The sequence below is a fragment of the Stenotrophomonas sp. MYb57 genome, from assembly GCF_002966815.1.
In the GTDB taxonomy this organism is placed as follows: domain Bacteria; phylum Pseudomonadota; class Gammaproteobacteria; order Xanthomonadales; family Xanthomonadaceae; genus Stenotrophomonas; species Stenotrophomonas indicatrix.
The window spans coordinates 3,092,049-3,322,734 of sequence record NZ_CP023271.1; the positions used below are offsets into that span (position 1 = coordinate 3,092,049).

General features: G+C 66.1%; 202 protein-coding genes and 9 tRNA genes (2 of these 211 only partly in view). 88 read left to right on the top strand and 123 right to left on the bottom strand.

Annotation, left to right across the window (positions count from 1 at the left end; all coding sequences use genetic code 11):
• The 9 genes from CLM74_RS14260 to CLM74_RS14300 all read right to left on the bottom strand — a co-directional run.
• Positions 1-2,938, bottom strand: partial view of a discoidin domain-containing protein gene (locus CLM74_RS14260; RefSeq protein ID WP_105164372.1) — the 5' portion only. It extends 230 nt beyond the left edge of the window; only the first 2,938 of its 3,168 coding nucleotides appear in the window; its start codon is at positions 2,936-2,938; the stop codon falls past the left edge of the window.
• Positions 2,935-3,771 carry a carbohydrate ABC transporter permease gene (locus CLM74_RS14265; protein ID WP_105164373.1) on the bottom strand — a complete coding sequence of 279 codons (837 nt, stop codon included), beginning with the start codon at positions 3,769-3,771 and terminating at the stop codon, positions 2,935-2,937. The genes CLM74_RS14260 and CLM74_RS14265 overlap by 4 nt, the downstream gene beginning before the upstream one ends.
• Positions 3,768-4,649, bottom strand: a complete 882-nt coding sequence (locus CLM74_RS14270) for a sugar ABC transporter permease (protein WP_025876513.1) — start codon at positions 4,647-4,649, stop codon at positions 3,768-3,770. Before CLM74_RS14270 ends, CLM74_RS14265 begins: the two co-directional genes overlap by 4 nt.
• A complete protein-coding gene (locus CLM74_RS14275) occupies positions 4,646-5,986 on the bottom strand; it encodes a sugar ABC transporter substrate-binding protein (RefSeq protein ID WP_093821257.1) in 1,341 nt (446 codons plus the stop codon). Before CLM74_RS14275 ends, CLM74_RS14270 begins: the two co-directional genes overlap by 4 nt.
• A gap of 4 nt (positions 5,987-5,990) precedes the next feature.
• On the bottom strand, positions 5,991-7,595 hold the full coding sequence (locus CLM74_RS14280; RefSeq protein ID WP_025876509.1) for a glucoamylase family protein: 1,605 nt from the start codon (positions 7,593-7,595) through the stop codon (positions 5,991-5,993).
• Between the two features lie 244 nt (positions 7,596-7,839).
• Positions 7,840-10,896, bottom strand: coding sequence for a TonB-dependent receptor (locus CLM74_RS14285; RefSeq protein ID WP_059064656.1), 3,057 nt, complete (start codon positions 10,894-10,896; stop codon positions 7,840-7,842).
• Between the two features lie 76 nt (positions 10,897-10,972).
• A complete protein-coding gene (locus CLM74_RS14290) occupies positions 10,973-11,995 on the bottom strand; it encodes a LacI family DNA-binding transcriptional regulator (protein ID WP_025876505.1) in 1,023 nt (340 codons plus the stop codon).
• A gap of 164 nt (positions 11,996-12,159) precedes the next feature.
• Entirely contained in the window at positions 12,160-12,435 is a 276-nt protein-coding gene (locus CLM74_RS14295) for a BolA family protein (RefSeq protein WP_025876502.1), read from the bottom strand.
• The gene (locus CLM74_RS14300; protein WP_025876500.1) at positions 12,432-12,731 is read right to left on the bottom strand and encodes a YciI family protein; all 300 of its coding nucleotides are present in this window, start codon (positions 12,729-12,731) and stop codon (positions 12,432-12,434) included. Before CLM74_RS14300 ends, CLM74_RS14295 begins: the two co-directional genes overlap by 4 nt.
• A gap of 373 nt (positions 12,732-13,104) precedes the next feature.
• On the opposite strand from CLM74_RS14300, the gene CLM74_RS14305 reads away from it, so the two are divergent.
• From CLM74_RS14305 to CLM74_RS14320, 4 genes are read left to right on the top strand one after another with little or no spacing between them, the layout of a single operon-like run.
• On the top strand, positions 13,105-14,010 hold the full coding sequence (locus CLM74_RS14305; protein ID WP_025876498.1) for a ScpA family protein: 906 nt from the start codon (positions 13,105-13,107) through the stop codon (positions 14,008-14,010).
• A gap of 13 nt (positions 14,011-14,023) precedes the next feature.
• Positions 14,024-14,896 carry an SMC-Scp complex subunit ScpB gene (scpB, locus tag CLM74_RS14310; protein WP_025876496.1) on the top strand — a complete coding sequence of 291 codons (873 nt, stop codon included), beginning with the start codon at positions 14,024-14,026 and terminating at the stop codon, positions 14,894-14,896.
• Positions 14,889-16,619 (top strand): pseudouridine synthase, encoded by a 1,731-nt coding sequence (locus tag CLM74_RS14315; RefSeq protein WP_025876494.1) that lies wholly within the window; start codon positions 14,889-14,891, stop codon positions 16,617-16,619. The genes scpB and CLM74_RS14315 overlap by 8 nt, the downstream gene beginning before the upstream one ends.
• 27 nt (positions 16,620-16,646) lie before the next feature.
• Positions 16,647-17,372, top strand: coding sequence for a hypothetical protein (locus CLM74_RS14320; RefSeq protein WP_133119351.1), 726 nt, complete (start codon positions 16,647-16,649; stop codon positions 17,370-17,372).
• A gap of 63 nt (positions 17,373-17,435) precedes the next feature.
• Here CLM74_RS14320 and CLM74_RS14325 read toward each other — a convergent pair whose 3' ends face one another.
• On the bottom strand, positions 17,436-18,224 hold the full coding sequence (locus CLM74_RS14325) for a helix-turn-helix transcriptional regulator (RefSeq protein ID WP_105164374.1): 789 nt from the start codon (positions 18,222-18,224) through the stop codon (positions 17,436-17,438).
• A 90-nt stretch (positions 18,225-18,314) separates the two neighbouring features.
• Here CLM74_RS14325 and CLM74_RS14330 point away from each other — a divergent pair, with 90 nt between their 5' ends.
• Positions 18,315-19,442: an MFS transporter gene (locus tag CLM74_RS14330; RefSeq protein ID WP_105164375.1), complete on the top strand. Its 1,128-nt coding sequence runs from the start codon at positions 18,315-18,317 to the stop codon at positions 19,440-19,442.
• Positions 19,443-19,537: 95 nt separating this feature from the next.
• On the top strand, positions 19,538-19,831 hold the full coding sequence (locus CLM74_RS14335) for a hypothetical protein (RefSeq protein ID WP_025876486.1): 294 nt from the start codon (positions 19,538-19,540) through the stop codon (positions 19,829-19,831).
• Here the strand turns inward: CLM74_RS14335 and CLM74_RS14340 are convergent.
• The 3 genes from CLM74_RS14340 to CLM74_RS14350 form a co-directional block, all read right to left on the bottom strand.
• Positions 19,818-20,255 carry a hypothetical protein gene (locus tag CLM74_RS14340; RefSeq protein WP_025876484.1) on the bottom strand — a complete coding sequence of 146 codons (438 nt, stop codon included), beginning with the start codon at positions 20,253-20,255 and terminating at the stop codon, positions 19,818-19,820. The two genes, CLM74_RS14335 and CLM74_RS14340, sit on opposite strands and share 14 nt — an antisense overlap.
• 105 nt (positions 20,256-20,360) lie before the next feature.
• Positions 20,361-21,167: an amidohydrolase gene (locus CLM74_RS14345; protein ID WP_105164376.1), complete on the bottom strand. Its 807-nt coding sequence runs from the start codon at positions 21,165-21,167 to the stop codon at positions 20,361-20,363.
• A gap of 14 nt (positions 21,168-21,181) precedes the next feature.
• A complete protein-coding gene (locus CLM74_RS14350; RefSeq protein ID WP_032978768.1) occupies positions 21,182-22,330 on the bottom strand; it encodes a pyridoxal phosphate-dependent aminotransferase in 1,149 nt (382 codons plus the stop codon).
• Between the two features lie 143 nt (positions 22,331-22,473).
• Here CLM74_RS14350 and ccmA point away from each other — a divergent pair, with 143 nt between their 5' ends.
• From ccmA to CLM74_RS14405, 11 genes are all read left to right on the top strand, one after another.
• Complete coding sequence (gene ccmA / locus CLM74_RS14355) at positions 22,474-23,175, top strand: heme ABC exporter ATP-binding protein CcmA (RefSeq protein WP_105164377.1); 702 nt, start codon at positions 22,474-22,476, stop codon at positions 23,173-23,175.
• Positions 23,172-23,867 carry a heme exporter protein CcmB gene (gene ccmB, locus CLM74_RS14360; protein ID WP_025876478.1) on the top strand — a complete coding sequence of 232 codons (696 nt, stop codon included), beginning with the start codon at positions 23,172-23,174 and terminating at the stop codon, positions 23,865-23,867. Before ccmA ends, ccmB begins: the two co-directional genes overlap by 4 nt.
• A 43-nt stretch (positions 23,868-23,910) precedes the next feature.
• Entirely contained in the window at positions 23,911-24,675 is a 765-nt protein-coding gene (ccmC, locus tag CLM74_RS14365) for a heme ABC transporter permease CcmC (protein ID WP_025876477.1), read from the top strand.
• Complete coding sequence (gene ccmD, locus CLM74_RS14370; RefSeq protein WP_105164378.1) at positions 24,672-24,857, top strand: heme exporter protein CcmD; 186 nt, start codon at positions 24,672-24,674, stop codon at positions 24,855-24,857. Before ccmC ends, ccmD begins: the two co-directional genes overlap by 4 nt.
• Positions 24,854-25,315: a cytochrome c maturation protein CcmE gene (gene ccmE, locus CLM74_RS14375; RefSeq protein ID WP_025876474.1), complete on the top strand. Its 462-nt coding sequence runs from the start codon at positions 24,854-24,856 to the stop codon at positions 25,313-25,315. The genes ccmD and ccmE overlap by 4 nt, the downstream gene beginning before the upstream one ends.
• Positions 25,316-27,235, top strand: a complete 1,920-nt coding sequence (locus tag CLM74_RS14380; protein ID WP_025876472.1) for a heme lyase CcmF/NrfE family subunit — start codon at positions 25,316-25,318, stop codon at positions 27,233-27,235.
• A gap of 9 nt (positions 27,236-27,244) precedes the next feature.
• Entirely contained in the window at positions 27,245-27,862 is a 618-nt protein-coding gene (locus tag CLM74_RS14385; protein WP_025876469.1) for a DsbE family thiol:disulfide interchange protein, read from the top strand.
• Between the two features lie 34 nt (positions 27,863-27,896).
• On the top strand, positions 27,897-28,325 hold the full coding sequence (locus CLM74_RS14390) for a cytochrome c-type biogenesis protein (RefSeq protein WP_223497280.1): 429 nt from the start codon (positions 27,897-27,899) through the stop codon (positions 28,323-28,325).
• Positions 28,319-29,308 (top strand): cytochrome C biogenesis protein, encoded by a 990-nt coding sequence (locus CLM74_RS14395; RefSeq protein ID WP_105164379.1) that lies wholly within the window; start codon positions 28,319-28,321, stop codon positions 29,306-29,308. Before CLM74_RS14390 ends, CLM74_RS14395 begins: the two co-directional genes overlap by 7 nt.
• 153 nt (positions 29,309-29,461) lie before the next feature.
• Positions 29,462-30,574 carry a homoserine O-acetyltransferase gene (locus CLM74_RS14400; protein WP_032978763.1) on the top strand — a complete coding sequence of 371 codons (1,113 nt, stop codon included), beginning with the start codon at positions 29,462-29,464 and terminating at the stop codon, positions 30,572-30,574.
• A complete protein-coding gene (locus CLM74_RS14405) occupies positions 30,574-30,918 on the top strand; it encodes a DUF1294 domain-containing protein (RefSeq protein WP_025876461.1) in 345 nt (114 codons plus the stop codon). The genes CLM74_RS14400 and CLM74_RS14405 overlap by 1 nt, the downstream gene beginning before the upstream one ends.
• Positions 30,919-30,968: 50 nt before the next feature.
• On the opposite strand, the gene cydC is transcribed toward CLM74_RS14405, so the two are convergent.
• The gene (gene cydC / locus CLM74_RS14410) at positions 30,969-32,648 is read right to left on the bottom strand and encodes a thiol reductant ABC exporter subunit CydC (protein ID WP_025876459.1); all 1,680 of its coding nucleotides are present in this window, start codon (positions 32,646-32,648) and stop codon (positions 30,969-30,971) included.
• On the bottom strand, positions 32,645-34,390 hold the full coding sequence (gene cydD, locus CLM74_RS14415; RefSeq protein ID WP_105164380.1) for a thiol reductant ABC exporter subunit CydD: 1,746 nt from the start codon (positions 34,388-34,390) through the stop codon (positions 32,645-32,647). The genes cydC and cydD overlap by 4 nt, the downstream gene beginning before the upstream one ends.
• Positions 34,391-34,618: 228 nt before the next feature.
• On the opposite strand from cydD, the gene CLM74_RS14420 reads away from it, so the two are divergent.
• The 10 genes from CLM74_RS14420 (at position 34,619) to pgaD (ending at position 45,388) form a co-directional block, all read left to right on the top strand.
• On the top strand, positions 34,619-36,202 hold the full coding sequence (locus tag CLM74_RS14420) for a cytochrome ubiquinol oxidase subunit I (protein WP_032978752.1): 1,584 nt from the start codon (positions 34,619-34,621) through the stop codon (positions 36,200-36,202).
• 15 nt (positions 36,203-36,217) lie between these two features.
• Positions 36,218-37,372 carry a cytochrome d ubiquinol oxidase subunit II gene (gene cydB / locus CLM74_RS14425; protein ID WP_025876453.1) on the top strand — a complete coding sequence of 385 codons (1,155 nt, stop codon included), beginning with the start codon at positions 36,218-36,220 and terminating at the stop codon, positions 37,370-37,372.
• A 54-nt stretch (positions 37,373-37,426) separates the two neighbouring features.
• Complete coding sequence (cydX, locus tag CLM74_RS14430; protein WP_025876452.1) at positions 37,427-37,540, top strand: cytochrome bd-I oxidase subunit CydX; 114 nt, start codon at positions 37,427-37,429, stop codon at positions 37,538-37,540.
• A gap of 56 nt (positions 37,541-37,596) precedes the next feature.
• Positions 37,597-37,673: transfer RNA gene (locus CLM74_RS14435), tRNA-Pro, on the top strand.
• 138 nt (positions 37,674-37,811) lie between these two features.
• Positions 37,812-37,888, top strand: a tRNA-Pro gene (locus CLM74_RS14440).
• 227 nt (positions 37,889-38,115) lie between these two features.
• The gene (locus tag CLM74_RS14445; RefSeq protein ID WP_025876450.1) at positions 38,116-39,321 is read left to right on the top strand and encodes an MFS transporter; all 1,206 of its coding nucleotides are present in this window, start codon (positions 38,116-38,118) and stop codon (positions 39,319-39,321) included.
• A 375-nt stretch (positions 39,322-39,696) separates the two neighbouring features.
• Positions 39,697-41,736, top strand: coding sequence for a poly-beta-1,6 N-acetyl-D-glucosamine export porin PgaA (gene pgaA / locus CLM74_RS14450; RefSeq protein WP_033831566.1), 2,040 nt, complete (start codon positions 39,697-39,699; stop codon positions 41,734-41,736).
• Position 41,737: 1 nt separating this feature from the next.
• Entirely contained in the window at positions 41,738-43,645 is a 1,908-nt protein-coding gene (pgaB, locus tag CLM74_RS14455; RefSeq protein ID WP_025876446.1) for a poly-beta-1,6-N-acetyl-D-glucosamine N-deacetylase PgaB, read from the top strand.
• A gap of 1 nt (position 43,646) precedes the next feature.
• The gene (pgaC, locus tag CLM74_RS14460; RefSeq protein ID WP_025876444.1) at positions 43,647-44,900 is read left to right on the top strand and encodes a poly-beta-1,6-N-acetyl-D-glucosamine synthase; all 1,254 of its coding nucleotides are present in this window, start codon (positions 43,647-43,649) and stop codon (positions 44,898-44,900) included.
• A complete protein-coding gene (pgaD, locus tag CLM74_RS14465; RefSeq protein WP_025876441.1) occupies positions 44,897-45,388 on the top strand; it encodes a poly-beta-1,6-N-acetyl-D-glucosamine biosynthesis protein PgaD in 492 nt (163 codons plus the stop codon). The genes pgaC and pgaD overlap by 4 nt, the downstream gene beginning before the upstream one ends.
• Positions 45,389-45,969: 581 nt before the next feature.
• Here the strand turns inward: pgaD and CLM74_RS14470 are convergent.
• The 11 genes from CLM74_RS14470 to CLM74_RS14520 form a co-directional block, all read right to left on the bottom strand.
• Complete coding sequence (locus tag CLM74_RS14470; RefSeq protein ID WP_105164381.1) at positions 45,970-47,241, bottom strand: glutamate-5-semialdehyde dehydrogenase; 1,272 nt, start codon at positions 47,239-47,241, stop codon at positions 45,970-45,972.
• Complete coding sequence (gene proB / locus CLM74_RS14475) at positions 47,238-48,395, bottom strand: glutamate 5-kinase (RefSeq protein ID WP_105164382.1); 1,158 nt, start codon at positions 48,393-48,395, stop codon at positions 47,238-47,240. Before proB ends, CLM74_RS14470 begins: the two co-directional genes overlap by 4 nt.
• A 10-nt stretch (positions 48,396-48,405) precedes the next feature.
• On the bottom strand, positions 48,406-48,669 hold the full coding sequence (locus tag CLM74_RS14480; RefSeq protein WP_025876435.1) for a YciI family protein: 264 nt from the start codon (positions 48,667-48,669) through the stop codon (positions 48,406-48,408).
• Positions 48,669-49,964, bottom strand: a complete 1,296-nt coding sequence (argH, locus tag CLM74_RS14485; RefSeq protein ID WP_033831569.1) for an argininosuccinate lyase — start codon at positions 49,962-49,964, stop codon at positions 48,669-48,671. The genes CLM74_RS14480 and argH overlap by 1 nt, the downstream gene beginning before the upstream one ends.
• Positions 49,965-49,983: 19 nt before the next feature.
• On the bottom strand, positions 49,984-50,940 hold the full coding sequence (argC, locus tag CLM74_RS14490; RefSeq protein ID WP_105164383.1) for an N-acetyl-gamma-glutamyl-phosphate reductase: 957 nt from the start codon (positions 50,938-50,940) through the stop codon (positions 49,984-49,986).
• 10 nt (positions 50,941-50,950) lie between these two features.
• On the bottom strand, positions 50,951-51,550 hold the full coding sequence (locus tag CLM74_RS14495) for a GNAT family protein (RefSeq protein WP_025876429.1): 600 nt from the start codon (positions 51,548-51,550) through the stop codon (positions 50,951-50,953).
• Positions 51,551-51,555: 5 nt separating this feature from the next.
• Entirely contained in the window at positions 51,556-52,884 is a 1,329-nt protein-coding gene (locus CLM74_RS14500; protein ID WP_025876427.1) for an acetylglutamate kinase, read from the bottom strand.
• Between the two features lie 74 nt (positions 52,885-52,958).
• Positions 52,959-54,047: an acetylornithine deacetylase gene (locus tag CLM74_RS14505; RefSeq protein WP_105164384.1), complete on the bottom strand. Its 1,089-nt coding sequence runs from the start codon at positions 54,045-54,047 to the stop codon at positions 52,959-52,961.
• Positions 54,048-54,180: 133 nt separating this feature from the next.
• Positions 54,181-55,374: an argininosuccinate synthase gene (locus CLM74_RS14510; protein WP_025876423.1), complete on the bottom strand. Its 1,194-nt coding sequence runs from the start codon at positions 55,372-55,374 to the stop codon at positions 54,181-54,183.
• Between the two features lie 71 nt (positions 55,375-55,445).
• Positions 55,446-56,456, bottom strand: coding sequence for an N-acetylornithine carbamoyltransferase (locus CLM74_RS14515; protein WP_025876421.1), 1,011 nt, complete (start codon positions 56,454-56,456; stop codon positions 55,446-55,448).
• 329 nt (positions 56,457-56,785) lie between these two features.
• On the bottom strand, positions 56,786-57,349 hold the full coding sequence (locus CLM74_RS14520; RefSeq protein WP_025876420.1) for a hypothetical protein: 564 nt from the start codon (positions 57,347-57,349) through the stop codon (positions 56,786-56,788).
• 187 nt (positions 57,350-57,536) lie between these two features.
• Between CLM74_RS14520 and cysS the strand changes: the two genes are divergently transcribed.
• From cysS to CLM74_RS14535, 3 genes are read left to right on the top strand one after another with little or no spacing between them, the layout of a single operon-like run.
• A complete protein-coding gene (cysS, locus tag CLM74_RS14525) occupies positions 57,537-58,913 on the top strand; it encodes a cysteine--tRNA ligase (protein WP_105164385.1) in 1,377 nt (458 codons plus the stop codon).
• Between the two features lie 55 nt (positions 58,914-58,968).
• The gene (locus CLM74_RS14530; protein ID WP_105164386.1) at positions 58,969-59,421 is read left to right on the top strand and encodes a SufE family protein; all 453 of its coding nucleotides are present in this window, start codon (positions 58,969-58,971) and stop codon (positions 59,419-59,421) included.
• Complete coding sequence (locus CLM74_RS14535) at positions 59,418-60,665, top strand: MFS transporter (protein ID WP_032978720.1); 1,248 nt, start codon at positions 59,418-59,420, stop codon at positions 60,663-60,665. Before CLM74_RS14530 ends, CLM74_RS14535 begins: the two co-directional genes overlap by 4 nt.
• Positions 60,666-61,183: 518 nt before the next feature.
• Here the strand turns inward: CLM74_RS14535 and dksA are convergent.
• The gene (dksA, locus tag CLM74_RS14540) at positions 61,184-62,404 is read right to left on the bottom strand and encodes an RNA polymerase-binding protein DksA (protein WP_025876412.1); all 1,221 of its coding nucleotides are present in this window, start codon (positions 62,402-62,404) and stop codon (positions 61,184-61,186) included.
• 273 nt (positions 62,405-62,677) lie between these two features.
• On the opposite strand from dksA, the gene yidD reads away from it, so the two are divergent.
• The 3 genes from yidD to CLM74_RS14555 are packed head-to-tail and all read left to right on the top strand — an operon-like array spanning position 62,678 to position 65,128.
• Complete coding sequence (gene yidD / locus CLM74_RS14545; RefSeq protein ID WP_099843098.1) at positions 62,678-62,932, top strand: membrane protein insertion efficiency factor YidD; 255 nt, start codon at positions 62,678-62,680, stop codon at positions 62,930-62,932.
• A gap of 1 nt (position 62,933) precedes the next feature.
• On the top strand, positions 62,934-64,280 hold the full coding sequence (locus CLM74_RS14550) for a dihydroorotase (protein WP_105164387.1): 1,347 nt from the start codon (positions 62,934-62,936) through the stop codon (positions 64,278-64,280).
• Positions 64,280-65,128: a M23 family metallopeptidase gene (locus tag CLM74_RS14555; protein WP_199776052.1), complete on the top strand. Its 849-nt coding sequence runs from the start codon at positions 64,280-64,282 to the stop codon at positions 65,126-65,128. The genes CLM74_RS14550 and CLM74_RS14555 overlap by 1 nt, the downstream gene beginning before the upstream one ends.
• Positions 65,129-65,217: 89 nt before the next feature.
• Here CLM74_RS14555 and CLM74_RS14560 read toward each other — a convergent pair whose 3' ends face one another.
• The 5 genes from CLM74_RS14560 to efp form a co-directional block, all read right to left on the bottom strand.
• A complete protein-coding gene (locus CLM74_RS14560; protein ID WP_033831576.1) occupies positions 65,218-65,922 on the bottom strand; it encodes a squalene/phytoene synthase family protein in 705 nt (234 codons plus the stop codon).
• A gap of 11 nt (positions 65,923-65,933) precedes the next feature.
• On the bottom strand, positions 65,934-66,629 hold the full coding sequence (locus tag CLM74_RS14565) for a phosphoglycolate phosphatase (protein WP_033831577.1): 696 nt from the start codon (positions 66,627-66,629) through the stop codon (positions 65,934-65,936).
• Positions 66,626-67,342 (bottom strand): bifunctional 2-polyprenyl-6-hydroxyphenol methylase/3-demethylubiquinol 3-O-methyltransferase UbiG, encoded by a 717-nt coding sequence (ubiG, locus tag CLM74_RS14570; protein WP_105164388.1) that lies wholly within the window; start codon positions 67,340-67,342, stop codon positions 66,626-66,628. The genes CLM74_RS14565 and ubiG overlap by 4 nt, the downstream gene beginning before the upstream one ends.
• A gap of 26 nt (positions 67,343-67,368) precedes the next feature.
• Positions 67,369-68,712 carry a TRZ/ATZ family hydrolase gene (locus CLM74_RS14575; protein ID WP_059064671.1) on the bottom strand — a complete coding sequence of 448 codons (1,344 nt, stop codon included), beginning with the start codon at positions 68,710-68,712 and terminating at the stop codon, positions 67,369-67,371.
• 200 nt (positions 68,713-68,912) lie between these two features.
• Entirely contained in the window at positions 68,913-69,479 is a 567-nt protein-coding gene (efp, locus tag CLM74_RS14580; RefSeq protein WP_006379771.1) for an elongation factor P, read from the bottom strand.
• 97 nt (positions 69,480-69,576) lie between these two features.
• Here efp and epmB point away from each other — a divergent pair, with 97 nt between their 5' ends.
• Positions 69,577-70,617 (top strand): EF-P beta-lysylation protein EpmB, encoded by a 1,041-nt coding sequence (gene epmB, locus CLM74_RS14585; protein ID WP_033831580.1) that lies wholly within the window; start codon positions 69,577-69,579, stop codon positions 70,615-70,617.
• Between the two features lie 4 nt (positions 70,618-70,621).
• Here epmB and CLM74_RS14590 read toward each other — a convergent pair whose 3' ends face one another.
• The 3 genes from CLM74_RS14590 to CLM74_RS14600 all read right to left on the bottom strand — a co-directional run bounded on the left by CLM74_RS14590 (position 70,622) and on the right by CLM74_RS14600 (position 73,933).
• Complete coding sequence (locus CLM74_RS14590) at positions 70,622-72,748, bottom strand: EAL domain-containing protein (RefSeq protein ID WP_025876393.1); 2,127 nt, start codon at positions 72,746-72,748, stop codon at positions 70,622-70,624.
• Positions 72,745-73,086, bottom strand: coding sequence for a hypothetical protein (locus tag CLM74_RS14595; protein ID WP_158684153.1), 342 nt, complete (start codon positions 73,084-73,086; stop codon positions 72,745-72,747). The genes CLM74_RS14590 and CLM74_RS14595 overlap by 4 nt, the downstream gene beginning before the upstream one ends.
• Before the next feature lie 76 nt (positions 73,087-73,162).
• Positions 73,163-73,933 carry an RNA methyltransferase gene (locus CLM74_RS14600; protein ID WP_105164390.1) on the bottom strand — a complete coding sequence of 257 codons (771 nt, stop codon included), beginning with the start codon at positions 73,931-73,933 and terminating at the stop codon, positions 73,163-73,165.
• A 120-nt stretch (positions 73,934-74,053) separates the two neighbouring features.
• Between CLM74_RS14600 and CLM74_RS14605 the strand changes: the two genes are divergently transcribed.
• Positions 74,054-74,881: an inositol monophosphatase family protein gene (locus CLM74_RS14605; RefSeq protein WP_025876387.1), complete on the top strand. Its 828-nt coding sequence runs from the start codon at positions 74,054-74,056 to the stop codon at positions 74,879-74,881.
• 721 nt (positions 74,882-75,602) lie between these two features.
• On the opposite strand, the gene htpX is transcribed toward CLM74_RS14605, so the two are convergent.
• On the bottom strand, positions 75,603-76,469 hold the full coding sequence (gene htpX / locus CLM74_RS14610) for a protease HtpX (protein WP_032978694.1): 867 nt from the start codon (positions 76,467-76,469) through the stop codon (positions 75,603-75,605).
• 92 nt (positions 76,470-76,561) lie between these two features.
• Here htpX and gluQRS point away from each other — a divergent pair, with 92 nt between their 5' ends.
• The 3 genes from gluQRS to phaR all read left to right on the top strand — a co-directional run bounded on the left by gluQRS (position 76,562) and on the right by phaR (position 78,964).
• The gene (gluQRS, locus tag CLM74_RS14615; RefSeq protein ID WP_105164391.1) at positions 76,562-77,482 is read left to right on the top strand and encodes a tRNA glutamyl-Q(34) synthetase GluQRS; all 921 of its coding nucleotides are present in this window, start codon (positions 76,562-76,564) and stop codon (positions 77,480-77,482) included.
• 17 nt (positions 77,483-77,499) lie between these two features.
• A complete protein-coding gene (phbB, locus tag CLM74_RS14620; RefSeq protein ID WP_025876381.1) occupies positions 77,500-78,240 on the top strand; it encodes an acetoacetyl-CoA reductase in 741 nt (246 codons plus the stop codon).
• 178 nt (positions 78,241-78,418) lie between these two features.
• Positions 78,419-78,964, top strand: a complete 546-nt coding sequence (gene phaR, locus CLM74_RS14625; RefSeq protein WP_105165033.1) for a polyhydroxyalkanoate synthesis repressor PhaR — start codon at positions 78,419-78,421, stop codon at positions 78,962-78,964.
• Between the two features lie 83 nt (positions 78,965-79,047).
• Here the strand turns inward: phaR and CLM74_RS14630 are convergent, their stop codons facing one another.
• The 6 genes from CLM74_RS14630 to CLM74_RS14655 all read right to left on the bottom strand — a co-directional run bounded on the left by CLM74_RS14630 (position 79,048) and on the right by CLM74_RS14655 (position 86,577).
• Positions 79,048-79,986 carry a TraB/GumN family protein gene (locus CLM74_RS14630; RefSeq protein WP_105164392.1) on the bottom strand — a complete coding sequence of 313 codons (939 nt, stop codon included), beginning with the start codon at positions 79,984-79,986 and terminating at the stop codon, positions 79,048-79,050.
• A 2-nt stretch (positions 79,987-79,988) separates the two neighbouring features.
• Positions 79,989-80,918, bottom strand: coding sequence for a DUF1684 domain-containing protein (locus CLM74_RS14635; protein WP_105164393.1), 930 nt, complete (start codon positions 80,916-80,918; stop codon positions 79,989-79,991).
• A gap of 11 nt (positions 80,919-80,929) precedes the next feature.
• Positions 80,930-82,837, bottom strand: coding sequence for a DNA mismatch repair endonuclease MutL (mutL, locus tag CLM74_RS14640; protein ID WP_105164394.1), 1,908 nt, complete (start codon positions 82,835-82,837; stop codon positions 80,930-80,932).
• 128 nt (positions 82,838-82,965) lie between these two features.
• A complete protein-coding gene (locus CLM74_RS14645; RefSeq protein ID WP_105164395.1) occupies positions 82,966-84,531 on the bottom strand; it encodes an N-acetylmuramoyl-L-alanine amidase in 1,566 nt (521 codons plus the stop codon).
• 82 nt (positions 84,532-84,613) lie between these two features.
• Positions 84,614-85,096, bottom strand: a complete 483-nt coding sequence (gene tsaE, locus CLM74_RS14650) for a tRNA (adenosine(37)-N6)-threonylcarbamoyltransferase complex ATPase subunit type 1 TsaE (RefSeq protein WP_105164396.1) — start codon at positions 85,094-85,096, stop codon at positions 84,614-84,616.
• Positions 85,093-86,577, bottom strand: a complete 1,485-nt coding sequence (locus CLM74_RS14655; protein WP_105164397.1) for an NAD(P)H-hydrate dehydratase — start codon at positions 86,575-86,577, stop codon at positions 85,093-85,095. Before CLM74_RS14655 ends, tsaE begins: the two co-directional genes overlap by 4 nt.
• A gap of 23 nt (positions 86,578-86,600) precedes the next feature.
• On the opposite strand from CLM74_RS14655, the gene queG reads away from it, so the two are divergent.
• Positions 86,601-87,671, top strand: a complete 1,071-nt coding sequence (gene queG / locus CLM74_RS14660) for a tRNA epoxyqueuosine(34) reductase QueG (protein WP_059064679.1) — start codon at positions 86,601-86,603, stop codon at positions 87,669-87,671.
• Positions 87,672-87,716: 45 nt separating this feature from the next.
• The gene (gene xseA, locus CLM74_RS14665; protein WP_032978676.1) at positions 87,717-89,057 is read left to right on the top strand and encodes an exodeoxyribonuclease VII large subunit; all 1,341 of its coding nucleotides are present in this window, start codon (positions 87,717-87,719) and stop codon (positions 89,055-89,057) included.
• A 570-nt stretch (positions 89,058-89,627) separates the two neighbouring features.
• Here the strand turns inward: xseA and CLM74_RS14670 are convergent.
• Together CLM74_RS14670 and CLM74_RS14675 are read right to left on the bottom strand one after the other, a co-directional pair.
• Positions 89,628-90,518, bottom strand: coding sequence for a M48 family metallopeptidase (locus CLM74_RS14670; protein ID WP_025876363.1), 891 nt, complete (start codon positions 90,516-90,518; stop codon positions 89,628-89,630).
• Positions 90,519-90,620: 102 nt separating this feature from the next.
• Positions 90,621-92,504: a formylglycine-generating enzyme family protein gene (locus CLM74_RS14675; RefSeq protein ID WP_105164398.1), complete on the bottom strand. Its 1,884-nt coding sequence runs from the start codon at positions 92,502-92,504 to the stop codon at positions 90,621-90,623.
• Between the two features lie 84 nt (positions 92,505-92,588).
• Between CLM74_RS14675 and rnd the strand changes: the two genes are divergently transcribed.
• The 3 genes from rnd to CLM74_RS14690 all read left to right on the top strand — a co-directional run bounded on the left by rnd (position 92,589) and on the right by CLM74_RS14690 (position 97,382).
• Positions 92,589-93,668, top strand: coding sequence for a ribonuclease D (rnd, locus tag CLM74_RS14680; protein ID WP_105164399.1), 1,080 nt, complete (start codon positions 92,589-92,591; stop codon positions 93,666-93,668).
• A 351-nt stretch (positions 93,669-94,019) separates the two neighbouring features.
• Positions 94,020-95,195 (top strand): serine hydrolase domain-containing protein, encoded by a 1,176-nt coding sequence (locus CLM74_RS14685; RefSeq protein ID WP_105164400.1) that lies wholly within the window; start codon positions 94,020-94,022, stop codon positions 95,193-95,195.
• Between the two features lie 120 nt (positions 95,196-95,315).
• A complete protein-coding gene (locus tag CLM74_RS14690) occupies positions 95,316-97,382 on the top strand; it encodes a DUF4034 domain-containing protein (protein ID WP_158684154.1) in 2,067 nt (688 codons plus the stop codon).
• A gap of 97 nt (positions 97,383-97,479) precedes the next feature.
• Here CLM74_RS14690 and CLM74_RS14695 read toward each other — a convergent pair whose 3' ends face one another.
• Entirely contained in the window at positions 97,480-99,810 is a 2,331-nt protein-coding gene (locus CLM74_RS14695; RefSeq protein WP_033831598.1) for a TonB-dependent receptor, read from the bottom strand.
• Positions 99,811-99,963: 153 nt separating this feature from the next.
• Positions 99,964-100,554: a TetR/AcrR family transcriptional regulator gene (locus tag CLM74_RS14700; protein ID WP_025876357.1), complete on the bottom strand. Its 591-nt coding sequence runs from the start codon at positions 100,552-100,554 to the stop codon at positions 99,964-99,966.
• A 101-nt stretch (positions 100,555-100,655) separates the two neighbouring features.
• On the opposite strand from CLM74_RS14700, the gene CLM74_RS14705 reads away from it, so the two are divergent.
• The 4 genes from CLM74_RS14705 (at position 100,656) to CLM74_RS14720 (ending at position 103,739) form a co-directional block, all read left to right on the top strand.
• Entirely contained in the window at positions 100,656-101,711 is a 1,056-nt protein-coding gene (locus tag CLM74_RS14705; RefSeq protein WP_105164402.1) for a sugar phosphate isomerase/epimerase family protein, read from the top strand.
• 20 nt (positions 101,712-101,731) lie between these two features.
• Positions 101,732-102,625 carry an alpha/beta hydrolase gene (locus tag CLM74_RS14710; protein ID WP_105164403.1) on the top strand — a complete coding sequence of 298 codons (894 nt, stop codon included), beginning with the start codon at positions 101,732-101,734 and terminating at the stop codon, positions 102,623-102,625.
• Positions 102,615-103,529: an alpha/beta hydrolase gene (locus tag CLM74_RS14715; protein ID WP_105164404.1), complete on the top strand. Its 915-nt coding sequence runs from the start codon at positions 102,615-102,617 to the stop codon at positions 103,527-103,529. The genes CLM74_RS14710 and CLM74_RS14715 overlap by 11 nt, the downstream gene beginning before the upstream one ends.
• 134 nt (positions 103,530-103,663) lie before the next feature.
• Positions 103,664-103,739 (top strand) — tRNA-Ala (locus CLM74_RS14720).
• A 54-nt stretch (positions 103,740-103,793) separates the two neighbouring features.
• Here CLM74_RS14720 and CLM74_RS21675 read toward each other — a convergent pair.
• The gene (locus CLM74_RS21675; RefSeq protein ID WP_170929538.1) at positions 103,794-103,967 is read right to left on the bottom strand and encodes a hypothetical protein; all 174 of its coding nucleotides are present in this window, start codon (positions 103,965-103,967) and stop codon (positions 103,794-103,796) included.
• Positions 103,968-104,224: 257 nt separating this feature from the next.
• Positions 104,225-105,244, bottom strand: a complete 1,020-nt coding sequence (locus tag CLM74_RS14725; RefSeq protein ID WP_033831605.1) for an NADP-dependent oxidoreductase — start codon at positions 105,242-105,244, stop codon at positions 104,225-104,227.
• A 337-nt stretch (positions 105,245-105,581) separates the two neighbouring features.
• Between CLM74_RS14725 and CLM74_RS14730 the strand changes: the two genes are divergently transcribed.
• The 7 genes from CLM74_RS14730 to dxs all read left to right on the top strand — a co-directional run bounded on the left by CLM74_RS14730 (position 105,582) and on the right by dxs (position 112,095).
• Positions 105,582-105,657 (top strand) — tRNA-Phe (locus CLM74_RS14730).
• Between the two features lie 42 nt (positions 105,658-105,699).
• Positions 105,700-105,775 (top strand) — tRNA-Phe (locus tag CLM74_RS14735).
• A gap of 173 nt (positions 105,776-105,948) precedes the next feature.
• The gene (locus tag CLM74_RS14740) at positions 105,949-106,515 is read left to right on the top strand and encodes a lipocalin family protein (RefSeq protein ID WP_158684155.1); all 567 of its coding nucleotides are present in this window, start codon (positions 105,949-105,951) and stop codon (positions 106,513-106,515) included.
• Between the two features lie 162 nt (positions 106,516-106,677).
• Positions 106,678-107,154, top strand: a complete 477-nt coding sequence (locus CLM74_RS14745; RefSeq protein WP_105164406.1) for an LEA type 2 family protein — start codon at positions 106,678-106,680, stop codon at positions 107,152-107,154.
• A 65-nt stretch (positions 107,155-107,219) separates the two neighbouring features.
• Positions 107,220-109,010, top strand: coding sequence for an acyl-CoA dehydrogenase C-terminal domain-containing protein (locus tag CLM74_RS14750; RefSeq protein ID WP_105164407.1), 1,791 nt, complete (start codon positions 107,220-107,222; stop codon positions 109,008-109,010).
• 406 nt (positions 109,011-109,416) lie between these two features.
• The gene (locus CLM74_RS14760; protein ID WP_025876340.1) at positions 109,417-110,082 is read left to right on the top strand and encodes an HNH endonuclease; all 666 of its coding nucleotides are present in this window, start codon (positions 109,417-109,419) and stop codon (positions 110,080-110,082) included.
• Positions 110,083-110,187: 105 nt separating this feature from the next.
• The gene (gene dxs, locus CLM74_RS14765) at positions 110,188-112,095 is read left to right on the top strand and encodes a 1-deoxy-D-xylulose-5-phosphate synthase (protein WP_032951912.1); all 1,908 of its coding nucleotides are present in this window, start codon (positions 110,188-110,190) and stop codon (positions 112,093-112,095) included.
• A 150-nt stretch (positions 112,096-112,245) separates the two neighbouring features.
• Here the strand turns inward: dxs and CLM74_RS14770 are convergent, their stop codons facing one another.
• The 3 genes from CLM74_RS14770 to CLM74_RS14780 all read right to left on the bottom strand — a co-directional run bounded on the left by CLM74_RS14770 (position 112,246) and on the right by CLM74_RS14780 (position 113,524).
• The gene (locus CLM74_RS14770) at positions 112,246-112,449 is read right to left on the bottom strand and encodes a hypothetical protein (RefSeq protein WP_032978640.1); all 204 of its coding nucleotides are present in this window, start codon (positions 112,447-112,449) and stop codon (positions 112,246-112,248) included.
• A gap of 174 nt (positions 112,450-112,623) precedes the next feature.
• Entirely contained in the window at positions 112,624-113,187 is a 564-nt protein-coding gene (locus CLM74_RS14775; protein ID WP_105164409.1) for a DUF3011 domain-containing protein, read from the bottom strand.
• Between the two features lie 130 nt (positions 113,188-113,317).
• The gene (locus tag CLM74_RS14780; RefSeq protein ID WP_025876332.1) at positions 113,318-113,524 is read right to left on the bottom strand and encodes a hypothetical protein; all 207 of its coding nucleotides are present in this window, start codon (positions 113,522-113,524) and stop codon (positions 113,318-113,320) included.
• A 416-nt stretch (positions 113,525-113,940) separates the two neighbouring features.
• Between CLM74_RS14780 and CLM74_RS14785 the strand changes: the two genes are divergently transcribed.
• The 5 genes from CLM74_RS14785 (at position 113,941) to CLM74_RS14805 (ending at position 116,269) form a co-directional block, all read left to right on the top strand.
• Positions 113,941-114,204, top strand: a complete 264-nt coding sequence (locus CLM74_RS14785) for a hypothetical protein (RefSeq protein WP_033831612.1) — start codon at positions 113,941-113,943, stop codon at positions 114,202-114,204.
• Between the two features lie 11 nt (positions 114,205-114,215).
• Positions 114,216-114,449 carry a DUF1653 domain-containing protein gene (locus CLM74_RS14790; RefSeq protein ID WP_025876328.1) on the top strand — a complete coding sequence of 78 codons (234 nt, stop codon included), beginning with the start codon at positions 114,216-114,218 and terminating at the stop codon, positions 114,447-114,449.
• A 70-nt stretch (positions 114,450-114,519) separates the two neighbouring features.
• Entirely contained in the window at positions 114,520-115,275 is a 756-nt protein-coding gene (locus CLM74_RS14795; RefSeq protein WP_158684156.1) for a transporter, read from the top strand.
• Between the two features lie 78 nt (positions 115,276-115,353).
• Positions 115,354-115,926: a TetR/AcrR family transcriptional regulator gene (locus tag CLM74_RS14800; RefSeq protein WP_105164411.1), complete on the top strand. Its 573-nt coding sequence runs from the start codon at positions 115,354-115,356 to the stop codon at positions 115,924-115,926.
• 10 nt (positions 115,927-115,936) lie between these two features.
• Positions 115,937-116,269: an SMR family transporter gene (locus CLM74_RS14805; RefSeq protein ID WP_025876322.1), complete on the top strand. Its 333-nt coding sequence runs from the start codon at positions 115,937-115,939 to the stop codon at positions 116,267-116,269.
• A gap of 25 nt (positions 116,270-116,294) precedes the next feature.
• On the opposite strand, the gene CLM74_RS14810 is transcribed toward CLM74_RS14805, so the two are convergent.
• The 3 genes from CLM74_RS14810 to CLM74_RS14820 form a co-directional block, all read right to left on the bottom strand.
• A complete protein-coding gene (locus tag CLM74_RS14810) occupies positions 116,295-116,468 on the bottom strand; it encodes a DUF1328 domain-containing protein (RefSeq protein ID WP_025876319.1) in 174 nt (57 codons plus the stop codon).
• Between the two features lie 104 nt (positions 116,469-116,572).
• Positions 116,573-117,214, bottom strand: coding sequence for a LysE family translocator (locus CLM74_RS14815; RefSeq protein ID WP_032978625.1), 642 nt, complete (start codon positions 117,212-117,214; stop codon positions 116,573-116,575).
• Between the two features lie 99 nt (positions 117,215-117,313).
• Complete coding sequence (locus CLM74_RS14820) at positions 117,314-117,946, bottom strand: cation transporter (RefSeq protein WP_105164412.1); 633 nt, start codon at positions 117,944-117,946, stop codon at positions 117,314-117,316.
• A gap of 137 nt (positions 117,947-118,083) precedes the next feature.
• Between CLM74_RS14820 and CLM74_RS14825 the strand changes: the two genes are divergently transcribed.
• Positions 118,084-118,776 (top strand): aspartate/glutamate racemase family protein, encoded by a 693-nt coding sequence (locus CLM74_RS14825; RefSeq protein WP_105164413.1) that lies wholly within the window; start codon positions 118,084-118,086, stop codon positions 118,774-118,776.
• A gap of 51 nt (positions 118,777-118,827) precedes the next feature.
• Here the strand turns inward: CLM74_RS14825 and CLM74_RS14830 are convergent, their stop codons facing one another.
• A complete protein-coding gene (locus tag CLM74_RS14830) occupies positions 118,828-119,229 on the bottom strand; it encodes a hypothetical protein (protein WP_105164414.1) in 402 nt (133 codons plus the stop codon).
• A gap of 240 nt (positions 119,230-119,469) precedes the next feature.
• On the opposite strand from CLM74_RS14830, the gene CLM74_RS14835 reads away from it, so the two are divergent.
• The 3 genes from CLM74_RS14835 (at position 119,470) to CLM74_RS14845 (ending at position 120,844) form a co-directional block, all read left to right on the top strand.
• Positions 119,470-119,985, top strand: coding sequence for a DUF3011 domain-containing protein (locus CLM74_RS14835; protein ID WP_105164415.1), 516 nt, complete (start codon positions 119,470-119,472; stop codon positions 119,983-119,985).
• 59 nt (positions 119,986-120,044) lie between these two features.
• Positions 120,045-120,398, top strand: a complete 354-nt coding sequence (locus CLM74_RS14840) for a DUF6713 family protein (protein WP_105164416.1) — start codon at positions 120,045-120,047, stop codon at positions 120,396-120,398.
• 101 nt (positions 120,399-120,499) lie between these two features.
• Positions 120,500-120,844 (top strand): GNAT family N-acetyltransferase, encoded by a 345-nt coding sequence (locus tag CLM74_RS14845; protein WP_317850717.1) that lies wholly within the window; start codon positions 120,500-120,502, stop codon positions 120,842-120,844.
• Here CLM74_RS14845 and CLM74_RS14850 read toward each other — a convergent pair.
• From CLM74_RS14850 to thrS, 11 genes are all read right to left on the bottom strand, one after another.
• Positions 120,814-121,155 (bottom strand): phosphotyrosine protein phosphatase, encoded by a 342-nt coding sequence (locus CLM74_RS14850; protein WP_093820570.1) that lies wholly within the window; start codon positions 121,153-121,155, stop codon positions 120,814-120,816. The two genes, CLM74_RS14845 and CLM74_RS14850, sit on opposite strands and share 31 nt — an antisense overlap.
• Positions 121,149-121,352: a hypothetical protein gene (locus CLM74_RS21540; RefSeq protein WP_158684157.1), complete on the bottom strand. Its 204-nt coding sequence runs from the start codon at positions 121,350-121,352 to the stop codon at positions 121,149-121,151. Before CLM74_RS21540 ends, CLM74_RS14850 begins: the two co-directional genes overlap by 7 nt.
• 118 nt (positions 121,353-121,470) lie before the next feature.
• Positions 121,471-121,547: transfer RNA gene (locus tag CLM74_RS14855), tRNA-Pro, on the bottom strand.
• 67 nt (positions 121,548-121,614) lie between these two features.
• Positions 121,615-121,971, bottom strand: a complete 357-nt coding sequence (locus CLM74_RS14860; protein ID WP_005410431.1) for a MerR family transcriptional regulator — start codon at positions 121,969-121,971, stop codon at positions 121,615-121,617.
• Entirely contained in the window at positions 121,952-122,251 is a 300-nt protein-coding gene (locus CLM74_RS14865; protein WP_005410432.1) for an integration host factor subunit alpha, read from the bottom strand. Before CLM74_RS14865 ends, CLM74_RS14860 begins: the two co-directional genes overlap by 20 nt.
• Before the next feature lie 27 nt (positions 122,252-122,278).
• Positions 122,279-124,660, bottom strand: a complete 2,382-nt coding sequence (gene pheT, locus CLM74_RS14870) for a phenylalanine--tRNA ligase subunit beta (protein WP_105164418.1) — start codon at positions 124,658-124,660, stop codon at positions 122,279-122,281.
• Positions 124,661-124,743: 83 nt separating this feature from the next.
• Entirely contained in the window at positions 124,744-125,739 is a 996-nt protein-coding gene (gene pheS / locus CLM74_RS14875) for a phenylalanine--tRNA ligase subunit alpha (RefSeq protein ID WP_032978609.1), read from the bottom strand.
• Positions 125,740-125,933: 194 nt separating this feature from the next.
• Positions 125,934-126,293 carry a 50S ribosomal protein L20 gene (gene rplT, locus CLM74_RS14880; RefSeq protein ID WP_005410435.1) on the bottom strand — a complete coding sequence of 120 codons (360 nt, stop codon included), beginning with the start codon at positions 126,291-126,293 and terminating at the stop codon, positions 125,934-125,936.
• Positions 126,294-126,303: 10 nt separating this feature from the next.
• Entirely contained in the window at positions 126,304-126,501 is a 198-nt protein-coding gene (rpmI, locus tag CLM74_RS14885; protein ID WP_002811096.1) for a 50S ribosomal protein L35, read from the bottom strand.
• Positions 126,502-126,774: 273 nt separating this feature from the next.
• Positions 126,775-127,317 (bottom strand): translation initiation factor IF-3, encoded by a 543-nt coding sequence (gene infC / locus CLM74_RS14890; protein ID WP_025876259.1) that lies wholly within the window; start codon positions 127,315-127,317, stop codon positions 126,775-126,777.
• 49 nt (positions 127,318-127,366) lie between these two features.
• Positions 127,367-129,268 carry a threonine--tRNA ligase gene (gene thrS / locus CLM74_RS14895; RefSeq protein ID WP_025876257.1) on the bottom strand — a complete coding sequence of 634 codons (1,902 nt, stop codon included), beginning with the start codon at positions 129,266-129,268 and terminating at the stop codon, positions 127,367-127,369.
• A gap of 419 nt (positions 129,269-129,687) precedes the next feature.
• On the opposite strand from thrS, the gene CLM74_RS14900 reads away from it, so the two are divergent.
• The 3 genes from CLM74_RS14900 to CLM74_RS14910 are packed head-to-tail and all read left to right on the top strand — an operon-like array spanning position 129,688 to position 131,817.
• Positions 129,688-129,984 (top strand): hypothetical protein, encoded by a 297-nt coding sequence (locus CLM74_RS14900; protein ID WP_025876254.1) that lies wholly within the window; start codon positions 129,688-129,690, stop codon positions 129,982-129,984.
• Positions 129,984-130,247, top strand: a complete 264-nt coding sequence (locus tag CLM74_RS14905) for a hypothetical protein (RefSeq protein ID WP_025876252.1) — start codon at positions 129,984-129,986, stop codon at positions 130,245-130,247. The genes CLM74_RS14900 and CLM74_RS14905 overlap by 1 nt, the downstream gene beginning before the upstream one ends.
• Positions 130,248-130,257: 10 nt before the next feature.
• Positions 130,258-131,817, top strand: coding sequence for a PepSY-associated TM helix domain-containing protein (locus CLM74_RS14910; protein WP_105164419.1), 1,560 nt, complete (start codon positions 130,258-130,260; stop codon positions 131,815-131,817).
• A 25-nt stretch (positions 131,818-131,842) separates the two neighbouring features.
• Here the strand turns inward: CLM74_RS14910 and CLM74_RS14915 are convergent, their stop codons facing one another.
• Complete coding sequence (locus CLM74_RS14915; RefSeq protein ID WP_343122494.1) at positions 131,843-132,232, bottom strand: VOC family protein; 390 nt, start codon at positions 132,230-132,232, stop codon at positions 131,843-131,845.
• A gap of 106 nt (positions 132,233-132,338) precedes the next feature.
• Positions 132,339-133,529 carry a glycoside hydrolase family 18 protein gene (locus tag CLM74_RS14920; RefSeq protein ID WP_105164420.1) on the bottom strand — a complete coding sequence of 397 codons (1,191 nt, stop codon included), beginning with the start codon at positions 133,527-133,529 and terminating at the stop codon, positions 132,339-132,341.
• A 205-nt stretch (positions 133,530-133,734) separates the two neighbouring features.
• Here CLM74_RS14920 and CLM74_RS14925 point away from each other — a divergent pair, with 205 nt between their 5' ends.
• Both CLM74_RS14925 and CLM74_RS14930 read left to right on the top strand, forming a co-directional pair.
• The gene (locus CLM74_RS14925) at positions 133,735-134,718 is read left to right on the top strand and encodes a hypothetical protein (protein ID WP_199776053.1); all 984 of its coding nucleotides are present in this window, start codon (positions 133,735-133,737) and stop codon (positions 134,716-134,718) included.
• A gap of 114 nt (positions 134,719-134,832) precedes the next feature.
• Positions 134,833-135,897, top strand: a complete 1,065-nt coding sequence (locus CLM74_RS14930; RefSeq protein ID WP_025876243.1) for a serine hydrolase — start codon at positions 134,833-134,835, stop codon at positions 135,895-135,897.
• Here the strand turns inward: CLM74_RS14930 and CLM74_RS14935 are convergent.
• The 28 genes from CLM74_RS14935 to CLM74_RS15075 form a co-directional block, all read right to left on the bottom strand.
• Positions 135,866-137,431: a winged helix-turn-helix transcriptional regulator gene (locus CLM74_RS14935; protein ID WP_105164421.1), complete on the bottom strand. Its 1,566-nt coding sequence runs from the start codon at positions 137,429-137,431 to the stop codon at positions 135,866-135,868. The genes CLM74_RS14930 and CLM74_RS14935 overlap by 32 nt on opposite strands.
• Positions 137,432-137,568: 137 nt before the next feature.
• Positions 137,569-139,677, bottom strand: a complete 2,109-nt coding sequence (gene pnp / locus CLM74_RS14940; protein WP_025876239.1) for a polyribonucleotide nucleotidyltransferase — start codon at positions 139,675-139,677, stop codon at positions 137,569-137,571.
• Positions 139,678-139,825: 148 nt separating this feature from the next.
• The gene (gene rpsO, locus CLM74_RS14945) at positions 139,826-140,086 is read right to left on the bottom strand and encodes a 30S ribosomal protein S15 (RefSeq protein WP_005410445.1); all 261 of its coding nucleotides are present in this window, start codon (positions 140,084-140,086) and stop codon (positions 139,826-139,828) included.
• A gap of 177 nt (positions 140,087-140,263) precedes the next feature.
• Positions 140,264-141,172, bottom strand: coding sequence for a tRNA pseudouridine(55) synthase TruB (truB, locus tag CLM74_RS14950; RefSeq protein WP_105164422.1), 909 nt, complete (start codon positions 141,170-141,172; stop codon positions 140,264-140,266).
• A gap of 109 nt (positions 141,173-141,281) precedes the next feature.
• On the bottom strand, positions 141,282-141,665 hold the full coding sequence (gene rbfA, locus CLM74_RS14955; protein ID WP_025876229.1) for a 30S ribosome-binding factor RbfA: 384 nt from the start codon (positions 141,663-141,665) through the stop codon (positions 141,282-141,284).
• 99 nt (positions 141,666-141,764) lie between these two features.
• The gene (infB, locus tag CLM74_RS14960) at positions 141,765-144,407 is read right to left on the bottom strand and encodes a translation initiation factor IF-2 (protein ID WP_025876227.1); all 2,643 of its coding nucleotides are present in this window, start codon (positions 144,405-144,407) and stop codon (positions 141,765-141,767) included.
• Between the two features lie 92 nt (positions 144,408-144,499).
• Complete coding sequence (gene nusA / locus CLM74_RS14965; RefSeq protein ID WP_025876225.1) at positions 144,500-146,011, bottom strand: transcription termination factor NusA; 1,512 nt, start codon at positions 146,009-146,011, stop codon at positions 144,500-144,502.
• A gap of 4 nt (positions 146,012-146,015) precedes the next feature.
• Entirely contained in the window at positions 146,016-146,606 is a 591-nt protein-coding gene (gene rimP / locus CLM74_RS14970) for a ribosome maturation factor RimP (protein WP_025876223.1), read from the bottom strand.
• 400 nt (positions 146,607-147,006) lie between these two features.
• Positions 147,007-147,083 (bottom strand) — tRNA-Met (locus CLM74_RS14975).
• Between the two features lie 84 nt (positions 147,084-147,167).
• A tRNA-Met gene (locus CLM74_RS14980) sits at positions 147,168-147,244 on the bottom strand.
• Positions 147,245-147,372: 128 nt separating this feature from the next.
• Positions 147,373-148,833, bottom strand: coding sequence for an NADH-quinone oxidoreductase subunit NuoN (gene nuoN, locus CLM74_RS14985; RefSeq protein WP_025876222.1), 1,461 nt, complete (start codon positions 148,831-148,833; stop codon positions 147,373-147,375).
• 15 nt (positions 148,834-148,848) lie between these two features.
• On the bottom strand, positions 148,849-150,357 hold the full coding sequence (locus tag CLM74_RS14990) for an NADH-quinone oxidoreductase subunit M (RefSeq protein WP_025876221.1): 1,509 nt from the start codon (positions 150,355-150,357) through the stop codon (positions 148,849-148,851).
• Between the two features lie 23 nt (positions 150,358-150,380).
• Positions 150,381-152,540 (bottom strand): NADH-quinone oxidoreductase subunit L, encoded by a 2,160-nt coding sequence (gene nuoL, locus CLM74_RS14995; protein ID WP_105164423.1) that lies wholly within the window; start codon positions 152,538-152,540, stop codon positions 150,381-150,383.
• A gap of 7 nt (positions 152,541-152,547) precedes the next feature.
• Positions 152,548-152,853 (bottom strand): NADH-quinone oxidoreductase subunit NuoK, encoded by a 306-nt coding sequence (nuoK, locus tag CLM74_RS15000; RefSeq protein WP_033831640.1) that lies wholly within the window; start codon positions 152,851-152,853, stop codon positions 152,548-152,550.
• On the bottom strand, positions 152,850-153,509 hold the full coding sequence (locus CLM74_RS15005; protein WP_088101318.1) for an NADH-quinone oxidoreductase subunit J: 660 nt from the start codon (positions 153,507-153,509) through the stop codon (positions 152,850-152,852). The genes nuoK and CLM74_RS15005 overlap by 4 nt, the downstream gene beginning before the upstream one ends.
• Positions 153,510-153,518: 9 nt before the next feature.
• A complete protein-coding gene (gene nuoI / locus CLM74_RS15010; RefSeq protein ID WP_005417924.1) occupies positions 153,519-154,007 on the bottom strand; it encodes an NADH-quinone oxidoreductase subunit NuoI in 489 nt (162 codons plus the stop codon).
• Positions 154,008-154,010: 3 nt separating this feature from the next.
• Positions 154,011-155,105 carry an NADH-quinone oxidoreductase subunit NuoH gene (gene nuoH / locus CLM74_RS15015; protein ID WP_025876209.1) on the bottom strand — a complete coding sequence of 365 codons (1,095 nt, stop codon included), beginning with the start codon at positions 155,103-155,105 and terminating at the stop codon, positions 154,011-154,013.
• Entirely contained in the window at positions 155,102-157,336 is a 2,235-nt protein-coding gene (nuoG, locus tag CLM74_RS15020) for an NADH-quinone oxidoreductase subunit NuoG (RefSeq protein WP_105164424.1), read from the bottom strand. The genes nuoH and nuoG overlap by 4 nt, the downstream gene beginning before the upstream one ends.
• Complete coding sequence (gene nuoF, locus CLM74_RS15025) at positions 157,333-158,673, bottom strand: NADH-quinone oxidoreductase subunit NuoF (protein ID WP_025876206.1); 1,341 nt, start codon at positions 158,671-158,673, stop codon at positions 157,333-157,335. The genes nuoG and nuoF overlap by 4 nt, the downstream gene beginning before the upstream one ends.
• Positions 158,674-158,677: 4 nt before the next feature.
• Positions 158,678-159,205, bottom strand: coding sequence for an NADH-quinone oxidoreductase subunit NuoE (nuoE, locus tag CLM74_RS15030; protein WP_025876204.1), 528 nt, complete (start codon positions 159,203-159,205; stop codon positions 158,678-158,680).
• Positions 159,206-159,302: 97 nt separating this feature from the next.
• On the bottom strand, positions 159,303-160,610 hold the full coding sequence (locus tag CLM74_RS15035) for an NADH-quinone oxidoreductase subunit D (RefSeq protein ID WP_025876202.1): 1,308 nt from the start codon (positions 160,608-160,610) through the stop codon (positions 159,303-159,305).
• A complete protein-coding gene (locus CLM74_RS15040; RefSeq protein ID WP_025876200.1) occupies positions 160,607-161,353 on the bottom strand; it encodes an NADH-quinone oxidoreductase subunit C in 747 nt (248 codons plus the stop codon). Before CLM74_RS15040 ends, CLM74_RS15035 begins: the two co-directional genes overlap by 4 nt.
• Before the next feature lie 33 nt (positions 161,354-161,386).
• The gene (locus tag CLM74_RS15045) at positions 161,387-161,941 is read right to left on the bottom strand and encodes an NADH-quinone oxidoreductase subunit B (protein WP_025876198.1); all 555 of its coding nucleotides are present in this window, start codon (positions 161,939-161,941) and stop codon (positions 161,387-161,389) included.
• Entirely contained in the window at positions 161,932-162,288 is a 357-nt protein-coding gene (locus CLM74_RS15050; RefSeq protein ID WP_005414075.1) for an NADH-quinone oxidoreductase subunit A, read from the bottom strand. Before CLM74_RS15050 ends, CLM74_RS15045 begins: the two co-directional genes overlap by 10 nt.
• 112 nt (positions 162,289-162,400) lie before the next feature.
• Positions 162,401-162,485 (bottom strand) — tRNA-Leu (locus CLM74_RS15055).
• 51 nt (positions 162,486-162,536) lie between these two features.
• Complete coding sequence (gene secG / locus CLM74_RS15060) at positions 162,537-162,974, bottom strand: preprotein translocase subunit SecG (protein ID WP_025876192.1); 438 nt, start codon at positions 162,972-162,974, stop codon at positions 162,537-162,539.
• A 50-nt stretch (positions 162,975-163,024) separates the two neighbouring features.
• Positions 163,025-163,780: a triose-phosphate isomerase gene (gene tpiA, locus CLM74_RS15065; RefSeq protein WP_025876190.1), complete on the bottom strand. Its 756-nt coding sequence runs from the start codon at positions 163,778-163,780 to the stop codon at positions 163,025-163,027.
• Between the two features lie 762 nt (positions 163,781-164,542).
• Complete coding sequence (locus tag CLM74_RS15075) at positions 164,543-165,520, bottom strand: 2-oxoglutarate and iron-dependent oxygenase domain-containing protein (protein ID WP_105164426.1); 978 nt, start codon at positions 165,518-165,520, stop codon at positions 164,543-164,545.
• A 163-nt stretch (positions 165,521-165,683) separates the two neighbouring features.
• Between CLM74_RS15075 and CLM74_RS15080 the strand changes: the two genes are divergently transcribed.
• From CLM74_RS15080 to galE, 4 genes are all read left to right on the top strand, one after another.
• Complete coding sequence (locus tag CLM74_RS15080; protein ID WP_105165034.1) at positions 165,684-167,558, top strand: sulfatase-like hydrolase/transferase; 1,875 nt, start codon at positions 165,684-165,686, stop codon at positions 167,556-167,558.
• Positions 167,559-167,577: 19 nt separating this feature from the next.
• Positions 167,578-168,717 carry a glycosyltransferase family 4 protein gene (locus tag CLM74_RS15085; RefSeq protein WP_032974999.1) on the top strand — a complete coding sequence of 380 codons (1,140 nt, stop codon included), beginning with the start codon at positions 167,578-167,580 and terminating at the stop codon, positions 168,715-168,717.
• Entirely contained in the window at positions 168,710-169,567 is an 858-nt protein-coding gene (locus CLM74_RS15090) for a polysaccharide deacetylase family protein (protein ID WP_105164427.1), read from the top strand. Before CLM74_RS15085 ends, CLM74_RS15090 begins: the two co-directional genes overlap by 8 nt.
• A gap of 70 nt (positions 169,568-169,637) precedes the next feature.
• Positions 169,638-170,645, top strand: a complete 1,008-nt coding sequence (gene galE, locus CLM74_RS15095) for a UDP-glucose 4-epimerase GalE (RefSeq protein ID WP_025876180.1) — start codon at positions 169,638-169,640, stop codon at positions 170,643-170,645.
• A gap of 72 nt (positions 170,646-170,717) precedes the next feature.
• Here galE and glmM read toward each other — a convergent pair whose 3' ends face one another.
• From glmM to trpB, 5 genes are all read right to left on the bottom strand, one after another.
• Positions 170,718-172,082: a phosphoglucosamine mutase gene (gene glmM, locus CLM74_RS15100; protein ID WP_025876178.1), complete on the bottom strand. Its 1,365-nt coding sequence runs from the start codon at positions 172,080-172,082 to the stop codon at positions 170,718-170,720.
• The gene (gene accD / locus CLM74_RS15105; RefSeq protein WP_025876176.1) at positions 172,082-172,957 is read right to left on the bottom strand and encodes an acetyl-CoA carboxylase, carboxyltransferase subunit beta; all 876 of its coding nucleotides are present in this window, start codon (positions 172,955-172,957) and stop codon (positions 172,082-172,084) included. The genes glmM and accD overlap by 1 nt, the downstream gene beginning before the upstream one ends.
• A gap of 208 nt (positions 172,958-173,165) precedes the next feature.
• Complete coding sequence (gene trpA, locus CLM74_RS15110; RefSeq protein ID WP_025876174.1) at positions 173,166-173,975, bottom strand: tryptophan synthase subunit alpha; 810 nt, start codon at positions 173,973-173,975, stop codon at positions 173,166-173,168.
• Between the two features lies 1 nt (position 173,976).
• Positions 173,977-174,654 carry a hypothetical protein gene (locus CLM74_RS15115; protein WP_105164428.1) on the bottom strand — a complete coding sequence of 226 codons (678 nt, stop codon included), beginning with the start codon at positions 174,652-174,654 and terminating at the stop codon, positions 173,977-173,979.
• The gene (gene trpB / locus CLM74_RS15120) at positions 174,651-175,868 is read right to left on the bottom strand and encodes a tryptophan synthase subunit beta (RefSeq protein WP_032975005.1); all 1,218 of its coding nucleotides are present in this window, start codon (positions 175,866-175,868) and stop codon (positions 174,651-174,653) included. The genes CLM74_RS15115 and trpB overlap by 4 nt, the downstream gene beginning before the upstream one ends.
• Positions 175,869-175,964: 96 nt before the next feature.
• Here trpB and CLM74_RS15125 point away from each other — a divergent pair, with 96 nt between their 5' ends.
• On the top strand, positions 175,965-176,852 hold the full coding sequence (locus tag CLM74_RS15125) for a LysR family transcriptional regulator (protein ID WP_099843186.1): 888 nt from the start codon (positions 175,965-175,967) through the stop codon (positions 176,850-176,852).
• A gap of 52 nt (positions 176,853-176,904) precedes the next feature.
• Here CLM74_RS15125 and CLM74_RS15130 read toward each other — a convergent pair whose 3' ends face one another.
• The 14 genes from CLM74_RS15130 to prmB form a co-directional block, all read right to left on the bottom strand.
• Complete coding sequence (locus tag CLM74_RS15130) at positions 176,905-177,555, bottom strand: hypothetical protein (protein ID WP_234003376.1); 651 nt, start codon at positions 177,553-177,555, stop codon at positions 176,905-176,907.
• Positions 177,556-177,712: 157 nt separating this feature from the next.
• Positions 177,713-178,822 carry a toxic anion resistance protein gene (locus CLM74_RS15135; RefSeq protein ID WP_032975007.1) on the bottom strand — a complete coding sequence of 370 codons (1,110 nt, stop codon included), beginning with the start codon at positions 178,820-178,822 and terminating at the stop codon, positions 177,713-177,715.
• Between the two features lie 43 nt (positions 178,823-178,865).
• Positions 178,866-179,564: a hypothetical protein gene (locus CLM74_RS15140; RefSeq protein WP_223486167.1), complete on the bottom strand. Its 699-nt coding sequence runs from the start codon at positions 179,562-179,564 to the stop codon at positions 178,866-178,868.
• A gap of 5 nt (positions 179,565-179,569) precedes the next feature.
• Positions 179,570-184,954, bottom strand: coding sequence for a DNA repair ATPase (locus CLM74_RS15145; RefSeq protein ID WP_105164430.1), 5,385 nt, complete (start codon positions 184,952-184,954; stop codon positions 179,570-179,572).
• A gap of 82 nt (positions 184,955-185,036) precedes the next feature.
• Positions 185,037-187,055 carry a hypothetical protein gene (locus tag CLM74_RS15150; protein ID WP_025876158.1) on the bottom strand — a complete coding sequence of 673 codons (2,019 nt, stop codon included), beginning with the start codon at positions 187,053-187,055 and terminating at the stop codon, positions 185,037-185,039.
• Positions 187,052-187,726: a DUF1449 family protein gene (locus CLM74_RS15155; RefSeq protein ID WP_032975011.1), complete on the bottom strand. Its 675-nt coding sequence runs from the start codon at positions 187,724-187,726 to the stop codon at positions 187,052-187,054. The genes CLM74_RS15150 and CLM74_RS15155 overlap by 4 nt, the downstream gene beginning before the upstream one ends.
• 169 nt (positions 187,727-187,895) lie before the next feature.
• Entirely contained in the window at positions 187,896-188,552 is a 657-nt protein-coding gene (locus CLM74_RS15160; RefSeq protein ID WP_025876155.1) for a phosphoribosylanthranilate isomerase, read from the bottom strand.
• Positions 188,549-189,319: a tRNA pseudouridine(38-40) synthase TruA gene (truA, locus tag CLM74_RS15165; RefSeq protein WP_025876154.1), complete on the bottom strand. Its 771-nt coding sequence runs from the start codon at positions 189,317-189,319 to the stop codon at positions 188,549-188,551. Before truA ends, CLM74_RS15160 begins: the two co-directional genes overlap by 4 nt.
• Positions 189,320-189,351: 32 nt before the next feature.
• Entirely contained in the window at positions 189,352-189,711 is a 360-nt protein-coding gene (locus CLM74_RS15170; protein ID WP_025876153.1) for a VOC family protein, read from the bottom strand.
• A 23-nt stretch (positions 189,712-189,734) separates the two neighbouring features.
• Positions 189,735-191,729, bottom strand: a complete 1,995-nt coding sequence (locus tag CLM74_RS15175; RefSeq protein ID WP_105164431.1) for a FimV/HubP family polar landmark protein — start codon at positions 191,727-191,729, stop codon at positions 189,735-189,737.
• Between the two features lie 150 nt (positions 191,730-191,879).
• Complete coding sequence (locus CLM74_RS15180; protein WP_105164432.1) at positions 191,880-192,908, bottom strand: aspartate-semialdehyde dehydrogenase; 1,029 nt, start codon at positions 192,906-192,908, stop codon at positions 191,880-191,882.
• Positions 192,909-192,998: 90 nt separating this feature from the next.
• Entirely contained in the window at positions 192,999-194,036 is a 1,038-nt protein-coding gene (locus CLM74_RS15185; protein ID WP_105164433.1) for a D-glycerate dehydrogenase, read from the bottom strand.
• Complete coding sequence (gene aroC, locus CLM74_RS15190; protein ID WP_025876145.1) at positions 194,029-195,132, bottom strand: chorismate synthase; 1,104 nt, start codon at positions 195,130-195,132, stop codon at positions 194,029-194,031. The genes CLM74_RS15185 and aroC overlap by 8 nt, the downstream gene beginning before the upstream one ends.
• The gene (gene prmB / locus CLM74_RS15195) at positions 195,129-196,058 is read right to left on the bottom strand and encodes a 50S ribosomal protein L3 N(5)-glutamine methyltransferase (RefSeq protein WP_025876143.1); all 930 of its coding nucleotides are present in this window, start codon (positions 196,056-196,058) and stop codon (positions 195,129-195,131) included. Before prmB ends, aroC begins: the two co-directional genes overlap by 4 nt.
• 123 nt (positions 196,059-196,181) lie before the next feature.
• Between prmB and CLM74_RS15200 the strand changes: the two genes are divergently transcribed.
• Together CLM74_RS15200 and asd are read left to right on the top strand one after the other, a co-directional pair.
• On the top strand, positions 196,182-196,832 hold the full coding sequence (locus CLM74_RS15200; protein ID WP_032975016.1) for an SCO family protein: 651 nt from the start codon (positions 196,182-196,184) through the stop codon (positions 196,830-196,832).
• Positions 196,829-197,671, top strand: a complete 843-nt coding sequence (gene asd / locus CLM74_RS15205; protein WP_025876139.1) for an archaetidylserine decarboxylase — start codon at positions 196,829-196,831, stop codon at positions 197,669-197,671. Before CLM74_RS15200 ends, asd begins: the two co-directional genes overlap by 4 nt.
• A gap of 92 nt (positions 197,672-197,763) precedes the next feature.
• Here asd and CLM74_RS15210 read toward each other — a convergent pair whose 3' ends face one another.
• Positions 197,764-198,111, bottom strand: a complete 348-nt coding sequence (locus CLM74_RS15210) for a ribonuclease E inhibitor RraB (protein WP_025876137.1) — start codon at positions 198,109-198,111, stop codon at positions 197,764-197,766.
• A 23-nt stretch (positions 198,112-198,134) separates the two neighbouring features.
• Positions 198,135-199,745, bottom strand: coding sequence for a transglycosylase SLT domain-containing protein (locus tag CLM74_RS15215; protein ID WP_105164434.1), 1,611 nt, complete (start codon positions 199,743-199,745; stop codon positions 198,135-198,137).
• 122 nt (positions 199,746-199,867) lie between these two features.
• Here CLM74_RS15215 and CLM74_RS15220 point away from each other — a divergent pair, with 122 nt between their 5' ends.
• Positions 199,868-201,373, top strand: coding sequence for a helicase HerA-like domain-containing protein (locus tag CLM74_RS15220; RefSeq protein WP_105164435.1), 1,506 nt, complete (start codon positions 199,868-199,870; stop codon positions 201,371-201,373).
• Between the two features lie 78 nt (positions 201,374-201,451).
• Positions 201,452-201,967: a transcription elongation factor GreB gene (greB, locus tag CLM74_RS15225; protein WP_025876131.1), complete on the top strand. Its 516-nt coding sequence runs from the start codon at positions 201,452-201,454 to the stop codon at positions 201,965-201,967.
• 43 nt (positions 201,968-202,010) lie between these two features.
• Here greB and CLM74_RS15230 read toward each other — a convergent pair whose 3' ends face one another.
• From CLM74_RS15230 to CLM74_RS15240, 4 genes are all read right to left on the bottom strand, one after another.
• Positions 202,011-202,829, bottom strand: coding sequence for a DUF3025 domain-containing protein (locus tag CLM74_RS15230; protein WP_105164436.1), 819 nt, complete (start codon positions 202,827-202,829; stop codon positions 202,011-202,013).
• Entirely contained in the window at positions 202,826-204,187 is a 1,362-nt protein-coding gene (gene rimO / locus CLM74_RS15235; protein ID WP_105164437.1) for a 30S ribosomal protein S12 methylthiotransferase RimO, read from the bottom strand. Before rimO ends, CLM74_RS15230 begins: the two co-directional genes overlap by 4 nt.
• Positions 204,188-204,368: 181 nt before the next feature.
• Positions 204,369-205,088, bottom strand: coding sequence for a hypothetical protein (locus CLM74_RS21545; protein WP_158684158.1), 720 nt, complete (start codon positions 205,086-205,088; stop codon positions 204,369-204,371).
• The gene (locus tag CLM74_RS15240) at positions 205,063-205,290 is read right to left on the bottom strand and encodes a hypothetical protein (protein ID WP_105164438.1); all 228 of its coding nucleotides are present in this window, start codon (positions 205,288-205,290) and stop codon (positions 205,063-205,065) included. The genes CLM74_RS21545 and CLM74_RS15240 overlap by 26 nt, the downstream gene beginning before the upstream one ends.
• A 109-nt stretch (positions 205,291-205,399) precedes the next feature.
• Between CLM74_RS15240 and CLM74_RS15245 the strand changes: the two genes are divergently transcribed.
• Genes CLM74_RS15245 through CLM74_RS21680 form a run of 3 tightly spaced genes read left to right on the top strand, consistent with a single transcriptional unit; the run spans position 205,400 to position 206,673 of the window.
• Positions 205,400-206,071, top strand: coding sequence for a dienelactone hydrolase family protein (locus tag CLM74_RS15245; RefSeq protein WP_105164439.1), 672 nt, complete (start codon positions 205,400-205,402; stop codon positions 206,069-206,071).
• On the top strand, positions 206,068-206,490 hold the full coding sequence (locus CLM74_RS15250; RefSeq protein WP_032975033.1) for an HIT family protein: 423 nt from the start codon (positions 206,068-206,070) through the stop codon (positions 206,488-206,490). The genes CLM74_RS15245 and CLM74_RS15250 overlap by 4 nt, the downstream gene beginning before the upstream one ends.
• A gap of 15 nt (positions 206,491-206,505) precedes the next feature.
• On the top strand, positions 206,506-206,673 hold the full coding sequence (locus CLM74_RS21680) for a DUF5668 domain-containing protein (protein ID WP_025876120.1): 168 nt from the start codon (positions 206,506-206,508) through the stop codon (positions 206,671-206,673).
• 99 nt (positions 206,674-206,772) lie between these two features.
• Here the strand turns inward: CLM74_RS21680 and dcd are convergent, their stop codons facing one another.
• Together dcd and apbC are read right to left on the bottom strand one after the other, a co-directional pair.
• The gene (gene dcd, locus CLM74_RS15255; protein ID WP_025876117.1) at positions 206,773-207,339 is read right to left on the bottom strand and encodes a dCTP deaminase; all 567 of its coding nucleotides are present in this window, start codon (positions 207,337-207,339) and stop codon (positions 206,773-206,775) included.
• Between the two features lie 77 nt (positions 207,340-207,416).
• Positions 207,417-208,271 (bottom strand): iron-sulfur cluster carrier protein ApbC, encoded by an 855-nt coding sequence (apbC, locus tag CLM74_RS15260; RefSeq protein ID WP_025876115.1) that lies wholly within the window; start codon positions 208,269-208,271, stop codon positions 207,417-207,419.
• A gap of 215 nt (positions 208,272-208,486) precedes the next feature.
• Here apbC and CLM74_RS15265 point away from each other — a divergent pair, with 215 nt between their 5' ends.
• The 8 genes from CLM74_RS15265 to CLM74_RS15300 form a co-directional block, all read left to right on the top strand.
• Positions 208,487-211,282, top strand: a complete 2,796-nt coding sequence (locus CLM74_RS15265) for a TonB-dependent receptor (RefSeq protein WP_105164440.1) — start codon at positions 208,487-208,489, stop codon at positions 211,280-211,282.
• Positions 211,283-211,642: 360 nt separating this feature from the next.
• Positions 211,643-214,450 carry a TonB-dependent receptor gene (locus CLM74_RS15270; RefSeq protein WP_105164441.1) on the top strand — a complete coding sequence of 936 codons (2,808 nt, stop codon included), beginning with the start codon at positions 211,643-211,645 and terminating at the stop codon, positions 214,448-214,450.
• 389 nt (positions 214,451-214,839) lie between these two features.
• Positions 214,840-217,644: a TonB-dependent receptor gene (locus CLM74_RS15275; protein WP_025876109.1), complete on the top strand. Its 2,805-nt coding sequence runs from the start codon at positions 214,840-214,842 to the stop codon at positions 217,642-217,644.
• A gap of 233 nt (positions 217,645-217,877) precedes the next feature.
• Positions 217,878-219,857 (top strand): prolyl oligopeptidase family serine peptidase, encoded by a 1,980-nt coding sequence (locus CLM74_RS15280; protein WP_080278322.1) that lies wholly within the window; start codon positions 217,878-217,880, stop codon positions 219,855-219,857.
• Between the two features lie 182 nt (positions 219,858-220,039).
• The gene (locus CLM74_RS15285; RefSeq protein ID WP_025876105.1) at positions 220,040-222,925 is read left to right on the top strand and encodes a TonB-dependent receptor; all 2,886 of its coding nucleotides are present in this window, start codon (positions 220,040-220,042) and stop codon (positions 222,923-222,925) included.
• Between the two features lie 463 nt (positions 222,926-223,388).
• Complete coding sequence (locus CLM74_RS15290) at positions 223,389-226,379, top strand: TonB-dependent receptor (protein ID WP_099843207.1); 2,991 nt, start codon at positions 223,389-223,391, stop codon at positions 226,377-226,379.
• A 189-nt stretch (positions 226,380-226,568) separates the two neighbouring features.
• The gene (locus CLM74_RS15295) at positions 226,569-228,674 is read left to right on the top strand and encodes a M13-type metalloendopeptidase (RefSeq protein ID WP_105164442.1); all 2,106 of its coding nucleotides are present in this window, start codon (positions 226,569-226,571) and stop codon (positions 228,672-228,674) included.
• Positions 228,675-228,955: 281 nt separating this feature from the next.
• On the top strand, positions 228,956-230,686 hold the 5' portion of the coding sequence (locus CLM74_RS15300; RefSeq protein ID WP_105164443.1) for a M13 family metallopeptidase. The gene runs 276 nt beyond the window's last position; 1,731 of the gene's 2,007 nt are visible here — the first part of the coding sequence; its start codon is at positions 228,956-228,958; its stop codon lies off the right edge, out of view.

The following is a 230,686-nucleotide window of genomic DNA, read 5'->3' on the forward strand; positions in this document are numbered from 1 at the left end:
GATAGTTGAGCTGCCCCTGCGGCGTGCGCAGGCCCTGCACGGCAATGCCCTCGCCCTGCAGCCACGCCACCGGAATACCGGCGGCCAGCACCAGCGCCTCATCCGCATCGCGGTTGTAGCCGAACATGTCCAGCGCCGAACGGACGAAGTCCGAGGCCACCCAGGCATGCGGCAGGTCACCCACGAAGAACGGCTTGCGGGGCGTGCGCGAGACGACCTCGGCCCACTGGTTCCAGGCCTGCGGCGCACGATCCTTGAAGAAGAACTCGGTGGCCTGCCAGGCACGATCACGCCATCCCAGGCGCACGAACGCGGCGACGTTGCGCCATTCGTACGGCGTGTAGTCCTTCCATTCGCGCTTGCCATCGCGGCGCGCGACGAATTCGTTCCAGTAACGCTGGAAGGTCGCGTCCAGCGCCTCCTGCGGCAACCGCCCCTGCTCGCCGCCGGGCGCCAACGCGATCGTGGTGGAGGTGGCGTCGAAGTCACCCAGCTCGGCCGAGCCCGGCAGGTAATCAATGCGGTGCTGCTGCATGGCCGCCAGCAGCGAGGCCTGCAGGTCATCACGGAACTGATCGCGCGATTCGCTGATCTGCATCGCCTCGACCTTGCCCAGCTGCGCCGCCAGTTGCGCGGCGTCCTTGTAACCACGCAGCGCCCAGAAGTTGTCCCAGTACGAATGCATCGGCTTGGCCGAATAGCCCTCGTGGCTGATCGAGGCCGGCATCATCCCGTAGAAGGCAGGATTGCGCGCGCGGTTCTCCTCGGTGCGCTCGCTGCCGCGCAGTTGCTCCATGTAGCTGTAGGCGCCCAGCACATGCGGCCACATCTGCTCGAGGAAGGCCGTGTCGCCGGTATAGCGGCCGTACTCGGCGATGTTGTAGATCAGTTCGCCGTGGCTGTCGTTCTCCGGCACCGGGTCGCTGCCACGCGCATCGACGCAGCACGGCACCTTGCCGTTTTCAAACTGATAGGGCGCATACCAGGTCACGTAGTCACGCACGGCATCGCTGCGCCCCATCCGCAGCAGGCCTTCGGAGATCATCGCGCCATCGCGGATCCAGCTGCGTGCATAGGAGCGCGTACCAGGCTGCAGGCGCGGGCCGACCCGCGAGATCAGCATGTGCGCCACCGCGGTGCGCAGGGTTTCCACCAGCGGTTGGCCGGCGGCGGGCACCTGCAGGGTCACCACGCCCAGCTTGTCGCGCCACATCGTCGCCACCTGCTGCTGTGCCTTGGCCACGTCCAGCGCCTGCGGCGCCCAGCTGCCGGTCTGCGGCAGCACGATCGCCACCTCGCGGCTCTGCCCGGGTTCGAGCTTGATCGTGTACAACAGTGCGCCGGACGCCATGCCGGTCGGGTCCTTCACCGCAGTAGTGCCGGGCAGCTTGCCGCTGGCCAGGTGCATCGCATCCAGTTTGCCGTCGAAGCTGCTGGCAAAGCGCGCATCCGGTACCTGCAGGGGATACAGCCGCGGTTCGCCATTGATGCGCACCAGCTGCTCGCCCACGTCCAGGCTGTCGATGGGGCTGAAGCCGCCCACGGTGTTGAGGAACTGGGTGGGGGGATTGACCTGCCACGGGCGGATCGCCAGGGCCAGGGTGTATTCGTGCGCGACCTTGTCCGGATTGCTCAAGCGGTAGCGCCCGATCAGCTGCGCGCGTTCGGGCGTGCCCTGCACGAAGCTTGTCACCGAAAGGCCGGCCTTCTCGTGCACCCAGTCGACCGTGGCGATCGGCAGGTAACGATCCTGCAGTGACTGGCTGATGGCAACGTTCGACCAGTCAAGCAGCTTGCCGTCGAGGCGGATGAACGGCTCGATGCTGAAGCTGCCCTTGGCCGGCTCCAGCGCACCGTCCTCGCTGATCAACGCCTGTTCCTGGCCACCGTCCAGGCCAAGCAGCGTCCAGTACGGCTGCTCGCCAACGTAGGCGCGCGGCAACGCGCCACGCGGCAGGTCGGCCGCCACCGAGGACAGGAAGGCATTGGGAGTCGCGGCGAACGCCAGCGGCTTCAGGGTGATGTCACGGATGCCGTAGCGCCAGTTCGGCCCGCCCTGCAGGTCGAAACGCACGTAGCGCGCATCGGTGTCGGGCAGTGCCAGCCAGTCCCGGCCTCCGGCACCTGCGGTCACTTCGCGCACGGTACGCCAGTCACGGCCATCCTCGGAGGTACGCACGGTGTAGCGGTTCGCTTCCAGGTCGGGCAGCCAGTCGATTACCGCACCGCCGATCTCGCGGCTCTTGTGCAGGTCCAGGCTGATGGTCTGCTGCTTGACCCCACCGCTGATCCAGAAGGTATCGGACTTGCCGTCGATCATCCGGTCCTGCAGCGCGGTTGCGGTATCGGCGATCACCGAGGGCCGCAGCGCCGAATCATCCTGCGCGGGCAGCCCCTGCAGGGTCAGCTTGTCGAAGCACACGGTACCGCGGCCGCCGACCTTGCTGTAGATCGTGAATTCCATCGACGCACTGCGCGCCATGTCCTTCTCTGGCGATGGCCCCCAGGCCTTGTCGATCTGCCGGCGGCGGTACTCCACCGGCGTCCACGCCTTGGGGAAGGCGTAGCCGGGACGGTTGACCCACCACACGTTGTCGCCGCTGGCGTCGATCAGCTTGAACTGCAGGTCATTGGACGGCGAATCACCGCGCAGCTGGAAGCCGAAACGATAGTTGGCCGGGTACTCGATGTTCAGTGGACGACGGATGCCGACGTAACCGGAGACCTCATGGAAGTCGTAATCCAGGCACAGCGCGCGGCCACCGCCAGCGCCACTGACCGGCCGCAGCGAGCCGCTGACCTGGTCGGACAACACCAGCTTCCAGGCGCTGATGTCGTCGAAATCATCCAGCACCTTCGGCGCGGGCAGCGCCGGTGGTGCGGCGATCGCCAGGGAAGACCACAACAGGCCCAGTCCAACGGCGATCGCACGCATCATCCCTTCACACTCCCCAGCAACAATCCTTGGATGTAGTACCGCTGCAGCACCAGGAACAGCGCCAGCACCGGAACCACGGTGACCACTGCGCCGGCCATCATCATTTCCACGTCCATGATGTGTTCGCGCGAGAGGGTGGCCAGGGCCACCGGCAAAGTGTAGTGCTCCTGGTCGGTCAACACGATCAAGGGCCACATGAAATCGTTCCAGGCGCCCATGAAGGTGAAGATCGCCAGCGTCACCAGCACCGGCTTGAGCATCGGCAGCACGATCTGGAAGAAGATCCGCAGTTCCCCTGCCCCGTCGATGCGTGCCGCTTCCAGCAGCTCATCGGGAATCGAGCGGGCGTACTGGCGCACCAGGAAGATGCCGAACACGCTGGCCAGCGCCGGCACGATCACGCCGCCGAAACTGTTGACCAGGCCCAGCTGCTTCATCAACAGGAACAGCGGCAGCATCGCCACCTGTGCCGGGATCACCAGCGCCGCCATCAGCACCTGGAACAGGCGCTCACGGCCGGCGAAGTGCAGCTTGGCGAAGGCATAGCCGGCCATCGTGTTGAGCAGCAGCGAACCGAGGGTGATCGCCAGCGACACCAGCAGGCTGTTGGCGAAGTTGCCGCCCATGCCGGTGCGCGCGAACAGCTCGGTGTAATTGTGCGTGGTGATGCTGGACGGCAGCAGCGGCGGCGGGAAATGGGTGGCCTCGCCCTGCGGCATGAACGACACCGACAGCATCCACAGCAACGGTGCCAGGCTGACCAGGGCCAGCACCAGCAGCGCGCCATTGATCATCCACGGGTGCCAGCGTGACTGGCCGATTTCACGACTCATACCAACTGCCTCTTGCGGCCAAAGCGCAGCATCACGGTGGTCACCGCCAGGATGATCAGGAACAGCAGGAACGCCACAGCCGAGGCGCGTCCCAGGTTCCACCACTTGAAGCCTTCCTCGAACATGAAATACAGCACGCTGACGGTGCTCTGCAGTGGGTCGCCGCGGGTCATCACATAGGGTTCGGCGAACAGCTGGAAGTAACCGGATACGGTGATCACCCCGACCACCAGCAGCACCGGGCCGAGCATCGGCAGGGTGATGTGCAGGAACTGCTTCCAGCGCGAGGCACCGTCGATGCGCGCGGCCTCGTAGAGGTCATGCGGGATCGCCTGCAGGCCGGCCAGAAAGATCACCATGTTGTAGCCGAAGTTCTTCCACACCGCGAACAGCATGATGGTCGGCATCGCCCAGTTGGGATCGCCCAGCCAGTCGATCGGGCTGATGCCAAGATGGCCCAGGCCGTAGTTCACCAGGCCATAGCTGGTGTGGAACAGGTAGCGCCAGATCACCGCCACCGCCACCAGCGTGGTCACCACCGGGGCGAACAGCGCGGTGCGGAACAGCGCCTTGAAGCGCGCGGCCGGGGCATTGAGCAGCATCGCCGCGCCCAGCGATACGCCGATCGACAACGGCACGCCGATCACCACGAAATAGGTGGTGTTCCACAGCGACTTCCAGAACATCGGGGTCTGCAGCAGGTCGATGTAGTTGCCAAGACCCACAAAGCGCAGGTTGCTGCTGTCGGCCAGCGCATACAGGTCGAAGTCGGTCACGCTCAGCGCCAGCGCCGAAGCCACCGGCAGGCCGAAGAACACACCAAGCACGATCAGCGAGGGGCCGGCGAAGATCCAGCCGGCAAGCGAAGTACGTTTCATTGCGGGCTCCCGGCCGCGACTGCACTGGTCGAACCCGAGGGGGGTGCGCTGCGCTGCAGGCGTTGTTGTTCATGCATCCAGCGACGCTTGGCCAGCACCTTGTCCACGCGCTGGTCCAGTTCGGCCACGGCCTTGTCCTGCGGCAGGCCACCACGCACCACCTGTTCGGTGACGATGCGCATTTCCTGCACGATGCGCTCCCATTCGAGCACCTTCGGGGTCGGCTTGACCCGCTCCAGCTGGTCTCGGAAGGCGGCGGCAAGTGGATCGTTGGCCAGCGACGGCGCATTCCAGGTGCTGCGACGCGGCGGCAGGTCGCCGATGATCGCGTGGAAGCGCGCCTGGATTGCCGGCCGCGACAGGAATTCGATCAGCTTCCAGGACGCTTCCTTCTGCTGCGACTTGCGGAAGATCACCAGGCTGGTACCACCGGCGATGCCCGCGCCCGGACCGTCCGGACCTGGCAGCGCGGCCGTGCCCCACTGTCCTTCCAGTTCCTTCGGCTGCAGCTTCTTGAACTCGCGGATGTTCCAGGGGCCGGAAATGTAGAACACGTTGAAGCCACGGAAGAATTCATCCCAGACGTTGGAGATCTGCGTCTCGGACATCTTCGGCGCCCAGCCCTGCTCGAACATGTTGGCGTAGAACCCCAGCGTGCGGCGGAAGCCGGGGCTGGAGAAATTGCCACGGGTGTCGTCGTCGCGCAGCAGCGGATCGGGCTGCTGCAGGGCCAGCGACAGCTGCTGCTCGAACTCGTTGATCGGCATCAGCACCGCATAGCGGTTCGGGCCCTGCATGCGCTTGATCGCGGCCATCTGCTCGTCCCATTCGGCCCAGGTACGCGGCGGATGGTCGAAGCCGGCCTTGGCCAGCAGGTCCTTGCGGTAATAGATCAGGCGGGTATCGACGTACCACGGCACCCCGACCAGCTCGTCGTGGATCACGTTGGTATCCCAGATGCCCTGGAAGTAGTCCTTCGGATCGACAACGGTGGAATGCTGCACGAACGGCTGCAGCGGGGTCAGCGCGTTGAGCTCGGCGAACTCGGGTACCCAGGTGTTGCCCAGCTGGCACACATCGGGCAGGCCATCGGCGGCAAATGCGGTCAGCAGCTTTTCGTGCGCGGCCGTCCACGGGATGTTCTGCACATCGACCTTGATGCCGGGGTTCTCCGCTTCGAATTCGTGGATCAGCTCGCTGACCACTTCGGCCTCGCGCCCCATCGCCCAGAAGCGCACGGTGGTGGTGCCCTGCTCCTGGCGGGCACAGCCGGCCATGACCAGCGCGGCCAGTGCAGGCAATGCCCAGCGTCGCAGGCGGTGTTTCCAGTCGTGCACCTTGTTACTTCCCCTGGCCGGTGTTGCGGTTGGCATTGTTTTTCTGTTCCTGCGCGGCGGCCGCACGTGATTCGGCGATACCGACCGCACGCGCTGCGGCGGCCTTCTCATCCTTCTGCAGCTCCAGCGGCTGGAAGGAGCCTTCCGGCGCCAGCCAGCCTCCACTGAAGCCCGCCCGTTCCAGGCCCTTGCGGATGTACGGGTTCTTCTTCATCACGTCCCAGACGAAGTCGTTGCGGTAGTTGGCGATCATGGTCAGGATCGGGCCCTGGTCGATGGCGATGTAGTCGCTGGCGACCCAGCCACGATCGGGTACCACCCGCCCGGTCTTGATCGGGATGTCGTAGCTGAAGCTGGGATTGAACGAATCCAGGAAGCCATAGCTGGAGTAGATGTAGTCGCCGTAGCGCTTGTGCATCTCCAGCGTGGCCGGAATCACTTCCTCGGGCGCGAACACGACCGACGAGATCGCGGCGGTCGGCGCGATCGTACCGTCATCGAAATTCTCGCGCAGGCCTGCGCCGCGCGACGAGTAATGGCGGAACTGGCGCTGCTCGCCCCGGTATTCCTGGGTGGTGTTCTGCGGACCATCGCTGGCGGTCAGGCCCCAGACGTTCTCGCCATATTCCTTCCAGTTCATCGGATTGGCGATGGCGTACTCACGCTGGGCCAGCGCCGCCGAACGGCTGTTGAGGAAGTAGGTGCTGCCACGCTCGCGCATGTACGCATCCTGGATATCGCGGAAGTCGATCCAGACATGGCTGTACTGGTGGCCGAACAGCGGACCGAAGGACAGGTATTCCTGGCCCTGGTAGACGCCCCAGTCGTTGTCGTAGGTGCGCGTCCATACCGTCCACGCATCCGGGCTGACCGGGTGGCTGGGCGAGCCCAGGGCGAGGATGTAGACCATCATCGCCTCGTTGTAGCCCATCCAGTCATGGTCGATGAAGCCGTTCTCGGGGAACCAGCCCATCGAGATCAGCGGCGCACGCTGCTGCAGCCACGGCCAGTCGACCTGCTTGTACAGGGTGTCGGCGATCTGCCGGATTTCCTTCTCGCGCGGATCGTCGCCGTCGTAGTACGACTGGGCGAACAGCACGCCCATCATCAGCAGCGCGGTATCCACCGAGGACAGTTCCACCCAGCTGTCGTAGCGGCGCCCTTCCTGCATGTCCAGGAAGTGGTAATAGAAGCCCTTGTAGCCGGCCTTGCCGGTGCGCTGCGGGCCCATCGGCACGTCGCGGAAGAACTTCAGGGTGGTCAGGGTGCGGTCGATCGCCTGGTTGCGGCTGACCCAGCCGTTCTCGATGCCGATCGGATAAGCGGTCAGGGCGAAGCCGACCGAGGCGATGCTGGCGAACGGCCGCGACGGATAGCGGTCCGGGGTCAGGCCGTTGATCTCGTTGGTGGTATCCCAGAAGAACTGGAAGGTGCGGCGCTCGATGTCATCGAAAAGCGGCGGCAGCTCCGGCTTCATCGGCCGCGGCGGTGCGTCGGCCTCGATCAGGATCACCGGCGGGCGCGGCTTGGCAGGCTCCTGCTGGGCCGGTTTGCAGGCGGCGATGGCCAGGGTCATCGCAGCGGCGGTCATCAGGTGGCGTGCCTGCATGGCGCGGTTCCTCCGGTGGGCTGATCGATGAAAGAGCATAACGTCCAATGACCTGAAATCGTTTACAAAGTGCGGTCTTAAAAAACCACGAAAACGTGGTTGATGACACCGCGGTCATTGCCCACGCCATTGCCCCCTGCCCGGCAATGGCGTGGGCAATGGACCGGCCCGGAGGCCGGCCATTGCCGTTGAAACCGGAGCCATCGGCGAACCGATGGCTCCGTACTGCATCAACTTCCCGCGATCAGAAGCGGAAGCCCACTTCGGCCTTGACCTGACGCGGAGTACCGATGATGTCGCCGGTCTCGTTGTAGCTGGCCTGCAGCTTGCCGTTGGTCTTGACGTAGTTGTAGGTGGAGAAGTTGTCGAAGTTGAACACGTTGATGATGTCGATACGCGCGTACAGCTCGGTATCGCCCGCCAGCTTGAACGTCTTCGTCGCCTGCAGGTCGACCGAACGGTAGCCGAAGATCTTGCCACCCACCAGGAACTTGCCATTGGCGTTGGGCACAGCCGCCTGCGGCGTCGGCAGGTTGTAGCCACTGGCCTGCGGCACCGGGTACCAGTCATTGACGGCGGTCGGGGTAGCCAGGGTGATCTTGCCACCGAAGGTGATGCCCCAGAAGCCCGCGTACGAACCGGTGACCACCAGGCGGTGGCGCGGCGCGCCGTTGGAACGGATGGTCGGGTAATCCTCGATCAGGCCGCGGTCGAAGGCGTACTTCTCGTTGATGTCGCGGTTGTGGCGCGCGGTCGTCCAGGTGTAGGCGATCGAGGTACCCCAGCCGCTTTCCTGGGTGAACGGCTTCTGCGCCGACAGCAGGATCTGGGTCGCACGGGTCTTGATGCCCTGCTGGCCGATGATCAGGCTGCCGAAGCCCGGCACGTTGCAGCTCCAGGCCTGGCTCAGGCCCGGCTCGGTGCCACCGCACAGGCGCGGGTCATCGAAGAACTGGCCGGTCGGGTAACGGTTGCCCAGGGTGAAGGCGAAGCCGTCGTAGCTCAGGGTACGGGCGATGGTGGCGTCGGTCAGCCAGTCACCGATCTGGTTGCTCATGCCCAGGCTGAACTGATCGGAGTACGGAGCCTTCAGCTTGTTGTTCAGCAGATCCACTTCCAGGCCGGCATTGCTGGTCGCACCGACCAGGCTCTGCAGGTTGCCGATGCCGTTGAGCAGGTTCGGGTTCCAGTCATAGCAGGCGGCCTGGCCGTTGATGCAGGTGCCGGTGGCCGGGTTGCGGAAGTAGATGGTCGGCTGCGGCAGGGCCAGCTTGGTGGTTTCCAGCTGCAGGTTGTCGAACAGGTCGCGGTCGTACGAACGGCCGGCACCACCGTGGATCACGTGCTGCTCGTCGGCGTTGATGTCATACGAGAAGCCCAGGCGCGGTTGCCAGGCATCCTTGAATGCCTTGCGGTTGTGGCCGTTGCTGATGTAGTCGCTGATGTCCAGGCCGCCCAGCGCCAGCGAATCGGCGTAGGTCTGGCCGGCGGCAGCACGCGGATCCTGCGAATAGATCGCGTCGACCACGGCCTGCGGGGTGACGAAGTCCAGGTAGGACGGGGTCTTTTCGTAGTCCCAGCGCAGGCCGAGGTTGATCTGCAGGTGGTCGTTGACCTGCCAGTCGTCCTGGATGAACACGCCATACTGCTTGGACTTCGAACGCACTTCACCGGACACGCCGTCCACGCCGGTCACCGGCTTGACGAACTGCGCCTTGTACGGAATGGAATCGGGGAAGTCCGGATCGCCCAGGCTATAGGTGAAGGTCGGGTTGATCTGCGCCGCATCGGAGGCGTACAGGTCGATCGCCTTGTACTTCACGCCCATCTTGATGGTGTGGTCGCCGGCCCACTGGATGCCGTCCAGGGTCAGGTTGTCTTCGATCGACCAGCCCTTCTGGCCCTTCACCTGCGAATCCAGTGCCGATGCGCCACCGATCTTCACCACGGTGCGGTCTTCGGTGCCGTCCGGTGCGGTGTAGGTGATGCCGTTGGCCAGGGTCAGCGGGGTCGGGTTGTTGAACGAATCTTCATGGGTGACCATCATTTCGTTGTAGTAACGCTCGCCGCTGTGGTTCCAGCGCAGGGCGTAACGACGGTCGGTGTTGACCACTTCACGACCGGCTTCCGGCGAGGTCTGGCCACTGAACTGCGACTGGGTTTCGTCGCGGTCCTGGAAGGTCAGCTCGATGCGATCGTTGTCGGTCGGCTCGAAGTCGATCTTGCCGAAGATCAGATCCTGCTGGAACGGCTGGCTGGCCGGGCCCAGGCCGGCGGCGCCTGCGGGCGGCAGCAGGCCGGCAGCACCGGTGACCGCGCCATCCGGCGCGATGGTGACCGGCAGGTCGAAGCGCTTGGCTTCGTAGGTCACGAAGAAGTGGGCCTTGTCCTGGATGATCGGGCCGCCCAGGGCGAAGCCGTATTCCTTCTCGGCCGAGACCATCTTGTCCTTGCCGCCCTGGCGCTCGGCCGGGGTCTTGGCGCGCATGTCCTCATCGGTGTAGCGGTAGAACGCCTCACCCTTGAATTCATTGGTACCGGACTTGGTGGCAGCGGTCACTGCGGCGCTCGACACCTGGCCGTACTCGGCCTTGTAGTTGCCGCTGATGACCTTGTATTCGCCGATGGCCAGCTGCGGGAACGGGTTGCCGGCGCTGCCGGACTGGCCGGCCACGCCGCCGCCCTTGACGTAGCTCTTCTGGCCCACGCCGTCGATGTAGACGTTGGTACCGTCGGAATTGGTGGCACCGCCGCGCAGCGAGGTGTTGCCCTTGGCATCACGGGTGAAGATCAGGCCCGGCACCGCGTCGGCGAACTCCAGGAAGTTGCGCGACACCTGCGGGGTGGTCTGGATCTGCTGCAGGCTGACGGTCTTGCCGACTTCGGAGGTACGCACTTCCTGCAGCAGGGTCGGCGCGACGACGTTGACGGTGTCCAGGTTGGTGGCGGCGGTCGAGCCGGTACCACCGGCAGCCGCCTCGCTGAAGTTCAGCGTCGCGGTCGAGGCGACGGTGACGGTAACCTTCTGGGTCTGGCCGTTGGCGACCACGTTGTAGGTGCCCGGATCCAGGCCCATCAGCGAGTAGCTGCCGTCGGCGCGCACGGTGCCGCGACGGACGGTGCCGGTGGCGACGTTGGTGGCGGTGACTTCGGCACCGGCCTGGGCGCCGGACACCTGGCCGCGCAGGCTGGCGTTGGCCGACTGCGCCATGACGTTCGGGGCGGCGGCCAGCATCAGGCAGCTGACCAGTGCGGTGCTCAGCAGCCGGCGCGCCGGCGTGCGGATAGTGGAATGCATCATCAACTCAATCTCCGGGTGGCGGTGACCGCTTGCGCGGCACCTGCGATCAATCAAAAAAGAAGGAACGCCTCTGGCTTCAATGGCCGGATGGCGGAGTGGTGGAATCGCGAACAATCAGGCGCGGGACCAGGGTCTGCTTGTCCCCTGCCCCTTCCGTGGAGGTGCCGTCCATCAACTGCAACAAACGCGACATCGCCCGATCGCCCAGTTCGGCAATGCTGACCTGCATGGTGGTCAGCGACGGGTGAACGAAACGCGCAAGCGGAATGTCATCGAAGCCGGCCAGGGCGACATCGGTCGGGACATGGACACCTGCCTGCGCGAAGGCATACAGGCAACCCAGGGCCATCATGTCGTTGGCGGCGAATACGGCATCGGGCAGCGTGCCGGCTGCCAGCAACTCCTGACCGGCGCGATGGCCGGAAGCTTCGTCGAAATCACCGGGCAGCTCGATGCCTTCAGCGCCGCTGCCAAACGCCGCCAGCGCGTCACGGAAGCCGCGCAGGCGCTCGCGCGCGTCGAAGTTGAGGTCCGGGCCAGAAATGAATGCAATGCGCCGATGGCCAGCATCGAGCAGGTGGCGGGTCATCGCCATCGCCCCTGCATGGTCATCGATGCTCAACACCGGATGGTCCTGCCCAGGCAGGTAGGTGTTGATGAGTACCGTCGGCAATGCCTGCGGCAGGTTGTCGGTCAGGAACCCGGGGCTCTCGGCATAGGGCGAGAGCACCAGCAGACCGTCGACCCGGCCGCGCATGGCACGCAGGGCCGCGCCCTGCTGCTCCTGGTCGCCGTGATAGCTCGACACCAGCAGGTGCTGGCGCCGGCTGCGGGCGACGTTGTCGATGCCACGCATCAGTTCGGAGAAGAATTCGCCGTACAGGTCCGGAAGCACCACGCCCACCGTATTGGTGCGGCGGCTGCTCAGGCTGCGGGCGGCGGCGTGCGGGGTGTAACGCAGCCGTGCGGCCACCTCCAGCACAAGCTGGCGGACCGGTTCGGCGACATTTTCATGCCCGTTGAGCGCGCGCGAAACGGTGGCCACAGAGACCTTGGCTTCACGGGCGACGTCTTTGATTGTTATGGCTGCCTTGTTCACGAAGCCGCCCTCCACGGCTTGGACCTACCAGCATTGGCGCGGAATGTAAGCGTTTCCATCTGCGCTTGTAAACAGTCCGTTAGACGAATGTCCCCAAACGGACACGGAAACCTGTCCCTGGCAGGCCCATCAACGGACCTGCCAGGACAGCGCGGGACAAGGCCTCAGCCCTGTTCTGACGGGGTATGCGCGCGGATGGACAACGCGTGGATGTCGGTTTCCATCAACGTGCCCAAGGCGGCGTAGACCGCGCGATGGCGCGCCAGCGGGGCCATTCCCGCGAAGCGCTCACTGACCACGTGCACGTTGAAATGGCCGCGACCATCGCGCGCTCCGGCATGGCCTGCATGGCGATGGCTGTCGTCTTCGATCTCAAGCACGCTGGGGGCCAGCGCGTGCTGCAGCGCGTCACGAATCTGCTCGATCCGTTCCGCGTTCACGGCAGCACCTTGCGGAACGGTCGCACCTGCACCCGCACATAGACGCCTGCGGCAACATAGGGATCGGCATCGGCCCAGGCCTGGGCCTGCTGCAACGAGTCGAAGCCGGCAATCACCACCGAGCCACTGAACCCTGCCGGGCCCGGGTCTTCGCTGTCGATCGCCGGACACGGTCCGGCCAGAAGCAGGCGGCCTTCATCGCGCAACGCGGTCAACCGTGCCAGGTGCTCAGGCCGCGCCTGCAGCCGCTGGGCCAGTACATCCTGGCCGTCATATCCTTCAATCACATACCACACCGGCATTTCCTCGCTTGCGTTGCTGGTGAAGCAATTCTAGCCAATCCAGCTCCGCGCCCGGCCTCGGCTGGACACTGGCGCGGCAAAGGCTTACCCTAGGAACCATTGCACGTGGCTGGATGCAGCAGCCCGTCGGTTTTTGCGGCCAACGCAGCCCCCGACGACCGACCCGCTGCTTCGAACCGGTCCACCCGACCGGGCCACGTAGACGACCTCCCCGTAGTCCTGTCGCTGCCGTGTCCTGCGGAGCGCCCTGTTGTTTGATGTGTGGAACCGCGCCGAGACAGGCGCGCCTGGTGTCCTGGCGGTCCGTGGCAGTTGCCCGGTGTGTCAGCTACCGCGACTGGTCCGTTGCAATCCTGATCTCCATTAGATGACTTCCGAACTCGCGCTCGACGCGAACACGCCAACCCGGCCGCCCGCCCCCCAGCAGCAGGAAATGCCGCTGGCCGTGGTGCATGGGCAACCGGTCCTGCAGATTCCGCAGGACCTGTACATCCCGCCGGATGCGCTGGAAGTCATCCTGGATGCCTTTGAAGGACCGCTGGACCTGCTGCTGTACCTGATCCGCCGGCAGAACCTGGACGTGCTGGACATTCCCGTGGCCGAGATCACCCGGCAGTACGTGGAATACATCACCGTGATGCGCGAGCTGCGCTTCGAGCTTGCCGCCGAGTACCTGGTGATGGCGGCGATCCTGGCGGAAGTGAAGTCGCGCATGCTGCTGCCCCGCCCCCCCAGCGTGGAGGGCGAGGAAGCCGATCCGCGTGCGGAGCTGGTGCGACGGCTGCAGGAGTACGAACGCTTCAAGCAGGCCGCCGAGGATATCGACGCCCTGCCCCGGCAGGACCGTGACACCACCGTGGCACATGCCTTCATGCCCGAGCGCGCCGCAGTGAAGCTGCCGCCGCCGGTGGACCTGAAGGAAATGCTGATGGCGCTGCACGACGTGCTCAAGCGCGCCGAGCTGTTCACCGGCCACGCCATCAAGCGCGAGGCGCTGAGTGTCCGGCAGCGCATGGGTGAAGTGCTGGGGCGGCTTGAAGATGGCAGGTTCTATCGTTTTGAAAACCTGTTCACCGCCGAAGAAGGCAAGCTGGGCGTGCTGGTCACGTTCCTGGCAGTGCTGGAACTGGCCAAGGAGCAGCTGCTGGACCTCGTGCAGGAAGAACCGCTGGCGCCGATCTACGTGAAGTCCCTGGCCGCCGGCAATACCAATGCCCCGCTGCAGTTCAGCAGCGAGTTCGACGACAACGACGCCGCCAATGAAAACGAGTGAGCGCTGACTGCCGATGGATCAAACGCTGATCAACCGCATTGTCGAAGGTGCGCTGCTGGCCTCCAGCCAGCCGCTCACCCTGGCCCAGCTGAAGGACCTGTTCCCGGAAGATGAGCCGGCACCGCCGGGCAGCATCGAACGCGCCCTGGAACGGCTGCGCGAGGGCTGCCAGGACCGTGGCGTGGAACTGGTGGAGGTGGCTTCGGGCTTCCGCTACCAGGTGACCGCCGAAGTACATGGCTGGATCAGCCGGCTGTGGACCGAACGCAAGACCCGCTATACCCGCGCCACCCTGGAAACACTGGCCCTGATCGCCTACCGGCAGCCGATCACCCGTGGCGAGATCGAGCAGGTGCGCGGCGTGGCGGTCAGCAGTAACATCATCCAGGCACTGGAAGAGCGCGAGTGGATCCGCGTGGTCGGCCACCGCGACGTACCCGGCAAGCCCGCGCTATTTGGCACCACCAAGGGCTTCCTGGACTACTTCGGGCTGAAGCGCCTGGACGAACTGCCGCCCCTTTCCGAGCTGAAGGACCTGGGCGACCTGGAACCGCAGCTGGCGCTGGATCGCGACGCACCCCTCGCCGCCAGTGCCGACGGCCCGGACGTGAGCGCCGACCCGGACGCCGCTGCAAATGACGACACCGGCACCACCGCTGGCGACACCCCCGATTCTGCCGACGCATTTCCTGCGGCGGCCGACGATGAGCAAGCACCTTCGCCCTCCGATGATGGGCACCCCGATTCCGCGCCGGGCGAGCGCGCGGTGACAGTGAACGAACGCGAAGACAACGCCGTCGCGAAGACGACCGTGGCTGTTGACCAAGCCGATTCCGAACCAGAGGCCGACCTCGAAACCGTCGGCCGGAGCAAAACTGATGAGTGACACCCCCCGCAAGCCCTCGTTGAACAAGCTTTCGCTCAAGCGCGAAGCCACGTCCGAACAGTTCAAGCTGGAAGAACGCCTGCACAAGGTCCTGGCCCAGGCCGGCCTCGGCTCGCGTCGTGCGCTGGAACAGCGCATTGCCGAAGGCCTGGTCAAGGTCAACGGTGAAGTCGCCCAGACCGGCATGTCGGTCAAGAGCGGCGACAGGATCGAACTCGACGGCCGCGGCTTCGTCGCCACTGCGCTGGCCGAGCCGTCGCGCGTGCTGGTCTACAACAAGCCGGAAGGCGAAGTGACCACGCGTGAAGACCCTGAAGGTCGCCCGACCGTGTTCGAATCCCTGCCGGCGCTGAAGGGTGCCCGCTGGATCGCCGTCGGCCGCCTGGACATCAACACCACCGGCCTGCTGCTGGCGACCACCGACGGTGAGCTGGCCAACGCCATGATGCACCCCTCCTTCGAGGTCGAGCGAGAGTACGTGGTGCGCGTGCGTGCCCCGGAAGGCGAGGACAAGGTGCCCGATGCCGTCGTCGACCGCCTCACCCGTGGTGTCGCGCTGGAAGATGGCCCGGCCAAGTTCGATGAGATCGAACGCATCGGCGGCACCGATTCGCACGACTGGTTCCGCGTCGTGGTGAAGGAAGGCCGCAACCGCGAAGTGCGCCGCCTGTGGGAATCGCAGGGCTGCCAGGTCAGCCGCCTCAAGCGCACCCGCTACGGCAAGGTCAGCCTGCCGCGCGAACTGGCCCGCGGCCAGTCCGTCGAACTGCCGGGCAGCCAGGTCGAAGCGTTGCGCGCCGAACTGAAGCTGGAAGAAGGCGCGCCGTCGGCCCTGACCCTGCAGCCGGTGATCGGCCAGCGTCGTGCTGCCAAGACCACCGTGCGCGTACGCGAAGGTGGCCGCGGCAACGCTTACGTCAATGGTCACAACACCGCCGATGAAGGTCGCGAACTGCGTCGCTTCGACAACGTGCGCGAAGACCGCGGCCGCGGTCGCGGCGGCAAGGGTGGCGGCGGTTTCAAGGGCGGCCTGACCGTCAGCGGTGAAGCTGCTGCCAAGCAGTCGCAGCGCCCGTTCAAGCAGCGCGCGCCGAAGAACGACCGCTCGCTGCCGGAAGGCAACCCGGCCGCATTCCGTACCTGGTACGTGCCGGATGGCGTGAGCACCGGCCCGAGCGGCCACCGCAATGCCGGTCCGGGCGCTCGTGGCCCGGGTGCCCGTGGTCCGGGCGCAGGTGCAGGCGGCCAGGGCCGTCCGTACGGCAAGCCGAAGGGTCCGGGCGCAGGCGCCGGTGGCAGCCAGGGTCGTGGCGGCTACGGCGGTGAAGGTCGTGGTGGCTACGGTGGTGAAGGACGCGGTGGCGCCGGTGGCGCAGGCGGCCAGGGTCGTCCGGCCGGTGCGGGCAACCGCTCGCAGGGCCAGGGCAACAAGCACCCGTACGGCCATCCGGGCAATGCCCCCAGCTTCCCGTCCGACCACGCCAATCCGGGCTTCAGTCCGTACGGCAGCTCGCGTCCGGCCGGCAACGGTCGTCCGGGCGGCAATGCGAATGCACGTCCGGGCGGCAACCGTGGTCCGGGTGCTCCGGGCGGCAATCGCGGCCCGGGTGGCCCCGGCGGCAACCGTGGTCCCGGCGGCCCGGGTGGCAACCGCGGCCCGGGTGGCCCCGGCGGCAACCGTGGCCCGGGTGGCCCGCGTCGCAGCGGCCCGCGCGGCGGCTGATCTCCACCTTCAATGAAGGACACAGCGATGACACGGATGTTGTCCCTCGGCGCCCGCATCGGCGCCGTGCTGGTGGCTCTGTTGCTGGTCGGCGGCTGCGAACGCGCTGCCGACCGGCTCAAGCAGGAAATCGCCGCCACGCAGAATCCCTGGCCGAAATCTTCGGCCCTGCACGATCCGGCCGACCGCATGCTGCGTCGGCTGATTGTCGATGAGCGCTATCTCACCCGCATCAAGCAGGCCGGTAGCAAGGACAAGGCTGCTGTCGCCGGTGCACAGCTTGCACTGGATGGCATCGGCCGCCTGCCCCGCCCCATGCTGGAGCGGCGTGCGCAGCTGCTGGCCGCAATGCTGCGCGGAATGCCGGTAGAGAAATGCGCACTGATCGCCCGCGCCACCACGGCGTCGGACATTGCGCAGGTAGGCAGGACCTTGTTCAACGAACTGGAGAAGCGTCCGTCGCAGGACATCGATTTCTGGTTCGAGATGAGCTACCAGGCCAGCCTCGCCGAGCTCGAACAGCGACCCGCAACCCCTGCCACTGAACAGCAGATTGCCGAGGCGACCGAGGCCCTGCTCGCCTCGATGGCTGACGAAAGCACGCGCGCGCGGGCCATGGCGGTACTGCCGCGGATGGACACCGCACCGGCTGCCGACGTCTGCTGGGCATCGCTGATGCTGCTCGATGCCGCGTCCAGCACCGTGCCCGAACCACATCGCGGCACATTGGCCTGGCTGATGGCCCAGCAGTAGACCGGCGACGGAAGCCGGGCCCGTGCGCCCGCTTCCCCGCGTTAGGCCGCGACCACACCACTCTCACCCTGCCGCTCGAGCGCTTTCGGCGCGCTGGAACGCCGCAGGCGTGGTCGCGACCATGCTGCGGAAGAAGGCGATGAACGGACTCTCTGCCGAGAATCCAAGTTCCAGCGCCACGTGCGCGACACGATGGCCGAGCAGCAGCAGTTCCATGGCCCGCATCAACCGCCATTGCTGGCGCCACGCCTGGTAGCCCATGCCGGTATCGCGTTGCATCAGGCGCCCGATCGTACGCACGCTCAGTCCGCTGCGCTGGGCCAGCTCGCCCAGTTCGGGCGGCAGCTGCTCGGCCACCGGCAGGCAGCGGGCGATGCGCGGGTCGCGTGGCAATGGCAGCTCCATCGGCTCCACCGGCGCAGCGGCAATCTCAAGCACGCACAGCGCCAGTTGATGCGCCGCTCGCGGCGCTTGCCAGTCATGTGCGAACGGCGCCTGCGCGATCGGCTCCAGCAGCGCCTGCAGCAGGGGACCAACACCAATGATTGCCGGCTGCTGCGGCAACTGCGCCGACAGCGTGGCATCGAAGTACAGCGACCGATAGTCCACCGCCTGTCGCATCTGCGCGCGGTGCAGCAGACCACCCGGAATCCACGCCGCGCGCGATGGCGGCAACAGGCTGATGCGATCGCCGAACGTCAGCCGCGTGCAACCGGCGCGCGTGTACAGCAGTTGCGAACGTGCGTGCTGGTGCCAACCGGAGTCATGCTCGGCCAGCGTGGCAGCGATACCGATCACCGGGGCGCTCCAGGCATCGGCATCGAAGCGAGCGTCGGGCTGCAGCCATGCCATGTCCGATTTCATCCATCTACTGTCGTAATCACTAGAGTGCGCCATCAGCACGGCCACGACAATGCGCGCCCCTGTTCCCGGAGCGCGCCGATGTCACCCCGCCTGCTGTCCCTCACCATTGCGCTGCTGATGTTTCCGCAGCTGGCGCAGACCCTGTACAGCCCGGCGCTGGCGGATCTGGCGCACCGCTTCACCCTGCCGGCCAGCGCTGCCAGCCAGGCGATGAGCCTGTACCTGCTGGGGTTCGCGCTGGGCGTCCTGCTGTGGGGAAGGCTGGCCGACCGCGTTGGCCGTCGCCCCGCCCTGCTGGGTGGCCTGTCCGTTTTCGTGCTGGCGGCACTGGGCGGATTGGCGGCCGGCACGTTCGGCCAGGTGCTGGCTGCGCAGATGCTGGCCGCCCTGGGCGCCGCCGCCGCCTCGGTGGTGACCCAGACTGTGCTGCGCGACCACCTTGAAGGGCCCGCGCTGGCGCAGGCGTTCTCCTGGATTGGCATGGCGCTGGCGCTGAGCCCGGCGATCGGGCTGGCACTGGGCTCGCTGCTGGTCGCTGTCGATGGCTATGCCGGCGTGCAGGCCGGCCTGCTGCTGATCGCTGCATTGCTGATGCTGGGCTGCGCGACCGGGCTGCGTGAAAGCCGGCCCGCGCAGATCGCACCCGTACCGCTGCGACCCCTGCTGCGGCAACTGCTGGGCGACCGCTGGATCTGGTCGCACGCGCTGCTGGTCATGGCCTTCAACGTGGCCATGTACAGCTGGTACGCGCTGGGGCCGTTCGTGTTCGCACGCCTGCACTGGCCGGCCAGCTGGTTCGGCGCCAGCGGTGCGGTGCTGGCGCTGGGTTCGGCGTTGGGCGCCTGGGCCAATGGCCGCCTGTTGCGTGCCGGCGTCCCTGCGTTGACGCGCATCCGCATCGCGGCATCGCTGGTACTGGCCGGTGGTGTCCTTGCAGCGCTGCTGCGCGGGCAACCGGTCATCGTGATGGCGATGCTGCCGGTCGTGGCGGGATTCGGCCTGGCCATCCCCAATGTGCTCGGGCAGGCACTACGCAGCTATGCACACTGCCTGGGCAGTGCCGGCGCCCTGTTCGGCCTGCTCTACTACCTGCTGATCGGCGCGGCGATGGCCGTTGTCGGCGCACTGCAGATGCTGGCGCCGTCCATCATCGCCTGTGCACTGCTGGCGCTGTGGTTGCTGCGTCCGCGGAGCGCGCTGGCCTAGGAATTGCTGCAAACGCCCTGCACTGTGCGCCACTGCCGGAAACCGCGCGGCAGCGCTGGCTATGGTGCGTGTACTCCGCAACCACGCAGATGCCGATGATCACCATCACCGCAGAACAGGCCCGCGCAAACGCTGACGCCGCCACTCGACCGATCGAGCAGTACTACAGGGATCTGGACAAATCGATTCAGGTCGGCTCGGAAAACGGCCGCCGTTACATCGTGTTCGGCTTCAACAAGGCGCTGGCCAGCGAGCGCCTCGTCGACGGCGTCGTCGAGCAACTGCTGGAGAACCGCTTCAGTGTCGAACGGCTGCCCAGCGACGCCGAGCAGCACTACATCCGCATCAGCTGGGAAGCCGGGGAGCCCTCCCGACTCAACGCCGGCTGATGGTGAACGCCGCGCCGTCCACACCCAGGTCCCAGCCCTTGCCGGTACCGGACAGGGCCAGCGAGATATCTCCCTTGGTCATCACCTGCGCGTTGCTGGACTTCACCGCACCGGCATGCGCGCCGACCGAGGCGTAGGTGCCCAGCAGCTCGCCGACGCTGCTGGCGCCGGTGAAGCTGCCACGGCCATCGGTGATCTTCGACTTGCCAACGGTCAGGCCGCCGCCCTTCAGCTGGATCCGCACCGGCATGCTGGAACCGTTGGTGCAGTGGATGGTGCCGTTGCCCGAGGCGGTCTTGTAGATCAGTGACCAGCCGGACAGGTTGTAGCGCAGCTGGCAGTCAAGGTTGCCACCGGCCTGCGCGGTCGGGGCCAGGGACGCTGCGGCCAGCGCCAGCAGCAGTGCAAACGGCTTGGTATTCATCGGCAGAACATCCACATCGGTCGGAATGTGGGCGAATCTAGCAGCGCGAGCGTGCACGTTGGATGCAGGCGCGCGCGGTGGGGCGGGAAGCGTTCAGCCGCCGTATCAGGCCTGCACATCCAGATGGAAGGCATCGGCATCGAGCATGGCCGGGAAGCGTGCACGATGCGAGGCCAGCGCTTCGGCGGAGATGGTGGTGGTCACCACCTGCTCGCGCTCGCGGATCTCCACCTGCGGCTGGCCGAGGAAGTCGATGACCGCGCTGTCGCCGGCGTACTGCAGCTGGTTGCCATCCACGCCTACGCGGTTGACCGCAGCGACGAAACACAGGTTCTCGATCGCCCGCGCGCGCAGCAGGGTCTTCCACGCATAGGCGCGCGCAGAAGGCCAGTTGGCGACGAAGATCTGCAGGTCGAAGTCCAGCTGGCCGGCACGCTCGACGTTGTAGCGGTTGCGGCAGAACACCGGGAAACGCAGGTCGTAGCAGACCTGCGGATTGATCCGCCAGCCCTTCCATTCCACGCACAACCGGTCGCGGCCGGCGGCGTAGCGCTCGTGCTCGCCGCCGTAACGGAACAGGTGACGCTTGTCGTAGTACTGCAGGCCACCATCGGGGGTGGCGAACAGCAGGCGGTTGTAGACGCCCTCGCCATCGCGCAGCTGCACGCTGCCGATCACTGCCGCATTCAAGGCTTTGGCCTGCGCGCGCACCCACGCCACGGTCGGGCCGTCCATGCCTTCGGCCTGGGCGATGGCTTCGTTTGAAAAGCCACTGGTGAAGGTTTCCGGCAGGATCACCAGATCGGTGGTGCCGGCCAGCGGCGCCAGCAGCGCGCCGTAGTATTCGCGGTTGCCGGCCGGGTCGTGCCAGCGGGTGTCGCCCTGGACGAGGGAAATGCGCAGGTCCTGCATGCTGTCTCCTCCGCTCACAGCAGGCGCAGGCGTTCGATCGCCGCGTCCAGGGTGGCCTCGTTCTTGGCGAAGCACAGGCGCACCAGGCGCTGGCCGACCGGCGCGGTTTCGTAGAACGGCGACAGCGGAATGGCGGTGACGCCCTTCTCGATGGTCAGCCACTTCACGAACTCGTGGTCCGGCAGGTCACTGATGGCCGAATAGTCGACCAGCTGGAAGTAGCCGCCGGGCACCGGCAGCGCCTTCAGGCGGGTACCGGCCAGCTGCTCGCGGAAGCGGTCGCGCTTGGCTTCATAGAACGCGCCCAGTTGCAGATGATGCTGCGGCTCGTCGCGGATCATCGCAGCGAAACCGTACTGCGCCGGGCCGAAGCTGGTGAAGGTGTTGTACTGGTGCACCTTGCGGAACTCGGCGGTCATCGCCGCTGGCGCCACCGCATAGCCGATCTTCCAGCCGGTGCAGTGATAGGTCTTGCCGAAGCTGGAGATGACGAAGGTGCGCTCGCGCAGTTCCGGGTAGCGCAGCGCCGATTCGTGGCGACGGCCGTCGTAGATGATGTGCTCATACACTTCATCGGATATCAGGTAGATCTGCGTGCCGCGCAGCACATCGGCCAGCGCCTGCATGTCGGCCTCGTCCAGCATCGCGCCGGACGGGTTGTGCGGGGTGTTGACCATCAGCAGGCGGGTGCGCGGGGTGATCGCCGCGCGCACGCGGTCCCAGTCCACCGCGAAGGTCTGCGGGTCCAACGGTACGTGCACGGCGGTGGCGCCGGCCAGTTCGATCGCCGGTTCATAGCAGTCGTAGGCCGGGTCGAGCACGATCACTTCCTCGCCGGCACGCACCACGGCGTGGATGGCGTTGAAGATCGCCTCGGTGGCGCCGCTGGTGACGGTGATCTCGGTGTCCGGATCGATCGTCGCGCCGTACAGGTCCAGCGACTTCTGCGCGATGGCCTGGCGCAGCGGTGCCACGCCGGTCATCGGCGGGTACTGGTTCAGGCCCGCGGCCATCGCCTTGCTGGTCTCGTCGATCAGGCGCTGCGGCGCGGAGAAATCCGGGAACCCCTGGCCGAGGTTGACCGCGCCGTGTTCGGCGGCGAGCTGGGACATCACGGTGAAGATCGTGGTACCGACCTTGGGCAGCTTGGTGTTCGGTTGCATCGGCCTGGGCTGTGGGGAAACAAGGGCTGGAAGTGTACGAAATCCCGACCCGGCCTGCGGCGCCGACGGTAGCGCCGGGTCATACCCGGCGGCTCTTTGCACATGCCGCACCGATGGCAAGCCGCGCTGCGCGCTCGCCGGGCATGGCCCGGCGCTACCTGGTCACATTCACCGCTACAATTGCTGCCGCACTCCCGCATGAAGACCCCTGCGCCTTGAACACCCCTGCATTGCTGGCCGCCAGCGGCCTGAGCTTCTCCCGCAATGACGAGCCGGTGTTCGGCCCGCTGGACTTCCACGTGGATGCCGGCGAGGCGCTGCTGGTACAGGGCGGCAACGGTGCCGGCAAGACCACCCTGCTGCGCGTGCTGTCGGGCCTGGCGCGCCCGGGCGCGGGCCAGGTGCTGATCGACGGCAGGCCGGCCAGCAACGCCGAGCGTGCGCGCTATGTCGCCTACCTCAGCCACCTGCCGGCGCTGAAGCCGGACCTGGACACGCTGGAGAACCTGCATTTCCTCTGCGGCCTGCACGGCCGCCGCGCACGGCAGATGCCGGGCAATGCGCTGGCCATCGTCGGCCTGGCCGGTTACGAGGACACCCTGGTGCGGCACCTGTCCGCCGGACAGAAGCGGCGGCTTGCGCTGGCCCGCATCTGGTTGTCGCCGGCACCGCTGTGGCTGCTCGACGAACCCTATGCCAACCTCGACCTGGAAGGCATCAACCTGGTCAATCGGATGATTTCCGCACACCTGCGCAGTGGCGGCGCCGCCCTGGTCACCACGCATGGCGCCTATGCCGCCCCGCCGGTACGCACCCGCCAGCTCGATCTGGGGGGTGAAGCATGATCGCGCCAGGCACCGAACCGGGCCTGTGGCAGACCGCCCGCGCGCTGATTGCGCGCGACCTGCGCCTGCTCTGGCGGCGTCGCGGCGATGCCCTGCAGCCGGTGCTGTTCGCCCTGCTGGTGGTGGTGCTGTTCGCACTGGCCCAGGGCCGGGACCCGCAGCCGCTGGCCGCCACCGCTGGAGCGGTGCTGTGGTTGGCGGTACTGCTGGCCGGGCAGCTGGCGCTGGATTCGCTGTTCCGCTCCGACGCCGAAGACGGTTCGCTCGAACAATGGCTGCTGGCGCCGGTGCCACTGGCGTGGCTGGTGCTGGTGCGGGTGCTGCTGCATTGGGCGACCACCGCTCTGCCACTGATCCTGCTGAGCCCGTTGCTGGCGGAAATGCTGCATCTGCCGCATGACCAGCTGCCGATGTTGCTGGCATCGTTGCTGCTGGGAACACCGTTGTTGAGCCTGATCGGTGGCGTGGTCGCTGCACTGACCGTCGGCATCCGGCGCTCTGGTATTCTCGTGGCGTTGCTGTCGTTGCCGTTGTACGTACCGGTGCTTGTCTTCGGTGCCGGCAGCCTGGCGGCAGCCAGCCGCGGGCAGGACCCGGTCGGTGCGCTGCTGATGCTGGGCGCTGGACTGGTGATCGCCCTGGTGCTGGCACCGCTGGCCACCGCTGCTGCGATCCGTATTTCTCTGAGTTGACCGAGCTGAGAGCCAATCCACCCCTGCTGGATAGCCGCCACGCATGAATCCGATCGTCCGCTGGTTCCATCAACTCGGTTCGCCCCCGACCTTCGATCGTTTCGCCGCACGCTGGTCCCGCGTGTTCTACGCTGCGGCGGTTCCGGTGCTGCTGATCGGCCTGTGGCAGGGCCTGTTCGTGGCACCGCCGGAACAGAACCAGCACGACGCCTTCCGCATCATCTACATCCATGTACCCAGCGCCTGGATGAGCCTGTTCGTGTTCGCGCTGATGGCCGCCTACGCCGCCATCGCGCTGATCTGGCGCATCAAGATTTGCGAGATCCTGGCGATGGCCTGTGCGCCGATGGGCGCCGGCTTCACCCTGATCACCCTGCTGACCGGCAGCATCTGGGGCAAGGGCACCTGGGGCACCTGGTGGGACTGGGACCCGCGCATGACCAGCGAGCTGATCCTGCTGTTCCTGTACCTGGGCGTGATCGGCCTGTACCACGCCATCGAAGACCGCCGCAGCGCCGCACGCGCGGCCGGCCTGCTGGCCATCGTCGGCGTGGGCCTGCTGCCGATCATCCGCTATTCGGTGGACTGGTGGGGGGCGCTGCACCAGCGCCAGTCGATCAACGTGTTCGGCGAGAACGCCGTGCGGCCGGAGCTGATCGCCCCGCTGTGGTGGATGGTGGTCGCCACCAAACTGTGGTTCGTCGGCTCGCTGCTGGCCAAGGCGCGTGCCGACAACATCGCGCGCGAGGCCGGCAAGGCCTGGATCGGCGAGCGCTTCGGCACCGCGGATGGGGAGGCACGGCGATGACCCACCTGCCCTACCTCATCGCCGCCTTCGCGGTGTTCCTGCTGGTGCTGGCCTGCGATGCGCTGGGCTCGTGGCTGCGCCTGCGCAGCGCCCGACAGCTGGCGCAACGCCGCCAGCAGCGGCTGCAGGCGCGTGGCAACGCGTCGGCATCGGCGCCGCTTGCCACCGAGCTCAGCCGATGACGCCGGTACAGCGACGCCGCATGATCTGGGTGCTCCTGCTGTTGCTGGCCTCCGGGCTGGCCACCACGCTGGTGGCCTTCGCCCTGCAGCGCAACATCGCCTACCTGTACACGCCTTCGGAAGTGCTGCGCGGGGACGTGGATGCGCAGTCCCGCTTCCGCCTGGGCGGCATGGTGGTGAAGGGGTCCTTCGATCGACCCAGCGGCTCGCTGCAGGCCCACTTCGTGGTCACCGACGGCGATGCGACGCTCCCGGTCAGTACCGACCGCATCCTGCCGGACATGTTCCGCGAGGGGACCGCCGTGGTCGCCAGCGGTCGCCTGCAGGACGGTACCTTCGTCGCCGACGAGGTGCTGGCCAAGCACGATGAGAACTACGTGCCCAAGGAAGTGGCCGACAAGATGGGCGATGCGCATCGCAAGCACGATGTGCCGGTCACGGCGCCTGAGGCGCGCTGAGTGCTTCCCGAATTCGGTCAGATCCTCCTGCTGTGCGCGCTGCTGGCCTCGCTGCTGCAGGCGGTGCTGCCGCTGGTGGGCGCGCAGCGCGGCAATGACGCATGGATGGCCGTTGCCCGCCCGGCGGCCTTTGCACAGCTGGTGCTGCTGGCCGGCGCCTTCGCCGTACTGACGGCGGCCTTCGTGCAACAGGATTTCTCGGTGCGCTACGTCGCCGAGAACTCCAATTCACTGTTGCCGTTGATCTACCGCTATTCGGCGGTGTGGGGGGCGCACGAAGGCTCGCTGCTGATGTGGGCGCTGGTGCTGGCGCTGTGGACCGGTGCAGTGGCGCTGTTTTCGCGCCACCTGCCGGCACCGGTACAGGCGCGCGTGCTGGCGGTGATGGGCGTGGTCAGCGTCGGCTTCCTCGCCTTCCTGATCTTCACCTCCAATCCGTTCCTGCGCTTGAACCCGGTGCCACTGGAAGGCCGTGACCTCAACCCGTTGCTGCAGGATCCGGGGCTGATCATCCATCCGCCGATGCTGTACCTGGGCTACGTCGGCTTCGCGGTGCCGTTCGCCTTCGCCGTGGCGGCACTGCTGGAAGGCCGTGTCGATGCACGCTGGCAACGCTGGACGCGGCCCTGGACCAATGTCGCTTGGGGCTTCCTCACGCTGGGCATCGCACTGGGCAGCTGGTGGGCGTACTACGAGCTGGGCTGGGGCGGCTGGTGGTTCTGGGACCCGGTCGAGAACGCCAGCTTCATGCCCTGGCTGGTCGGCGCGGCGCTGATCCATTCGCAGGCGGTGACCGAAAAGCGCGGCACCTTCGGCAGCTGGACGCTGCTGCTGGCCATCGCGGCGTTCGCGCTGTCGCTGCTGGGCACCTTCCTGGTCCGCTCCGGCGTGCTGACCAGCGTGCATTCGTTCGCGGCCGATCCCTCGCGTGGGCTGTTCATCCTGATCTTCCTGTCGGTGCTGGTGGGGGGCAGCCTGCTGCTGTATGCGCTGCGTGCGCCGCGGCTGGCCGTGGATGCCGGTGATCCGCGCCGTGGCTTCACCGCGACCTCGCGGGAAACCCTGCTGCTGGCCAACAACCTGCTGCTGGCCAGCGCCTGCGCGATGGTCCTGCTGGGCACCCTCTACCCACTGCTGGCCGATGCGCTGTCGCTGGGCAAGATCTCGGTGGGCCCACCGTACTTCGGCAGCCTGTTCCTGCTGCTGATGGCACCGATGGTGATGCTGCTGCCGTTCGGTCCGCTGGTGAAGTGGCAGCGCGACCAACCCTCGCGCGCACTGGCATTGCTGTTGCCATGGGCGGGGCTGGCTGTGCTGCTTGGCGCCTGGGCCTGGTGGCAGGCGCCGCAGAATGGCTGGAAGGCCGGCATCGGCGTTGCGGCTGCGGCCTGGGTTGGGCTGGGCACCGCCCGGTTCGTCTGGCAGCGCCTGCGTGGCAATGGCCGCTTCACTGCCGAAATGCTTGGCATGATCGTCGCCCATGCCGGTGTCGCGGTGTTCCTGGCCGGCGCGCTGCTGGTGGAAGCATTGAACGTGCAGCGCGAAGTGGCGCTGTCGCCGGGCCAGCAGGTAGTGGTCGCCGGCCACGAAGTGCGCTTCGAGGGCGTGGACCACCGCGAAGGCCCCAATTTCATCGCTGATCGCGGCCATCTGCGGGTGCTGCGCGACGGTCGCGAGCTGGCCCTGCTGCATCCAGAGAAGCGCCAGTACGCCAGCGGCGGCCAGGTGATGACCGAAGCAGGCATCGATGCACGACTCAGCGGTGATGTCTACGTGGCATTGGGCGAGCCGCTGGGCAACAATGCATGGGCGGTACGGGTGCACATCAAGCCCTTCGTGCGCTGGATCTGGCTGGGCGCGCTGTTGATGGCCCTGGGCGGATTCATCACCGCTGCCGATCGCCGCTTTCGTCGTCCGTAGGAGTCCCCCATGTCCGAGTCACCCGCCCCACGCCCTTCCCGCCCGCTGCCGCCGGTAGCCATCGTGATCGGCGTCCTGTTCTTCTTCGGCCTGCTTGGCCTGATGATCTACGGGGTGATGAAATCGGGCGATCCGCAGCGCGACGTGCTGCCTTCGGCACTGATCGACAAGCCGGCGCCGGCGTTCGCGCTGCCGGTGCTGCATGACCCGCAGATGATCGTGCGCAGCGAGGAGCTGCGTGGCGCGCCGTACCTGCTCAACGTCTGGGGCAGCTGGTGCGCGGCCTGCCGTGAAGAACATCCGGTACTGACCCGCTTCGCCGAGAGCAAGCGCGTACGCGTGATCGGCTACAACTGGAAGGATGAACCGACCGACGCGCTGCACTGGCTGGAACAGCTGGGCAACCCGTTCATGGTCGTGTTGAGCGACATCGAAGGCCGCACCGCCATCGACTGGGGTGTGACGGCAGCACCGGAGACCTTCCTGGTCGACGGCAGTGGCATCGTGCGCTGGAAGTACAGCGGCGCGATGACCCAGCAGGTGGTCGATGAGAAGTTGATTCCGGCGCTGGAAAAGCTTGAAAAGGCCCAGGGCGATGCTGGCAACACCCTGCACGCCTCGCCGTAAGCGCATGCGCTGGCTGCTGCCGCTGCTGCTGGCGATGACCCTGGCGCTGCCAAACTCCGGCCTCGCCCAACAACCGGTGCATGATGCGCGGCCCCTGATGTTCCGCGATGCAGCCGAGGAGACGCGCTTCCACGACCTGGCTGCGCAGTTGCGCTGCGTGCAGTGCCAGAACCAGTCACTGGCCGATTCCAACGCGCAGATCGCGCAGGACCTGCGGCGCGAAGTGCTGCAGTTGATGCAGCAGGGCCTCGACGATGCGGCCATCAAGCAGTTCCTGGTCGCCCGCTATGGCGAGTTCGTGCTCTATCAACCGCCACTGCAACCGGGCACCTGGCTGCTGTGGGGCGGCCCGCTGCTGGTACTGGGTGGCGGCGCGCTGGTGGTGATGGGCATCGTCCGTCGCCGTAGTCGTCAGATGGATGCATCCGCTGCAGCGGACCCAACCGAGGGAGAGGACTGGTGACGCACTGGTTGCCGATGGTCGCCGCAGTGGCCGCTGCGCTGTTGGCGGCCGTGGTGCTGTGGCCGCTGCGCCAGCATGGCCATCGCAGCTTCGTGCTGGGGGTGGTGGCACTGGGCGTGGCCGGTGCCTGCCTGTATCTGCTGGTCGGCAATCCCCGCGCCGCACAGGTGCAGCCTGCGCCTTCGGTCGCCACGTTGCGTGACGGTGTAGAGGCGCTGCAGCAGGCGCTGCAGCGTGACCCGCAACGCGCCGATGGCTGGGCGCTGCTGGGTCGTTCGCAGGCCGAGCTTGGCAATGCCGCCGCCGCGGCCGACGCCTTCAACCGCGCCGCAGCACTGGCACCGGACGAACCGGGCGTGCTGGTCGAGGCCGCGCAGGCACGCGCCCAGGCCGATCCTGGCAAGCAGTTCGATGACACCGCGCTGGCATGGCTGCAGCGCGCACGTACCTTGTCGCCCGACGCCGAACGCGCAAGCTGGCTGCTTGGCATCGCCCTGCGCCAGCGGGGCCGCAATGCCGAGGCCGCCGAACTCTGGAGCACGCTGCTGCCACGCTTGGAGCCGCGTGCCGCACAGGCGCTGCAGGCGCAGATCGCCATCGCCCGCGAGGCGGCCGGCCAACCGTCGCACGCACCGGCCGCTGCCCCTGCGCTGCTGCAGGTACGGGTGCAGCTGCCCGCATCGTTGAAAGCGGGTGACTGGCCTGCCAGCACCCAGGTCTTCGTGCTGGCGCGCGCGGTGGGCGGCCCGCCGATGCCGGTGGCTGCACGCAAGCTGCCCCTGGCCGGCTTTCCTGCAACGGTCGGCCTCGGCGACGGCGACAGCCCGATGCCGACGGCACCGTTGTCGGCACATCGCGAAGTGGAAGTACTGGCGCGTATTTCGCGCAGCGGCAGCGCCAACCGCAGCGAAGACGACCTGCAGACCACGCCGGTCAAGGTCAGCCTGCCGCATGACGGTGTGGTTGAGCTGCAGTTCCCGTAACGTACACGCGCCGCTGCGCTCGCCGGGCATGTCCCGGCGCTATCCACGCGCACCACCGGTAGCGCCGGGCCATGCCCGGCGGATTCACGCTCAGCCCGTTGATGGAAACCAGCGTGTCGCCAGCTGTACACGCCGCCCCGCTAGAATGGCCGCATGACCGAATTCATTCCTCCGGGCACCCGCTTCCATGCCCTGCCCTCGCCCTTTCCGTGCAAACGCGGCGGTGTCCTGCACGGCGCGCACGTGGCCTACGAGACCTGGGGCGCGCTGGACGAAGAGGCCAGCAACGCGATCCTGATCGTCACCGGCCTTTCGCCGGATGCGCATGCCGCGGCCAACGAAGCCAACCCTGCGCCAGGCTGGTGGGAGGCCATGCTCGGCCCCGGCAAACCGATCGATACCGACCGCTGGTTCGTGGTCTGCGTGAACTCGCTGGGCAGCTGCAAGGGCTCCACCGGCCCGGCCTCGATCAATCCGGCCAACGGCGAGCTGTATCGCCTGGATTTCCCGGAACTGTCCATCGAAGACGGCGCACGCGCGGCGATCGACGTGGTGCGCGCACTGGGCATCGGACAACTCGCCTGCGTGATCGGCAATTCGATGGGGGGGATGACGGCGCTGGCGGTGTTGCTGCTGCACCCGGGCATCGCCCGCAGCCATATCAACATTTCCGGCAGCGCGCAGGCCCTGCCGTTCTCGATCGCCATCCGTTCGCTGCAGCGCGAAGCGATCCGCCTGGACCCGCGCTGGAACGGTGGCCACTACGACGATGAGGCGTACCCGGAATCGGGCATGCGCATGGCACGCAAGCTGGGCGTGATCACCTACCGCTCGGCACTGGAATGGGATGGCCGCTTCGGTCGCGTGCGGCTGGATTCAGACCAGACCGACGATGATCCATTCGGCCTGGAATTCCAGGTCGAGAGCTATCTGGAAGGCCATGCACGCCGGTTCGTGCGCTTCTTCGACCCCAACTGCTATCTGTACCTGAGCCGCTCGATGGACTGGTTCGATCTGGCCGAGTATGGCGATGGCGATGTGCTGGCCGGACTGGCCAGCATCCGCGTCGGCAAGGCACTGGCGATCGGCGCCAACACCGACATCCTGTTCCCTGTACAGCAGCAGCAACAGGTCGCCGATGGCCTGCGCGCTGGTGGCGCGGACGCGCGTTTCATCGGCCTGGAATCGCCCCAGGGTCATGACGCGTTCCTGGTCGACTTCGAACGTTTCGGCCCGGCCGTGCGCGGCTTCCTCGACGAACTGTAGTGGCGTGGCGGCGCAATCTCGCACTGGCCGCGTTCGGTGCGTTGATCGGCTTGACCGCAACCGGCGTGTTTCCGCTCTGGCTGGGCGCATGGTGCGTGCTGGCCAGTGCGGTGTCGTTCGGCCTGTATGGGCACGACAAGCGCGCCGCGCAGCGAAAACAGCAGAGGACGCCCGAACGCACGCTGCAGCTGCTGGCCTTTGCCGGCGGCTGGCCCGGCGCGCTGCTCGGCCAGGCGCTGTTCCGCCATAAACATCGCAAGGCGCCGTTCCAGTGGGTGTTCTGGTTATGCGTGCTGGCCAACGTCGCCTCGATCGCGGTGATGCTGCGCGCGTTTTCGCGGTAGCTGCCCTGTAGATCCACGCGACGCGTGGATATGCCGACCAAGGTCGGCATCTACCGAAGCGGTTCGCGGACCAGCACCCCGTCCACCAACCGGTACTGCACATCCACCACACCCGCGGGCAGGTCATCGTGGGTGATCATCAGCAGGCTGCGCCCTTCCAGCAGTGCTGGCAGGTCCTGCAGCAGCGCGCGCGCAGTATCCACGTCCAGGCCTTCGGTGGGCTCATCCACCAGCAGGATCGGCGCATTGCGCAGCAGCGCGCGGGCCAGCGCCAGGCGACGCGCCTGCCCGGCCGACATCGTTGCGCCGTTCTCGCCCACCCACGCCTGCAGGCCGCCGTTGCGCTCGGCCCATTCACCCAGCCGTACCCGTTGCAGCACTGCCCACAACGCTTCGTCGCTGGCCTCTGGATCGCCCAGCCGCAGGTTCGCGGCCACGCTGCCGGCAAACACCGGCGCGTTCTGCGGCAGCCACGCAAGGTGCCGGTGCCAGTCGGCCTGGGCGACATCGCGCAGGTCCTGGCCACCGTAGGTCAGCCGCCCCTGCTGCGGATCCCACAGCCGCAGCAGCAGGCTCGACAAGGTGGTCTTGCCGCTGCCGCTGTCGCCACGGATGGCGATGCGCTCGCCCGGTGCCAGCGTCAGCTGCAGGCCACGCAGCACCGGCCGTGCGGCGCCCGGCCACTGGAAGTGCACATCGTCCCAATGCACGGTCGCCGCCGGCGCCAGCGGCTGCGGCGACACCGGCTCCTGCACCGAAGGTGCCTGCTCGACGATGCCCTGCAGGCGCGCGGCCGCAATGCGGCCCGATTGCAGCGACTGCCAGGCCAGGCCCATGCCCGCCCACAGTTCGATCATCGCAACGGTCAGGAACACCAGCCCGGCGGCCATTTCCGGCGCGATGCGCTGTTGTTCGGCCGCATGCAGCGCCAGTGCCAGCATCGCCACCAGGCCGAGCCCGGCCAGCACACCATGCAGCGTTGATGCAGCGATCAGCCGCAGGCGTCGACGACGATCGCGCGAGGCCACCTGCTTGGCCGCCACCCGCACCTTCAACTGCCAGGCATTGCCAGCGTTGAGCGCGGCCAGATCAGCCGCCCCTTCCAGCCCCTCGAATGCCGCCGTGCGCAACGCTGCGCGATGTGCGGCGCGGTCGGCCTCTTCGCTGTCATGGCCCCTCACGCCCAGCCACGGCACGCCAATGCCGATCAGCAACGCCAGTACTGCCAGCAGCACCGCTGCCGATGGCAGGATCAACGCTGCCGAGCCCACGCCCACCAACGTCAACGCGCCCAGCGCCAGCAACGGGCCGATGGCACGCACCAGCAGGCCATCGATTTCGCCGATGTCACCCAGCAGCCGCGCCAGCAGATCGCCGGTGCGGGTTGCACCCAGCCGTGCCGGGGCCAGTGGCAGCGCGCGGCGGAAGAACCATACGCGCAGGTCGCGGGCGATGCGCAGGGTGGCGTCATGCCCCACCAGCTTTTCGAAGTAGCGCGATGCGATGCGCGCCATGGTCAGGCCGCGGATGCCGGCCGACGGAGTGAAGAAATTGAAGCCCTGGCCAAGGCCCGCTGCACCGGCCAGCGCTGCAGCAGTGAGGAAGCCACCGGACAGGCCCAGCAGGGCGGTGCCGGCCAGCATCGTGGTCCACAGCAGCAGCACTGCCAGCAGAAGGCGCGGGCGATGCCGCAGGAACACCATGCGCAGTGAATCGGAAGACCGGCTCATGCGCGTACCGCCTGCGCCGGCTCAACCAGGCGCCCTTCGGGCAACAGCAGGCAGCGGTCGGCCCAGGCGATCACCGCCGGGCTGTGGGTGGCCACCACCACGCTGCGTCCGCGCGCATAGGCGGCCAGGCTGCGCAGCAGCGCTGCTTCGGTTTCGGCATCGAGAAACGCGGTCGGCTCGTCCAGCAGCAGCACCTGCGGATCGCGCAGCAGCAGGCGCGCCAGGCCGATGCGACGTGCTTCGCCACCGGACAGGCCAAAGCCGCGCTCGCCGATCAGCGTATCCAGCCCCTGCGGCAGGCGCTGTGCGAACTGCAGCACCTGGGCGGCTTCGGCAACGGCGCGCAGGCGCGCGTCGCTGGCACCGGGATCGGCCAGGCGCAGGTTCTCGGCGATGGTGCCGTGGAACAGATAGGGACGCTGGCTGGCATAGGCCACCTGCAGCCCCGGCCGCAACTGCACCCGGCCACCACGCGGCGGCAGCCAACCGGCCAGCGCTTCCAGCAACGTGCTCTTGCCGCTGCCACTGGGGCCGACCAGGGCCAGACGCTGGCCCGGTTCCAGCTGCAGGTCCAGGTTCTGCAGCACATCGTGCGCAGCGCCCAACGGACGCAATACCAGACCGTGCGCCTGCAGTGGCGGCAACGCGGCCTCGGCAGGCTCCGGCGTCAGCGGCACAGTGCCGTCGATTGTGCTGGCCTCCTCTTCCGGCAGCGCCTGCAGCAGGCGCTCCACCTCGGCAGCGGCGGCCAGTGCATTGGCGCGGTCGTGATAGTGCGCGGCCAGGCGCCGCAACGGTGCGTAGAACTCCGGTGCCAGCAGCAGGCAGAACAGGCCCGCCCCCAGCGTCGGCACGGTCGCATGCAGCGACATCAGGCCCAGATAGCTCAGGCCCAGATACAAGGCGACCATCGCCACGCTGACCGAGGCAAAGAATTCCAGCACGGTGGACGACAGGAAGGCGATGCGCAGCACCTTCATCGTGCGCACGCGCACACCTTCGGCCGCGGCCTCGATGCCGGCCAGTTCGGCTTCCCCACGGCCATACAGGCGCAGCAGGCCCAGGCCCTTGATGCGATCGGCGAAGTGCCCGCTCATCCGCGCCAGCTCGCCCAACTGCGCGCGCCCGGCGGCTTCGGCGCCCCAGCCCACCAGCATCATGAAAAAAGGCACCAGCGGTGCAGTGAACAGCAGGATCAGTGCAACCACCCAATCGACCCAGGCCACAGCAGCCAGGATCAACAACGGCACCACCACCACTTCGGTGCGCACCGGCAGGAAACCACTGTAGTAGTTCTCGATCGCATCGCCGTGATGCAGCATCAACTCACCCAATTCACCGGTACGGCGCTGCCGCAGCCACAATGGGCCGTGCCCGAGCAGACGCGCGAAGACACGCTCGCGCAGGGACAGGCGTGCGGCATCGGCAACGTCACCGGCCGCAGCCTGGGTGGCACTGCCCAGCAGGGTGCGCACGACAAGGATCACCGCCAACGCGGCCAGCACCGGCAGGCCCTGGGCCAGCGGCACGCGCTCGACCAGCACCTGCTGCACCAGCCAGGCGATGGCGGCAGCTTGAGCGATCAACAGCGCACCGGACACGCTGATGCACAGCGACGCCAGCCGCTGCCGCCCCTTCGCGGCACGGGCCAGATCGGCCAGCCAGGCGGTACGCACACGCCGCAGGCGGGTCGATTCTTCATCCCGATCAGGGGCGTCAGCGGTCGGTTCGGCAGCGCTCAAGGCTCTTCACAGGCAGCAAGGGGATGGACGGCATTGTAGGCGCAGGCAACAGCCTTCCCCTGCGGCCGGCGGTCGCAGTCTTCATCGGGTTGGCATACGATCCTCCTGAATACCTGTTCATACATTGATCTGGATCAAGGCTGTTTGAAGTAGTCGGTCACATCATTCACCCCGTAGACCACCCTTCCCGCCACCTGCAACGGCACTATCCAACGAGGTAGCCAGGCCATGATTGATCAGACAGTCGTAGAACTGTCGCGGCTGCAATTCGCTCTGACCGCGATGTACCACTTCCTATTCGTACCGCTCACGCTTGGCCTGTCCTTCATGGTGGCCATCATGGAAAGCGTGTACGTCATGACCCGCAAGCAGGTCTGGCGGCAGATGACCCTGTTCTGGGGCACCCTGTTCGGCATCAACTTCGCCATCGGTGTGGCCACCGGCCTGGTGATGGAGTTCCAGTTCGGCATGAACTGGTCGTACTACAGCCACTACGTGGGTGACATCTTCGGTGCGCCGCTGGCCATCGAAGGCCTGATGGCGTTCTTCCTGGAAGCGACCTTCATCGGCCTGTTCTTCTTCGGCTGGAAGCGCCTGAGCCCGGTCAAGCACCTCACCGTGACCTGGCTGATGGCGCTGGGCACCAACCTGTCGGCGGTGTGGATCCTGATCGCCAACGGCTGGATGCAGAACCCGACCGGTGCGGTGTTCAACCCGGAAACCATGCGCATGGAAGTGGTGGACTTCGCCGCGGTGCTGCTGAACCCGGTGGCGCAGGCCAAGTTCGTGCACACCGTCAGTGCCGGTTACGTGACCGGTGCGATCTTCGTGATGTCCATCAGCGCCCTATACCTGCTGCGCAACAAGCACAGGGACATGGCCCGCCGTTCGTTCGCGGTCGCCGCAGCCTTCGGCTTGCTGTCCTCGCTGTCGGTGGTGGTGCTGGGTGACGAGAGCGGCTATGCCGCCAGCGAGCACCAGAAGATGAAGCTGGCGGCGATCGAAGCGATGTGGGAGACCGAGCGTGCGCCGGCCGACTTCACCGCCTTCGGCATTCCCAACCAGGACACCCACACCAACGACTACGCGATCAAGATCCCATACCTGATGGGCCTGATCGCCACCCGTTCGCTGGACCAGCCGATTCCGGGCATCCTGGAGCTGGTGGAGCGTGCGGAGCACCGCATCCGCGGTGGCCAGATCGCCTATGGCGCACTGGAACGGGTGAAGAAGGACAAGACCGATCTTGCAGCGCGTGAAATGTTCGATCGCCATTGGCAGGACCTCGGCCATGGCCTGCTGCTGAAGCGTTACCGCGAGGACATCCTCAACGCGACGCCGGAGGAAATCTCCAAGGCCGCGATGGATACCGTACCGCGCGTGGCGCCGCTGTTCTGGACCTTCCGCATCATGGCCGGGCTGGGCTTCTACCTGATCGCCTTCTTCGCGCTGGCCTTCTACTTCTCGTGCCGCAACAACTTCCAGGACAAGCGCTGGTTCCTGAAGCTGGCGGTGTGGAGCCTGCCGGCGCCGTGGATCGCGATCGAATGCGGTTGGTTCGTGGCCGAGTACGGCCGCCAGCCGTGGGCGGTGGATGGCGTGCTGCCCACTTTCTACGCGGCATCGGGCCTGGCACTGCATGAAATCCTGACCACGCTGGCGGTGTTCACCAGCCTGTACACGGTGCTGCTGATCATCGAAATCAAGCTGATGCTGAAGGCGGTCCGCAAGGGCCCGGACGACATCCTGCCGACGCTGCAGGCCGACATCCGCCCTGTTTCCCCCAATGCCGTTGCCCCCGGCCAGGCCTGAGGCAGGAGAATCCAGATGGAATTCATTGCACTTGATTACACCACGCTCCGCGTGATCTGGTGGCTGCTGCTCGGCATCCTGCTGGTCGGCTGGGCCGTCATGGATGGTTTCGACCTCGGCGTCGGCACGCTGCTGCCGTTCGTGGCAAAGACCGATGAAGAACGCCGGCTGGTGATCAACACCGTCGGCCCGGTCTGGGAAGGCAACCAGGTCTGGTTGGTGCTGGGTGGCGGCGCGATCTTCGCCGCATGGCCGCCGCTGTATGCGGTCAGCTTCTCCGGCTTCTACCTGGCGGTGTTTGCGATGCTGTTCGGGCTGATCCTGCGCCCGGTCGGCTTCAAGTACCGCAGCAAGTTGCCGTCCAAGCGCTGGCGCGACAACTGGGACCGCGTGCTGTTCGTCGGTGGCCTGCTGCCGGGCCTGATTGCCGGCGTCGCCGTGGGCAACGTACTGCTGGGTGTGCCGTTCCACTTCGATGACACCCTGCGCGTGACCTACACCGGTTCGTTCTTCGGCCTGCTGACACCGTTCGCGCTCATCGCCGGCCTGATCAGCGTGGCCATGCTGGTGTCGCACGGTGCGGCCATGCTGGTGCTGAAGACCGACGGCCCGGTGGCCGAACGTGCGGCGCGCTATGGCAGCATCGCCGCCATCATCAGCTTCGTGCTGTTCGCCGCTGCCGGCGCCTGGGTGGCCTTCGGCCTGCCGGGCTACCAGATCACTTCGCAGGTGGTGACCGACGGGCCGACCAATCCGCTGCTGAAGACCGCCGAACTGGGGTCCGCCGCAGGTGGCTGGCTGCGCAACTACAGCAGCATGCCGGCAACGCTGGTGTTCCCGGTGCTGGGCCTGCTGGGTGCGCTTGCCAGCGCGGTGCTGCTGCGCGCGCGTCGTGGCGGCCTGGCCTTCATCGCCTCGGGCGCGTCCATTGCCGGCATCATCCTCACCGTCGGCTTTGCGATCTTCCCGTTCCTGCTGCCGTCCTCCAGCCAGCCCACCTCCAGCCTGACCGTCTGGGACAGTTCGTCCAGCCACCTCACGCTGTGGGTCATGCTGCTGGCCACGGCCATCTTCCTGCCGATCATCCTCGCCTACACCACCTGGGTGTACCGCGTGCTGAAGGGCAAGACGACGGTCGAGGACATGGACGACAACCCCAACGCGTACTGATTGCCCGTGTGCCGGCCCAGGGTCGGCACACCCCTCGCACACAGGAGATTGACCATGTGGTATTTCGCTTGGATTCTCGGCGCCGGCCTGGCTTCGGTCGTGGCCATCCTCAACGGGATGTGGTTCGAAGCGCGCGAAAGCGCCCGCGCCGACAAGGAAGTGCGTTGAAACTGTAAAAAAGGGTTGCCGATACGGCCTTCACACCGTATTCTTGGCGGCTCCTTCGGGGTGTAGCTCAGTCTGGTAGAGCGCTACGTTCGGGACGTAGAGGTCGCAGGTTCGAATCCTGTCTCCCCGACCACTTCGGTGGTCGCATTGAAGCCTGGTGAAGTCTTCCAGGCTTTTTTGTTCCCGCAGGAGTCGCTGCCACGGCAGCGAAGCAGAACGGTCTTCCCCCTTGCCGCCATCGGGGGAAATGGCTAGAATAGGCGGCTCCCTTCGGGGTGTAGCTCAGTCTGGTAGAGCGCTACGTTCGGGACGTAGAGGTCGCAGGTTCGAATCCTGTCTCCCCGACCACTCCGGTGGTCACCAAGAAGCCTGGAAGACATCAGTGTCCTCCGGGTTTTTTTGTACCTGGAATCCGGGACACCCGGCTACGCCGCCATCAGCACATGTCGCCGGGGACCTGACCCGGCCCGGCCACGTACAATGGCCGCCACTCCCCCACCTGCCACACCGGCCGCGCCCGGTGCGGGCGCTGCACGTCATTCTGCATGGCGTGCGCCACCTGCAAGGAACACCGCATGACCTCGCCCACCTCCCCTTCGCCACCACTGCTGCACGGGCGCGTGCTGGCGTTCGCCGCGATCCTGCTGGCGGCGGTCAACCTGCGTACCGCCGTCACCTCCATCACCCCGTTGCTGGACGTGCTGGGCCAGCAGTTCGGCTTCGGCACCACCATGACCGGCGTGCTGGGCATGCTGCCGACCGCGTCGTTCGCTCTGTTCGGCGTCGCCACCCCGGCGCTGGCACGACGCCTGGGCCTTGAGCGCACCACCCTGCTGGCGATGCTGATGGCTGCCGCCGGCCTGCTGCTGCGCTCCAGCGCCGGCAATGTCGGCACCCTGCTGCTGGGCTCGGTGATCGCACTGGCGGGCATGGGCATCGGCAACGTGGTGGTGCCGCCGTTGGTGAAGCGCTACTTCGCCAACAAGGTCGGCACCATGAGCACGCTGTACATCAGCGTGCTGCAGCTGGGCACGATGATGCCGGCACTGTTGGCGGTGCCGGTGGCCAACGCCGCAGGCTGGCGGGTGTCGCTGGGCATGTGGGCGCTGCTGGCACTGGCTGCGACCCTGCCATGGATGCTGCTGGCACGCAGTGCGCCCAGGCCGGTACTGGACAGCAACGACCCCACCGCGCAGCCGCACGGCAAGGTCTGGCGTACGTCGTTGGGCTGGAGCATGACGCTGATGTTCGGCATGACCTCGCTGATGACCTATTCGATGTTCACCTGGCTGCCGCGCATCGTGGTCGAAGCCGGCGCCACGCCCGCCTTTGGCGGGGTGATGGTTGCGGTGTTTTCGGCACTGGGCCTGCTGCCATCGCTGGTGATCCCATCGCTGGCGGTGCGCCTGCAGAATCCCTTCCCGCTGGTGCTGATCGGCTTCTCCGCCTTCGTCATCGCCTTCGCCGGCCTGCTGTTCGCCCCGATGAAGGCGCCGTTGCTGTGGGCCTGCCTGCTGGGCGTCGGGCCGTCCACGTTCCCGCTGGCGCTGACCCTGATCAATCTGCGCACGCGCACCCCCACCGGTTCTGCGGCCCTGTCCGGCTTCATGCAGGGCGTGGGCTACAGCTTCAGCTGCCTTGGCCCGTTCCTGGTCGGCTGGCTGCATACCGTCAGCGAGGGCTGGACCCTGCCCTTCGCCTTCCTGTTCGGCTGCGCGCTGCTGATGCTGTGCGCCTCGTGGGTGGCCTGCAAGCCGCGCAAGCTGGAAGACCTGTGGTGACCGGACCGGCGGGCTGACGCCCGCCGCCGTGAAGCTGGACCCACACACCCCACTACCGCGATCTACACACCGCCACCGCAGCGGGTGACGTAGCGTGTCCAAAGCTGACCCGTTTCGTGTCCAGAACCGGCCCTGCCAGCGTGGTACGCCCCCACAGGGCGGCCCCGGGCTGCCCCGTGCCGTTCCACAGTGGACAGCAGAAAAGTGTATGCGCGACAACGCGTTGCGACAGGGCTGGCCGGTCATCCAAGGACTCTCCGTCAACAAGGTACGGATAGGAAGTAGGCGCTTTGGCAGAGCGTCAGCTATAGTTGGCATGTGATGTGCGTCACACTTTTGAGCACATCGTTCAGCAATGGATGCTTAGGGGGTCTCATGGTTGTTCATCGTCCGCTGGCGCTGTGCGTCGGCCTGGCCTGCGCCACTCTGGCGTGCTGGGCCCACGCGGCCTCGCCGCCCACCGTCATAACGCGCGCCGACCGGCTCGCCGAGATCGGGCACTACCGTGACCAGGCACGCTGGGTCGATGCACTGGCAGCGATCGAGCGGGCGCAGCTGCGCGAGCCCAACGACGACCTGCTGTACAAGCTGCAGGTCCTGACCCTGGGCGACATCGGCAACGCCCATCGCGCCTGGCGGCTTTACCAGGCCCGGCCCAACCTGTTCGACCAGGACCAGAAAGCGCGGCTGGAGGCCAACTACGTGGCCAAGCTGGTCAACTGGAGCCTGGCCTACGGGGAAAGCGAAGACACCCGGCTGGTCGAGGCCGAGGCTTCGCTGGCGGAAATGGAGCAGTACGTCGAGCGCGATGGCACCGCGCAGGCGCAGGCGCCGCTGCGTATCCGCATGGACCGGCTGATCTTGCTCAACCGCCTGGCCCGCCACGCGCAGGTGCGCGACGAGGCGCGGGCGCTGCAGCGCGAAGGCCATGCCCTGCCCGATTACGTTCTGCCAGCCGTAGGCGACTCGCTGATGGCCACGCAGAACCCGGAGGAGGCCATTCCCTTGCTGGAGGCCGCCGCAAAGAACGATCCCTCACGCTTCGAGACACGCTCGGAGCTGGCCTATGCCTATCTGGAAACCGAGCAGGCGGAGAAGGCGGTGGGCTACCTGCAGGCCTGGCAGAAGGACGAACCGGCCTGGCGCTGGGGCGGCGGCAAGACCCCCTTCCAGAACTGGGCGCGTTACGAGGCCGACCTGAACCTGGGGATGGTGCGGGCCTACAGCGGCGACCTGCCCACGGCCCAGCGCGAACTGGAAGCCCTGGTCGAGGTCGGCCCGGGCAATGGCAGCCTGCAGACTTCACTGGGCAGCGTCTACCAGATGCGCGGCTGGCCACGGCGGGCGCTTGAGCGCCACCAGATGGCCTATACCCTGGACCCGCGTGACATCGCGCCGCGCCTGGGCATGTACGAATCCTACGTGCAGCTGCAACGCGACGACCTGGCGCGGCCGCTGCATGACGACCTGCTGGCACGCTATCCAAGCCAGCCGGCGGTGCAACGCATGGACCGTGACTGGCGCGCCCATCGCGGCTGGCAGCTGCTGGCCAAGGTCGAGGGTGGCCGCAGTTCCGGCGGTGGCGGCACCTCGCCGCTGGGCAACGACGACCTGCACTACGGCGTGGAAGTGGCCTCGCCGGTTCTCAACGACCGCTGGCGCCTGTTTGCCTTCGCCGACCGCCGTTCGGTCAGCTTTCAGGACCAGGACATCGATCCGCTGTGGATCGGTGCCGGCGTGCGCTACCGCTTCGACCGCCTCGATGCCGAGGCGGCGGTGATGCGCCCCAACGACAGCATCGGCGACACCGGCCTGCGCGGCGGCTTCGGCTGGCAGTTCAATGATCGCTGGCATGCCGGCGTGACCGCTGCCCGCAATGATCCGGAAGCCTCGATGCAGGCACGCGTGGCGGGCATCACCGCCGACAGCGTTGCGGTTGCAGTGGACTACACGCGCAACGAGCGCACCCACTGGAGCTTCGGTGGCAGCCAGTTCCGTTACGACGATGGCAACCGCCGCGATACGCTGAACAGTGCGATCGAACAACGGCTGTTGACCCGCCCGCGCCTGTTGATCGATGGCCTGGGCAGCGTCTACACCAGCCGTGGCAGCCGCGACGATGCGCCCTACTTCAACCCCTCGCGGGATCGCTCGGTGGAAGTGGGCCTGCGCATCGACCAACAGCTGTGGCGCCATTACGAGCGCCACTTCCGCCATCGCCTGACGGTCTCGGTGGGCAACTACTGGCAGGAAGGTTTTGGCAGTTCAATCATTCCAACCGTGGCCTATCGCCACGAATGGCAGTTCGATCAAGGGCGGATCCTCGAGTACGGCGTGAGTTGGTCGCGGCCGGTCTACGACGGCCAACGTGAACGACATATCGGCTTCGATGCCGCGCTGCGCTGGGGAGAATGAGATGGAACGGATGCTTCGCAACCTGACGACCGTACTGCTGCTGGCGCTGCTGGCCCTCGCCCTGCCTGCCGCAGCCCAGCGCGCCAGCTCGGCCGCGGAACTGGACGCGGCCGACAACGGCCTGCTGGTCCTCAGCTACCACGACGTGCGCGATGATGTGCTGGAAAAATCCGACGGCGACGCCTACGCGGTCAGCACGCAGAACTTCGCCGCACACCTGGACTGGCTGTCCGCGCATGGCTATCACCCGGTCTCGCTGTCACAGCTGATCAAGGCCTCGCGCGGCGAAGCAACGCTGCCGCCGCGACCGGTGCTGCTGACCTTCGACGACGGCCTGCGCAGCGTGTACAGCCGCGTCTATCCGCTGCTGCGCGCGTACAACTATCCGGCGCTGGTGGCGGTGATCACCGACTACGTGGACATGGCACCGGGCCGCACCATCGACTACGGCTACCGTCCCTTCGGCCATGACGACTTCCTGACCTGGGACCAGCTGCGCGAGATGCAGGCCAGCGGCCTGATCGAACTGGCCAGCCATACCGACAACCTGCACCACGGCGTGCAGTCCAACCCACAGGGCAACCAGACCCCGGCGGTGATCACCCGCATCTACGACCCCAAGGCGCAGCGCTACGAAAGCGCGCAGGAGTACGAGAAGCGCCTGCGCGACGATCTCGGCCGCAGCGTGCAGCGCATCGAGAAGGAACTGGGTGTACGCCCGAAAGCGATCGTCTGGCCGTATGCCGCCTACAACCAGTTGAGCAACGACATCGCCGAGCAGCTGGGCATGCCGGTGTCCTTCGACCTGGAAGGTCGCAGCACGCCGGTGACGGCCGACCTGCATGGCCTGGCACGCCTGCTGGTGACCAGCAATCCGAACATCACCTCGCTGGCCTTCGAGCTGCGCCGCAACGTCAATCTGGACGGCACCCGTGCACTGCAGATCGATATGGACTCGGTCTACGACAGCGACCCTGCACAGCAGGCGCGCAACCTGGATGCGCTGATCGAGCGGGTGAAGCGGATCGGCCCGACCCATGTCTACCTGCAGGCCTTCGCCGATCCGGACGGCAACAACACCGCCGATGCCCTGTACTTCCCGAACCGCCACCTGCCGATGCGCGCGGACCTGTTCAACCGCGTCGCCTGGCAGCTGAAAACCCGTGCCGGGGTGAAGGTGTATGCGTGGTTGCCGGTGCTGGGCTATGAACTGCCCGACGCCGCGCAGCGTGCGGCGCTGGGCATCCAGAGCCCGGAACGCGATGGCATGTACCGCCTGGATTTCACCAAGCCGCAGGCACGACAGATCATCAAGGACATCTACGAAGACCTGGCGATCAATTCGTATTTCGAAGGCCTGCTGTTCCACGATGACGGCTACGTGCGCGATACCGAACTGGCCCAGCTGCCGCAGGAAGGCAGCGACGGCGGCCGCACCCAGGCGCTGATTGATTTCACCCTGGAACTGCGTGACAGCGCACAACGCTGGCGCCCCAAGCTGGGCACCGTGCGCAACCTGTACGCGCAGCCGGTGCTGGAGCCGCAGAGCGCGGCGTGGTTCGCCCAGCGCCTGGACCTGTTCAACAAGGCCTACGACCGCACCGCGCTGATGGCGATGCCATGGATGGAAGGCAGCCGCCGCCCGCAGCGTTGGCTGGACAAGCTGGTGGTGGCCGTGCGTGCGCACGACCCCGAGCTGAAGCACACGATGTTCGAGCTGCAGACCGTGGACTGGCGCACGCAGCGGCCGATCAGCGGCGAACAGCTGCGCGCGCAGATCCGCCGCCTGCAGGCACAGGGCGTGCGCCATTTCGCGTGGTACCCGGACGATTTCATCGCCGACAAGCCGTCGACCCAGGATGCACGCGCGGCGATGTCCGCGCGCAACTTCCCGTACCCGGAGAAGTGACGTGGACATGAATCCGTGGCTCAACGCCATGTTCCAGTTCGCCTTCTTCTACCCCATGGTGATGGCGTTCTTCTGGATGTCCGGGGGCCTGTACTACTTCTTCCGCCGTGAGCGGAAGTCGCGGCCGCGCAACGACCCACCACCGATGGCGGAGTATCCGTTCGCCAGCCTGCTGATCCCGTGCCACAACGAATCGGCGAACCTGGACGACACCCTCGGCGCGGCATTGGCCCAGCGCTATCCGGACTTCGAGGTGATCGCCATCAACGATGGCAGCACCGACGACACCGGCACCCGCCTGGACGCGCTTGCAGCGCTTCATCCGCGCCTGCGCGTGGTCCACCTGGACCGCAACCTGGGCAAGGCCAACGCGTTGCGCATGGGCGCGCTGGCCGCGAGATCGGAGTACCTGGTGTGCATCGATGGTGATGCCATGCTGGAAGAGTTCGCCATGCACTGGATGGTCTGGCACCTGACCAGCGGCCCACGCGTGGGTGCGGTGACCGGCAACCCGCGCATCCGCAACCGCTCCACCCTGCTCGGCCGCCTGCAGGTGGCGGAGTTCTCCTCGATCATCGGCATGATCAAGCGCGCCCAACGCGTGTACGGCCGCATCTTCACCGTGTCCGGCGTCATTGCCGCGTTCCGTCGCACCGCCCTGCATCGCATCGGCTACTGGGCCGATGACATGGTCACCGAGGACATCGACATCAGCTGGCGGCTGCAGCTGGATCATTGGGATATCCGTTACGAGCCCAATGCGCTGTGCTTCATCCTGATGCCGGAAACGCTGAAGGGCCTGTGGCGGCAGCGACTACGCTGGGCACAGGGCGGCGTGGAAGTCCTGCTGCGCCACGGCTCCTCGTTGTTCAGCTGGCGCAAGCGGCGGATGTGGGGCGTGCTGCTGGAATATATCCTCAGCGTGCTGTGGGCCTACACCATGCTGGTGATCATCCTGCTGTGGGCAGTGGGCAAGTTCATCCCGATGCCGCCGTCGCTGTACATCGACACGTTGCTGCCGCAATGGCATGGCGTGATCCTGGCCCTGGTCTGCCTGTTGCAGTTCGCCAGCAGCCTGATCATCGACAGGCGTTACGAAACGCATATCGGCCGCAACTATTTCTGGGTCATCTGGTACCCGATGGCGTACTGGTTGATCAGCCTGTTCACCACGCTGGTGGCGCTGCCGAAGACCCTTCTCCGGCGGCGTGGCAAGCGAGCCACCTGGGTCAGCCCAGACAGAGGTATCCGATGAACGCACATCGCCAGACGACTGCCAGGACGCCGTCCAACCGCTTCGACTCGCGCCTGATCCAGAAACCGCGCAAGCAGCCCCGCCTGCAACGCACTGCCTGGGGCTTTGTGACCCTGGCATTCTGGGGGTTCTACTTCTACCTGTGGGCACCGCTGGTCACGCTGGTGTCCTGGTTGCTCGGTGGGCAGCTGGCGTGGCTGCAGCTGTACGAGCGCAAGCAGCATCTGGACCCGTTCGTGATCATCGCCCTGCCGGTGATCCTGGCGTGCTGTGCGCTGCTGCTGATCGCCTGGGCCGAGTACAACCGCTACCGCTTCTCCGGCAAGGAACGGCGCGGCCCGCACGAGGACGCAAGTCGTGCGGAGATCGCCCATTCGCTGGGTGCCAGCGATCAGCTTGCCGAACAGATGTTCGGTGCCAAGGCCATCACCCTGCACATGGATGAGCATGCACGGCCACTGGGCATGACCGCGCAGCTGTTGAGGTAACGGGGGTTCGGCCGGGCGGCGCCCGGCACCCGCAGAGGCAGCGGCCAAGGCAACAGCAACAGCTGGCATTCCGTGGGAGGCGGGGCGGTGTCGGATTGCGGGGACGCCGCAAGTACGTCCTTGTAGGCTTGGCAGCCGCATCCATGCGGCTGACACCCCGCAATCCGACACCGCCCCACCTCTGACAGATTTCCGCAATCTGGTAGATCCACGCCATGCGTGGATGAATCTCCATCGAAATCGAATAGTCGACAATTCATCAAAGAGCATCCACGCATGGCGTGGATCTACGTGTCGACCAAGGTCGACACCCACCAAGAGCAAGTCATGCCATCCCGACAGACTGCGGAGATCTGTCGAAGGCGGGGTGGGTCCGGTTGCGGGGGTGTCCGCGGCATGGATGCCGCGGCCAAGCCCCCATGGACGGGTTCACGGCGTCCCCCGCAACCGGACCCACCCCGCTATCCCGCAGGAACCCCGCTGTTGCCGTTGCCGTTGCCGTTGCATTTGCGGTTGCTTCGGCTGTTGCTTCGGCTGTTGCCGTGGCCTCCGCGGGTGCCGGGCGCAGCCCGGCTGTGACCCTACCTTCGGACCTGGCCTTCGCCGCGCACCACGAACCGTTCGACTGTCAGCGCTTCCAGCCCCATCGGGCCATAGGCGTGCAGGCGCGTGGTGGAGATGCCGATCTCGCTGCCGAGGCCAAGCTGGCCACCATCGGAAAAACGCGAAGACGCGTTGACCATCACCACCGCCGAGCGCAATGCGCTGACGAAACTCTCGGCACTGGCTACGTCTTCAGTGGCGATCACTTCAGTGTGGTCGGAGGTATAGGTACGGATGTGCGCGATCGCTGCATCAAGATCGTCGACCACGCGGACCGCCAGTACCAGATCAAGGAATTCGGCGGCATAGTCGTCTTCGCTGGCCGCGGTGCTCCCCGGCAGCAATGGCTGCGCGCGCTCGTCTGCGCGCAGCTGCACGCCACGTTCGGCCAGCGCCTGTGCAGCACGCGGCAGGAACGCTGCGGCAATGTCCCGGTGCACCAGCAGGGTTTCCAGTGAATTGCACGCGGACGGGCGACTGCACTTGCCGTCCACCAGCAGATCGACTGACTTGTCGAGATCGGCACTGGCATCGACGAACAGGTGGCAGACGCCCTTGTAGTGCTTGATCACCGGTACCCGTGCGTGCTCGGCGACGAAGCGGATCAGGCCTTCGCCACCGCGCGGGATGGCCAGGTCGATCAGTTCGTGCAGCTGCAGCAGTTCCAGCATTGCTTCGCGACGCAGGTCGGTCAGCACCGTCACAGCGGCAGGGGGCACGCCGTTGGCCTTCAATGCCCCCGCCAACGCCTGGGCGATGGCGGTATTGGAATGGATCGCCTCCGAGCCGCCACGCAGGATCACGCCGTTGCCCGCCTTCAGGCACAGCGCGGCGGCTTCGGCGGTCACGTTCGGGCGTGCTTCGTAGATCATCGCGATCACCCCCAGCGGCACGCGCACCTTCTGCACGCGGATGCCGTTCGGACGCACGTCGTCGCGGGTCACCTGCCCGACCGGGTCCGGCAGGCCGGCCACCTCGCGCACGGCGTCGGCCATCGCCAGCAGGCGCGCCGGGTCAAGTGCCAGGCGGTCGAGCATCGCGCTGCCCACACCTTTGTCGCGGGCGGCGGCCAGGTCGCGTGCATTGCCTGCGAGAATCTGTCCGGCATTGACCTCCAGCGCCTGCGCCATCGCCTGCAGCAGTGCCCTGCGCGCATCGCTGTCCAGGCCGGCAACCACCTGGGCCGCGGCGCGGCAGGCACGGGCCTGCGATTCGATCTCACTCATCGGCATATCCTGCAGTGGGTTCATGGCAGCACCAGATCGTCGCGATGGACGACGGTACCGCCGTAGTTGTAGCCGAGCACGGTCTGGATGTCGCGGGTGTGGCGGCCGGCAATGCGGCGCACGTCATCTGCGGCGTACTGGCTCACACCACGGGCCACGCAGACCCGGCCGGCGTCGGTGTTCCAGCATACCTGCACCATGTCACCGCGCCGGAACGCGCCGTCGGCACCGGTGATGCCACCGGGCAACAGCGATGCCCCCTTCTCGCGCATCGCCTGGACGGCGCCGGCATCGATCAGGATCGCGCCTTCGGCGAGCGGAGCGTGGCGCAGCCAGTGCTTGCGGGCCGCCTCACGGCTGCGTGCTGCATGGATACGGGTGCCGAACAGGCGATCCTGCGCCAGCGCGCGCACCACCTCGCCACTGCGGCCGTTGAACAGGTAGGTTTCGATGCCGACACGGCCGGCCTTGGCTGCGGCCTCCAGCTTGGTGCGCATGCCGCCGGTACCGGCGACCGAACCGGCGCCGCCAGCCATCGCCAGCACGGCATCGTTCAACTCGGCCACTTCATGCAGTGGCCGGGCATCGGCATGCGTGCGCGGATCGGCACTGTAGAGACCGTCGATGTCGGTGGCGATGAACAGCGCATCGGCATCGACCAGCGCTGCCACCGTCGCGGCCAGGTTGTCGTTGTCACCGAGCTTGAGCTCATCCACCGAAACGGTGTCGTTCTCGTTGACCACCGGCAGCGCGCCCAGCCGCAGCAGCTCGTTGAGGGTTGCCCGCGCATTGAGATAGCGGCGGCGGTTGCGCAGATCGTCATGGGTCAGCAGCACCTGCGCCACCGGGCGCTCGAAGAAGCGCTGCCACAGACCGATCAGCTGCGCCTGGCCCAGGGCCGCCAACGCCTGCCGCGCCGCCATCGCCGCACCGGGTTCATCGGCCCGGGGCAGGATCGCGCGGCCGGCAGCGACCGCGCCGGAGGAGACGATGACGACCTCGCGCCCGGCCAGCACGTTGGCCGAAACGAACTGGGCCAGGCCCAGCGCGTGGCGCGGCGACAGGCCACCACCGTCGGCGGCCAGCAGGCTGCTGCCGACCTTGAGCACGGCGCGCCGCCACGACGGCAGCGCTTGTTCGGGGAACGGCGATGCAACGTGGGCGGCGTGGACAGTCATCAGGGGCGCCTCAGCGGGTATTCCATTCATGGACGCTCAGCGCCGATGCCTGCATCGTCACCAGCGGATCGGTGGCGACGATGGCCTGCGCCTGCGCGAGGCTGTCGAGGTTGCACAGCACATAGGCGCCACCACTGCCGTCGGCAAAGCCGCCGGTCAGCTGCAGCCGGCCCTCGGCCTGCAACGCATCGAGGAAGTCGCGGTGCGGCTGCACCACGGCGTCGGTGAAGCCCGGCAGGCGCATCGCCAGCACCAGGTAGACGGTGCCGGCCATCAGGACAGCGCCTGCCAGCGCGCGCGCAGTTCATCCAGGCGCAGGTCCGACGCCGAACCCGGCGATACGCGCGCCGCCAGGCTGCCTTCCGGCGTGCGCCCCTGCCCTGCACTGTCGGCACCGGCAGCAGCAGCCTTGTAGGCCTCGCGGAACGGTACGCCCGCTACCGCGGCTTCCACCGCGACATCGGTGGCATACATGCCCGAATCGATCGCTGCACGCAGCTTGTCATCGCGCCATTCCAGGTTGGCCAGCAGCGCCGGCAGCAGTTCAAGCGCGGCCAGGCCGCGCCCGAAGCCGTGGAAGATGGCGCCCTTGGACGACTGCAGGTCGCGGTGGTAGCCCGACGGCAGCGACAGCAGCTGCTCGATTTCGGTGCGTGCAGCGGCGACGCTGGCATGGGTCGCCCGCATCAGCTCGATCACGTCCGGATTGCGCTTGTTGGGCATGATCGAACTGCCGGTGGTGTACTGCGCCGGCAACGCGACGAAACCGAATTCGGCGCTGGTGAACAGCGACAGGTCCCAGGCAATGCGGCGCAGGTCCAGGGTCGCGCCGCCCAGCGCTTCCAGCGCAGCCAGTTCGAACTTGCCACGCGACAGCTGCGCGTAGATCGGCGAGATCTGCATGCGCGCAAAGCCGAGCGCGGCAGTGGTGTGCTCGCGATCCAGCGGCAGGTTCACGCCGTAACCGGCGGCGGTGCCAAGCGGATTGGCATCGACCAGTGCATGGGTATCGCGGGCACGCACGGCGTTGTCGATGAAGGCTTCGGCCCAACCGGCCCACCACATGCCGGCCGAGGACACCACGGCACGCTGGATGTGGGTGTAACCGGGAATCGGCAGATGCTGCTCGGCCTGCGCACGGTCAAGTGCAACCTTTGCCACCTCGGCGCTGACCTGCGCCACGCGCTGCAGCTTTTCCTTCAACCACAGCCGGGTGGCGACCAGGATCTGGTCGTTGCGGCTGCGGCCGGTGTGGATCTTGCGGCCGGCATCACCCAAGCGTTCGGTCAACCGTGCCTCGATCGCCGAATGGCCATCCTCATACTGCGTATCCAGCACGAAACGGCCTTCGCGGAAGTCCTGTGCCAGCACCTCAAGTTCACGCAGCAACCCGGCCAGTTCGTCGGCGCTGAGGATGCCGATGTGCTGCAGGCCCTGCGCATGCGCGGCACTGGCAGCAATGTCATGCAGGAAGAACTCGCGATCGAGGATCACGTCGTCGCCGGCGAGGAAGGTCTGGATCTGGGCATCGACAGCGACGCCTGGCTTCTGCCAAAGAAGGTCTGCCATGGGGAGCTCCTGTACGGTTTCAGTGCGGGATCGACGTCAGTTCGTCGATGCCCAGCGCAAGATTGAGGTTCTGCATGGCCTGGGTGGCCGCGCCCTTGAGCAGGTTGTCCAGGGTCGCCACCACCACCACCCGCTTGCCGCCCGGGGCGAGCGTGAAGCCGCCGACCTGGGCACCGTGGCGGCCAGCGATGCGGCTCACCCACGGCGCCTCGTCCACGACCTCGATGAGTGCTTCACCGGCGTAGGCGTGCTGGAAGCGCTCGACGATCTGCTCGCGGGTCTGCACGCGGTTCAACCACAGGTTGGCGGTGAGGGTGATGCCACGGAAATGCGGCGCGACGTGCGGCATGAATTCGACCGCCACGCCCAGCTGCACGGAAACCTCGCGCTCATGCACGTGGTTGGTCAGCGCGTACGGCATCAGGTTGTCGGCCAGCAGTTCAACGTTGTTCTTGTCCGACGGCGAGGTGCCCGCACCCGAGTAGCCGGACACGCCGAAGCACTGCGGCGGACCAGCCAGCAGATCCAGCAGCGGATGGATCGCCAGCTGCATCGCGGTGGCATAGCAGCCGGGGTTGCTGATGTGCTTCTGCCCGCTGTAACGGCTACGGGTAAGCTCGGGCAGGCCGTAGTACCAGGTGTTGTCGAAACGGTAGTCGGCCGACAGGTCGACGATCACCGTGTCCGGCTTCGCCGTTTCCAGCGCCGCCACGAACGGTGCGGCCAGGCCGTTGGGCAGGGCCAGGATCACCGCATCCACGCCCTTGGCGGCAACGGCGTCGGCGTCGAGATTCTCGAACTGCAGTTCACCCTGCCATTGCGGGTAGTGGTCGGACACGCGCTGCCCGGCCAGTTCACGCGAGGACACGAAGCCCAGCTGCAGGTTCGGATGCGCTGCCACCAGGCGGATCAGCTCGGCGCCGGTATGGCCGCGGGCGCCGACGATGCCGACGGTGAACGAGGAGGAAGTGCTCATGCGTGCGTGCTCATGCGTGCGAATCGAGGCGGTGCTGCAGGTGGCGTTTCACGCCCTGCCATTCCGCATCGATGATGGAGAAGATGACGGTGTCGCGCGGCGTGCCGTCGGGATGCCGGCGGTGATTGCGCAGCACGCCATCCTGCTTGGCGCCCAGGCGTGCGATCGCGGTGCGCGAGGTGAAATTGAACCAGCTGGTTTCAAACACCACGCTCAGGCATTCCAGCCGCTCGAAGGCATGGCTGAGCAGCATCAGCTTGGTTTCGGAGTTGACCCCGGTGCGCTGCACCGATTCGCCATACCAGGTGTAGCCGATGCTCAGCCGCGGTACGTCCGGTTGCAGATCGTAGTAACGGGTGGTGCCGACGATCTGGTCGTTGGCATCGAACACCACGAACGGCAGCACCTTGCCTTCGGCCTGTGCCTGCAGCGCGGCCTGCACATAGCCGGTCATGGCCTTCGCATCGGGCACCTGGGTGTACCAGAGCCTGGACAGCGCGCCTTCGCCCAACGCGCCGCGCAGGCCGTCGATGTGGCTCATCTGCAGCGGTTCCAGCCGCGCATGCGTGCCGGTCAACGTGGGTACCCGGGTCCAGTCTGCGTGGTTCATCGCGCTCAGCCCTCCAGGCTCGGCGCACGCACCGCGCAGTGGTCGACATAGGTCCTGATCCGGTCGATGCCATCGGCACCGTACCAGAACACCTTCCAATGACCCTGCTTGTAGCAGCCATCGGACTCGGCGTAGTAGAAGTGGTTGATCGGGTTGCCGTTGCGCGAGCGCCAGAACAGCTGCGGGGTTTCCTCGCGCATCACGTTCCAGACCGCGCGGCCAAGCCCTTCGCCCTGCGCATCATCGAGCACGGCGAACTTGTCCAGGTACACGCCCTCGGCCTCATCGGTGAGGATCACCGCCGTGCGGTAGTTCTCGCTGACATATGCGCGCAGCAGCGTGGTCCTCTCGAAATAGTCCGGCACCAGGGTGCGGCCGAAACTGGATTCGATCAGGCCCTTCAGGCGCGGCAGGTCCAGCTCGCTCCAGGCGGTTGCACGCAGCACCTTCTCGCCCTTGCGCACCAGCGTTCCCGAGCCCTTGTGGGTGAACAGTTCCTTGGCCAGGTCGGCCGGCCGGGTGATCGACACCGACGATTCCAGCGGCAACCGGTCCAGCAGGGACTTGATCTGTTCGATCTTCACCTTCATGCCACCGTGGATCCACGGTTGCGCGATCAGGTGGTCGTACTCGGTGGACAGGTTGATCGAATCAATCACGCTGCCCTGCTCGTCCAGCAGGCCGCCGGTACCGGTCAGGAAGATGATCTTGTACGGCTGCAGCTCCTGCACCAGTTCGTTGGCGGCGAAGTCGGCATTGACGTTGAGGATCTGCCCACCGGCGGTCTCGCCCAGGCTGGTGATGACCGGGATCGAGCCGGCACGCAGGCTGGCCTCGATCGGCGCCAGGTTGACCTTCTTCACCTCGCCGACCAGGCCGTAGGTGTCCAGGCCCAGGTACTCCGCCTCGAACACGCCGCCGGTGATGGAGGTGGCGCGCGCGCCGTTCTGCTGCAGCGCTTCGACCAGGCGCAGGTTGGATTGCTGGAACACCCGGCGCACGATCGCCAGCGCTTCCGGCGAGGTCACCCGCAGGCCGTTGACCGTCTGCTTTTCAATGCCGGCGGCCGACAGTTCCGCATCCAGCTGCGGGCCGGCGCCATGCAGCACGATCGGGGTCAGGCCGACTTCCTGCAGGAACGACAGCGAGGAGGTCAGCGCGTCGAGATCGTCGCGCAGCACCGCGCCGCCGACCTTGACCACGGCGAAGCGCTTGGCGTCCAGCTGCGAAAAGCGCTTGAGGTACTGGCTGATCTCCTTCGCGCTGGCCATGCTCGAGAGCAGGCGCACGATGGTCTGGCGGGTCTGGCGGTGGGGCTGGAGGGCAGGAGACATTTCGGTTTCGTCACAGGCGGCGGTCGCCGCGTTGCAGTTCCGCCGCGCAGAAGCGCAGCGGCGTTGTGGGTCGATCAGGCGCCGGCGGCGATGATCCGGTGTACGGCATCGGTGTAGCGCTGCAGCTGCTCCAGCGTCACGAACTCATCGGCGGTGTGGGCCTGGGCGATGTCGCCCGGACCGAACACCATCGTGGTGTAGCCACCGGCCGAGAACAGCGACGCCTCTGTCCAGAAGTCCACCGCGTTGCCGATCGGCAGGTCCAGCGCATCGGCCACGTCGCGCGCCAGCAGGCGGCGGTGCTCGGCTTCGGCGATATCCCCTGCCGGCAGGCTGGGGCCACGGAAGGTTTCGGTGAACAGCGCCGCTTCCGGTTCGGCGAAGCCGGCGAAGGTCGCCAGCAGCGCATCGATATCCATCGACGGCAGCGGCCGGAAACCAAAACGCACTTCCGCCGCCGGTGCGATCATGTTGGCCTTGATGCCACCTTCCACGCGCCCGATGTTGAAGCGCAGGCCGGTCAATCCACCGAAGCGTGCCGAGGCCAGCGATTGGACATGGTCCAGCGCGCGGTTGCCCCAGCGCATCGCCTGGTGCAGCGCACTGGCGGCTGCATCCTGCTTGCCCGACGCATGGCCGGCACGGCCGGCGAACTGCATCAGTACCGAGCTGATGCCACGATGCGCGAGCACCGCCTCGCTCATGGTCGGTTCGGCCACCAGCACCGCTTCGTACGCAATGCCCCGGGCCAGGAACGCCGCGATGCAGCGCGGATCGTTGGCTTCTTCATCGCTGGAGAACAGGAAGGCCGCGTCGCCATCACTGGCATTGGCGGCCGCCACCAGCGCCGCGGCCGCGCCCTTGATGTCACACACACCGAGGCCGACCACGCGGTCGTCCAGGCGGCGCATCACGTGCGGGTCGGCACTCCAGTGCGGCGAGTCCGGCACGGTGTCCAGATGCACGTTGAACAGGTACTTCGGCGTGCCGCGCACGGCATACAGGCTGACCGCGCCGGCGCCATGGTCGATCACCTCCACATTGAACCCGGGCAGGTTGCCGCGCAGGTAATCGAAGATGCCACCGGTGGTGATCGCACGCGGCGGGTTGCGGGTGTCGAAGGACACCAGTGCCTGCAGGTGATCGAGCGTCTGTTCAAGCATGAATCAACAGTTCCTGTGGAATTCCGCCGGGCATGGCCCGGCGCTACCGGAACGCGTCTGGTGGAGAGCCCCCTTCTTGTTGAAGGGGGCGCGCCAACGGCGCGGGGTTGAGGTGGAATGCGTGGTCAACCGCTCAGCGGTTGACCTGCGCGTAGAGGGTGGAGCTCATGCCGAACAGCTTGATGAAGCCCTCGGCTTCTTCCACGCCCCAGTCGGCCGACTGCGCATAGGTGGCGCCCTTGGTGTTGAGCAGGTGCGGCGACTTCACCGCAACGGCGTCGACGCGGCCGCCACGGGTTTCCAGCACCACTTCGCCGTTGACCTTGGCCTGCGAAGACTTCAGGAAGGCTTCGATGTCGGTCTTCAGCGGGTCGTGGTAGAAGCCTTCGTACACCAGCTCCACCCACTTGCGCGCCACGTCCGGCTTGAAGCGGTTCTGCTGCTTGGTCAGCACCGCATCTTCCAGCGCGCGGTGCGCGGCCAGCAGCGAGACCAGGCCCGGTGCCTCGAACACGATGCGGCCCTTCAGGCCGATCACGGTGTCGCCGGTGTACACGCCACGGCCGACGCCGTAGGGGGCGAACAGCTTGTTGAGCTGGGCCAGGATCTGCTCGCCCGGCAGTGCCTTGCCGTCGAGCTCGACAGCTTCGCCTTCGACGAACTTCAGGGTGACGGTCAGCGCCTGTTCCGGCCACTCGGCGCGCGGTGCGCACCAGCCACGGGCGCCCTCGCCCGGTGCTTCCCAACGATCGATCTCGCCGCCGGACATGGTCAGGCCCAGCAGGTTCTCGTTGATGGTGTAGGCCTGCTGCTTGGCGCGCACGCCGAAGCCACGCTCTTCCAGGTACTTCTGCTCGTAGGCGCGGGTCTGGGTGTGTTCCTTCTGGATCTCGCGGATCGGCGCGATGATCTGGTAGTCGCCCAGCGCCTTCACTGCCAGGTCGAAGCGCACCTGGTCGTTGCCCATGCCGGTGCAGCCGTGGGCGATGATGTTGGTGCCCAGTTCGGCAGCGCGCTTGAGCGCGGCATCGACGATCAGGTAACGGTCCGACACCAGCAGCGGGTACTGGCCCTGGTAGCCCTCGCCGGCCCACACGAACGGCTTGACGAAGCCGGACCAGATGGCCGGACCGCCATCGACGGTCTGGTGGCTGGTCACACCCAGCTCGGCGGCACGCTTCTCGATGAAATCGCGCTCTTCGTCATCCACGCCGCCGGTATCGGCGAACACGGTATGCACGTTGTAGCCGCGCTCCTGCAGGTACGGCACGCAGAAGCTGGTATCAAGGCCGCCGGAGAAGGCGAGAACGACGTCTTTGTTGCTCATGGGGGGTATGTCCTGGTAGCGCCGGGCCATGCCCGGCGGATTGTCTGGAATGCGTGAACGACGTACGAAAATCAGCGGCCGGCAACAGCAGCCATGATCGCCTTCTGCACATGCAGGCGATTCTCGGCTTCGTTGATGGCGATGCACTGCGGCGAATCCATCACGCCGTCGGTCGCCTTGACGTTGCGACGCAGCGGCAGGCAGTGGCTGAACACGCCGTTGTTGGTCAGGGCCATCTTCCGCTCGTCGACGATGAAGTGCTTGAACTGGTCGCGGATCGGCTTCTCCGGCTCCCAGTTGCCGAAGAACGGCAGCGCGCCCCAGCTCTTGGCGTAGACCACGTCGGCACCGGCATAGGCACTGTCGATGTCATGGCTGATCTTCAGCGAACCACCGCTCTCGGCCACGTTCTGCTCGGCCCAGCCCATGTAGCGCTCGTCGAGGATGTAGTCGGCGGTCGGGCACAGCAGCGTCACGTCCATGCCCATGCGGGTGGCGATGGTCAGCGCCGAGTTGGCCACTGCGGTGTTCAGCGGCTTGGGGTGGTAGGTCCAGGTCAGCACGTACTTCTTGCCGCGCAGGTCCTGGGTACCGAAATGCTCCTGCAGGGCCATCACGTGCGCCAGTTCCTGGCACGGATGGGTGATGGTCTCCATGTTGATCACCGGCACCGGCGAGTATCTGGCGAAACTCTCGAGCACGACGTCCTGGCGGTCGTAGGCCCAGTCGACGAACTTCGGGAACGCGCGCACGGCAATGATGTCGCAGTAGCGGCCGAGCACCTTGGCTACTTCAGCGATGTGCTCTTCGGTATCGCCGTCCATCACCGTGCCGAGGTTGAACTCGATCGGCCATGCATCCTTGCCCGGCTGCAGCACCACTGCGTGGGCACCGAGCTGGAACGCGCCCAGCTCGAAACTGGTGCGGGTGCGCATGGACGGATTGAAGAACACCAGCGCGATCGACTTGCCCTTGAGCTGGTCGCCGAGCTTGTTGCGCTTGAACAGCGCAGCCTGGGTCAGCAGCGCGTCAAGTTCGCTGCGGCTCCAGTCCTGGGTGTTCAGGAAGTGCTTGGGGGACATCATCATTCCTTGCATGAGCGGCGCCGAGGGTCGACGCGGTGGAAGGTGGAAGGGAAAACCGGGAACCAGGGTGGTACGAAAAGGTTGCAGATGAAGCTTTCAGAACGCGAAAACGAAAAAACCCAGCCGGCGGGCTGGGTTTTTTTCGGACGAACAGCAGAAAGCTCCGGATTACCCAGCGAGAATGTGGGGTTCCGGTCGACGGGCACGCGACGTCATGCCAGTGGCCTGGCGGGCGGCGCTGCTGTCGTGCTGGAAGTCGGTGAGCTTCATTGGTCGGCAATCTTTACATGCGGCCGGGGCCGGCGCAAGAGGCCGGCGTCGCAGAATCAGGGGGTGCCGGCGGCAGCCTGCTCCGGGCCCACCCAGGGGGTGATCGAAACCCGGATCTTCAGCCGGTTGCCCGGGTCTTCCGGCAGCCGTGAACGGTACTTGGTGCCCTTGTAGACATAGTCCACGTCATAGGCGATGGGGCGGCGGAACTCGCGTCCGACGGGCACGATACGACAGTCCCGCGTCAGCATCGGGCCCGTGTTGGCCGGCGCCGGGGCGGGGGCTTCGGCCGGCAGTTCCTCCAGCACTTCCTCGTCGCTGCGCTTGAACATCGAGCGAACCGAATCCCAGAGGCGGCCGATGCGGCCCTTGTCCTCCACCGGCTCCTCGCCGGTGACATTGACCGGGGCCAGGGTACGGGTCGAGACCGGCTCGCAGTGCTCCTCGGTGCGGGTGGCACGCAGGGTCTGGAACACCGGCTCCACGTTGAGCACCTGGGCGTAGTCGAACTTCACGTTCTCCACGATCACCACCCGGTTGCGGGGCTCGGCCTCCTGGGCCAGGACCACGGCGGGCAGCGCCGACAGGCAGGCCAGGGTCAGCAACGCGGTGGTTTTCATTGGCGAAGGGAGCAGGGACACGGCAATAGTGTAGGCAGTGGTGACCGCAAGGGGCTGAACATTACCCGTCCGCGCCGTTCCTGCCCACCCCACCCCGGCCGCCGGTGACGTCTACCGGTGGCAACGGTTCCCCCAAAGGGCCCCGACACGTTCTAAAATCACAGGCTTGTCCCCCAGTCACAGACCCATGACCCTGCGCCTGCACAACAACCTGACTCGCCAGCTCGAACCGTTCACCCCGCTCGATCCGGCCTGTCCGACCCTGTATGTGTGCGGCCCGACGGTCTACAACTACGTGCACATCGGCAACGCCCGTGGGCCGGTGGTGTTCGGGGTGCTGGCCGACCTGCTGCGTCGGCGCTTCGGTGCCCTGCGCTACGCCCGCAACATCACCGACGTGGACGACAAGATCAACACCGCCGCGCGCGAGCAGGGCGTGCCGATCAGCACCATCACCGACCGTTTCGCTGCTGCCTACCGTGAAGACATGGCCGCGCTGGGCGTGGTGCCGCCGGACATCGAGCCGGAAGTGACCGCGCACATGGCGCAGATCATCACCATGATCGAGCAGCTGGTCAGCAGCGGGCATGCCTACGCCGCCGAGGGCCACGTGCTGTTCGCCGTCGGCAGTTTCGAGGGCTACGGCAAGCTGTCGCGCCGCGATCCGGACGAGATGCTGGCCGGCGCCCGGGTCGAGGTCGCTCCCTATAAGCGCGCGCCCGGCGACTTCGTGCTGTGGAAGCCGTCCAGCGACGACCTGCCGGGCTGGGAATCGCCCTGGGGCCGCGGCCGCCCGGGCTGGCACATCGAATGCTCGGCGATGGCCGCCGCGCACCTGGGCGAGACCATCGACATCCATGCCGGCGGCGTCGACCTGCAGTTCCCGCACCACGAAAACGAGATCGCACAGAGCGAGTGCGCGCACGGCGGCAAGGTGTTCGCGCGCTTCTGGCTGCACAACGGCATGCTCAACTTCGGCGGCACCAAGATGAGCAAGTCGATCGGCAACATCGAGCGCGTCCACGACCTGGTGCGCAGGCATGCCCCCGAGGCGCTGCGCCTGGCGTTGCTGTCGGCCCACTACCGGCAGCCGCTGGACTGGTCCGATGCGCTGATCGAACAGTCCGGCCGCACCCTCGACCGCCTGTACGGCACCCTGCGCGAGCTGGCCGACGTTGCCGCCACCGCGGTGATCCCGGCAGAGATCGAAGCGGCATTGGATGACGATCTCAATACGCCGCAGGCGCTGGCCGAAGTGGCCCGTATCGCCGGTGAAGCGCGCCGCGCCACCGATCCTGGCGAACGCGCACGGTTGAAGAGTGAACTGCTTGGCGCCGGCCTCGCCCTGGGCCTGCTACAGGCCGATCCGGCGCAATGGTTCGGCAACGCCGCCGGCGACAGCGACGACGATGCGCGTATCCAGGGCCTGATCGACGAACGCGCGGCAGCCAAGCAGGCACGTGACTTCGCCCGTTCCGACGCCATCCGCGACCAGCTGGCCGCCGAAGGCATCGTGCTGGAAGACACCCCGCAGGGCGTGCGCTGGTCGCGCAAGCGCGGCTGACCTGCCCTGCCCCGTGGCCGGTCCGCCGGCCACGCTCCCTACTGTAGAGACTGTTGTGATCGACTCCCCGTTCCCGCTTGAACCCACCGCCGCCGAGGCACAGACGGCCATCGCCGAGGAATTCGGTTTCTTCGGCGACTGGTCCGAGCGCTACCAGTACCTGATCGACCTCGGCCGCAAGCTGCCCGCCTTCCCGGACGCGTGGAAGACCGAAGAGCACCGCCTGCTCGGTTGCCAGTCGATGGTCTGGATCGTGCCGGAAGGCAACTCGCAGTCGCTGCGCTTCCACGCCATCAGCGATTCGGCCATCGTCTCCGGCCTGATCTTCCTGGCGCTGCGCGTGTACTCCGGGCGCACCGCGCAGGAGATCCTGGCCACCGAACCCAGCTATATCCAGGATATCGGTCTTGCCCGCCACCTGTCGCCGACCCGCAGCAACGGCGTGGCGGCGATGCTGGCGTTCATCCGCGAGACCGCGCAGGCCCAGCTGCAGCGCGATCCGTCGTGAGCGAGCCCGCCACGGCCGAAGACACCGCGCTGGGCCTGCTGTCCCGGCCCGGTTTCGCCAGGCTGCTGGCGTATCGTATCTTCGCGATGCTGTCCTACCAGGTGGTCGCGGTCACCGTCGGCTGGCACATCTACGAAGTCACCCGCAATCCGTTCTCGCTGGGCCTGATCGGCCTGGCCGAGGTGCTGCCGTTCTTCTGCGTGGCCCCGTTCGCCGGTTATCTGGTGGATCATCTGCCGCGCCGCAAGCTGGGCATGGTCGCCTGTTCCGGCTTGGTCGCCACCGCGCTGGTTCTGACCAGCGTGGCCAAGGGCTGGCTGCCGGTTGAGGGCGTGTGGCCGATCTATGCGGCGATCGCACTGACCGGCATGGTCCGTGCCTTCCTGTCGCCGATCTACAACGCGTTGTTCGCCCGCGTGCTGGCACGCGAGCACTTCGCCCGTGGCGCCGGCCTTGGCGCCGTGGTGTTCCAGGCTGGCATGATCGCCGGCCCGGCACTGGGTGGCGTACTGGTCGGCTTCGGTGGCAAGGGCCTGTCCTATGCGGTGGCCACGGCCTTCGCGCTGGTGGCGATGGGCTGCCTGGCCACGCTGAAGGTGGAAGAGCCGGTGCATGCCGGCCCAGCCGCCCCGATCTTCAAGAGCATTGCCGAAGGCGCGCGCTTCGTGGTCGGCAACCGGATCATGGTCGGCGCCATGGCGCTGGACATGTTCTCGGTACTGCTGGGCGGTGTGGTGGCGATGCTGCCGGCGTTCCTGCACGAGATCCTGCATCACGGCCCGGAGGGCCTGGGCATCCTGCGCGCGGCGCCGGCACTGGGTTCGGTGTGCGTTGGCCTGTGGCTGGCGCGCCACCCCCTGCACCGTAATGCCGGTCGGGTGCTGCTGTTCGCGGTCGCCGGCTTCGGCCTGTGCGTGATCGGCTTCGGCCTGTCCCAGCACTTCTGGCTGTCGGCGTTGATCCTGCTGTTCTACGGCGCATTCGACGGCGTGTCGGTGGTGATCCGCTCCACCATCCTGCAGCTGGCCACGCCGGAAGAGATGCGCGGCCGGGTATCGTCGATCAACGGCATCTTCATCAGTTCGTCCAACGAACTGGGCGCGTTCTATGCCGGCACCATGGCCAAGGTGCTGGGGCTGGTACCGGCGGTGGTACTGGGCGGATTCGCGGTGCTGAGCGTGGCCGGGGTCACTGCATGGAAGAACCCGACGCTGCGGAAATTGAATCTGCGCGATCTGCAATAGAGCGGATTTCCGTGCGCACACGCGCCGGTAGCGCCGGGCCATGCCCGGCGGGCGCTTTCCGCGACCCCGGCGGAAACGCGCCGCCATCCGCGAGCCGGTGCTACGCACCGGTGCCCTGCGCTCCTCGTTGAATCAGGGGACGGCGCGGAAAGCCAGCCGACCAACAGTCGGCTCTACAGAACAGCGGCGCCTCTTCGCCGCTGGTAGAGCCAAGCCATGCTTGATTGCTCTTGCCCTTCCATCCAATCACCGGCTCCGGCCTGAGCCGATCGTGGTTCGGCTCTCCAGCGACCGCGCGCAGGGAAGCGTCGAGAGCCTGCGGGTGGGCCGGGCAGGACCGTCCGCGGCATGGATGCCGCGGCCGAGCTTACAGGGATGTACTTGCAGCGTGTCCTGCCCGGCCCCACCCGCAGGCTCACCCTGATACCCGGAAGGCGCTGCTCTGCGCAGCCAACTCGAACCCAACAAAAAACCCGGCCGAAGCCGGGCTTTCTGCATGACATCACAACGAACCGGAATCAGTCGCCCTGCTGCTTCTGCAGGTGCTCCCAACGCTCCTGGGCGTCGATGGTGCGCTCGGCGGTCAAGCGCGCTTCAAGGCGCTCCAGGCCGATCTCTTCACCGGTGTCCACGCAGTACCCGTAATCACCTGCTTCCAGGCGCTTGAGGGTGCTGTCGATCTTGCCGATCAGCTTGCGGTAACGGTCACGGGTGCGCAGCTCCAGCGAGTTCTCGGTTTCGCGGGTCGCGCGCTCGGCTTCATCGCCGATGTCACGCACTTCCTCACGCAGGTTCTCGATGGTCTGCTTGGACTCTTCCACCAGGTCGGCGCGCCAGTTCTGCAGGCGCTGACGGAAGTACTCCTGCTGCAGCGGGCTCATGTACTCCTCGTCCGAGGCCGGCTTGTAGCCTGCCGGCAGGATCGGGCGGCCAGTGGCCTCGTCGGTCTTGTATTCGACGACCTTGTACTTGCTGCGCGGCGCAGGTGCCGTCGAACGGGCGGCAACGGCCACGGCGACCTTGCCCACGGGGCGGGTCACGGTCTTCGGAGCGGAATCGGATTTCACGGCGGTTTTGGCAGGCGATTTCGAAACGGGCACGGGATTCTTGGATTGCGGGGCGGTCGATGCTGCAGAAGCGGCGGCCGGGGCCGGCTTGGGGGCCGGTTTGGCTGCCGCCACTGCCGCGGTCTTGGCCGGGACAGACTTGGCCGGGGCCGGCTTCGCAGCTGGCTTCGGTGCGGACTTCACTACAGGGGCCGGCGTCGGCTTGGCGGCCGGCGGGGCGACATTCTTAGCAACCTTCTTGGCTGGTGCCGGCTTGGCAGGCGCCACCTTCTTTGCTGCCGGCTTGGCAGCAGGCGCGGCGGCAACCTTCTTCACCACTGCCTTCGGCGCCGGCTTGGCTGCTGCCTTCTTCGGTGCCGGCTTGGCAGCGGCCTTCTTCACCGGCGCAGCCTTGCTGGCAACCTTCTTCACCACCGGCGCCTTCTTGCTGGCAGCGGCAGGTTTGGCCTTGACCGGCGCAGCGGGCTTCTTCGCCACTGCCGGCTTGCCGGATTTCACCGGCGCTTTCTTTGCGGTGGCCTTCCTGGCCGCCGGCTGTGAGGATGCCGCCTTGGTCGCCGGCTTGCTGGCCGGCTTCTTGGCAACGGGCTTGGCCGCCAACTTCTTCACAACAGGCTTGGCGGTTTTCTTGGCGGCCTTGACGGCCTTCTTTGCAGTTTTTTTAGCAGCCACGAAACGCTCTTCCTTGGATTCCCCGGGGCCCGGGAAAGCGGGCCTTTATAGCCTACCCGACCCGCAGCAGCAACCTTGGGGGCCCGCTCCATTCAGTCCAGGAGTCAACGGGTCCAAGGTGCGGTCCGACGAACACGGACCGCCTTGCGCGGTACGGAACCTGTCCGGCACCTGGAGGGGTGCCGCTAGCGGTCGCAGGCCATCTACGACATGCGACCAACGGCCCATCCTGCACAAATGCGGCCTTCATGCCAACTGGCTTAAGATGACTGCGTGATCTCGCGCCTGCTCATCGCCGTGCTGCGCTTCTACAAGCGCTTCATCAGCCCGCTGCTGGGGCCTCGCTGCCGTTTCGTGCCGAGCTGCTCTGAATACGCCATGGATGCCATCTCCCGGCACGGCCCGCTGCGCGGCAGCTGGCTGGCGGCGCGACGGCTGGGCCGCTGCCATCCGTTCCATCCCGGCGGCTTCGATCCAGTGCCCGAATCTCCCAACGCCCCCTCTTGCCGTTGCACAGGAAAACACTGACATGTCCTCCACGCTCATCACCAATGCCCGCCTGGTCAACGAAGGCCGCACCTTCGAAGGCGACCTGCGTATCGAGAACGACCGCATCGCGCAGATCGGCAAGGGTTTGACTCCGCGTGATGGCGAACAGGTGGTGGATGCGGCCGGGCGCTGGCTGCTGCCCGGGATGATCGACGACCAGGTGCATTTCCGCGAACCCGGCCTGACCCACAAGGGTGACATCGCCAGCGAATCGGCCGCGGCCGTGGCCGGTGGCCTGACCAGCTTCATGGACATGCCCAACACCAACCCGCCGACCCTGGATTCGACCATCCTGGAAGCCAAGTACGAGCTGGCGCGCGGCCGTGCCTGGGCCAACTACGGTTTCTACCACGGTGCCAGCAACGACAACCTCGACGCCATTCGTGCGCTCGATCCGAAGAAGGCGCCGGGCGTGAAGGTGTTCATGGGTGCGTCCACCGGCAACATGCTGGTCGACAACCCCGAAACCCTGGACGCGATCTTCCGCGAGTGCCCCACCCCGATCATCACGCATTGCGAAGACACGCCGATGATCGATGCCAACCTGAAAGCGTTCCAGGAAAAGTACGGCGACGCACTGACCCCGGAGATGCACCCGGACATCCGTTCGCGCGAAGCCTGCATCAAGTCGACGCGGCTGGCCATGTCGCTGGCGCGCAAGCACGGCACCCGCCTGCACGTGCTGCACATCTCCACCGCCGACGAACTGGCGCTGTTCGAGAAGGGCCCGCTGATCCGCGCTGATGGCAGCCGCAAGCAGATCACCGCCGAGACCTGCGTGCACTTCCTGCACTTCGCCCGCCCGGATTATGCGACCAAGGGCAATCTGATCAAGTGCAATCCGGCGATCAAGGACGTGGCCGATCGCGAGGCGATCACGGCCGCGTTGGCTGACGACGTGCTGGACGTGCTGGCCACCGACCACGCCCCGCATACCTGGGAAGAGAAGCAGAAGCCCTATGCGCAGGCGCCGTCCGGCCTGCCGCTGGTGCAGTACGCGCTGGTCGCCGCACTGGAACGCGTGCACGAAGGCAAGCTGACCCGCGAGCAGGTCGTGCAGAAATTCGCCCATGCCCCGGCCCAGTTGTTCGATGTGGAAAAGCGTGGCTTCCTGCGCGAAGGCTACTTCGCCGACCTGGTGCTGGTGGAAGATGTGCCGTTCACGGTCAAGCGCGAGGACGTGCTGTCCAAGTGCGGCTGGTCGCCGTTCGAGGGCACCACGTTCCGTTCGCGCGTGGCCTCCACCTGGGTCAACGGCCAGCTGGTGTGGGACGGCAACACGCTGGTGGGCGAGCCCGCCGGCCAGCGCATGACCTACGACCGCTGATGCGTCCGGCACTCATGTTCGCGGCACTGCTGCTGGCAGCGCCCCTGTTCTCCGCACCCGCGGCCCAGGCACAGGACGGCATCGGCGACCTGATCGACAGCCGCGTGGTGTTCCCGGCCAGCGCGTCGCAGGGCGCGCTGGTGATCGGCAAGGTTCCCGCCGGCAGCAGCGTGCGCTATGCAGGCCGCGACCTGCGCGTGAGCAGCTACGGCAGCGTGGTGTTCGGCATCGGTCGCGATGAGAAGGGCCCGCTGCAGGTGCAGATCCGCCGACCGGATGGCAGCAGCGAGACGGCCGCCATCGCCGTGACCGCGCGCGACTGGCCGACCGAGCGGGTGAACGGCGTGCCGCCGAAGACGGTCAATCCGCCGCCGGCCATCGCCGAGCGGATCAAGCGCGAACAGGCGCAGGTCACCGCTGCGCGTGCGCGCGACGACAACCGCACCGATTTCACCCAGACCTTCATCTGGCCGGTGCAGGGCCGCATCAGCGGCCGCTTCGGCAACGCCCGCGTGTACAACGGCCAGCCCGGTGCCGGCCACTCCGGCATGGACATCGCAGTGCCGACCGGCACCCCGGTGAAGGCACCGGCGGCCGGTGTGGTGACGTTCGCTGGGCCGGACCTGTACCTGACCGGTGGCACGCTGCTGCTCGACCACGGCTTCGGCGTCAGTTCGAATTTCCTGCACCTGTCGCGCATCGACGTGAAGGTCGGTGATCGCGTCGAACAGGGCCAGGTGATCGCCGCCGTCGGCGCCACCGGCCGTGCCACCGGGCCGCACCTGCACTGGGGCATGAACTGGTTCGACACCCGCATCGATCCGCTGCTGGTGCTGGAGCGCAAGTAACGGTAGTGCCGGCCGCTGGCCGGCAACCTCATGGTGTTCAGCGACCTATGCGGATTGCCGGCCAGCGGCCGGCACTACCATGTGATGGCTCAGCCGCGCGCGGCCCACCACACGCGCAGCAACGTGCGCACGGGCGTGGCTTCAATCGGTTTGCCGGCGGCCTGCGCCGCCAGACGTGCACGCGCCAGGCTCGACCACACCCGGCGTGCACGTGGACCGGGCACGCGGGTGCCCCACCCTTTCAGCAACTGCTGCGCCCAACGCTGTGCAGCGTTGCCGGCATCTTCGTCCAGCAGGCTGCGCGGAACCCCGGCCACGCCAGCGTCCTGCAGGCGCTGGGCCAGGGTCTGCAGCAGCACGGCATGGCCAGCACCCTTGCGCGGCTTGTCGGCAAACACCACGGCCTCGACCGCAGCCACCGCGTCGGCATAGTTGCCCAGTGCGCGTTCGGCACCGGCAGCGTCCAGCGCTACGGTGCGCGCCTCGACCAGATCCGGCAGCGCCTCGGCCAGCTGCACCCACGGTGCCCGCACCGGCTCCAGCACGCGTCCCAGCGGATGCCGCGAACGCTGCGCGGCCCAGCTGCGCAGTTCCTCGCCCCACCACGCCAGCTTGGCGTCCGCCGGCAGCGGGTCGCCAGCGGTGTTGAGCATGTCGTCGAATTCCTGCAGCAGCGCGAACCACGCCAGCGCCACATGGCGCTGCGGTTCGGCCACGAACGGCTCGGCCACCGACCATTCCGGCCAGCGGCTGCGCCACTTGTCGAGGAAACTATCCAGCGCGGTACTGCTCACTACGTTGTTCCTTACGGCTGGGCCGGGGTCGCCGGCCGGTTCGGCCAGAGACTGGCCAGTTGCAGAAGTCCGGCGTTCTCGACCAGCACATCGGCCTGCCAGGCCAACGGGTCATCGCTGTGCAGGCGGTAGCCCCACAGCGCCGCCACCGACGGCATGCCGGCAGCACGCGCGGCGATGATGTCGCGCTCATCGTCGCCGACGTACACGCAGTCTTCCGCTGCGATGCCGATCAGCTGCGCGGCGTGCAGCAGCGGCAACGGATGCGGCTTGCGTTCGGCCAGGGTGTCACCCCCGACCAGCACGGCGCAGCGCTGCTGCCAGCCGTACTGCGGCACGATCAGCCGCGCCAGGTATTCGGGCTTGTTGGTGACGATGCCCCACACGGTGCCGGCTTCGTCCAGCGCATCGAGCATGCCGGCGACGCCGTCGAACAGCACGGCATGCTGGCCGATCGAGGCTTCGTAGCGCTGCAGGAACTCGGGAATCAGTGCATCGCGCTCGGCTGCTTCCAGCTCTGGAAACGCGGCCGACACCATCGCCCGTGAACCCTTGGACACCACTGGCCGCAACTGCGCCGGATCGATCGGTGCGCGGCCGCGCTCGGCCAGCATCGCATCAAGGGTGGCGACGAAATCCGGGGCGCTGTCCAGCAGCGTACCGTCCAGGTCGAACAGCACAGCACGCGGGAACACGGCGGCGGTCACGGCGCCTTGACCGCGTGGGCCAGGTAGTTGATGTCGGTGCGGCTGCTCAGGCGGGCGCGGTTGCGCCACGGCTCATAGGCCATGCCGCTGACATCGGCCAGCTGCAGGTCGGCCTCGCGCAGCCAACGCGCCAGCTCGGCCGGCTTGATGAATTCCTGGTAGTGGTGGGTGCCCTTGGGTAGCAGCCGTGCCACGTACTCGGCACCGACGATGGCCACGGCGAATGCGGCTGCGGTGCGGTTGATGGTGGACAGGAACAGATGGCCACCCGGCTTCAGCAGACGCTTGCAGGCCTCGATGATCGCGCCCGGATCGGGCACGTGCTCGAGCATTTCCATGCAGGTCACCACATCGAAGCTGCCCGGCTGTTCGGCGGCCAGGTCCTCGGCGGCCTGCACCCGGTAGTCGACGCTGACGCCGCTTTCCAGGGCATGCAGACGCGCAACCTTGACCAGCTCCGGTGCCAGGTCGATGGCGGTCACTTCGGCACCGGCGTGGGCCAGCGCTTCACTCAGCAGCCCGCCACCGCAGCCGATGTCGAGCACACGTGCGCCACGCAGCGACGCGCGGTCGGCAACGTACTGCAGGCGCACCGGATTCAGTGCGTGCAGCGGCTTCTGCGGGCCATCGGCGTCCCACCAGCGGTTGGCCAGCGCGGCGAACTTGTCCAGCTCGGCCTGATCGAAATTGGAAGAAGCGTGGGGGGCAGTCATGACGGTTGTCCTTGCGGCGCCTGCACTCAGGCGCGGATATGACGGATGCGCTCGCGCCACTGGCGCGCGTTGGCGATGATGCCCGGCAGGTCCATGCCGACCAGCTCGCGCTGCACCAGCTTGGGCTTGCCGGCGATCCAGACGTCGCTGACCTGCTGGCGGCCGGTGGCGTACACCAGCTGCGACAGCACGTTGTGCAGCGGCTGGGTCTCCAGCGCGGACAGATCAACGCAGACCAGGTCGGCCTGCTTGCCGACCTCGATCGAACCGATGCGCTCGCCGAAGCCCAGGGCGCGGGCGCCGCCGAGGGTGGAGGCGCGCAACGTGGTCGCCGCGTCCAGCGCGGTGGCATCGTCGGCCACGGCCTTGGCCAGGATCGCCGCCGTGCGGTTCTCGCTGAACATATCCAGGTCGTTGTTGCTGGCGCAGCCGTCGGTGCCGATGGCCAGGTTCACGCCGGCGCGCTGCAGGGCGCAGGCCGGGCAGAAACCAGAGGCCAGCTTCAGGTTCGACTCCGGGCAGTGCACCACGCTGACGCCGCGCTCGGCGCACAGGTGGATCTCGGCCTCGGTCAGCTGGGTCATGTGCACCGCGATCAGGCGGTCGTTGACCAGGCCGAGGCGATCCAGCCGCGCCAGCGGACGCTGGCCGTGCAGCTTGATCGAATCGGTGATTTCCTGCGCGGTTTCATGGGTATGCAGATGCACCTGCATGTCCAGCTGGTCGGACAGCATCCGCACCCGCTCGAAATTGGCATCGTTGACCGTGTACGGCGCATGCGGCGCGAATGCGGTGCCGATCAGCGGGTCGGTGCGCCACTGGTCATGCAGTTCACCGGCCTTGGCGAAGTACTCGTCGTCGGTCTTGGCCCAGGCGGTGGGGAAATCGATGATGACCGCGCCGACCAGCGCGCGGAAACCGTGCTTCTTGTAGACGGCAGCCTGCACGTCACCAAAGAAATAGTTCTCGTTGGCGCAGGTGGTGCCGCCACGCAGCATCTCGGCGATGGCAAGGGTGGTGCCGTCGGCCACGAATTCGGGTCCGATCACCGCCGCTTCCACCGGCCAGATGTGCTGCTGCAGCCAGGTCATCAGCGGCAGGTCGTCGGCGACGCCGCGCAGCAGGGTCATCGGGTTGTGCGTATGTGCGTTGACCAGGCCCGGCATCAGCGCCGCCTCTGGGCGGCTGACAACCTGGGTGGCACGGAACCGCGCACGCGCTTCGGCGCGCGGCAGGACGGCCACGATCTCGCTGCCACGGATGGCCACGGCATGGTCTTCCAGCACCACCGCATGCGGCTCGATCGGAACGACATAACCGGCTTCGATGAGCAGGTCGCAGGCTTCGGGGAGGTGCGGGCTATCGCTCATGCGGGCTCACTGGCTGGGGGGCGGCGAGATGCTGCTGGGGGACACGCCCCTGAGTCAGGGGCTGCCGCGAAGCGGCGGGGTCTGGAGACTCGTGAAGCGGCGCCCATGATCTGCCGAAGCAGATCATGGGAGCGCCAGCGCGAATGCGATGGCGCGTACCCGGCCAGCGGCCGGCACTACCGTAATCCGGCTGCGCCGGATTACTTGACGCGCGAGGAGTACTCGCCCGAACGGGTGTCGACCTTGATGATTTCATCCTGGTTGACGAACAGCGGCACGCGCACCACGGCGCCGGTTTCCAGGGTGGCCGGCTTGCCGCCGCCGCCCGAAGTGTCACCGCGGACGCCCGGATCGGTCTCGGTGATCTTCAGTTCAACGAAATTCGGCGGCTGCACGAAGATCGGCGAACCGTTGAACAGGGTCACGATGCAGGACTCCTCGCCCTTCAGCCACTTCTCGGCGCCGCCCATGCCGGCCTTGTCGGCCTGCACCTGCTCGAAGGTCTCCGGGTCCATGAAATGCCAGTACTCGCCGTCGCTGTACATGTAGTCCATGTTGGTATCGACCACATCGGCCACTTCCACGTCGTCGGTCGCCTTCATGGTCATTTCGACCGTGCGGCCCGACTTGATGAAGCGATAGCGCACGCGGGTGAAGGCCTGGCCCTTGCCCGGCTTGATGAACTCGGTCTCGGAGATGACGGCCGGTTCATTGTTGACCAGGATCTTCATCCCGTTCTTGACATCGTTCATGCCCGCAGTGGCCATGCTCAAGCTCCTCAAATGGCGAAACCGCCGCGCGTGCGGCGAGCCGGATAGAATGGAAAGCCCACCGGAACCCCGGCGGGCAACTGTTTATGTGTCCATGATAACCGCAGGCCCCCTCTCCATGCAGCTTTCCGCCTTCCCCCGGACCCAGTCGCCAAGCGCGCCCGCGCGCTGGCAGCAGCTGTGGCGGCAGGCCCTGCGCGACCCGCAGACGCTGCTGGCCCGCCTGGATCTCGATGCCGCGGCGCTGGGCGTATCGGAGGCGGCCATCGCCCAGTTCGCGCTGCGCGTGCCGGAGGGTTTCGTCGCCCGCATGCGCCGTGGCGACGCCCACGATCCGCTGCTGCGGCAGGTACTGCCGATCGACGCGGAGATGCGCCCGGCGCCCGGGTTCAGCTTTGACGCGGTGGGCGACGGCGCGGCCAAAAAGGCCACCGGGGTCATCCAGAAATACCGTGGCCGGGCCCTGCTGGTGGCCACCGGCAGCTGTGCCATCAACTGCCGCTACTGCTTCCGCCGGCATTTCGACTATGGCGCCGAGAACGCCGCCAAGGGGGGCTGGCAGGAGGCCGTGGAGGCCATCGCCGCAGACCCGGACATCGATGAGGTGATCCTGTCCGGCGGCGACCCGCTGTCGCTGGCCACGCACAAGCTGGCCGAGCTGACCGATGCGCTGCGCCAGATCCCGCACATCCGCCGGTTGCGCATCCACACGCGCCTGCCGATCGTGCTGCCCGAGCGCGTGGACGAGGAACTGCTGGCCTGGCTGGGCAGCCTGCCGTGGCCACTGGCGATCGTGGTCCACGCCAACCACGCCAATGAATTCGACGCCAGCGTCGACATGGCGATGGCCCGCCTGCGTGGCATCGGCGCCCAGCTGCTGAACCAGGCGGTGCTGCTGCGCGGAGTCAACGACAGCGTGCAGGCGCTGCAGGACCTGAGCGAACGCAGCTTCGCTGCCGGCGTGCTGCCGTATTACCTGCACCAGTTGGATCGCGTCGAGGGCGTGGCCCACTTCGAAGTGGACGACATCCAGGCCAAGGCCCTGATTGCCGGCCTCACTGCCCGGCTGTCCGGCTACCTGGTCCCCAAGCTGGTCCGCGAACTGCCCGGCGACCCGAGCAAGCGCCCGCTGTAGCGCCTCACGCGCCCGATTCGATCATCCGCACCACTTCGGTGGCGGTGACCGGGTGGCTCAGCCGGTAGCCTTGACCCAGGTCGCAGCCACGCTGGGCCAGCAGCTCGAACTGGGCCTCCTGTTCGATACCCTCGGCCACCACCGTGATGCCCAGCGCGTGGGCCATGGCGATGATCGCCGTGGTCAGGGCCAGGTCGTCCGGGTCGCGCTGCATGTCGGCGACGAAGCTTTTGTCGATCTTGACGCCGTCCACCGGCACCTGCCGCAGGTGGCTGAGACCGGAGAAACCGGTACCGAAGTCGTCCAGCCACACCTTCACCCCGGCCCGGTGCAGGCGGTCCAACAGCTGCGCGGCCAGCATCTCATCGCCGATCACCGCCGTCTCGGTCAGCTCCAGGTGCAGGCGCGAGGCCGGCAGACCCGACTCCTGCAGGCACTGCGCAACCAACGCCGGCAGCTCACCGCCGCGCAGCTGCCGTGGCGACACATTGACCGAGACGAACAACTCGTCACCGGCCACGCCGCGCGGCCACTGCACCGCTTCCATGCAGGCGGCACGCAGCACCTTCGGGCCGATGATCTCGATCAGGCCACTCTGCTCGGCCACCTCGATGAACACCGATGGCGGAATCGTGCCCAGCGTCGGGTGCTGCCAGCGCAGCAGCACTTCGACACCGACCATGCGGCGGTCACGCATGCGGAAGATCGGCTGGTAGGCCAGCCGCAGCTCGCCGCGCTCCCAGGCACCGCGCAGTTCCTGTTCCATGTGCACGCGCCGCTCGACCGCGTGATCCATGGCCCGGCTGTAATAGCGATAGCAGTTCTTGCCGGCCATCTTTGCCTGGTACATCGCGATGTCGCCGTTCTTCAGCAGCGTCGTCGCATCTGCGGCATCGTCGGGGAACAGGGTCACGCCGATCGAGGTGCCCAGGAACAGTTCCCTGCCCTGCACCACCAGCGGTTTGCCCAGCTCGCGCACCAGCACTTCGGCCAGCAACCGCGCATTGGCCGCAACATCGCCATCACCAACGAGGATCACGAATTCGTCGCCGCCGAACCGCGCCAGCACGGCATCGTCGCCGCCGGCCTCGGTCACTGCGCGGCCGATGCGCTGGGCGAACTGCAGCAACGCCTCGTCGCCGGCCTCATGGCCCAGCGTGTCATTGACCCGCTTGAAATCATCGATATCGGCAAACAGCAGACCCAACCGGTGATTGGACGCACGTGCGGCCATCAATCGATGGTCCAGCGCCTCGCGGAACGCCAGGCGGTTGGTGAGCCCGGTCAAGGCGTCGGTGTAGGCCATGCGCCGCACTTCGCGGTCGTGGCGGGCGATCGCATCACGCATGCGGGCAAAGCCGCGCACCAGTTCCCCGACTTCGTCGTCGCGGGTGTTTTCCCGCAGCGGCGCCTGGTAGTCGCCCGCTTCGATGCGCCGGGCGGCCGCGGCCAGCTCGCGGATCGGCGCCACCAGCGTGCGCTGTACGTACAGGATCACCACCACGCCGATCACCACCAGCAGGCCAAGCATCAGCAGCAGCCAGCCCAGATGCCGGCTTCCCATCTGCTGCAGCCGCTCGCCGAGGGTCGCGTTGGCCGCCTGCTCACGCTGCAGCACTTCATCCAGCGCCATGCCGACGCGGACACCACCGATGCGTTGTTTGCCCACCCTGATCGGCATCGCGTTGTCGAGCACCGTGGGCGACTGCTGCACCACCAGCGACTGCGCGGCAACCGCCCCGGCCGCCAACGGATCGGTCATCGGCCGCCCGGATCCGGGCACTCCGGCCGAGCCGTCGTGGACCAGCCGCCCGCGGTCGTCGAACACCAGTACGTAGCGCACCACCGGCTGCCGCGAAATGCTGCGCACCAGCGCCCCGACCTGGTCCAGGTCGTTGTTGTGGAGCGGACCGGCAAGCGCATCGGACAGCTCGCGCACCATGGCCTCGCCACGGCTGCGCACGCTGCGGTCGAACAGTTCGTGGATGACGCCGTTGCTGAGCGACCTCACCTCGCCCTGCATCGCAGCCTGCCGCCCCAGCAGCACGGCCAGGATCGCCACCACCACCAGCATCGCCCCGCCCATCGCAAGCAGGAACCGGGCCTGCATCCCCGAGCCGAGCAACTTCATTCCACTTCCATCCGCACGCGCGTCGACCCTTGTTTCAAATCATCCCGCCACGGCTGCGCATGCGCATCGACGCGGCGGAAACCGGAAGCCCCCAACATCTTCTGCAACGCACGCTGCACCCGCCGAAGACAGACGACACGCGGCAACCCGGCGGACGCCCGGCCTGATACCCCCGGCGCCGGTCCGGCAGCCTGCCGGTCCACACTGCCAAGCGCATGATCCTGCGTCATCGCGAGTTGCCCCTCATCGCTGCCCAACGCCCCCTTCTGTGAACCGGGCGCAGCATGCGCCGTCCCGGCCAGCAGGGCCAAGGTCAGGCGCAGCAGTTCCCCCTGCATTGCCCTACGCAGACCCGACACAAGCATCATCCCCCCGGGGTATCCGGACAGACTACCCGAAAAAATGAGACCGTCGTCAGCTGTCCTTGCCGTTCTTCTGCGCCAGCCGCGCCATGCGCTGGGTATCGGCCAGGATGCCGCGCAGCAGGCGCACTTCCTGCTCGCTGGGCTCGCTGCGCAGGAACAGGCGGCGCAGCTTGCGCATCGCCGACTCGGGCGCGCGTCCCTTGTGGAAATCGATCTCGTCCAGAGTCTCGCCAAGTTGGGCGAAGAAGCTCTCCATCTGATCGTGGCTGGCAACCTGCTCGCGGTTGTCCGGCTCGATCGCAGCCACCGGCTGTGCGCCCAGCAGCTGCATGCGCACTTCATAGGCCAGCACCTGCACTGCGGCGGCCAGGTTGAGCGAGCTGAACTCCGGGTCGGACGGAATGTGCACGGCGGCATGGCACAGCTGCAGCTCCTCGTTGGTCAGGCCGGTACGCTCGCGACCGAACACCAGCGCCACCTCGGCACCCTCGCTGGCCTTGGCCACTGCGCGGGCGGCGGCATCTGCCGGCAGGAACTCCTCCAGCTGGACCCGGCGCGCACGCGCTGTGCACCCCAGCACGAAGCGGCAGTCGGCCACGGCTTCGGCCAAGGTGGCCACCACCGGCGCGTCGCCGAGCACGTCCTCGGCACCGGCCGAGCGCCGGAAGGCCTCTTCATCAAGCGGCTTCTCCGGCGCCACCAGGACCAGGCGGGCCAGGCCCATGGTCTTCAGGGCACGGGCGGCGGCCCCCATGTTGCCGGGGTGTTGGGTGCCGACAAGGACGAATCGGAGACGGGTGGCGACAGGAAACTGGGACATGAACAGGGAAAATGTCGAGCTGGACGAAGACCAATGGTAAACTGTGCGGCCGGCCACTGCGCCGGACCCGCTCTTTTCCCCCGCCAGCCCTTCTCTTCTGCCCTTCCGGGAGCCCATGCCATGCAGAAACCCGCCGTCACCGTCATGGTCAAGGCCGCCCGCCTCGCCGGCAACGTCCTCTTGCGCAACATCAACAAGCTCGAGGCACTGAATGTAGTCCAGAAGGGCCGCATGGACTACGCCAGCGAAGTCGATGCGGACGCGGAAAAGGTGATCGTCAAGGAACTCAAGCGCGCTTACCCCGAGTACGGCATCTTCGGTGAAGAAGGTGGCGTGCAGAGCGAGCGTCGCCACATGTGGGTCATCGACCCGCTGGACGGCACCAGCAACTACCTGCGCGGCGTGCCGCACTACTGCGTGTCGATCGCCCTGGTCGAGAACGGCGAGCCGACCGACGCGGTGATCTTCGACCCGCTGCGCAATGAACTGTTCACCGCCAGCCGTGGTGCCGGCGCCGTGCTCAACGACCGCCGCATCCGCGTGGCCGACCGCAAGGATCTGGAAGGCACCATGATCCACACCGGTTTTGCCCCGCGCGAGCGTGCCCGCGCCAGTGCGCAGCTGAAGTCGCTGGACGCCCTGCTGGTGCACGCCGAGGACATCCGCCGCTCGGGTTCGGCCGCGCTGGACCTGGCCTACGTCGCCTGTGGCCGCGCCGACGCCTACTTTGAGGCCGGCGTGAAGGCCTGGGACATCGCTGCCGGCGTGCTGCTGGTGCGCGAAGCCGGTGGCAAGGTCTGCGACTTCAAGGGCGCGACCCCGGCCCGCATGGACAACCGCGGCCCGGACACCCAGCAGATCGTGGCCGGCAACCTGAAGGTGGCCGAGTCGCTGCAGAAGGTGCTGGTCAACACGGGTTACGCTGCCGAGTTCGACGCGAAGTTCTGAGTTCGCGCGTAAAGCGGTTCATGGAGACGGCACCTGCGAAGGTGCCGTTTTCGTATCCGCAGTGATCGTGCTTGTCACTTTCTTTGCTCGTGCACCGTGCTGCAGGAGCAGCGCGGAACGGCGGAGCCGGCCCGTAGGGTGGCGCACAGGGATGTGCGCCATCAAGAAAGTAACCAAAGAAACACGCCGCCAGTACGCAAGCCGGTGCTACGCACCGGTCCCCTGCGCTTCTCGGCGAACCAGGGGACGGCGCCGAACTCGCTGCGCTCAGACATCGGCGCCTCTGCGCCCCTGATTCCCCTGCGATGCTCGGCTCGCTGCAAGGCGGACCCAAGATCAAACGCCACAGCTGCACCCAGTAGATCCACGCCATGCGTGGATGCTCTTGCCGTTGATCTTGATCTTCCGGCCCGCCTTACAGCGAGCCGAGCACCGCAGGTCCGGCGAGGGCGAAGAGGTGCGGGTGTCTGAGCGCAGCGAGTTCCCGCACCGTCCCTCGGCGGACCGAGAAGCGCAGGGGACCGGCGCGTAGCGACGGCTCGCGGCCGGCGGCGCGTTTCTTTTGGTTACTTTTCTTTTCGCGCGAAAAGAAAAGTGACGCCCCTCCGCGGTCGCGAAAACGATCCGCCGGGCATGGCCCGGCGCTACCGCCGCGTGGGCGCGCAAACAAAAACGCCCGGCGCGAGGCCAGGCGTTCCTGCACTGCTCTACAAGCGGAGGCTTATGCCACCGTCGACGCCCGCAGCGCGGCGATGCGCTCTTCCAGCGGCGGGTGGCTCATGAACAGTTTCTTCGCCGTCGAACCGGCAATACCGAACGCGGCGATCTGCGTCGGCAGGGTGCTCTGGCCGTGGTTGAGCTGCAGCCGCTCCAGCGCCGAGATCATCTTCTGGCGACCGGCCAGCGATGCACCGCCAGCGTCAGCACGGAATTCGCGGTGGCGCGAGAACCACATCGAGATCATCGTGGCGAACAGGCCGAACACCATCTCCAGCACGAACACGATGATGTAGTACGCAAAGCCACGGCCGCCGCCTTCGCGGTTGCCCGACAAAGCACTGTCGATGATGCCGCCGACTACGCGGGCCAGCACGATCACGAAGGTGTTCAGCACGCCCTGCAGCAGTGCCATGGTGATCATGTCTCCGTTGGCGACGTGGGCGATCTCGTGGCCGAGCACGGCTTCGGCTTCGTCCTCGCTCATGTTGTGCAGCAGGCCGGTGGACACCGCCACCAGCGCGTTGTTGCGGTTGGCACCGGTGGCGAACGCGTTGATCTCCGGGCCGTCATACACCGCCACTTCCGGCATGCCGATACCGGCTGCCTTGGCCTGGCGCTCGACGGTGGCCAGCAGCCAGCGCTCGGTCTGGTTGCGCGGCTCGGTGATCACCACCGCACCGGTGGAGCGCTTGGCCATCCACTTGGACAGCAGCAGCGAGATAAGCGAACCACCAAAACCGAAGATGGCAGCCATGACCAGCAGGCCGCTCATCCGGCTGGGGTCGACCCCTATCAGCGACATCACGATGCTGGCGAGGATCAGCACGGCAAAGTTCGTGGCCAGGAACAGCGCAATACGGGTGAACATGGGAATTTCCGGCTCGGAAGAGGTCGATATCCGTCAATCTGCGGTGCAGTCAGCTTGAATTCAAGCGCCAACCTGACCGACGATTCAGCTGCATGACCTCCTCCCTCTCCTGCGGCCGCTTCGCGCCCTCGCCCACCGGCCTGCTGCATCCCGGCTCGCTGCTTGCCGCCTTCGGCAGCTGGCTGCTTGCGCGCCACCATGGCGGCCTGTGGCGGTTGCGCATCGAGGACGTCGACCCACCCCGCACGGTTGCTGGTGCGGCACAGGCGCAGCTGCAGTCCCTGGCCGCGTTCGGACTGGTCCATGACGGGCCGGTGATCTGGCAGAGCGCGCGCGGCGACGCCTATCAGACTGCGCTGGACCGCCTGCTGGCCGATGGCCACGCGTTTGTCTGCCACTGCAGCCGCAGCGATCTTGCCGCCAACGGTGGCCTGCACCATCACTGCGTCGCGCGGCAGGCACGACCGGACCCCGCCGTCCGCTTCCGGGTACCTGAGGGCAGCGTGGTGCATTTCGAGGATGGCCTGCGCGGCCGACAACAACAGGATGTCCATGCCGAGGTGGGCGACTTCGTACTGCGCCGAGCCGACGGCTGCTGGGCCTACCAGTTGGCGGTGGTGGTCGATGACGCCGCGCAGGGGGTCACCGAAGTGGTACGCGGCGCCGACCTGCTCGATTCCACCGCCCGGCAGATCCTGCTGCAGCAGGCGCTGGACCTGCCGACGCCGCGCTACTGGCACCTGCCGCTGCTGCTGGATGCACCGGGCCACAAACTGTCCAAGTCACTGGCCGCGCTGCCGGTGGATGCCGGCGCGCCGGTACCGGTGCTGCGCCGGTTGTGGGTACTGCTGGGCCAGCCGGGCACCGCACTGGACGGCATCGACGACCGCGACGCGCTGTTGGCCGCGGCGCAGCGCAGCTTCAACCCCGGCCTGCTGCCGCGCGCGGACATTCTGCTGCCGGCCGGCGCACTTTCCGCGCCGATGTTGCAGAATCCCCCTTCCTCCACCTGACATCCGGACAGCTTTCCATGACATCTCGCGTCGCACTGGTCACCGGCGGAACCGGCGGCATCGGTACCGCCATCTGCCAACGCCTGGCCGACCAGGGCCACCGGGTCGCCACCAACTACCGCGATGAGACCAAGGCCCGCGCCTGGCAGCAGGCGATGACCGAACGCGGCTACCACGTGGCGATCTTCCCGGGCGATGTCTCCGACTCTGCCAGCGCCGAAGGCCTGATCCGCGCGGTCGAGGCCGAACTGGGCCCGGTCGAGATCCTGGTCAACAACGCCGGCATCACCCGCGACACCACCTTCCACCGCATGCGCGCGGAGCAGTGGCACGATGTGATCAACACCAACCTCAACTCGGTGTTCAACGTCACCCGCCCGGTCATCGAGGGCATGCGTCGACGCGGCTGGGGCCGGGTCATCCAGATCAGCTCGATCAACGGCCTGAAGGGCCAGTACGGACAGGCCAATTACGCCGCTGCCAAGGCCGGCATGCATGGCTTCACCATCTCGCTGGCGCGCGAGAATGCAGGCTTCGGCATCACCGTGAACACGATCTCGCCCGGTTACGTGGCCACCGACATGGTGATGGCGGTGCCCGAGGAAGTGCGCGCCAAGATCATTGCCGACATCCCGACCGGGCGCCTGGGCAAGCCGGAAGAAATCGCCTACGGCGTGTCCTTCCTGGTGGCCGAAGAGGCCTCGTGGATCACCGGCAGCAACCTGGACATCAACGGCGGCCATCACATGGGCTGGTAAACGGCGCCAGGGCCTGAAAGCCCGTGCTGCACCCTGCCGTTGGTCATGCTGCGCAGCACGCAAAGCCTTGCTGCGCAACATTCCGGCACCGGAAAGCCAAGCCTGGCGGGGGCTGGGGCGGTTGCAACCGCTGCTGCACTGCGCCATGCTGCGCGTCTACTGTGACGAGTACCGCTTCATGGCTGCGACCCGCATCATCAAGAAGTATCCGAACCGCCGTCTGTACGACACCGAGATCTCCAGCTACATCACCATCGAGGATGTGCGCCAGCTGATCCTCGACGGCGAGGACTTCGAAGTCCGCGACGCCAAGAGCGGCGACGACCTGACCCGATCGGTCCTGCTGCAGATCATCGCCGACCAGGAACAGGACGGTGAACCGATGCTCTCCACCCAGCTGCTGAGCCAGCTGATCCGCTTCTACGGCGATTCCCTGCAGGGCTTCATGGGCAACTACCTGGAGCGCAGCATGCAGGTCTTCCTCGACCAGCAGCAGCAGTTCCGCCAGCAGATGGGCAACCTGCTGGGGCAGACGCCGTGGGCGATGATGAACCAGCTGACCGAGCGCAACCTGGAGTTGTGGCAGGAGTTCCAGCGCAACATGGGCAGCGGTTTCGGTGGCCCGCGTCCGGGCGGCACCGGAACGGGCACCAGCGCGGGTACGGCCGGCAAGCCGAACGATCCGACCGGCGGCACCGGCACCGGCGGTAAGACCCGCCGCTGAGCCCCCCCCGCCCCGGCGGATACGAAAACGGCGCGCCATGAGCGCGCCGTTCTGTTTTGAACGCCTCTACGCGGAGCGTGGTTCTACTTCCTGCAGCCCTTGCAGACCCGCTCGACCTTGTACCCCTTCGCCCGCAGCTTCTCGACCACGCCGTCGTTGCCCAGCAGGTGCAGGCCGCCCACCACCACCAGCGTGCCGCCCTGCCCGGCCTGCAGGTACGGCAGCAGCTTGGGCACCCACGCATCGTTGCGGTCGGTATTGATGCGCTGGTACAGCTGCGGATACTTCTGGCGCATCTCCACGCCCATCCGGCTCCACAGCAGGCGATCGTCGCCGCGGCGCCAGGCCTCATGCAGCATCTGCGCCTGTGCGTCCCCCTTGCCCGCTTCGTCCAGGGCCTCGGACAGCATCTGCCGCTGCTCCTGCACGCTCATGCCATCAAGCAGGTTGATCTGGCTGGACATGTCTTCCAGGCCTGCGGTCTTCTTGCCGGCCTTCTGCGCCCGCTGCATGAAGTGCCGGTCCAGCCCCAGCTCCGGGTCCAGGCCGAGTTTCTGCATCTGCCCGACGGTGATGGTCAGGCCGACGAACCACGCTTTCATGCCCTGCAACTGCGCCAATGGCAATTTGTTCTGCGTCGCATAGGCCTGCAGCTTCTGCCAGGTCGGCGCATCCAGGTCACGCTTGAGTTCGCTGCCGTCCTTGCGGGTAGCCACCTGCACCATCTGGCTGGCCATCTGCGGCGACTGCAGTTCCTCAGGGGTCACTTCGAACAGCACACGCTGCGAGGCTTCGAATGCCTGCTCGACCTCGGTCGACAGTGGATAGTCCTGCGGCTTCAACAGATGGAAGGAACCCAGCAGGTACAGGCGTGCATCTCCCTGCCCGGTGACCTTCCACAGCAGCGGCACCGGCGGCTTACCGGCCGTGGCTTCGGCCGGCGCATCGCGCGCGATGGCCAACGGGCCGGCCGCGCAGGCAACGAGAAAAACGGCACTGCGCAGCAACAGTTTCATCAACATGTTCAACCCTCTCCTTCAGGCAGGTGATACGTCTTTTCACCCGCTTCCACGCGCAGGTCCAGGCGGTTTTCCGGCGGCGCCAACGGACAGGTCGCATAGGCGGTGAACGCGCACGGTGGGTTGTGGGCGTGGTTGAAGTCGATCGTCACGTGGCCGTCGGCCGTGGGCGCATCGGTATCCAGATAGCGGCCGGCAGGGTAGCTGCCGTGGCCACTGGTACGGTCGGCAAAAATCAGGAACAGCGGCTGCCCCGGTTCGCCGATCGCTTCCAGCCGCCAGCTGCGGCCGTCGCGATCGAATTCCACGGCACCGGCGTTGGGCATCTCGGTGGTCAGGCCGGTGATGTCCACGATCGGCAGGGTCTTGCCTGGCGGATGCGCGATGAAGCGCGCCTGCACCTGCCATTGCGGGCCACCGGGCCAGTACTGCAGGCCGGCGAAATCGCGGCGCGCCGGTGCATCGGCATGCTTGACCCGCAGTGCGTCACGCGGGCCGCGACGGATCAGGCCGAGCTGGCCCTTGCCACCATCGAAGGCCAGCAGGGTCGGCTGCGGATCCTTGTCGGTATCCATGCGCACACGCCCGCGCACGGGCTGTCCATCAAGGGTGACATCCGTGCCGGACTCCGGCGTGAACCACCAATGGTCGCCTTCACGGCGCAGCAGGCCCAGCTTGGCCGGCCCCACCGCCAGGCGGATGCCGCTGGTGTCGCCGCTGCCGACGAAGTGCGATCGGTTCTGCAACCAGTGCAGGCCGACCAGCGCGGTCCAGCCATCGGGCCGGGTCAGGTCCTGGTAGCGCAGCACCCGCCATTGCTGTTGCTGTGCGGCGAAGGCCGGATCCTCAACGGCGGCCGGTGCCGGCGTGGGTGCCGGGCTGCAGGCCACCAACAACAGGGCCGCCAGCAGGCTGCCCATTCGGCAAAATCGCATCGGTGCTCCCCTCAACGTCCGCGCAGGAACCAGCGGTCGATCTCCGCCAGCGAAAAACGGGCCCAGGTCGGTCGGCCGTGGTTGCACTGGCCGGACCGCTCGGTGATTTCCATGTCGCGCAGCAGCGCGTTCATTTCCGGCACGGTCAGGCGCCGGTTCGCACGCACCGCGCCATGGCAGGCCATGGTCGACAGCAGCTCATCGCGCGCAGTGGCGATGCGACGGCTCTGGCCGTGCTCGCGCAGGTCGGTCAGCACATCGCGCAGCAGGCCTTCGGGTTCGGCATGGGCCAGCAGCGCCGGGATGCTGCGCACGTGCAGCGCGCCCGGTCCGGCACGGGTGATCTCGAACCCGAGCGCAGCCAGCGTATCGGCCTCCGCCTCGGCGGTATCGGCCTCGCGCTCGCCCACCGCCAGGGTGATCGGCACCAGCAACGGCTGCGACTGCAGGCCGATGCCATCGTGCGCATTCTTCAACCGCTCGTAGCCGATGCGTTCGTGCGCCGCATGCATGTCGACCACGATCAGGCCTTCGGCGTTCTCGGCCAGGATGTAGATGCCATGCAGCTGGGCAATGGCGTAACCCAGCGGAGGTACGCCGGCGTCGGCACTGGTGACCGGCAATCCGTTCTCCATCGGCATCGGCGGCAGTACTGCACCACGCTCGGCACCCGCTGGCGACGCATACAACGCAGCATAGGCGGCGGGTGCGTCGGCCACCTGCAGGCCCAGCGGCTGCTGCGGGCGCCAGCCAGAGAAGCCGCCACCACCACCGCCGCCCTGCCCGGCACCGGGCGCCGGGCCGCGTACGTAGCCGAAGCTGGACGCCGTCGCGCCCGGCATCGCCGCCGCAGGGTCGGCTTCGGCCGGATGCGCCGCGCCGGCACCGATCTCCTGCGCGGTCATGCCGGCACGGGTGTCGGCCAGTGCATCCTTCAGGGTGCGGTAGACGAAGTCATGCACCAGCCGCGAATCGCGGAAGCGCACCTCGTGCTTGGCCGGATGCACGTTCACATCAACGCGCGTCGGGTCCAGCTCCAGGAACAGCACATACGCTGGCTGGCGGCCGTGGTACAGCACGTCGCCGTAGGCCATCTTCACTGCATGGGCGACACTGCGGTCACGTACGGAACGGCCGTTGACGTACAGGTACTGCTGGTCGGTGCTGGCGCGCGAATAATGCGGCTGCGCGATCCAGCCATGCAGGCGCAGGCCGGCACTGCTGTGGTCCACGCGCACGGCCTGGTTGGCGAAGTCCTCGCCCAGGGTCTCGGCCAGGCGCACGTCCGAATACAGGTCGCCCGGCTTGTAGCGACGCGAGGCCTTGCCGTTGTGCGAGACGCGCAGTTCGACATCGGGACGGGCCAGCGCCAACGAACGCAGCCACTCTTCGATATGCCCCAGTTCGGTGCGCTCGGCGCGCAGGAACTTGCGCCGCGCCGGCACGTTGTAGAACAGCTCGCGCACTTCCACCGTGGTGCCGGGCGCATGCGCGCGCGGGGTCACCTCGCCGATCTTGCCGCCTTCGATCTGCAGTGCCGAACCGTGCTCATCATGGGCACGGCGCGAGGCCAGGGTGAAACGACTGACCGAGGCGATCGACGGCAGCGCTTCGCCACGGAAACCCAGCGTGGCCACTGCTTCCAGCTCATCCAGGTTGGCGATCTTGCTGGTGGCGTGCCGCGAAACCGCCAGCGGCAACTGTTCTGCGGCAATGCCGCTGCCGTTGTCGCGGATGCGGATCAGGCGCACACCGCCTTCTTCCAACTCGATATCGACGCGGCTGGCGCCGGCATCGATCGCGTTCTCAACAAGTTCCTTGACCACCGATGCGGGTCGTTCGACCACTTCACCGGCGGCAATCTGGTTGATCAGGATTTCCGGCAGCGGCCGGATCGGACGCGGATCGGGCGCGTTCATGGGCAGGCAAGGCAGGCAGACGTCATGCCACGATGATAGCGGAGCGGCGCCAGATAGAGTCGAGATGCAGCGTACGCGGCGCCAGCCAGGCGTGGCCTGGCTTCAGCGGAAGCAGGCCATCCAGCGGGTTACTTGCTGCCGCCCGCCACGGTGCTTGCAGCGTCGATCTCGGCCTGCGCGCGCGCGGCGTACAACGTGCCCGGCGGCGGTTGGCGGCTGAAGAAAGTGTGCACGCCATCCAGCACCGCACCGGCGACCTTGCGCTGGTAGGCCGGGTCGATCAGGCGGCGCTCTTCATCCGGGTTGGAGATGAACGCGGTTTCCACCAGCATCGCCGGCATGTCCGAAGTGCGCAGCACGGCGAAGTTGGCGCGCTCGATGTTCGGCTTGTGGTTGTTGCCGATACGCTTCAGGCCGCCCAGCACGTGCCCGGCTGCGTCCTCGGAGGATTTCATGTAACCGCTCTGGGCCAGGTCCAGCAGAACGTTGGCCAGCGTGCCTTCGGTCTGCTGCAGGCGCACGCCACCGACCAGATCGGCGGCGTTTTCCTTGTCCGCCAGCCAGCGTGCACGCTGCGAAGACGCGCCCTTGGTCGACAGCACATACACCGACGAACCGGTGGCCGAGCGGTTTTCGGCGGCGTCGGCATGGATCGAAATGAAGATGTCGGCCTTGTTCGCACGCGCCTTCTGCGCACGCATCGGCAGCGGGATGAACACATCGCTGTCGCGGGTGAGGAAGGCTTTCAGGCCAGGCGTGGCGTTGACCTGGCGAGCCAGTTCACGCGCCACCGCCAGAGTGACATCCTTCTCGCGCTTGCCGGTCGGGCCGATGGCGCCCGGATCCTGGCCGCCATGGCCCGGATCGATCGCCACCACCAGGTAACGCATGCCCGGCTGCATGCGGATGCGCGAGGCATCGCTGGGCATGGTCGGACGCGGCGACTCGGTCGGCGCAACAGGTGTCGGCACCGGCTTCGGCTGGGTGGCCACAACTGCAGTGGTGGCCTGACCAGCCAGGATGGCTGCCGGCGACGACGTCGGGGTGCTGCTGGCGGTGGTACCTGCTGCCGCCATCTGCACCGGGGTGGTGCTGGGTGCCGGCGTCGGCGCGGCGGGTGCCGCTGCGCTGGCACTGGCCTGCTGCTGGACCTGCGCGGTCAACAGCGCAGTGGCTCGCGCGGCATCACCACGGGACTGTGCGGTTTGTGCCGGGGTCGGGCCCGGGACCGCAGCCGGACTCACCGAAGATGCCGCTGGCGGCTGCGTCGGCGCGGGGCGACTGGCGGCCACGGCCGGGCCATCGCCCGGCCACTCGATCACCAGCTTGGACTCATTGCCTTCGCGCTGCATCTGCGGGCGGAAGGGGGCGACCGTCTCGGCCAGGTCGAATACGACACGGAAAGTGCCCGGCACCGGCTGCCCGGTGCGCACCGCAGTCACCACGCCCTGCGGCGACGGCATCTTCAGGTTGCGCACCGCGCTGGAATCAGGGAAATCGACCACCAGCCGGTTCGGACCGGCCAGCGACAGGGTCTTGTAGCCACCACTGCCGACCAGGGCGATTTCCGCGCGGGTTCCGGTCGCACCGGTATTGAGCAGCACCTGGCGGACCTCACCGGCCCACGCACTGACGCTCGCCAGACCAAGTCCGACGGCGGCACAGATGGCAATGAGTCGATTCCCCGGGCGCATGACTCAGGATTCAATCACCGCACTGAACGGAATGCAACACCTTTTTCCTTAATAATCCGTAACCTGCCGGTGTTTGTTCTCGTCAGCCGACAGAAAGGGCCTGCAAGTCGCCACCTTCGGGAAGCCGCTGCAGCCATTCACGTCCCGTGTCGCTGATGCCAGTGAGACGCACGTGACGCCCCTGACCTTCAATCTCCAGTGCGACCACCAGATCGGTTGGCGGCAGCGCACCGGCACCGCGCTCTGGCCATTCGACCAGCCACAGCACGGCACTGCCCTCGTCCAGCCCGAGGAAATCCAGCTCGCCGGCCTGGCCGATGCGATACAGGTCCATGTGCCAGGCCTCGCCGCCACTGGACAACGGATAGCGCTCGACCAGAGTATAGGTGGGGCTGCGGATCGCCCCCTGCACGCCCAGCGCCCGCAACAGCGCGCGCGCCGTGGTCGATTTGCCGGCGCCAAGATCGCCGCGCAGCTCGACCAGCGCCTGCGGCGGACGGGTGGCTGCCAGCCATTGCCCCAGCAGTTCGGTGGCGTTGCTGTCGGCAAGGAAGAATTCGGTCATCGGGAACGTTCCGGGTTGGCCAGCCGCCGCAGGGGCGCCAGCAGATCAGTGGGAAGCAGGCCGCGGGCACCGTCGGCGGCGGCGACATCGCCGGCCAGGGCATGCAGCAGCGTACCGCCTGCCGCCGCATCGAACGCAGGCAGGCCCTGCGCGCGCAGGCTGGCGATGATGCCGGTCAACAGGTCGCCCATGCCACCCACCGCCATTCCCGGGTTGCCGGCCGCAATCAGTCGCGGTGCATGGCCGGGCGCGGCGACGATGCTGCCCGCCCCCTTCAGCACCACCACTGCGTGATAGCGCTCGGCCAGCGCCTGCGCGCTGGCATAGCGATCGGCCTGGACTGCCGCCGTGGTGGTTTCCAGCAGGCGCGCGGCTTCGCCGGGGTGCGGGGTCAGGATCGCATCGGGCAGCGCATGGGCATCCTGCGCCAGCAGGTTCAACGCATCGGCGTCGATCACCAGCGGCAGGCCTGACTGCAGCACACGCGCATACAGCGCGCGCGCCCATTCGTCCTGGCCCAGGCCCGGGCCGATCGCCACCACCCTGGCTTTTGCCAGCAACGCCGGCAGCGCTGAGCCATCTTCCAGCGCGTGCGTCATCGCTTCAGGCAACCTCGCCAGCAGCGGGCCGACATGGTCGCGGCGGGTGCCGATGCTCAGCAGGCCCGCGCCAGCACGCAGCGCAGCTTCGGCGGCCATCGCGATGGCACCGCCGCTGCTATGGTTGCCGCCCACGCACAGCACGTGGCCGGATTCACCCTTGTGGCTGTTGGCACGGCGCGGCGGCAGCAGATCCGGCAGGCGCGACTGCGTCCAGCACTCTGCAGCAGCGACGACACCCTGCCAGGCCGCATCGGCCAGCGCCAGTGGTGCCAGGTGCCTGCGCCCGGTGTATTCCAGTGCATCGCCGGTGTACAGGCCGCGGTGGGCGACGATGAACTGCACTGTCAGGGCCGCGCGTACGGCTGCGCCCGGCACGCAGCCATGGTCGGCGTCGACACCGCTGGGTACGTCCAACGCCAACACCGGCGCCTGCTGCGCGTTCAGCGCCTCGATCAAGGCCAGTGCCGCGCCCTCTGGTGCCCGGGAGAAGCCAAGGCCGAACAGGGCATCGACCCATAGATCGGCCTGGGCCAGTTCGCCGTTGAAATCAGTGACGGTGCCGCCGGCGGACCTGAAATCCGCTGCGGCGCGCTGCGCCAACGCCGTGGAAGGTGGGCTGCCCGGCAGCGCGATCAGCTGCACCTGCCGCCCGGCCTCCAGCGCATGACAGGCCAGCACATAGCCATCGCCGCCATTGTTGCCGCTGCCAACCACCACGCCGATCCGCCTCGCCTGCGGCCAGTGCTGCAGCAGGCTCTGCCAGGCCGCCTGGCCCGCCTGGGCCATCAGGCCCCAGCCACCATCGCCCGCCAGCGCGGAGGCCTGGGCATCGAGTGTGCGTGCGGCACGGGAATCGAACAGATCGGCGAGGTTGGCCATGCGGGGATTTTATACTGGTGCACATGTCCCCCGTCCCTGCCCCCCTCGATCCGGCCCTGGCCGTACAGCGCATCCGCGATCTGGCGCGCGCGCATGGCTTCCAGCGCTGCGGTATCGCCGGCATCGAACTGGGCGAGGACGAGGCGCACCTGGCCGACTGGCTGGGCCAGGGCCTGTACGGCACGATGGACTGGATGGCACGCCACGGCACCCTGCGCGCGCGCCCGGCAGAGCTGCTTCCCGGCACCGTGCGGGTGATCTCGGTGGGCATGGACTACAGCCACAGGGACGACACCGAAGCGTGGGCGACCCTGGCCGATCCGGGGCGCGCCTACGTCGCCCGCTACGCGCTCGGCCGCGATTACCACAAGCTGATGCGCAACCGCCTGCAGAAGCTGGCCACGCAGATCAACGATGAAGTGGCGCCGCTGGGCTACCGCGTCTTCGTCGATTCGGCGCCAGTGCTGGAACGCGCGCTGGCACGCAACGCGGGGCTGGGCTGGATCGGCAAGCACACCTGCCTGATCGACCGCCACGGCGGCTCGTGGTTCTTCATCGGCGAGATCTACATCGACCTGCCGCTGCCGATCGACACGCCGGCCAGCGCGCACTGCGGCACCTGTACGCGCTGCATCGACGTCTGCCCGACCCAGGCCATCACCGCCCCGCAGCGGCTGGATGCGCGCCGCTGCATCTCCTACCTGACCATCGAGCATGACGGTGCGATTCCAGTGGAGATGCGACCGCTGATCGGCAACCGCATCTATGGCTGCGACGACTGCCAGCTGGTCTGCCCCTGGAACAAGTTCGCCAAGCGCACCGACGAAGCTGACTTCCGCGCCCGCAACAACCTGGACACCGCACGCCTGGACCAGTTGTTCGCCTGGGACGAAGCTGAATTCCTGCGCCGTACCGAAGGCAGCCCGATCCGCCGCAGTGGCCATGAGCGCTGGCTGCGCAACATCGCCGTGGCGCTGGGCAATGCGCCAACCACGGCAGAGACGCTGTCGGCGCTGCAGACGCGCGCCGAGGCTGCTTCACCCGTAGTCCGCGAACACGTGCAATGGGCACTGGCCCAGCACGGCCAGCGCTGACGTGCGATCCTGAGCCCCCTGCTCCATCTGCCCCACGCCGTCACCATGCAGCCACGCAACAACGACGTCTTCACCCCCAGCCAGCTCAACACCCTGGCGCGCGACCTGCTGGAAGGCAGCTTCCCGGCAATCTGGGTGGAAGCCGAACTGGGCAGCGTGGCGCGGCCGGCGTCCGGCCATCTGTATTTCACCCTGAAGGACGCGCGTGCACAGTTGCGCGCTGCGATGTTCAGGATGAAGGCGCAGTACCTGAAGTTCGTGCCGCGCGAGGGCATGCGCGTGCTGGTGCGCGGCAAGGTGACCCTGTACGACGCCCGTGGCGAGTACCAGATGGTGCTGGACCACATGGAGGAAGCCGGCGAAGGCGCGCTGCGTCGCGCGTTCGAGGAACTGAAGGCGCGGCTGGAAGCCGAGGGACTGTTCGACCCGGCCCGCAAGCGGCAGATGCCGGCCCACGTGCAGCGCCTGGCGGTGATCACCTCGCCCACCGGTGCCGCCGTGCGCGATGTGCTGAGCGTGCTCGGCCGCCGCTTCCCGTTGCTGGAAGTGGATCTGCTGCCGACCCTGGTACAGGGCGCAACCGCTGCCGCACAGATCACCCGCCTGCTGCAGGCCGCCGATGCCAGCGGTCGCTACGACGTGATCCTGCTGACCCGTGGTGGTGGCTCGCTGGAAGATCTGTGGGCCTTCAACGATGAAGCGCTGGCCCGCGCAATCGCCGCCAGCGGCACGCCGGTGGTCTCGGCGGTGGGTCACGAAACCGACTTCAGTCTCAGCGATTTCGCTGCTGACCTGCGCGCGCCTACGCCATCGGTGGCCGCGGAACTGCTGGTACCCGATCAGCGCGACCTGGCCCTGCGCCTGCGCCGCAACGCGGCTCGCATGGTGCAGCTGCAACGCCACGCCATGCAGCAGGCCATGCAGCGCGCTGATCGCGCCCTGCTGCGCTTGAACGCACAGAGTCCGCAGGCACGACTGGATCTACTGCGCCGTCGTCAGCTGGACCTCGGACGTCGCTTGCATGCGGCGCACAACCAGCAGCAGGAGCGTCGCGCAGCCCGTTTGCGCCACGCTGCCGCAGTGTTGCGGGGCCATCATCCGCAGCGGCAGATGGAGGCGCTGCGACGTCGCCTTGCCGCGTTGGGCGGGCGCCCACAAGCGGCGCTGCAGCGCCTGCTGCAGCGTGATGCGCTGCGCCTGCGTGGCCTTGCACGTTCGCTGGAAGCGGTCAGTCCGCTGGCGACCGTCGCGCGTGGCTACAGCATCGTGACCCGTGCAGACGATGGCGCGCTGGTGCGCCGGATCGAGCAGGTACAACCGGGTGACGCACTGCAGGCCCGGGTCGGCGACGGCGTGATCGACGTACAGGTGACTGCGGTCAAGTAAGGGGTGTTCGGCAGGGCTGCGCCCTGCACCCGCAGAAGCAACGGCAACAGCCGAAGCAACGGCAGAAGCGGGTTTCCTGAGGGATGGCGGGGTGGGCCCGGTTGCGGGGGACGCTGCAAGTACGTCCATGTAAGCTCGGTCGCGCCATCCATGGCGCTTACGCCCCCGCAACCGGACCCACCCCGCCTTCGAGAGTTTCCCGGTGGCGGTTGGTACATCCATGCCATGCGTGAATGAATCTCCATCGAGATCGAATATTTCGACAATTGATCGAAATGCATCCACGCATGGCGTGGATCTACCGTGTCGACCAAGGTCGACACCCACCAAGGGCAGGCCATGCCGTTCCGACAGATCGCGAAATCTGTCGAAGGCGGGGTGGGTCCGGTTGCGGGGTGTCAGCCGCATGGATGCGGCTGCCAAGCCCCCATGGACGGGTTCACGGCGTCCCCCGCAACCGGACCCACCCCGCCATCCCACAGGAAGCCAGCTGTTGCTGTTGAGGTTGCCGGCCAGCGGCCGGCACTACCGCTTCGGCAGGTGCAGGGCGCAGCCCTGCCGAACCACCCTTTACCTGGCCTGCTCGCAGAACTTCTGCCGATACTCCAGTGCCTTCGGCATCAACGCCTGCAGGTTCTGGATACGGGTACCCGGATTGGGGTGGGTCGAGGCGAACTCCGGCGGCGACTGGCCACCACCGGCCTGGCCCATGCGCTGCCACAGCGGCACCGCCTCGCGCGGGTCGAAGCACGCCGCGGCCGCCAGCATCAGGCCCACTTCATCGGCCTGCGTCTCGTGGCTGCGCGCGTACGGCAACAGATAACCATAGCCCATCGCCGACATCATCATCTGCTGCTGCTGCGCATCCATGCCACTGGCGGCGCCGGCTACCTGGCCGATCTGGGTCAGCTTCTGCTGGGCCATGCGCTGTGCACCATGGCGCAGCAATGCATGGGCGATCTCATGGCCCATCACCACCGCCATCGCATCGCGGGTGCGCGCCACCGGAATCAGCCCCGTGTAGACCGCCATCTTGCCACCGGGCAGGCAGAAAGCATTGGCCTGCTCGGACGGAATCACGTTCACTTCCCACTCGAAATCGCGTGCGAAGTGTGCCGGCTGCAACCCGTGTTCCTGCGCCAACGCGGTTTCGACCACATCCACCTTGGCGATCAGTCGCTCGGCAATCGCGCGGACGTCGCGCGAGACCTGTTCATTCGGGCCCAAAGGGCGTTCCTGCGACAGGATCTGCTGGTAGGCCTGCAGGCCCAGCGCCTTCTCCTGGCTGGCGTCCAGGCTGCTGTCGATCAGCACCTTCTCGCCGGTATAGGGATCGACCGCACGGTTGGAGAACCAGTAGAACGCCGCGTAGCCGGCGGCCAGCAGCAGCACCCACCAGCGGATGTTGCCGAACAGGCCACGCCGCTGCTGCGGCGAGCGGGAAAAAGGATCGTTGCGCATCGGCTGGTCTTCCGGCTGACCCCGCCGGCCGGCGGGTACGGCGCAATCTTAGTGCGGCCCTGCCTGCGGCGGGTGAAACCGGCGCCGATCCAGTCGTGCCCGTCAGATCCCTCGCACCAGCCGGAAGCCGATGCGCGCGTTGGTGGTATCCGAATCCTGCGATTGCCGCCACGCCGCCCGGGTCTGCTCCGGCGCGTTGGCCCAGTTGCCACCCCGGATCACCCGTGAACGGCACCCCGGGTTGAACCACGCCACACCATCAGCCGGCGCGCGCCGATAGCTGGCATGCCAGCAATCGGCCACCCACTCGCTCAGATTGCCGCCCATGTCATGCAGCCCGAAGGCGTTGGCCTGGAAACTGGCGACCGGGGCCGGTCCCCACCAACCATCGCCATAGCCGACAAAGGCGTTGTGCCAATGCCTGCCCGAAGGCGAAACATCCTTGCTGCCGGTGTAATTGCCACTGCCTTCCGGTGGCAGCCCGGCATCGCCCCACGGGTAGCGGCCACTGCTGCCGGCACGCATCGCGTACTCGAACTCGGCCTCGCTGGGCAGGCGGTAGCTGCGGCCGGTCTGTTCGGACAGCCAGTTCGCGTAGTTCTCGGCATCACGAACGCTCACGTGCATCACCGGCGAATTGCCCAGTGCCCGCCCGCCGTCATAGTCGGACCGCCAGTCCACGCCGCTGCGACGGATGAAATTGCCGCTGCGCTCGTCATAGACCACCGAATGTCCACGCCGGGTCGCACGTGGGCGGGCATTGGTCGCCTTCACATAGCGCTCGAAGTCACCCACGGTGATCTCGGTGATCGCCATCGCGTACCCACGCTCGAAACGCACATAGTGCGATGGCCGCTCTGCGTCGGTTGCGCCCGGTTCGGTATCACTGGCGCCCATCTGGAATCCACCATGCGGCACCACGATCATCTGCGGTCCACGGCCGCCATCACGCAGCGCATCGCTGAACACCTGCCCCGGCCTGAAGCTGCCGTAATGGGTGGCCAGTTCGATGCGTTCGCGCAGCTGCGCCACCACCGCGTCGCCCGGCAAGGCAATGCGCAACGCTTCGGCCAGCTTCTCGCGCGCAGGCTTCAGCCCCTGCGGGGTGGTCAGATCATGCAGGCCGCCATCGCGCAGCTGGACCAGTGCCGCTGCACGGATCTGCTCGATGCGCTCGAACGCATCGGCGATGGTCGGTGACGAATCCCTTACCTTGCTGGCTTCTGCCAACCACGCGCCGGCACTGGCGAAATCGCGGATACGCGCGGCATCCTCGGCACGCCGGATCAGCCCACTTTCCGCAGCTGCCAGGCCCTGCCGCGCGCGACGATTCGCCGGGTCCAGCGCAAGTGCCTCACGGAAGTTGCCAATCGCACCATCACCCGCTTCGCCGATACGGTCGGCACGCAGATCGTCTTCGCCCGCGCGGTTGTAGGCGACCACGCGCTGCGCGGTCTCGACCCGCCCCTGCAGCGCGCGCACCTTCTCGTCCTTCGGCGCCAGGGTCAGCAGCACCAGCGCCTGGCGCCCGGCTTCGGCCAGCGCCTCACGCTGCTGCAATGGCCGCTGCAACAAGGCATCGGCCTGCTGCTGCAGCTTCTGTTTCGCGCGTTGCAGGCCCAGGCGCGCCTGCCGATCGTCGGGTTCCTCCTCCTGCACTGCCAGCCACAGGGGCACGGCCGCATCGCCATCTTCATACAGATGCCCCCGCGCGAATGCCTGGTCGGCAGCCCGGCGCAGCTGTGCCAGCGTACGTCCCTGGCGATCGACCCGCGGCGGCGTCCACTGCTGGATGTCCTCGGCCGCGTCGTCACCGGCAATGGTCACCGTGCCCCGCCCGGTACCACGCGCTGGACCGGCCTCTGGTGCGGCATCGGCCGGCTGGGCTGCGGCGGCACCGGCGGTCTGCGCAGGGGGCGACGGCGTGCAACCGGCCAGGCTCACGGCCAAGGCGGTAAACAGCGCGGGCGACAGCAGAAAACGCAAGCAGGGCCTCCTTCGGCACGGATGCGGACCGACGTTAGGCTATTCTCCCCTGCCTGAGCAAACCCGAGTAGTAGGCCCTGACACGTGGCAACCTGGATCACCACCCCCGCCGAGCTGGACACATACCGCCAGCAGCGGCCGACCCGCGTCGGCCTGGATACCGAATTCATCCGTGAACGCACCTTCTGGCCACAGCTGGCGCTGGTGCAGATGGCCGTCGGCGAGGACATCCTGCTGATCGACCCGTTGATTCCCGGCATGCCCGAGGCCTTGGCGCCGTGGCTGGCCGATGAATCCATCACCAAGGTGATGCATAGCGCCAGCGAAGACCTGGTGGCGTTCAAGTGGACCTGTGGCGTGCTGCCGCGTCCGTTGTTCGACACCCAGATTGGCGCCGCGCTGGCTGGCATCGGTGCTGGCATGGGCTACCAGAAGCTGGTGCAGGAGATCACCGGCGTGGCACTGGAAAAGGGCGAAACCCGCTCTGACTGGATGCGCAGGCCGTTGTCGGACTCCCAGCTGAAGTACGCCGCCGACGACGTCGAGCATCTGTTCGCGATGCACGACGCCATCTCCGCCAAGCTGGAAACGCTGGGGCGCCAGCAGTGGCTGCACGACGATGGCGAGCGCCTGCTGGCCAGCGTGGCAAATGACGAAGACCGCTGGCCCCACCTGGGCATGCGCTCGGCGCAGTTCCTGGACGCGCCCGCGCAGCGCCGCCTGCTGCGCCTGCTGCGTTGGCGCGACGTGCAGGCGCGCGCCAGCGACCGCCCGCGCAGCTGGATCCTGGACAACGAACTGGCCGCCACCCTGGCACGCACCCCGCCAGCCGATGCCGCTGCAGTGAGCAAGCTGTTCGAACAGTTCCCGAAGGCGCCGCGCAAGCTGGCCGCTGCGGTATGGCAGGCGCTGGACACGCCGCTGGCCGACGAAGCCGATGCGCCGTTGGCGATGCAGGCCAGCGATGCCAGCAAGCAGCTGCTGAAGAAGCTGCAGGATGCGGTGGCCGAACGCAGCCGCGAGCTCGGCCTTGCCGACGGCGTGCTGGCCTCACGCAAGCATCTGGAAAGCTATCTGGAGCATCAGCAGTGGCCGGCTGCACTGGCCGGCTGGCGCCAGCAGGAACTGGAGCCGGTGCTGGCACCGCTGTTGCCAGCTGCTTGAGCCCCCCTGCCGTCGTCGCGCATGCAGCGCGGCGACGGCCGACACCGGTATCGCATTAAGATCTGGTGCGTGCCTGCAACGCGCGGCACTTCGCGCTGCTTCCCCTCGAATCCCATCCGGCGCCTATCGCCGCATGGGGCAGTGCCCGCCGCGATCCTGTACGCACGCCAACGTGATCCCGCCGCGCCGTTTACCTGCATGACTGCAGACACATACGCCCGCATCGGCGGCATGCAAGAGTGAATCGCACGTCACCTCGTTCGCCTGCTCAGGGCACTGGTGGACGACGCATCCCGCAGGGCCGATGCCGTCGGCGCAGGTCCTGCCCACGCTGCTGCGCAAAGGACTCCCATGCACACGATCATCTCCGAATGGACCGCAGCTCCCTCCTCCCGGGCCATGCGCCACCTGCGCCGATGGCTGGGCGTTTCACTCCTGTGCGTCGCTGCCAGTGCCAGCGCCGCCGATGACCTGCAGGCACGCATCGCACAGGCGTTGCAGGGCAACACGACGCCGGCGATGGGAGTGCTGGTGATCCGCGACGGCAGGATCGCCGAGCAGGCCGTCAGCGGCTTACGCCGCAATGATGAAAAAGTGGCCGCCAACAACGGCGATGCCTGGATGATCGGCTCGACCGGTAAACCGATCACCGTGGCGATGATCGCGCGTCTGGTCGAACAGGGCGTGCTGAAATGGGATGCGCCACTGTCGACGATGCTGCCCGACCTGGCGGCACAGATGCAGCCGGCCTACCGCAACGTCACGCTGGTGCAGCTGCTGTCGCACCGCGCCGGCCTGCCGGAGAACCTCACCGATGGTGCCGCGCTGGATGCGTTCTTCACTGACACGCGTGCCCTGCCCGTACAGCGCGAGGCGTACATCAAGGCTGCGTTGTCAGAGGCGCCGGTGCACCCGCCGGGAACCGAATTCGCTTACAGCAACAGCGGCTTCCTGATCGCAGCGGTGATCGCCGAGCGCGCCACCGGCAAGGACGTGGAAACGCTGATCCAGCGTGAGGTGTTCCAACCGCTGCAGATGACCGGCGCCGGCTTCGGGCCGACCACTGCCGGGCAGCCGCTGGGCCACCGCGGCGGAAAACCCGTGACCAGGGCGCCGCAGAAAGCCGATGACGGGGTACCGCCGATCTACACCGCCGCCGGCAACCTGCACATGCGCCTGCAGGACCTGGCACTGTTCGCCATCGACCAGCTCGCCGGCAGTCACGGCAAGGGCACGCTGTTGACGCCGGCGTCCTACACGCTGATGCAGAGCGCGCAACCGGGCAGCCCATCGGGTCTGGACTGGGGCGTGCAGCCGGCGATCGCCGGCCGTCAGGGCCCGGTGCTGGTACACGGCGGCTCTGATGGCAACTGGCTGGCCTGGGTGGTGCTGTTCCCCGCACAGAACAGTGGCGTGATCGCCATTGCCAACGCCGCCGAAGACATGGGGGCCGACACAGCCACCATGGGCGTGCTCGGCGGTCTGTTCGCTGAACTGGCCCCTGCTGTCGCGCCTGCCGCCAGGTAGACTCCTCGCGACGCCCTGTACCTGCGGGGCGTCGTCCTGCCGCACCACTGCAGGCGGTAACAGGCATGCACCGGATTGCCTAGAATGCGCGTCCGATCATCTGCAAGGACGCTGTTACCCATGCCGCATTCCCCCCACGAAGCGATGGCCCTGCGCCGCGAAGCACGCGATGCGCTGCAGCAGGAGCGTTTCGATGATGTCGACCGCCTGCTCGGGGAGGTGGAGCAACAGTGGCTCGACGGTGGCACCCCGCGCTTTGGATATGGCTGGCTGCTCGCCACCCTGCTTGAGCCTGCGCAGGACCTGCCTGCCCGCCTTGAACGGGCCCGGCAGTGGTGCGCACGACAGCCACACAGCCCGCACGCGTGGGCCGTGCTGGGCACGCTGTGGGACCGGGTTGCCGGCCGCATCCGCTCCACCGATACCATCGAGAAGATCCGTCAGGCGCAATGGGACGGTGCTGCGCTGGCACGCGACCACGCTCTGGCCGCATGGCTGCACACCATCGCACGCCATCCACGTCCCGCCTTCGTACTGGGGCGGATGCTGCGGATGGCCTGCTATCTGGGCGAGCCGCGCTGGTTGCAGCAGTTGCAACGCGGTGGACGCGCCGATCTGTACACAGCGCAGCAGCGCCAGGACCCGGAAGCATTCGCCGCCGCGGTCGCATTGCTTGCGCCCTACGGTGCCCCCTTGGATGAACTTCCCGCCCTGCCCGCTGTGCTGGCGCACCGCAGCGAAGAAGCATTCGAGTATGCCGCCGACTACTGGCTGGAGCTGGCGCTGTCGTTCCGTGCCGATGATGTCGACGTGCTCGAGATCTATCTGTATTACCTGTACCCGCGCTGGGGCGGCAGCCACGCGCTGATGCAACACTTCATCGATGGTCCCGAAGCATCACGATTGATGCTTCCGCAGCGTAATCGACTGCGTGTGGTCAAGGAGCGCGACTGGCTGTGGCTCGCCCCGGATGCCGACGATGCCGAGGCCATCGCCGAACAGGAGCAGGCCTATCGCGCCCTGCTCGACCTGCACCTGGATGCATCAACGCGGGCACAGGTGCTGTGCTGGCGGGCGATGCTGGACTACCACCTCGGCCGCGACGAACCGCAGGAAAACCAGGTGAACTGGGACCAGATGCGGATGACGCATGCCCGTGACTGCCTGGCAGAGGCGTTCGCGTTGGATCCCGGCTGTGTGGTCGATGAGGGCATGAACGCACTGGAAGCCTGTGCGCATTTTGCACGCGTCGACGGCGCCGACGCGCTGTTCGCGCAGGTACTCGCCAGTGTCGAAGACTGGACCGACAGCGCGCATGCCCTTGCGTGGTTGGCTGCTGGTCGTCAGTCCGGCCTGTTCGGCTTCAGCGCGGACAGCGCCCTGGCCGCGCAGCACCTGCAGGGAGCGCTGGCGACGGCCGACGAAGATGGCGTGGAGTTGTCCACGGTGGCTGCCAACCTGTTCTGCTCGGTTTCCGCGCCGGCCGGTCTGCAGATGCTGCTGCAGCTCGCGCACGCCGGCGACCCGAGGTCGATGGCATCGCTGGTGGATCTGTACCGCGGGCGTGTGGCCGGCAAGGACTTCCCCGCCTACGTCGACCCCGTGCAGGAGGCGCTGTGGACCGAGCGTGCGATTGCTGCCGGCGACCTGGTGGTGATCTACAACCGCGCCTGGCAGCTGGGCGAGATCTTCAGGGAGACGCCCGACCCCGCGCTGCAGCAGCAGTCGCGCATGTTGTATCGGCGCTGCGTGGACGAGGCCGAGCCGCATGACCGGGTATGGCGCCCTGCACACATGAATCTCGCGGTGCTGCTGTATCAGGGCGAGGATGACAACGACAAGCGCGAAGCGGTGTTCGACCTGCTGGGGCCGCTGTGGTGGCGCGGCGACAGCACGACGCAGGCCTGGGCGGCAGGCTTCCTGGCCGATGTGTTCCACTTCGGCAATGGTGTGCCTGCCAATGCCTTCCTGGCCAAGACCTGGCTTGACCGGGCCGCCGATGCGGAGCCGGACAACGCGGAGGTGCTGCGCATGCGCCCGTTGATCGATGGGCAGGGCAAGTTGTTTGGTGCCAGCCGTGCAGCGCGTCAGCAAGCCCGCGACCGCGACAAAGTGGACCTGCGCAGCTGGCAGCTGACCTTCGGCCTGGATGCAGTACCGGACCGGCACGACGTGCACCCGGTCTGAACCAGCCGCAGGCCAACGACAGACGCCCTGCACAGGCAGGGCGTCTGCAGGAAAGTGCAAGGGTGCCGGTATCGCGTGCGATACCGGCCGATGCGGCTTACCAGTTCATGTTCAGCGAAACACCCACGGTGCGCGGTTCGTTGTAGACCGCGGCCATGTAGTTCTCGATCACACCCTTGAGGTTCTTCTCGTTGGTGATGTTGCGCGCGAACAGCGCCACTTCGTAGGCACCGTAGTTGCCTGAATAGCCGATCTTCAGGCCACCCTCGAAATCACCCTTGGAGTTGAACTCCTTGCTGTCGTACAGCACGAAGCTGGTGTAGCCCTGCTTGTTCCAGTCGGTGGACACGAACATCGTGGCCGCGTCGCTGACCGGGAAGTCGTAGCGCGCTGCCAGGTTGATGTTGTACTTCGGTGCGTTCGGCAGCGGGTTGCCATCGATCTGCGCGAAGGTGTTGGCACCGACCTTGATGGTCGGATCGTTCACCGTGCACACCACCTGGCCGTTCAGGCCGCAGACCTGCGCGTAGACGCGCTTGTCCTTGATCTCGCTGTGCAGCAGGCTCAGGCCGGCGCTCAGGGTCAGGTTCTGGATCGGGCGCAGCTCCATGTCCGCTTCGAAGCCGTAGGCCTTGGCCTTGTCGGCGTTGAACAGCACGCCGTTGCCGTCCGAATCGTTGCCGTTGAGCTGGATGTCGTTGACGGTGTAGGTGAACGCGGTGGCGTTCAGGCGCAGGCGGTTGTCCCACAGGCTGCTCTTCACGCCCGCTTCCCAGGACAGGATCGTTTCCGAATCGGCGGTGGTGAAGTCGGCATTGAACACCGCCGAACGGCCCTGGATGGTCGGGCCACGGAAGCCGCGGGCGACCTTCGCATAGACGCTCACGTCCGGGGTGATCTGATACATCGCGCTCAGATCCCAGCTCGGGGTGGTGTCGGTCATCTTGACGTCGGTGCGGCCCTTGTAGGTGACCAGGCCGGCAGCGGTATCGGCCGTCTTCAGCAGACGGGTGTGCTTCTCATCGCGGGTCTGGCGCAGGCCGGCGGTGACGGTGAACTTGTCGGTGAAGGCGTAGCTCAGCTGGCCGAAACCGGCCCAGGAGGTGTTCTTGTTGCGCAGGCGCACCCAGTTGTTCGGGTTGCGCGCAGCGCCCTTCAGGAACCAGCCGCGCTGGTAGAAGTCGGTGGTGTCGCTGCCGTTGAAGTAGAACGCACCGGCCTGCCACTGCAGGGCGCTGTCGTCATGGCTGGCCAGGCGGAACTCCTGGGTCCACTGGTCCAGGTCACGGATCTGGCCCATCGACTGGCCGTAGCCGTTCGGCACGCCATTGACCGGGAAGTTGACCGCAGCGCCGCCGTCGGTGTCACCGCGGCTGTAGCCGGAAGTGGTCTCGTAAGCGGTGATCGAGGTGAAGTCGATCGCGCCGAAGTCATAACGCGCCTTCACCGAACCGCCGTAGGTCTTGTACGCCTGCGGGTTGTTGTCGGCCTCGTCGTAGGCGACCTGGTCACGCGGCACGTCGGTCTTGTTCGAGCCCTTGGTCAGTGCGTTGCGCAGGAACAGGGTCGAGGTGCCTTCGTAGTCGCGGGCGTGGGCCGAAGCAAGGATCGAGAACTGGTCGCTCGGGGTCAGCAGCAGCTGCGCGCGCACGTTGCGGTCGTCGAAGCCGCCCATGGCGTTCTTCTTCGGGCTGACCGTGCCATCGGCGCTGGGGCCGGTGTAGGTGTTGTCGACGTAGTCGTCGCGGTGCTGGTACAGCGCCGACACGCGGAACGATGCGATGTCGTTGATCGGGCCGCCGAAGCCACCGTCGATCGACACGCTGTTGTAGGAGGCATAGCTGGCGCTGACGCGACCGCTGTAGTCCTGGGTCGGCTTGAGGGTGTCGAACTTGACGATGCCGGCGGTGGTGTTGCGGCCGAACAGCGAGCCCTGCGGACCGCGCAGCACTTCCACCTGGTCCACGTCATAGACCGGGTTGGACTTCAGCACCACGTGCTCCAGCACGACGTCGTCCTGGATGATCGACACCGGCTGCGAGGCACCGAGGTAGAAATCGATGTTGCCCAGGCCGCGGATGTAGAAGCGCGGGAAGATGCGGCCGGTGGTGGTTTCCGCATACAGGCTCGGCACGCGGCCGGACAGCGCCAGCAGGGTGTCGTCGCCGCCGGCGGTGAAGTCGCGCATGCGCTCGCCCTGCACCACGCCTACCGACACCGGCACTTCCTGCAGGTTCTGCTCGCGGTGCTCGGCGGTCACGGTGATGGTGTCCAGCCCGGTCGGGGTCGGTGCACTGTCCTGCGCGGCAGCACCGAAGCTGGCAGCCAGCGCCAGGCCTGCACAGGCCAGGGCCAGCGGATGGCGACGGAAGGAAACGAAGGAGGACGACATGCCCGACGAACGGCGGGAATCGGAATGGGAAGGCATCGAAAGCTCTGAGGAGGCGTCCGTGCGGCCTGCGCTGACCGGGCGGCAAATAGGAGGAAAACTGCGCAAGCGGCCATTATCCTCCAAATTGTTACAATTTCGTTGCGCCGGCAGACAGCAGGGGTATCAGGCCTTTTTCGGCACAGTCCGGCCTCAGCCGTGCTGCGGTAACGGCGCCAGCGCGACCTCGACCATCGCCAGCAGGCGTTCGCGGCTGATGCCGTCTCGCGCCTGCACCGAGATGCCATGCAGCACCGTGGCGAAATGATCGCCCAGCGCCTGCACGGATAGATCGGCCGCCAGCTCGCCAGCCGCCTGCGCCTGCTGCAGCCGCGCGATGATCGCCGCCGTGCGCTGGCGGCGGTGGCTGGCCAGCCAGTCGCGTACGCCCTCGCCATCCGGTGACACGCTGCTGGCCGAGGACACTACCAGGCAGCCATGCGGACGACCGCGACGGGTGTAGGTCAACACGGCATCCCGCAGCATGCTGCCGATCGCATCGCGCAGTGACGCCTGCTCCAGCGCGCGCGGCGCGAAGCCGCCCTCGCCTTCCTCGTACAGCGCCACCGCTTCGCGGAACAGCTGCTCCTTGCTGCCGAACGCGGCGTAGATGCGCGCCGAGGCAATGCCAAGCGCTTCGACCAGGGCCGACATCGAGGTGCCCTCATAGCCGTGCTGCCAGAACAGCAGCATCGCCTTGCGCAATGCCTGGTCCCTGTCGAATTCGCGCGGTCGCCCTGCCATCTGCCTGCCTGCCGTTCTGAGGCGCGCAGTGTAACGCGGGTGTTGACCATCCCGATGCACGCGCCTATTCTTTGTCGACCGACAAACAATTGGAGCAACACATGCAAACCCTCAAAGGCCCCAGCCTGCATCTGGCGCAGTTCGCTGGCGACCAGGCGCCGTTCGACAGCCTGTCCGGCATCGCCGCCTGGGCGGCCGGTCATGGTTTCAAGGCCCTGCAGATTCCGGCATGGGACGCGCGCCTGTTCGACCTGGCCACCGCCGCCGACAGCCAGGACTACTGCGATGACCTGCGTGGCACCCTGGCCGAGCACGGCCTGCAGGTCAGCGAGCTGACCACCCACATCCTGGGCCAGCTGGTGGCGGTGCATCCGGCCTACGATGAGCTGTGCGATGGTTTCGCACCGGAAGCACTGCGCGGCAATCCGCAGGCACGCAGCGAATGGGCACAGCAGCAGCTGCATCTGGCCGCCCGCGCCTCGCGCCGGCTCGGGCTGCAGGACATGGGCACCTTCTCCGGCTCGTTCGCCTGGCCCTACCTGTTCCCCTTCCCGCAGCGTCCGCCGGGCCTGATCGATGCCGCATTCGATGAGCTGGCACGCCGCTGGCGGCCGATCCTCGATACCTGCGAGGACAACGGCATCAACCTCTGCTACGAAATCCATCCCAGCGAAGACCTGCACGATGGCACCAGCTTCGAACGCTTCTTCGAGCGTGTGGGCCAGCACGAGCGCTGCCGCATCCTGTTCGATCCCAGCCACTTCGTGCTGCAGCAGCTGGATTACCTGCAGTTCCTGGACATCTACCATCCGCTGATCCGCATGTTCCACGTCAAGGATGCGGAGTTCCGTCCCAATGGTCGCCAGGGCATCTACGGTGGCTACGCCGACTGGACCGAACGCGCGGGCCGCTTCCGCTCGCTGGGCGACGGCCAGGTCGATTTCAAGTCGATCTTCTCCAAGTTGGCGCAGTACGACTACGCCGGCTGGGCAACGCTGGAATGGGAGTGCTGCCTGAAGGACCAGGAAGCCGGTGCGCGCGAAGGTGCCGCCTTCATCCGCGACCACATCATCCCGGTCACCGACAAGATCTTCGACGACTTCGCCGGCGCGCCGATCAGCAGCGCCCAGATGCAGCAGATGCTCGGCATCGCCTGAGCCCCCACAGGAACATCCCCATGACGAACATCCCCACCGCTGGTACCCCCGGCGACGACCCCCTGCGCCACCACTACCTGCGCATCGACGGCCAGCGCGTGCATTGCGTCTCCGCCGGCAGCGGTCAACCGGTGCTGTTGATTCCCGGCTGGCCGCAGACCTGGTACGCCTGGCGCCACGTGCTGCATGCGCTGGCCGAGGCCGGCTTCGAAGCGATCGCGGTCGACCCGCCCGGCATCGGCGAATCCGATCGCCCTGCGCACGGCTACGACACCGGCAGCGCCGCCGCAGTACTGCACCAGACCATGCAGGCGCTGGGCCACGAGCGCTATCAGGTGGTCGGCCATGACATCGGCATGTGGATCGCCTATGCATTGGCCAGCGACCAGCCGCAGGCGGTGCAGCGCCTGGCCGTGACCGAGGCGGTGATTCCCGGGTTGGCACCCGAGCCGGGCATCTTCGCCGCGCCGGCCGACAACATCTTCCTGTGGCACTTCATGTTCAACCAGGTGGCCGATCTGCCCGAGGCCCTCATCACCGGTCGCGAACGTGCCTACCTGGACTTCATGTTCGACCGCTGGTCGTACCGGCGCGACGCGGTGGCCAGCGAAACCTACATCGCCGCCTACAGCCGCCCCGGCGCGTTGCGTGCAGGGTTTGCCTGGTACCGTGCGATTCCGGAAACCATCCGCCAGAACCAGCTCCGCGCACAACGCCGGTTGACGATGCCGGTGCTGGCCATCGGCGCCGAGCACGCCACCGGCAATGCCCCCATGCTGACCCTGCAGCCGCACGCCGATGACCTGCGCGGCAGCGTCGTGCCGGGGTGTGGCCACTTCATCATGGAAGAGGCACCGGACGCCTTCCTCGCCCAGCTGCTGCCGTTCCTGCAGGAGGCTGACCATGCCGCTTGAACCTGCATTGCAGTCTTTCGTCGATGCGGTGGCGGCGCAACCGCTGCCAGACGATCTGCTCGAACTGCGCGCACTGAGCGAGCAGGCGCTGCCCACGCTGCAGGGTGCCACCGAGGCGGTATCGCATGTCGTGGAGCACGTCATCAGCGCGCGCGACGGTTATGCGCTGGTCGTGCGCCTGTATACGCCCACAGCCAACGGCACCGAGCTGCGCCCTGCCCTGTTGTTCGCCCACGGCGGTGGTTGGTTCCAGTGCTCGCTGGCGGTCTATGACGGCCCCTGCCGGGCCCTGGCCAATGCCAGCGGCCATGTCGTCGCTGCCGTCGGCTATCGCCTGGCGCCGGAGCATCCGTTCCCGACGCCGCTGCACGACGTCGCCGATGCGTGGCTGTGGCTGCAGGCCCATGCCGCCGCGCTGGGTCTTGATCCGGCACGGCTGGTCATCGGCGGCGACAGCGCCGGCGGCAATCTCGCCGCCGCGTGCTGCCTGCTGCTGCGCGATCAGGGACTGCCGTTGCCATCGCATCAACTGCTGCTGTACCCGGCACTGGATGCCACCATGGCCAGCGGCTCCTACCGCGAGTTCGCCGACGGCTACTACCTCAGCGCTGAACTGATGCAGCGCTGCTGGCAGGCCTACCTCGGCGACAGTGACCGCCGACAGGCGCTGGCTTCGCCCCTGCACGCCCGCGATCTGCGTGGCCTGCCGGCGGCCACGGTGCTGAGCTGTGAGTTCGATCCGCTGCGCGACGAAGCTGAACAGTACGCCGCCAATCTGCGGGAAGCGGGTGTGGACTGCACGCAGGAGCGCCTGCCGGGGATGATCCACGCCTGCATCCACCTGCATGGTGTGTCGGCGGCGACCGACATCGCGATCCAGCGCGCGGCGGCCCTGCTGCCCTGAGCCAGGCCTGCAGCGGCGCAGAGCACCTGCGCCGCTGTGTCCGGCCCGCCCCTTTGCAGCCGGCACCGGCCAGCGCTATGCTAGGGTCGTCACGTGGCGCCAGCTCCGCTGCCCACGGGATGCAACACCCCCATGGGGCCATAGCTCAGCTGGGAGAGCGCGTCGTTCGCAATGACGAGGTCAGGAGTTCGATCCTCCTTGGCTCCACCATATGAAAAACAGAAAGCCCCGGCACTGCCGGGGCTTTCTGTTCTGGCCAGCCGCTCAGGCCGGGTCCTGCCCGCCGTCCTTGCGCACGGGCGCGCGCGAATGTGCATCGCGCACCTTCTGGTCCTGCTGGCCGGGACGCTGCTTGGCCACTTCATCCTGCTGCCGGTCCTGCCGACTCTCCTGCACACCTTCGCGTGCGTGGGAGGGCTTCTTGTCATGTTCGCTCATGCATCGCTCCGACGGCGCCGGCAACAGGCCAGCGTGACGCAGACAACGCTAGCGGCGACTGCGTGATGTGACGGTCAGCTGCCTGCGAACAGCGCGTGCAGCCATCACACCCCGGCAATTACCGCCACCCGTTCAACATCCACCAGATCCAGATACGCGCCGCCAATCAGCTGCGTTTCGCCCAGTAGGCCAACGAAAGGCGTGCGTTAGAAGAAGGCAGGCACCGGAATGTTCCGGTGCCTTCAAGACGCGGTCGCTCAATCCAGCTTCACCACCAGCTTGCCGAAGTTGCGCCCCTGCAGCAGGCCGAAGAAGGCTTCGGGTGCATTTTCCAGGCCCTGCACGACGTCTTCGCGGTACTTGATGCGCCCATCGCGCAGCCACTGCGGCATGTCGCGCTCGAATTCCGGCCACAGATGCTTGAAGTCATGCACGATGAAGCCACGCACGGTCAGGCGCTGGCGCAGGATCTGGCTGAACAGCGCAGGCAGCCGATCCGGTCCGGGCTGCGCGACGCCGCGGGCGTTGTAGGTGGCGATGGTGCCGCACACCGGAATGCGCGCGAAATCATTGAGCAGCGGCAGCACGGCATCGAGCACATGGCCACCCACGTTCTCGAAGTACACGTCGATGCCATCCGGCACGGCAGCGCGCAGCTGTTCGGCAAAACCAGAGGCGCGATGGTCCAGCGCCACGTCCACGCCCAGTGTTTCCAGATAGGCACGCTTGGCCTCACCGCCGGCGATGGCAACCACCCGCGCGCCCTGCAGCTTGGCCAACTGGGCCACGGTGGCGCCAACCGGTCCACTTGCAGCGGCCACCACCAGGGTCTCGCCGGGTTGCAGCTTGCCGATTTCGATCAGGCTGGAGTACGCGGTGAACCCCGGCATGCCGTACACGCCCAACGCTGTGCTCAGCGGCAGCCCGGCCGGATCCAGGTGCCGGCTGATCGCATCACCCGCCACCACGGCATGCGTCTGCCAGCCACCGGGGGCCAGCACCAGCTCGCCCACCGCCAGGCCAGGCGCCTGCGACTGCAGCACCTCGGCCACGGTCTGGCCCTCCATCACCGCATCCACTGCCACCGGCGGTGCGTACGACGGGCCATCGTCCATGCGTCCGCGCATGTACGGATCCAACGACAGGTAGCGGTTGCGCAGCAGCACCTGGCCCGGGGCCAATGCCGGTAGCGGCACCTGTTCGAGGCGGAAATTGGCGGCGACCGGCGCACCTTGGGGGCGCGAGGCAAGCACGATGCGGGTGGTTGAATCGGACATGTCCAATGGCTCTGCTGCGGGCAGCATCGGGAGGGGAACCGCGACAGTACGCCGCGCCCTGCCCTCGTGGGTGCCATGAAAACAGCGTTCCATCGGTGCCTTCCCTGCTCCGTCCCTGCATCGCTTGCCCCGTCAGCTTTGGCGCCAGCGGCGGGCTGCTGTTTTCCGCGTCCGGCGATCCCGGTCGAGCCGGCTCAACGCAGGATCAATCACTTGCAGGGCCTTCCGCCGGCCGCAGACACCAATGTGAAGGTTTTTTTCCAAAACGCTTGCCGAACCTGTCCTACGTCCGTAATATGCGCGTCCTCGGCAGCGACATCGCTGCAACGAAACAAGTGGCCGAGTAGCTCAGTTGGTAGAGCAGGGGATTGAAAATCCCCGTGTCGGCGGTTCGATTCCGTCCTCGGCCACCACTTTCGAAGACCTGCAGAAATGCGGGTCTTTTTTTTCTACATGGCCGAGTAGCTCAGTTGGTAGAGCAGGGGATTGAAAATCCCCGTGTCGGCGGTTCGATTCCGTCCTCGGCCACCATGTTCGAAGACCTGCAGAAATGCAGGTCTTTTTTTGTCCGTGACGTTCCGTCCACGCACGACATGGATCGCGCCGCATCGATCCTGCGCGGATGCGGCACGTGGGTTGACGAAACATTCACACCTCCGCGTGCTGTGCAACCTACGCTCCAGACTCCTGCCCGGAGCCGACCAATGCGCTTGCACCCTGCCCTGCTCGCCTGCCTGCTGCTTTTCGCCGCACCGGCACTCGCTGCCGAGCCCGTGCGCGCGGTCAGCGAACTGGACATCGATCGCTATGCCGGCCAGTGGCACGAGATCGCCCATCTGCCGGTGTCGTTCCAGAAGCAATGCGTGGGCGAGATCACTGCCAACTACGGGCTGCGCCGCGATGGCCGGATCAGCGTCACCAACGCCTGCCGCAAGGCCGATGGCGAGCGGATTGTCGCCGAGGGTGTGGCGCGGCCCGTTGCCGGGCAACCCGGCCAGCTGCAGGTACGCTTCGTTCCCGACTGGCTTAGCTGGGTGCCTCTGGTCTGGGCCGACTACTGGGTGATCGCGCTGGACCCGGACTACCAGTGGGCGATGGTCGGTGAACCCGGCCGCAGGTATCTGTGGATCCTCGCGCGCCTGCCGGAGATGGACCGCGCCCTGTTCGACCAGCTCAAGGCGAAGGCGCAAGCGATGGGTTACGACCTGGCGACGCTGCGTCTGATGGCGCCCGTGCACGACGCGCCCGTACGCGACGCGCCCGCCGACTGAGGCGCCGCCCAACGGCGCACGCAACGTCTGCAATCCAGCATCGCGCACGCCTCGCGTGCATCTTCACGCGCTACCCTCTGTGGCCGGTCGCCGCGGGCGACCTTTTCCACCATACGCCGTAGTATGCTTATCCCACGCACCGCCTTCAGAGGACCTGCGCCCATGTTCCACCGCTTCCGTACCGTCTTGATCGTCCTGTGCACCCTGACCCTGGTCGCTTGCGGCGATGGCATCGTCAAGCGTGTTTCGGAACCGGCCGCGAGCCTGCAGCAGCTGACCGTGCAGGCCAATGGCGACTGGACTGTCGCCCTGCGCCTGCAGAATTACAGTTCGATGCCGATGACTTTCGACGACGTCGCACTGGCCCTGACCATCGGCGACACCGAGGCCGGCCCGCTGTCGGCCAAGCCGGGCATCTCCATCGGCGGCGTCTCTGCCGATGTCATCAACGTGAACTTCAAGCCCAGCCCGGCCGCACGCCTGGTGATCGCCGACGCACTGGCCAGCAACCGCACCCTCGCCTACAGCCTGAAGGGCACGGTGTCGGCCACGCCGCAGGAAAAGAAGCAGCGCACCTTCGATATCAACAGCCGCAGCACGCTCAACCAAGCCCCGGGCCTGCCCGGCGTGCTGCGCTGATCTCCGCTTTCCGCCGCGACGCATCGCGCCGCTCCCCCTGTTACTGATCAAATCGAGACGCACCGATGAGCAGCTACACCGCCCCGCTTTCCGACCTTCGTTTCGGCCTGCACGATGTGCTGAAGGTCGAGCCGCTGTTCGCCCGTCTTGGCTTCACCGACGCCACCGCCGATGTCGTCGATGCCGTGCTGGAAGAAGCCGGCCGCTTCAGCGCCAGCGTGCTGGCCCCGCTTAACAGCGTGGGCGACGAGATCGGCTGCGTGCTCGACCAGGCCAGCGGCGAAGTGACCACGCCACCCGGCTTCAAGCAGGCCTACGACCAGTTCGTCGACGGCGGCTGGACCGGCCTGACCGCATCGCCGGAACTGGGCGGCCAGGGCCTGCCGCACACGCTGGGCGTGCCGCTCAATGAAATGATCAACGCCGCCAACCTGGCCTGGGGCAACTTCCCGCTGCTGTCGCACGGCGCCATCGAAGCGCTGAAGCAGCACGGCGAAGCCTGGCAGCACGAGGCCTTCCTGAAGCCGCTGATCGAAGGCCGCTGGACCGGCACCATGTGCCTGACCGAGCCGCATTGCGGCACCGACCTGGGCCTGCTCAAGACCAAGGCCGAGCCGAACGCCGATGGCAGTTATTCGATCACCGGCACCAAGATCTTCATCACCGCCGGCGAGCACGACCTGACCGGCAACATCGTGCACCTGGTGCTGGCCAAGCTGCCCGATGCCCCCCCGGGCGCCAAGGGCATCTCGCTGTTCGTCACCCCGAAGTTCAAGGTCGACCGCGACGGCAACGTCGGTGAGCGCAACGCGCTGCGCTGCGGCTCGATCGAGCACAAGATGGGCATCAAGGGCTCGGTCACCTGCGTGATGAATTTCGATGGCGCCCAAGGCTACCTGGTCGGCCAGCCGCACAAGGGCCTGCAGGCGATGTTCACCATGATGAACACTGCTCGCCTGGGTGTCGGCCTGCAGGGCATCGGCCTGTCCGAGCGCGCCTACCAGAACGCGCTGAAGTACAGCCGCGAGCGCCTGCAGTCGCGTTCGCTCAGCGGCGCCAAGTTCCCGGACAAGCCGGCCGACCCGATCCTGGTGCATCCGGACGTGCGTCGCATGCTGCTGACCATCAAGTCGCTGGTGGAAGGCAGCCGCCTGCTGGCCCTGCATGCGGCCACCCTGATCGACGTCGCCCACCATGCAGACGATGCCGGTGAACGCGAGCGCGCTGACACCCTGGTGAGCTTCCTGACCCCGATCTCCAAGGCCTGCCAGACCGAATGGGGCATCGAGAACACCTACAACGCCCTGCAGTGCTTCGGCGGCCACGGCTACATCCGCGAGCACGGCATGGAACAGCTGGCCCGCGATGCCCGCATCACCACCTTGTATGAAGGCACCACCGGCATCCAGGCGCTGGACCTGATCGGCCGCAAGACCGCGTCCAGCCAAGGCGCTGGCCTGAAGCTGATGCTGGCCGAGATCGAGGCGTTCGCCAAGGCGAATGAAGGCAACGAGAGCCTGGCCGAGTTCATCGGCCCGCTGCGCGCCAAGGCCGCCGAGTGGGGCAAGCTGACGATGGACGTGCTGCAGCGTTCGGCCGCCAATCCGGACGAACTGGGCGCGGCCAGCTACGACTACCTGTTCTATTCGGGTTATGTGGTGCTGGCCTACTGGTGGGCCCGCAGCGTTGCCGCCGCCGATGCCAGCGCACACGGCGCAGCATTCGCCCAGGGCAAGCGCGAGACCGCGCGCTTCTACTTCGCCCGCGTGCTGCCGCGCACCCTCAGCCACGCCGCCGCCATCCAGGCGGGCGCCGCACCGCTGATGGCAATGGACGACGAACGCTTCGGCGCCTGAGCCGGGCCGCAGTCGGCACCCGGCACCCACGGTAGTGCCGGCCGCTGGCCGGCAACTGCAACAGCTGGAGCAACAGCAACAGCTGGTTTCCTGCGGGATGGCGGGGTGGGTCCAATTGCGGGGGACGGCGCAAGTACGTCCCTGTAGCCTCGATCGCGCCATCCATGGCGCTCACGCCCCCGCAACCGGCCCCACCCCGCCTTCTACATTTTCCCGGTAGATCCACGCCAAGCGTGGATGGAAACCACCCGTAATGCCTCTGGAGAAAAGCCCCCTTTTGTTAAAGGGGGCGCGCCGACAGGCGCGGGGAATAGGAAGAATGCGCGGACCTGAATCATTGCGATTTGGGTTACGCCCTCCGGGCGATACCCAAATCGCAATGATTCAGGTATAAGCTGTTTTCCCGATGGAGACAGACACTACACGCTTGGGTCTGATCGAAGCCGGAGCTCCGTTTTCTGCTCCGGGCGCCGAAGCATCGCCCAACGCCACGACGCTGCATCGCCCCGGCACGGTCCGGCTGCTCTCACTGGATGGTCATGGCCGGGTCCTGGACTGGATCACCTGGCAGGACGCCGCCTGCCTCTACGCCCGCGATGCCGTCGCCTGGACCCTCGGCGATCCCTGCCTGCACATCCACGGTGGGACCAATCGTCGCAGTGGCATGCAGAGCGGAATGGACCTGCACCCGATCATCGCCGCGCGCGGCCATGCCCGCTCGCGTGCACTGGACCCGACACCGAACCTGACCAACCCGGCCCTGTTCGCCCGCGATGCCCATCTCTGTCTTTACTGTGGACAGCAGTTCGGACGCCCGACTCTGACCCGCGACCACGTCATGCCCTTGTCCAAAGGCGGCCTGGACACCTGGGAAAACGTAGTCACCGCCTGCTTCCACTGCAATTCGCGCAAGAGCGACCGCACCCCGCAACAGGCCGGCATGCCGCTGCTGGCGGTGCCGTACCGGCCGAGCTGGATCGAGCACCTGATCCTGTCCAACCGCAACATCCTGGCCGACCAGATGGCGTTCCTGAGGGCCCAGCTGCCCAAGCGCTCCAAGCTCTGCACCTGAACATCCGGGAATGCAACCCTCACCGTCCTGTCACGGGCGGCGGCGTTTGCTTGCCCCACCCCCGTTTGAGGGCGAAAATGGGCGTTCAGAACAAGTGCGAACATGATGATCGACTCTGCCCGCTATCCCCGCCTCGCGCGCATCCAGACACCGGATGACCTGCGCACGTTCGACGAATCCGAACTGACGGCGGTTGCCGATGAACTGCGTGCCTACCTGATCGAATCGGTCGGCAAAAGCGGTGGCCATTTCGCCGCCGGCCTGGGCGTGATCGAGCTCACCGTGGCCCTGCACTACCTGTACCAGACCCCGGTCGACCAGCTGGTCTGGGACGTCGGCCACCAGACCTATCCGCACAAGATCCTCACCGGTCGCCGCGACGAGATCCATACCGTCAAGCAGAAGGATGGCGTCGCGCCGTTCCCCAAGCGCGAGGAAAGCGAGTACGACACCTTCGGTGTCGGCCACTCCTCGACCTCGATCTCGGCGGCACTGGGCATGGCCATCGCGCGCCAGACCGAAGGTGATGATCGCAAGGTCGTGGCCGTGATCGGCGACGGTGCGATGACCGCCGGCATGGCGTTCGAAGCGCTGATGCACGCCGGCGGCATGGAACCGGAACCGAACCTGCTGGTGATCCTCAACGACAACAACATGTCGATCTCCGAGGCAGTGGGCGGGCTGACCAAGATGCTCGGCCGCGCCACCGGCAGCCGCACGCTCAATGCGCTGCGCGAAGGCGGCAAGAAGATCCTCGGCGACAAGAAGAACAATCCCGCGCGTTTCGTGAAGCGCTGGGAAGAACACTGGAAGGGCATGTTCGTGCCGTCCACGATGTTCGAGGAAATGGGCTTCCATTACACCGGCCCGATCGATGGCCATGACCTGCCGGCGCTGCTGTCCGCGCTGAAAACGCTGCGTGCCTCCAAGGGCCCGAAGCTGCTGCATGTGATGACCACCAAGGGCAAGGGTTACGAGCCGGCCGAAGGCGACCAGATCGGTTACCACGCGGTGGGCCCGTTCGATCCGGACAAGGGCCTGGTGGCCAAGACCGGCGCGAAGAAGCCCACCTATACCGATGTGTTTGGCGACTGGTTGTGTGACGCCGCCGCAGCCGAGCCGCGTCTGTATGGCATCACTCCGGCAATGCGCGAAGGCTCGGGCCTGGTGCGCTTCAGCAGGGAATATCCGCAGCGCTACTTCGATGTGGCCATCGCAGAGCAGCACGCGGTGACCCTGGCCGCAGGCATGGCCACCCAGGGCGGCAAGCCGGTAGTGGCGATCTATTCCACCTTCCTGCAGCGCGCGTACGACCAGTTGGTGCATGACGTGGCCATCCAGGACCTGGATGTGCTGTTCGCGATCGATCGCGCCGGCGTCGTCGGCCCGGATGGTGCAACCCACGCCGGCAACCTCGACCTCAGCTTCCTGCGCTGCGTGCCGAACATGGTGGTGATGGCGCCCTCCAACGAGGCCGAGTGCCGGCAGATGCTCAGCACCGGCCTGCAGCACCCCGGCCCGGCTGCGGTGCGCTACCCGCGCGGCAGCGGTACCGGCGTGGATGCCGGCAGCGATCTGTCGACCCTGCCGATCGGCAAGGGCGAGCTGCGCCTGCAAGGCAACCGCGTCGCCCTGCTCGCGTTCGGCAGCACCGTCGCCGCCGCCGAACAGGTGGGTCGCGAACTGGGTTTGAGCGTGGTCAACATGCGTTTCATCAAGCCACTCGATCGCGAACTGGTACTTGCCATGGCCAACCAGCACGACGCCCTGGTGACGATCGAAGACAACGTGGTGGCGGGCGGCGCAGGTTCGGCCGTGGCCGAACTGCTCAATGCCGAGGACGTGCTGCGTCCGATCCTGCACCTGGGCCTGCCCGATGCCTTCCAGCATCACGCCAGCCGCGAGGACCTGCTGGCCGAGGCCGGCATCGATGCGGCCGGCATCCGTGCGGCCCTGCTCAAGCGCTGGCCGCAGCTGGCCGCCGGCAACCCGCCGTTGAGCGCGGCGGGCTGAGAGCGTTGCAGGGGTCTGGTGGGGCCAGGCCATGCGTGGCTCCCCAGGTTCCTCATCCACGCATGCCGTGGATCTACCAGATTGCTGGTGGCGCAAAAGCAGATCCACGCCATGCGTGGATGGCGCGGACCGTGCCGACACGCGGCGTGCTCAGCCGTAGCTGATCGCCTCGACAAACGCACCGCTGGACTCCACCCGCACCGAGGCGCGCTGGCCGGTATCGGTGAAATGCAGGCGGGCCAGGGTTTCGGCGAAATCGAAGGCACGGACGCCATCGCGGAACTCGATCGGCTCCGGCTTGTCCGGGTGCAGCACGCGCCATTGGCGCTGCTCACATTGCAGTCGGATCAACATGCGTTGCTCACTCCTTGAACAGCGTATCGACGACGAGAGAATGACCGCACCAGGCGCGACAGGAATGGCCAGTGCGAACCGGGACGCGCAAGGCGTCCCGGGAGTCGACAATACGAGGAAAGAAGTGTGATCGCTATCAGATTTTTCTGATCTTGAGCCGATTGCGACAGCCGCTCAGTTCACCTGGAACTGGGCCCTGCAGCCATTGCTGACCCAGATGCCACGGCGGTCCCAGCCCCAGGTCTGGCCTTCGATGCAGGCACTGCGCGATTCCTGTCGTACCAGACGCACGCCGCGACGAACCTGCGCATCGCAGTACTGCTGGCGCCGGTCATTGGAATGGCAGGCAATCACCTGGCCACCACCACCCCACTGGCTTCCGCCCCAGCCGTTGCCACCACCGCCACCCCAACCACCGCCGCCACCGCCCGGCCGCCGGTATTCACCGACGAATTCGGCACGGCAGCCCTGGGTAACCCAGACACCGTAACGGGACTGGCCCCAGGTCTCACCTTCCACACAGGGGGAGCCGGACAACTGGCGGATCATGCGCGCACGCCCTTCCAGCCGGCACTCGTTGCTGCGGTTCTTGATCGATTCGCAGCGCACGATGCCATTGCCACCACGATCATCGTAGCGATCGTCGTAGCCAAAGTTCTGCGCCTGCACGCCGCCAGCGGCAGCCATCATCGGCAACACGGCGCACGCCACGGTGCGCCAAGTGAGTCCCTTGCCCATCCCTTGTCTCCAGGTGAATACGGTGGAGGCAAGCATCAGGGATTCCCGGCGTTGCGCACAGAGGGAGCCGCGACGGCGGTTTTTCCCCCATTCAACCAACCCAACCGCAACTGACTGCGGCTGCGGTGGCTCAGCGGCCGAAGTGCAGCGCGTCGACCGCAGTGCCCAGCGCTTCCACGCGCACGGTGCTGTGCTGGCCGGTACGGCAGTGATGCTCGCTGGCCCGCGAGGCAGCGGCATCGAAGGCGGCCGCACCGGTGCTGAACACTTCGGTCGCGCGTGTCTGCGGATCCAGGACGGACCAGCGCTGGGCGGTGCATTGGACAGTGATGACCATGGTGGGCTCCTGCGGTTCTGGGAAATCGGGGACCGGCGCAAGGCCGATCTCCGATGCCCGACCAGCCTAGCCAGCGCCCCGGAGAAGACCTATCGGATTTATCCGAAAACTCCCCACCATCGCCTCAGAAAGCGCCCCCCATCACATCCCTGAGGCCATTTAGGAAACCCGTTCCGTGACCCTTGTCACGAAGTCAGCCGCGCTTCACACTATCGTCATCAACAGGGGCCCCTTCCACATGCGCACCTCGCTTCCACTGCAGCGTTCGACGCTGCTGAAGTTCTATTTCGCCGCCAGCTACGTGGTATTGATCGAGGAACTGGTCCGCGCATCGCTGAGTTGAGGATCGGCCAGCGATGCTTGCCGCTGCTGCCGGGACCGAACAGACTGTCGGTTTACGGCACGGAGCCGCGCCCATGAAAGTCCTGATGCTGATCCCGCTGCTGGCTCTGGCCGCGTGTGCCAGCCCGGAAAAACCAGTCACCCATGACGCCGCCACACCCGTGGTTGGTGGCGATCGCGATGCGCACGGTTGCATCGGTTCGGCCGGCTATCAGTGGTGCGAACGCAGCCAGCGCTGCGAGCGCCCGTGGGAACTGGCACAGGCGCAGGGCCTGGCCAACACCGCCGAAGCCATCGATGCCTACTGCGCCACCCCGGCGTCGCCGGCACGCAGGTAACGGGCCCACCAATGACCGACCTGACCCCGCTGCCCGCGCTGGCACCTGGCCGCTACCGCCACTTCAAAGGTGGCGAGTACGAAGTGATCGACATCGTCCGCAGCAGTGAGACGCTGCAGCCGATGGTTCTCTACCGCGCTCTGTATGGCGAGGGCGGTCTGTGGGTGCGGCCCTATGCGATGTTCATTGAGCAGGTGCCCGGCGAGCACGGCCCGCAGGCGCGTTTCGCCCGCATCAGCGACTGAGCGGTGCGGCTCACGCCGCGCGCACGGTATCGCCGGGCATGCTGAAGACCCCCTGCGAGACGGAACCCGCATGCGCCACACCCTGTTGATCGCCCTGTCGCTGGCCAGTACCCCGGTGCTGGGCGCGGAACCTCCCAGCTTCGATCGTCCCGGCATCGGCTTCGGCACCGACACGGTGCCGCGTGGCGGCCTTGCCGTCGAACTGGGCCTGCCCAGTTATCAACGTGAGCGTGATCGCGACGGCCTGCGCACGACGACGCTGTCCAGCGACCTGCTGCTGCGCACCGGGCTGGCTCCGGGCTGGGAACTGCAGTTGGCGTCCACGCCATGGCAGCGTCAGCGAGAACGTGGCCCCGACATGCCGCGCACGCAGCAGCGCGGCGCCGGCGACAGCACCGTCGGAGTGAAATGGGCAGGTCCCGGCAGTACCGAGCGCACGGCGTGGGCGCTGCTGGCCAGCGGGGTGATCGCGCGTGGCGATGCAGCCTTCAGCGACGGCCGCCAGTACGCGCTGGCCGCCAGCGTCGAGCACAGCTTCAACGACCGCTGGAGCGGCGCGCTGTATGGCAGTCATCAGCGTGGCGCCGGCCAGCGCAGCACCACTTGGTCGCCCAGCCTTTCGTTGAGCGTGACCGAGCGGCTGGGCACCTATCTCGAAGCCGGTTTCACCCACGCCAACCAGCAACCCGACCAGGCCATCGCCGGCGCAGGGCTGACCTGGATGCTGCGGCCGAACGTACAGTTGGACGCCTCGTTCGACCTGGGCCTCAATCGCAACAGCCCCGACCTGCAGCTCGGCACCGGCATCGCGTTCTATATGCAGTGAGCTCAAGACCTGATCGTGCGCGCCGGGCGCACCGCCCTCGCGCTACAATCATACCGTCCAGTCGGTTTCGTTCCCCCCATGACAGAATCCCCTCCCCGCTCGCGCCGCAAGGCGCCCGACAGCGTGCGCCAGGCACTGCTGCACGCGACCGCCCATACCCTCGGCCAGAATGGGCTGGCGGCCCTCACCGTGCAGGACGTCGCCGACGCCGCCGGTGTCAGCAAGGGTGCGCTGTTCCATCACTTCAGCAGCAAGCAGGACCTGGTCGAGGCGACGCTGACCTCGCTCATCGCCGACTTCGAGGACAGAGTGCGTGCGGTGCTGCGACAGTCCCCGCGCCGCCATGGCGGCTTCAGCCGTGCCTATGTGCAGGTGAATTTCGAGCATCTGCTGCAGCAGGAGCAGATCAACGACATCGGGCTCACCATGGGCAACATGCTGGAGCCGGCGCTTCTGGTCTACTGGCGCACGTGGCTGCGCGGCATGCTCGCCGAGTTCCCGGATGAAGCCAGCGATCCGCGCCTGTACGCCGCGCGTTGCGTTGCCGATGGTTACTGGGCCACCGCCTATGGGCGGCCGCTGGACGAAAACGAGCGCCAGAATGCCCAGGCCATGGCCCTTGAGGCACTGAAGCTGTGCGAACCGGCATGAGGAGGATTCGATGAACCCGTATGTCTACCTGGCCGGTGCGATCGTGCTGGAGGTGATCGCCACGTCCCTGCTCAAGGCATCCGAAGGCATGACCCGGCTCGGTCCCACGCTGGGCGCGCTTGCCGGTTACGGCGTGTGCTTCTACCTGCTGTCGCTGACGATGAAGTCGATCCCCACCGGCATTGCCTATGCGATCTGGTCCGGCGTCGGCATCGTGCTGATTTCGCTGATCGGACTGCTGGTGTTCAAGCAGCGCCTGGACGCTCCGGCGCTGATCGGCATCGGCCTGATCTGTGCCGGCGTGCTGGTCATCAACCTGTTCTCGCACAGCAGCGCGCATTGAACGCGCTGCTGCACGAACACCCGGGCTAGGCGACCTTCTTGGCGACGGTCATGCCAAGCACGAACAGCACAACGGCAATGATGATGCCGGCCCAGAACAGGAACTTGGCGATACCCACGGCAGCGCCGGCGATGCCGCCGAAACCCAGCGCACCTGCGATCAGGCCGATGATGGCGAAAATGATGGCCCACTTGATCATGTTGATCCTCTCCCTGGCGGGAATACTGAAGGTGGGATCAGGTTAGGTACGCCGCGATGCCACACGCGTGAACAGGTCGCAGGCGCGGCGTGAAACGAACCCGCTCAGCGCGGCCGGAAGCGCAGCAGCGCCACTGCGAAAGCGAGGAACACGCTGCCGACCAGGCGTTCGAACCAGCGTTGCGCAAATGGCTTTGCCAGCCAACGGCGCAGCCCATGCCCGCCTGCGGCATACATCACGTACCAGAACAGTTCGCAGGTGGCGAAGGTCGCCACCAGCACCGTGTACTGCACGGCCTGGCCACGCGCGGGGTCGACGAACTGCGGCAGGAACGCGGCGGCGAACAGCAGCAGCTTGGGATTGCTCAACCCCACCAGCAGGCCACCACGGAACACTGCCCAGGCACCGTGCACCGGCGCCAGCGCTGCTGCATCGACGTCTGTCGCCACCGGCGCCTGCCGGTAGCTGTCCCGCCACGCCTTGATGCCCAGCCAGGCCAAGTAGGCCACACCCAGGTAGCGCAGCACATCGAACAGCATCGGCGATGATCGCAGCACCGCGCTCAGGCCAGCCGCGGACGCCGCAAGCACCAGCAGCATCGCCAGCAGGCAACCGGCCATGGCCGGCACGCTGCGACGGAAGCCCAGGCCGACGCTGCGACCCAGGATGTGCAGCATGTTCGGGCCCGGCGTGCCACACAGCACGAAGACTGTCGCCAGGAACCACCACCAGGTATGCAGGGCCATCACTTCATCCACCGTAATAATCCCTGCAAGGATAGTGCGCAGCGGCTGTCACCACCATGTACAGTCCGGGGTCGATTCGACGGTTACAGCTGCTGCGGCTCAGCCGCTGGCAATGCGCGATGCGCGCAGCTCGGTCATCGCGATGCGCAGCACCCGCAGCGCCGAGCGCAGGAACACGACCAGCAGCGCGATGGCGACCAGCAGGTCCGGCCAACCGGCACCGAACAGCGCCACCAGCCCCGCCGCCAGCACCACCGAAACGCCCTCGAAGATATCGTTGCGTGCGCATTCCCAAGCCGATGCCAGGTTCACGTCATCATTGCGATACGGCGTCAGCAGCCACAGGCAGAAACCGTTGGCAGCCAGGTTCAACAGCGCGGCCAGGCCCATGCTTTCGAACAGGGGAACCTGCGGATGCGCCAGCCGCCATCCGATCTGTACGGCCACTGCCACGGCCGCAGCCAGGATCAGCACGCCCTTGAACAACGCAACCCGCGCCTTGACCGCCACGCCGGCCCCCACCACCAGCAGGCTCAGCAGATAGGTCGCCGCATCGCCCAGGTTGTCCAGCGCACCGGAGAGCAACGAGGACGAATGGCTGTACCAGGACGCGCCGACCATCATCAGGAAGGTCGCCAGGTTGATCAGCAGGACGATCCACAGCACGCGCCGGTGGCGCGCCTGCATGGCTGCCACATCCAGCGTCTTGCCGCAGCCACAGCATTCGCCCATCGCCCTGCCCTCTGCCTGTCGTACCCCATTATCACGCCGATCAGGCCCGTCGGCAGCTGCTGCGACGGGTCCACCCACAATTGCACGTCCTGGCCCATGTTGTGCTGCAATGGCGCTTCCCCGGCACGGAGACACGCATGAAGACGCTTGGCCTGATCGGTGGCATGAGCTGGGAGAGTTCGGCGCAGTACTACCGCCTCATCAACGAAGAGGTACGCGCGCGGTTGGGCGGCGCGCATTCGGCGCAGTTGCTGATGTGGTCGCTGGATTTCGCCCGCATCAAGCAGCTGCAGCACGACGGCGACTGGGATGCCCTGGGCAACGAGATGGTCGATGCCGCACAGCGGCTGCAGGCCGGTGGCGCCAACCTGCTGCTGATCTGCACCAACACCATGCACAAGCTCGTTGCTGAGATCGAGGCGGCCTGCCCGCTGCCCTTGCTGCATATCGCCGACCCGACTGCCACGGCGATCGTGCAGGCCGGTCTGCAGCGTGTCGGCCTGCTCGGCACCGCCTTCACCATGGAGGAAGACTTCTACCGTGGCCGCCTGAGCGAGCGCTTCGGCCTGGACGTACTGGTTCCGGAGGCCGATGACCGCCGCGAGGTACACGCGATCATCTACGAGGAGTTGATCGCCGGGGTGGTCAACGAGCGATCACGGCAGGTGTACGTCGAAGTGATTGAACGCCTCGTTGCCCGCGGTGCCCAGGCGATCATCCTCGGCTGTACCGAGATCATGCTGCTGGTACGCGCCGAAGACAGCCCGGTGCCGCTGTTCGACACCACGACCCTGCATGCGCGCGCGGCAGTGGACGCAGCGTTGGCGTAACCCACGGCGGGGTGCAGTCGAACAGGCTCGACTGCACGGTCAGGCGTCCGGTCACGCAGGCAATTCGGGTTGCACTTCCAGCGAAGTAACCAGCCATTCCACCACCGGTGGCGAATCGCACAGGAAGAACACGGCGTCGCCGCTGCGGGCTTCGGTCAGCATCCGGTAGACACTGATGGCCACGCCCGATTGGCTGGCAATGAAAATCTCGCTGCTGCGCGGCCCGTCGGCCTGGCGGGAAACCCGCCGCAAGGCATCGCGGGCCGCAACCGTATCTTCCGGCTCGGCTTCGCGGGTCAGTTCCAGGCCACGCAGGCCCCACGCAACAAAAACACGCTTGCCCTTGAACGTCGTGTCCAGGACCTGCACGTCGGCCGCGCCTGCGCCGGCCGACCGATGAATGACGATACTGCTGATCAACGCAACCCCCTGTGGTCGTCGTGGTCCGCACATCCTTGTCCGCACCCGCGCCAGCGGCCACGGGCGATGCCCGAAGGCCGCGTCCGAAAGCGCTGGAACGTGTAAAAAACTGTAAACCGATGCAATCGGATGTGCCCGGGATGATACGGGATGTAACGCCCTGCATGCGCCGTCGCACACTTATAAATCCGTCCTGAGCCAGCGCAGCCCGCAGTCGTCGCAGAGCGCTATACGTGCGCCATTCTTGCGTCCCATCCCCAAACCGAGGTTTCAATGAGCCTTCGCCTGCTACTGCCCTTGGGCGGCTCTGCACTTGCCCTGCTGCTGGCCGCAACGACCGTCTCGGCACAGGATTACGACAGCGAATCGTCACCGCGCACGACCTGCGAATCGCACTTCAACAAGACCCAGCAGTGCCCGTTCGAAGGACGCGCGCGACTGGCGCGGCAGCTGTCGGTGACGCGATGCGTTGAAGATGACAACTGGGGACAGCGCCGCGGCATGCTGTGGGTTACCGACGGCTGCCGCGCCGAATTCGTCGCCGAAGAGCGCGGGCGTGGCCGCTGGCCCGGGCGTGGGCGTGACCGTGACCGTGATCGCGATGGCGAGCGCCTGGTCTGCGAATCCTACGAAAACAAGGAGAAACAGTGCCGCATCCGCGTCCGTCATGACGTGCGGCTGGTCAAGCAGAAATCGGTCACCACCTGCACCGAGGACCGCAACTGGGGCTGGGACCGACGCGGTGTATGGGTCAGCGACGGCTGCCGCGCCGAATTCCGCGTCTACTGAGTGCGATGGCTGCGGGCCCATCATCGCTAGAATGAAGCTCCCGCAGCAGGAAACACCGCATGGAACGCTGGTACCTGGCAACGATGATGTCCTTGCTGCTGCATCAGATCGATGCCGCGTTCTGGCAGGAGTGGCGTATGTTCCAGGTGCCCGGCGGCATCCAGGGATTCCTGCTTTTCAATCTGCTTGCCATCGGCGTACTGCTGCACGGTTACCGTCAGGTCGTGCTCGGCCTGGGCTCTGCGCGCCGCTACGCACTGCTGTGCGGCGCGCTGGGTATCGGCACAGCCCTCATCCATGCAGGCTTCGCTGCGGCCGGTCGCGATGAATTCCACCTGCCCCTGTCGCTGCTCACGCTTCTGGCCTGCCTGGTCAGCGGCAGCGGTTTGCTGCTGCGCATCCGTCGGCGATGAACGTGCGGGCTCCAGCAGTTCGGATACGCGCGGCCGTGTGCACGGATCTTCCGGCACTGATCGCCCTGGACAGCGTTGCGGCCGATGACCCAAGGCGTGCCGTGCAGATCGGCCAATGGCTGGCGGACGGCCACATGCACGTCGCCGAACTCGACGACACGCTGGCCGGCTACCGGGTCCAGCACCGGCACTTCTTCGGTGAAGCCTTCATCGAGATGCTGATGGTCGCCGCGCCACTGCGCGGACACGGCGTCGGCAGCGCGCTGCTTCTGCATGCCACGTCGTGCAGCGCAGGTGCCAGGCTTTTCACCTCCACCAACCAATCCAACGCCAACATGCAGCGGCTGCTGGCAGCCGCTGGTTTCCAGCAGTGCGGCATCGTGCACGGCCTCGACGAAGGCGATCCGGAGTTGATCTACCGCTTCGCTGCTGACGATGTGAGGTAAGGCGCGACCTTCGCTTCAAGCAGCGCCATCAGCGCCGGATCCATGCAGCGATAGTCGTCGGGGATATCCAGGCAGTGCAGCGGCGTGTGTTCAAGCAGGCGGGCAAAATTCGCCTGCAGCCGATGCTGGTGCTTGGGCTCCATCACGAAGATGACATCAGCCCAGCGGATATCCGCTGGGCTGATGGGCCGGCGCGCATGCGGGCTGGTGCCTGCCGAGCGCGCACTGATACCTGGCCGGCGCTGCCACATCGCTTCAGCGGTGGGGCTGCGCAGCTGGTTGCGACTGCAGACAAACAACAGGTTCAACATTCCTGGTCCAGCAGTTGCCGCGGGCTGAGGACTGGATAGGTGAAACCCAGCTGGCGCGCCCGCAGCAGCTTGTCGCCGCGCGTGTACATCAGCTTCCAGTTCTTTTCCGGCTTGAAGATCGACGGTGCTGCCGTGTGGACGCCAGCGTGGTGGCGCGACTGCGAGCGCCTCCAGGCGCGGTTCCTTTGCGTTTCCATGATCGTGTTCTCGTGAGTACCGGGTTCAGCAGCCGCGGTAGTACGAGTGCGCGCAGGATACAACGCCGCAACAAAAAAGCCCACGCATCGCTGCGCAGGCTTGTCTGTTACATCACAGTGGTCGGGACGGCCGGATTCGAACCGACGACCCTCTGCCCCCCAGGCAGATGCGCTACCAGGCTGCGCTACGCCCCGACTGATGCTGCGATGTGCCCGCCAGTGCGGCGGGCCGTGAAGTATAGCGGATTACGGCGGAAATGGGTCAGCGACGCAGCAGTTGCAGCACTTCTTCCAGTTCCATCCGCACCTGCTTGATGATCTGGTTGCTCAAGGCCGATTCCTCGCGCGCATCCGGACCATCCAGGCGCAGGCGCGCGCCACCGATGGTGTAGCCCTGTTCGTACAGCAGGCTGCGGATCTGCCGCACCATCAGCACGTCGTGGCGCTGGTAGTAACGACGGTTGCCACGGCGCTTGGCCGGCTCGAGACTGGGAAACTCGGTTTCCCAGTAGCGCAGCACGTGCGGCTTGACGTCGCACAGTTCGCTGACTTCACCAATGGTGAAGTAGCGCTTGGCCGGAATCGGCGGAAGTTCGCGGTTACTGCCCGGATCCAGCATAAGCTTCCACCCTCTCCTTGAGCTTCTGGCCCGGACGGAAGGTAACCACCGTACGGGCGGAAATCGGAATTTCCTCGCCGGTCTTGGGGTTGCGACCTGGGCGCTGGTTCTTGCGCCGCAGGTCGAAATTGCCAAAGCCCGACAGCTTCACCTGACGTCCCTGTTCCAATGCTTCACGCAGCACATCGAAGAACGCGTCGACGAATTCCTTGGCTTCCCGCTTGTTCAGACCGACTTCGTCGAACAGCTTTTCCGCCATCTCCGCCTTGGTCAATGCCATTGCCTGCTACCCCCGAGTGCTGCCCGCTCAGCCGCGGATCCGGGCGTGGTGTTCACGCTCGATGGCAGTGACCGCCTCGGCCACTACCGCTTCCACGTCGCGGTCCGTCAGAGTGCGCGACTTGTCCTGCAAAATCAAGCCCATAGCGAGACTCTTGAATCCCGGCTCGACGCCCTGGCCGACATAGCGATCGAACAGGTTCAGCTCGCGCAGCAGCGGACCGGCAGCCTGACGGATGGTCGCTGCCAGGTCACTCCAGGCCACCTGTTCAGGCACCAGGAAGGCCAGGTCGCGGCGCACTGCCGGGTAGCGCGACAGTTCACCGGCGCGCGGCAGCGCACGGGCCGACAGCGCTTCCAGTTCCAGCTCGAAGGCGTACACGTCCACGTCGATGTCCATCGACTTGGCCAGGCGCGGGTGGATCTGGCCGATCCAGCCGATGGCCAGGCCGTCGCGGAACACCTCGGCCGAACGCACCGGATGGCCGTAGGCACGCGAGGATGGGCGGAACTCCAGGAACGCGCCACTGGCCGCGGCCAGCGATTCCAGGTCGCCCTTCAGGTCATGGAAATCAACCTTGCGGGTCGGCAGGCCCCACTGCACCGCCTGCGCTTCGCCGCAGACCGCAGCGGCCACGCGCGGGGTTTCCAGTGGCGCCGGCTGGCCATCTCCGGCCTGCTGCGCGAATACGCGGCCGAGTTCGAACAGGCGCACTCGGCCGAGCTGGCGGGCGGCGTTGCGGCCCAGCGTGGCGACCAGGCCCGGCAGCAGCGACGGGCGCATCACCGCCAGTTCGGCCGACAGCGGGTTGGCCAGCGGCACCAGATCCTCGCGCAGCTGCCACTGGCCCAGCAGGCCATCGTCGACGAAGGCGAAATTGACGGTTTCCTGCAGATCGCGTGCGATCAGCTGGCGGCGCACGCTCAGCGCATCCAGCTGGGTCTCGGACGGCATCGCGACACGCGATGCGCCACCCGGCAGCGTGGTCGGGATCTGCTCATAACCGTGGATCCGGGCCAGCTCCTCGATCAGGTCTTCTTCGATGGCGATGTCGAAGCGGCGGCTCGGCGCGGTGACCTGCCAGCCTTCGCCAGCGTCCACCACCTGCATGCCCAGCGCGCGCAGGATGCGCTCGACTTCGGCGTCTTCGATGGTGATGCCCAGCACGCGGGTGATGCGCGCGCGGCGCAGCAGGATCGTCGCCGGCTGCGGCAGGTCGGCCTCTCGTACCGCTTCGGTAACCGGTGCGGGGGTACCGCCGGCCAGGTCCAGCACCAGGCGAGTGGCGTATTCGATGGCAGTACGCGGCAGCGCCGGGTCGACGCCACGCTCGAAGCGGTGGCCGGCATCGGTGTGCAGGCCCAGCTTGCGGCCGCGGCCCATGATCGCGGCCGGCGCGAAGTGCGCCGCTTCCAGGAACACGGCGGTGGTGGCATCGGTGACGCGCGTATCGAAACCGCCCATCAGGCCGGCCAGGCCGACCGCGCGATCAGCGTCGGTGACCACCAGGAAGCTGTCGTCCAGCGCAGCATCACGGCCATCCAGCAGCTTCAGGCTTTCGCCTGCGCGCGAACGACGCACACTGATCGTGCCCTGCAGGGTGCCGAGATCGTAGGCGTGCATCGGCTGGCCCAGCTCGAGCATGACGTACTGGGTGATGTCGACCAGCAGCGAAACCGGGCGCACGCCGCTGCGGCGCAGGCGCTCGGCCATCCACAACGGGGTCTTCGCCGCGGCGTTGACACCTTCGATGACACGACCCAGATAGCGCGGCGCTTCGGCACCTGCATCGAGCTGGATTGCCAGCTCGCGGCTGCTCTGGGCAGCGATCGGCGCTGCGATGAAATCCAGTACCTCGCTGCGCGTCGCTGCGGCGACGTCATAGGCGATGCCGCGGATGCTGAAGCAGTCGGCGCGGTTGGGGGTCAGCTTGATCTCGATGCTGGCATCCGGCAGGCCGAGGTACTCCACCAGGGACTGGCCGACCGGCGCGTCGTCCGGCAGTTCCAGCAAACCGGAGGCATCGTTGTCCAGGCCCAGCTCCTTGGCCGAGCACAGCATGCCGTTGGATTCGACACCGCGCAGCTTGGCCGGCTTGATCTTCAACTCACCGATCTGCGCACCGACCATCGCCAGCGGCGCGACCAGGCCCGGTCGTGCATTCGGCGCACCACAGACGATCTGCAGCAGCTCAGCCTGCCCCGCATCAACCTTGCACACCTGCAGGCGGTCGGCTTCGGGATGGCGCTCGGCTTCGACGATACGCGCGACGACCACGTGCTGCAGGCCATCGCCAAGCGCGGTCACGTCTTCCACTTCCAGGCCGATGGCGGTCAGCACCGCGCTGAGCTCATCGCGCGAGGCAGTGGTCGGGACGTGGCTGCGCAGCCAGTTTTCGGAGAATTTCATGGGTTCACCCTGGTGGGCCCGGCGCATGCGCCTGGGCCTGCGTTGTTGAGTCCGCCGGGCATGGCCCGGCGCTACCTTATGCGTTACGCGAACTGCTTGAGGAAGCGCACGTCATTTTCGAAGAACGCGCGCAGGTCGTTGACGCCGTAGCGCAGCATCGCGAAACGCTCCACGCCCATGCCGAAGGCAAAGCCGGTGTAGCGTTCCGGATCGATGCCGACGTTGCGCAGCACGTTCGGGTGCACCATGCCGCAGCCGAGCACTTCCAGCCAGCGGGTGCTGCCATCGGGCTGCTGCCAGGCGATGTCCACTTCCGCGCCGGGTTCAACGAACGGGAAGTAGCTGGGGCGGAAGCGCATCTCGAAATCGCGCTCGAAGAACGCACGCACGAACTCGGACAGCGTGCCCTTCAGGTCGGCGAAGGTCGAATGCTCGTCAACCAGCAGGCCTTCGACCTGGTGGAACATCGGCGAATGGGTCTGGTCGCTGTCGCTGCGGTAGACCTTGCCGGCGGCGATCATGCGCAGCGGCGGCTGGTGTTCGCCCATGTAGCGCACCTGCACACCGGAGGTATGCGTGCGCAGCAGTCGGCCGTCACCGAAGTAGAAGGTGTCATGCATGGCGCGCGCCGGATGGTGCGGCGGGAAGTTCAGCGCCTCGAAGTTGTGCCAGTCGTCCTCGATCTCCGGCCCTTCGGACAACTCGTAGCCCAGCCGGCCGAAGATGCCGGTGATGCGCTCGAGGGTGCGTGTGATCGGGTGCAGGCCGGCGCGTTCGCCACTGCGGCCCGGCAGCGTGATGTCGATCGCCTCGGCAGCCAGCCGCGCATCGAGCGCAGCATCTTCCAGCACCGCCTTGCGCTCGCCCAGCGCGCTGCTCAGCGCGTCGCGGGCCTGGTTGATGGCCTCACCGGCCGCCTTGCGCTCGTCGGCCGGCAGCGCACCGAGCTGCTTGAGCTGCGAGGTGATGCTGCCGCTCTTGCCAAGCAGGGCCACGCGCAGCTGCTCCAGCGCGTCCGGGCTCTGCGCGGCGGCCACATCGGCCAGCGCCTGGGAAGTGAGGGATTGGATGTCGCTCATGGGTAGCCGGAACTCCAGTCGGTCTGCCATCGCGATGCGCGAAGGGCCGCGCCGTCGCAACCGCTTGCCGGTCGCCCGCCATCTACACGGCTGCGCCCGGCACAAAAAAGAATGGGGAAGGACTTGCGCCCTTCCCCATGCATTGCCTCTACCTGACACCGTTCTCCGTGAACGGCAACGGCATCGGGAAGGACTTATGCCGCCAGTGCGCCCTTGGCCTTTTCGGCCAGTGCAGCAAAGCCAGCTGCGTCGTGCACGGCGATGTCAGCCAGAACCTTGCGGTCCAGGGTGATGCCAGCCTTCAGCAGGCCGTTCATGAAACGGCTGTAGCTCAGGCCGTTGATGCGGGCAGCCGCGTTGATGCGGGTGATCCACAGCGAACGGAAGTTGCGCTTCTTCTGCTTACGGCCGATGTAGGCGTACTGCTGTGCCTTGATGACCGCCTGCTTGGCGACGCGGAAGACCTTGCGACGGGCGTTGTAGTAGCCCTTCGCCAGATCAAGGATTTTCTTGTGGCGGCGACGCGCCTGTACGCCACGCTTTACTCGTGCCATGTATCAGTCCTCAGAGGTAGGGAAGCATGCGGTCCAGACGGCCTGCGTCTTCTGCGCGGACGTGATTCGTCTGACGCAGGTTACGCTTACGCTTGGTCGCTTTCTTCGTGAGGATGTGGCTACGGTTGGCGTGGCCGCACTTGTACTTGCCCGAGGCGGTCTTGCGGAAACGCTTGGCCGCTGCCCGGTTGGTCTTGATCTTGGGCATTGCAATGTCCTTGATGGGATATGACCCTGGTTTCTGACTGATCTGGCGGCGGCCTGGGCCGCTCTTTCCGTCCTGCCATGATCGGCGTACGACCCGTCCTGAGTGGGTCGAGCCGGGCATGATACAGGCAAATCCGCCCTGTAACCAGCCCCCACACCGTTTTCACACCGAGACCGGCCCTGCCCGCCCCGGAAAAGCAAAAGGACGCCAGCGGCGTCCCTTCACCTTCATCCATTCAGCCGCCAGGCGCCCCGCGAGGCAGCCCGTCAGGCGTCAGGTCTTCTTCTTCGGCGCGATCATCATCACCATCTGACGCCCTTCCAGGCGCGGACGGGATTCGATGACGATGTCTTCGCCCAGATCGGCTTCGATCCGGCCAGCCATCTCGCGGCCCAGTTCCTGGTGGCTCATTTCACGGCCACGGAAACGGATGTTGACCTTGATCTTGTCGCCTTCTTCAAGGAAACCGCGCATCTTGCGCAGCTTGATCTGGTAGTCGCCCTCGTCCGTGACCGGACGGAACTTCACTTCCTTGATCTCGACCTGCTTGGTCTTCTTCTTGGCCTCGCTGGCCTTCTTCTGGGCTTCGAACTTGAACTTGCCGAAGTCCATGATCTTGCACACCGGCGGGTCGGCCTGCGGCTGGATCTCGACCAGGTCCAGGCCTTCATCTTCGGCCATGGACAACGCTTCGTCTCGCGTCAACACGCCGATCATTTCTCCGTCACTGCCGATCACGCGGACGCGCGGCACACGGATTTCCTGATTCTTGCGGTTCTGTTTGTTGTCAGGGGTACTGATATTGCGATCTCCCAAGGGTGTCGAACCCGGCCCGGGCGCCAATGCGCACGGGCCGGACCTTTGTTTACGCGCCCTCGGCCTGGAGCCGCTCGGTGAAAGCCTGGAGGCTCATGCTGCCGAGATCTTCGCCAGAACGCGTACGCACCGCCACAGCGCCGTTTTCCTTCTCGCGGTCACCAATGACCAGCAGGTACGGCACGCGCTGCAGCGTGTGCTCGCGAATCTTATAGCCGATCTTCTCGTTACGCAAATCGGCGCTGACGCGGAAGCCTTGATCCGCAAGGCTTTTGGTCACCGCAGAGACGTATTCAGCCTGCGCATCGGTGATATTGGCCACCACCACCTGGGTCGGCGCCAGCCAGGCCGGGAACTGGCCGGCGTGGTGCTCGATCAGGATGCCCAGGAAACGCTCCATCGAACCGACGATGGCCCGGTGCAGCATCACCGGATGCTTCTTCTGGCTGTTTTCGTCCACGTATTCAGCGCCCAGACGGCCAGGCATCATGAAATCGACCTGCATGGTGCCCAGCTGCCAGGTGCGGCCGATGGCGTCCTTCAGGTGGTACTCGATCTTCGGGCCGTAGAAGGCGCCCTCGCCCGGCAGCTCCTGCCATTCCACCCCGCAGCTGGACAGCGCCGAGCGCAGCGCGCCCTCTGCCTTGTCCCAGGTGGCGTCATCGCCCAGGCGCGATTCGGGGCGCAGCGCGATCTTGACCTGGATCTCCTCGAAGCCGAAATGCTGGTACACCGCCAGCGCCTGCTGGTGGAACGCGGTCACTTCCGCCTCGACCTGGTCTTCGGTGCAGAACACGTGACCGTCGTCCTGGGTGAAGCCACGCACGCGCAGGATGCCGTGCAGCGCACCGGAGGGCTCGTTGCGGTGGCAGGCGCCAAACTCACCGTAGCGGATCGGCAGATCGCGGTAGCTGTGCAGCCCCTGGTTGAACACCTGCACGTGACCCGGGCAGTTCATCGGCTTGAGCGCGTAGGTACGCTTCTCCGACTCGGTGAAGAACATCGCGTCCTGGTAGTTGTCCCAGTGGCCCGATTTCTGCCACAGCGACACGTCCAGGATCTGCGGGCAGCGCACTTCGCCGTAGCCGGTGCTGCGGTACACCTTGCGCATGTACTGCTCGACCACCTGCCACAGCGCCCAGCCCTTCGGGTGCCAGAACACCAGGCCCGGGGCCTCTTCCTGCAGGTGGAACAGGTCCTGCTGCTTGCCGATGCGACGGTGGTCGCGCATCTCCGCTTCTTCGATGCGCTTGATGTACGCATCGAGCTGCTTCTTGTCGGCCCAGGCGGTGCCGTAGACGCGCTGCAGCTGCTCGTTCTGCGCGTCGCCGCGCCAATAGGCGCCGGAAATGCGGGTCAGCTTGAAGGCCTTCAGGAAGCGCGTGTTCGGCACGTGCGGACCACGGCACATGTCCACGTATTCCTGGTGGTAGTACATGCCCATCGCCTGGATGTCAGGCGACATGTCCTCGATCAGGCGCAGCTTGTAGTCCTCGCCACGGGCCTTGAAGATCTCGATGACTTCCGCGCGCGGCGTCACTTTCTTGATGACGTCGTAGTCCTGCGCGATCAGCTCGCCCATGCGCTTTTCGATCGCCGCCATGTCTTCGGGGGTGAACGGGCGCTCGGAGTAGATGTCGTAGTAGAAGCCCTCGGCGATCACCGGGCCGATCACCATCTTCACGTCCGGATAGAGCTGCTTGACCGCGTGTCCGACCAGGTGGGCGCTGGAGTGGCGGATGATTTCCACGCCCTCCTCGTCCTTGGCGGTGATGATGCGCAGGGACGCATCGTGGTCGATGACGTCACTGGCATCGACCAGCACGCCATCCACCGAACCGGCGATGGTGGCCTTGGCCAGGCCGGCGCCGATCGACTGGGCGACGTCCATGACGCTGACGGGGTTTTCGAATTCGCGGCGGCTGCCGTCGGGAAGGGTAATCGTGATCATTGCAATGGCTTCATGCGGGGCCCGCCGTGGCGGGCTGGAAAGCGCTCCCGGGCTGTCGTCCGGGCAATAAAAAAGCGCCGCGAGGGCGCCTGGAATGCAGGGCCTTCGGGGCAGGTCAACAGTGGGCGGTGGTAGTGCTCATGTCGCACGCTCGGCCGGCGCAGTGCGCGGGCCACCTTGGTTCCAGGATGTGGTTGCCCGTGATCTTAAACCAGCGGCGGACAAAGCCCAAGCGGTGCCTGAATGGCGCTGGCTGGCGGCGTGAAAACGCAATGATTACCATGTCCGCGCAGCCCGCCCCGTGCCGGCCTGCCCGCTTCCCCCCAGGATCCTGCAATGCGCCACCCGCCCCGACCGGCGCCTGCCGGTCCCGCCCGTGCCCCGCGTTCACCGGCCATATGCCGGGCCCGGAGCCCCCGATGATCACCGTTGGCCTGTCGACCCTGGGCTTCTGCAGCCTCGGCATGCTGTCGGCGATGTTCTCCGCGCTGGCCTTCTATGCCGCCTCCCCGCACTGCCGCTGGCCACGCCTGCGCCGTGCCGGGCGCCTGGGCCGGCAGATCGGCCTGGTCGCTGCCGTCGCTGCGCTGTGGCTGTGGATGGCCGAACTGGGCTTTGCCGCCGGCCTGGTGGCGATGCTGTGCACCTGGATGCTGGCCGCCATGCTGCTGCCGGCACTGGCCGCGTGGCACCGCCCCGATGTGGAGCCGCGCTGATGTGGTCGCGCGCACTGGCCGGCATCTTCGCCGGCTTCTTCCTTGCCGCTGCGGCGACCGGCCTGGTCGCATGGCTGCCGCCGGGCCCCTGGCAGAAAGCCCTGGTGCCGAGCCTGATCGCGTTCGTCCCGTTGTGGATGCTGGCTGCGCTGTGGGCCTTCAGTTTCCGCAGCCCGTTGCGCGCCTGGCTGACCCTGGCCGGTTGCGCGGCCCTGGGCTTCGCCGTACTCGGCCTGCTGCGCCTGGCCGGCGCAGTGCAATGAGATCGACCGCATGAAATTCAGTTCACAGACCCTGCGCACGTTCACCACCCTGCACACCTGGGTCGGTCTGGTCGCCGGTTTCGGGCTGTTCGTGGCGTTCTATGCCGGCGCACTGACCCTGTTCCACCATGACCTCCCGCTGTGGCAGACGCCTGGCGCGGCAACCGCATTGCCGGCCGGCCTGGATGACGCCCAGTACCTGCTCGACGACGTGCTGGCCACGCATGCGGAAGCGCGTCGCCACGTCGGCATGACCTTCCCGGGCGCCGATCATCCGCAGCCGCTGGCCTACTGGCAGGCCGAAGATGGCAGCTGGCGCTATGCATGGCCAGGACAGACCGGCGGCAGTCCGACGCCACCGCAGACCGGGCTGGCCGAGCTGGTCAACGAACTGCATTACAGCCTGGGCCTGCCGGTGGCCGGGATCTACGTGATGGGCATCGTCAGCCTGCTGTACGGCATGGCCCTGCTCAGCGGGCTGGTGATCCATCTGCCCAAGCTGCTGGGCGATCTGTTCGCGCTGCGCCCGGGCCGCAATCTCAAGCAGCAGTGGCAGGACGCGCACAACGTGATCGGCGTGCTCAGCCTGCCGTTCCACCTGATGTTCGCGGTGACCGGCGCCCTGCTCTGCCTGGTGTTCATGCAGATGGCGGTACTCGATCCCCTGATCTACGACGGCAAGGCGCTGCAGGCGGTACCGACGGCGATGGATACCGCGCCGCTGCGCGAAGCCAGTGGCATCCCTGCCGCACCGGGCAGCCTGCGCGAACTGCACGCGCGGGCGCTGGAAGTGGCCCGCGCGCAGGGCGTGGCCAACTTCGAACCGGCCTACCTGAAACTGGCCAATGGCGGTGATGCCAACGCGACCATCGAAATCACCGGCGAGGCCAGCGGTACGCTTGGCCCGCTCGGCGCTGTCGCGCTGGATGTCGAAAGCGGCCGCGTGCTGGCCAGCCAGCTGCCTGGCCAGCGCGATGCCAATCACGCCACGCTCAGTGCCGCCTACGCCCTGCATTTCGGCGAGTTCGGCAACGGCGTGGTGGTCTGGCTGTACTTCCTGCTGGGCCTCGGCGGCGCCTTCCTGTTCTATTCGGGCAACCTGCTGTGGATCGAGTCGCGTCGCAAGCGCCGTCAGCCGCAGCAGTCGCGCGCGGCCGTCAACATGGCGCGGGCCACGGTGGGCGTCTGCATCGGCCTGTGCGTGGCGATCTCGGTGACCTTCGTGGCCGCGCTGGTGCTGGAGCGGGCAGCGCCTGCCCAGGTCGATCACGGCATCCGCTGGGCCTGCTTCGTGACCTGGGCGGCTTGTGCGCTGTGGGCAGCCCTGCGCCGCCCGGCACAGGCGGCGCGCGAACTGCTGTGGGCTGCGGCGATCAGCACCGCGCTGGTGCCGCTGGCGCACGGCGCCCTCAACGGTGACTGGCTGTGGTTGGCCGCCGCACGCGGCCACTGGCCGTTGTTCTGGATCGATGCGATGGCACTGGCGATGGCGTTTGGCTTTGCGCGCTTGGCGTATGCGAGCCAGCGGCGGGCCCGCAACGGTGACCCCAACAGCGTGTGGGCGAACTGACCAAGCCCGCTCGCAGCACGCGGGTTTACATGGCTTCCACGTAGCGGGCCACTTCGATCAGGTTCCCATCCGGATCACGGAAGTACACCGACTCGATCGGCCCAAGCGCTCCGGTACGCGGCACCGGTCCTTCTTCAATCGTCACCTGCTGGGCCTGCAGGTGGGCCAGCACCGCCTGTACGCCCAGCGGGGTGATCAGGCACAGATCGGCGCTGCCACGGGTCGGCAGCAGCGCGTGGGGCTGCAGCGGCGCGCTGGCCGGGTGCAGGTTGATCTTCTGCTGGCCGAACTGCAGGGCGACGCGGCCGGCGCCGAAGCGCACGACCTGCATGCCCAGCACGCGCTGGTAGAAGTCGCAGCTGCGCTCGATGTCGGCCACGGTAAGCACCAGATGGTCCAGGCGGTCGATGATGATCATGCACGCAGCTTAGCGCTGCGTACATGGCGCCGATGTGCGGTTTCAGGCCACAGCGTTTGCCCGTCACCGCCGTACCAGCCCCGGTCCGGAGATGTCGAACCGGTCAGTCGCCGACGCGGGCCTTCTGCCACGGAGCGAGCATGGCGTTGAGCAGGCTGGCCTGCTCGTCGTCACCGGTCAGCTCCCACATGAAGACACCGGCCAGGCCCTGCTCGCGCGCGAACTGCGCACGCAGGCCGATGGAGCGCGGATCCTCGTAACTGATGAAGATCTTCTGCGCCGGGTTGTACAGCCACGGACTCTGCGCCTGCGGTTGCCAATGCTTCGTCCAACCCGGCTGGTCGAGATAGCGCGCCTTGATCACCCGCCAGTCACCGGCATCGGCCGGCGCGCTGTAGGCCTGGTACAGGCCGTCCGCCGACTCGCCGGTGACCTTGAAGCCGCGCCCGTAGAACGGCACGCCCAGCACCAGCTTGGCCGCCGGCACGCCATGCTCGCGGTAGTACTGCACGGCACCGGCCACGTTGTTCCAGCGCCGCAGCTCCGGCGCCAGCGGGTCGGCTGGCACTTCATGCAGGGGGGCATTGAAGGTCGACACCGCCGAGAAGCCGGTGCCCATGTCGTAGCTCATCAGGTTGATGAAATCGAACACCTTGGCCAACGCGGGCAGATCGTAGCTGGCGGCGGGGTCGTATGGCCCATCGGTCTGCAGACGGCCAGCGGCCAGCGCGGCGGTCAGCAGCATCGGCTGCCCCGCCTTTCTGCCGCGGGCATCCAGCGCCAGCCGGAAGGACTGCGCAAGCTTGGTCAGGTTGGCACGGTCCTGCGGGCGGTGCGCCAGTTCCTTCGGGCCACCGCTGACGGGGAACTCCCAGTCGATGTCCACGCCATCGAAACTGCCGGCATGGCGCTCGAAGAACAACGCCATGCACGAATCGACCAGGCGCCTGCGGCTGGTCTCGGTCAGCGCCGCATCGGAGAATCCGCCCGCGCCCCAGCCCCCGATCGAAATCAACGTGCGCAGATGCGGATGCCTGCGCTTGAGCTCGGCCAACGCGGCGAAGTTGGCTGGCGCCTCGGCACCGATCGCACAGCGTCCGTCCTCGATGGTGGAAAACGCATAGAACAGATGGGTGAGTCGTTCGGCCGGGATGCTCGATACCGGATAGCGCTCGGCGGAACCGCCGGGATAGTACGCACCGAAGATCGGCGGTTGCGCCGGTTGCGCCTGCGCGGCAATGGGCAGGGTGCCGGCGATCAGCACTGCAAGTACAGCCAAGGTCTGGCGGAACATGGAAACTCCCGGGTCGAAGGCGCCGCCACGTTAGCAAACAGATCGGCCCGTGGTGCGGATGTCCGTGCATGTCGTCCGCTGGACAGTGGCGTGCCGCTGGAAGCTGACACGGTCGTGGCTGCACAACGTCGAAAGCACTTCGCTGCAGGACAACACACGACCTGCCTGAGCTAAGGTGGCGCTGGATCTTCACTGGCACACGGACATGACCGCAGACCACGACGCAGACGGCGAACTGCTGGACGACGAAACCCTCGAAAAGCTGCAGGCGCTGGAGGCCCGCGCCTATGCGGCCTTTGATGCGGGCGACCTGGCTGACGCAGCAATCCTGTTCGGCCAGCTCGTCGAATGGACACCCGACATCCCCCACCTGCACTACATGCGCGGGCTGGCACACAAGTACCTGCGCGAGTGGGCGTTGTCGCTGCAGGACAATCTCCGCTCCGAGCAGCTGCGCGATGAAGTCGATGAGGCGACCGCGTGGAATGCGGGAATTGCCGCCACCGGCGCCGGCGACTGGGCCGAGGCGCGCCGGCAATGGACCCGCTGCGGCATCACCCTCCCCGAGGGCGAAGGCCCGATCAACGGCAATTTCGGCGTTGCCTGTGTTCGCCTGAATCCGTGGTCCAGCGGCGAGACCGTGTACATGCGCCGGCTCGATCCGGTACGCGCGCGGCTGGAAAACGTGCCGCTTGCGGAGAGCGGGTTCCGCTTCGGCGACATCGTGCTGCACGACGGCGCCTCCACCGGGCGCCGGACCTACGGCGAGCGCGAAGTACCGGTGTTCAATGCCATGCAGCGCCTGCAGCAGTCGGACATGGCGACCTACGCCGTGTTCGTGCAATGCGATTCGCAGGACGACATCGCCGCGCTGCGCGCAATGACGTTGCCCGGCATCGGCCTGGTCGAAGACTGGACCCATTCGGTACGTCACCTGTGCCTGCGCTGCAGCTATGGGGCACCTCACCAGCACGATGACGACAGCCACGAGGATGACGGCGGCTGGGTGCGCGAGCGCAATCTCGGTATTGCCGCACAGGGCCGCGCTGCGGTCGAAAAACTGATGTCGGCCTGGGCCGCGGCAGGCACCGGGCGCACGCTCGATGCGATCGAACACCGTGAGCACCCGCAGCAGGGTCCGCAGCCGGGCCAGGTGTGGTGGCTGGGTCACGAACAAGCGGACGAATGACGGCAGGGCGCTGCAGGCCTTGCAGCACAAGGCTTTCAGAATTCTTCAGGCGTCCTTCCAGCACTTCAGCCAGCCCTCTGGCCGAATCGGCACTCCTTTCGATGGAGTCCGATCATGCGTTCGCCCCTGCCTGTGTCCACCCTGCTGCTGTGCCTGTACGCCCTCCCCTGCATCGCAGGCCCTGCCCACCCTGATCCCGGCCGCATGCGCGCGCTGGAGCAGGCCATCGCCAGCGATGAGCTGAAACAGATCCGCAGCGTGCTGCTGCAGGTTGATGGACAGGTCGTGTACGAGGGCTATTTCAACGGTGCCGATGCGCAGACCCTGCACGACGTGCGCTCGGCCAGCAAAAGCGTGACCGCCCTGCTGGTCGGCGCAGCGATCGGCGACGGCCGGCTGCCGGGCGTTCGCGCGAAGGTGTACGACTACTTCCCGGCCTTCGTCGCCCACCACGACGTGGACCCCCGCCTGCGTGGCACCACGGTGGAAGATCTGCTGGCGATGAGCACGCTGTGGGAGTGCGACGACGAGAACCCGTTCTCGGCCGGCCACGAGGAGCGCATGTACGTCGGCGAGCGCTGGCTCGATTTTGCCCTGGCGCTGCCGGTGAAGGGCTTCGCGCCCTGGATGGCGCGCCCGGAGGACAGTCCTCACGGGCGCGCGTTTGCCTACTGCACCGCCAACTCGTTCGTGCTCGGCGCGGTACTGGAACGTGCGACCGGACAACCGCTGGCCGATTACGCAGCCCATGCACTGGAACGACCACTTGGCATCACCCACAGCCAGTGGAACCGTTCCCCCGAGGGCATCGGCATGGGCGGAGGCGGCACACGCTACCGCAGCCGGGACCTGGCCCGCCTCGGCCAGCTCGTGCTTGATGGCGGTCGTTGGCAGGGGCGCCAGCTGGTTCCACGCGACTACGTCGCCGCGATGCTGTCACCGCAGGCAACGGCCGGCGACGGCAGCGATTACGGCTATCAATGGTGGGGCCTGAAACTGACTGTCGGTGGCCAGCCACAGACCGTATGGGCGATGTCCGGCAACGGCGGCAACTACGTGTTCCTGCTGCCGCAACAGCGCGCTGTCGCGGTGGTGACCAGCCAAGCCTACAACCGCAGCATCGCTCACCCGCAGTCGCGCCGCATTCTCACCGAATTCCTGCTGCCGGCGCTGCGCTGAGGTCGGCCAGCCCGGCGGGACGCCAGTCGGCCGCCAGCACCTGCGCACGCTGGCGACCGATATCGGCATCGATGCGCGCCAGCAGCGGCGCCCAGCCGGGCGCTTCGTGCAGGGACGCAAACAGCGGCGTGGAGCGCAACCACGCCGCATCGCGGAAGCCATCAACGACCGCCTGTTGCAGCGCGGTGACGGCAGCCTCCGGGTCGCCTTGCGCCTGCAGCAGCAGGGCCCGCTCAAGCGCGGCATCGGACCACCCGTCGCCGCGCTGCGTCTGCAACATTGCAAGACGCGAAGCCACCCACTCCGGCGATGCCGCGGGCTGCGCGTACAAGGCCGCCAGCGATTGACCGAGCGATTGCTGTGGACGCAGCTGCCGCCCGCGCTCGAAGGCATCGGCAGCACCGGCGTGATCGCCCGCCAGCAGCGCCAGTTCGCCCTGCAGCCGCAGCAACTGCGGATGTGGCGTGCCGCGTGCCAGCGCCTCGGTCAACGCCTGCCTCGCCCGGCCCGGGTCACCTGCCGCGAACAGACTGCGCGGCCAGGCGATGTTGGCGAAGACGTTGTCCGGATACAGCTGGAAATTACGCGCGTGGCGCTGCGCGGCCGCGTGAGTGAAACCGAGCAGCTCCAGTTCGCGCGCCACCTGCACATCACGGAAGCGCAGGCGCTCGGGCGCCGTCAATGCAAGATTGGCACGCAGGGCCAGGGCAAGGTGGCCGCGCTCCTGGTGCAGGTAGGCGAGCGAGGCACGGGTGCGCTCGTCGCCCGGATCCAGCGCGATCGCCCGCTCGTATTCGGAAATGGCCTGCGGCATCTGCCCGAGGCAGTCGTAGGCATAACCTCGAAGCGCGTACACAGCACCCTCCTGCGGCGCGAGTTCACGTTCGATGTTGGCCAGCGCCAGCCCTTCCCGGACCTGCTCGGGCGATCCATTGAACAGACAGCCCTGCGCGGACAACGCTCGTGACAGGCCGCGGCGCGCCGGACTGGAATCAGGGTCCACCTGCAATGCCTGCCGGTACAGGGCGATGGCGCGCTCGTTGTTGCTGGCCTGGCCGATGCTGGCGTAATAGTCGGCGCGCTGCAGCAACGGCAGCGGGCCACTGGCCGCCGGCGTGCGCGGCCAGAACGAGGCGGCAGCGGCAAGAACGACGACACCGGCACCTGCAAGCCATGGCCATTTCTTCCGGTGCGCGGTAATGGGCACCGCCGCTGCCGGCGGTGCGATGGTCGGCAGTGCACACAACTGATAGCCGCGCCCGCGTACCGAACGGATGTAGCGCGGGCGTCGGCTGTCATCACCCAGCGCCTGCCGCAACAGCTTGACCCGCTGGCTGATCGCATCCTCCCCAACCACTGCAGGTGCCCACACCTGTGCAGCCAGCGTGTCGAAGTCGACAACGTCGTTGCCGTGTGCCAGCAGCACGTCGAACAGGCGCCAGCTCAGCCCCTGGATCGGCAGCACGTCGCCGGCGCGGCTGACCCGCTGCGCGGGGCGGTCGATCTGCAGGTCAAGCAGGCGCAGGGTGTCCATGGGTGAAGCATAGCGCCGCGGTACGACGCCGGCAGCGCCGGACGACAGGCAAAGAAAAAGCGGGCCGAAGCCCGCTTTTTCATTCTGGCGTGTCAACCAAGGGTGACTGACACCTACCGTCATCGACCTGCGGTCGATTACTCGGCGGTGGCGCCTTCGCCTTCCTCGACGGCCTTCATCGACAGGCGGATACGGCCCTGCTTGTCGACTTCCAGCACCTTGACCTTGACCACATCGCCTTCCTTCAGCACGTCGCCGACCTTCTCGACGCGGTCGCTGGAGATCTGCGACACGTGGACCAGGCCGTCCTTGCCCGGCAGGATGGTGACGAACGCACCGAAGTCCATGATCTTGGCGACCTTGCCTTCGTAGATGCGGCCCGGCTCGACGTCCGAGGTGATCTGCTCGATGCGGGCCTTGGCGGCCTGGGCAGCGATGGCATTGACCGAAGCAATGACGATGGTGCCGTCATCCTGGATGTCGATCTGGGTGCCGGTTTCCTTGGTGATGGCCTGGATGGTCGAACCACCCTTGCCGATCACTTCGCGGATCTTGTCCGGGTGGATCTTGATGGTCAGCAGGCGCGGCGCGTAGTCCGACAGCTCCTCACGCGGGGCGGTCAGGCCGTGGGCCATTTCGCCCAGGATGTGCAGACGGCCAGCCTTGGCCTGCTGCAGAGCCTGCTTCATGATCTCTTCGGTGATGCCTTCGATCTTGATGTCCATCTGCAGGGCGGAGATGCCCTCAGCGGTACCGGCAACCTTGAAGTCCATGTCGCCCAGGTGATCTTCGTCACCCAGGATGTCGGACAGGACGACGAAGCGATCGCCTTCCTTGACCAGGCCCATGGCGATACCCGCCACCGGAGCCTTCACCGGCACGCCGGCGTCCATCAGGGCCAGCGACGAGCCGCAGACCGACGCCATCGACGAGGAACCGTTCGACTCGGTGATTTCCGAGACGACGCGGATGGTGTACGGGAAGGATTCCAGCGACGGCATCACTGCCAGCACGCCGCGCTTGGCCAGACGGCCGTGGCCGATCTCGCGACGCTTCGGGCCCATCATGCGGCCGGTTTCACCCACCGAGTAGGGGGGGAAGTTGTAATGGAACAGGAAGTTCTCTTTGTACTCACCGGAGACGGCATCGATGACCTGGCCATCACGGGCGGTGCCCAGGGTGATGGTCACGATGGCCTGCGTTTCACCGCGGGTGAACAGCGAGGAACCGTGGGTACGCGGCAGGATGCCGGTCTTCACTGCGATCGGGCGGACGGTGTCCAGCGCACGGCCGTCGATGCGGACCTTGGTGTCCAGCACCGAGTTGCGCATGGTGCTGTATTCCAGCTCGCCGAATTCCTTCGACAGCTCGGCCGGGTTCCAGCCTTCAGCGGCAACGCGGCCGGCCAGCGACTCGACCACGTCCTTCTTGATCGCCGAGATGGCGTCGCGGCGCTGCAGCTTGTCGCGCACCTGGAAGGCCTCGCCCAGACGCGGGCCGATGGCTTCCTGCAGGGCGCTGATCAGCACGTCGTTCTTGGCCGGGGCCACCCAGGTCGACGGCTTGGTGCCGGCTTCCACGGTCAGTTCGTTGATCGCGTTGATGACCTTCTGCATTTCGCGGTGACCGAAGGTCACGGCGCCCAGCATCACGTCTTCGGACAGCAGCGCGGCTTCCGATTCCACCATCAGCACGGCGTTGGCGGTACCGGCAACGACCAGCTCCAGCTCCGAATCCTTCAGTTCGGTCACGGTCGGGTTGAGGATGTACTCACCGTTCTTGTAACCCACCTTGGCGGCGGCGATCGGACCCTTGAACGGGGTGCCGGCCAGCGACAGCGCGGCCGAGGCACCGATCAGGGCCGGGATGTCACCGTCGATGTCCGGGTTCAGCGACATCACGGTGGCGATGATCTGGACTTCGTTCTTGTAGTCTTCCGGGAACAGCGGACGGATCGGACGATCGATCAGACGCGAGATCAGGGTTTCCTTCTCGGTCGCGCGGCCTTCGCGCTTGAAGAAGCCACCCGGGATACGGCCACCGGCGTAGAACTTCTCCTGGTAGTCACAGGTCAGGGGGAAGAAGTCCTGGCCCTCACGCGCGCTCTTGGCGGCAACGGCGGAGACCAGCAGCACGGTGTCGTCGAACTTGACGATGACGGCGCCACCGGCCTGGCGGGCGATTTCGCCGGTCTCAAGCGTGACGGTGTGCTTGCCGTACTGGAAGGTTTTGGTGATTTTTGCCACGGAGGGTGTCCTTGGGGATGCTGTCTGCGAATGGACCGTGGGCGACCCTTGCCGCCAACGGATGACCGGTCGTTCCGATCTGAAAAAGGTATTGCGGTGCTACAAAACAAAACCGCGGCGCATCGCTGCGCCGCGGGGGATTCGTTGCTTAGCGACGCAGGCCAAGCTTCTCGATCAGGGCCTTGTAACGCTCGACGTCCTTCTTCTTCAGGTAGTCGAGCAGGCTGCGGCGGCGGTTGACCATCTGCAGCAGACCACGGCGGCTGTGGTGATCCTTCTTGTGGGTCTTGAAGTGGCCGGTCAGCAGTTCGATGCGGGCGGTCAGCAGTGCAACCTGGACTTCCGGGGAGCCGGTATCAGCCGAGCTGCGCTTGTTGTCTTCAATGACCTTCTGGGTGTCGATCGACATGTCTTTTTTTCTCTGTGATGCGTGGCCGGCAGGAACGCGCTTTCGCGCACCGCCTGGCTCGCCGTGAACCAACAATGGATGAAACCCGCCTTCGGCAGGCTGCCGTAAAACGGCCGCGGAATTGTAACGGCCAGGGGGCTTTGGAACAAGGTCCGGGGCTGAACCGGGCCTCCTCGTTCAGAGGTTGAAGCGGCGCTGCGGGGCCAGCAGACCGCTATCGTCGACCTGGCCCAGGCCCTGCGCCACCGATCCAGGGCCAAACACCGCCACCAGGCCGCGCGGCCAGGAGAGGTCGCGCTGGCGCTGGCCCACGCAGAAGCGCTGGGTCTGCTCGGCGTCCAGGTCAACCCGGGGGTATTCGGACAGGCCCGCCGCCAGCGGCAGCAGCAGCGCGTCCATGGCGGCCTCATCCTGCGCTTCCACCAGAGCCCTCAGCTGCTCCAGGGTGACCATCGCCGGTTCGTGGAACGGTTCCACCCACAGGCGCCGCAGGGCGCTGATGTGCGCGCCACAGCCCAGCGTTTCACCCAGGTCACGGGCCAGACTGCGGATATAGGTGCCCGAGCCGCAGGTGACCCGCAGCCACAGCCGCTCGGGGTGCTGCTCCAGAATCTCGATGGCGTGGACCTTGACCTGGCGCTCGGGCGCCTCGATGGCGTCGCCACGGCGGGCCTTCACATACAGCGGCTCCCCGCCCTGCTTGAGCGCGGAATAGATCGGCGCACGCTGCAGGATGTCGCCAAGCAGCGGCGCGATCGCCGCCTGCAGGGCCTCGGCGCTGATCACGGGCACCGGCCGCTCGAGCAGCACCTGGCCCTCGGCGTCGTCGGTATCGGTGGTCTGGCCCAGCACGATCTCGGCGTCGTAGGCCTTGGCCGAGCCCAGCAGCAGGCCGGCAATCTTGGTCGCCTCGCCGAAGCACAGCGGCAACAGGCCGGTGGCCAGCGGGTCGAGGCTGCCGGTGTGGCCGCCCTTCTCTGCACGGAACAGGCGACGGGCGACCTGCAGCGCGGCGTTGGAGCTCATGCCGGTCGGCTTGTCGAGCAGCAGGATGCCATCCAGGCGGCGGAACTGAATTCGGGTCATGACAGGTATGGGTAGCGCCGGAACATGCCCAGCGAGCGCGCAGCGCGGTCTGCATCAGACATCGCGCAGCCGGAATGCAACAACGCCGGGCATGCCCGGCGTCGCGCGGTTATTCTTCGTCGCCTTCGCGACGCTTTTCGGCGGCCACGGTATCGGGCAGGTCGCGCAACAGGTTGTCGATGCGCTCGCCACGATCGACCGAGTCGTCGTAGTGGAAATGCAGCTCCGGCACATGCCGCAGCTTCATCGCGCGCGCCAGCTCCATGCGCAGGCCCCAGGCCAGTTCCTTCAGGCCCTTCACGGCTTCAACCGAACGTTCCGGCATCAGCGCGGTGACGAACACCTTGGCGTGGGCCATGTCGCGGGTGATTTCCACGTCGGACACGCTCACCGAGGGCAACCCGTGCTCACGCACGGCGTTGTGCACCAGGGTGCCGAGTTCACGGCGCAGCTGGGCGGAGACACGGTCGGTTCGATGGAAAGTCTTGGGCACGCGGCAGGCTCTTGATTCGATTGTGGCCCGACCAAGGTCAGGCCCTACAGTTTACGGGATGAAACGAGACCGGCCCGTGAGGGCCGGTCCGTTGCAGCATTACAGGGTGCGCGGCACTTCGATACGCTCGAAGCACTCGATCTGGTCACCCGGCTTGACGTCGTTGTAGGCCTTCACCGCGATACCGCATTCGGTACCGTTGCGGACTTCCTCGACGTTTTCCTTGAAGCGGCGCAGCGATTCCAGCTCGCCTTCGAAGATCACCACGCTGTCGCGCAGGACGCGGATCGGCTTGTTGCGCTTGACCACGCCCTCGATGACCATGCTGCCGGCGACGGCACCCAGCTTGGAGCTGCGGAAGACGTCGCGGACCTCGGCGATACCGATGATCTCTTCGCGGATCTCCACGCCCAGCAGACCGGAGGCCACCTGCTTCACCTGATCGATCACGTCATAGATGATCGAGAAGTAACGCAGGTCCACGCCGTTGGATTCGATGATGCGCCGGGCCGAAGCATCCGCACGCACGTTGAAGCCGATGACGGTGGCCTTCGAAGCGGCGGCCGAATTGGCATCCGACTCGGTGATGCCGCCCACGCCGGAGTGGATCACGTTGATGCGGATGTCGTCGTTGGACAGCGCCACCAGGGCCTGGCTCAACGCCTGCACCGAACCCTGCACGTCGGCCTTGATGACCAGGTTGAGGACCTGCTGGCCCTCGCCCTTGCCCAGGGTCGCCATGATGTCTTCCATGCGGCTGCCCGCGGTGGCGACCAGGCGCGATTCGCGGCGCTTGGTCTCACGCTGCTGGGCAACGTCCTTGGCCAGACGCTCGTCGTCGACGACGACGAAGTCGTCACCGGCTTCCGGCACGCCGGACAGGCCCAGGACCTGCACCGGGATGGACGGGCCGGCGAACTCCGGCTGCTTGCCGGTTTCGTCGAACAGCGCACGCACGCGGCCGTACTGGATGCCGCACACCAGATAATCGCCCTTCTTCAGGCGGCCCTGCTGCACCAGCACCGTCGCGATCGGGCCACGGCCCTTGTCCAGCGACGATTCGATGACCACGCCGTTGGCACGACCGTCGTCGACCGCCTTCAGTTCCAGCAGTTCAGCCTGGACCGAAACAGCTTCCAGCAGATCGTCGATGCCTAGGCCGGTCTTGGCCGAGATCTCCACCATCTGGGTGTCGCCACCGAAGTCTTCGGCCACGACCTGCTCGGAGAGCAGCTCGTTCTTGACCCGCATCGGGTCGGCACCGGACTTGTCGATCTTGTTGATCGCCACGATCAGCGGCACACCCGCCGAACGGGCGTGCTGGATCGCTTCCTTGGTCTGCGGCATGACCCCGTCATCGGCAGCCACGACCAGCACCACGATATCGGTCAGCTTGGCACCGCGGGCACGCATCGAGGTGAACGCGGCGTGGCCCGGGGTATCCAGGAAGCTGATGACGCCCTTCGGCGTTTCAACGTGGTACGCACCGATGTGCTGGGTGATGCCGCCGGCTTCGCCGGTGGCGACCTTGGTGCGACGGATGTAATCCAGCAGCGAGGTCTTGCCGTGATCGACGTGGCCCATGATGGTGACCACCGGCGGACGCTGCACGGCCTCGCCCTGGTTCTCGCCGGCCGATGCCAACAGCGCGTCTTCAGCGTCGTTGTCGCTGGCGCGGATCGCCTTGTGACCCAGTTCTTCGGTGACCAGTGCCGCAGTGTCGTGGTCGATGGACTGGGTGATGGTGGCCATCACGCCCATCTTGAACAGCGCCTTCACCACCTCGCCGCCCTTCAGCGCGAGCTTCTGCGCCAGGTCGGCCACGGTGATGGTGTCGCCGATCGCCACTTCACGCACGACCGGTGCGGTCGGACGTTCGAAGGCGTGCGGGCCGGAGTTGCCACCGCCGCGCGACATGTCGCGACGGCCGGACGTCGGACGGCTGCCCGGGCGACCACGGTTGTTGCTGTTGTTGCTGTTGCCACGGCGCGCACGATCGGCGGCGGACAAGTGCATCTGACCGGCAAAGCGATCACCCGGGCCACGCTCGTTGCGCGGCGCGTTGCGATTGTTGCGGTCGTCGCTGCGCGGCGGCGCACTACGCGGAGCAGCCGGGGCTGCAGCCGGAGCACGCGGCGGGCGCGGCGCGGTTTCGTCGATCGGCGCGCGCACCTTGGGCTGGCTGGCAGCCAGGGCTTCGGCAGCCTTGGCGGCGACCGCAGCTTCCTCGGCCGCCTTCTTCTCGGCCTCGGCACGCTCCTTGGCAGCGACCTCTTCCTCGCGCTTGCGGACGATTTCCTCGTCACGCAGGCGGTCCTTCTCGGCCAGTGCCTGCTGCTCGGCGAGGTTGCGTGCGCGCGACTCTTCCAGCTTGCGCAGGATGTCGGCACGCTCTTCGTCCGGGGTCATCGCGCGACCACCATCGGCCTTGACGTAGGTGCGCTTCTGGCGCACTTCCACGTTCACGGTTGTCTTGCTGCGACCGGAATTGACCGTCACTTCCTGCTGCTTGCGACGGTTGAGGGTGATCTTCTTGGCAGACTGATCAGTCTCTTCCGGGGCCTGCTCGGGCTTGCCATGCGAACGACGAAGGAAGCCCAGGAGCTTCACTTTCTCGGAGCTGGTCACGACCTGGTCGGGACCGCTGAACTTCATGCCGGCACCAGCCAGCTGTTCCAGCAGTTTTTCGACCGGTGTATTGACCAGTTCAGCAAGCTTGCGGATGGTGGTTTGCTGCGACATTCGGATCCTATGATCTTGTGGGCGCCCCCCCGCATCTGGAGGTGGCGCGGATTCTACGCCCTGATCGGCTCAGGGCCCTGTTCATTGCCGGCTCATTCGCCGCGTTCCAGTCGGGCGATTTCCTCGGCACGCGCGGCCAGGATCAGCGCCGCGGCGCGCTCCTGGTCCAGCCCTTCGATGCCGAAGTCCATGACCTCGTCGGCGGCCAGATCGGACAAGTCCTCGCTGGTACGCACGCCGTGGCCGGCCAACGCATATGCGGTGGCTTCGTCCATGCCCTTCAGGGACAGCAGGTCCTGCGCCGGCTGGCCGTCCTCCAGGCCTTCCTCGACTGCCAGGGCCTCATTGAGCAGCGCATCGCGGGCACGTGCGCGCAGCTCTTCGACGATGTCTTCGTCGAAACCTTCCACGGCCAGCAGTTCGCCGACCGGTACATATGCGATTTCCTCGACCGTGCCGAAGCCTTCGCTGACCAGGATGCCGGCGATTTCCTCGTCCACTTCCAGCTTGTCCATGAACAGCTGGCGAGCCGAAGCCTGCTCGGCTTCCGACTTGGCGGTCACCTGGTCCTGGGTCATCACGTTCAGCTGCCAACCGGTCAGGCGGCTGGCCAGGCGCACGTTCTGGCCGCCCTTGCCGATCGCTTGGGCCAGGCGGTCTTCAGCAACGGCCAGGTCCATCGAATGCTTGTCTTCATCGACGATGATCGACTGCACTTCGGCCGGTGCCATCGCGTTGATGACGAAGTTGGCCGGGTTCTCGTTCCACAGGACGATGTCCACGCGCTCGCCATTGAGCTCGTTGGACACGGCCTGCACGCGCGAACCACGCATGCCGATGCAGGCGCCGATCGGATCGGTGCGGGCATCGTGGGCGAGCACGGCGATCTTGGCGCGGTCGCCCGGATCGCGGGCGCAGGCCTTGATTTCCACCAGGCCCTGGCCGACTTCCGGTACTTCCAGCTTGAACAGCTCGATCATGAATTCCGGCGCTGCGCGGCTGATGAACAGCTGCGGGCCACGCGGCTCCGAACGCACTTCGGCCAGGTAGCCGCGGACGCGGTCGCCGGCACGCAGGACATCACGCGGAATGCCCTTGTCCTTCGGAATGAAGCCTTCGGCGTTGCCGCCCAGGTCGACATAGATGTTGCCGCGCTCGGCGCGCTTGACCACACCGGTGATCAGCTCACCGACGCGATCGGCCCAGGCATCGACCACCTGCTGGCGCTCGGCTTCGCGCACACGCTGCACGATCACCTGCTTGGCGGCCTGGGCGGCGATGCGACCGAAGTCGGGGTTCTCGATCTGCTCTTCGATGTAGTCGCCGACATCCACGCCTTCGGCTTCGTCGATGGCGTCCATCAGGCGGATCTGGCGATCCGGCGATTCCATCACTACGTCGTCGGCCACCACTTCCCAGCGGCGGAAGGTTTCGTAGTTGCCATCCTTGTGGTCGATGACCACGCGGGTCAGCACTTCCTCGTCGGGATAGCGCTTCTTCGCTGCCGAGGCCAGGGCGGCCTCGATGGCATCGAAGATCACTTCACGCGGCACGCCCTTCTCGTTGGCGACCGCGTCCACTACCAGCAACAGTTCCTTGCTCATTGGCTCACTCCGCGCGCGGCTTCTTTGCCGCCGGCTCGTTGGAAGAAGAATTCTTGTTCGGCTTCGGACGCTTCGGTGCCGGACCGGTCGGCTTGCTCGGGGCCAGCCCCAGCGCCACCCAGTCAGGCATGATCCGCGCCTTGTCGATGTTGTCGGCCGACACCACCAGTGCGGCGTTGTCGACGATGAAGGTGATGCTGCCCTGCGCCTCGTCGATCGCTTCGATGCGACCCTGCAGGCGACGACGGTTTTCCTGCGGCAGCTTCAGGGTGACCTTGGCCGATTCGCCGAGGTGACGACCGAACTGCTCCAGGTTGAACAGCGGGCGATCCACGCCCGGCGAAGACACTTCCAGCGTGTAATTGCCGCTGATCGGGTCTTCGACGTCCATCTGTGCGGACACTTCGCGGCTTACCCGCTCACAGTCGTCCACATTGATGATGCGCTCCGGCTGTTCCGCCAGCGGCACGTCGATGTAAAGGCGAAGGGTCGCACCGCCGGGGGCCGGCAGATACTCAACGCCCAGCAGCTCCAGGCCCAGCGACACAACGGTCGGGGCGAGCAGATTCGCGATGTCGGTTGCCTTGTCGCTCACAGCCTGCCTTGATCTCTTGGTTGGGTGCCGGCCTTGGCCAGCATGGAAACATGACGCCCCGAAAACGACGAAGGGCCCGCTGGGCCCCTTTTCCGGAAAGACTCCGGTGACTGGATTCCGGTTGCAACGCGCTGAACAAGCGTGCTGCGGCCCTCCTTCCGGGTGGATCTCCGATGGGGAGCGCCGCCGTCAGGGGTACTTCTAGGCCGCTGATGATAGCCCCTGCACCGCTCTGGTGCAAGGCTGCGGCCGTCCTGAAACCCTCCGCTGCACTCGCCGGGCATGGCCCGGCGCTACCGGGTGACCGCGCGATGGTAGCGCCGGGCCATGCCCGGCGGATCGGCGGAAGCCGCAAAGAAAAACGCCCTCGAAGCAGAGCTTCGAAGGCGCATTCTTTACTTGGTAGCGGGGGCAGGATTTGAACCTGCGACCTTCGGGTTATGAGCCCGACGAGCTGCCAGACTGCTCCACCCCGCATCAGAAGCGGAATTATGAGGGATAACTTCAAAACCTGCAAGCTTTTCCTCATTCATCGAATTGGTTGGCGCCGATTCGATGTGTTGGTAGCGGGGGCAGGATTTGAACCTGCGACCTTCGGGTTATGAGCCCGACGAGCTGCCAGACTGCTCCACCCCGCACCGGAAGTGTTTGAACCGCTGCCCCACTCTGGCGAGGGAGGCGCTCCGCAACGATGTTCTGGCTGAACCGCTGCAGTGACAACTCAAGCTGCGTATATTACACGAATCGCGCAGCTTTGTGTCAACTTTTATGCAAGATGCGCAAATGCCTGCTGGCACCAGACCATGATCGGGTTCCAGGCCAGGCCTAGCGCCAGCAATGCCAGTGCGTTCACGCCCAGCACGACTCCCAGCACGCGATCCTTGCTGCGCGGCATGGCCTCGCCCACCGGCTCATCGAAGTACATGACCTTGATGACACGCAGGTAGTAGAAGCAGCCGACCACGGCACACAGCACGCCCAGGATCGCCAGCCACAGCAGGCCGCCATTGATGGCAGCGCCGAGCACGGCCAGCTTGGTCCAGAAACCGAGGAACGGCGGAATGCCTGCCAGCGACGCCATGATGCACAGCACCAGGCCGGCCATCCACGGGTTGCGGGCGTTCAGGCCCTTGAAGTCCTCGATGTTCTCGGCCTCGAAGCCGGCGCGCGACAGCGCGATGATCGCGCCGAAAGCAGCAGTCGACATGATCGCGTAGGCCAGGGCGTAGAACAGCGCGGCCGCATAGCCCTGCGAACCGCCGCCGGCGATGCCCATCAGCAGGAAGCCGATATGCGAGACCGTGGAGAACGCCAGCATGCGCTTGAGGTTGCTCTGCGCAATGGCCATCAGGTTGCCGATCACCAGCGAGACCGCGGCCAGGCCAGCGATCAGCAGCTGCAGTTCGGTGGACAGCGGGCCCACGCCCATTTCCAGCAGGCGGTAGGCCATGCCGAAAGCGGCCAGCTTCGGCGCCGAGCTGATGAACAGCGCGACCGGCGCCGGGGCACCCTGGTACACGTCGGGCAGCCACATGTGGAACGGTGCGGCACCCAGCTTGAAGGCAACGCCGGCAATCATGAACACCGCGCCGGTGACCAGCAGCACGCGCTCTTCCGAGTGCGGGATGGCGGCCTGGATGGCGTCCAGGTGCAGGCTGCCGGTGGCGCCGTAGATCAGCGACATGCCGTACAGCAGCAGGCCCGAGGCCAGCGAACCAAGCACGATGTACTTCATCGCCGCTTCCGAGGCCAGGCCGTTGTCACGGTTGCTGGCAACCAGTGCGTAGGAGCACAGGGCCAGCAGTTCCAGACCCAGGTACACCATCAGCAGGCTGCCGGCGGACACCAGGATCATCATGCCGGCGGTGCCGAACAGGATCAGCACCGGAATCTCACCCTGGAACAGCTTGCGCTCGCGCAGGTAGCCCCAGCCGTAGATCAGGGTCAGGCCGCTGAGCAGCACGATCCCGGTCTTCATCACGTCCGCGGCGGTATCGCGCACGAACATGCCATGGAAGACCTCCCCCTGCCCGCCCACGCCGGTGGCCAGCATGAACAGCACCACGGCCAGTGCGGCGACCGAGAACAGGTGGGTGACGATCTTGTTCCGTTCGCTGACGAACAGGTCGAGGATCATCAGGGCGAAGGCACTGCCGATCAGCACCAGCTCGGGAGCGAGCGGTGGCAGGTCAGCAGCGGTCAGTGGCAGCAGCGGCGAGGTGGTCATCATCAAATCCTGGAATTACAGCAACTTGCTGGATGCGATCTGCATCGCCAGCTTTGCGATCGAGGGCTCCATCAGGTCGGTCAGCGGCTTGGGGTAGATGCCCAGGGCCAGTACGCCAATGGCGAACACGCCCAGCACCAGCCATTCGCGGCCGTTGATGTCCTTCAGTTCGGCGACGTGGCTGTTGGCCACCTCACCGAAGAAGATGCGCTTGTACAGCCACAGGGTGTAGGCCGCACCGATGATCAGGGTGGTGGCTGCGCCCAGGGCGATCCACGGGTTCCGCTGGAACGCCGACAGGATGACCATGAATTCACCGACGAAACCGCTGGTGCCCGGCAGGCCGGCGTTGGCCATGAAGAACAGCATGGCGAACGTGGCGAACCACGGCATCACGTTGACCACGCCGCCGTAATCGGCGATGCGGCGGCTGTGCATGCGGTCGTACAGCACGCCGACGCAGGAGAACATCGCGCCGGACACGAAGCCGTGCGAGATCATCTGCACCATGGCGCCCTGCAGGCCCAGGCGGGCCGCATCGACGTTGCCGGCTTCACGCACCAGCCACAGGGCGATGAAGGTACCCAGGGTGACAAAGCCCATGTGCGCGATCGACGAATAGGCGATCAGCTTCTTCATGTCGTCCTGCACCAGGGCGACCAGGCCGACGTAGATCACTGCGATCAGCGACAGCGCGATGACCAGCCATGCCCATTCCTGCGAGGCATCGGGAACGATCGGCAGGTTGAAGCGCAGGAAGCCGTAGCCACCGATCTTCAGCGCGATGGCGGCCAGGATCACCGAACCGGCGGTCGGCGCTTCCACGTGCGCGTCCGGCAGCCAGGTATGCACCGGGAACATCGGCACCTTGACCGCGAACGCGATCAGGAAGGCGAAGAAGATCCAGGTCTGTTCCTTGCCCGACAGCTGCAGTGCGTACAGGTCGGCCAGCTGGAAGCTGCCGCCCTTCATGTACAGGTAGATCAGCGCCACCAGCATCAGCACCGAGCCGAGGAAGGTGTACAGGAAGAACTTCAGTGCGGCGTAGATGCGACGCGGGCCACCCCAGACACCGATGATCAGGAACATCGGGATCAGCATCGCCTCGAAGAACACGTAGAACAGCATCGCGTCCGTGGCGGCGAAGATGCCGACGGTGACACCTTCCAGGATCAGGAAAGCGGCCACGTACTGGTTCACGCGCTTGTCGATCGCGCTCCAGGCGCCGATCAGGGCGAGCACGCTGACCAGCGTGGTGAGCAGGATCAGCGCTACGGCGATGCCGTCCACGCCCAGGTTGTAGCCGATGTTGTAGGTCGGGATCCAGGCGTGGGTCTCGACGAACTGCAGCGCGTCGATGCCCGGGTTGTAGCCGCCCAGCAGCGACAGACTCGCCACGAAGGTCAGCACCGCGACGCCCAGCGACGCCCAGCGGGCGGTCTGCGCATCACGGATCGCAAGGATCAGGGCACCGCCGAGGATCGGCAGCCAGATGAGGACACTGAGTAGAGGCCAGTTCGACACGTCTTCTTATTCCGTACAGGTCATCAACGCAGGTAATGCATCAGCACGCCCAGGAGGGCAATCAGGCCGATGATCATCGCGAAGGCGTAGTGATAGAGGAAACCGGATTGGGTACGGCGCAGCACGCTGGCTGCGACGTCCACAACACGTGCCGAGAGATTGACCACACCGTCGACGATGTTGCTGTCGATCCAGCGCGAGACCTTGCCCAGCTTGACGCTGCCACCGGCAAAGCCATCGATCCACAGCTTGTCGAAGCCGTACTTGTTTTCCAGCACGGACACCACCGGGGCGAAGGTCTTGCGTGCCTTGCCCGACAGGTCCGGCTTCCACAGGTAGAACAACGCAGCCAGCAGGAAGCCTGCCAGGGTCAGCCAGAACGGCGGCAGCATCATGCCGTGCAGCGCGAAGGCCACCGGACCATGGAACTCCTCGCCCAGGAAGGCCACGGTGTTCTTGGCCGGATCGTAGAAATCGACGATGCCGGTGAAGAACGTGTTGACCTGGCCCTTGATCGCCACATGGGCGTGGTGACCGGCCCAGTCGGTGCCGTGCAGCATCGGACCGATGCTGAAGAAACCGATGGCGATCGACGGGATGGCCAGCAGGATCAGCGGCAGCGTCACCACCCACGGGGTTTCATGCGGCTCATGCGGACCGTGGCCATGGCCGTGGTCGTCATGCGCGTCGGCATGATGTGCATCGGCAGCATGGTGGTCGTCATGACCATGGCCATGATCGTCGTGCGCATCGCGGAAGCGTTCCTTGCCGTGGAAGGTCAGGAACAGCAGGCGGAAGCTGTAGAAGCTGGTCACCAGCACGCCACCCAGCACCGCCCAGTAGCCATAGGTGGCCACCCAGCTGTCCTGCATGTGGGCGTGGATCTCGGCGGCCTCGATGATGGTGTCCTTCGAGTAGAAGCCGGAGAAGAACGGCGTACCGACCAGGGCCAGGGTACCGATCCACATGGTGATGAAGGTGATCGGCATGTACTTGCGCAGGCCGCCCATCTTGCGCATGTCCTGCTCGTGGTGCATCGCGATGATGACCGAGCCGGCACCCAGGAACAGCAGCGCCTTGAAGAAGGCGTGGGTCATCAGGTGGAACACGGCAGCGGAGTACGCCGACACGCCCAGCGCCACGGTCATGTAACCCAGCTGGGACAGCGTGGAGTACGCGACGACGCGCTTGATGTCGTTCTGCACGATGCCGATCAGGCCGGTGAAGAACGCGGTGGTGGCACCGATGAACAGGATGAAGTTCAACGCGGTCTGCGACAGCTCGAACAGCGGCGACATGCGGGTGACCATGAAGATACCGGCGGTCACCATCGTCGCGGCGTGGATCAGTGCCGAGATCGGGGTCGGGCCTTCCATCGAATCAGGCAGCCAGACGTGCAGCGGAACCTGGGCCGACTTGCCCATCGCACCGATGAACAGGCCGATGCAGATGACGGTGGCGATCGACCAGATCACCGGCTCGTTCAGCAGCTGCATGCCAAACATGGTGCCGTCCCAGATCTGCAGCTGGGCGCGCGGGTCGGCGAGCATGCCGGCCTGCGAGAACACCTGCGAATAGTCCAGGGTACCGAACACCCACAACACGCCAGCGATGCCCAGCAGGAAGCCGAAGTCGCCGACGCGGTTGACCAGGAACGCCTTCATGTTGGCGAAGATCGCGGTCGGGCGCTTGAACCAGAAACCGATCAGCAGGTACGACACCAGGCCCACTGCTTCCCAGCCGAAGAACAGCTGCAGGAAGTTGTTGCTCATCACCAGGGTGAGCATCGAGAAGGTGAACAGCGAGATGTAGCTGAAGAACCGCTGGTAACCCGGATCATCCTGCATGTAGCCGATCGTGTAGATGTGGACCAGCAGCGACACGAAGGTCACCACCACCATCATCATCGCGGTCAGCTTGTCGACCATGAAGCCGACGTGGGCCGAGTACTGGCCGACTTCGAAGAACGTGTACAGGTTCTGGTTGAACGGCTGCGCCCCGCCCCACAGCAGCTGGTAGAGCGTGTGCATCGACAGGCCGCAGGCAACCGCGACACCGAGGATCGTGATGGTCTGCGCGCCGAAGCGCTTGACCTGGCGACCGAACAGGCCGGCGATGATGCTGCCGAACAGCGGTGCAAGCACCACTGCGATCAACAGACTCTTGGAGAGAGTGATTTCCATCTGTGGATCAGCCCTTCAACGAATCGACTTCGCCGACATTGATCGTGCGGCGTGTACGGAACAGGGTCACCAGGATCGCCAGGCCGATGGCGGCCTCGGCAGCAGCCACGGTCAGGATGAAGAACACGAACAGCTGGCCGGCCGTGTCCCCCAGTTCCCGGGAGAACCCGACGAAATTGATGTTGACCGACAGCAGCATCAACTCGATGGACATCAGCAGGACGATGATGTTCTTTCGGTTGAGGAAGATGCCGGCGAGGCTGATGCAGAACAGCACCGCGCCCAGCGCCAGGATGTGGCCCAGAGTGATCATGCCTTGGTCTCCTCGTCGCCCGCGGCCGGCTTGGTGTTGCTGTGGATCTGCGGCTGCTCGGCGTCCATCTTGACCACGCGCAGGCGGTCGTGTGCCTTGACCATGGTCTGCTGCGACGGATTCTGCGTCTTCAGGCCTTCACGACGGCGCAGGGTCAGCATCACCGCGGCGACCACGGCCACGGTCAGGATGACGGCGGCGAACTCGAACGGCAGCAGGTACTCGGTGAACAGGCTGCGTGCCAGCCAGGTGACGTTGGAACTGTCGGCGGCGAGCGCGGCGGCGTTGTCGGCCGGGAACGGGTTGACCGTCCTGCCCTTCACGCCGATCAGGATCAGCATCTGCACCAGCATCGCCACGGCCACGATCAGGCCGACCGGCAGGTAGCGCACCCAGCCTTCACGCAGCTTGTCCGGATCGATGTCGAGCATCATCACCACGAACAGGAACAACACCATCACCGCGCCAACGTAGACCAGCACCAGTGCCACGCCGAGGAACTCGGCGCCGACCAGCAGCCACACGCAGGCGATGGAGAAGAAGGTCAGCACCAGGCACAGGACAGCGTGCACGGGGTTGCGCACGCTGATCACCGCACCGGCCGAAACCGTTGCCGCGATGGCGAAGACCCAGAAAGCGATATTTACCCAATCCATCTCTCGACCTCAGCGGTAAGCGGCATCGGCGGCACGACGCTCGGCGATCTCGGATTCGAGACGGTCGCCCAGGGCCAGCAGCTGCGGCTTGGTAACGATGTTTTCGCCACGATTCTCGAAGTGGTACTCGAGGATGTGGGTCTCGACGATCGAGTCCACCGGGCAGCTTTCCTCACAGAAGCCGCAGAAGATGCACTTGAACAGATCGATGTCGTAGCGCGTGGTACGGCGGGTGCCGTCCTCGCGCTTGGCCGAATCGATGGTGATGGCCAATGCCGGGCACACCGCTTCGCACAGCTTGCAGGCGATGCAGCGCTCTTCACCGTTGGGATAACGGCGCAGGGCATGCAGGCCACGGAAGCGCGGCGACTGCGGGAACTTCTCCATCGGGTACATCATCGTGTACTTCGGCTTGAAGCTGTACTTCAGCGTCAGCCAGAGACCGGCCAGCAGTTCGAGCAGCAGCAGGCTCTTGAAGTAATGGGTAATCCTGTTCATCACTTAGACGCCCTTTTGAATCACGCCGAAGAACACCATGACGGCGGTAACCGCGATCCAGAAAATGGTCAGCGGGATGAAGACCTTCCAGCCCAGGCGCATGATCTGGTCATAGCGGAAGCGCGGGAAGCTTGCTCGGAACCAGATGTAGGCACTGGCGAAGAAGAAGACCTTGACGAACAGCCACGGCCAGCCGCCCTTCCAGATCCAGTCGATGAACGGCGAGATCTCGCCCGGGTTGACCCAGCCCTGGATCGGGCTCAGCCAGCCACCGAGGAAGAAGATCGAGATCAGGAAGCTGATCAGGATCATGTTCGCGTATTCGGCCAGGAAGAACAGGGCGAACGCACCGCCTGAGTACTCGACCATGTGGCCGGCGACGATTTCCGACTCGCCTTCCACCACGTCGAACGGCGCGCGGTTGGTTTCGGCGACGCCGGACACCCAGTACACGACGAACAGCGGGAACAGCGGGATCAGGAACCAGTCGAAGAAGCCGGAGCTGCCGGCCTGGGCCATCACGATGTTGCTGAGATTGAGGCTGCCCGAAGCGATCATCACGCCGACCAGGGCAAAGCCCATCGCGATTTCGTAGCTGATCATCTGCGCCGAGGCGCGCATGGCACCCAGGAACGCGTACTTCGAGTTGGAGGCCCAACCGGCGAGGATGATGCCGTAGATGCCCAGCGAGGTCATCGCCAGCAGGTACAGCAGGCCGGCATTGGCGTTGGACAGCACCAGCTGATGGTCGAACGGCACCACCGACCACGCGGCGAAGGCCGGGGCCAGGGTGATCAGCGGCGCCAGCAGGAAGATCGCCTTGTTGGCGCTGCTGGGCTGCAGGACTTCCTTGAACAGCAGCTTGAAGACGTCGGCGAAGGCCTGGAAGATGCCCATGCCCACGTACATCGGGCCGTGGCGGACGTGCATCCAGCCGATCAGCTTGCGTTCCCAGACCACGTAGAAGGCCACCGAGACGATCACCGGAACGGTGATCACCAGGATCTTCAGGATGATCCAGATCAGCGCGCCGATGTCACCCAGGCCAAGCAGCCACTGGTGCAGCGGATCGACCGCGTTAATCAGCAATTCGTTCATGCAGCCACCACCGAAACACGAGCGGCACCCAGCGGCGCGGTTGCGCCGTGGCCCGATTCAATCCAGACCGAACCCGCAGCGACGCGGGCGTCGACCACCACCGGCAGGGTGGCCTTGCCGGCATCGGTGCCGACCTTGGCCATCTGCCCTTCCTGCAGCTGCAGGCGGGCGGCATCGTCAGCGTTGAGCACGATGCGCGGGGCGTTGTTGAGCGGATGCGACTGCAGCGCCGGGGCGCGACGGACCACCGCATCGGTGCGGTAGATCGCAGCGGTCGAGGCCACTTCCATGCCCTCGCCCGCCAGCACCGGCTGTGCCGAAGCGGACACCTGCACGTTCACCGGTGCCAGGCTGGCGCGCAGGCCGGCCAGGTCGATGAACTCGAAACCGGCCACGGCCAGCTCACCGCCGAGTGCACGCAGCACGCGCCAGCCCTCGCGGGCCTCGCCCGGCAGCTTGCCGCCGGCACGCGCCGACTGCTCGCGACCATCGAGGTTGGTCAGGGTGGCATCGATTTCCGGCAGCGCACCGATCGGCAGGATCACGTCGGCAACGTCGCGGGTCGAGGCGCAGGCGAACTGGCTGAAGGCCACCACCTGTGCGCCGACCAGCGCCTTGCGCGCGGCCGGAGCATCGGCGAAGTCCAGGCCCGGTTCCAGGCCGTAGACCACGTAGGCCTTGCGCGGATCGGCCAGCATCGCAGCGACGTCCTTGCCGGCCGGCAGTACGCCGGCGCGGGTCAGGCCGATCGCATTGGCGCCCTGCGGGATGCGGCACAGCTTGGCACCGGTGGCGGCGGCGAAATCACGCGCAGCGGCGCGGATCGCGGCAGCCTGCGGATGGTTCTCGGCGATGCCACCGACGATCAGCACCGTATTGGTACCGCCCTGCACCGCCGAACGCAGCTCGGCGTTGGCCAGCGCATCGGCGAACTTCGACGGAGCCACGATCTGCTTGCCGGCAACGCTGAACGCGAAGTCGAAGTCGACCGGGTTGACCACGTGGATCTTCGCGCCGTTCTGGGTCTGCGCCTTGCGCAGGCGGGCGTGCAGCAACGGCAGCTCGTGGCGGATGTTGCTGCCGAGCACGACGATGCGGTCCGCGCCTTCGATCTCGGCCAGCGGCAGGCCGAACACTTCGGCAGTGGCGGCGTCGGAGAAGTCGCGGTTGTTGATGCGGTGGTCGATGTTGGCCGAACCCAGGCCGGTGGCCAGGCGGGCCAGCAGTGCGCCCTCTTCGTTCGACGTCGACGGGTGCACCAGCACGCCCAGGTTGTCGCCCTGGTTGGCCTTGAGGATCTCTGCGGCCGCGGCCAGGCCTTCAGCCCAGCTCACTTCCTTCCACTCGCCGTTGACCTTGCGCAGCGGCTTGACCGCACGGTCTTCGCTGTACAGGCCCTGGTGCGAATAACGGTCACGATCGGACAGCCAGCACTCGTTGACCGCCTCGTTGTCGCGCGGCACGGTACGCAGCACTTCGCCGCGACGCACGTGCAGGAACAGGTTCGAGCCCATCGCGTCGTGGTAGCCCAGCGATTCGCGCGCGGTCAGTTCCCACGGACGGGCGCGGAACTGGAACACCTTGTTGGTCAGCGCGCCGACCGGGCACACGTCGACGACGTTACCCGAAAGCTCGGTGCTCAGCGGCTTGCCGTCGTAGGTGCCGATCTGCAGGTTTTCACCGCGGTACATGCCACCCAGTTCATAGGTACCGGCAACGTCAGCGGTGAAGCGCACGCAGCGGGTGCACTGGATGCAGCGGGTCATCTCGGTGGCGACCAGCGGGCCCATGTCCTCGTCGGCCACCACGCGCTTGCGCTCGTTGAAGCGGCTGACCGAACGGCCGTAGCCCAGCGACACGTCCTGCAGCTCGCACTCGCCGCCCTGATCGCAGATCGGGCAATCCAGCGGGTGGTTGATCAGCAGGAACTCCATCACCGAGCGCTGGAACTTCAGCGCCTTTTCACTGCGGGTGGCGACCTTCATGCCTTCCATCACCGGCGTGGCGCAGGCCGGTGCCGGCTTCGGCGACTTTTCCACATCCACCAGGCACATGCGGCAGTTGGCAGCGATCGGCAGCTTCTCGTGGTAGCAGAAGCGCGGAATCGAAATGCCCGCCTTGTCGGCGGCCTGGATGATCATCGAACCCTTGGGCACGACCAGCGACTTGCCATCGATCTCGATGGTGACGTGGTCCGGTGGCACGCTGGGATTTATGGGTTGCGCGCTCATGCAGCGGCTGCCTCCACCTTCTTGCCGTCAACCATCGAATGACCGTTGACGATGTAGTACTCGAATTCGTCCCAGAACTGGCGCAGGAAGCCCTGGATGGGCCATGCCGCCGCTTCGCCGAACGCACAGATGGTATGGCCTTCGATCTGGCCGGCCACGGTCTTCAACTGGTGCAGGTCTTCCATCGTGGCCTTGCCGGCGACGATGCGCTCCAGCACGCGGTGCATCCAGCCGGTACCTTCGCGGCACGGGGTGCACTGGCCACAGGATTCCTTGTGGAAGAACTGGCTGATGCGGCAGGCGAACTTGACGCAGCAGACGCTGTCATCCAGCACCACGACCGCACCGGAGCCCAGGCCGGAGCCCAGCGCACGGATGGTGTCGTAGTCCATCGGCAGGCCCTTCAGCTCGGCCGCGGTCAGCACCGGCATGGACACGCCGCCCGGGATCGCGCCCTTGAGCTTGCGACCCGGCTTGAGGCCGCCGGCCATTTCCAGCAGGTCGTCGAAGGTGGTGCCCAGCGGCACTTCGAAATTGCCGCCCTTCTGCACGCAGCCGGACACCGAGAAGCACTTCGGGCCGCCATTGGCGGTCAGGCTCAGGCCCTTGAACCACTCCGGACCATTGCGGATGATCGCCGGCACCGAACCGTAGGTTTCGGTGTTGTTGATCGTCGACGGCTTGCCATACAGGCCGAAATTGGCCGGGAACGGCGGCTTGTAGCGCGGCTGGCCCTTCTTGCCTTCCAGCGATTCCATCAGCGCGGTTTCTTCGCCGCAGATGTAGGCGCCGGCACCCAGGGCGCCGTAGATGTCGATATCCACGCCCGAGCCCAGCACGTTCTTGCCCAGCCAGCCGTTTGCATAAGCATCGGCCAGGGCCTGCTCGAAGTGCTCGAACGGCTCGTGGTGGAATTCACCGCGCAGGTAGTTGTAGCCCACGGTCGAACCGGTGGCGTAGCAGGCAATCGCCATGCCTTCGACCACCGAATGCGGGTTGTAGCGCAGGATGTCGCGATCCTTGCAGGTGCCCGGCTCGGATTCATCCGAGTTGCAGAGGATGTACTTCTGCACGTTGCCCTTGGGCATGAAGGACCACTTCAGGCCGGTCGGGAAACCGGCGCCGCCGCGGCCGCGCAGGCCCGAGGCCTTGACCATCTCGATGACCTGCTCCGGCGGGATCTTCTCTTCGAGGATCTTGCGCAGGGCAGCGTAGCCACCGGTCTTCAGATAGCTTTCGTACGACCACGGGGTGTCGTAATGCAGGGTGGTGTAGACCACCTGGTGCGGCAGCGGCGCGGGGCCGACCGGACCCTTGGATTCGTGGTGATGTGCCATGCCCTTACTCCAGCCCGTCCAGAAGCTCGTCGACCTTTTCCAGGGTCAGACGCTCATGGTAGTGACCATTGATGACCATCATCGGCGCACCCGCGCAGCCGGCCAGGCACTCTTCCTCGCGCTTGAGGTAGACGCGGCCGTCAGCGGTCGACTGACCGTTCTTGATGCCCAGCTTCTTCTCGCAATGGCGCACGATGTCTTCGGCGCCATTGAGCCAGCAGCTGATGTTCGTGCAGATGGCCACGTTGTTGCGGCCCACCTTCTCGGTCTCGAACATCGAGTAGAAGCTGGCAACCTCGTAGGCCCACACCGGCGGCAGGTCCAGGTACTTGGCCACGCCGGCGATCAGCTCGTCGGTCAGCCAGCCCTGGTTCTGCTCCTGGGCAGCATGCAGACCCTGCAGCACGGCAGAGCGCTTGCGGTCCGGCGGGAACTTGGACAGCCAGTGATCGATGTGAGCGCGGGTTTTGTCGCTCAACACCACCATCGGGTCGACGTCGCGCGCCGCCTCGAAATTACCTGTCGCCTTCATCGGCCGACCTCAGCGAAATGCATAACGTGAAATTGCAGAAACTGCGGCGCCGGCTTGCGCCGGCTGCCTGCAGCGGGCGTTGGCGTGGCGGACGGCATTACCGGTCAACCTCGCCGAACACCAGATCGTAGGTACCGATCATCGCCACCACGTCGGCCAGCATGTGGCCGCGCACGATCGAATCGATCGAGGACAGGTGGGCAAAGCCCGGCGCACGAAGGTGTACGCGGAACGGCTTGTTGGCGCCGTCGGAAACCAGGTAGCAGCCGAATTCGCCCTTGGGCGCTTCAACCGCGGCGTAGGTCTCGCCGGCCGGCACGCAATAGCCTTCACTGAACAGCTTGAAGTGATGGATCAGCGCTTCCATGTCGTCCTTCATGTCCTCGCGCTTGGGCGGAGCGACCTTGAAGTTCTTGACCATGACCGGGCCGGGGTTGGCCTTCAGCCATGCCACGCACTGCTTGATGATGCGGTTGGACTCGCGCATTTCGGCAACGCGGCACAGGTAGCGATCGTAGCAATCGCCTTCCTTGCCCAGCGGGATGTCGAAATCGACGGCATCGTACTTCGCATAGGGGCGCTTCTTGCGCAGATCCCAGGCGACGCCCGAGCCACGCAGCATCACGCCGGTCATGCCCCACTGGTGGGCCAGCTCCGGGGTGACCACGCCGATGCCGACGGTACGCTGCTTCCAGATACGGTTGTCGGTCAGCAGGGTCTCGTATTCGTCGACACGACCCGGGAACTCATTGGTGAAGTTCTCCAGGAAGTCCAGCAGCGAACCTTCGCGCGAGGCATTGAGGTTCTTCAGGGCCTTGCCCTTGTGCCAGCGCGATTCCTTGTACTTCGGCATGTGGTCCGGCAGGTCGCGGTAGACACCGCCCGGACGGTAGTACGCCGCGTGCATGCGCGCGCCGGAGACCGCTTCGTAGCAGTCCATCAGCTCTTCGCGCTCGCGGAAGGCGTACAGCATCACCGCCATCGCACCCAGGTCGAGCGCGTTGGAACCCAGCCACATCAAGTGGTTCAGGATGCGGGTGATCTCGTCGAACATCGTGCGGATGTACTGCGCGCGCTCCGGCGCCTCGATGCCCATCAGGGTCTCGATCGAGCGCACGTAGGCGTGCTCGTTGCACATCATCGACACGTAATCCAGGCGATCCATGTAGCCGATCGACTGGTTGAAGGGCTTGGATTCGGCCAGCTTCTCGGTGCCCCGGTGCAGCAGACCCACGTGCGGATCGGCACGCATGATGGTCTCGCCGTCCATCTCCAGGATCAGGCGCAGCACACCGTGCGCGGCCGGATGCTGCGGGCCGAAGTTCATGGTGTAGTTGCGGATTTCCTGCCGGCTTTCGGCAGCGTTGCTGGCGAATGCTTCGCCGGCCTGGTGTACGTGACTCACTTCACTGCCTCCTGCGAGCGCTCGCCGGCAGCGGTCTGCAGGCGGGCGTCGTCGCGGATCACGCGCGGCACGCCGACGCGCGGCTCCACCGAGGTGACCGGTTCGTAGATGACACGCTTCTTTTCTTCGTCGTAGCGGACTTCGACGTTGCCGATCAGCGGGAAGTCCTTGCGGAACGGATGGCCGACGAAACCGTAGTCGGTCAGGATCCGGCGCAGGTCCGGGTGACCTTCGAAGATCACGCCATACAGATCGAACGCTTCGCGCTCGAACCAGTTCAGGCCCGGCCAGATGCTGGTCAGCGACGACACCACCGGCAGCGCTTCGTCAGGCGCGAAGCAGCGCAGGTGCATCATCAGGTTGTGCTGGTACGAACGCAGCTGTGCGACCACGGCAAAGCGCTGGGTCGGCATGTGCTGCGGACGGGCACCGTCGGCGCTCTCTTCGCTGGGGAATTCGCCCCAGGCGAAGCGGCCCTGGGCCTTGCCCTCGACACCGCGGCTGAAGCCCTGCGAGGACACGTCGGCGGTGTCCCACTCATCGGAGCCATAACCGAGGTAATCGACGCCGCAGAGGTCCACGGCCTGCTCGAAACCAAACTCGTCACGCAGCGCGAGGGCGGTGGCGTGCCACTCAGCGGCAGGCACTTCCAGCGTCACTTCGCCGCGGGGTTCGACCACGATGACCTTCGCACCTGCGAAACGTGCGGAGAGTCGGTCGATGAAGGATGCTTGCTCTGCCATGGGGGCTTGGCGCGCTCTTGTCAGGTGAAGGGGTCAGCGGGCGATGGTCTGTGTACGCCAGATCTTCTTCTGCAGCTGCAGGATCCCGTACACCAGCGCCTCGGCGGTCGGCGGGCAGCCCGGGACGTAGACGTCCACCGGCACCACGCGATCACAGCCGCGCACCACAGAATAGGAATAGTGGTAGTAACCACCGCCATTGGCGCAGCTGCCCATGGAGATCACCCACTTGGGGTCGGGCATCTGGTCATAGACCTTGCGCAGCGCCGGGGCCATCTTGTTGACCAGGGTGCCGGCGACGATCATCACGTCGGACTGGCGCGGCGACGGGCGGAACACCACACCGTAGCGGTCAAGGTCCAGGCGCGCTGCACCTGCGTGCATCATTTCGACCGCACAGCAGGCCAGACCGAAGGTCATGGGCCACATCGAGCCGGTGCGTGCCCAGTTCAGCAGCGCATCGACGCTGGTGGTGACAAAGCCCTTTTCCAGCAGCGGGTTGTCGCCTTCCGGCCGCAGGATGTCGTCAACCCGCCCTTCCGGGACAGGATTGGTCATCAGGCCATCGAGAGTCTGAATCACTCCCATTCCAGCGCTCCCTTCTTCCAGACATAGATGAAACCGAGGAACAGCATGCCGACGAACAGACCCATGGTGACGAGCGAACGCGCGCCAAGCTCCATGAAGACCTGCGTCCACGGCACGATGAAGATGATTTCCAGGTCGAAGACGATGAACTGGATCGCGATCAGGTAGTAGCGCACGTCGAACTTCATACGCGCGTCTTCGAAGGCTTCGAAGCCGCACTCGTACGGCGACAGCTTTTCCAGATCGGGGCGGCGGGGACCGAGGAATCGACCAACCAGCATCAGCGTAATGCCGATACCGGTGGCAACGATCAGAAACAGCAGAGACGGCAAATATTCGGCCAGCACAGCGATTCTCTCTTGCCTCTGCCGCTGCGCCTGCAGGCGCTTTGGCATGGGGGAGTGGACGGGAAGCTGCCTGGCGCCTTGCGCGCCAGACCAACCCGCTTTACTTACTAAATGGTGCCCAAGAGGGGACTCGAACCCCTACGACCTAAGTCGCTACCACCTCAAGGTAGTGCGTCTACCAATTCCGCCACCTGGGCAAACGATCACATCAGACTATCTTCCCGATGCGCCGCGTATTGTAACCGGCTTCAGTCTTTCTGGGAGCCTTCCGAAGGCTTTTCTTCACCAGAAACCGAAGATTCCGCCTGAGCCGGCACAGTTGCGGCCGGAACCGGGGCGGCCGGGACCGCATCGGCCTTCGGAACGGCCGGCAATTCGCCCGCCGGAGCGGCCGGAGCGCTGGCCGCCGGGGCGGACATCAGACCCAGATCCTGATCGGCGGCCGGGCGGTTGCCATGGCCGGCGTACCAGGCCATGAAGAGGCTGATGCCGAAGAACACCACGGCCAGCCACTTGGTCGACTTGGACAGGAAGTTGGACGCACCACGCGCACCAAACACGGTCCCCGAGGCGCCAGCGCCAAAGCCCGAACCTGCCGCCGCACCCGAGCCACGCTGCATCAGGATCAGCGCGACCATGGCCACGGCAACCAGCACGTAGACGACATTGAGGATCAACATCAGCATTGGAAATCCGCCCTCGGACTAGAGTGCCGGCGGCTAGCCGGCAACCGTAACTAATTGTTTGCCGCCGCCTCTGCGATGGCCAGGAAGTCGGCGGCCACCAGGGAGGCACCACCAACCAGCCCACCATCGACATCCGGCTGCGCGAACAGTTCCCCGGCATTGTCGGGCTTCACGCTACCGCCGTAAACAATGGGCAGTGAATCAGCAATTCTAGCATCGATGCGCGCGACTTCGCCACGAATGAACGCGTGCACCTGCTGCGCCTGCTCCTTGGTTGCGGTGCGGCCGGTTCCGATCGCCCAGACCGGCTCGTAGGCGACCACGGCATTGGCGAAGCCTGCGGCCCCGACAAGCTCGAGCACCGGGGCCAGCTGGCTGGCGATGACCGCCTCGGTCTGCCCGGCCTCGCGCTGCTCAAGGGTTTCACCGACGCAGAGTACCGGCACCAGGCCGGCATGCAGGGCGGCGGCGAACTTGCGCGCAACCAGCTCGCTGCTCTCGTTGTGGTACTGGCGGCGCTCGGAGTGGCCGACCAGACCATAGCGGGCACCCACCTCGTGCAGCATGGCCGCACAGACCTCACCGGTGTAGGCGCCCTTCTCATTGCTGCTGACGTCCTGTGCACCAAAGGCCAGGCCGGTCTCGCCGAAGTCTTCGACCAGCTCACCCAGGTAGGGCATCGGCGGCAGGATGACCACCTCCACCCCGCTCTTGGGCAGCCCGGCAGCGACCTGCCCCAGCAGTTCGGTGGCGAATTGACGGCTGCCGTGCAGCTTCCAGTTTCCAGCGACGATCTTGCGGCGCATGAGCGGGTGGCTCCTGTGTGAACTCAGCCGCCCATGATACCTGCTGCGACAAAAAACCGTTTCCGTGTAAGCGGTTACATGGATTTTCAGCCAACGGCGCAGCCCCTCGTGGCAGGGGTTGGGGCTGGTTGGTCGCGGAGAGCCCGGTGGGGATATGGAGGCTGGCCGGTCGGGTGGGCTGCGCAGGGGACGCTGCAAGTACGTCCTTGTAAGCTCGTAGGCGCCATCCATGGCGCCTGCGCCCCTGCGCAGCCCACCCGGCCGGCCCCTGACACATTCCGGCGTTTCCGCCCGCCACGGAAAGAAAAAAGAAGATCAAAAGCGAAAGCGAAAGCGAAAGCGAAAGCGAAAGCAGAGCTTCAACCCCTCCCTGCTTCGAGACCTGACAGATCTCATCCACGCATGGCGTGGATAAATAGATAGATCGTGTCGACCAAGGTCGACACCTACCAACAGCCGCGGGAAATTGTCGGGGGTGGGGCGGTGTGGGCTGGCAGGACCGTTGGCGCCATGGATGGCGCCATCGAGCCCCCAGGGATGGGTTTACGGCGTGTCCTGCCAGCCCACACCGCCCCGCCCAACCCACAGAAACCCAGAGCCGCTTTGGCTTTGGCTTTGGCCTTGGCTTTGGCCTTGGCCTTGGCCTTGGCTTTGGCCTCTGCGGGTGCAGGGTGCAACCCTGCCGAAACCCCTCCGCTGCGCTCGCCGGGCATGGCCCGGCGCTACCCGTAACAAGAAGGCCGCCTTTCGGCGGCCTTTTTGTTACTTCAGCTTGATCTCGCGCAGGCGCTCTTCGAGGAAGCCGTGCGCGGTGATCGGTTCCGGGTACCGGCTCGGGTTCTCCTCGGTGATGCACGAGGGCAGCACGTCGATCAGGAAATCCGGGTTCGGGTGCAGGAAGAACGGCACCGAATAGCGCGGCTGCCGGGCCAGCTCACCCGGGGGATTGACCACCCGGTGGATGGTCGACGGATACACGTGGTTGGTCAGGCGCTGCAGCATGTCGCCGATGTTGACCACGATGGTGTCCGCGTCCGAGGTGAACGGCACCCAGTCCCCGTCATGCGACTGCACTTCCAGGCCTGCCGCGCTGGCACCGACCAGCAGCGTGATGAAGTTGATGTCGCCATGCGCACCAGCGCGCACGTTGGGAATGTCGTCGGTGGTGATCGGCGGGTAATGGATCGGGCGCAGGATCGAATTGCCGAAATTGGTCTTGTCGGCGAAGAAGTGCTCCGGCAGGCCGATGTGCAGGGCCAGGGCCGAAAGCACGCGCGAACCCAGGTTGTCCAACGCCTGGTACAGGCCGTAACCACGCTCACCGAAGCCCTCGACCTCGGAAGGCCACAGGTTCGGCGCCATCACGTCCCGATACTTGGAGTCGTCGGCGATCTCGCGGCCGATGTGCCAGAACTCCTTCAGGTCGAAGTGCTTGGAGCCCTTGGCGGTCTCCACACCGAACGGGGTATAGCCACGGGCGCCACCGCTGCCAGCCACGTGGTACTTCCGCTTCGTCTCATCCGGCAGTGCGAAGAAGGCCTTGAAGACGTCGTAGGCCGCATCGATGTCGGCCTGCGGGATGCCGTGGTTGCGGATGCCGGCAAACCCCCATTGGCGATATGCCGCCCCCAGCTCGGCCACGAAGGCGTCGCGGTCACTGTCGAAACGGGTGATGTCGAGGGTGGGGATCTGGCTCACAGCGGTTCCTGGCTTGTCGTTGAGTCGGTACGGGCCCGCCATGCAATGGCGACCGATCTGAACATTGTGACAGATAGATCGGAACACGCCACCGACACGCTGAAACAAACCGATACAATGCGCCACCCGCGCGCGGTTTAACGACTTCGTCACGCCGGGAATCGCCCCGTCGCCCACTTGAACCCGCCCCGCCATGGATGCCGCCCTGCCCGACGCCACCGCCGCTGCTATTTCCGGCCCTGCCAGCCGACGCTGGCGCCGGCTGGCCTGGTGGTCCTTGTTCGTGGCCGCCAACGCCGTGCTGGCCGCGCTCATCGCGCTGGGCAACGTGCCGCTACGCGACAACCCCGGCGGCACGCTCGGCCTGGCCTACCTGGCGTTCGCCCTGCCCGGCCACCTGCTCGCGTTCGGTGCCTTGGCTGGCCTGCTGCCGCTGGCCATCGGCCTGTGGCCGCGCAGCGCGCGCGCATTGAGCGTCTCGGCGGTGATCTGCCAAGGCCTGTGGCTGTGCCTGCTGCTGGTGGATGCCAAGGTCTTCGCGCTGTATCGCTTCCACCTCAACGCGATGGTTGCCAATATGGTGTTCGGCGGCGCCCTGCAGGATCAGGTCAGCCTGTCCTGGAAGACCTGGCTGCAGGCGGCAGCTCTGGTATCGGCGATTTTCGCCGCGCAGGGCCTGCTGGCCTGGGCGTGCTGGAAGCTGCTGCCCGCAGCGCCCCGGCGGCGGCGGGTACTGCAGGCCTGGGCGGTGGTTGCCCTGCTGATGGGCGGCGGCCAGGTCGCCACTGCCTACTACGACGCGCTCGGCGAACGCGCAGTGATCAGCCAATGGAACTACCTGCCATGGGCGCAGCCGATCACCGCCAAGAGCGCGATGCGTCGCTTCGGCGTGGTCAGCCAGCACCAGGTCGGCCTGCCCGATCCGCGCCATGCCCAGCTCAACTATCCGTTGCAGCCCCTTCGCTGCCAGAGCCACCAGCGGCCGAACGTGCTGATGGTGGTACTGGAGTCGTTGCGCCATGACGTGCTCACCCCGCAGTTCATGCCCAACGCCTCGGCGCTGGCCCGCTCCTCGCGGGTGTACGAGCATCATTTCAGCACCGGCAACGCCACCCGCTATGGTCTGTTCGGGCTGCTGTACGGTCTGCCGGGTGGCTACTGGCCCAGCATGCTCGACGAGCAGCGCGGCTCGCAGTTGTTCAAGGTGCTGGGACAGCAGGGCTATGACCTGCATCTGTATGGCAGCGCGCCGCTGTACAGCCCGGAGTTCGATCGCACAGCGTTCGCCGATGTCCGCGACCAGTTGCACCAGGGGCCGTCCGAACTGACCTCCGACGGCCGTGATGCCGCCATCGTCGCTGGACTGCAGAAGGACATCCGCGCCAGCCAGGCTGCGCAGCGCCCGTGGTTTGGTTTCGTGTTCCTCGATTCCACCCACGCGCCCTACCACATGCCGGCCGGCTATCCGCCGCTCGCTACGCCGATGGCCGATGCCATCGATTTTCTCAAGTTCGGCCCCGAGCACGATCCAACGCCGGAATTGAACCGTTATCACACCGCGGTGCATTACGCCGACAGCCTGATTGGTTCGCTGCTGGATGACCTGCGTGCGCAGCGACTGGACCAGGACACGATCGTGCTGGTGACCGGTGACCACGCCGAGGAATTCAACGACCTCAAACTCAACTACTGGGGCCACAACGGCAACTTCTCCAACCACCAGCTGCAGGTGCCCTTCGTGCTGCATTGGCCCGGCCAGGGTGGCGGCCGCGACGCGCGGGTCAGTTCGCATGAAGACTGGGTGCCGACGCTGATGCGCCACGGCCTGGGCTGCGAGAACGCATTGACCGACTACAGCACCGGCCACGACCTGCTGGCTGCACCGACCGGCAAGCGTGCGCTGGTGGTGGAAAGCTGGTCGCAGCGTGCGGTGCGCAATGGCGAGGCGATCTACGTGTTCGACAAATTCGGCAACGCCACCGCGCTCGATGCGCGCTACCGCCCCCTGCCGCAACAGACCCCCGACGCCGCCAGCATCCGCGCGGCATGGGAAGCGCTGACGCGCTTCCGCAACCGCTGAATCCAAGGACCGATCCACCATGAACCGTCCGCTGCGCATCCTGCATACCGAAGCCGCCAAAGGCATGGGTGGGCAGGAGATCTACATTTTCCGCCACATGCAGGTGATGCGCGCGCGCGGCCATGACGTCGCCCTGCTGTGCCAGCCGGACGCGCGCCTGGCAAAGCGCGCGCGCGATGATGGCTTCACCGTGCATACGCTGCGCATGGGCGGCTTGGCCCGGCTGCTGCGCGGCATCTGGTCGGTGTCACGGCTGGTCCGCCGCGAGCGCTACGACGTGGTCAACACCACCAGCCGTCGCGATGCATTGATTGCCGCCGCGGGCGCACGCCTGGGCGGCACACCGCTGGTAGTGCGCTCGCGCCACCTGATGAGCCCGGTGAATTCGCTGCTGACCTACACCGGCCTGCCGCACCGGGTCATCACGGTGAGCAATTTCGTCAAGCAACTGCTGGCCGACCGTGGCATTCCCGCCGATCACATCGGCATCGTGCCGCCGATGGCGGTTGCGCCAACCGACGCCACGCATGAGCCCTCCTGGCAGGCGTTGCAGGAGGCGCGCGCACGCGTGCGCGCCGAGCTCGGATTCGACGAACAGGACATCGTAGTGGGCTGCGTGGCCGTGCTGCGCGAACCCAAGGGCCACGCCGAACTGCTGCAGGCCATGGTGCCGCTGTGCAAAGCCAATCCCCGCCTGCATCTGGTGGTGGTCGGCGATGGCCAGGCAGTGATGCAGCGCCTGCAGGCCACGTGCGCCGAGCACGACCTGCAGCACCAGGTCCATCTGCTGGGCTTCCGCAGCGATGCCAGCCAGCTGATGCCCGGCTTTGACATCTTCGCCCTGGCCACACACAAGGAAGCATCGGGCACGGTGTTCCTGGAAGCGGCACAGGCGGGCCTGCCGATCGTGTCGCATCGGGTCGGCGGCGTGCCTGAAATGCTGGTGGAAGGCAGCAATGCCATCCTCACTCGACTGGGTGACGGCGGCGCCCTCACCGGGGCGTTGCGGCTGCTGGTGGACGATCCCGAGCGTCGCCGGCAGATGGGACGTTCCGGCTGGGACTGGATCCGCAGCGCCAAGCGTTTCAGCCCCGAAGGCCACGCTGAAGCCACCGAACACTATTACCACCAATGGATGAAGGAGCTGGGTCATGGCTAATGCCAGAACCGTACCGGTGCTGATGCATCACCACGTCAGCAACTCGCCCGGCATGATCACGGTGTCGCCGGAGAATTTCGAAAGCCAGATCGCCTGGCTGGCGCGCACCGGCTGGACTTCGTTGACGCTGGACCAGTACGCCGGCTTCCTGGCCGGCAAGCCGGTGCCGCGCAAATCGATCGTGATCACCTTCGATGATGGCTACCTGGATAACTGGGTCTACGCCCATCCGATCCTGCAGAAGTACGGCATGCACGCGGTGGTGTTCGTGGTGACCGGCTGGATGCACGAGGGGCCGATGCGCCCGCATGCTGGCATCGACGGCGCCACGCTGCCGGAAACGCCCGAACATCGCGCCTGCGAAGACCTGATCTACAAGCAAGGCCGCAGTGACGAGGTGATGATGCGCTGGAGCGAAGCACGTGCGGCCATCGAGGCGGGCACGTTCGAGATCCATTGCCATACCCACACCCACACCCGCTGGCTGCGCCGCCAGGACCTGGATCGCGCCCAGCGCCGCGCCGGCATCAGTGGCGACCTGTCGATGGCCAGGGAAGTGCTGCTGGAGAAGCTGGGCGAAGTGTCGGACACCCTGTGCTGGCCGTACGGCGATTTCGACCAGGACTATATCGAAGTGGCGCGTGAGCAGGGGTTCCGCTACCTGCATACCACCCATCCGTTCGGCCGCAACGTGGTCGGCGGCGATCCCGAGCGCATCTACCGCTTCGCCATCCGCAACCGGCCGGCAAGCTGGCTGCGCAAGCGCATCGCGTGGAGCTACAACCCGCTGATCGCACCGCTGTTCAACGGCTTCAAGGCGCGGCAGAAGAAGATGGTGCCGGGGCCGTGATGGCGCTGCCAGCACTGGGCTGGCACAGCTTCGGCAAGGAAGCTCCAACAGAGTGGAAGGACTACAGGAAATGAACGTTCTGGTTACCGGCGGCGCTGGATTCATCGGCTCCCACACGTGCGTGGAACTGCAGCAGCAGGGCCATGCGGTGGTCGTCGTCGATTCACTGTGCAACAGCGACGCCGGAGTGATCGGCCGGATCGGCGACATCACCGGCATCGCGCCGCTGTTCGTACAGGCCGACGTGCGTGACCGTGCGCGGATCACCGCGGTGCTGCGCGAGCATTCGATCGATGCGGTACTGCATTTTGCCGCGCTGAAGTCGGTGGGCGAATCGCGGCAGATGCCGCTGGACTACTTCGACAACAACATCAGCGGCACCCTCGCCCTGCTCGGCGCCATGCGCGATGCCGGCGTGGGCACGTTCGTGTTCAGCTCGTCGGCAACCGTGTACGGCGACCAGGACCATTGCCCGGTGGCCGAAACGGCCTCGACCTGCGCGATGACGCCCTATGGCCGTTCGAAGCTGGTGGTGGAGCAGCTGCTGTCCGACCTGGTCGGCGCCGATACGTCGCTGCATGTGGCAACGCTGCGCTACTTCAACCCGGTGGGGGCGCATTCAAGCGCGCTGATCGGCGAGCTGCCGCACGGAACGCCCAGCAACCTGATGCCCTACATCGCCCAGGTGGCCGCCGGCCTGCTGCCCGAAGTGCAGGTATTCGGCGATGACTATCCGACCTGTGACGGCACCGGCGTGCGCGACTACATCCATGTGCAGGACGTGGCGCGGGCCCATGTGCTGGCGCTGCAGTACCTGCGCGACAAGCGCCGCAGCATCACCCTGAACCTGGGCACCGGCCAGGGCCACAGCGTGCTGGAACTGATCAAGGCCTTCGAGCAGACCGTCGGCCGGCCGATTCCGTTCCGGATCACCGGTCGCCGTACTGGCGACATCGCGGTGAGTTTTGCCGACCCGTCCCTGGCCCTGCGCGAGCTGGGCTGGACCGCGCGCCATGGCCTGGCGGACATGTGCCGCGACACCTGGAAATGGCAGACGGAGATGACGCGCAGCGCCTGATGCCTTGCTTGCGGCAGACAGCAACATGGCCGTACAAGCGGCCATGTTGTCGGTTCGATCCAGCGACAGGGTTCAGGCCGCAGCCGCTGTCCTGACCGCCGCCGAAAGCCGGTCCAGGGTGTCCTGCATCAGCGTCGCGTCATCGGCCTCGACCGTGACCCGCACCACCGGTTCGGTGCCGGAGGGACGCAGGAAGGCGCGCCCGCGACCGGATACCGCCTGCTGCGCTTCGAGCAGCGCAGCCTGCACGCTCTCGGCCTGCACGGTGGCCTTGGCCGAGACATCGCCAAGGCGCACGTTGACCGTCTTCTGCGGCACCTTGGACAACGGCTGCAGCGCTTCGCGCAGGTTCTTTCCCTGCTGCTTCAGCGCCACCAGTACCTGCAGGGCACTGACGATGCCGTCGCCGGTGGTGGCCCGGTCCAGGCACAGCAGATGGCCGGACGCTTCGCCGCCGAGCACGCCGCCTCCCTCCACCAGTGCCTGATGCACGTAGCGGTCGCCGACGTTGCTGCGCTGGAACGGAATCTGCAGTTCGGCCAGGGCCTTTTCCAGACCGAAGTTGCTCATCAGGGTACCGACCACCGGACCGCGCAGGCGCCCTTCGGCCTGCCATGCGCGCGCCAGGATGTACACCAGGTCATCGCCATCGACCGGGTTGCCGCGGTCATCGGCCATCAATACCCGGTCACCATCACCGTCGAAGGCGATGCCCAGGTCGGCGCGGGTCTCACGCACCTTGGCAGCGAGGTTGTCGATGTGGGTCGACCCGACGCCGTCGTTGATGTTGACGCCATTGGGTTCGGCACCGATGCCGATGACCTCCGCGCCCAGTTCGCGGAACAGCAGCGGCGCGATCTGGTAGGTGGCGCCATGCGCGCAGTCGAGCACCAGGCGCACACCGCGCAGATCGAACGCGCGCGGCACGCTGGACTTGCAGAACTCGATGTAACGGCCGACGGCCTCGCGTGCACGCGAGGCCTTGCCGAGCTTTTCCGAAACGGCCGTGGTGAACGGCACGTCCAATGCGGCTTCCAGCGCCAGTTCGGTAGCATCGTCGAGCTTCTCGCCCTGGGCGGAGAAGAACTTGATGCCGTTGTCGTAGTGCGGGTTGTGCGACGCACTGATGACGATGCCCGCGTCCACGCCCAGGGTACGGGTCAGGAAGGCAACGGCCGGGGTCGGCATCGGGCCGAGCAGCTGCACGTCAGCGCCCGCGGCGACCAGCCCGGCTTCCAGCGCGGCTTCGAACATGTAGCCGGAGATCCGCGTGTCCTTGCCGATCACCACGATCGGACGGCGCCCCTCCTGGCCGCGCTGGGCGACCAGCACGCGGCCAAGGGCGTTGCCCAGGCGCAGCACGAAATCAGCCGAGATCGCCCCTTGGCCGACTCGACCGCGGATGCCGTCGGTACCGAAGTACTTGCGGCCCCCCATCAAACCTCCTCCGGTGCCGGCTCGCGCCGCAGCATCGCCAGCAGGTCGGCCAGGCGGTCGCGCAGTTCACGACGGTCACAGATCTGGTCGATGGCGCCGTGCTCGAGCAGGAACTCCGAACGCTGGAACCCTTCCGGCAGCTTCTCGCGCACGGTCTGCTCGATCACGCGCGGGCCGGCGAAGCCGATCAGTGCACGCGGTTCGGCGATGTTGATGTCGCCCAGCATCGCGAACGATGCCGACACACCGCCGGTGGTCGGGTGGGTCAGCACCGAAATGTACGGCTGTCCGGCTTCACGCAGTTTGCCCAGCGCGGCCGAGGTCTTGGCCATCTGCATCAGCGAGAACAGGCCCTCCTGCATGCGCGCGCCACCACTGGCGGAGAAGCACACGTACGGTGCGCCGATCTCGGCGGCGGTCTCGGCGGCAAGGGCGAAGCGCTCGCCGACCACCGAGCCCATCGAGCCCCCCATGAAGGCGAAATCGAAGGACGAGGCCACCAGGGGACGGCCCTTGAGCAGGCCGCGCATGGCGATCAGCGCGTCGTACTCACCGGTGTTCTTCTGCGCGATCTTGATGCGCTCGCTGTACTTCTTCTGGTCCTTGAACTTCAGCAGGTCGGTCGGCCCCAGGCGGGCAGCGATCTCGGTGGTGCTGTCGGCGTCGAACAGCGCAGCCAGACGGGCGCGCGCGCGGATGGCCATATGGTGGCCGCACTTCGGGCAGACCTCCAGATTCTCTTCCAGCTCCGGACGGTACAACGCACTGCCGCAGTTGCTGCACTTTTCCCACAGGCCCTCGGGGACGCTGCGCTTCTTGCTGGGGGTGTTGTCGGTGCGGATGCCAGACGGCATCAACTTGCTGAGCCAACTCATGCGGGAGGACACTTCCGTTCAGGGCGGCCCGGGGGCCGCAAAGGCGGACAGTCTAGCTCCGCTTTCCCTGCCCGTGCACCCCCTGCCCGGCCTTGGGCCCGCTGGAAAAAACCATGCTGGGACGTACGTTTAGGTGCTGGGTAGCGCCGGGCCATGCCCGGCGGATATTCTTGCGCGCCCCACCGCCGGGCATGGCCCGGCGCTACCATTACTGATCCAATGCCTGCCGCAGCGGAGCCAGGAACGCTGCGGCGCGCTGCGCCGCATCCTCGGTGGAGGTCGCTTCGGCCAGCACCGCCACCAGTGCGCTGCCGACCACCACGCCGTCGGCCTGGCGCGCCATGGCCGCCGCACTGGCTGCGTCCTTGATGCCGAAGCCGGCCACCACCGGCACGCTGGCCCTGGCCCGCAGCGCCTGCAGGCGTGCGCTGGCCGCGTCGCTGTCCAGTCGTTCCGAGGCGCCGGTGACCCCGGCAAAGCTGACGTAGTACAGATAGCCACGGGCCAGCGCCAGCAGCTTGTCGGCGCGTGCCTCGCTGGTGGTCGGCGATGCCAGCAGAACCAGCGCAAGGCCTGCAGCGTCGAAGGCCTGCTGGGCTTCGCCGGCCTCTTCCGGCGGCAGGTCGACCAGCAGCACGCCGTCCACGCCAGCCGCCACCGCCGCTTCGGCGAACGCCACGTAACCGTGGATCTCCACCGGGTTGAGATAGCCCATCAGCACCACCGGCGTCTGCGTGTCCTGTTGCCGGAACTGCGCCACCGCCTGCAGCACGTAACGGTTGCCGGCACCGCGCGCCAGCGCGCGCTCGGAGCTGCGCTGGATGGTCGGGCCGTCGGCCATCGGATCGGAGAACGGCACGCCCAGTTCGATCACATCGGCACCGGCCTGGACCAGCGCGTGCATGACCGGCACCGTGGCTTCCAGCGAGGGATCACCGGCGGTGATGAAGGGGATCAGGGCCTTGCGCTGCTGCTGGTGCAGGCGCTGGAAACAGTCATCGAGTCGGGAAACAGGCATCTCAGGCACATCCTTCAATCAGTTCAATCGCTTCGCTGGTCCCCCAGTACATCAGGATGACCTTCCCTTCAAACACTTCCAGGCGGATGCCCAGGTCGGAACCCGGATCCTGCCAGGTCAGGTACTCGCCCTGATCGCCGTCGTAGGCATGCGGGCTGGAGACCGGCGCGCCGGGAAACTGCGCCACCGCCTGCGCCCGCGTCATGCCGATGCGCAGTCCGAACGGACCCGGCTGGTCGACCGGCGCCTTGGCGTCCTCGCCCGGACCAAGATCGAAACGGACCACGCGGTCTTCGTCGGTCATCATCGACACGCCGGGCGGCAGCCCCTTCCCGTCGTAGTACTCGCAGCTGCCGCCGATGGCTTCGACCGCGCCCATTGCCTTCCACGGCCCGAAGGCCTTCAGGTCGCTCATGTGCTGGCCGATCAGCACCTCGCCGGCATGATCCAGCGCCACCGACGCCACGGCGGGCGCGTCATCGCTGGAGACCGCGGCCGAGGCCGGTGGATCATCGATGGGCGTGCTCGCAATCGGGTCGACGTCATCGTTGGCCGCCATCGGCTGCGACGGTTGCGCAGCGGCCTTGGCCGCCGGCGCCAGCACCGGCGGTTCCGGCGGTTGGCACGCGGCCAGGCCCAGCACCAGCAGCACGCCCGTACTGCGCATCAGTGCGCTCACAGCACCAGCCCTTCGCGCGCCGCGATGGTATGCACGTCCTTGTCGCCACGTCCTGACAGGTTGCACAGCACGATCTGGTCGCGCGGACGCCCGCGCGCGAGCTTCATCGCCTGCGCAAGCGCGTGGCTGGACTCCAGCGCCGGCAGGATGCCTTCGGTGTGGGCCAACAGATGGAAGGCCTGCAGCGCCTCTTCGTCGGTGATGCCGACGTAGCGCGCACGGCCGCTGTCGGCCAGGAACGCATGCTCGGGGCCTACACCCGGGTAATCCAGGCCGGCCGACACCGAATGGGTCTCGATGATCTGGCCATCGTCGTCGCACAGCACATAGGTGCGGTTGCCGTGCAGCACGCCCGGGCGGCCGGCGGCGATGGAAGCTGCGTGGCGGCCGGTGTGGATGCCATCACCGGCCGCTTCAGCGCCGACGATCTCGACCTGGCGGTCGTTGAGGAAGGCATGGAACAGGCCGATCGCATTGCTGCCGCCGCCGACGCAGGCGGTGATCGCATCAGGCAGGCGACCGTACTCGGCCAGCATCTGCTCGCGTGCCTCGCGGCCGACGATGGCGTTGAAGTCGCGCACCATGCGCGGGTACGGGTCTGGACCCGCTACCGTGCCGATGATGTAGAAGGTGTCCTGCACGTTGGTGACCCAGTCGCGCATCGCTTCGTTGAGGGCGTCCTTCAGGGTGGCCGAGCCGGAGGTCACCGGCACCACCGTCGCCCCGAGCAGTTTCATGCGGTAGACGTTGATCTTCTGCCGCTCGATGTCGGTGGCGCCCATGTACACCACGCACTCCAGGCCCAGCCGCGCCGCGACGGTGGCACTGGCCACGCCATGCTGGCCGGCGCCGGTCTCGGCGATGATGCGCTTCTTGCCCATCCGCGCCGCCAGCAGCGCCTGGCCGATGGTGTTGTTGATCTTGTGCGCGCCGGTGTGGTTCAGGTCCTCGCGCTTGAGCAGGATCTGGGCGCCACCGACGTGGTCACTCAATCGTTCAGCATGGTAGATCGGGCTCGGCCGGCCCACGTAATGGGCCAGGTCGCGGTCATAGGCCAGCTGGAACGCCGGATCCTGGCGGGCCTGGTCATAGGCCTGGGCCAGTTCCTGCAGCGGGCCGACCAGGGTTTCGGCGACGAAGCTGCCACCGTAACGGCCGAAGTGGCCCTGGGCGTCAGGGAAGGCATGGAAATCGGCGATGGGAGAGTCAGGCATGGAGACGACCGGTCGTTCAGGCAGGTGGATACTCTAGCGCACGGATTGCGCCCGGAAAATGGATATTATCTGGCCTATCCCGTCAGGAAATCTCACATGAGCACGTCACCGCTGCCGCCCTTGAATGCCCTGCGGGCGTTCGAGGCCACCGCACGCCTGGGCGGCGTTGGCCGCGCGGCCCAGGCGCTGCATGTGACCCATGGCGCGATCAGCCGGCAACTGAAGCTGCTGGAAGACCATCTGGGCCTGGCCCTGTTCCAGCGCGCCGGCCGCGGACTGCGCCTGACCGCCGCCGGCACCCGCCTTCAACAGGCCTGCAGCGAGGCGTTCGGCGGCATTGAAGACTGCGTGCGCGAACTGCGGCGGCCAAGCGCGGAGCCGGCCCTGGTGCTGGGCTGCAGCGGCAGCGTGCTGGCGCGCTGGATGATTCCGCGGCTGCCGGCACTGCAGGCTGCCCTGCCCGGCGTGCGCCTGCAGTGGTCGGCCCTGGATGGCAGTTTCACCGAGGCGCAGGCCACGCTGGATGCGGTGCTGCTGCTGGCACAGGGACCATGGCCACGCGGCTGGCAGGTGCGCGAGCTGGCACCGGAACGGGTGGGTGTGGTGGTGGCGCCCTCGCACCCGGCGGCGCAGCGGTTGCGCCATGTCCCCCCGTCGGCCTTGCTGCGGGAAACGCTGCTGCACACCAGTTCGCGCCCGCAGGCGTGGCCTGCATGGGCGCAGTCGCACGGGCTGGACCCGGCCCAGCTGCAGCTCGGCACCGGCTTCGAACACCTGTACTACCTGCTGGAAGCAGCGGTAGCGGGGCTGGGCCCGGCGATCGCGCCTGAGCCACTGGTGGCCGAGGATCTGGCAGCCGGGCGGCTGGTGGCACCGTGGGGATTTGCTGCGACCGGCGGGTTCTGGGTGCTGGCGCGGCCGGACGGCCCTGTCGATGCGCGCGTGGACGCGTTGGCCGATTGGGCGGTAGCCCAGCTGAAGTGAAGATCGCCGCCACGAAGTGGCCGCAACGGCGGGCAACCTCGCTTGACGTCGATTACATCCCGTCAGAAAACAGGTCGAGCACGTCAGCACTGACCCAGCCCTGCGCGCAGTTGCCAGCGTAGTGTCCCGGCCCTGCCACGTGGCAGGCTTCGCTTCCCATTTCCTTCATGCCGCTGATGGGCCTGTCACCATAGGTCTCACACAACGCGCTGCCTTTGCACTTGCCGACCGTTGCGGCGGGAATGGCGACCACGTAATAGAAGAGCGGATTCTGTCCGGCACGACCGATGCCCTGTACGCAGACCAGCTGCCCTTTCGACAGCCTTGCGGTCGTCGAAACCCTGCTGCCGGTGCTCGGCACTGCGTCCAGGGTGTCCACGCCCTTGTCCTCGGCAACGCCGGCGAAGAAGCCCTGTTCGCCACAGGCCGGGGAAAGCTCGACGTCGTAGAAGTCACCGCTGTCGACGTCACCCGCCGTGCAGCCAGCGCCCTTGCTGGCGTCGCTGCATTTCACCCCGCTGGCCTGGATCAACGCGGCCAACCCGCTGTCGGCCGATGCTGATGCAGACACGGGTGCGGCCGTCGAATCAGTGGCCGGCGCAGTTGCAATGGTCGGCGACGAAGTGGCCGGGCTCGACGATTCTCCGGCGGCGCACGCAGCCAGAGCGAGCAGCAAACCTGGAACAGCGGCGATGCGGGCCATGCGCGAACGGAGAAGGGGCATATCCATTTGCAACCTCATTGACGGCATGTCGCACCGCAGACGTCGCGCGATGGTGGAACGCGCACGGCTGGCACCCACCCGTGGCAGGTTGGGTGCATTGTGTCCGGCCAGATGCCTGGTGGATGTGGGGTGACCGTTACGACGCCGTCGGCGCCGCCAGGCGCTGCTGCAGGTCCTCGCGCAGGCGCGACAGCTCGACTTCGGCCTGCTGCCGCTGCTGCATGCCTTCGCGATGGATGCTGCGCACTTCCTCGACGGTAGCGATCAGCTGATCGTGAACGTGGCGCAGCGTGGCCACGTCGATCACGCCGCGCTGGTTGCTGCGTGCGGTGTCCACCGACGCCTGGCGCATCAGGTCGGCATTGCGTCGCATCAACTCATTGGTCGCATCGTCGATGGCATTGGCCAGTTCGGCAGCGTTCTTCTGTTCGCCCAGCGACAACTGGATCGCGAACTGGCGCTTCCACGAGGGGATGGTGATGTCGCGGACGGTGTTGAACTTCTCGATCAGCTGCAGCGCATTGGCCTGGATCAGGCGAATCATCGGCAGCGACTGGTCAGCCGCGTGCTGCATCAGCTGCAGGTCGGAGACGCGCTTCTCGATCAGGCGGATCGCATTGTCGATCTCGCTCTGGCGGATGCGCTGCTGCGGGTCATCGCTGCCCTGCCCCAGCAACTGCTCGGACTGCAGCTGGGCCAGGCGCTGCTTGCCGGCGGCGGCATACAGGCCCAGCGCATGACGCTCCTCGCGGACGATGTCATGCATGCGGTCGAAATCGCTTACCCGCTTGCCCATCAGCGCCTGTTGCGCACCCACGTCGCCGAGCAGCTGTTCGATCTGCGAATTGGTATCGCTGAACTTCTGCACCAGCTCGCCCTTGGAAGAACGCAGGCGATCGATGAGGCCACCGATCAACGGCACCTTCGAGCGCTGGGAAAAACCATCCAGCTTGAGCTCGCGCGCGATGCGCACCACTTCGCCGAGCTTCTCGCCATTGGCGTCGAGGTCACGGTTGCGCACCTGGTCCAGCAGCTGGCTGGAGAAGGCCGTTGTGCGTGCGGCGGCTTCACGGCCGAACACCTGCAGGTTGCCCGGACGCAGGTCTTCCAGCTCGCGGCCGATTTCGGCGATGCGCGGCAGGTCGTCGCGGACCAGGCCGAGGGCCTTCAACGTGCTGTCATCAAGTTCAGGGGCGGGCGTGGTGGCGGGCACGAGCGTGCCGGAGTTCTGGCTGTCCTGGGTCATCGGGCAGTGTCCTTGCGGTGGATAAGCGGCAGCGGCGGCCGGCTCAGGGCAGTCTAGCCTGAGCAGCGGCTACTTCGTCGTCGATCTGGGCCTGCAGCGTGGCTGCCTGCTCGGCCTGTGCAGCCTGCGCCAGTGCCTGGCGCGCCAATGCGGCCTGGCGCCAGGCCGGCAGCAGGACATCGTGGATGCGGACGAAGCGCTGCAGCAGGGCTTCGTCCTGCTCCTGCAGCAGCCGCCACTGCCCGCTTTCGATGCGTCGCAGCGTGGCAAGCCGCTGCAGATGGTCCACGCGTGGGGCCAGCGCGACCTGCGCAGCTCCCTGCAGTGTCGCCAGCTGCGCGGCGCCGAACGTGGCCCAGGCCTCCAACGCGGCGGCAGCCGCATCGTTGTCGATGATGGCCCGGGCACGCTGCTGCACACGCTGTGCAAGACCCTGGGCCTGCTCGCGCGCCTGCAGCGCCAGCACGCCCAGCTGCGCCTGCAGCCCCTGCGCCTGTGCCTGGCGTTCAACGTCACGGCCGAGCAGGCGCCCCCACCAGCTCTCCTGCCGGCGCAGGCGCGCCGGATCGCTGGCCTGCAACGCCAATGCGATCCGCGCCAGCGCAGCCACCAGTCCCTCGCCTTCCGCGCCGGCCTGCAACGGTGCAGGCTCGGCCAATACCTGCAGCAAGTGGCTGCCGTACGCTGCCAGCGTGGCCACATCGGCGCGCGCCGGAAGCGTGGGTTCGGGCAGGGAGCGCACGCAGGTCACGGCAGTGGCGGCGGCCGTGGGCCGTCATCAGCCACCGTTTCCGGCGGCAATGATTCACCGTAGAAGTGGCGCATCAGCGCTTCGTCCAGCGCACGTTCTTCCGGAGTCGCTGCACGACGCACCCGCGGGCGACGACGCGTGTCGGTCGTGGCCACATCGGCCGTTACCTGCTGCCGGGCCCACCCGGCAAACGCCGCCAACGTCTGCGACAACTGCACCTGCTGTTCCTGCGAGGCGACCAGCAGCTGCAGCAGCGGTGCCAGACCAGCCTGCAGGTCTTCGGCCAATGGCGTGGCTGCGGCCTGCGGTACGGCGGCAGCCGGCGCGCTGGCCGGACGTGCATCGGCCAGGCGCTGCAGCGCTGCCAGCAGGGCGGGCCATGGCGCAGGCTCCGGTACGACGGCCACCTCTGCCGGCGGCGGCGGCGGCGGCGGTGGCAGCTGCAACGCACTGGCGATGTCGGCCAGCTGCGCGACCACGCGGCCACCGACATCACTGTCACCGGCACCCATTGCCTTGTTGCGCAGGAAATCACGCTTGATCTGCGCCCAGCGTTGCGCGCGTTCTTCATCGAGTACGCCACGCAGCTCGGCCAGCTTCAGCAGATTCTCTTCGGCACCGGTGGTCAGCAGCTGCGCTTCGCCCAGGTAGTGGTCGGAGATCAGCTGCTGCAGCTCGTCGTCATTCATCACCGGCGAAATCTTCTCCGCCAGCTTGTTCATGTTGCGGTAGCTGCCCTGCAGGCGGAAGGGCGGCTCGGTGCGATAGCGGTCATCCTGGGCAGCGCTGGCGATGTACTGCTGGTTGACCTTGTAGACCACATCGCGGACCTGCAGCATGCGCTGCAGGGTGGCGGTGATCTCGTTGATCTCGGCGCCGCTGTAGGCGTGGCTCAGGCCGTTGGTGGACACATCCTTGCCCATCGCGCGGTCGACCAGCAGGTACAGGTCGGCCATCTCGCGCGTGGCCAGCGGCGCCAATACCGGGTTGGAAGTCAGGCTGTTCTCGATGTAGCTGAGCGTGAAGGCTGCTTCCATGCCACCGAGCACATCGCCCAGGTTGTAGATGTCGGCACGGTTGGCCAGCATGTCCGGAATCTTGAACACTTCGCCGGATTCGGTGTACGGGTTGCCGGCCATGACCACGCAGAACTTCTTGCCACGCATGTCGTAGGTGCGCGTACGGCCGCGCCATACGCCTTCGATGCGGCGCGTGCCATCGCACAGCGAGATGAACTTCTGCAGGAACTCGGGGTGCGTGTGCTGGATGTCATCGACATACAGCATGGTGTTGTTGCCCATCTCCAGCGCCAGGTTGAGCTTTTCCAGCTCCTGCCGCGAGGTGGCGTCCGGTGCCTGCTGCGGATCCAGCGACCGCACTTCGTGGCCCAGCGCCGGGCCGTTGATCTTCATGAAGACCAGGCCGAGGCGATGTGCCACGTACTCCATCAACGTGGTTTTGCCGTAACCGGGCGGCGAGATCATCATCAGCAGGCCCATCAGGTCGCTGCGCTTGTTCTCGCCAACGGTACCCATCTGCTTGGCCAGGTTGTCGCCGATCACGCCGAGATATACGTCGTTGATCAGCTTGTTGCGCACGAAGGACGACAACGGCCGGGCCTTGAACTCCGACAGCCGCAGGGTTTCGCGTTCGCGACCGATGATGCCCTGGCGCACCGCCTGATAGGCATGGAAGGCCGGTACGAACGCCTGCAGGTGATGCTGCAGGCGTGCCAGGAAATCGTCCAGCGACACGGTCAGGCTGCCGTTGTGGATGCGGGCGTGTTCACCCAGCAGGCCGCTGACCTCCGCCTGCAGCGGTGCATCGCTGGCACGGGTGCGCAGCTGTCGCTGCACCAGCAGCAATGCCGCTGCTTCTTCGACATAGCCGGCATGCGCCGACTGTGCCGGCAGCCCGGCGAGCGCCCGCAGCCATTGCCCGGCCAATGCCCAACGCATGGCCAGCGGATCCTGCGAGCGCTGCAGCGCACGTTCAAGCGCATCACGCTGGCCCGCCTGCTCCAGTTGCTGCGACAGCGCGTCCAGCAATGCCTGCGCGTGCCGGCTGGTGCTGAACACCGGCTCGCCGGCCACCAGTTCTTCGCCCAGGTATGCCGCTGCTGCATCGGCGGCGGCGGCGTCGAACGGCAGTGCATGCGCGAGTGCAAGGTCATGCAGCGCCTTGGCCATTTCCGCACGCAGGGCCTGGCGCCCCTCATCGGAACCGAACAGACGCGCGATGGCCTCGGCACCAGCCTGCCGGCCGGGCCACTGCGCCACGGCTTCATCGCGTTGCCGCGCGGCCCAGAACAGCAGTGCCAACGCACGCACATGGGGCGAATGCCGCAGCGGTCCGGCGGCCTGCTGCAGCGGCAACAGCGCGCGCAGGATCAGGGCGGCGTCATGGTCATGGATACCGCGCTCGTAGCCCTCGCGGTAACGGGGCGCGGCAAAAGCGCGGACCCGCTGGCCCAGCGCTTCCGGTTCGGCCGCATCGTGCTGCAGCTGGGCCAGGTCCAGGCCATCGCGGCCCTCCTCCGCAGCCAGCAACAGGCACCCGGCCAGGTATTCGCCGCGGTAGATCGCTGCCGATTCCGAATCCAGGGTCACCGGCCAGAACGGCTTGAGCGCATCAAGCTCGGGATCGTGCAGGGTCTCCAGGAAATCGGTGCCGGTGAGGTGGATGGCAAGGGTTTCACCCCGTGGCAGCAGGGTCAGGTCCAGCGCCTGGGTGTTCACGCTGAATCGATGGCGCGGACCAAGGCGGACCACGTTGCCGCCGGCCTCGTACAGGTCGCTGCGGTCGCGCAGCTGGCGCACGGCCTGGTCGCGCACGCCCTTCAGGCGCGCCTCGACATCGTCTGCCTTGACGTTGTCGCGCAGCGCACGCAGGCGCTCGGCCAGTTCACGCAGCTTGAGGATCAGCGGATCGCCGGCGAAGAACGCGTTGAGCTCGTCGGCCGTGCCGAACCGCTCGGTACGCTTTCCGAGGCCATCAAGGATGCGGTTGGCGGCATCGAGCACCGAGCGCGCCTTGCGCTGGCGATCATCCAGCAGGGCCTGCTTGTGCGTATCGAAGGCTTCGACCAGCTCTTCGCGCTTGCTCAGGATGTCGCCGAGGAACTGCTCGTGCTCGCCGAACTGGCTTTCCAGTTCTTCCAGCTGCACCAGCAGGCGCGACAACTGTTCGTCGGCCCGCTCAGGGTCGCTGGCCATCGCCAGCGCGCTGGTGATCGACTGCGAGAACAGGGCGAACTGGGCGGCGAACTGGGCCACGGCTTCGGCCGAACCCAGCGACTTGCGGCGCTGTTCGGCGCGTGCGCGCGCCTGGTTCAGGCGCCCGTACAGCAGCGAGATGGATTCGACGACGCGGGTGCGCGCGGTCGCATCGTCGACCTTCAGTCCGGCCATCAGCTCGGACAGCATGTCCAGATCGCCGGCCATGCCGCGCAAGCCGTCCAGCTGCTCATCCAGCTGGCGTGCACTGGCGGCCTGCTGTGCGGCTTCGTCCAGCGCCTGCATGCGGGCGGTCAAGGGGGCCAGTGCTGCATCGCCGGCAAGGAAGGCACCGGTGGCGGCGCCGACACGGTCGTGCGCCTGCACCAGCTCGGCGGCCATCGCCTCGATGCGCGCGGTATCGATGTAGCGCAGTTCGCGGATGGTCAGCAGTCGACCGCGCAGTGCGGTGATCGCGTTGAGCGCTTCGACGAAGGCCTGCACCTCGTTCCAGTTTTCCGGCTGCAGCCGGCCCAGCAGCGCCTTGTGCGTGGCCTCTGCCTCGGCCATTGCCTGGGCCGACTGCTGGCGGATCGACTGCACCTTTTCGTATTCGTCCAGCACCGATTCGCCGGTGGCGCTGATCTGCCGCAGCAGGGCTTCGGCGCCATCGCAGGCCTCGTCACCCAGCCAATGATGCGCATCGAAAAGCCGCCGGGTGTCGGCGACCAGGCGCTGGTAGCGCTGCACCGATACATCCTGGCCGTCGATCTCGCGCGCCAGGTTGAACAGGTTGGAGATGCCGCGAACCAGCTCGGCGTTGCCGATGCGCCCCATGAAGGTATTGCCGGGCGGACGGCTGGCGGCGAACTCATCGCTGCTGAAGGGCGTCTGCCAGACCTGCATCGGATGGATGCGGGTCGGCTCGGTGCCTTCGGCATGGAACAGCACCATGCGCCCGTCCTGCATGAAGGCATAGCCGTGGCCAAACACGGGGTTCTGCAGCACGCGCTGGATGGTGTTGTAGACGAACAGCGCCGAACGCCCGCCTTCGCGCTCGTAGAAGATGTACAGCACGTCCTCGCCGTTGGGCGAACGGATGCTGCGCTTGAACTGCATGCCATCCATCGAGGCGTCGAACGCCTTGTGCTCGCCACCCTGCAGGTAATAGCCGCCGGGGAAGATGATGCCGTGGTCTTCGGGCAGCTGCACGCAGGCCTGGACGATGGCATCGTTGCGCACGATGTCGCCGGTAAGCGTGTTGTAGATCAGTCCGCGCCATTCGGTTTCGCGGTAGGGCAGCACTTTCAGCAGCACCAGCGAGCCGACCCGGGCGAACTCGAACTGGGCGTCGTCCAGCGACTGCGTGCTGTCCTCCACCGGTTCGCTGTAGATGCCCTGCCCGGTTTCGGTGTTGTTCTCCACCTTGATGGTGAGATCGCCACCGGTGGTTTCCACGAACAGGGTATCGAGGATGTTCAGATGCGAATGGCGGCCGTTGACGGCAAGGTCGCGCGTGGCGCGGGTCCATTCGAAATCGAAGGGTGGCGGCAAGGCGATGTCACGCTCGCCGCGCGCATCGAGATAGGTCAGTTCACCTTCGCGTGACAACGCCCAGCGGAACACGCGCACGTCGCTGCTGCGCTCGCCGATCTGGAACGAGGCCAGCAGCTTGTCGCCCACCACGATCAGCTGCAGCAGGCGCGCATGCTTGTAGTAGGCGTACAGCTCGTTGAAGTCATGCACGAAGCCGGGCTGGTCGAGGAAACTGCCCTTCAGTTCAAGGGCAGCGACGTCGTAGCCATCAGCGCCCTGTACCAGCCGGTACAGACCGAACACATCTTCGATGCGGGTCTGGGTCTTGAGCCCGATGAACACGTTGTAGCCGAACAGCAGGCGATCCGGGCCGACCTGGACGATGTCGCGGCCGACACAGTTGTTCTCGCTGCGGATACGGAAACGGCCGACCACCTCCAGGCGGCTGTCGCCGAACTCGGCCAGGCGCTGGCGGTTCAGCTGCTCGGCAACGGCCTGCAGGCGCTCGCCCTGTTCGCCGAGACGGCGCCGCAGGACTTCATAGGCGCCGCCCTGGGCTACGGCCTGGTCGACGGTATCGCCGGCAGCCTCTGGTGCGACGGACTCGGTGGACGGTTTGGTTTCGGACATCAGCAGGTTTCCGGCTCACGGACGGCCGGCCGTCGATGCGGCCGGCACGGGTGGGCGATGGCGATGGCCATCGCCGGGTGGATCAGCGCGCGCTGTCGACCACGACGGTCGCCGCGACGGGCACGGTCTCTGCGTCCTCGGCGATCTGCCGCGGTGCATTGTCGGCCACGTTGACGCCCAGGTAGCGCTGCATCAGGTCCTGCACGATCGGACTCTTGCCGGCGAAGCCTTCGATCGACTTGCCCAGCGAAACCGCCTTGATCAGGTTCTCGAACATGCCGCCGTCGCCGCCAACCAGGTCGATGTCGGCGTTGCGCAGCGCGCTGGCGATGACGCCGGCGTTCTCGCGCGAAACTTCCTTGCCGGCTTCGATCGAGGCCAGCGCCTGCTTCAGGCTGTTGTCCAGCATCATGCGGAATTCTTCATGGCCGCGCGCCTGGTCGCTCAGCGAGGCGATGGCCTCGAACTTGCGGACCAGGCCCTCGGCCTCGGCCAGCAGCTTCTTCTGCACCACGCCGGCTTCGGCATTGCCCAGCGATTCGGTGGCGGTGGCGCGGGCCAGGCCCATCTTCTCCTCGCCCTGTGCCTGGGCCTGCAGCGTCTCGGCCAGCACGCGCGCCTCGTTGCTGCCCTGCTTCAGGTTCGCTTCGGCCTTGGCTTCGATCACGCGCGCCTCGGCGATGCCGACCTTTTCGATGGCCAGCGCCGACGCTTCGCGTACCTGCGCTTCGGCCAGGCCGGGTGCGGCCTGCTCGGCGCGGAAGGCGTCGGCCAGCAGGCGCTTGGCCTCGGCCTGCTTGCCGGCGGCTTCGTGCTCGGCCTGCGCCAGCGTGGTCAGCTCCACCGCGCGATGCTTGGAGGCGGTCTCGCGGGCCTGGGCTTCCTTCACTTCGCGCACCAGCGATTCCTGCGCCTTCGCCTCGGCTTCCAGGATCAACACCTGCTTCTGGCGGTCGGCCTCGGAGACTTCGCGCACTTCCTTGATGCGCTCTTCTTCCTGCGCCACGGTCTTGTCGATGGAGATGCGTTCGCGGGTGATGTTGGCCACGTCCATCTTGCCCTGCTCGACCACCTTGTCGCGCTCCACGCCCTGCAGCTGCACTTCGCGGTCGGTGGTGACCTGCTCCAGCTGGCGTGCGCGCTCGACGCGCTCGGCTTCGATGGCCACGGCGCGCTGGCGATTCTGCTCGGCCACTTCAACTTCGCGCATGCGGTTCTGCTCGCGGATGTCGATCACCTGCTGCGCTTCGATGCGGGCGTTCTCGGACAGCTGGCGCTGCTCTTCCTGCACCTTGGCGGTCTCGGCTTCCTCGCGCGCACGGATGGTCTCGATCTCGCGCTTCTGCCGTGCCTCGGCCTCGGCCTGCTGCCGTTCAAGGGCCAGCAACGCTTCGCGGGCTTCGACGTTCTTCTTGGTGATGGCCAGCTTCTCGTTCTGCTCCAGCTCGTTGGTCACCACGTTCTGCGCAGCGGTCAGCTCGGTGATCTTGCGGATGCCCTGCGCGTCGAGGATGTTGAACTGGTCCAGCAGCGACTTCGGGGTCTGCTCCAGGTAGTCGATGGCCACGTCTTCCAGCACATACCCATTGAGGTCGTTGCCGATCACCGCGATGATCTCGTCGCGGAATTCCTGGCGCTTCTCGAACAGCTCGGTGAAATCGAACTTCTTGCCGACCGTCTTCAGTGCTTCGGAGAACTTGGCGTTGAACAGCTCATCGACGGCATGCTTGTCCGACGCGCGGTCGGCGCCGATCGCCTTGGCCACGCGCAGTACATCGGCCTGGGTCTCGTTGACGCGCAGGTAGAACGCCACGGCGATGTCGGCGCGCATGTTGTCGCGGCAGATCAGGCCTTCCTTGCCGCGGCGGTCGATCTGCAGGGTGATCAGGCTGATCCGCATCAGCTCGGCGCGGTACAGCACGGGAATGATCAGCGCACCGGTGAAATGCACTTTCGGGGTGGAACTCATGTCGTTGACGATCAGGGCCACGCCCTGGTCGACCTTGCGGTAGAACGCCTTGAACAGGCCCGCCACGCCGAGCAGGAGGGCGAGGACCCCGCCCACGATGATCAGGAAGGGGAGCACGGATGCCAACGTCATTGATGTTTCTCCTTGTTGCCCGGAAGCAGGTTGTCCTGGAAGTCGAGGGCGACCGCGTCGGCGCGGACCACCCGGTAATGGTGTTGTGCAGCCACGTGCTCGACCAGCACGATGCGCTCGCCGCGCTGCAGTTCGATGTCGCTGCGGATCTGCAGGACCAGGCCGGCACCGCCGTCATCGACGGTGGCATGGCCACTGCGTGCGTCGACCTTCGGCGAAGCGACCACGCCGACCCGGCCCAGCAGCGAGGCCTGCGGCACCGGGCGCAGGCGCAGCAGGAAGCGGCGGATGGGACGGAGCAGCAGCGCGGTGACCGGCACGGCCGGCAGGGGTGCAAGCACCGCCACGACGGTGCCCAATGACCAGCGCAGCAGGTCGGGCAACGGCAGCAGCAGGTACAGATGGATGAAGTAGGTGAGGGTCCAGGCGAACAGGCTCAGCAGCGTCACCACCACCATGAGCGGCACGCCGCCCAGGCCCCAGCGCGCCAGCAGCGCTGACAGGCCACTGAGATGGGCATCGCCTTCAAGGGCGCCATCGGCACCGGCCTCGCCGAAACCGTCATCGACCAGGCCAAAGGCGGCAATTCCCCAATACAGAACCGCCACCGCCAGCGCTACGCTGTACGGGAGGGTCGGATAACCGAGTACGACGGTTAGGAATTCCTGCATCGCTTGCCTTCCTGGGCGGGGGCGCCAGGCGCCCGTTCGGAGCACGCCACCAGCGGCTCCGTCGATCCTCGTGCCGGCCCTCATGGCCAGCACGCTTGGGGATCATCCTATGTGAAGAGGGTGTGCAGGCTCAAATGTGAAGACCGGACACCTCGGAAGTGACCGTGTCTCAATCCAGCACGGCGCAATCGGAGCGCCGGACTTCTTCCACGAACGTGCGCATCTTGTAGCCGTCCTTGATGCCCGGCTCCAGTTCGATGCCACTGGAGACATCCACGCCCCACGGCAGGGTCGCCAGCACGGCGTCATGCACGTTCTCCGGCGTCAGGCCTCCGGCCAGCAGGAACGGCCGGTGCAGGCCGGTGGGGATACGCGACCAGTCGAAGGCCACGCCGGTACCGCCGCCGCCGCCCGGCGCATGGCTGTCGAACAGGAAGCCGGCGGCGCTGGGGTAGCGCAGCTGCAGGGTGCGCGCATTGATCTCCTCGCGCCCGCCCATGGCGATCGCCTTCAGGTAAGGCATATTGAAGCTGCGGCAGAAGCTCTCATCTTCCTCGCCATGGAACTGCAGCAGGGTCGGCCGCACGGTACGCAGCACCTCGCGCACTTCTTCCCTGCTGTTGTTGCGGAACAGCGCCACCACGTCGACCATCGGTGCGATCGCCTGGCGCATCGCGCGCGCTTCGGCCGGCGCGACCCGGCGGCTGCTCTCGCGGGCGAAGATGAAGCCCACCGCATCCACGCCCAGCTCGCCGGCCAGGCGCACGTCGCCGGCACGGGTCATGCCACAGAACTTGATGCGGGTACGGTAGTAGGAGCGGCTCATAGCGTTACCTCGGCGGGCAGATGCCAGTTGTCGGGGTACAGCGGCCCCAGGAACACCAGTCCCTGCGGAGGAGCGGTGGGACCGGCCACGGTGCGGTCGCGCCCGGCCAGCAGTTCGGCGATCCACTCCACCGGCTGCTCGCCACTGCCGACCAGTATCAACGAACCGACGATATTGCGGACCATGTGATGAAGGAATGCATTGCCGCGCACCGCCACCTCGATGACGTCGTCGTGGCGGCTGACCTGCAGCGACTGCAGCTCTCGCCGGGCATGCAGGGCCTGGCACTGGACCGAGCGGAAGGCGCTGAAATCGTTCTCGCCCAGCAGGGCCTGCCCGGCCAGGTGCATGCGCTCGGCATCGAGCGGGCGCCGCTCCCAGCTCAGGGTCTGCCGGCCCAGCGCCGGGCGCACTTCGCGATTGAGCAGGCGGTAGCGATAACGTCGTGCGCGGGCGGAGAAACGGGCATGGAAATCGTCGGCCACCGGCACGCACCAGCGCACGGCGATCGAACGCGGCAGGCGGGTAGTGGTGCCGAGCATCCACGCGCGCGGATCACGCACCACGTCGGTGTCGAAGTGCACGACCTGGCACTGGCCGTGCACGCCGGCATCGGTGCGGCCGGCGCAGACCACCTGCAGCGGGGTATCGGCCACCGATGACAGGGCCTGTTCCAGGCTGGCCTGGACGCTGGGTCCGCCCTCGCCCAGGTTCTGCCATCCCCTGAAATCGCTGCCGTCGTACTCGACGCCGAGCGCGTAACGCATGTGCTACCTCGATATTGCGGGTGGGGCGGCGCTCAGGCCGGGTCGCGCTCGGACCAGACCGCCAGTTCGTTGCCACCGGGCTCGACGAACTGGAAACGGCTGCCGCCAGGGAAAGAGAACACGGTCCGCACGATCTGACCACCGGCCGCACGCACCGCCGCTTCCATCGGCGCCAGCTGGTCGGCATACAGCACCAGCAGTGGCGCGCCTTCGCTGGCACGTTGCGGTTGGCCACGGAAGAAGCCTCCCTGCAGGCGGCCATCATCGAAAGCGGTGTAGTCGCTGCCGTAATCGACAAACGACCAGCCGAACACGACCTCGAAGAACGCGCGGCTCGCAGCCGGGTCGCTCGAGGCGAATTCAACGTAGTCGAGACGGCGTTCGCGGGTCATCGCAGGTCCTTGTCGAAGGGATGTCAGGGCAGGCGGGCCAGCAGTTCGCGGGCCTGCGCCTGGCAATGCAGGTCACCCCCTTCGGCAACCTCCTGCAGCAGGGTGCGCGCGGTCTGCGCGTCGCCCAGGTCCAGATAGGCGATGGCCAGTTCCAGCCGCTCCTGGCCGATACGCGGTGCCCAGTCATGGCTATTGTCTGCAGCAGACCCGACGGCGTCCTCGGCGGCAGCACGGTCGTCGTGCAGGTCGACCGGTGCAGCCGTCTCATGCTCATGCGGTTCGGCCGGCAGATCGAACACACCGCGGAACTGCGGCTCCTGTTCGGCCTGCAGCGCGTATTCGGGCACGGCCACCTCGGCTGGCTCGATGGGCGCCACCGCAGCAGCGCCGGCAGGATCGTCCCAACGCGGCAGATCGTTCACCGCAGCAGGCAGTTCAACCCGTTCGTCTTCATCAAGCTCACCCGCCCGCCACTCGGCCGGCGAGGCATCCTCATGGATGTCCGCAGCCGGCATGTCATGGTCGGTGGCAGCCCAGGCCGGCATCGCCGGTTCCTGGCGTCCGCCATCGGCGGCGAAGTTCCCCCCGGCGTCCTGTTCGGTCAGGGTATCCAGCGCGGCACCTGCCGGCAGCGCTGCTGCCAGGCCGGCGGCATCGTGTTCCTCGCGCAGCGGCGGCAGCGGCGAGGGCTTGCGACGACGCAGCAGCCAGGCGCCCAGGGCAACCAGCACGAGCAGCGGCAGGCCCAGCCAGTACCACGGCGTGCCAGCGCCGGGCGCACCGGGCGCCTGGGCCAAACGCTGCTGCGCGGCGGCCAGGTCGTTGTCCTTCATCGCGATCAGTGACTGCTGCTGCTCCTTGAGCTTCTCCAGCTCCGCCACGCGCTGCTTCAGATCGCCGATTTCGGCATCGCGGGTGGCGATGTCCTCCTTGGCCTGGCGCAGTTGTTCGTTGCCCAGCATGTCACCCTCGCTGCCGGCACTGGTGCCGGTGGTTGTGCCCGCGTGCGCGGCGTCGGATGCCAGCGCCGGAGCGATTTCAAGTCGTGCCCCGGTGGCCGCAGCCGGGGAAGAAGCAGCGCCATCGGCCTTGGCCACCGGAATCGCGGCGCCAGCCGGCTGTGGCACGGTGCGTGCCTGCCGCCACTGTGCGGCATGCTCGCGGACCAGCGCGGCGGCCTCGGCCGCATCCACCGCGGCCAGTGCGGTATCGCCCGGCATGCGCAGCACCGCGCCCTGCTTGAGCAGGTTGACGTTGCCACGGATGAAGGCTTCGGGGTTGGCACGCAACAGCGCGATCATCGCCCGGTCGCGACTGATCTGATTGCCACGGGCCAGCGAGCCGGCGATCTGCGAAAGCGTCTGTCCGCGCTGCACGGTCACACTGCCGTCTGCAGCGAGCGCTGGTGCAGGTGCAGGTGCAGGTGCAGGTGCTGGCGCAGGTGACGCGGCCCGGGGACGCGGTGCAGCAGGTGCGGCGGCCGCCGTGACCGGTGCCGGCTCGGGTGCGGTTGCAGCGGCGGCAGGCGCATCACGGACGATGGTGTCCGACAGCACGCCGGCCGGCGCGACGATCTCCGGTTCGGCCACGGCCAGTGCACTGGCCGGTGCATCGACCAGCGCCGAGTACTCACGCACCAGCCGGCCCTGGCCCCAGTCGGCCTCGACCAGGAAGCTCAACGAGGGTGTTTCCACTGGCGTCTGCGAGGTCACCCGCACCACCGCCCTGCCCTGCGCATTGCGGGTCAGCTCGAACTGCAGTTCGCTGACCAGACCCGCCGGGCGCTGCAGGCCAACGCGCTCGAAGGTGACCGGCGAAGCGAGCGCGACGCGCAGGTTCTCAAGTTCGGACGGATCGGCCGAGATCACCGGGATCTCGGCCAGCAACGGCTGTCCCGGCTTGGACAGGACCCGGATGTCGCCCAGGCCCAGGGCCATGGCCGAACTGCTGACCAGGGCCAGCAGCGCGGCGGAAAGACAGGTGAGCGGACGCCGTGCGCCCTTGGCTCGTTTATTCATGGGCGACACTATAAAGCGTGCGGACCACGGTCCGCACCCACCGGGGAGGCGGACTGCGCTAGTGCCGGCCAGCGGCCGGCAGGCACGGGCATGCACCGATAAGGCACTGCCGGCCAGCGGCCGGCACTACCGGTCATGCAACGGCAGGGATCAGCGCTTCTCGGCGGCGACCAGCTCGGCCAGCTGCACCGCGTTGAGGGCTGCGCCCTTGCGCACGTTGTCCGACACGATCCACAGGTTCAGGCCGCGCGGATGCGACAGGTCCTCGCGGATGCGGCCGACGTACACCGCGTCGGTGCCCGAGGCATGGGTGACCGGCGTCGGGTAGCCACCGGCCTCGTGACGATCCACCACCTCGATGCCCGGCGACTGTTCCAGCAACACGCGCGCTTCGGCCACGGTCACCTTGTCACGGGTTTCGATCGCCACCGATTCGGAGTGGCCATAGAACACCGGCACGCGCACCGCGGTCGGGTTCACGAGGATGCTGTCGTCGCCCAGGATCTTGCGCGTCTCCCAGACCAGCTTCATCTCTTCCTTGGTGAAGCCGTTGTCCAGGAAGTCGTCGATGTGCGGGATCAGGTTGAAGGCGATCTGCACCGGGAAACGCTGCGGATCGATTTCCTGGAAGCTCAGCAGCTGGCCGGTCTGCTTGCCCAGTTCTTCCAGTGCCGAACGGCCACCGCCGGATACCGACTGGTAGGTGGACACGTTGATGCGCTCGATGCCGTACTTGCGGTGCAGCGGTGCCAGCGCGACCAGCATCTGCATGGTCGAGCAGTTCGGGTTGGCGATGATGCCGCGCGGACGGTTGGCGACCTGGTCCGGATTGACCTCCGACACCACCAGCGGCACGTCATCGTCGTAACGGAAGGCCGAGGAGTTGTCGATCACCACCGCGCCAGCGGCAGCGAACTTCGGGGCGTATTCCTTGGACACGCTGCCACCGGCCGAGAACAGGGCGATATCCACGCCACTCGGGTCGAAAGTGGCCAGGTCCTGGATCCTGACCTTGTTGCCGTTGTATTCGACTTCGCCGCCGGCCGAGCGCTCGGAAGCGAGCAGGCTCAGGGTGCCGACCGGGAAATCGCGCTCGGCCAGGATGGCCAGCATGGTCTCGCCGACCGCGCCGGTGGCACCGACGATGGCGACGTGGAAGCTGCGTTGTGCATTGCTCATGGGGGAACTCTCACGAAAACGGGAAGGGGGAAAACTCACGCACGACAGCTGGGTTCGGGGAGCCTCCTCGGATGGATGCGCGGAGGTTCCCTATCGTTTCCCGCTTTTTTTGTCCGAGGTCGCGCGCGCGGCAAGGGCCGCGTCGGCGTTGATCGCGCTCGGCATGCGCGACGGGCTGCCATCCAGGCCAAGCCCGGCCAGCAGATTGTCCACGGCCAGCTGCACCATGGCCGTACGCGTGGCCAGCGATGCGCTGCCGATATGCGGGGTCAGCACGATGTTGCGCAGTGCCAGCAGTTCCGGCCGCACGTTCGGTTCGCCTTCGTAGACATCCAGGCCGGCCGCCGCCAGGCGACCGTTGGCCAGTGCATCGGCCAGCGCCAGTTCGTCGACGATGCCGCCGCGGGCGATGTTCACCAGGGTGGCAGACGGCTTCATCTTGGCCAGCGCGGCGGCGTCGATGATGTGGTGCGAGGCGGCGGTGTATGGCAACACGGTCAACAGATGGTCGGACTGCGCCAGCAGCGTGTCCAGATCCACGTAGGTCGCGCCGAGCGCGGCTTCGGTATCGGCCGGCAGCCGCGAACGGTTGTGGTAGAGCACCTTCATGCCGAAGCCGTGCGCGCCGCGATGGGCGATGCCCTGGCCGATGCGGCCCATGCCGAGGATGCCCAGCGTGCTGCCATGGATGTCGGCCCCCAGCATGGTCTGGAACGACCACTGCCCCCACTGGCCCTCGCGCAGCCAGCGCTCGGATTCGGTGATCCGGCGCGCGGTGGCCATCAACAGCGCAAAGCCGAGATCGGCGGTGGTCTCGGTGAGAACGTCCGAGGTGTTGCTGGCGAGAATGCCGGCGGCGCTGAGCGCGTCGACATCCAGATTGTTGTAGCCGACGCCGACATTGGCGATCACCTTCAACTGCGCGGCATCGGCGACCTGGGTCGCACCGATGCGCTCGTTGAGGGTGATGATCGCCCCGTCAACGTCGGCCAGCTGCGCGGCGATCTGCTGTGGCGACCAGGCGGTGACGGTATCGGTGGTGCGCAGCTGCACGCGATCGCGCAGCGGCGCGATGGCCGCGTCGATCAGCGGCTGGCTCACCCATACCGTCGGCCGCGTATCAGCCATCAAGCTGGCCGGGAATGCGCGGAGTGATGGTGCCGACATCGCCACACTGCGCGCGGTGGCGCAGCGCCTGGTCCATCAGCACCAGGGCCATCATCGCCTCGGCGATGGGCGTGGCGCGGATGCCGACGCAGGGATCATGGCGGCCGGTGGTGACCACCTCCACCACATTGCCGGCCGTATCCAGCGATTCACCGGGCAGGCGCAGGCTGGAAGTCGGCTTGAGCACCATCGAGGCGACCACCGGCTGGCCGGTGGAAATGCCACCGAGAATGCCGCCGGCATGGTTGCTGGCAAAACCCTGCGGGGTCAGCAGGTCACGGTGTTCGGTGCCCTTCTGCATGGCGCTGGCGAAACCGTCGCCGATCTCCACGCCCTTCACCGCGTTGATGCTCATCAGTGCGGCCGCGAGCTCGCCATCAAGCTTGCCGTAGATCGGCTCGCCCCAGCCCGGCGGTACATTGTCGGCGACCACGTCCACGCAGGCACCGACCGAATCGCCGGACTTGCGCAGCGCATCCATGTACGCCTCCAGCTCGGGCACCTGTGCGGCGTGCGGCCAGAAGAACGGATTCTCCTCGACTACCGACCAGTCGAAACCGGCCGGAGTGATCTCGCCCAGCTGCGACAGGTAGCCGCGCACGGTGATGCCGAAACGCTCGGCCAGCCATTTCTTGGCGACCACGCCAGCAGCTACGCGCATGGTGGTCTCGCGCGCCGAGGAGCGGCCACCACCGCGCGGGTCGCGGATGCCGTACTTGTGCCAGTAGCTGTAGTCGGCATGCCCCGGACGGAACTGCTGGCCGATGTTGCTGTAGTCCTTGCTGCGCTGGTCGGTGTTGCGGATCAGCAGCGCGATCGGAGTGCCGGTGGTCAGGCCCTCGTACACCCCGGACAGGATCTCGACCTCGTCGGCCTCGCGCCGCGCCGACGTATGCCGGCTCTTGCCGGTGGCGCGACGCTGCAGGTCATGGTTGAATTCGGCCGCGTCCAGCGCCAGCCCCGGCGGGCAGCCATCGATCACGCAGCCGATGGCCGGCCCGTGCGATTCGCCGAACGTGGTGACGGTGAACAGCTTGCCGAACGAATTGGAGCTCACGGGCGCTGCGCCGCCAGTTCGGTGATGCGCGCGCTGTGGGCGATCAGCTCGCGGCACTCGACCGCGAAGATGCCCATCTGGCCGACCTTGAATTCGACCCAGGCGAAATCCACTTCCGGCAGCAGCTTGATCAGGTGCTGTTCGGATTCGCCCACTTCACAGATCAGCAGGCCGTCCTCGCTCAGGTGCAGCGGCGCGTCGCGCAGGATCTTCAGCACCAGGTCCAGGCCGTCGTCGCCGGCACGCAGGCCCATCTCCGGCTCGTAGGAGTATTCCTGCGGCAGGGCGTCGGTCTCGTCGTTGGTGACGTACGGCGGGTTGGTGACGATCAGGTCGTAGTGGCGACCGGTCAGGCCGTTGAACAGGTCCGACTTCAGCAGGGTCACGTTGTGCGCCTGCAGGCGTTCCTTGTTCTCTTCGGCCAGTGACAGCGCCTCATCGCTGAGGTCCACGCCGTCCACTTCCCAGTTCGGATAGTAGTGGCCCATGGCGATGGCGATGCAGCCCGAACCGGTGCACAGGTCCAGCGCGCGGTTGACATCGCGGCCGGCCAGCCACGGCTCGAAGCCGCACTCGATCAGTTCGGCGATCGGCGAACGCGGCACCAAGGCGCGCGTGTCGCTCTTGAAGCTGAGGCCGGCGAACCAGGCTTCGCCGGTCAGGTAGGCAGCCGGGATGCGCTCGTCGATGCGGCGCTGGAACAGCTCCAGCACCGCCAGCTTCTCTTCGCGCAGCAGGCGCGCCTGGCCGTAGGCCGGGCCGAGGTCGTGCGGCAGGTGCAGGCCGTGCAGCACCAGCTGGGTGGCCTCGTCCAGGGCATTGTCGTAGCTGTGCCCGAAGGTCAGGCCCGCAGCATTGAAACGGCTGGTGCCGTAGCGGATCAGATCGATGATCGTGTGGAGTTCGGCGGCCGTTTCAGCGGTCATGGCGGTACTGCGGGCAAAGTGGCCCCCGATTATAGGGGTTGCCGCCTGCGCCGGCATCCGTTGCGGCAGAAACGATCCAGCCGCAGCCGGTATGATGGTGGCCACTTCCTGCGGCGGAATCCCATGTTCAATCGCAACGTCGGCATCATCCTGCTGATCGCCCTGGCGGCGGGCCTTGGCCTGCTCGCCGCCCAGCAGGTGTTCGCGCCGAAGCCGCCGGCCGGGCAGCCGGCCACCGAAGCGATCACCCTGTACCCGCAGCCGCGCACCCTGCCCGACTACAACCTGGCCCAGTCCGACGGCACGCGGCTGATTCCCGGCGAACTGAAGGGCCACTGGACCCTGGTGTTCCTCGGCTTCACGTTCTGTCCCGACGTCTGCCCGACCACCCTGGCCGAGCTGGCCGGGGCGCAGAACCAGTGGGAAGCCCTGCCCGACGGCCTGCGCCCGCGCGTGCTGTTCGTCTCGGTCGACCCGGAGCGCGACACCGCCACGCGCCTGGGCGAGTACGCCCATGGCTTCCACAAGGACACCCTGGCGGCGACTGCCGACATCCCCTCGCTGGAGCGCTTTGCCACCTCGCTGGGCTTCGTGTTCCAGAAGGTGCCGGGCAAGCACTTCGACGAGAATCCCGAGGATTACACCCTCGAGCACTCCGCCAGCCTGGCCGTGCTCGATCCGCAGGGCCGGCTTGCCGGCCTGGTGCGGCCCCCGTTCAATGCGCCGGCGATCGCCCGCGACCTGCAGAAGCTGACCGAGAAATCCGCCCCATGAGTCTGACCACCGCCCTGACGTACGTCCTGCCCCACCGCCTGCTGTCCTCGATGGCGCGTTCGCTGGCGTACTCGGACAACCCGCGCGTATCGCGCTGGCTGATCGACACGGTCACCCGCAAGTTCAACGTCAACCTGGATGAAGCGGCCAATCCGGACCCGCGCAGCTACCCGACCTTCAACCAGTTCTTCACCCGCGCGCTGAAACCCGGCGCGCGCGTGGCCGATGCCGATCCGCGCAGCCTGGTGATGCCGGCGGACGGCCGCATCAGCCAGCTCGGAAAGATCGACGCCGGGCGCATCTTCCAGGCCAAGGGGCAGTCGTTCACCGCCGCCGAGCTGTTGGGCAGCGCCGAGGACGCCAAGCCGTTCAACGAGGGCCTGTATGCCACGGTGTACCTGTCGCCGCGCGACTACCACCGCGTGCACATGCCGTGGACCGGCACCCTGCGCGAAACCGTGCACGTGCCCGGTCGCCTGTTCAGCGTCGGCCCGGCCGCGGTGAACAACGTGCCTGGCCTGTTCGCACGCAACGAACGCCTGGTCTGCCATTTCGATACCAGCTTCGGCCCGATGGTCAGCGTGATGGTCGGTGCGCTGCTGGTGTCGGGCGTGGAAACGGTGTGGAGCGGCGAAGAGATTCCGCACTACGGCGACCGCATCACCCGCAAGGATTACCGGGGCCGCGGCATCACCCTGCAGCGCTTCGAAGAGATGGCGCGCTTCAATTACGGCTCGACCGTGATCGTGCTGCTGCCGCCGGGCGTGGCCGAATTCGCCCCGCACCTGGATGCCGAGCATCCGGTACAGCTGGGCCAGGCACTGGCCAAGCTGCGCTGATTCTGCGGTAGTGCCGGCCGCTGGCCGGCATCTCCATTGATCCAACGCATCGAGCGTTGCCGGCCAGCGGCCGGCACTACCGGATGCGGGCGTTACTGCAGGGTCGGCGCCGGGCCGACGTCCATGCCGTCGTAGTCTTCCACGCCCATCTGCGTGGCCAGCGCGCTCAGTTCCTGGTTGCGCTTGTCCAGCGAGGTTTCGTCGTGCACTTCCACGCGCTCCACATGCAGCACGTGGAATGCAGCCTCACCGTCTTCCGGCTCCTGCTCGAACACTTCCACCAGCACATAACCCTGTGCCTGCAGGTGGGTGGCCAGTGCGTGCAGCGGCTCGGCGGTGGAGTGCACGAAGAAGTACCCCCACAGCAGCGGGGCGTCCAGGTCCCAGTCGGTGTTCTCGCGGAGGTTGGTGAACAGGTTGCGGGTGTCTTCGAGGTCCATGCGATATCCAGATTGCGGAAAGATTATTTGTCGCAGCCCTGCAGCTTCAGCACCTGGCCGTGGCGCAGGCTGTAGCCGGGGGCCTTGAGGCCATTGGCGCGGGCCAGCACCGGCACATCGCACTGGAACTTCGCGGCGATCCGGCCCAGGGTCTCACCCTTGCCGACCTTGTAGCTGCGGGCCGGCTTGGCGCGCGGGGCCGGCGCCGGGCGCGGCGCAGCCACCGGCGCGGCGGGCGTGGTCGGCACGCTGCTGGCGGCATTGGGATCGACCACCGGCACCACCCCGCCCACGGCCACGCTGCCGGTGTAGCTGGCAGCACTCGGGCGCACGATCGCGGCATTGAGGTCGGCGGTGATCAGGGTGCGGGCCAGATCGGCACGCGGGCCGCTGACGCAGTTGCGCGCGTACAGGCCAGCAATGCGGTTGGTGGCGTTGATGAGGGTTCCTGCCGGAATCCAGCCATCGGCCTCATAGCGCGCGTTGAGGTTGCGCAATGCGCGCATGTAGCCATCGCGGGTGCCATGGCTGCCCAGGCAGATGGTCAGTTCGTAGATCGTGGTCGAGCGGGCCAGGCGGATGGTGGCCGGCTGCGCGTTGATCTTCGGGAACTCCACGCCGTACTGCTGGGGGTGCAGGAAGATCCAGGACGCGGCGATCACCATCGGCACGTAGTCCTTGGTTTCGCCCGGGAACTGGTTGTAGACGCTGTCCACCCAGAAGCTCTGGCCCGGGTACTGCTTGTAGACGCGCGCTGCGCGGCCCTCACCGCCGTTGTAGCCGGCCAGCGACAGTTCGACGTTGTTGTTGAGCTCACGCATCCGCTCGTTGAGGTACGTCGCGCTGGCTTCAGCGGCGCTGCGCGCATCGAAGCGGGTATCGAAACCGGTACCGTCCGGGCCGAGGCCGAAGCGGCGGCCGGTAGCCGGCATGAACTGCATCAGGCCCGCGGCGCCCGCACGCGAGGACGCATGTACACGGCCGTTGGATTCCTTGGCCATGATGCCGAACAGCAGCGCCTCGGGCAGGCCGCGCTTCTCCCATTCCGGCCACATCACCGCACGCAGGTTCTGGTAGTTCTCGTAGGTGGTCATCAGCGCCGGGCGCATGTCGGTCAGCCAGCGGCGGATGCCGGCCTGCACGGCGGGGTTGTACTCGACCATGTTGTCGAAGGCATGGCGCTTGTCGTTCAGCAGCGCCGCTGCGCGGGCCGCCTCGGGCACGTCGGCAGCCAGCGGGCCGACATGGTCCGGGTCGGCTTCCAGGCGGTCGCCGGCTTCATCGGCCACGTCATCATCGGCGGCGGCATCGGCATCGTGCTTGAGCAGGCGCTTGTAGGTCGCCAGCATGTTGCTCATCTGGCAGCCCTTCTGCTTCACGCATTCGCTGATGACATCTTCCATGTCCTCCAGCGCGGCATCGGCCTCGTTGCGCCCCTTCGGATCGGCGTTGGCCACCAGCAGAACGGCATCGCTGTAGCGCTTCTCGGCTGCAGTCATGCGCTGCTGCAGGGCATCCACCTTCACCTTGTCCCGGGCCGAAACCCGCTGTGCGTGGGCCTCCGGTGCCAGGGAAACCAGGCCAGCCAGGGCCAGCAGCGGCCAGGTGCGGGAAATCAGGACAGGAACGGGCATTGGTGGCACTGTGTATGAAACAGGCAGGCAGAGTAGCGGCGCTGCCAAGGTCGGGGCAAGCCGACCTTCGGCCCGTCACTGTCGGCGGTTAACATTGGCACATTCATCACAAGGGCTGGACCATGGATCCGATTCTGCTCGGCAAAGGCATCACCGACGATGTGGCTGTCACCCTGCTGCCGAGACTCGGCAACCGCCATGGGCTGGTCGCCGGCGCCACCGGCACCGGCAAGACCGTGACCCTGATGACCCTGGCCGAGGGCTTCTCGCGGATCGGGGTACCGGTGTTCCTGGCCGATGTGAAGGGCGATGTCTCCGGCCTGGCCGTGCCGGGCACCGGCGCCGAGAACCTGCTCAAGCGCGCGGCCGAGATCGGCGTGAGCGACTATGCCCCGGCCGCCAGCCCCACCGTGTTCTGGGACCTGTACGGCAAGCTCGGCCACCCGGTTCGCACCACCGTGAGCGAGATGGGCCCGACCCTGCTGGCCCGCATCCTGGAATTGAACGACACCCAGGCCGGCGTGCTCGACATCGTGTTCAAGCTGGCCGACGACCGCGGCCTGCTGCTGCTGGACATGGACGACCTGCGCGCCTTGCTCGGCCTGGTGGCAGAGGAGCGCAAGGACATCTCCACCGAGTACGGCCTGGTCAGTGCGCAGTCGGTGGCCGCCATCCAGCGCGCCCTGCTGCGGCTGGCGCAGGACGGCGGCGAGCATTTCTTCGGCGAACCGGCGCTGGAACTGGCCGACATCATGCGGGTCAACCATGACGGCCGCGGTGTCATCGGCATCCTTGCCGCCGATCAGCTGGTGCTCAAGCCCAAGCTGTACTCCACGTTCCTGCTGTGGCTGTTGTCGGAGCTGTTCGAGCAGCTGCCCGAAGTGGGCGACCTCGACAAGCCGAAGCTGGTCTTCATTTTCGACGAAGCGCACCTGCTGTTCGACGATGCGCCGCCCGCTCTGGTACAGCGCATCGAACAGGTGGTGCGGCTGATCCGTTCCAAGGGCGTGGGCGTGTACTTCTGCTCGCAGTTCCCGGACGACGTGCCGGCCAACATCCTTGGCCAGCTCGGCAACCGGGTACAGCACGCGCTGCGCGCATTCACCCCGCGCGACCAGAAGGCGGTGAAGACCGCCGCCGAGACCTTCGTGCCGAACCCGAAGCTCGATGTGGTGAAGGTGCTCAGCCAGCTCGGTACCGGCGAAGCGCTGGTCTCCACGCTACAGGACAAGGGCGTGCCGATGCCGGTGCAGCAGACGATGATCGCGCCACCCCGCTGCCGCATGGGACCGGTCACCGACACCGAACGTACGCAGGTGCGTGCCGGCAGCCCGGTCGGCACGCGCTACGACACTGCCGTCAACCGCGAATCGGCAGCCGAACTGCTGGCGCAGCGCGCGCAGAAGGCCGTCGAGAAAACCGATGCCCCGGCCGCGCGCAGCCGTGAGCAGGACGAGGCGCAGGAAGGCGGTTTCGGGCAGTCGATCAAGGACGCCATTTTCGGCACCAAGCGCCGCCAGGGCATGATCGAGACGATGGCCAAGCAGACCACGCGTACGGTCGGCACCAAGCTGGGCAACCAGATCGTGCGCGGCATCCTCGGTGGCATCTTCGGCGGCAAGCGCTGAGAGCCCCGGCAGTTCCTTTGCGGCGCGCCGGCAACGGCGCGCCGTAGTTGTTTCATTCCGCACGAGAAGCCGCATTACATGTCGCGTTGGCGTCCCCCCGCAGAAAAGAGCACCGCGCTGATCACCGCCGCCGGCCATGCACGTTTGAAGGCCGAGCTGGATGAGTTGTGGCGGGTGCGTCGACCCGAGGTGGTCAAGGCGCTGGCAGCAGCCGCGGCCGAAGGCGATCGCTCGGAGAATGCCGAATACACCTACCGCAAGAAGCAGCTGGGCGAGATCGATCGTCGCGTGCGCTACCTGACCAAGCGCCTGGAATCGCTGCGCGTGGTCGACACCACGCCGACTGATCCGCAAGCGGTGTTCTTCGGTGCGTGGGTTGAGCTGGAGAACGTGGACAGCGGGCAGACCAGCCGCTACCGCATCGTCGGGCCGGATGAGACCGATGCGGGGCTGGGCTGGATCAGCATCGATTCGCCCTTGGCGCGGGCCTTGTTGAAGAAGCGCCTCGATGATGAGTTTTCAGTGGAACTACCCAGTGGCAACCACACCTTTGCGGTGATCGGTGTGGAGTACGAGACCGCGGCCAACGGCTGAGCCTGTGGCGGGCAGCGGCGCTCAGCCGGGCATGGGCCCGGTTCTACAGAAGCGGCGGCGGATAGCGGCGCCCTTCGCGCAGCGGACGGAAATAATCGTCGTTCGCGTAAAAGGCTGGCGCCTGGTCGGTGTGCCAGCCGGGAATACCCGCCAATGGCAGCGGACGCAGTTCCAAGGGATCGAGCAGCACCCTGCCCTCCTCGATGGCGCGCGCGACCGTGTCAATGCAGCCCGCATCGTCATCGCCCTGCAGCACCACGCATTTGCCGACCAGCAGCCGGCCCGGCAGCAGCGCCTGTTCCATCAAGGCATGACCGAATACCGCGGCGATGGCGATCCGTCCTGACTGCCAATGGATCGGCTCGAACAGCACGCGCCACTGGTGAGCATCCCAGGCTGCAAGCAACGCCGGATCGCACACGCGCACCACCACGCCGGTTTCATCGAACTGGGTCAGCGCGGCCTGCGCGCGGTTGCGGTGTCCTGCGGCCATGCCCTCGATGTGCCGGCATTGCTGCGCGTTGAGTGCGCACTTGATCGGCAGGTAGCGTGCCCAGACCAGGGCGTTGAACAGGTCGTGCCAGTTGCCCGCACGGGTTGCGATGCGCCCTTCGGCAATGCGCGTTTCGTAATGCAGGCCGTCTGCCAGCAACGCCGCATCCTGTTCAACAAAGCGCTTGCCCGGCAGCGCCAGGCGCGCGTCCAGATCGACCACGCGTGGCCAGTCCGCTGCCGTCAGCAGATCACCGAACCCGGCGATACCGGCAAACAGCGGATGATCGAACGCAGCCCTGTCCACCGCTGCACGCAGCGGCGGCACGAAGCGGCGGGGGCCGCCATCAGCAGCCTCCGCCCCGGTCACAGCACCTTGAGGTCGAATGCCGGGCGCGTGGTCGGCGGCAGTGCGTCGCCGTAGAGATCGTGCTCGTCGCTCTCGGTGATTTCCACGTCGACGAACTCACCCACGCGCAACGCCACCTGGTCTGCGTTCTGGATATGCACCAGGCCGTCGATCTCCGGCGCATCGGCCTTGGAACGGGCCACCGCGATATCGCCTTCGATGGCATCGACCAGGCATTGCTGCACCGTGCCGATCTTGGCTTCCAGACGCGAAGCCGAAATCTGCGCCTGCTTCTCCATGAAGCGCGCCAGTCGTTCCTGCTTCACTTCTTCCGGCACCGGGTCCGGCAGGTTGTTGGCCGTAGCGCCCTCCACCGGCGAGTAGGCGAACGCACCGACGCGGTCCAGCTGCGCTTCGTCCAGGAAGGACAGCAGCTCTTCGAACTCGGCCTCGGTCTCGCCCGGGAAACCGACGATGAAGGTCGAACGCACGGTGATGTCCGGCGCGATGCGGCGCCAGTTCTGCACCCGCTCCAGGGTCTTCTCGACCGCGCCGGGGCGCTTCATCAGGCGCAGGATGCGCGGGCTGGCGTGCTGGAACGGGATGTCCAGGTACGGCAGGATCCGGTTCTCGGCCATCAGCGGCACCACGTCATCGACGTGCGGATACGGATAGACGTAGTGCATGCGCACCCACGCATCCAGTTCGGACAGGCCTTCGCACAGTGCCTTCAGGCGGGTCTGGTAGGCCTTGTCGCGCCACATCTTCTCGGCGTACTTCACATCCACGCCGTAGGCAGAGGTGTCCTGCGAAACCACCAGCAGTTCGCGCACACCGCCGCGCACCAGGCGCTCGGCTTCGCGCAGCACCTCGTCCACGGGACGCGAGACCAGCTTGCCGCGCATCGACGGAATGATGCAGAAGCTGCAGTGGTGGTTGCAGCCTTCGGAAATCTTCAGGTATGCGTAGTGGCGCGGGGTCAGCTTGATGCCGTAGTCCGGCACCAGATCCACGAACGGGTCGTGCTTGGGCGGCAGCGCCGCATGCACCGCTTCCATCACGCTCTGGTAATCCTGCGGCCCGGACACCGCCAGCACGTTCGGGTACGCCTCGCGGATCTGCTCCGGGCGCTTGCCCAGGCAGCCGGTGACGATGACCTTGCCGTTCTGGTTCATCGCCTCGCCGATGGCATCCAGCGATTCGGTCACCGCCGAATCGATGAAGCCACAGGTGTTGACCACCACCACGTCGGCCGAATCGTAGGACGGGACGATGTCGTAGCCTTCCGACCGCAGCTGGGTGAGGATGCGCTCGGAATCGACGAGGGCCTTCGGGCAGCCAAGGCTGACGAAGCCGACTTTGGGGTTCAGCTGGGGCATGGAATCGCGGGACTCTGGGGGCCTGGGCCCCTGCCGGCATGGCAGGGGGACCTGGGGGCCGGGGCCTGAAAGGGCGCCAGTATACCGGGGTTGGCGGATGGTCTTGGTGGGTGGAACTGAATCGCCCCTCCCCCGGCCCGCCCAGCCCTTGAAATGCCTCCGCCAACTCCCGCAGGACACCTTAAATCACGTCCACGGCCCCGACATCTGTCGAACATACCCTCGGAATACATGCTGACATGGAGGTATTGAGCCGTCCTCGCTGAGTGCCAATACAAACCACCTTGAGCTCGTAGCTGCCAACAAATGGGCCGGTATGATGATCGACAGCAGATGCAGTACAACGACCATTGTCAATCGAGACATTGCCATTGGACTCCCCTGCAATGGAACTTTGATAACGGGCAATTCCTACCGAGTGGAAGTTGACCCCCAAAGGCGCGCTGCCGCTGGGCGCCAAAGCATGCACGTAATAGGCCGCTCGCGGGGCATCCGTACTCTCCGTCGATTTCTCTGACTCCGCCTGCTTGTCAGCAACCCCCATGCATGACCACGCGGCCACAGACTCACCTCCAAGAACCGTATCACCGCGCCTGACTTCAGCGCCGGTTTCCTCACACGAAGCCTGATGATAGAGCTTGGTAGCCTCGGTTTGATCGTCATAGCGATAGACAAGCCCGCCCTTGCCATCTTCGAACAACCGCAACTCGACAACAACCTGACCTCCATCGAAGTCGGTCAGAGCAGCAGTCCTTGTTATCCACTTCTTTCCATCACGTGACGCCAGCTCATGATCCGTATAGGACCTGTCACTCGCGTGCGCTGAAGCAGACGCCAGTGCGAGAGCAGCCATCCAAACTCCTCCAATAATCCGTTTAGTATTCATCAAAATCGTTCCCATCCATGATCCGAAGAAAATATAGAACACCGACCTGAAACAGCCCCTGCGCCTCCCGGCGGCGCCACCGCCCCATAAAATCAGCCTTCAAATCATATTCGTTGACCTTTTCCATTCCACCGGACGCTTTAATGAAATCATCGTCAGAGGCAGCCGATTCTGCAGTCAGAAAATCCGGAGCCCACTCAACTGACATGGCGACCATGCGCCCGCCCCTGAACACCCAGCCACCCGATCCCGCACAGCCGCTGACATCGCGCTAACCCGCCCAGCACCGACAATGCAGGCCTGGCCCCTGCAACGAGGTACCCCCGATGTCCGAATGGATCACCCTGGATACGCATTACGGCCCGGTCCGCGCCTGGCAGGCACTGCCCGAGGGCAAACCCCGCGGCGCGCTGGTGGTGGTGCAGGAGATCTTCGGCGCCAACCCGCATATCCGCGGCGTCGCCGAACGGTTCGCGGCCCAGGGCTACGCCGTGTTGGCGCCGTCGTTCTTCGACCTGGTCGACGGCCCCGAGGCCGACCCGGATGCCCTGCCCTACAGCCCCGAGGGCGTGAAGGATGGGCTGGCACGGGTCACCGCGCTGGGCATGGAAAAGGCACTGGAAGTGGTCCGCGCCGCGGCAACCCGGCTGGCCCCGCACGGCAAGGTCGGCACGGTCGGCTACTGCTGGGGTGGCAGCGTCGCCCTGCTGTCCGCGCTACGCCTGGGCCTGCCCTCGGTGAGCTACTACGGCGCGCGCAACGTGCAGTTCCTGGACGAGACGCCGAAGGCCCCGGTGATGTTCCACTTCGGCGCGCAGGACAAGAGCATCCCGCCGGAGGCGATCCAAGCACACCGTGAGAAGCTGCCGCAGATGGCGACCTACGTCTATCCGGCCGACCATGCCTTCAACCGCGAGGTCGGACATGCGTATGATCCAGACAGCGCCGCCCTGGCGCTGCAACGCACCCTGGACTTCTTCTCGGAGCATCTTGGATGAGCGATTTCGAACTCGATTCACGCCTGGCCACCGATAGCGTACTGGTGGCCGAAGGCCCGTTGTCGCAAGTGCGACTGATGAACGACGAACGATTCCCCTGGCTGGTCCTGGTGCCACGTCTGGCCGGGGTGACCGAGTGGATCGAGCTGGACGGCGAGCAGCAGGACAAGCTGCGCACCGAGCTCAACCGCGCCTGCAAGGCCCTGCACGGTTCGGACGGGGTGGAGAAGATCAACATCGGCGCGCTGGGCAACATCGTGCGCCAGCTGCATTTCCACGTGATCGGCCGCCACGACGGCGATCCGGCGTGGCCGGGACCGGTCTGGGGCAGTGGCCCGGCGCACCGCTATGAGCCGGCCGCGCTGGACCAGCATGTCGCCTACTGGAAGGAACGGCTAGGATATCCAGCCCATTCCTGAGCCAGTGCCGACCCGATGCGATTCAATATCGTCGCCGCCATCCTGCTGATCCTGATCGGCCTGTTCATGCTGGCCAGCAACCTGGGCTGGACCAACCTGAACCTGTCGCGCCTGCTGTTGACCTGGTGGCCGCTCGGCCTGGTGGCCGTAGGCATCGCGATCCTGTTCGGTCGCGGCAAATAAGGTAGCGCCGGGCCATGCCCGGCGAACGCAGCGCGCGGACCCACAAAACGGAAACGCCGGGCATGGCCCGGCGCTACCGATACGCGCTGACGCAAGCTGTCAGGTGCGCGGCAGGGTCACGCCGGTCTGGCCCTGGTACTTGCCGCCGCGGTCCTTGTACGAGGTCTCGCACACTTCATCGGACTGGAAGAACAGCATCTGCGCCACGCCTTCATTGGCGTAGATGCGCGCCGGCAGCGGCGTGGTGTTGCTGAATTCCAGGGTCACGTGGCCTTCCCACTCCGGCTCCAGCGGGGTCACGTTGACGATGATGCCGCAGCGCGCATAGGTGCTCTTGCCCAGGCACACCACCAGGGTGTCGCGCGGAATGCGGAAATACTCGACCGTGCGCGCCAGCGCGAAGCTGTTCGGCGGAATGATGCACTCGTCACCGACGATATCGACGAAGCTGCCCGGATCGAAATGCTTGGGGTCCACGATCGTCGAGTTGATGTTGGTGAACACCTTGAACTCGCGCGAGCAGCGCACGTCGTAGCCGTAGCTGGAAGTGCCGTAGCTGACGATGCGCTCGCCGTTGGCCTGCTTGACCTGCCCGGCCTCATACGGCTCGATCATGCCGTGCTGTTCGGACATCCGGCGGATCCAACGGTCACTCTTGATGCTCATGCTCTGTCCTGGGTGCGAGGGGGCGCGAGGATTCTAGCAGGGGGCCGGGCGTCGCCGCCGCAGCCCCCAGCGGGCCCTTACAGCAGCGAGGACAGGATCGGGATCGAAGCGCGCGGGCGCTTGCCCACTTCCTCGACCAGACGCTGGGCGGCACGGTGGTAGGCCTGGGCCGCCGCCGATTCCGGCTGCGCGGCGGTGATCGGGGTACCGGCATCGCCCTGCTCGCGGATGCCGATCTGCAGCGGTAGCGACCCCAGCAGCGGCACGCCGTACTGCGCCGCCATGCGCTCGCCACCACCCTCGCCGAACAGGTGCTCCACATGCCCGCAGTTGCTGCAGGTATGCACGGCCATGTTTTCGACCACGCCCAGCACCGGCACCTCGACCTTCTCGAACATCTTCAGCGCCTTCTTCGCATCCAGCGTAGCGATGTCCTGCGGCGTGGTGACGATCACCGCGCCGGCCAGCGGGATCTTCTGCACCAGGGTCAGCTGGATGTCGCCGGTGCCCGGCGGCAGATCGATCAGCAGATAGTCCAGGTCGTCCCACAGCGTGTCTTCGAACAGCTGGGTCAACGCCGCCGTCGCGCGCGGTGCGCGCATGATCAGCGGCGTTTCGTCCTCGACCAGATAACCGATCGACATGGTGTCCACGCCGAAGGCCCGCATCGGCTCGATGCTCTTGTTGTCCGGGCTTTCCGGGCGACCGGACAGGCCGAGCATCGCCGGCACGCTGGGGCCGTAGATATCGGCATCAAGCACGCCTACGCGCGCCCCCAGCTGCTGCAGTGCGACGGCCAGGTTGACCGCCGTGGTCGACTTGCCCACGCCACCCTTTCCCGAGCCCACCGCGATCACGTTGCGGATGCGCGCATGCGGCGCCAGTCCCTTCTGCACCTGGCTGGCATGCGGACGACGGGAAGAACTGTTCACTGCGGGCTCCGGGTGAATCGACAAGAAGAACCCAACATCATACTAGCTGGACGTACGCTGACTGAAATTCAGGATCGCTACAGATTCGTGCACAGATTGTTAAGTTCATGTTACGTTCGCTAAGCACTGGTTTTGGGCTGCGTTGCTGGATCTACGGCACGCACGATGGCGCATGCGCAGTGCCGTACTCGTATTTGCTCTCTGAACGGAACTACATGAAAGACCTTCGCAATTCTGCACGTCGCGACACCCTCGCTGTCGCCTTGATCTCCGCCCTGGTTGCCGCCTCGCCGGCAATGGCCCAGGACAAGGCCACCAATCTGGACAAGATCACCGTCACCGGCTCGCTGATCCCGCAGACCCAGGTCGAGACCCAGACCCCGGTCATGACCATCAGCGCTGAAGCCATCCAGTCGCGCGGCTTCAACAGCGTCGCCGAGGTGCTGCAGCAGTCCTCGCTGACCACCGGCGGCATCCAGGGAGGCCAGACCTCCGCTTCGTTCACCCAGGGCGCTGAAGCCGCTGGCATGTTCGGCCTGAATCCGGGTTACACCAAGTACCTGATCAACGGCCGCCCGATGATGTCCTACCCGGCGCTGTACAACGGCGGCGACGCGTTCAACAACATCAGCGGCATTCCGATCGACATCGTCGAGCGCATCGAAGTCCTGCCGGGTGGCCAGTCCTCCCTGTACGGTTCGGATGCGATCGCCGGCGTGGTCAACATCATCCTGAAGGACCACATGGAAGGCGGCAGCCTGTCCGTGCGTGGCGGCACTTCCACTGAAGGCGGTGGCAGCAGCTTCCGCGTCAGCGGTGCACACGGCTTCTCGGCACTGGACGACCGCTTCAATGCACTGGTCAACGTGCAGATCGAAAGCAGCAACCCGATCTGGGGCTACCAGCGTGACCTGACCAAGCAGAACAACGCGAACGGCTACACCGCGCAGCTGCCGTCGAACGACTTCGCCGTCATCGACGCCAAGACCAATGCGCTGTACATGATGGACCCGAGCAACTGCGCCAACGTTGCCGGCCAGTTCGACGGCACCACCGTGCTGGCGAACCGCCCGACGGGCCAGTCCTGCGGCTCGGTCTTCGGCGCCGGCTACAAGACCCTGAAGAACGGCAAGGACAGCGGCCAGTTCTACTCGTCGATGACCTTCGACGTGAACGACAACTTCCAGCTGTTCGCCGACGTGCTGTACAGCAAGGAAAAGACCGAATACACCTCGGGCTCGAACTACCTCTGGTGGGGCACCAAGAGCACCATGGGTGGCTTCTATGACCAGGCCTCCGGCAAGCTGGTCAACCTGCAGCGCGCGTTCGCTCCGGAAGACATCGGCGGCGAAGGCTACAAGGGCATCCTGAACAACGACAAGAGCCGTGCCTACCAGGTCACCCTGGGCGGCAAGGGTGCGGTCGGCAACTGGGACTACAGCCTGAGCTTCACCCGTGGCGAATACCGCCTGGATGAGAGCAAGTTCCAGCGCTTCGGCAATGCCATCAACAGCTACTTCGCCGACAAGGTGCTGGGCCCGCAGCTGGGCACCCAGGATGGCTTCGGCATCTACAACACCAACTGGGGCGCGTTCTACTCGCCGATCTCGCCGGAAGATTTCGCTGGCTTCACCGGTTACACCACCAACCACAGCCGCACCTGGCAGAACCTGGCACGCGCGCAGGTCACCAACGGCTCGCTGTTCTCGCTGCCAGGCGGTGATGCCGGCCTGGCCGTGGTCGTCGAAGGTGGCAGCGAAGGTTGGGACTACAGCCCCGACCAGCGCCTGCTGGACGGCGACGTGTGGGGCTCGTCGGCTGTTGCCGGCAACGGTCATCGCAGCAACTACGCGGTGACCAGCGAGCTGCGCATGCCGCTGCTGGAGTCGCTGACGGTGACCGCTTCCGGTCGCTATGACGCCTTCAAGATCGCCGACAACACCGTCGACAAGGCCACCTACAGCGTGGGTGTCGAGTTCCGTCCGATCGAAAGCCTGCTGTTCCGCGGCAAGTACGGCACCGCCTTCCGCGCGCCGACCCTGCCCGACGCATTCCAGGGCCGCAGCGGCTATTACGCTGCCAACTCCACCGATTACTACCGTTGCGGTGAGCTGGGCTACGTGCCGGGCAACACCGACGCCTGCCGCTACGCGGACAGCGTCTCGGTCTACTCCGAGCGTGCCGGCAACCCGGACCTGGAGCCGATCACCGCCGACGTCTGGAACGCGGGCATCGTCTGGGCGCCGATGGCGAACCTGTCGATCTCGGCCGACTACTACAACTGGAAGATCGAGAACGAAGTCGATACGGCCAGCACCGACCAGCTGCTGCTGGCCGAGTACTACTGCCGCAACGGCCTGCCGAACGGCTCCTCGGCCACCTGCCAGAACGTGGCTGACTGGGTCGTGCGCGATTCGGCCGGCAACCTGAGCTCGCTGTACACCCCGAAGATGAACGTGGCCCGCCAGAACCTGCAGGCCGTGACCGTCGGCTTCAAGTACCTGCAGGACATCGGCCGCTTCGGTTCGCTGCAGTTCTCGGGCAACTACACCAACATGCTGAAGCGTGAAGTGCAGGCGCAGCCGGGCGAGGACTTCCAGGACCTGCTGGGCAACCCGAAGTCGATGTGGAACTACGACAGCTACGCCAAGGTCCGTTCCGACGCGTCGGTGGCCTGGTCGCTGGACAAGTGGACCACCACGCTGTACGCGAACTACATCGGCCACACCCCGAACTACCTGGCGGGCCTGAACGGCTACGAGTACACCCATGGTGCGTCGGGTTACAAGGCAGGCAAGTGGGCTTCGTACACCACTTACAACCTGAGCGTGAACTACCGCGTGCAGGATGACCTGACCCTGTCGCTGATGGTCAACAACGTGTTCAACAAGATGCCCGAGCAGCAGGCTCACAGCTACCAGGGCACCTCCGGCACGCCGTTCAACAACTACCTGTACAACGTCTACGGCCGCACCGTGTACGTGCAGGCCAAGTACGACTTCGGCAAGTAATCCCGTCGATTTCCGGGTTTGATTCCGGACCAGGCCCCGCTTCGGCGGGGCCTTTTTTTTGGCGAGGCATGTGCGGCGATCGCCGCGGGAACATCTCGATTGTTAAATATCCGGACATTTACTGGATATTCATTAAGCCAAACTCGGCAAATTCGTACCAATATTGCAATCAATTGTTTTTAAAGAAATTTTTATTAACTCCCAACGAGCCATTGCGAGAGCGCGACAAGCCCGCGAAAAACAAGTTAAGCGTGTGTTACGTTCGAAAAACGCCGCCTTTCTGCGTCCACCGGCTGCTGAACCATCCATGAGTTCCCAGGAAAGGGAAAACGCGTTTCTCACGACCACACGGAGTACCGCATGTCTCGCAATGGCTTCCCGCGTCACCCGCTCACCCGCGCCGTCCTCAGCGGCCTGATCCTGGCCAGCAGCAGCGCGATCGCGCTCGCCCAGGACAACACTCCCACCGATCTTGGACGCGTGACCGTCACCGGCTCACTGATCCCGCAGACGCAGATCGAGAACCACACGCCGGTCCTGACCGTCACCGCTGAGGACATCCAGACCCGTGGCTTCACCAGCGTTGCCGAGGTGCTGCAGCAGAACTCGCTGACCACCGGCGGCCTGCAGGGCGGCCAGACCTCCGCTTCGTTCACCCAGGGCGCCGAAGCCTCGGGCATGTTCGGTCTCAGCCCGAGCTACACCAAGTACCTGATCAACGGACGGCCGATGCTGTCCTACCCTGCCCTCTACAACGGCAGCGATACCTTCAACAACCTCAGCGGCATCCCGATCGACATCGTCGAGCGCATCGAGATCCTGCCCGGCGGCCAGTCGTCGCTGTACGGCTCGGATGCAATCGCCGGCGTGGTCAACATCATCCTCAAGGACCGCATGGACGGCGGCGTGCTGAACGTGCGCGGCGGCGCCTACACCGAGGGTGGCGGCAACGATTTCCGCGTCAGCGGCGCGCATGGCTTCAACGCCTTTGATGACCGCTTCCACGCACTGGTCAACGTGCAGTACGAGAAGAGCAGCCCGATCTGGGGTTACCAGCGTGATCTGACCAAGCAGAACAACACCCGGGGCTATACGCCGCAGGTTCCGACCAACGACTTCCTGGTCTACCTGCCGGACCAGCAGAACGCCTACGTGATGATGGACCCGAGCCGCTGCGCCAACGTGGCCGGCCAGTTCGGCGGCACCACCGTGTTGGGCACCCGTGCCACCGGCGAATCCTGCGGTTCACCCTTCAGTGCCGGCTACAAGACGCTGAAGAACGGCAAGGAAAGCAGCCAGATCTATTCGTCGATGTCCTTTGACGTCAACGACAACTTCCAGCTGTTCGCAGACGCGCTCTACAGCCTGGAAGAAGTGCAGTACAACTCGGGTTCGGGCTACGCCTTCTGGGGCAGCGATGTCGGCTTCGGTGCGTTCGTCGACCAGGCCAGTGGCGAATACATGAACCTGCAGCGCGCGTTCGCGCCGGAGGACATCAGCCCGGCCGGCTACCGCGACACCATGAGCACCGATCGCAACAAGGCCTACCAGATCACTCTGGGCGGGCGCGGCAACGTCGGCAACTGGGATTACAGCGCCAGCTTCAGCCGTGGCGAGTACAAGCTGACCGAGCGCAGCTTCGCGCGCTGGGCCAATGAGATCGACAGCTACTTCGAAGACCGCGTGCTGGGTCCGGTGCTGGGCGTCACCGACGACGGCTACAACATCTACAACCCGAACTGGGGCGCGTTCTATTCGCCGCTGCCGGCCGGCGATTTCCAGACCTTCACCGGCTTCACCTACAACAAGAGCCGCACCTGGCAGAACCTGGGACGCGCGCAGATCACCAATGGTTCGCTGTTCAAGCTGCCCGGTGGCGATGCGGGCCTGGCAGTGGTGGCCGAAGCGGGCAGCGAAGGCTGGTCCTATACCCCCGACCAGCGCCTGCTTGATGGCAGCGTCTGGGGCACCACGTCGGTCGCCGGCGCCGGCCATCGCAGCAACTATGCGCTGACCAGCGAACTGCGCATGCCGCTGCTGGAGTCGTTGACCGTGACCGCCTCGGGTCGCTACGACGCATTCAAGATCGCCGACAAGACCGTCGACAAGTCGACCTACAGCATCGGTGTGGAATTCCGCCCCATTGAAAGCCTGCTGTTCCGCGGCAAGTACGGCACCGCCTTCCGCGCCCCCAGCCTGTCCGATGCCTTCCAGGGCCGCAGCGGGTACTACGCCAACAGTTCGGTCGACTACTACCGCTGTGGCCAGCTCGGCTTCAACCCGAGCGACACGGTTGGCTGCCCGTATGCCAACGAATCAGTGTTCGGCGAACAGTCCGGCAACCCCGAGCTGGAAGCGATCACCGCCGACGTCTGGAACGCCGGCATCGTGTGGGCGCCCATCAACAACCTCTCGCTGTCGGTGGACTACTACAACTGGAAGATCAAGAACGAGGTCAACACCCTCAGCTCCGACCAGTTGCTGCTGGCCGAGTATTACTGCCGCAACGGCCAGACCAACAACACCTCGGCCAGCTGCCAGAACGTCAGCGACTGGATCACCCGTGATGGCGCCGGCAAGCTTGACCAGATCTACACGCCGAAGATGAACATCGCCAGCCAGAACCTGCAGGCGGTCACGGCCAGCTTCAAGTACGTGCAGGACATCGGCCGCTTCGGTGCGCTGCAGTTCTCCAGCAACTACACCAACATGATCAAGCGCGAGCTGCAGCCGCAGCCGGGCGACGAGTACCTGGACCTGCTGCGCGACCCGTACGCGATGTGGAACTACGACCAGTACGCCAAGGTGCGTGCCGACGGTGCGGTGGGCTGGGCGAAGGACAAGTGGACCACCACCGTGTACTTCAACTACATCGGCAAGACGCCCAACCGCATGGCATACCTGGGCAAGGGCTACGACTACGTGCATCCGTCCGGCTACGAGGCCGGCAAGTGGGGCTCGTACACCACCTACAACCTGAGCGTGAATTACCAGGCGATGGACAACCTGACGCTGTCGATGATGGTCAACAACGTGTTCAACAAGATGCCCGACGGCCAGGCCCACAGCTACGCCGGCAACATCGGCGCACCGTACAACAGCAGCATCTACAACCCCTACGGCCGTGCGGTCTACGTGCAGGCCAAGTACGAGTTCGGCGGGAAGTAAGCGCCGCGCCCGCACTGCCCGGGAGGCCCCGCTTAGGCGGGGCCTTTTTCATGCCCGTCAATTGAGACGGAAGATCAAAATCAGTCTCATAAATTAAATAATGAGAAAATCATCCGCGAAGGCGGCAAGCCCTTGATCTACATACGAAACATCGACTTCGATCGATTTTGTTCCGCAACGCAACATTTTGAAACATTCCCAGACAATCGCGTTTACGCACTGATTTCAAAGGACTTTTCTTCCGATTAGCAGCACATCCGTGTGACGGGACCGTTTTGACAACGTGAACGTCGTGTTACGTTCCGGCTGAATGGATTGCAACTGAACACATCATGAAGATGTCAGGGAGGACATCAGCCAGACGACATCGCTCATTACGGGGATCCATCATGTCTCGCCATCGCTCCACGCCTTCGCGTCACCCCCTGACCCTTGCCCTGATCGGCACCCTGCTCGCCTCCGGCGCAGCCCACGCGCAGGACACCGGCCCGACCCAGCTTGACCGCGTCACCGTCACCGGCTCACTGATCCCGCAGACGCAGATCGAGAACCACACGCCGGTCCTGACCGTCACCGCCGAGGACATCCAGACCCGCGGTTTCACCAGCGTCGCCGACGTCCTGCAGCAGTCCTCGTTGTCGACCGGCGGCCTGCAGGGCGGGCAGACCTCCGCTTCGTTCACCCAGGGTGCCGAGGCCGCCGGCATGTTCGGGCTCAGCCCCGGCTACACCAAGTACCTGATCAACGGCCGCCCGATGCTCTCGTATCCGGCGCTGTACAACGGCAGCGACAGTTTCAACAACATCAGCGGCATTCCGATCGACATCGTCGAGCGCATCGAGATCCTGCCCGGCGGCCAGTCTTCGCTGTACGGTTCGGATGCGATCGCCGGCGTGGTCAACATCATCCTCAAGGAGCGCATGGATGGCGGTGTGCTCAACGTCCGTGGCGGTGCCTACTCCGAAGGCGGCGGCAACAGCGTACGCGTCAGTGCGGCGCGCGGCTTCAACGGTGTCGACGATCGATTCCATGCGCTGGTCAACGTGCAGTACGAAAAGACCAGCCCGATCTGGGGCTATCAGCGTGACCTGACCAAGGTCAACAATCCCGACGGCTACAGCCCCCAGTACGTCTCCAACGACTTCCTGGTGCTGCTGCCGGCCAACAGCAACCGCTACGCCATGATGGACCCGAACCTGTGCGCCAACGTGGCGGGCCAGTTCGACGGCACCACCGTGCTCGGCACCCGGCCGACCGGCCAGGCCTGCGGTTCGGTCTATGGCACCGGCTACAAGACCATCAAGAACGGCAAGGAAAGCGGGCAGATCTACAGCTCGATGACCTTCGATGTGAACGACAACTTCCAGTTGTTCGGCGACGCGCTCTACAGCCTGGAAGAAGTGAAGTACGCCACAGGCTCGAACTACACCTGGTGGGGCACCTCCTCCGGCTGGGGCCGCTTCTACGATCAGGACAGCGGCCAGTACATGAACCTGCAGCGCGTGTTCGCGCCGGAGGACATCGGCGCCGGCGGCTATCGCGACATCATGAACACCGATCGCAACAAGGCTTACCAGGTCACGCTCGGCGGCCGCGGCACGGCCGGCAGCTGGGATTACAGTGCCAGCTTCACCCGCGGCGAATACAAGTTGACCGAGCGCAACTTCGTGCGCTGGAACGATCCGATCAACGACTACTTCGAGCAGCGTGTGCTGGGGCCGGTGCTGGGCACCACCAGCACCGGGTACAACATCTACAGCCCGGACTGGGAAGCGTTCTACTCGCCACTGCCGAGCGGTGATTTCCAGAGCTTCACCGGCTACACCTACAGCCAGAGCCGCACCTGGCAGAACCTGCTGCGTGCGCAGGTCACCAATGGCTCGCTGTTCAAGCTGCCCGGCGGCGACGCCGGCTTCGCAGTGGTGGTTGAAGGCGGCAGCGAAGGCTGGGATTACACGCCCGATACCCGCCTGGTGGATGGCAGCGTGTGGGGTACCACTGCGGTTTCCGGCGCCGGCCATCGCAGCAGCTACGCGGTGACCAGCGAACTGCGCATGCCGTTGCTGGAATCACTGACGGTGACCGGCTCCGGCCGCTACGACGCCTTCAAGATCGGTGGCAACACCATCGACAAGGCGACCTACAGCGTCGGCCTGGAATTCCGGCCGATCGACAGCCTGCTGTTCCGTGGCAAGTACGGCACCGCGTTCCGCGCGCCCACCCTGTCCGATGCCTTCCAGGGTGTCAGCGGCTACTACGCCAACGGCTCCACCGACTACTACCGTTGCGGCCAGCTGGGCTACGACCCGGCCAACACCACCGGCTGCCCGTATGACAGCGTGTCGGTGTTCGGCACCCAATCCGGCAACCCGGACCTGGAGCCGATCACCGCCGATGTCTGGAACGCCGGCATCGTGTGGGCGCCCATCAACAACCTGTCGGTGTCGGTGGACTACTACAACTGGAAGATCAAGAACGAGGTCAACACCCTCAGTTCCGACCAGTTGCTGCTGGCCGAGTATTACTGCCGCAACGGCCAGACCAACAACACCTCGGCCAGCTGCCAGAACGTCAGCGACTGGATCACCCGCGACGCCTCCGGCGTACTCGATGAGATCTATACGCCGAAGATGAACGTAGCCAGCCAGAACCTGCAGGCGCTGACGGCCAGCTTCAAGTACGTACAGGACATCGGCCGCTTCGGTTCGCTGCAGTTCTCCGGCAACTACACCGACATGCTCAAGCGCGAACTGCAACCGCAGCCGGGCGATGAGTACCTGGACCTGCTGCGCGACCCGTATGCGATGTGGGTGTACGACTCGTACGCCAAGGTGCGCGCCGACGGTTCGATCGGCTGGGCCAAGGACAAGTGGACCACCACCCTGTATGCCAACTACATCGGCAAGACGCCGAACTACATGGCCTACCTGGGCAATGGCTACGACTACGTCCACAGCTCCGGCTACAAGGCCGGCAAGTGGGGTTCGTACACCACCTACAACCTGAGCGTGAACTATCGGGCGATGGACAACCTGACCCTGTCGCTGATGGTCAACAACGTGTTCAACAAGATGCCTGACAACCAGCGGTACAGCTTCGCCGGCACCAGCGGCCAGCCGTACAACAACTACCTGTACAACGCTTATGGCCGTGCCATCTACGTGCAGGCCAAGTACGAGTTCGGCAACAACTGATCCGTCGACGTCGTTTCCTGCAGCAAAAGACCCCGCTCCGGCGGGGTCTTCTGCTTTGGGTGGCACCGGTGCGGTAAGGGAGGGGGGAGCGGCGGTGGCACTGCCAAGGAAGGTCATCGATCTGCTACCTTTCGACCTTGTTCACAATCCAGTCAGCTTCAGCCGATCAACGCGCAGCAAAAGGACAAGACATGCACGTGATTTCCGCTCGCACCCTATGCGGTGCCCTCTCCATGGCCCTGGCCGGCGCCACGGCACACGCCGCTCCCATCCCGATCGAAGACCTGGCACGCATGCCAGCGTTGCAGTCGGTCTCGATGAGTCCGGACGGCAAGCATCTGGTCGCGTTGATCCCCTCTCCGGGCAACCCGGAAGAAACTGCGCTGGCCAGCTGGGATACCGACGCAATGGGAGGCGCCCCGAAGGTGGTTACGCCCTCGGGCGACCGGATGAAGTTCATTGCCGTGGGCGCTCTCAAGTCCGACCAGATCCTGGCGGTCGGCCGCCAGGAGTGGACCGGGCAGCTTGGCGGGTGCGGCGAGGGCAGCGTATCGGGTGCGACCAAGACATTCGTGGTCAAGACCTACCTGACCGACCAGAGCCAGAAGACCTTCAACGAAGCATTTGCCGACAACACGCGCAAGCTGGGCGTGAGCGAACAGACCCAGCGCTGCCTGGAACTGGGTGGCAGCGCATCGCTGGTCAACATGCTGCCGCTGGATCCGGACCGGGTCATCATCCGCCAGCTCAGCGAGATAACGCTGACCGCCAATTACTACCTGTACAACCTCAAGACCAAGGAAACCGAACTGCTGTTCCGCGGCGGCACCCGCGCCCAGCCTGCGTTGTTCGACCCGCGCAGCGGCAAGGTGCTCGCCAAGAGCCAGATCGAACCGGTCAGCGGCGATTACGACCAGCAGATTCAGATCCTTGATCCGAGCTCCGGGCAGTTCGTACTGCAGAAGCCGCTGCTGACACGCCTGTCCAACCGGCATACGGTCGAGTTGGCTGGTGTGGACGATGCCACCGGCAAGTACTACGTCCTGACCGACCTCTTCTCGGACAAGGTGCAGGCACATCTGTACGACGCCAAGGCGCAGAAGTTCGATCCCGAACCGGTGCTGGCCAATCCGAACTTCTCCATCGCAAGCCTTGTCTTCAGCACCCAGCCGAGCACCTTCAATCAAGTGGTCGGATTCACCATCGATGGCCCTTCGCAACAGACGGTCTACGTCGACCCGACGCTGAAATCGATCCAGGACACGCTGAAGCAAGCTGCGCCGGGAAGGCAGATCGAGATCAGCCGCTACAACGATGATTTCTCGAGGATCCTGTTCCGCGCTACCGGTCCGGATGCACCGCCCTCCCATTTCCTGCTGCTGGATCGGAAAAAGGTGGTGAGCCTGGGCAGCGAGCGTCCGTGGATCAGCAAGGGCACGGTGGGCGAACAACGCTGGGTGAACTACAAGGCACGCGACGGACGGGTCATTCCTGCCATCCTGGATCTCCCTGCGGGCTGGAAGGAAGGCGATGCCGCAGCGCCGGCCATTGTCCATCCACACGGCGGCCCCTGGGCGCGTGACTACGTGCAATGGGATGCCTCCGGCTGGGTCGCGCTGCTGACGTCTCGCGGATATGCCGTGCTTCGCCCGCAGTACCGTGGCTCCTCTGGCCTGGGCCGGGACCTGTGGATTGCCGGCGACCGCGAATGGGGCCAGAAGATGTCCGACGACAATGATGACGGTGCGGCGTGGCTGGTGTCGCAGGGTTTCGCTGCGAAGGACCGCATCGCGATCTTCGGCTACTCCTACGGCGGCTTCGCTGCTGCCGCAGCCACCGTTCGCCCAGGCAGCCCGTATCAGTGCGCGATTGCCGGCGCTCCGGTCACCGATCTCGCACGCTTGGGCACCAGCTGGAGCGACAACCGCCTGCAGCGCATCCTGCAAGGGCAGACGGTCAAGGGCATGGATCCGATGCGCAACACCGCCAGCGCCAACATTCCGGTGATGCTGTTCGTGGGTGACCGCGATGTGCGTACACCCTCCTTCCACGCCCAGGGCTTCTACGAAGCGGTGAAGGACAAGGTGCCTGCGCAGTACCACCTGATTGCCGACCAGCAGCACAGCATGCCGTGGTACCCGCGCCAGCAGCGGGAAACGCTGGGCCTCATCGAAGGCTTCCTGAAGAAGGATTGCGGCCCGGGCGGCCTCTGACCCCTAGATCGTGTCGCTGAGCGCCCCCGCCTGGCATCCGCCAGCGGGGGCGTTTTGCATCCACACGATGAATTTCCCTTAAACATCAAAGCATTACAGGAACGCTTCGTTCATCTTGCATTTACTTTACGGCAAACATACACTCCGTTAACCGAAGCGTAACAAATAGGGAAATTACCGAAATGCGCAACGTCATTCGCCTCTCCAAGCCGAGCCGCGTCCCGCTGACCTTGGCGGTTCTGGCCTGTCTACATGTCGCTCCTGCCTTTGCCCAGGAAACACCACAGCAGGAAGCTGCTTCGTCAAGTACCACCCCCGCATCCAAGCGCGCCACCGAACTTGACACCGTCGTCGTCACCGGTTCGCTGATCAAGCGTCCGGAGTACGAGACCACGTCGCCGGTGCAGGTCATCTCGATCGACAAGGCGATCTCTGCCGGTCAGTTCGATACCGCCGACTTCCTGCAGACGTCTTCGATCGCTGCAGGCTCCACGCAGATGAACAACCAGTTCGGCGGCTTCGTCGTCGAAGGCGGCACCGGTGTGCAGACGGTCTCGCTGCGTGGTCTGGGCGCGAACCGCACGCTGATCCTGCTCGACGGCCAGCGTCCCGGCCCGGCCGGTACCCGTGGCCAGGTCGCCGCGTTCGATCTGAACGTCATTCCGCAGGCCATCCTGCAGCGGCTGGAAATCGTCAAGGACGGCTCCTCCTCCATCTACGGCTCCGATGCGCTTGCCGGCGTGGTCAACCTGATCACCAAGAAGAGCATCGACCGTCCGGAGATGACCTACTCCATGAGCGTGCCGCAGCATGGTGGCGGCGAGCAGTTCTCTGCCTCGATCGCCAACGGCTGGAACTTCGACAAGGGCAGTGTCGTGGCGGCCGCGCAGTGGGACCGTCTGAACGCACTGACCGTGGGTGATCGCGATTACTTCCGCTGCGCCGAAGACATGGTCTGGGGCACTGACGGCAAGCGGATCGACCGTGAGGATCGCTCGATCCTGGCCGGCAGCAACCTGGCAGGCTGCAGCACCGGCAACCTGTACGCCAATACCATCATCAACTACAACAACCCGGCAATCCGCTACGTGCCCTCGCCCGATGGCAGCACGGTGGGCCCGTTCCCGGGCTATCGTCCGCGCCCGCGCCCGACTCCGACCTACGCCAACGGCGGCACCGCGTACTACCAGGATGTCCTGAACTTCCCGTTCTACCACGACCAGGAAGTGATCAATCAGCGTGAGCGTGCCTCGTTGTACGCCGCCACTGACTTCAGCTTCGACAGTTTCAACTGGAAGACGCAGTTCCTGTACAACCGCCGTGAGACCAAGGCGCACAGTTGGCGCCAGTTCTACCCAACGGTCTACAGCGAGGCGGCCGATGACTACTTCCAGGTCATCATGCCGTTCCCGAGTGACCAGAAGATCACGGTCGACTACTTCTACGGCACCACCAAGTTCGATGGCCAGTTCAAGTCGACCGACAGCTGGACCTGGGAAGTCAACGCTGGCTTCAGCCGCTCCACCGGCAAGTACGGCGCGCTGTCGATCGATGTCGACCGCGCCGGCGACCTCGTCTATACCGACGACGACATGCCGGTGAACTACTTCGATCCGGGCTTCCTCAACGGCACCCGCATGAATGAGCTGATTGCCGCCGTGGGCCAGTACCACACCGGCAAGACCACTTACGATCAGACCAGTGCCAACGCGATCTTCAGCGGCAACCTGTTCACCCTGCCCGCCGGCGATGTCGCCTCGGCATTCGGTGTCGAGTTCCGCAGGTACAAGATCGATGACACGCCGTCGGATTTCGCACTCGCGGACCGCTCCTGGAATTCCACCTCTGCCGGCCCGACCCGTGGCACCGACAAGGTCAAGGAAGCGTTCGCCGAAGTCGACGTACCGCTGCTGAAGGGCATCCCGGGCATTGAATCGTTGTCGGTCAACCTGTCCGGCCGCGTGTTCGAATACGACTCGGTGCCGGGCTCGGATCACGTCTGGAAGACCGGCGTGAACTGGCAGATCATCCCGTCACTGCGCGTGCGCGGCACCATGGGTACCTCATTCCGTGCGCCGGGCCTGTACGAGCTGTACCTGGGCGATCAGACCGGCTTCCTGCCGCAGACCCAGATCGACCCCTGCATCCAGTGGGGCGACAGCAACAACACCTTCATCCGTGCCAACTGCGGAGCGGCCGGCATTCCGGACACCTATACCGGCGGCGGCGGCAGTAGCGCCACCATTTATTCCGGTGGCGGCGGCAAGAACAACCTGCAGCCGGAAACGTCCAAGGCCAAGACCCTTGGCCTGGTCTGGAGCCCGACCTTCGCCAACCTCAACGTGGCGCTGGATTACTTCGACTATGACGTGCGCGGTGAAATCACTCAGCTCGACGAGTACGACATCGTGTTCGGCTGCTACGGCTCGGCGGTGTTCCCCAACGCATTCTGTGACCAGATTGTGCGCAACAGCCCGACCAACGCGTCGGCGCCGAACAACATCACCACGATCTACAACAAATACGTGAATATCAACCGCGAGCGCACCCGCGGCTACGACCTCCAGGTCAACTACGACAACGACTTCTCCTTCGGCAAGATTTCCGCTGAAGCGCAGGTCACCTACACCATCGAAGATACGTACCAGCTGTTCGACTCGGCTTCTGACAGTGGTATCACCACCTCCGACCAGGTCGGCTACATCGGCCGGCCGAAGACCGTCGGCCTGGCCAGCGTCAGCCTGGAACGGGGTGACTGGACGTTCAACTGGCAGGGCACGTACGTCAGCAGCACCCAGAACAAGGACCTGGACCGGAACTTCACCTATTCCGGCTACCAGAACGCGACCCGCGACATCAAGGCCGGCTGGCAGTTCCGCCACAGTGTCTCTGTCGGCTACGACATGGATGACTGGAACATCATGGTCGGCGTGCGCAACCTGTTCGACAAGGAGCCGGACCTGATCTCCAACACCGCCGGCACCCGTTATGGCAACACGCCGTTGTACGCATCCCAGTACGACTGGTACGGCCGCACGTTCTTCGCGCGCGTGTCCTACAAGTTCTGATCGCAGCATTGCAGCACATGAAAAGGGCGGCTCCGGCCGCCCTTTTCTTTTGCCTGCGGCAAGCGGGCGGCGCACCGTGACCGCCGATCACCGACAGCGCTGACAGCACGCCCCGCGGCACACAAATGGCTCCTGAATGCGCTCACCGCCCACCACTCCCCCGTCGCCAGGCAGGAGGCAAGCGATGTCCTGGCGAGACGCCTTTTTGCGCAAAGTACGACTTAACAGGCCATTCATATATGGCCCGTGCCGCCAGATTCGGCACATCACAAATGAGACTAAGCATCTGTATTTGTTGCAATTTCATGTGCGCCGTTGACATTCCGAGTGACAAAGTGTGACGAAACCATGCATTTCCCGTTAAGCGCGTGTTAGGTTCGATCAAGGTCAGGACAAACCATGAACATGACCGTAACAACCGCAGGGATGCGGACGATCTTCATCCACTAGGGGGATTCACCACATGACGCACCACCGCACGCCTGGTCGCCACCCGCTGACCAACGCCCTGCTCGCCGGCCTGATGATGGCTGCCGCAGCCCCGGCCCTGGCCCAGGAAGCCAGCTCCGGCAACAACCCGATCGACCTGGACCGCGTCAGCGTGACCGGCTCGCGCATCGCGCGTACCGGCTTCGTGACCCCCTCGCCGGTCACCGCCATCACGGCCGAAGAAATCCGTGCCACCGGCGCCAACAACATCGGCGACCTGATGGCGCGCATGCCGGCGCTGAGCCCGACCTATACGCTGGGCAATTCCACCCGCTTCATCGGCACCGCCGGTGTGGGCCTGATGGACCTGCGCGGCATGGGCACCTCGCGTACGCTGGTGCTGGTCAATGGTCGCCGCCATGTCGGCGCGACCTCCGGCTCCTCGGCAGTCGACGTCAACACGATTCCGGTCGAGTGGATCGAGCGCGTTGAAGTCATCACCGGTGGCGCCTCGGCCGTGTACGGTGCCGATGCCGTGGCCGGTGTCGTCAACTTCATCATGAAGAAGTCGTTCGATGGCGCCGAAGTGCGTGGCCAGACCGGCATGGCCAGTGAAGGCGGCTTCAACCGCTCCTTCATCAGTGCCTCGGCCGGCACCGATTTCGCCAACGGCCGCGGCAACGCCGCGATCGCACTGGAATACAGCAAGCAGGACCGCTTCGTCCGCAGCGACCGCGCGATCGGCAATGAATTCCTGGTGTCGGTGCCGAACCCCAACTACGACCCGACCAAGCCCTCCAGCGAAAGCAATCCGCAGACCGTGCTCAGCGGCCCGGGTGGCAACCACTCGATCTCCTTCGGCGGCACCTTCACGCTGGGTGCGTTCTCGCCCACCAACAAGGCGACCTGGGGCAACCGCTACCAGTTCAATCCGGATGGCACCTACCGCCCGCAGCGCTATGACGGGGTGATGCCGAGCACCACCAGCTGCGTCAACTGCGACTTCGCCGACCTCAATTCGGTCGCCGATCTGCAGCCCGGCTTCGACCGCAAGAGCGTCAATGCGGTCGTCAACTTCGACCTGACTGACAATCATCGCCTGTACTTCGAAGGCAAGTACACCGAGACCGTCTCGGACTTCCTGGCCCAGCCGTCGTTCGACCAGACCCTGCGCATCCAGCGCGACAATGCCTACGTTTCGCCGCAGCTGCGCGCGCTGATGGCCGCCAACGGCGCCAGCCAGTTGACCCTGAGCCGCTTCAACGTCGATGCCGGCCAGCGTGGCGAGCACGTGGAGCGCAACACCCAGCGCTTCGTGCTCGGCGTGGAAGGCAACCTGACCGAGAACTGGACCTACGACGTGTACGGCAACTGGGGCCAGAGCGAAGTCAAGCGCTGGAACCTCAACAACCGCATCAACGAGCGTTGGCAGGCAGGCCTGGACACCGTGGTCGATCCGTCCACCGGCCAGATCGTCTGCCGCACCACGCTGAACCCGAACGCCACCAACCCCAACAACGGCAACCGCGTGTACTCGCAGTTCGCCCGCGAAGGCTGCGTGCCGTTCTCGGTGTTCGGCAATGGCGCGGTGACCCAGGCGGCACGCGACTGGATGAACGTCGATTCGTTCAACTATTCGCGCCTGCAGCAGTCGGTGTTCAGCGCCTCGCTGGCCAACGCCTCGCTGTTCAGCCTGCCGGCAGGTGACGTCGGCGTGGCCGGTGGCGTGGAATACCGCCGCGAGAAGAGCCGCGAAATCACCGATCCGCTGGCAGCGCAGGGCCTGACCTTCCTCAACGCGATCCCCAACCGGATGGGCAAGTACGACGTGCGCGAAGCGTTCGTCGAAGCCACCGTGCCGTTGCTGGCCGACATCCCGGGCATCTACAACCTGACCATGGACGCTGCCGGTCGCTGGTCCGACTACAGCAGCATCGGCAAGACCACCACCTGGAAGGTCGGCCTGGACTGGACCATCATTCCGTCCCTGCGTGCCCGCGGCACCCTGTCGCAGGCGGTGCGTGCGCCGAGCATCGGCGAACTGTACAACCCGCAGAGCGAGAACTTCGCCACCGTCAACGATCCCTGCAACTACCTGGCCACCAATTCCAATCGCCCCAATACGGCAGCTGATCCGGCCCTGCGCCAGGCCAACTGCTCGGCGCTGGGCGTGCCGGTGGGTTGGGTCGATACCTACACCGCAACCCGCCCGGGTGTCAGCGGCGGCAACCCGAACCTGAAGCCGGAGCGCGCGCGCAGCTTCACCTATGGCCTGGTCTGGCAGCCTGATTTCCTGCAGGGCTTCGGCATGTCGGTGGATTACTGGTGGATCAGCCTGAAGGATGCCATCGGCGCAGTGACCGCGCAGACCAATGCCACCCGCTGCGTGGATTCTCCGGGAGGCATCAACAACAGCTTCTGCGGCTTCATCGAGCGCGCACCGGTCGGTGGCAAGACCGATGCGGGCGGCCGCACTTTCCCGGAACATTCGATCAGCCGTTGGGTTGCACTGAACGAAAACCTGGCGCGCTCGCGTCGCGTCGGCGTCGATCTGGAAATGGACTACCGCTTCAAGATCGCCGAGGGCGACACGGTGATCCGCCTGGTCGGTACCCGCCTGCTGCAGTCGCGTGAATGGGCCTTCCAGGACTTCCCGAACGAGTACGACGAGAACGTCACCTGGGTGACCGACCCGCGCTGGCGCGGTTCGCTGCAGACCAAGTACTCGCTGGGTCAGTGGCGCGCGTCGTGGGACCTGAACTACGTGAGCAGCAACCTGCGCGTGCAGCCCAAGAGCTACCAGGCCAACCCGGGCCAGAGCAGCCCGATCCGCAACGGTTCGTACGTCTACCACAACTTCCAGTTCGGCTACCGCTTCCCGGGCGACAAGATCGACGTCTACCTGGGCGTGGACAACGCCTTCGACAAGGATCCGCCGGTGAACTACTTCGGCTCCGACGTCGGTTCGGCGATGTACGACAACATCGGCCGTTACATGTACATGGGCGCTACCTACAAGTTCTGATCCAGCAAAACAGGCAGTACCCCGACAGACCCGGCTTTTGCCGGGTCTGTCTTTTCCGGTGCCGGCAAGGCCCCCTTGCGCCTGGCCATGACCTTCGACACCCTTGCAGTGTGGGCCGGCGGCGTATCGTTCGGCCCACGGCCGTTCCCCCGGCCCTTCCCTGACTCACTCGGCCTGGAGGCCATTCAAGTGACCCGTACTCCCAAGATCGTGCTGCTGACCCTGGCCGTTTCGGCCGCGCTGGTCGGCTGCGGCAAGAACGAAACCCCGGCAAAGGATGCCACCGCCTCCACGCCGGCCGCGGCCGACGCCGCCACCACCTACAAGCTCGACGAGAGCAAGCTGCCGGCCTACAACGCCTTCCAGGCCAGCGATCTGGACAGCAACCTTGACGCCTGCACCGCCTTCGGCGACTACGTCAACGGCAAGTGGCTGGCCGCCAACGAGATTCCGGGCGACCGCACCAGCTGGGGCGCCTTCACCATCCTCGACGAGCGTTCGGTGGCCGTGCAGCACCAGCTGGCCGAGCAGGTCGCGCAGGTCAAGAACCCGGCCGGCATCGAGAAGATCGTCGGCGACCTGTGGGCCACCGGCATGGACGAAGCCAAGGTCAACGCCCAGGGCATCGAGCCGCTGAAGGCCGACCTGGCCGCGATCGACGGCCTGCAGGACAAGGCCGCCATCGCCAACTACCTGCGCACCAGCGCTGCCAAGGGCGAGAACGTGCTGTTCGGCTTCGGCGCCGAAGCCGACTTCAAGAACTCGGCCGTGAACATGGCCTACGCCAGCCAGGGCGGCCTGGGCCTGCCGGACAAGACCTTCTATACCGATGCGTCCAAGGCCGACAAGCTGAAGGCTTACCAGGCCCACGTGGCCAAGGTGCTGGAGCTGTCCGGCGTGGCCGCTGCCGATGCCGCAAAGCAGGCTGAAGAAGTCGTCAAGTTCGAGACCCGCCTGGCCAAGGCGTCCAAGTCCAGCGTTGAGCTGTCGCGCGATGTCTCGCTGTACTACCACCCGGTCAGCCTGGCCGAGGCCGATGCGCTGACCCCGAACTTCAGCTGGACCGAGTTCTTCAAGTCGCAGAACGTGGCCGCGCCGGAGAAGTTCTCGCTGGCCATCCCGGCCTTCCACCAGGAAGTGAGCAAGGCGCTGGGCGATACCGATCCGTCGGTGTGGCGTGCCTACCTGCGCTTCCACACCGTGGACGGCGCCTCGCCGTACCTGGCCGATGCGTTCGTGCAGGAAAACTACGAGTTCTACGGCAAGACCCTCAATGGCCAGAAGGAACAGAAGCCGCGCTGGAAGCGTGTGCTGGGCACCATCGAGAGCGATGCCGGCGAAGCCTTCGGCCAGCTGTACGTGAAGGTCGCCTTCTCGCCGGAAGCCAAGGCGAAGATGGAAGAGCTGGTGAAGAACCTGGCCGCTTCGCTGAAGGAACGCATCCAGGGCCTGTCCTGGATGAGCGAAGAGACCAAGGCCAAGGCCATCGCCAAGTGGGAAACCTTCACTCCGAAGATCGGTTACCCGGACAAGTGGCGTGACTGGTCGGGCCTGCAGACCAACCGTGACAGCTACCTGGGCAACGTGCGCGCGGCCACCGCGTTCAACTACCAGTACAACCTGGCCAAGATCGGCAAGCCGGTGGACAAGACCGAGTGGGGCATGACCCCGCAGACGGTCAACGCCTACTACAACCCGCTGCAGAACGAGATCGTGTTCCCGGCCGCCATCCTGCAGCCGCCGTTCTTCGATGCCAAGGCGGACGACGCGCTGAACTACGGCGGTATCGGTGCGGTCATCGGCCACGAAATGACCCACGGTTACGACGACCAGGGCAGCCGCTTCGGGCCGACCGGCAACTTCGAGAACTGGTGGAGCGAAGCCGACTCGAAGAATTTCGCTGGCCTGACCGGCAAGCTGGTCAAGCAGTTCGACCAGTACAAGGTCGACGGCCAGGCCGTGAACGGCCATCTGACCCTGGGCGAGAACATCGCCGACCTGGGTGGCCTGGCCACCGCCTACGACGCATTGCAGAAGGCATCGGCCGGCAAGGAAGACGCGAAGATCGATGGCTTCACCCGCGATCAGCGCTTCTTCTTCAACTGGGCCACCGTGTGGCGCACCAAGTACACCCCGGAGAACGCCAAGGTCCGCCTGGCAACCGACCCGCACGCGCCGGCGCAGTTCCGCGCCGTCGGTGCGCCGTCGAACCTGCCGACCTTCACCGCGGCCTTCCAGTGCAAGCCGGGTACGCCGATGTCGCGCACCGGCGACTCGCAGGTGGTGATCTGGTAAGCCACGGCTGAGGCCACGGCTTGCCTGCAGAGGCCCGGGATTTCCCGGGCCTTTGTTTTTCCGCGCGGTGGCCGCAGCCACGCATGGCGTGGCCATCCCACCCGCCCGGTAGCGCCGGGCCATGCCCGGCGGATGCACCGTGATGCGTGCATCCCCTGCCCATGCCACCCCCCGGTAGCGCCGGGCCATGCCCGGCGGAACCACCGTGATGCGTGCATCCCGTGCCCATGCGCGGCTTGCTATAGTTCGCCCGCCCTCAATCCATCACGGATTCGTTCTACATGCCCAACTTCCGTCCGCTTGCCATCGCCCTGGGCATCAGCCTGGCGACCCTGGTTCCGACCCACGATGCGTTCGCCGCCAAAAAGAAGGCCGCACGCGCCCCGGCAGTCAGTGCGCAGTGCAGCGATTTCTACGACGCCACCAACGCAGGCTGGCTGAAGGCCAACCCGGTGCCGCAGACCGGCGCCGCCACCGCACTGGGCCAGCTGGTCGACCGCAGCCGGCAGCAACAGCGTGAACTGCTGGACGCCTCGATGAAGGCGCCGCAGGGCAACGTGCAGAAGCTGCTGGGCGACTTCTGGGCCAGCGGCCTGGACGAAGCGGCCGTGGAAGCCGACGGCTCCAACCCGATCGCACCGCTGCTGACCCGCATCAACGCGATCAAGAAGGCCAAGGATGTCCCGGCCTCGATCGCCGCGCTGCACCAGGTCGGCATCCCGGTGGCCTTCAACTTCGGTCCGGACGTGGACCTGAAGGCGCTGGACCGCCACATCGGTTACTTCATGCAGGGCGGCATGGGCCTGCCTGATCCGGCCTTCTATACCCGCACCGACGCCGACACCGTCGCGTTGATGGGCCGCTACCGCAACTACGTCAAGCAGATCCTCGCACTGACCGGCACCCCGGCGGCCAAGCTGGACGCCGAGTCGCAGGCTGTGATCGCGCTGGAAACGGAACTGGCGCGCAATGCGCAGTCGCTGGCGGGCATCAACAACCCGTTCAACAACTACGCGCCGATCTCCACCAAGGACCTCAACAGCCGCTACCGCAACCTGCAGCTGGACGCGTTCCTGAAGGCGCAGGGCGTCAACGATGACCTGGTGTCGCTGGCCGACCCGGCGCTGTTCAAGCAGCTCGACGGCATGGTCACCAAGCTCAAGCCGGACCAGTGGAAGGCCTACCTGCGCTGGCGCGTGGGCGACTCGATGGCGCCGTACCTGTCCAAGGCGTACCGCGATGCGGAGTTCGAGTTCCGTGGCCGCGTGCTGCGTGGTGAAACCCTGCCGCCGCAGCGCTGGGAAAGCGTGCTGGACGCGATCAACGTGGCCGCTGGCCCGATGGTCGGCCGCGAATACGCAGCCCGTTACCTGTCCGCCGAAGACCGCCGCCAGGCGGCCTGGATCGTCGACAAGGTGCGTGAAGTGCAGATCGAAGCGGTCAAGAACAACAGCTGGATGAGCGCCGAGGCCAAGACCGAAGCGCAGGCCAAGCTGGCCGCGCTGAAGATCGAGATCGGCACCCCGCTGCGCGACCTGGACTACAGCGTGCAGCCGATGGGCCGTGGTTCGTTCGGCGGCAACATGCTGATCGCGTCCACCTGGCGCCACCGCGAGGAAATGAAGCGCATCGGCAAGGGCAACGCCGACCGCCGCTGGGACGTGCTGCCGCAGCAGCCGTCGCTGGCCTATGACCTGGCGCAGAACCGGCTGATCGTCACTGCGGCGATCCTGCAGGGCCCGGTGTTCAACGCCAAGGCCGATGCCGCCGACAAGTTCGGCAGCTTCGGCGGCCTGGTCGGCCACGAGCTGACCCGCGCGATCGATGCCAAGGGTGCGCTGGTCGATGCCAAGGGCGAACTGCGCAGCTGGTGGACCCCGGCCGACAAGACCGCCTGGACCCTGCTCGGCACCCGTGTCGCCAGCCAGTACGGCGCCTACGAGTTCCCCGGCGTGAAGGGGGCCAAGGTCAACGGCACGCTGACCCAGGAAGAGAACCTGGCCGACATCGCC

What these genes read in the sequence shown, in the direction of transcription:
- CLM74_RS14265 (WP_105164373.1), bottom strand. Translation starts at nt 3,771, where the DNA reads ATGAGTCGTGAAATCGGCCAGTCACGCTGGCACCCGTGGATGATCAAT.
- CLM74_RS14270 (WP_025876513.1), bottom strand. Translation starts at nt 4,649, where the DNA reads ATGAAACGTACTTCGCTTGCCGGCTGGATCTTCGCCGGCCCCTCGCTG.
- CLM74_RS14280 (WP_025876509.1), bottom strand. Translation starts at nt 7,595, where the DNA reads ATGCAGGCACGCCACCTGATGACCGCCGCTGCGATGACCCTGGCCATC.
- CLM74_RS14285 (WP_059064656.1), bottom strand. Translation starts at nt 10,896, where the DNA reads ATGATGCATTCCACTATCCGCACGCCGGCGCGCCGGCTGCTGAGCACC.
- CLM74_RS14305 (WP_025876498.1), top strand. Translation starts at nt 13,105, where the DNA reads ATGACTTCCGAACTCGCGCTCGACGCGAACACGCCAACCCGGCCGCCC.
- scpB (WP_025876496.1), top strand. Translation starts at nt 14,024, where the DNA reads ATGGATCAAACGCTGATCAACCGCATTGTCGAAGGTGCGCTGCTGGCC.
- CLM74_RS14315 (WP_025876494.1), top strand. Translation starts at nt 14,889, where the DNA reads ATGAGTGACACCCCCCGCAAGCCCTCGTTGAACAAGCTTTCGCTCAAG.
- CLM74_RS14320 (WP_133119351.1), top strand. Translation starts at nt 16,647, where the DNA reads ATGACACGGATGTTGTCCCTCGGCGCCCGCATCGGCGCCGTGCTGGTG.
- CLM74_RS14325 (WP_105164374.1), bottom strand. Translation starts at nt 18,224, where the DNA reads ATGGCATGGCTGCAGCCCGACGCTCGCTTCGATGCCGATGCCTGGAGC.
- CLM74_RS14330 (WP_105164375.1), top strand. Translation starts at nt 18,315, where the DNA reads ATGTCACCCCGCCTGCTGTCCCTCACCATTGCGCTGCTGATGTTTCCG.
- CLM74_RS14335 (WP_025876486.1), top strand. Translation starts at nt 19,538, where the DNA reads ATGATCACCATCACCGCAGAACAGGCCCGCGCAAACGCTGACGCCGCC.
- CLM74_RS14340 (WP_025876484.1), bottom strand. Translation starts at nt 20,255, where the DNA reads ATGAATACCAAGCCGTTTGCACTGCTGCTGGCGCTGGCCGCAGCGTCC.
- CLM74_RS14345 (WP_105164376.1), bottom strand. Translation starts at nt 21,167, where the DNA reads ATGCAGGACCTGCGCATTTCCCTCGTCCAGGGCGACACCCGCTGGCAC.
- CLM74_RS14350 (WP_032978768.1), bottom strand. Translation starts at nt 22,330, where the DNA reads ATGCAACCGAACACCAAGCTGCCCAAGGTCGGTACCACGATCTTCACC.
- ccmA (WP_105164377.1), top strand. Translation starts at nt 22,474, where the DNA reads ATGGCCCGGCGCTACCTGGTCACATTCACCGCTACAATTGCTGCCGCA.
- ccmB (WP_025876478.1), top strand. Translation starts at nt 23,172, where the DNA reads ATGATCGCGCCAGGCACCGAACCGGGCCTGTGGCAGACCGCCCGCGCG.
- ccmC (WP_025876477.1), top strand. Translation starts at nt 23,911, where the DNA reads ATGAATCCGATCGTCCGCTGGTTCCATCAACTCGGTTCGCCCCCGACC.
- ccmD (WP_105164378.1), top strand. Translation starts at nt 24,672, where the DNA reads ATGACCCACCTGCCCTACCTCATCGCCGCCTTCGCGGTGTTCCTGCTG.
- ccmE (WP_025876474.1), top strand. Translation starts at nt 24,854, where the DNA reads ATGACGCCGGTACAGCGACGCCGCATGATCTGGGTGCTCCTGCTGTTG.
- CLM74_RS14385 (WP_025876469.1), top strand. Translation starts at nt 27,245, where the DNA reads ATGTCCGAGTCACCCGCCCCACGCCCTTCCCGCCCGCTGCCGCCGGTA.
- CLM74_RS14390 (WP_223497280.1), top strand. Translation starts at nt 27,897, where the DNA reads ATGACCCTGGCGCTGCCAAACTCCGGCCTCGCCCAACAACCGGTGCAT.
- CLM74_RS14400 (WP_032978763.1), top strand. Translation starts at nt 29,462, where the DNA reads ATGACCGAATTCATTCCTCCGGGCACCCGCTTCCATGCCCTGCCCTCG.
- cydC (WP_025876459.1), bottom strand. Translation starts at nt 32,648, where the DNA reads ATGAGCCGGTCTTCCGATTCACTGCGCATGGTGTTCCTGCGGCATCGC.
- CLM74_RS14420 (WP_032978752.1), top strand. Translation starts at nt 34,619, where the DNA reads ATGATTGATCAGACAGTCGTAGAACTGTCGCGGCTGCAATTCGCTCTG.
- cydB (WP_025876453.1), top strand. Translation starts at nt 36,218, where the DNA reads ATGGAATTCATTGCACTTGATTACACCACGCTCCGCGTGATCTGGTGG.
- cydX (WP_025876452.1), top strand. Translation starts at nt 37,427, where the DNA reads ATGTGGTATTTCGCTTGGATTCTCGGCGCCGGCCTGGCTTCGGTCGTG.
- CLM74_RS14445 (WP_025876450.1), top strand. Translation starts at nt 38,116, where the DNA reads ATGACCTCGCCCACCTCCCCTTCGCCACCACTGCTGCACGGGCGCGTG.
- pgaA (WP_033831566.1), top strand. Translation starts at nt 39,697, where the DNA reads ATGGTTGTTCATCGTCCGCTGGCGCTGTGCGTCGGCCTGGCCTGCGCC.
- pgaB (WP_025876446.1), top strand. Translation starts at nt 41,738, where the DNA reads ATGGAACGGATGCTTCGCAACCTGACGACCGTACTGCTGCTGGCGCTG.
- pgaD (WP_025876441.1), top strand. Translation starts at nt 44,897, where the DNA reads ATGAACGCACATCGCCAGACGACTGCCAGGACGCCGTCCAACCGCTTC.
- CLM74_RS14470 (WP_105164381.1), bottom strand. Translation starts at nt 47,241, where the DNA reads ATGAACCCACTGCAGGATATGCCGATGAGTGAGATCGAATCGCAGGCC.
- proB (WP_105164382.1), bottom strand. Translation starts at nt 48,395, where the DNA reads ATGACTGTCCACGCCGCCCACGTTGCATCGCCGTTCCCCGAACAAGCG.
- CLM74_RS14480 (WP_025876435.1), bottom strand. Translation starts at nt 48,669, where the DNA reads ATGGCCGGCACCGTCTACCTGGTGCTGGCGATGCGCCTGCCGGGCTTC.
- argH (WP_033831569.1), bottom strand. Translation starts at nt 49,964, where the DNA reads ATGGCAGACCTTCTTTGGCAGAAGCCAGGCGTCGCTGTCGATGCCCAG.
- argC (WP_105164383.1), bottom strand. Translation starts at nt 50,940, where the DNA reads ATGAGCACTTCCTCCTCGTTCACCGTCGGCATCGTCGGCGCCCGCGGC.
- CLM74_RS14495 (WP_025876429.1), bottom strand. Translation starts at nt 51,550, where the DNA reads ATGAACCACGCAGACTGGACCCGGGTACCCACGTTGACCGGCACGCAT.
- CLM74_RS14500 (WP_025876427.1), bottom strand. Translation starts at nt 52,884, where the DNA reads ATGTCTCCTGCCCTCCAGCCCCACCGCCAGACCCGCCAGACCATCGTG.
- CLM74_RS14505 (WP_105164384.1), bottom strand. Translation starts at nt 54,047, where the DNA reads ATGCTTGAACAGACGCTCGATCACCTGCAGGCACTGGTGTCCTTCGAC.
- CLM74_RS14510 (WP_025876423.1), bottom strand. Translation starts at nt 55,374, where the DNA reads ATGAGCAACAAAGACGTCGTTCTCGCCTTCTCCGGCGGCCTTGATACC.
- CLM74_RS14515 (WP_025876421.1), bottom strand. Translation starts at nt 56,456, where the DNA reads ATGTCCCCCAAGCACTTCCTGAACACCCAGGACTGGAGCCGCAGCGAA.
- CLM74_RS14520 (WP_025876420.1), bottom strand. Translation starts at nt 57,349, where the DNA reads ATGAAAACCACCGCGTTGCTGACCCTGGCCTGCCTGTCGGCGCTGCCC.
- cysS (WP_105164385.1), top strand. Translation starts at nt 57,537, where the DNA reads ATGACCCTGCGCCTGCACAACAACCTGACTCGCCAGCTCGAACCGTTC.
- CLM74_RS14550 (WP_105164387.1), top strand. Translation starts at nt 62,934, where the DNA reads ATGTCCTCCACGCTCATCACCAATGCCCGCCTGGTCAACGAAGGCCGC.
- CLM74_RS14555 (WP_199776052.1), top strand. Translation starts at nt 64,280, where the DNA reads ATGCGTCCGGCACTCATGTTCGCGGCACTGCTGCTGGCAGCGCCCCTG.
- ubiG (WP_105164388.1), bottom strand. Translation starts at nt 67,342, where the DNA reads ATGACTGCCCCCCACGCTTCTTCCAATTTCGATCAGGCCGAGCTGGAC.
- CLM74_RS14575 (WP_059064671.1), bottom strand. Translation starts at nt 68,712, where the DNA reads ATGAGCGATAGCCCGCACCTCCCCGAAGCCTGCGACCTGCTCATCGAA.
- efp (WP_006379771.1), bottom strand. Translation starts at nt 69,479, where the DNA reads ATGGCCACTGCGGGCATGAACGATGTCAAGAACGGGATGAAGATCCTG.
- epmB (WP_033831580.1), top strand. Translation starts at nt 69,577, where the DNA reads ATGATAACCGCAGGCCCCCTCTCCATGCAGCTTTCCGCCTTCCCCCGG.
- CLM74_RS14590 (WP_025876393.1), bottom strand. Translation starts at nt 72,748, where the DNA reads ATGAAGTTGCTCGGCTCGGGGATGCAGGCCCGGTTCCTGCTTGCGATG.
- CLM74_RS14595 (WP_158684153.1), bottom strand. Translation starts at nt 73,086, where the DNA reads ATGCAGGGGGAACTGCTGCGCCTGACCTTGGCCCTGCTGGCCGGGACG.
- CLM74_RS14600 (WP_105164390.1), bottom strand. Translation starts at nt 73,933, where the DNA reads ATGTCCCAGTTTCCTGTCGCCACCCGTCTCCGATTCGTCCTTGTCGGC.
- CLM74_RS14605 (WP_025876387.1), top strand. Translation starts at nt 74,054, where the DNA reads ATGCAGAAACCCGCCGTCACCGTCATGGTCAAGGCCGCCCGCCTCGCC.
- htpX (WP_032978694.1), bottom strand. Translation starts at nt 76,469, where the DNA reads ATGTTCACCCGTATTGCGCTGTTCCTGGCCACGAACTTTGCCGTGCTG.
- gluQRS (WP_105164391.1), top strand. Translation starts at nt 76,562, where the DNA reads ATGACCTCCTCCCTCTCCTGCGGCCGCTTCGCGCCCTCGCCCACCGGC.
- phbB (WP_025876381.1), top strand. Translation starts at nt 77,500, where the DNA reads ATGACATCTCGCGTCGCACTGGTCACCGGCGGAACCGGCGGCATCGGT.
- phaR (WP_105165033.1), top strand. Translation starts at nt 78,419, where the DNA reads ATGGCTGCGACCCGCATCATCAAGAAGTATCCGAACCGCCGTCTGTAC.
- CLM74_RS14630 (WP_105164392.1), bottom strand. Translation starts at nt 79,986, where the DNA reads ATGTTGATGAAACTGTTGCTGCGCAGTGCCGTTTTTCTCGTTGCCTGC.
- CLM74_RS14635 (WP_105164393.1), bottom strand. Translation starts at nt 80,918, where the DNA reads ATGCGATTTTGCCGAATGGGCAGCCTGCTGGCGGCCCTGTTGTTGGTG.
- mutL (WP_105164394.1), bottom strand. Translation starts at nt 82,837, where the DNA reads ATGAACGCGCCCGATCCGCGTCCGATCCGGCCGCTGCCGGAAATCCTG.
- CLM74_RS14645 (WP_105164395.1), bottom strand. Translation starts at nt 84,531, where the DNA reads ATGCGCCCGGGGAATCGACTCATTGCCATCTGTGCCGCCGTCGGACTT.
- tsaE (WP_105164396.1), bottom strand. Translation starts at nt 85,096, where the DNA reads ATGACCGAATTCTTCCTTGCCGACAGCAACGCCACCGAACTGCTGGGG.
- CLM74_RS14655 (WP_105164397.1), bottom strand. Translation starts at nt 86,577, where the DNA reads ATGGCCAACCTCGCCGATCTGTTCGATTCCCGTGCCGCACGCACACTC.
- queG (WP_059064679.1), top strand. Translation starts at nt 86,601, where the DNA reads ATGTCCCCCGTCCCTGCCCCCCTCGATCCGGCCCTGGCCGTACAGCGC.
- xseA (WP_032978676.1), top strand. Translation starts at nt 87,717, where the DNA reads ATGCAGCCACGCAACAACGACGTCTTCACCCCCAGCCAGCTCAACACC.
- CLM74_RS14670 (WP_025876363.1), bottom strand. Translation starts at nt 90,518, where the DNA reads ATGCGCAACGATCCTTTTTCCCGCTCGCCGCAGCAGCGGCGTGGCCTG.
- CLM74_RS14685 (WP_105164400.1), top strand. Translation starts at nt 94,020, where the DNA reads ATGCACACGATCATCTCCGAATGGACCGCAGCTCCCTCCTCCCGGGCC.
- CLM74_RS14690 (WP_158684154.1), top strand. Translation starts at nt 95,316, where the DNA reads ATGCCGCATTCCCCCCACGAAGCGATGGCCCTGCGCCGCGAAGCACGC.
- CLM74_RS14695 (WP_033831598.1), bottom strand. Translation starts at nt 99,810, where the DNA reads ATGCCTTCCCATTCCGATTCCCGCCGTTCGTCGGGCATGTCGTCCTCC.
- CLM74_RS14700 (WP_025876357.1), bottom strand. Translation starts at nt 100,554, where the DNA reads ATGGCAGGGCGACCGCGCGAATTCGACAGGGACCAGGCATTGCGCAAG.
- CLM74_RS14705 (WP_105164402.1), top strand. Translation starts at nt 100,656, where the DNA reads ATGCAAACCCTCAAAGGCCCCAGCCTGCATCTGGCGCAGTTCGCTGGC.
- CLM74_RS14710 (WP_105164403.1), top strand. Translation starts at nt 101,732, where the DNA reads ATGACGAACATCCCCACCGCTGGTACCCCCGGCGACGACCCCCTGCGC.
- CLM74_RS14715 (WP_105164404.1), top strand. Translation starts at nt 102,615, where the DNA reads ATGCCGCTTGAACCTGCATTGCAGTCTTTCGTCGATGCGGTGGCGGCG.
- CLM74_RS21675 (WP_170929538.1), bottom strand. Translation starts at nt 103,967, where the DNA reads ATGAGCGAACATGACAAGAAGCCCTCCCACGCACGCGAAGGTGTGCAG.
- CLM74_RS14725 (WP_033831605.1), bottom strand. Translation starts at nt 105,244, where the DNA reads ATGTCCGATTCAACCACCCGCATCGTGCTTGCCTCGCGCCCCCAAGGT.
- CLM74_RS14740 (WP_158684155.1), top strand. Translation starts at nt 105,949, where the DNA reads ATGCGCTTGCACCCTGCCCTGCTCGCCTGCCTGCTGCTTTTCGCCGCA.
- CLM74_RS14745 (WP_105164406.1), top strand. Translation starts at nt 106,678, where the DNA reads ATGTTCCACCGCTTCCGTACCGTCTTGATCGTCCTGTGCACCCTGACC.
- CLM74_RS14750 (WP_105164407.1), top strand. Translation starts at nt 107,220, where the DNA reads ATGAGCAGCTACACCGCCCCGCTTTCCGACCTTCGTTTCGGCCTGCAC.
- CLM74_RS14760 (WP_025876340.1), top strand. Translation starts at nt 109,417, where the DNA reads ATGGAGACAGACACTACACGCTTGGGTCTGATCGAAGCCGGAGCTCCG.
- dxs (WP_032951912.1), top strand. Translation starts at nt 110,188, where the DNA reads ATGATCGACTCTGCCCGCTATCCCCGCCTCGCGCGCATCCAGACACCG.
- CLM74_RS14770 (WP_032978640.1), bottom strand. Translation starts at nt 112,449, where the DNA reads ATGTTGATCCGACTGCAATGTGAGCAGCGCCAATGGCGCGTGCTGCAC.
- CLM74_RS14775 (WP_105164409.1), bottom strand. Translation starts at nt 113,187, where the DNA reads ATGGGCAAGGGACTCACTTGGCGCACCGTGGCGTGCGCCGTGTTGCCG.
- CLM74_RS14780 (WP_025876332.1), bottom strand. Translation starts at nt 113,524, where the DNA reads ATGGTCATCACTGTCCAATGCACCGCCCAGCGCTGGTCCGTCCTGGAT.
- CLM74_RS14785 (WP_033831612.1), top strand. Translation starts at nt 113,941, where the DNA reads ATGAAAGTCCTGATGCTGATCCCGCTGCTGGCTCTGGCCGCGTGTGCC.
- CLM74_RS14790 (WP_025876328.1), top strand. Translation starts at nt 114,216, where the DNA reads ATGACCGACCTGACCCCGCTGCCCGCGCTGGCACCTGGCCGCTACCGC.
- CLM74_RS14795 (WP_158684156.1), top strand. Translation starts at nt 114,520, where the DNA reads ATGCGCCACACCCTGTTGATCGCCCTGTCGCTGGCCAGTACCCCGGTG.
- CLM74_RS14800 (WP_105164411.1), top strand. Translation starts at nt 115,354, where the DNA reads ATGACAGAATCCCCTCCCCGCTCGCGCCGCAAGGCGCCCGACAGCGTG.
- CLM74_RS14805 (WP_025876322.1), top strand. Translation starts at nt 115,937, where the DNA reads ATGAACCCGTATGTCTACCTGGCCGGTGCGATCGTGCTGGAGGTGATC.
- CLM74_RS14810 (WP_025876319.1), bottom strand. Translation starts at nt 116,468, where the DNA reads ATGATCAAGTGGGCCATCATTTTCGCCATCATCGGCCTGATCGCAGGT.
- CLM74_RS14815 (WP_032978625.1), bottom strand. Translation starts at nt 117,214, where the DNA reads ATGGCCCTGCATACCTGGTGGTGGTTCCTGGCGACAGTCTTCGTGCTG.
- CLM74_RS14820 (WP_105164412.1), bottom strand. Translation starts at nt 117,946, where the DNA reads ATGGGCGAATGCTGTGGCTGCGGCAAGACGCTGGATGTGGCAGCCATG.
- CLM74_RS14825 (WP_105164413.1), top strand. Translation starts at nt 118,084, where the DNA reads ATGAAGACGCTTGGCCTGATCGGTGGCATGAGCTGGGAGAGTTCGGCG.
- CLM74_RS14830 (WP_105164414.1), bottom strand. Translation starts at nt 119,229, where the DNA reads ATGTGCGGACCACGACGACCACAGGGGGTTGCGTTGATCAGCAGTATC.
- CLM74_RS14835 (WP_105164415.1), top strand. Translation starts at nt 119,470, where the DNA reads ATGAGCCTTCGCCTGCTACTGCCCTTGGGCGGCTCTGCACTTGCCCTG.
- CLM74_RS14840 (WP_105164416.1), top strand. Translation starts at nt 120,045, where the DNA reads ATGGAACGCTGGTACCTGGCAACGATGATGTCCTTGCTGCTGCATCAG.
- CLM74_RS14850 (WP_093820570.1), bottom strand. Translation starts at nt 121,155, where the DNA reads ATGTTGAACCTGTTGTTTGTCTGCAGTCGCAACCAGCTGCGCAGCCCC.
- CLM74_RS21540 (WP_158684157.1), bottom strand. Translation starts at nt 121,352, where the DNA reads ATGGAAACGCAAAGGAACCGCGCCTGGAGGCGCTCGCAGTCGCGCCAC.
- CLM74_RS14860 (WP_005410431.1), bottom strand. Translation starts at nt 121,971, where the DNA reads ATGCTGGATCCGGGCAGTAACCGCGAACTTCCGCCGATTCCGGCCAAG.
- CLM74_RS14865 (WP_005410432.1), bottom strand. Translation starts at nt 122,251, where the DNA reads ATGGCATTGACCAAGGCGGAGATGGCGGAAAAGCTGTTCGACGAAGTC.
- pheT (WP_105164418.1), bottom strand. Translation starts at nt 124,660, where the DNA reads ATGAAATTCTCCGAAAACTGGCTGCGCAGCCACGTCCCGACCACTGCC.
- pheS (WP_032978609.1), bottom strand. Translation starts at nt 125,739, where the DNA reads ATGAGCGACATCCAATCCCTCACTTCCCAGGCGCTGGCCGATGTGGCC.
- rplT (WP_005410435.1), bottom strand. Translation starts at nt 126,293, where the DNA reads ATGGCACGAGTAAAGCGTGGCGTACAGGCGCGTCGCCGCCACAAGAAA.
- rpmI (WP_002811096.1), bottom strand. Translation starts at nt 126,501, where the DNA reads ATGCCCAAGATCAAGACCAACCGGGCAGCGGCCAAGCGTTTCCGCAAG.
- thrS (WP_025876257.1), bottom strand. Translation starts at nt 129,268, where the DNA reads ATGATCACGATTACCCTTCCCGACGGCAGCCGCCGCGAATTCGAAAAC.
- CLM74_RS14900 (WP_025876254.1), top strand. Translation starts at nt 129,688, where the DNA reads ATGATCACCGTTGGCCTGTCGACCCTGGGCTTCTGCAGCCTCGGCATG.
- CLM74_RS14905 (WP_025876252.1), top strand. Translation starts at nt 129,984, where the DNA reads ATGTGGTCGCGCGCACTGGCCGGCATCTTCGCCGGCTTCTTCCTTGCC.
- CLM74_RS14910 (WP_105164419.1), top strand. Translation starts at nt 130,258, where the DNA reads ATGAAATTCAGTTCACAGACCCTGCGCACGTTCACCACCCTGCACACC.
- CLM74_RS14920 (WP_105164420.1), bottom strand. Translation starts at nt 133,529, where the DNA reads ATGTTCCGCCAGACCTTGGCTGTACTTGCAGTGCTGATCGCCGGCACC.
- CLM74_RS14925 (WP_199776053.1), top strand. Translation starts at nt 133,735, where the DNA reads ATGACCGCAGACCACGACGCAGACGGCGAACTGCTGGACGACGAAACC.
- CLM74_RS14930 (WP_025876243.1), top strand. Translation starts at nt 134,833, where the DNA reads ATGCGTTCGCCCCTGCCTGTGTCCACCCTGCTGCTGTGCCTGTACGCC.
- CLM74_RS14935 (WP_105164421.1), bottom strand. Translation starts at nt 137,431, where the DNA reads ATGGACACCCTGCGCCTGCTTGACCTGCAGATCGACCGCCCCGCGCAG.
- rpsO (WP_005410445.1), bottom strand. Translation starts at nt 140,086, where the DNA reads ATGTCGATCGACACCCAGAAGGTCATTGAAGACAACAAGCGCAGCTCG.
- truB (WP_105164422.1), bottom strand. Translation starts at nt 141,172, where the DNA reads ATGACCCGAATTCAGTTCCGCCGCCTGGATGGCATCCTGCTGCTCGAC.
- infB (WP_025876227.1), bottom strand. Translation starts at nt 144,407, where the DNA reads ATGTCGCAGCAAACCACCATCCGCAAGCTTGCTGAACTGGTCAATACA.
- nusA (WP_025876225.1), bottom strand. Translation starts at nt 146,011, where the DNA reads ATGAGCAAGGAACTGTTGCTGGTAGTGGACGCGGTCGCCAACGAGAAG.
- nuoN (WP_025876222.1), bottom strand. Translation starts at nt 148,833, where the DNA reads ATGACCACCTCGCCGCTGCTGCCACTGACCGCTGCTGACCTGCCACCG.
- nuoL (WP_105164423.1), bottom strand. Translation starts at nt 152,540, where the DNA reads ATGGAAATCACTCTCTCCAAGAGTCTGTTGATCGCAGTGGTGCTTGCA.
- nuoK (WP_033831640.1), bottom strand. Translation starts at nt 152,853, where the DNA reads ATGATCACTCTGGGCCACATCCTGGCGCTGGGCGCGGTGCTGTTCTGC.
- CLM74_RS15005 (WP_088101318.1), bottom strand. Translation starts at nt 153,509, where the DNA reads ATGGATTGGGTAAATATCGCTTTCTGGGTCTTCGCCATCGCGGCAACG.
- nuoI (WP_005417924.1), bottom strand. Translation starts at nt 154,007, where the DNA reads ATGAACAGGATTACCCATTACTTCAAGAGCCTGCTGCTGCTCGAACTG.
- nuoH (WP_025876209.1), bottom strand. Translation starts at nt 155,105, where the DNA reads ATGAACGAATTGCTGATTAACGCGGTCGATCCGCTGCACCAGTGGCTG.
- nuoG (WP_105164424.1), bottom strand. Translation starts at nt 157,336, where the DNA reads ATGAGCGCGCAACCCATAAATCCCAGCGTGCCACCGGACCACGTCACC.
- nuoF (WP_025876206.1), bottom strand. Translation starts at nt 158,673, where the DNA reads ATGGCACATCACCACGAATCCAAGGGTCCGGTCGGCCCCGCGCCGCTG.
- nuoE (WP_025876204.1), bottom strand. Translation starts at nt 159,205, where the DNA reads ATGAAGGCGACAGGTAATTTCGAGGCGGCGCGCGACGTCGACCCGATG.
- CLM74_RS15040 (WP_025876200.1), bottom strand. Translation starts at nt 161,353, where the DNA reads ATGGCAGAGCAAGCATCCTTCATCGACCGACTCTCCGCACGTTTCGCA.
- CLM74_RS15045 (WP_025876198.1), bottom strand. Translation starts at nt 161,941, where the DNA reads ATGGGAGTGATTCAGACTCTCGATGGCCTGATGACCAATCCTGTCCCG.
- secG (WP_025876192.1), bottom strand. Translation starts at nt 162,974, where the DNA reads ATGCTGATGTTGATCCTCAATGTCGTCTACGTGCTGGTTGCCGTGGCC.
- tpiA (WP_025876190.1), bottom strand. Translation starts at nt 163,780, where the DNA reads ATGCGCCGCAAGATCGTCGCTGGAAACTGGAAGCTGCACGGCAGCCGT.
- CLM74_RS15075 (WP_105164426.1), bottom strand. Translation starts at nt 165,520, where the DNA reads ATGGCGGGCCCGTACCGACTCAACGACAAGCCAGGAACCGCTGTGAGC.
- CLM74_RS15085 (WP_032974999.1), top strand. Translation starts at nt 167,578, where the DNA reads ATGAACCGTCCGCTGCGCATCCTGCATACCGAAGCCGCCAAAGGCATG.
- CLM74_RS15090 (WP_105164427.1), top strand. Translation starts at nt 168,710, where the DNA reads ATGGCTAATGCCAGAACCGTACCGGTGCTGATGCATCACCACGTCAGC.
- galE (WP_025876180.1), top strand. Translation starts at nt 169,638, where the DNA reads ATGAACGTTCTGGTTACCGGCGGCGCTGGATTCATCGGCTCCCACACG.
- glmM (WP_025876178.1), bottom strand. Translation starts at nt 172,082, where the DNA reads ATGGGGGGCCGCAAGTACTTCGGTACCGACGGCATCCGCGGTCGAGTC.
- accD (WP_025876176.1), bottom strand. Translation starts at nt 172,957, where the DNA reads ATGAGTTGGCTCAGCAAGTTGATGCCGTCTGGCATCCGCACCGACAAC.
- trpA (WP_025876174.1), bottom strand. Translation starts at nt 173,975, where the DNA reads ATGCCTGTTTCCCGACTCGATGACTGTTTCCAGCGCCTGCACCAGCAG.
- trpB (WP_032975005.1), bottom strand. Translation starts at nt 175,868, where the DNA reads ATGCCTGACTCTCCCATCGCCGATTTCCATGCCTTCCCTGACGCCCAG.
- CLM74_RS15125 (WP_099843186.1), top strand. Translation starts at nt 175,965, where the DNA reads ATGAGCACGTCACCGCTGCCGCCCTTGAATGCCCTGCGGGCGTTCGAG.
- CLM74_RS15130 (WP_234003376.1), bottom strand. Translation starts at nt 177,555, where the DNA reads ATGGCCCGCATCGCCGCTGTTCCAGGTTTGCTGCTCGCTCTGGCTGCG.
- CLM74_RS15135 (WP_032975007.1), bottom strand. Translation starts at nt 178,822, where the DNA reads ATGACCCAGGACAGCCAGAACTCCGGCACGCTCGTGCCCGCCACCACG.
- CLM74_RS15145 (WP_105164430.1), bottom strand. Translation starts at nt 184,954, where the DNA reads ATGTCCGAAACCAAACCGTCCACCGAGTCCGTCGCACCAGAGGCTGCC.
- CLM74_RS15150 (WP_025876158.1), bottom strand. Translation starts at nt 187,055, where the DNA reads ATGACGTTGGCATCCGTGCTCCCCTTCCTGATCATCGTGGGCGGGGTC.
- CLM74_RS15155 (WP_032975011.1), bottom strand. Translation starts at nt 187,726, where the DNA reads ATGCAGGAATTCCTAACCGTCGTACTCGGTTATCCGACCCTCCCGTAC.
- CLM74_RS15160 (WP_025876155.1), bottom strand. Translation starts at nt 188,552, where the DNA reads ATGAGCCGCTCCTACTACCGTACCCGCATCAAGTTCTGTGGCATGACC.
- truA (WP_025876154.1), bottom strand. Translation starts at nt 189,319, where the DNA reads ATGCGTTACGCGCTCGGCGTCGAGTACGACGGCAGCGATTTCAGGGGA.
- CLM74_RS15170 (WP_025876153.1), bottom strand. Translation starts at nt 189,711, where the DNA reads ATGACCCGCGAACGCCGTCTCGACTACGTTGAATTCGCCTCGAGCGAC.
- CLM74_RS15175 (WP_105164431.1), bottom strand. Translation starts at nt 191,729, where the DNA reads ATGAATAAACGAGCCAAGGGCGCACGGCGTCCGCTCACCTGTCTTTCC.
- CLM74_RS15180 (WP_105164432.1), bottom strand. Translation starts at nt 192,908, where the DNA reads ATGAGCAATGCACAACGCAGCTTCCACGTCGCCATCGTCGGTGCCACC.
- CLM74_RS15185 (WP_105164433.1), bottom strand. Translation starts at nt 194,036, where the DNA reads ATGGCTGATACGCGGCCGACGGTATGGGTGAGCCAGCCGCTGATCGAC.
- prmB (WP_025876143.1), bottom strand. Translation starts at nt 196,058, where the DNA reads ATGACCGCTGAAACGGCCGCCGAACTCCACACGATCATCGATCTGATC.
- CLM74_RS15200 (WP_032975016.1), top strand. Translation starts at nt 196,182, where the DNA reads ATGTTCAATCGCAACGTCGGCATCATCCTGCTGATCGCCCTGGCGGCG.
- asd (WP_025876139.1), top strand. Translation starts at nt 196,829, where the DNA reads ATGAGTCTGACCACCGCCCTGACGTACGTCCTGCCCCACCGCCTGCTG.
- CLM74_RS15210 (WP_025876137.1), bottom strand. Translation starts at nt 198,111, where the DNA reads ATGGACCTCGAAGACACCCGCAACCTGTTCACCAACCTCCGCGAGAAC.
- CLM74_RS15215 (WP_105164434.1), bottom strand. Translation starts at nt 199,745, where the DNA reads ATGCCCGTTCCTGTCCTGATTTCCCGCACCTGGCCGCTGCTGGCCCTG.
- CLM74_RS15220 (WP_105164435.1), top strand. Translation starts at nt 199,868, where the DNA reads ATGGATCCGATTCTGCTCGGCAAAGGCATCACCGACGATGTGGCTGTC.
- greB (WP_025876131.1), top strand. Translation starts at nt 201,452, where the DNA reads ATGTCGCGTTGGCGTCCCCCCGCAGAAAAGAGCACCGCGCTGATCACC.
- rimO (WP_105164437.1), bottom strand. Translation starts at nt 204,187, where the DNA reads ATGCCCCAGCTGAACCCCAAAGTCGGCTTCGTCAGCCTTGGCTGCCCG.
- CLM74_RS21545 (WP_158684158.1), bottom strand. Translation starts at nt 205,088, where the DNA reads ATGGGAACGATTTTGATGAATACTAAACGGATTATTGGAGGAGTTTGG.
- CLM74_RS15240 (WP_105164438.1), bottom strand. Translation starts at nt 205,290, where the DNA reads ATGGTCGCCATGTCAGTTGAGTGGGCTCCGGATTTTCTGACTGCAGAA.
- CLM74_RS15245 (WP_105164439.1), top strand. Translation starts at nt 205,400, where the DNA reads ATGTCCGAATGGATCACCCTGGATACGCATTACGGCCCGGTCCGCGCC.
- CLM74_RS15250 (WP_032975033.1), top strand. Translation starts at nt 206,068, where the DNA reads ATGAGCGATTTCGAACTCGATTCACGCCTGGCCACCGATAGCGTACTG.
- CLM74_RS21680 (WP_025876120.1), top strand. Translation starts at nt 206,506, where the DNA reads ATGCGATTCAATATCGTCGCCGCCATCCTGCTGATCCTGATCGGCCTG.
- dcd (WP_025876117.1), bottom strand. Translation starts at nt 207,339, where the DNA reads ATGAGCATCAAGAGTGACCGTTGGATCCGCCGGATGTCCGAACAGCAC.
- CLM74_RS15265 (WP_105164440.1), top strand. Translation starts at nt 208,487, where the DNA reads ATGAAAGACCTTCGCAATTCTGCACGTCGCGACACCCTCGCTGTCGCC.
- CLM74_RS15270 (WP_105164441.1), top strand. Translation starts at nt 211,643, where the DNA reads ATGTCTCGCAATGGCTTCCCGCGTCACCCGCTCACCCGCGCCGTCCTC.
- CLM74_RS15275 (WP_025876109.1), top strand. Translation starts at nt 214,840, where the DNA reads ATGTCTCGCCATCGCTCCACGCCTTCGCGTCACCCCCTGACCCTTGCC.
- CLM74_RS15280 (WP_080278322.1), top strand. Translation starts at nt 217,878, where the DNA reads ATGGCCCTGGCCGGCGCCACGGCACACGCCGCTCCCATCCCGATCGAA.
- CLM74_RS15285 (WP_025876105.1), top strand. Translation starts at nt 220,040, where the DNA reads ATGCGCAACGTCATTCGCCTCTCCAAGCCGAGCCGCGTCCCGCTGACC.
- CLM74_RS15290 (WP_099843207.1), top strand. Translation starts at nt 223,389, where the DNA reads ATGACGCACCACCGCACGCCTGGTCGCCACCCGCTGACCAACGCCCTG.